Origin of the sequence: Nonomuraea africana (genome assembly GCF_014873535.1) — a bacterium.
Classification (GTDB): domain Bacteria; phylum Actinomycetota; class Actinomycetes; order Streptosporangiales; family Streptosporangiaceae; genus Nonomuraea; species Nonomuraea africana.
The window spans coordinates 8,014,464-8,233,894 of sequence record NZ_JADBEF010000001.1; the positions used below are offsets into that span (position 1 = coordinate 8,014,464).

General features: G+C 70.2%; 238 protein-coding genes, 4 tRNA genes and 3 pseudogenes (1 of these 245 only partly in view). 135 read left to right on the forward strand and 110 right to left on the reverse strand.

The annotated features are described in order from the left end of the window. Positions 1 to 979 carry the 5' portion of a SulP family inorganic anion transporter gene (locus tag H4W81_RS38255; protein WP_192779254.1) on the reverse strand. 704 nt of this gene lie to the left of the window's left edge, so 979 of the gene's 1,683 nt are visible here — the first part of the coding sequence; its start codon is at positions 977 to 979; its stop codon lies beyond the left edge, outside the window. A 228-nt stretch (positions 980 to 1,207) separates the two neighbouring features. Here H4W81_RS38255 and H4W81_RS38260 point away from each other — a divergent pair, with 228 nt between their 5' ends. Further along, a complete protein-coding gene (locus H4W81_RS38260; RefSeq protein WP_318782288.1) occupies positions 1,208 to 3,067 on the forward strand; it encodes an arylsulfatase in 1,860 nt (619 codons plus the stop codon). Then, positions 3,040 to 3,507 carry a hypothetical protein gene (locus tag H4W81_RS49625; protein WP_318782289.1) on the forward strand — a complete coding sequence of 156 codons (468 nt, stop codon included), beginning with the start codon at positions 3,040 to 3,042 and terminating at the stop codon, positions 3,505 to 3,507. The genes H4W81_RS38260 and H4W81_RS49625 overlap by 28 nt, the downstream gene beginning before the upstream one ends. Positions 3,508 to 3,599: 92 nt before the next feature. Here the strand turns inward: H4W81_RS49625 and H4W81_RS38265 are convergent, their stop codons facing one another. After that, the gene (locus H4W81_RS38265; protein WP_192779255.1) at positions 3,600 to 4,049 is read right to left on the reverse strand and encodes a hypothetical protein; all 450 of its coding nucleotides are present in this window, start codon (positions 4,047 to 4,049) and stop codon (positions 3,600 to 3,602) included. A gap of 149 nt (positions 4,050 to 4,198) precedes the next feature. On the opposite strand from H4W81_RS38265, the gene H4W81_RS38270 reads away from it, so the two are divergent. The 3 genes from H4W81_RS38270 to H4W81_RS38280 all read left to right on the forward strand — a co-directional run bounded on the left by H4W81_RS38270 (position 4,199) and on the right by H4W81_RS38280 (position 8,343). Then, entirely contained in the window at positions 4,199 to 4,372 is a 174-nt protein-coding gene (locus H4W81_RS38270; RefSeq protein ID WP_192779256.1) for a hypothetical protein, read from the forward strand. Positions 4,373 to 4,953: 581 nt separating this feature from the next. Next, complete coding sequence (locus tag H4W81_RS38275; protein WP_225958994.1) at positions 4,954 to 5,625, forward strand: acetoacetate decarboxylase family protein; 672 nt, start codon at positions 4,954 to 4,956, stop codon at positions 5,623 to 5,625. A gap of 384 nt (positions 5,626 to 6,009) precedes the next feature. After that, positions 6,010 to 8,343: a hypothetical protein gene (locus H4W81_RS38280; RefSeq protein WP_192779258.1), complete on the forward strand. Its 2,334-nt coding sequence runs from the start codon at positions 6,010 to 6,012 to the stop codon at positions 8,341 to 8,343. A 321-nt stretch (positions 8,344 to 8,664) separates the two neighbouring features. On the opposite strand, the gene H4W81_RS38285 is transcribed toward H4W81_RS38280, so the two are convergent. The 5 genes from H4W81_RS38285 to H4W81_RS49005 form a co-directional block, all read right to left on the reverse strand. Continuing rightward, on the reverse strand, positions 8,665 to 9,177 hold the full coding sequence (locus H4W81_RS38285) for a hypothetical protein (RefSeq protein ID WP_192779259.1): 513 nt from the start codon (positions 9,175 to 9,177) through the stop codon (positions 8,665 to 8,667). Between the two features lies 1 nt (position 9,178). Further along, positions 9,179 to 9,463 (reverse strand): PadR family transcriptional regulator, encoded by a 285-nt coding sequence (locus tag H4W81_RS38290; protein WP_318782290.1) that lies wholly within the window; start codon positions 9,461 to 9,463, stop codon positions 9,179 to 9,181. A 31-nt stretch (positions 9,464 to 9,494) separates the two neighbouring features. After that, the gene (locus H4W81_RS38295) at positions 9,495 to 9,800 is read right to left on the reverse strand and encodes a winged helix-turn-helix domain-containing protein (RefSeq protein WP_192779260.1); all 306 of its coding nucleotides are present in this window, start codon (positions 9,798 to 9,800) and stop codon (positions 9,495 to 9,497) included. 3 nt (positions 9,801 to 9,803) lie between these two features. Continuing rightward, on the reverse strand, positions 9,804 to 10,721 hold the full coding sequence (locus H4W81_RS38300) for a hypothetical protein (protein ID WP_192779261.1): 918 nt from the start codon (positions 10,719 to 10,721) through the stop codon (positions 9,804 to 9,806). A 210-nt stretch (positions 10,722 to 10,931) separates the two neighbouring features. Then, a complete protein-coding gene (locus H4W81_RS49005; protein WP_264083220.1) occupies positions 10,932 to 11,054 on the reverse strand; it encodes a hypothetical protein in 123 nt (40 codons plus the stop codon). Between the two features lie 354 nt (positions 11,055 to 11,408). Between H4W81_RS49005 and H4W81_RS38305 the strand changes: the two genes are divergently transcribed. Then, the gene (locus H4W81_RS38305) at positions 11,409 to 12,260 is read left to right on the forward strand and encodes a phosphotransferase family protein (RefSeq protein ID WP_318782293.1); all 852 of its coding nucleotides are present in this window, start codon (positions 11,409 to 11,411) and stop codon (positions 12,258 to 12,260) included. Between the two features lie 27 nt (positions 12,261 to 12,287). Here H4W81_RS38305 and H4W81_RS38310 read toward each other — a convergent pair whose 3' ends face one another. Then, entirely contained in the window at positions 12,288 to 12,662 is a 375-nt protein-coding gene (locus tag H4W81_RS38310; protein WP_192779263.1) for a hypothetical protein, read from the reverse strand. A 177-nt stretch (positions 12,663 to 12,839) separates the two neighbouring features. Here H4W81_RS38310 and H4W81_RS38315 point away from each other — a divergent pair, with 177 nt between their 5' ends. After that, a complete protein-coding gene (locus H4W81_RS38315) occupies positions 12,840 to 13,664 on the forward strand; it encodes an NmrA family NAD(P)-binding protein (RefSeq protein ID WP_192779264.1) in 825 nt (274 codons plus the stop codon). Here H4W81_RS38315 and H4W81_RS38320 read toward each other — a convergent pair. From H4W81_RS38320 to H4W81_RS38350, 7 genes are all read right to left on the reverse strand, one after another. Then, the gene (locus H4W81_RS38320) at positions 13,661 to 14,257 is read right to left on the reverse strand and encodes an energy-coupling factor transporter transmembrane component T family protein (protein WP_192779265.1); all 597 of its coding nucleotides are present in this window, start codon (positions 14,255 to 14,257) and stop codon (positions 13,661 to 13,663) included. The two genes, H4W81_RS38315 and H4W81_RS38320, sit on opposite strands and share 4 nt — an antisense overlap. After that, a complete protein-coding gene (locus H4W81_RS38325) occupies positions 14,254 to 14,928 on the reverse strand; it encodes an energy-coupling factor ABC transporter ATP-binding protein (RefSeq protein ID WP_192779266.1) in 675 nt (224 codons plus the stop codon). Before H4W81_RS38325 ends, H4W81_RS38320 begins: the two co-directional genes overlap by 4 nt. Further along, on the reverse strand, positions 14,929 to 16,032 hold the full coding sequence (locus H4W81_RS38330) for a thiolase family protein (protein WP_192779267.1): 1,104 nt from the start codon (positions 16,030 to 16,032) through the stop codon (positions 14,929 to 14,931). It lies immediately after the preceding gene. Position 16,033: 1 nt separating this feature from the next. Beyond that, a complete protein-coding gene (locus H4W81_RS38335; protein ID WP_192779268.1) occupies positions 16,034 to 17,350 on the reverse strand; it encodes a class I adenylate-forming enzyme family protein in 1,317 nt (438 codons plus the stop codon). Positions 17,351 to 17,357: 7 nt separating this feature from the next. Continuing rightward, positions 17,358 to 17,957, reverse strand: a complete 600-nt coding sequence (locus tag H4W81_RS38340; protein ID WP_192779269.1) for a biotin transporter BioY — start codon at positions 17,955 to 17,957, stop codon at positions 17,358 to 17,360. A 145-nt stretch (positions 17,958 to 18,102) separates the two neighbouring features. Further along, positions 18,103 to 18,483, reverse strand: a complete 381-nt coding sequence (locus tag H4W81_RS38345) for a DUF4267 domain-containing protein (RefSeq protein ID WP_192779270.1) — start codon at positions 18,481 to 18,483, stop codon at positions 18,103 to 18,105. Between the two features lie 70 nt (positions 18,484 to 18,553). Continuing rightward, positions 18,554 to 19,069, reverse strand: coding sequence for a TetR/AcrR family transcriptional regulator (locus H4W81_RS38350; protein WP_192779271.1), 516 nt, complete (start codon positions 19,067 to 19,069; stop codon positions 18,554 to 18,556). Positions 19,070 to 19,144: 75 nt separating this feature from the next. Here H4W81_RS38350 and lpdA point away from each other — a divergent pair, with 75 nt between their 5' ends. The 4 genes and pseudogenes from lpdA (at position 19,145) to H4W81_RS38370 (ending at position 23,050) form a co-directional block, all read left to right on the forward strand. Next, positions 19,145 to 20,524, forward strand: a complete 1,380-nt coding sequence (gene lpdA / locus H4W81_RS38355; protein WP_192779272.1) for a dihydrolipoyl dehydrogenase — start codon at positions 19,145 to 19,147, stop codon at positions 20,522 to 20,524. A gap of 849 nt (positions 20,525 to 21,373) precedes the next feature. Beyond that, a pseudogene (locus tag H4W81_RS50355) lies at positions 21,374 to 21,559 on the forward strand (winged helix-turn-helix domain-containing protein); the annotation flags it as partial. 241 nt (positions 21,560 to 21,800) lie between these two features. After that, entirely contained in the window at positions 21,801 to 22,682 is an 882-nt protein-coding gene (locus H4W81_RS38365; RefSeq protein ID WP_192779274.1) for a tetratricopeptide repeat protein, read from the forward strand. Positions 22,683 to 22,714: 32 nt separating this feature from the next. Then, entirely contained in the window at positions 22,715 to 23,050 is a 336-nt protein-coding gene (locus H4W81_RS38370) for an MmcQ/YjbR family DNA-binding protein (RefSeq protein ID WP_192779275.1), read from the forward strand. A gap of 174 nt (positions 23,051 to 23,224) precedes the next feature. Here the strand turns inward: H4W81_RS38370 and H4W81_RS38375 are convergent, their stop codons facing one another. Both H4W81_RS38375 and H4W81_RS38380 read right to left on the reverse strand, forming a co-directional pair. After that, positions 23,225 to 23,656 (reverse strand): PIN domain-containing protein, encoded by a 432-nt coding sequence (locus H4W81_RS38375; RefSeq protein ID WP_192779276.1) that lies wholly within the window; start codon positions 23,654 to 23,656, stop codon positions 23,225 to 23,227. Continuing rightward, the gene (locus tag H4W81_RS38380; protein ID WP_192779277.1) at positions 23,649 to 23,918 is read right to left on the reverse strand and encodes a hypothetical protein; all 270 of its coding nucleotides are present in this window, start codon (positions 23,916 to 23,918) and stop codon (positions 23,649 to 23,651) included. Before H4W81_RS38380 ends, H4W81_RS38375 begins: the two co-directional genes overlap by 8 nt. Before the next feature lie 125 nt (positions 23,919 to 24,043). On the opposite strand from H4W81_RS38380, the gene H4W81_RS38385 reads away from it, so the two are divergent. The 4 genes from H4W81_RS38385 to H4W81_RS38400 all read left to right on the forward strand — a co-directional run bounded on the left by H4W81_RS38385 (position 24,044) and on the right by H4W81_RS38400 (position 26,739). Continuing rightward, the gene (locus tag H4W81_RS38385) at positions 24,044 to 24,790 is read left to right on the forward strand and encodes a phosphotransferase (protein WP_192781290.1); all 747 of its coding nucleotides are present in this window, start codon (positions 24,044 to 24,046) and stop codon (positions 24,788 to 24,790) included. 211 nt (positions 24,791 to 25,001) lie between these two features. Continuing rightward, the gene (locus tag H4W81_RS38390; RefSeq protein WP_192779278.1) at positions 25,002 to 25,862 is read left to right on the forward strand and encodes a phosphotransferase; all 861 of its coding nucleotides are present in this window, start codon (positions 25,002 to 25,004) and stop codon (positions 25,860 to 25,862) included. Then, positions 25,859 to 26,335: a GNAT family N-acetyltransferase gene (locus H4W81_RS38395; protein ID WP_318782296.1), complete on the forward strand. Its 477-nt coding sequence runs from the start codon at positions 25,859 to 25,861 to the stop codon at positions 26,333 to 26,335. The genes H4W81_RS38390 and H4W81_RS38395 overlap by 4 nt, the downstream gene beginning before the upstream one ends. Positions 26,336 to 26,358: 23 nt before the next feature. Then, positions 26,359 to 26,739, forward strand: a complete 381-nt coding sequence (locus H4W81_RS38400; protein ID WP_192779280.1) for a hypothetical protein — start codon at positions 26,359 to 26,361, stop codon at positions 26,737 to 26,739. Here the strand turns inward: H4W81_RS38400 and H4W81_RS38405 are convergent. Beyond that, a complete protein-coding gene (locus H4W81_RS38405; protein WP_192779281.1) occupies positions 26,726 to 27,052 on the reverse strand; it encodes a DUF742 domain-containing protein in 327 nt (108 codons plus the stop codon). The two genes, H4W81_RS38400 and H4W81_RS38405, sit on opposite strands and share 14 nt — an antisense overlap. Positions 27,053 to 27,145: 93 nt before the next feature. On the opposite strand from H4W81_RS38405, the gene H4W81_RS38410 reads away from it, so the two are divergent. Next, the gene (locus H4W81_RS38410) at positions 27,146 to 27,442 is read left to right on the forward strand and encodes an SWIM zinc finger family protein (RefSeq protein ID WP_192779282.1); all 297 of its coding nucleotides are present in this window, start codon (positions 27,146 to 27,148) and stop codon (positions 27,440 to 27,442) included. On the opposite strand, the gene H4W81_RS38415 is transcribed toward H4W81_RS38410, so the two are convergent. Further along, positions 27,412 to 27,714 (reverse strand): barstar family protein, encoded by a 303-nt coding sequence (locus H4W81_RS38415; protein WP_192779283.1) that lies wholly within the window; start codon positions 27,712 to 27,714, stop codon positions 27,412 to 27,414. The genes H4W81_RS38410 and H4W81_RS38415 overlap by 31 nt on opposite strands. After that, complete coding sequence (locus H4W81_RS38420) at positions 27,711 to 28,079, reverse strand: guanyl-specific ribonuclease (RefSeq protein WP_318782298.1); 369 nt, start codon at positions 28,077 to 28,079, stop codon at positions 27,711 to 27,713. Before H4W81_RS38420 ends, H4W81_RS38415 begins: the two co-directional genes overlap by 4 nt. A 63-nt stretch (positions 28,080 to 28,142) precedes the next feature. Here H4W81_RS38420 and H4W81_RS38425 point away from each other — a divergent pair, with 63 nt between their 5' ends. The 7 genes from H4W81_RS38425 (at position 28,143) to rfbD (ending at position 34,457) form a co-directional block, all read left to right on the forward strand. Beyond that, positions 28,143 to 28,994, forward strand: a complete 852-nt coding sequence (locus H4W81_RS38425; protein ID WP_192779285.1) for a DMT family transporter — start codon at positions 28,143 to 28,145, stop codon at positions 28,992 to 28,994. Continuing rightward, positions 28,969 to 29,571 carry a GntR family transcriptional regulator gene (locus H4W81_RS38430; RefSeq protein WP_318782300.1) on the forward strand — a complete coding sequence of 201 codons (603 nt, stop codon included), beginning with the start codon at positions 28,969 to 28,971 and terminating at the stop codon, positions 29,569 to 29,571. Before H4W81_RS38425 ends, H4W81_RS38430 begins: the two co-directional genes overlap by 26 nt. A 28-nt stretch (positions 29,572 to 29,599) precedes the next feature. Then, positions 29,600 to 29,941, forward strand: coding sequence for a hypothetical protein (locus tag H4W81_RS38435; protein WP_192779287.1), 342 nt, complete (start codon positions 29,600 to 29,602; stop codon positions 29,939 to 29,941). A 223-nt stretch (positions 29,942 to 30,164) separates the two neighbouring features. Then, positions 30,165 to 31,619 carry a sugar transferase gene (locus H4W81_RS38440; RefSeq protein WP_192779288.1) on the forward strand — a complete coding sequence of 485 codons (1,455 nt, stop codon included), beginning with the start codon at positions 30,165 to 30,167 and terminating at the stop codon, positions 31,617 to 31,619. Between the two features lie 2 nt (positions 31,620 to 31,621). Continuing rightward, entirely contained in the window at positions 31,622 to 32,686 is a 1,065-nt protein-coding gene (locus H4W81_RS38445; RefSeq protein WP_192779289.1) for a glucose-1-phosphate thymidylyltransferase, read from the forward strand. Beyond that, on the forward strand, positions 32,683 to 33,609 hold the full coding sequence (gene rfbB / locus H4W81_RS38450; protein WP_192779290.1) for a dTDP-glucose 4,6-dehydratase: 927 nt from the start codon (positions 32,683 to 32,685) through the stop codon (positions 33,607 to 33,609). The genes H4W81_RS38445 and rfbB overlap by 4 nt, the downstream gene beginning before the upstream one ends. Beyond that, positions 33,606 to 34,457 carry a dTDP-4-dehydrorhamnose reductase gene (gene rfbD, locus H4W81_RS38455; RefSeq protein WP_318782303.1) on the forward strand — a complete coding sequence of 284 codons (852 nt, stop codon included), beginning with the start codon at positions 33,606 to 33,608 and terminating at the stop codon, positions 34,455 to 34,457. Before rfbB ends, rfbD begins: the two co-directional genes overlap by 4 nt. Here rfbD and H4W81_RS38460 read toward each other — a convergent pair. Then, the gene (locus H4W81_RS38460; RefSeq protein WP_192779292.1) at positions 34,439 to 35,008 is read right to left on the reverse strand and encodes a dTDP-4-dehydrorhamnose 3,5-epimerase family protein; all 570 of its coding nucleotides are present in this window, start codon (positions 35,006 to 35,008) and stop codon (positions 34,439 to 34,441) included. The two genes, rfbD and H4W81_RS38460, sit on opposite strands and share 19 nt — an antisense overlap. Before the next feature lie 67 nt (positions 35,009 to 35,075). Between H4W81_RS38460 and H4W81_RS38465 the strand changes: the two genes are divergently transcribed. Genes H4W81_RS38465 through H4W81_RS38490 form a run of 6 tightly spaced genes read left to right on the forward strand, consistent with a single transcriptional unit; the run spans position 35,076 to position 41,458 of the window. Then, positions 35,076 to 36,278, forward strand: coding sequence for a class I SAM-dependent methyltransferase (locus tag H4W81_RS38465; protein ID WP_192779293.1), 1,203 nt, complete (start codon positions 35,076 to 35,078; stop codon positions 36,276 to 36,278). After that, positions 36,275 to 37,084, forward strand: a complete 810-nt coding sequence (locus H4W81_RS38470) for a sugar phosphate nucleotidyltransferase (protein WP_192779294.1) — start codon at positions 36,275 to 36,277, stop codon at positions 37,082 to 37,084. The genes H4W81_RS38465 and H4W81_RS38470 overlap by 4 nt, the downstream gene beginning before the upstream one ends. Then, complete coding sequence (locus H4W81_RS38475) at positions 37,056 to 37,697, forward strand: PIG-L deacetylase family protein (protein WP_192779295.1); 642 nt, start codon at positions 37,056 to 37,058, stop codon at positions 37,695 to 37,697. Before H4W81_RS38470 ends, H4W81_RS38475 begins: the two co-directional genes overlap by 29 nt. Before the next feature lie 9 nt (positions 37,698 to 37,706). Further along, complete coding sequence (locus H4W81_RS38480; RefSeq protein WP_192779296.1) at positions 37,707 to 38,726, forward strand: NAD-dependent epimerase/dehydratase family protein; 1,020 nt, start codon at positions 37,707 to 37,709, stop codon at positions 38,724 to 38,726. After that, positions 38,723 to 40,000 carry a DUF4910 domain-containing protein gene (locus H4W81_RS38485; protein WP_192779297.1) on the forward strand — a complete coding sequence of 426 codons (1,278 nt, stop codon included), beginning with the start codon at positions 38,723 to 38,725 and terminating at the stop codon, positions 39,998 to 40,000. The genes H4W81_RS38480 and H4W81_RS38485 overlap by 4 nt, the downstream gene beginning before the upstream one ends. 9 nt (positions 40,001 to 40,009) lie before the next feature. Next, positions 40,010 to 41,458, forward strand: coding sequence for an oligosaccharide flippase family protein (locus tag H4W81_RS38490; RefSeq protein ID WP_192779298.1), 1,449 nt, complete (start codon positions 40,010 to 40,012; stop codon positions 41,456 to 41,458). A gap of 3 nt (positions 41,459 to 41,461) precedes the next feature. Here H4W81_RS38490 and H4W81_RS38495 read toward each other — a convergent pair whose 3' ends face one another. Next, the gene (locus H4W81_RS38495) at positions 41,462 to 42,382 is read right to left on the reverse strand and encodes a glycosyltransferase (protein ID WP_192779299.1); all 921 of its coding nucleotides are present in this window, start codon (positions 42,380 to 42,382) and stop codon (positions 41,462 to 41,464) included. Positions 42,383 to 42,674: 292 nt separating this feature from the next. Between H4W81_RS38495 and H4W81_RS38500 the strand changes: the two genes are divergently transcribed. The 7 genes from H4W81_RS38500 (at position 42,675) to H4W81_RS38530 (ending at position 50,928) form a co-directional block, all read left to right on the forward strand. Then, positions 42,675 to 43,373 carry a hypothetical protein gene (locus H4W81_RS38500; RefSeq protein ID WP_192779300.1) on the forward strand — a complete coding sequence of 233 codons (699 nt, stop codon included), beginning with the start codon at positions 42,675 to 42,677 and terminating at the stop codon, positions 43,371 to 43,373. 104 nt (positions 43,374 to 43,477) lie between these two features. Continuing rightward, on the forward strand, positions 43,478 to 44,164 hold the full coding sequence (locus H4W81_RS38505) for a hypothetical protein (RefSeq protein WP_192779301.1): 687 nt from the start codon (positions 43,478 to 43,480) through the stop codon (positions 44,162 to 44,164). Continuing rightward, the gene (locus tag H4W81_RS38510; RefSeq protein ID WP_192779302.1) at positions 44,161 to 45,483 is read left to right on the forward strand and encodes an O-antigen ligase family protein; all 1,323 of its coding nucleotides are present in this window, start codon (positions 44,161 to 44,163) and stop codon (positions 45,481 to 45,483) included. The genes H4W81_RS38505 and H4W81_RS38510 overlap by 4 nt, the downstream gene beginning before the upstream one ends. Continuing rightward, positions 45,480 to 46,250 (forward strand): WecB/TagA/CpsF family glycosyltransferase, encoded by a 771-nt coding sequence (locus tag H4W81_RS38515; protein WP_318782305.1) that lies wholly within the window; start codon positions 45,480 to 45,482, stop codon positions 46,248 to 46,250. The genes H4W81_RS38510 and H4W81_RS38515 overlap by 4 nt, the downstream gene beginning before the upstream one ends. 21 nt (positions 46,251 to 46,271) lie before the next feature. Further along, positions 46,272 to 48,326 carry a glycosyltransferase gene (locus H4W81_RS38520; protein WP_192779303.1) on the forward strand — a complete coding sequence of 685 codons (2,055 nt, stop codon included), beginning with the start codon at positions 46,272 to 46,274 and terminating at the stop codon, positions 48,324 to 48,326. Further along, positions 48,323 to 49,606: a hypothetical protein gene (locus H4W81_RS38525; protein WP_192779304.1), complete on the forward strand. Its 1,284-nt coding sequence runs from the start codon at positions 48,323 to 48,325 to the stop codon at positions 49,604 to 49,606. Before H4W81_RS38520 ends, H4W81_RS38525 begins: the two co-directional genes overlap by 4 nt. Positions 49,607 to 49,608: 2 nt before the next feature. Then, positions 49,609 to 50,928 (forward strand): hypothetical protein, encoded by a 1,320-nt coding sequence (locus H4W81_RS38530; protein ID WP_192779305.1) that lies wholly within the window; start codon positions 49,609 to 49,611, stop codon positions 50,926 to 50,928. Positions 50,929 to 51,202: 274 nt separating this feature from the next. Here the strand turns inward: H4W81_RS38530 and H4W81_RS38535 are convergent, their stop codons facing one another. From H4W81_RS38535 to H4W81_RS38550, 4 genes are all read right to left on the reverse strand, one after another. Continuing rightward, positions 51,203 to 51,754 (reverse strand): hypothetical protein, encoded by a 552-nt coding sequence (locus tag H4W81_RS38535; RefSeq protein WP_225958995.1) that lies wholly within the window; start codon positions 51,752 to 51,754, stop codon positions 51,203 to 51,205. A 269-nt stretch (positions 51,755 to 52,023) separates the two neighbouring features. Continuing rightward, positions 52,024 to 53,073 carry a 2-oxoacid:ferredoxin oxidoreductase subunit beta gene (locus H4W81_RS38540; RefSeq protein ID WP_192779307.1) on the reverse strand — a complete coding sequence of 350 codons (1,050 nt, stop codon included), beginning with the start codon at positions 53,071 to 53,073 and terminating at the stop codon, positions 52,024 to 52,026. Then, positions 53,066 to 54,901, reverse strand: coding sequence for a 2-oxoacid:acceptor oxidoreductase subunit alpha (locus tag H4W81_RS38545; protein ID WP_192779308.1), 1,836 nt, complete (start codon positions 54,899 to 54,901; stop codon positions 53,066 to 53,068). The genes H4W81_RS38540 and H4W81_RS38545 overlap by 8 nt, the downstream gene beginning before the upstream one ends. 237 nt (positions 54,902 to 55,138) lie before the next feature. Further along, complete coding sequence (locus tag H4W81_RS38550; RefSeq protein WP_192779309.1) at positions 55,139 to 56,587, reverse strand: polysaccharide deacetylase family protein; 1,449 nt, start codon at positions 56,585 to 56,587, stop codon at positions 55,139 to 55,141. A gap of 98 nt (positions 56,588 to 56,685) precedes the next feature. Between H4W81_RS38550 and H4W81_RS38555 the strand changes: the two genes are divergently transcribed. From H4W81_RS38555 to nuoH, 4 genes are all read left to right on the forward strand, one after another. Continuing rightward, entirely contained in the window at positions 56,686 to 57,057 is a 372-nt protein-coding gene (locus H4W81_RS38555) for an NADH-quinone oxidoreductase subunit A (RefSeq protein WP_192779310.1), read from the forward strand. 300 nt (positions 57,058 to 57,357) lie between these two features. Further along, a complete protein-coding gene (locus H4W81_RS38560) occupies positions 57,358 to 57,882 on the forward strand; it encodes an NADH-quinone oxidoreductase subunit NuoB (RefSeq protein ID WP_192779311.1) in 525 nt (174 codons plus the stop codon). Continuing rightward, complete coding sequence (locus H4W81_RS48030; RefSeq protein ID WP_318782306.1) at positions 57,879 to 59,177, forward strand: NADH-quinone oxidoreductase subunit C; 1,299 nt, start codon at positions 57,879 to 57,881, stop codon at positions 59,175 to 59,177. The genes H4W81_RS38560 and H4W81_RS48030 overlap by 4 nt, the downstream gene beginning before the upstream one ends. Then, complete coding sequence (nuoH, locus tag H4W81_RS38570; protein WP_192779312.1) at positions 59,170 to 60,123, forward strand: NADH-quinone oxidoreductase subunit NuoH; 954 nt, start codon at positions 59,170 to 59,172, stop codon at positions 60,121 to 60,123. Before H4W81_RS48030 ends, nuoH begins: the two co-directional genes overlap by 8 nt. 172 nt (positions 60,124 to 60,295) lie before the next feature. Here the strand turns inward: nuoH and H4W81_RS38575 are convergent, their stop codons facing one another. Beyond that, positions 60,296 to 61,567, reverse strand: a complete 1,272-nt coding sequence (locus H4W81_RS38575; protein WP_192779313.1) for a serine/threonine-protein kinase — start codon at positions 61,565 to 61,567, stop codon at positions 60,296 to 60,298. Positions 61,568 to 61,880: 313 nt separating this feature from the next. On the opposite strand from H4W81_RS38575, the gene H4W81_RS48035 reads away from it, so the two are divergent. The 7 genes and pseudogenes from H4W81_RS48035 (at position 61,881) to htpX (ending at position 70,761) form a co-directional block, all read left to right on the forward strand. Then, positions 61,881 to 62,963 carry a 4Fe-4S binding protein gene (locus H4W81_RS48035; protein WP_225960664.1) on the forward strand — a complete coding sequence of 361 codons (1,083 nt, stop codon included), beginning with the start codon at positions 61,881 to 61,883 and terminating at the stop codon, positions 62,961 to 62,963. Next, a complete protein-coding gene (locus H4W81_RS38585) occupies positions 62,963 to 63,529 on the forward strand; it encodes an NADH-quinone oxidoreductase subunit J family protein (RefSeq protein WP_192779314.1) in 567 nt (188 codons plus the stop codon). The genes H4W81_RS48035 and H4W81_RS38585 overlap by 1 nt, the downstream gene beginning before the upstream one ends. Further along, a pseudogene (nuoK, locus tag H4W81_RS48040) lies at positions 63,529 to 63,810 on the forward strand (NADH-quinone oxidoreductase subunit NuoK); the annotation flags it as partial. The gene H4W81_RS38585 and the pseudogene nuoK, both read left to right, overlap by 1 nt. A 296-nt stretch (positions 63,811 to 64,106) precedes the next feature. Continuing rightward, on the forward strand, positions 64,107 to 66,101 hold the full coding sequence (locus tag H4W81_RS38595; protein ID WP_192779316.1) for an NADH-quinone oxidoreductase subunit 5 family protein: 1,995 nt from the start codon (positions 64,107 to 64,109) through the stop codon (positions 66,099 to 66,101). Beyond that, complete coding sequence (locus tag H4W81_RS38600) at positions 66,098 to 67,819, forward strand: complex I subunit 4 family protein (RefSeq protein WP_192779317.1); 1,722 nt, start codon at positions 66,098 to 66,100, stop codon at positions 67,817 to 67,819. The genes H4W81_RS38595 and H4W81_RS38600 overlap by 4 nt, the downstream gene beginning before the upstream one ends. After that, positions 67,816 to 69,339: an NADH-quinone oxidoreductase subunit N gene (locus H4W81_RS38605; protein ID WP_192779318.1), complete on the forward strand. Its 1,524-nt coding sequence runs from the start codon at positions 67,816 to 67,818 to the stop codon at positions 69,337 to 69,339. Before H4W81_RS38600 ends, H4W81_RS38605 begins: the two co-directional genes overlap by 4 nt. A 570-nt stretch (positions 69,340 to 69,909) precedes the next feature. Further along, the gene (htpX, locus tag H4W81_RS38610; RefSeq protein WP_192781292.1) at positions 69,910 to 70,761 is read left to right on the forward strand and encodes a zinc metalloprotease HtpX; all 852 of its coding nucleotides are present in this window, start codon (positions 69,910 to 69,912) and stop codon (positions 70,759 to 70,761) included. A 142-nt stretch (positions 70,762 to 70,903) separates the two neighbouring features. Here the strand turns inward: htpX and H4W81_RS38615 are convergent, their stop codons facing one another. Genes H4W81_RS38615 through H4W81_RS38635 form a run of 5 tightly spaced genes read right to left on the reverse strand, consistent with a single transcriptional unit; the run spans position 70,904 to position 75,049 of the window. Further along, positions 70,904 to 71,884, reverse strand: coding sequence for a hypothetical protein (locus H4W81_RS38615; protein ID WP_192779319.1), 981 nt, complete (start codon positions 71,882 to 71,884; stop codon positions 70,904 to 70,906). A gap of 14 nt (positions 71,885 to 71,898) precedes the next feature. Next, the gene (locus tag H4W81_RS38620) at positions 71,899 to 72,945 is read right to left on the reverse strand and encodes a TolB-like translocation protein (RefSeq protein ID WP_192779320.1); all 1,047 of its coding nucleotides are present in this window, start codon (positions 72,943 to 72,945) and stop codon (positions 71,899 to 71,901) included. Beyond that, a complete protein-coding gene (locus H4W81_RS38625) occupies positions 72,945 to 73,451 on the reverse strand; it encodes a SigE family RNA polymerase sigma factor (protein WP_192779321.1) in 507 nt (168 codons plus the stop codon). The genes H4W81_RS38620 and H4W81_RS38625 overlap by 1 nt, the downstream gene beginning before the upstream one ends. A 44-nt stretch (positions 73,452 to 73,495) precedes the next feature. Further along, a complete protein-coding gene (locus tag H4W81_RS38630) occupies positions 73,496 to 74,071 on the reverse strand; it encodes a pyridoxamine 5'-phosphate oxidase family protein (protein ID WP_192779322.1) in 576 nt (191 codons plus the stop codon). Between the two features lie 18 nt (positions 74,072 to 74,089). Then, positions 74,090 to 75,049, reverse strand: coding sequence for a TolB family protein (locus tag H4W81_RS38635; RefSeq protein ID WP_192779323.1), 960 nt, complete (start codon positions 75,047 to 75,049; stop codon positions 74,090 to 74,092). Positions 75,050 to 75,143: 94 nt separating this feature from the next. Here H4W81_RS38635 and H4W81_RS38640 point away from each other — a divergent pair, with 94 nt between their 5' ends. Then, positions 75,144 to 76,598, forward strand: coding sequence for a hypothetical protein (locus tag H4W81_RS38640; protein ID WP_192779324.1), 1,455 nt, complete (start codon positions 75,144 to 75,146; stop codon positions 76,596 to 76,598). Here H4W81_RS38640 and H4W81_RS38645 read toward each other — a convergent pair. The 9 genes from H4W81_RS38645 to H4W81_RS38685 all read right to left on the reverse strand — a co-directional run bounded on the left by H4W81_RS38645 (position 76,573) and on the right by H4W81_RS38685 (position 80,786). Further along, positions 76,573 to 77,034, reverse strand: a complete 462-nt coding sequence (locus tag H4W81_RS38645) for an NUDIX hydrolase (RefSeq protein ID WP_318782309.1) — start codon at positions 77,032 to 77,034, stop codon at positions 76,573 to 76,575. The genes H4W81_RS38640 and H4W81_RS38645 overlap by 26 nt on opposite strands. 1 nt (position 77,035) lies before the next feature. After that, complete coding sequence (locus tag H4W81_RS38650; protein ID WP_192779326.1) at positions 77,036 to 77,464, reverse strand: MaoC family dehydratase; 429 nt, start codon at positions 77,462 to 77,464, stop codon at positions 77,036 to 77,038. A gap of 2 nt (positions 77,465 to 77,466) precedes the next feature. Continuing rightward, entirely contained in the window at positions 77,467 to 77,916 is a 450-nt protein-coding gene (locus H4W81_RS38655; protein ID WP_192779327.1) for a MaoC family dehydratase N-terminal domain-containing protein, read from the reverse strand. A gap of 385 nt (positions 77,917 to 78,301) precedes the next feature. Then, entirely contained in the window at positions 78,302 to 78,466 is a 165-nt protein-coding gene (rpmG, locus tag H4W81_RS38660; protein ID WP_181616146.1) for a 50S ribosomal protein L33, read from the reverse strand. 70 nt (positions 78,467 to 78,536) lie between these two features. Beyond that, positions 78,537 to 78,610: transfer RNA gene (locus H4W81_RS38665), tRNA-Met, on the reverse strand. 174 nt (positions 78,611 to 78,784) lie between these two features. After that, positions 78,785 to 78,860: transfer RNA gene (locus H4W81_RS38670), tRNA-Thr, on the reverse strand. A gap of 51 nt (positions 78,861 to 78,911) precedes the next feature. Continuing rightward, the gene (locus H4W81_RS38675) at positions 78,912 to 79,112 is read right to left on the reverse strand and encodes a transposase (protein ID WP_192779328.1); all 201 of its coding nucleotides are present in this window, start codon (positions 79,110 to 79,112) and stop codon (positions 78,912 to 78,914) included. A 205-nt stretch (positions 79,113 to 79,317) separates the two neighbouring features. Continuing rightward, complete coding sequence (locus H4W81_RS38680) at positions 79,318 to 79,791, reverse strand: C40 family peptidase (RefSeq protein WP_225958996.1); 474 nt, start codon at positions 79,789 to 79,791, stop codon at positions 79,318 to 79,320. A gap of 5 nt (positions 79,792 to 79,796) precedes the next feature. Continuing rightward, positions 79,797 to 80,786 (reverse strand): lysozyme, encoded by a 990-nt coding sequence (locus H4W81_RS38685; protein WP_225958997.1) that lies wholly within the window; start codon positions 80,784 to 80,786, stop codon positions 79,797 to 79,799. 130 nt (positions 80,787 to 80,916) lie between these two features. On the opposite strand from H4W81_RS38685, the gene H4W81_RS38690 reads away from it, so the two are divergent. Beyond that, the gene (locus tag H4W81_RS38690; RefSeq protein WP_192779330.1) at positions 80,917 to 81,456 is read left to right on the forward strand and encodes a GNAT family N-acetyltransferase; all 540 of its coding nucleotides are present in this window, start codon (positions 80,917 to 80,919) and stop codon (positions 81,454 to 81,456) included. Between the two features lie 20 nt (positions 81,457 to 81,476). Here the strand turns inward: H4W81_RS38690 and H4W81_RS38695 are convergent, their stop codons facing one another. Then, positions 81,477 to 81,644: a hypothetical protein gene (locus H4W81_RS38695; RefSeq protein ID WP_397128941.1), complete on the reverse strand. Its 168-nt coding sequence runs from the start codon at positions 81,642 to 81,644 to the stop codon at positions 81,477 to 81,479. Positions 81,645 to 81,660: 16 nt separating this feature from the next. Here H4W81_RS38695 and H4W81_RS49010 point away from each other — a divergent pair, with 16 nt between their 5' ends. Continuing rightward, entirely contained in the window at positions 81,661 to 81,786 is a 126-nt protein-coding gene (locus H4W81_RS49010; protein ID WP_264083222.1) for a nuclear transport factor 2-like protein, read from the forward strand. Here H4W81_RS49010 and H4W81_RS38700 read toward each other — a convergent pair. From H4W81_RS38700 to H4W81_RS38735, 8 genes are all read right to left on the reverse strand, one after another. Continuing rightward, the gene (locus tag H4W81_RS38700) at positions 81,779 to 82,357 is read right to left on the reverse strand and encodes a dienelactone hydrolase family protein (protein WP_192779331.1); all 579 of its coding nucleotides are present in this window, start codon (positions 82,355 to 82,357) and stop codon (positions 81,779 to 81,781) included. The genes H4W81_RS49010 and H4W81_RS38700 overlap by 8 nt on opposite strands. A gap of 121 nt (positions 82,358 to 82,478) precedes the next feature. Next, positions 82,479 to 82,889 (reverse strand): spore-associated protein A, encoded by a 411-nt coding sequence (locus H4W81_RS38705; protein WP_225958998.1) that lies wholly within the window; start codon positions 82,887 to 82,889, stop codon positions 82,479 to 82,481. A 103-nt stretch (positions 82,890 to 82,992) separates the two neighbouring features. Next, positions 82,993 to 83,463, reverse strand: a complete 471-nt coding sequence (locus H4W81_RS38710; protein WP_192779332.1) for an SAM-dependent methyltransferase — start codon at positions 83,461 to 83,463, stop codon at positions 82,993 to 82,995. A 13-nt stretch (positions 83,464 to 83,476) separates the two neighbouring features. Further along, positions 83,477 to 83,848, reverse strand: coding sequence for a DoxX family protein (locus H4W81_RS38715; protein ID WP_192779333.1), 372 nt, complete (start codon positions 83,846 to 83,848; stop codon positions 83,477 to 83,479). A 44-nt stretch (positions 83,849 to 83,892) separates the two neighbouring features. Continuing rightward, positions 83,893 to 84,690, reverse strand: coding sequence for an ABC transporter permease (locus H4W81_RS38720; RefSeq protein WP_192779334.1), 798 nt, complete (start codon positions 84,688 to 84,690; stop codon positions 83,893 to 83,895). Then, on the reverse strand, positions 84,687 to 85,454 hold the full coding sequence (locus tag H4W81_RS38725) for an ABC transporter permease (protein WP_192779335.1): 768 nt from the start codon (positions 85,452 to 85,454) through the stop codon (positions 84,687 to 84,689). Before H4W81_RS38725 ends, H4W81_RS38720 begins: the two co-directional genes overlap by 4 nt. After that, complete coding sequence (locus tag H4W81_RS38730) at positions 85,447 to 86,352, reverse strand: ABC transporter ATP-binding protein (protein ID WP_192779336.1); 906 nt, start codon at positions 86,350 to 86,352, stop codon at positions 85,447 to 85,449. Before H4W81_RS38730 ends, H4W81_RS38725 begins: the two co-directional genes overlap by 8 nt. A gap of 52 nt (positions 86,353 to 86,404) precedes the next feature. Continuing rightward, entirely contained in the window at positions 86,405 to 86,695 is a 291-nt protein-coding gene (locus H4W81_RS38735) for an antibiotic biosynthesis monooxygenase (protein ID WP_192779337.1), read from the reverse strand. Positions 86,696 to 86,755: 60 nt separating this feature from the next. On the opposite strand from H4W81_RS38735, the gene H4W81_RS38740 reads away from it, so the two are divergent. The 5 genes from H4W81_RS38740 to H4W81_RS49015 all read left to right on the forward strand — a co-directional run bounded on the left by H4W81_RS38740 (position 86,756) and on the right by H4W81_RS49015 (position 89,693). Next, positions 86,756 to 87,388, forward strand: a complete 633-nt coding sequence (locus tag H4W81_RS38740; protein WP_192779338.1) for a TetR/AcrR family transcriptional regulator — start codon at positions 86,756 to 86,758, stop codon at positions 87,386 to 87,388. 266 nt (positions 87,389 to 87,654) lie between these two features. Further along, positions 87,655 to 88,170: a SigE family RNA polymerase sigma factor gene (locus H4W81_RS38745; RefSeq protein ID WP_192779339.1), complete on the forward strand. Its 516-nt coding sequence runs from the start codon at positions 87,655 to 87,657 to the stop codon at positions 88,168 to 88,170. Then, positions 88,167 to 89,366, forward strand: a complete 1,200-nt coding sequence (locus H4W81_RS38750) for a TolB family protein (protein ID WP_192779340.1) — start codon at positions 88,167 to 88,169, stop codon at positions 89,364 to 89,366. The genes H4W81_RS38745 and H4W81_RS38750 overlap by 4 nt, the downstream gene beginning before the upstream one ends. A gap of 31 nt (positions 89,367 to 89,397) precedes the next feature. After that, positions 89,398 to 89,544, forward strand: coding sequence for a hypothetical protein (locus H4W81_RS48045; protein WP_225958999.1), 147 nt, complete (start codon positions 89,398 to 89,400; stop codon positions 89,542 to 89,544). A 17-nt stretch (positions 89,545 to 89,561) separates the two neighbouring features. Then, the gene (locus H4W81_RS49015) at positions 89,562 to 89,693 is read left to right on the forward strand and encodes a hypothetical protein (RefSeq protein WP_264083223.1); all 132 of its coding nucleotides are present in this window, start codon (positions 89,562 to 89,564) and stop codon (positions 89,691 to 89,693) included. A 182-nt stretch (positions 89,694 to 89,875) separates the two neighbouring features. Here H4W81_RS49015 and H4W81_RS38760 read toward each other — a convergent pair whose 3' ends face one another. Both H4W81_RS38760 and H4W81_RS38765 read right to left on the reverse strand, forming a co-directional pair. Beyond that, entirely contained in the window at positions 89,876 to 90,799 is a 924-nt protein-coding gene (locus H4W81_RS38760) for a sterol desaturase family protein (protein WP_192779341.1), read from the reverse strand. A gap of 47 nt (positions 90,800 to 90,846) precedes the next feature. Next, entirely contained in the window at positions 90,847 to 91,599 is a 753-nt protein-coding gene (locus H4W81_RS38765; RefSeq protein WP_318782314.1) for a helix-turn-helix transcriptional regulator, read from the reverse strand. Positions 91,600 to 92,031: 432 nt separating this feature from the next. Here H4W81_RS38765 and H4W81_RS38770 point away from each other — a divergent pair, with 432 nt between their 5' ends. Beyond that, entirely contained in the window at positions 92,032 to 92,445 is a 414-nt protein-coding gene (locus tag H4W81_RS38770) for a VOC family protein (protein WP_192779342.1), read from the forward strand. 560 nt (positions 92,446 to 93,005) lie between these two features. Here the strand turns inward: H4W81_RS38770 and H4W81_RS38775 are convergent. Then, positions 93,006 to 93,087, reverse strand: a tRNA-Tyr gene (locus H4W81_RS38775). Positions 93,088 to 93,229: 142 nt separating this feature from the next. Here H4W81_RS38775 and H4W81_RS38780 point away from each other — a divergent pair. Then, positions 93,230 to 93,721 (forward strand): YajQ family cyclic di-GMP-binding protein, encoded by a 492-nt coding sequence (locus tag H4W81_RS38780; RefSeq protein ID WP_192779343.1) that lies wholly within the window; start codon positions 93,230 to 93,232, stop codon positions 93,719 to 93,721. A 357-nt stretch (positions 93,722 to 94,078) separates the two neighbouring features. Here H4W81_RS38780 and H4W81_RS38785 read toward each other — a convergent pair whose 3' ends face one another. Then, a complete protein-coding gene (locus tag H4W81_RS38785) occupies positions 94,079 to 94,612 on the reverse strand; it encodes an NUDIX hydrolase (RefSeq protein WP_192779344.1) in 534 nt (177 codons plus the stop codon). Between the two features lie 193 nt (positions 94,613 to 94,805). On the opposite strand from H4W81_RS38785, the gene H4W81_RS38790 reads away from it, so the two are divergent. From H4W81_RS38790 to H4W81_RS38830, 9 genes are all read left to right on the forward strand, one after another. Continuing rightward, on the forward strand, positions 94,806 to 95,435 hold the full coding sequence (locus tag H4W81_RS38790) for a sigma-70 family RNA polymerase sigma factor (RefSeq protein WP_318782315.1): 630 nt from the start codon (positions 94,806 to 94,808) through the stop codon (positions 95,433 to 95,435). An 84-nt stretch (positions 95,436 to 95,519) separates the two neighbouring features. Next, complete coding sequence (locus H4W81_RS38795; RefSeq protein ID WP_192779346.1) at positions 95,520 to 95,759, forward strand: anti-sigma factor family protein; 240 nt, start codon at positions 95,520 to 95,522, stop codon at positions 95,757 to 95,759. A gap of 227 nt (positions 95,760 to 95,986) precedes the next feature. Further along, positions 95,987 to 97,222 (forward strand): ergothioneine biosynthesis glutamate--cysteine ligase EgtA, encoded by a 1,236-nt coding sequence (gene egtA, locus H4W81_RS38800; RefSeq protein WP_192779347.1) that lies wholly within the window; start codon positions 95,987 to 95,989, stop codon positions 97,220 to 97,222. Next, positions 97,219 to 98,511: an ergothioneine biosynthesis protein EgtB gene (egtB, locus tag H4W81_RS38805; RefSeq protein WP_192779348.1), complete on the forward strand. Its 1,293-nt coding sequence runs from the start codon at positions 97,219 to 97,221 to the stop codon at positions 98,509 to 98,511. Before egtA ends, egtB begins: the two co-directional genes overlap by 4 nt. After that, the gene (gene egtC, locus H4W81_RS38810) at positions 98,511 to 99,230 is read left to right on the forward strand and encodes an ergothioneine biosynthesis protein EgtC (RefSeq protein WP_192779349.1); all 720 of its coding nucleotides are present in this window, start codon (positions 98,511 to 98,513) and stop codon (positions 99,228 to 99,230) included. The genes egtB and egtC overlap by 1 nt, the downstream gene beginning before the upstream one ends. A gap of 18 nt (positions 99,231 to 99,248) precedes the next feature. Next, positions 99,249 to 100,229, forward strand: a complete 981-nt coding sequence (gene egtD / locus H4W81_RS38815) for an L-histidine N(alpha)-methyltransferase (protein ID WP_192779350.1) — start codon at positions 99,249 to 99,251, stop codon at positions 100,227 to 100,229. A gap of 38 nt (positions 100,230 to 100,267) precedes the next feature. Continuing rightward, positions 100,268 to 101,440, forward strand: a complete 1,173-nt coding sequence (gene egtE, locus H4W81_RS38820; protein ID WP_318782317.1) for an ergothioneine biosynthesis PLP-dependent enzyme EgtE — start codon at positions 100,268 to 100,270, stop codon at positions 101,438 to 101,440. Positions 101,441 to 101,589: 149 nt separating this feature from the next. Then, positions 101,590 to 102,648, forward strand: a complete 1,059-nt coding sequence (locus H4W81_RS38825) for a CysS/YqeB C-terminal domain-containing protein (RefSeq protein ID WP_192779352.1) — start codon at positions 101,590 to 101,592, stop codon at positions 102,646 to 102,648. A gap of 11 nt (positions 102,649 to 102,659) precedes the next feature. Continuing rightward, positions 102,660 to 103,679 carry a UDP-N-acetylmuramate dehydrogenase gene (locus tag H4W81_RS38830; RefSeq protein ID WP_192779353.1) on the forward strand — a complete coding sequence of 340 codons (1,020 nt, stop codon included), beginning with the start codon at positions 102,660 to 102,662 and terminating at the stop codon, positions 103,677 to 103,679. On the opposite strand, the gene H4W81_RS38835 is transcribed toward H4W81_RS38830, so the two are convergent. Further along, positions 103,676 to 104,056, reverse strand: a complete 381-nt coding sequence (locus H4W81_RS38835) for an ester cyclase (RefSeq protein ID WP_192779354.1) — start codon at positions 104,054 to 104,056, stop codon at positions 103,676 to 103,678. The genes H4W81_RS38830 and H4W81_RS38835 overlap by 4 nt on opposite strands. Before the next feature lie 189 nt (positions 104,057 to 104,245). Here H4W81_RS38835 and H4W81_RS38840 point away from each other — a divergent pair, with 189 nt between their 5' ends. Beyond that, on the forward strand, positions 104,246 to 104,812 hold the full coding sequence (locus H4W81_RS38840; RefSeq protein ID WP_192779355.1) for a TMEM165/GDT1 family protein: 567 nt from the start codon (positions 104,246 to 104,248) through the stop codon (positions 104,810 to 104,812). A 99-nt stretch (positions 104,813 to 104,911) separates the two neighbouring features. On the opposite strand, the gene H4W81_RS49630 is transcribed toward H4W81_RS38840, so the two are convergent. After that, complete coding sequence (locus H4W81_RS49630; RefSeq protein WP_318782319.1) at positions 104,912 to 107,767, reverse strand: ATP-binding protein; 2,856 nt, start codon at positions 107,765 to 107,767, stop codon at positions 104,912 to 104,914. Between the two features lie 116 nt (positions 107,768 to 107,883). Next, complete coding sequence (locus H4W81_RS38850; protein WP_183651698.1) at positions 107,884 to 108,036, reverse strand: hypothetical protein; 153 nt, start codon at positions 108,034 to 108,036, stop codon at positions 107,884 to 107,886. Positions 108,037 to 108,200: 164 nt separating this feature from the next. Here H4W81_RS38850 and H4W81_RS38855 point away from each other — a divergent pair, with 164 nt between their 5' ends. From H4W81_RS38855 to H4W81_RS38885, 7 genes are all read left to right on the forward strand, one after another. Further along, complete coding sequence (locus tag H4W81_RS38855; protein ID WP_192779357.1) at positions 108,201 to 109,241, forward strand: hypothetical protein; 1,041 nt, start codon at positions 108,201 to 108,203, stop codon at positions 109,239 to 109,241. A 93-nt stretch (positions 109,242 to 109,334) separates the two neighbouring features. Next, positions 109,335 to 110,264, forward strand: coding sequence for a deoxyribose-phosphate aldolase (deoC, locus tag H4W81_RS38860; protein WP_192779358.1), 930 nt, complete (start codon positions 109,335 to 109,337; stop codon positions 110,262 to 110,264). Between the two features lie 5 nt (positions 110,265 to 110,269). Further along, positions 110,270 to 111,685, forward strand: a complete 1,416-nt coding sequence (locus H4W81_RS38865) for an aldehyde dehydrogenase family protein (protein ID WP_192779359.1) — start codon at positions 110,270 to 110,272, stop codon at positions 111,683 to 111,685. A gap of 162 nt (positions 111,686 to 111,847) precedes the next feature. Then, on the forward strand, positions 111,848 to 112,693 hold the full coding sequence (locus H4W81_RS38870) for an aldehyde dehydrogenase family protein (protein ID WP_192779360.1): 846 nt from the start codon (positions 111,848 to 111,850) through the stop codon (positions 112,691 to 112,693). 161 nt (positions 112,694 to 112,854) lie between these two features. Further along, the gene (locus tag H4W81_RS38875) at positions 112,855 to 113,706 is read left to right on the forward strand and encodes an SPFH domain-containing protein (RefSeq protein WP_192779361.1); all 852 of its coding nucleotides are present in this window, start codon (positions 112,855 to 112,857) and stop codon (positions 113,704 to 113,706) included. Beyond that, positions 113,699 to 113,854 carry a type II toxin-antitoxin system antitoxin gene (locus tag H4W81_RS38880; protein WP_192779362.1) on the forward strand — a complete coding sequence of 52 codons (156 nt, stop codon included), beginning with the start codon at positions 113,699 to 113,701 and terminating at the stop codon, positions 113,852 to 113,854. Before H4W81_RS38875 ends, H4W81_RS38880 begins: the two co-directional genes overlap by 8 nt. A gap of 52 nt (positions 113,855 to 113,906) precedes the next feature. Then, positions 113,907 to 115,331 carry an MFS transporter gene (locus tag H4W81_RS38885; RefSeq protein WP_225959000.1) on the forward strand — a complete coding sequence of 475 codons (1,425 nt, stop codon included), beginning with the start codon at positions 113,907 to 113,909 and terminating at the stop codon, positions 115,329 to 115,331. Between the two features lie 5 nt (positions 115,332 to 115,336). On the opposite strand, the gene H4W81_RS38890 is transcribed toward H4W81_RS38885, so the two are convergent. Genes H4W81_RS38890 through H4W81_RS38900 form a run of 3 tightly spaced genes read right to left on the reverse strand, consistent with a single transcriptional unit; the run spans position 115,337 to position 119,088 of the window. Continuing rightward, complete coding sequence (locus H4W81_RS38890; protein ID WP_192779363.1) at positions 115,337 to 116,170, reverse strand: helix-turn-helix domain-containing protein; 834 nt, start codon at positions 116,168 to 116,170, stop codon at positions 115,337 to 115,339. Positions 116,171 to 116,179: 9 nt separating this feature from the next. Next, positions 116,180 to 118,780, reverse strand: coding sequence for an ATP-dependent RNA helicase (locus tag H4W81_RS38895; RefSeq protein ID WP_192779364.1), 2,601 nt, complete (start codon positions 118,778 to 118,780; stop codon positions 116,180 to 116,182). After that, positions 118,780 to 119,088 carry an ArsR/SmtB family transcription factor gene (locus H4W81_RS38900; protein ID WP_192779365.1) on the reverse strand — a complete coding sequence of 103 codons (309 nt, stop codon included), beginning with the start codon at positions 119,086 to 119,088 and terminating at the stop codon, positions 118,780 to 118,782. Before H4W81_RS38900 ends, H4W81_RS38895 begins: the two co-directional genes overlap by 1 nt. Positions 119,089 to 119,153: 65 nt before the next feature. Between H4W81_RS38900 and H4W81_RS38905 the strand changes: the two genes are divergently transcribed. Beyond that, a complete protein-coding gene (locus H4W81_RS38905) occupies positions 119,154 to 120,299 on the forward strand; it encodes an MFS transporter (RefSeq protein WP_192779366.1) in 1,146 nt (381 codons plus the stop codon). A 22-nt stretch (positions 120,300 to 120,321) separates the two neighbouring features. Continuing rightward, on the forward strand, positions 120,322 to 120,675 hold the full coding sequence (locus H4W81_RS38910) for a hypothetical protein (RefSeq protein ID WP_192779367.1): 354 nt from the start codon (positions 120,322 to 120,324) through the stop codon (positions 120,673 to 120,675). Here the strand turns inward: H4W81_RS38910 and H4W81_RS38915 are convergent. Further along, positions 120,641 to 121,465 carry an undecaprenyl-diphosphate phosphatase gene (locus H4W81_RS38915; protein WP_192779368.1) on the reverse strand — a complete coding sequence of 275 codons (825 nt, stop codon included), beginning with the start codon at positions 121,463 to 121,465 and terminating at the stop codon, positions 120,641 to 120,643. The genes H4W81_RS38910 and H4W81_RS38915 overlap by 35 nt on opposite strands. A gap of 37 nt (positions 121,466 to 121,502) precedes the next feature. Continuing rightward, positions 121,503 to 121,769 (reverse strand): hypothetical protein, encoded by a 267-nt coding sequence (locus H4W81_RS38920; RefSeq protein ID WP_225959001.1) that lies wholly within the window; start codon positions 121,767 to 121,769, stop codon positions 121,503 to 121,505. Positions 121,770 to 121,775: 6 nt separating this feature from the next. Between H4W81_RS38920 and H4W81_RS38925 the strand changes: the two genes are divergently transcribed. Further along, positions 121,776 to 122,111 carry a hypothetical protein gene (locus H4W81_RS38925; protein WP_192779369.1) on the forward strand — a complete coding sequence of 112 codons (336 nt, stop codon included), beginning with the start codon at positions 121,776 to 121,778 and terminating at the stop codon, positions 122,109 to 122,111. Here the strand turns inward: H4W81_RS38925 and H4W81_RS38930 are convergent. Further along, positions 122,099 to 122,665, reverse strand: coding sequence for an LURP-one-related family protein (locus tag H4W81_RS38930; protein WP_192779370.1), 567 nt, complete (start codon positions 122,663 to 122,665; stop codon positions 122,099 to 122,101). The genes H4W81_RS38925 and H4W81_RS38930 overlap by 13 nt on opposite strands. 45 nt (positions 122,666 to 122,710) lie before the next feature. Between H4W81_RS38930 and H4W81_RS38935 the strand changes: the two genes are divergently transcribed. The 3 genes from H4W81_RS38935 to lipB all read left to right on the forward strand — a co-directional run bounded on the left by H4W81_RS38935 (position 122,711) and on the right by lipB (position 124,119). Beyond that, positions 122,711 to 123,220, forward strand: coding sequence for an HAD domain-containing protein (locus H4W81_RS38935; protein WP_192779371.1), 510 nt, complete (start codon positions 122,711 to 122,713; stop codon positions 123,218 to 123,220). Between the two features lie 61 nt (positions 123,221 to 123,281). Further along, the gene (locus H4W81_RS38940) at positions 123,282 to 123,464 is read left to right on the forward strand and encodes a PspC domain-containing protein (protein WP_192779372.1); all 183 of its coding nucleotides are present in this window, start codon (positions 123,282 to 123,284) and stop codon (positions 123,462 to 123,464) included. Between the two features lie 19 nt (positions 123,465 to 123,483). After that, a complete protein-coding gene (gene lipB, locus H4W81_RS38945; protein WP_192779373.1) occupies positions 123,484 to 124,119 on the forward strand; it encodes a lipoyl(octanoyl) transferase LipB in 636 nt (211 codons plus the stop codon). On the opposite strand, the gene H4W81_RS38950 is transcribed toward lipB, so the two are convergent. The 4 genes from H4W81_RS38950 to H4W81_RS38965 are packed head-to-tail and all read right to left on the reverse strand — an operon-like array spanning position 124,116 to position 127,206. Continuing rightward, complete coding sequence (locus H4W81_RS38950; RefSeq protein ID WP_192779374.1) at positions 124,116 to 124,502, reverse strand: type II toxin-antitoxin system VapC family toxin; 387 nt, start codon at positions 124,500 to 124,502, stop codon at positions 124,116 to 124,118. The genes lipB and H4W81_RS38950 overlap by 4 nt on opposite strands. Further along, the gene (locus H4W81_RS38955; RefSeq protein ID WP_225959002.1) at positions 124,499 to 124,735 is read right to left on the reverse strand and encodes a FitA-like ribbon-helix-helix domain-containing protein; all 237 of its coding nucleotides are present in this window, start codon (positions 124,733 to 124,735) and stop codon (positions 124,499 to 124,501) included. Before H4W81_RS38955 ends, H4W81_RS38950 begins: the two co-directional genes overlap by 4 nt. A gap of 53 nt (positions 124,736 to 124,788) precedes the next feature. Beyond that, entirely contained in the window at positions 124,789 to 126,303 is a 1,515-nt protein-coding gene (locus H4W81_RS38960; RefSeq protein ID WP_192779375.1) for an amino acid permease, read from the reverse strand. An 18-nt stretch (positions 126,304 to 126,321) separates the two neighbouring features. After that, positions 126,322 to 127,206 (reverse strand): choline/ethanolamine kinase family protein, encoded by an 885-nt coding sequence (locus H4W81_RS38965; protein WP_192779376.1) that lies wholly within the window; start codon positions 127,204 to 127,206, stop codon positions 126,322 to 126,324. A 72-nt stretch (positions 127,207 to 127,278) separates the two neighbouring features. Here H4W81_RS38965 and H4W81_RS38970 point away from each other — a divergent pair, with 72 nt between their 5' ends. Continuing rightward, positions 127,279 to 129,723, forward strand: a complete 2,445-nt coding sequence (locus H4W81_RS38970; RefSeq protein ID WP_192779377.1) for a GcvT family protein — start codon at positions 127,279 to 127,281, stop codon at positions 129,721 to 129,723. On the opposite strand, the gene H4W81_RS38975 is transcribed toward H4W81_RS38970, so the two are convergent. Then, positions 129,692 to 130,519: a zinc-binding dehydrogenase gene (locus tag H4W81_RS38975; RefSeq protein WP_225959003.1), complete on the reverse strand. Its 828-nt coding sequence runs from the start codon at positions 130,517 to 130,519 to the stop codon at positions 129,692 to 129,694. The genes H4W81_RS38970 and H4W81_RS38975 overlap by 32 nt on opposite strands. Positions 130,520 to 130,597: 78 nt before the next feature. Between H4W81_RS38975 and H4W81_RS38980 the strand changes: the two genes are divergently transcribed. The 5 genes from H4W81_RS38980 (at position 130,598) to H4W81_RS39000 (ending at position 134,828) form a co-directional block, all read left to right on the forward strand. After that, positions 130,598 to 131,119, forward strand: coding sequence for a TetR/AcrR family transcriptional regulator (locus H4W81_RS38980; protein ID WP_192779379.1), 522 nt, complete (start codon positions 130,598 to 130,600; stop codon positions 131,117 to 131,119). A 42-nt stretch (positions 131,120 to 131,161) separates the two neighbouring features. Beyond that, positions 131,162 to 131,554, forward strand: coding sequence for a GntR family transcriptional regulator (locus H4W81_RS38985; protein ID WP_192779380.1), 393 nt, complete (start codon positions 131,162 to 131,164; stop codon positions 131,552 to 131,554). Beyond that, entirely contained in the window at positions 131,551 to 132,375 is an 825-nt protein-coding gene (locus H4W81_RS38990) for an ABC transporter ATP-binding protein (RefSeq protein ID WP_192779381.1), read from the forward strand. Before H4W81_RS38985 ends, H4W81_RS38990 begins: the two co-directional genes overlap by 4 nt. Further along, a complete protein-coding gene (locus H4W81_RS38995; RefSeq protein ID WP_192779382.1) occupies positions 132,372 to 133,301 on the forward strand; it encodes an ABC transporter permease in 930 nt (309 codons plus the stop codon). The genes H4W81_RS38990 and H4W81_RS38995 overlap by 4 nt, the downstream gene beginning before the upstream one ends. Before the next feature lie 306 nt (positions 133,302 to 133,607). Further along, the gene (locus H4W81_RS39000; RefSeq protein WP_192779383.1) at positions 133,608 to 134,828 is read left to right on the forward strand and encodes an MFS transporter; all 1,221 of its coding nucleotides are present in this window, start codon (positions 133,608 to 133,610) and stop codon (positions 134,826 to 134,828) included. An 8-nt stretch (positions 134,829 to 134,836) separates the two neighbouring features. Here the strand turns inward: H4W81_RS39000 and H4W81_RS39005 are convergent, their stop codons facing one another. Continuing rightward, positions 134,837 to 135,370: a type 1 glutamine amidotransferase domain-containing protein gene (locus tag H4W81_RS39005; protein ID WP_192779384.1), complete on the reverse strand. Its 534-nt coding sequence runs from the start codon at positions 135,368 to 135,370 to the stop codon at positions 134,837 to 134,839. Positions 135,371 to 135,467: 97 nt separating this feature from the next. Between H4W81_RS39005 and H4W81_RS39010 the strand changes: the two genes are divergently transcribed. Continuing rightward, positions 135,468 to 135,737 carry a heavy-metal-associated domain-containing protein gene (locus H4W81_RS39010; RefSeq protein ID WP_192779385.1) on the forward strand — a complete coding sequence of 90 codons (270 nt, stop codon included), beginning with the start codon at positions 135,468 to 135,470 and terminating at the stop codon, positions 135,735 to 135,737. 38 nt (positions 135,738 to 135,775) lie between these two features. Here H4W81_RS39010 and H4W81_RS39015 read toward each other — a convergent pair whose 3' ends face one another. Continuing rightward, a complete protein-coding gene (locus H4W81_RS39015; RefSeq protein WP_192779386.1) occupies positions 135,776 to 136,123 on the reverse strand; it encodes a ribosomal maturation YjgA family protein in 348 nt (115 codons plus the stop codon). Positions 136,124 to 136,144: 21 nt separating this feature from the next. On the opposite strand from H4W81_RS39015, the gene H4W81_RS39020 reads away from it, so the two are divergent. The 8 genes from H4W81_RS39020 to H4W81_RS39055 all read left to right on the forward strand — a co-directional run bounded on the left by H4W81_RS39020 (position 136,145) and on the right by H4W81_RS39055 (position 145,339). Next, on the forward strand, positions 136,145 to 137,782 hold the full coding sequence (locus H4W81_RS39020) for an ABC-F family ATP-binding cassette domain-containing protein (protein WP_192779387.1): 1,638 nt from the start codon (positions 136,145 to 136,147) through the stop codon (positions 137,780 to 137,782). A 126-nt stretch (positions 137,783 to 137,908) separates the two neighbouring features. Further along, positions 137,909 to 139,738: an ABC transporter substrate-binding protein gene (locus H4W81_RS39025; protein ID WP_192779388.1), complete on the forward strand. Its 1,830-nt coding sequence runs from the start codon at positions 137,909 to 137,911 to the stop codon at positions 139,736 to 139,738. After that, complete coding sequence (locus H4W81_RS39030) at positions 139,738 to 140,793, forward strand: ABC transporter permease (protein WP_192779389.1); 1,056 nt, start codon at positions 139,738 to 139,740, stop codon at positions 140,791 to 140,793. The genes H4W81_RS39025 and H4W81_RS39030 overlap by 1 nt, the downstream gene beginning before the upstream one ends. Continuing rightward, complete coding sequence (locus tag H4W81_RS39035) at positions 140,790 to 141,674, forward strand: ABC transporter permease (protein WP_192779390.1); 885 nt, start codon at positions 140,790 to 140,792, stop codon at positions 141,672 to 141,674. Before H4W81_RS39030 ends, H4W81_RS39035 begins: the two co-directional genes overlap by 4 nt. Then, positions 141,671 to 142,795, forward strand: coding sequence for an ABC transporter ATP-binding protein (locus H4W81_RS39040; protein WP_192779391.1), 1,125 nt, complete (start codon positions 141,671 to 141,673; stop codon positions 142,793 to 142,795). Before H4W81_RS39035 ends, H4W81_RS39040 begins: the two co-directional genes overlap by 4 nt. After that, on the forward strand, positions 142,792 to 143,778 hold the full coding sequence (locus H4W81_RS39045; RefSeq protein WP_192779392.1) for an ABC transporter ATP-binding protein: 987 nt from the start codon (positions 142,792 to 142,794) through the stop codon (positions 143,776 to 143,778). The genes H4W81_RS39040 and H4W81_RS39045 overlap by 4 nt, the downstream gene beginning before the upstream one ends. 104 nt (positions 143,779 to 143,882) lie before the next feature. Further along, positions 143,883 to 144,716 carry a CPBP family intramembrane glutamic endopeptidase gene (locus tag H4W81_RS39050; protein ID WP_192779393.1) on the forward strand — a complete coding sequence of 278 codons (834 nt, stop codon included), beginning with the start codon at positions 143,883 to 143,885 and terminating at the stop codon, positions 144,714 to 144,716. A gap of 20 nt (positions 144,717 to 144,736) precedes the next feature. Then, entirely contained in the window at positions 144,737 to 145,339 is a 603-nt protein-coding gene (locus H4W81_RS39055; protein ID WP_192779394.1) for a gamma carbonic anhydrase family protein, read from the forward strand. Between the two features lie 27 nt (positions 145,340 to 145,366). Here H4W81_RS39055 and H4W81_RS39060 read toward each other — a convergent pair whose 3' ends face one another. Both H4W81_RS39060 and H4W81_RS39065 read right to left on the reverse strand, forming a co-directional pair. Beyond that, complete coding sequence (locus H4W81_RS39060; RefSeq protein ID WP_192779395.1) at positions 145,367 to 146,941, reverse strand: amidohydrolase; 1,575 nt, start codon at positions 146,939 to 146,941, stop codon at positions 145,367 to 145,369. Beyond that, entirely contained in the window at positions 146,934 to 148,346 is a 1,413-nt protein-coding gene (locus H4W81_RS39065; RefSeq protein ID WP_192779396.1) for an APC family permease, read from the reverse strand. Before H4W81_RS39065 ends, H4W81_RS39060 begins: the two co-directional genes overlap by 8 nt. A gap of 62 nt (positions 148,347 to 148,408) precedes the next feature. Here H4W81_RS39065 and H4W81_RS39070 point away from each other — a divergent pair, with 62 nt between their 5' ends. After that, positions 148,409 to 149,026, forward strand: a complete 618-nt coding sequence (locus H4W81_RS39070; protein WP_192779397.1) for a TetR/AcrR family transcriptional regulator C-terminal domain-containing protein — start codon at positions 148,409 to 148,411, stop codon at positions 149,024 to 149,026. A gap of 9 nt (positions 149,027 to 149,035) precedes the next feature. On the opposite strand, the gene H4W81_RS39075 is transcribed toward H4W81_RS39070, so the two are convergent. Genes H4W81_RS39075 through H4W81_RS39085 form a run of 3 tightly spaced genes read right to left on the reverse strand, consistent with a single transcriptional unit; the run spans position 149,036 to position 150,657 of the window. Beyond that, positions 149,036 to 149,671, reverse strand: coding sequence for a maleylpyruvate isomerase N-terminal domain-containing protein (locus tag H4W81_RS39075; RefSeq protein ID WP_192779398.1), 636 nt, complete (start codon positions 149,669 to 149,671; stop codon positions 149,036 to 149,038). Between the two features lie 45 nt (positions 149,672 to 149,716). Beyond that, entirely contained in the window at positions 149,717 to 150,031 is a 315-nt protein-coding gene (locus H4W81_RS39080; RefSeq protein ID WP_192779399.1) for a DMT family transporter, read from the reverse strand. After that, entirely contained in the window at positions 150,028 to 150,657 is a 630-nt protein-coding gene (locus H4W81_RS39085) for an FMN-dependent NADH-azoreductase (RefSeq protein WP_192779400.1), read from the reverse strand. Before H4W81_RS39085 ends, H4W81_RS39080 begins: the two co-directional genes overlap by 4 nt. A 69-nt stretch (positions 150,658 to 150,726) precedes the next feature. Here H4W81_RS39085 and H4W81_RS39090 point away from each other — a divergent pair, with 69 nt between their 5' ends. After that, positions 150,727 to 151,272, forward strand: a complete 546-nt coding sequence (locus H4W81_RS39090) for a TetR/AcrR family transcriptional regulator (RefSeq protein ID WP_192779401.1) — start codon at positions 150,727 to 150,729, stop codon at positions 151,270 to 151,272. Between the two features lie 100 nt (positions 151,273 to 151,372). Here the strand turns inward: H4W81_RS39090 and H4W81_RS39095 are convergent, their stop codons facing one another. Both H4W81_RS39095 and H4W81_RS39100 read right to left on the reverse strand, forming a co-directional pair. Further along, entirely contained in the window at positions 151,373 to 152,311 is a 939-nt protein-coding gene (locus tag H4W81_RS39095) for a ribose-phosphate diphosphokinase (protein WP_192779402.1), read from the reverse strand. Between the two features lie 11 nt (positions 152,312 to 152,322). Next, positions 152,323 to 152,790 carry a GNAT family N-acetyltransferase gene (locus tag H4W81_RS39100; RefSeq protein WP_192779403.1) on the reverse strand — a complete coding sequence of 156 codons (468 nt, stop codon included), beginning with the start codon at positions 152,788 to 152,790 and terminating at the stop codon, positions 152,323 to 152,325. A 35-nt stretch (positions 152,791 to 152,825) separates the two neighbouring features. On the opposite strand from H4W81_RS39100, the gene H4W81_RS39105 reads away from it, so the two are divergent. From H4W81_RS39105 to H4W81_RS39120, 4 genes are read left to right on the forward strand one after another with little or no spacing between them, the layout of a single operon-like run. Beyond that, positions 152,826 to 153,188: a cupin domain-containing protein gene (locus H4W81_RS39105; RefSeq protein WP_192779404.1), complete on the forward strand. Its 363-nt coding sequence runs from the start codon at positions 152,826 to 152,828 to the stop codon at positions 153,186 to 153,188. Positions 153,189 to 153,243: 55 nt separating this feature from the next. Continuing rightward, a complete protein-coding gene (locus H4W81_RS39110; protein ID WP_192779405.1) occupies positions 153,244 to 153,843 on the forward strand; it encodes a sulfite oxidase-like oxidoreductase in 600 nt (199 codons plus the stop codon). Then, the gene (locus H4W81_RS39115; protein ID WP_318782323.1) at positions 153,836 to 154,501 is read left to right on the forward strand and encodes a ferredoxin reductase; all 666 of its coding nucleotides are present in this window, start codon (positions 153,836 to 153,838) and stop codon (positions 154,499 to 154,501) included. Before H4W81_RS39110 ends, H4W81_RS39115 begins: the two co-directional genes overlap by 8 nt. Position 154,502: 1 nt before the next feature. Next, the gene (locus H4W81_RS39120; RefSeq protein WP_192779406.1) at positions 154,503 to 154,757 is read left to right on the forward strand and encodes a DUF6510 family protein; all 255 of its coding nucleotides are present in this window, start codon (positions 154,503 to 154,505) and stop codon (positions 154,755 to 154,757) included. Here H4W81_RS39120 and H4W81_RS39125 read toward each other — a convergent pair. Genes H4W81_RS39125 through H4W81_RS39135 form a run of 3 tightly spaced genes read right to left on the reverse strand, consistent with a single transcriptional unit; the run spans position 154,700 to position 158,322 of the window. Then, a complete protein-coding gene (locus H4W81_RS39125) occupies positions 154,700 to 155,221 on the reverse strand; it encodes a GNAT family N-acetyltransferase (protein WP_192779407.1) in 522 nt (173 codons plus the stop codon). The two genes, H4W81_RS39120 and H4W81_RS39125, sit on opposite strands and share 58 nt — an antisense overlap. A gap of 45 nt (positions 155,222 to 155,266) precedes the next feature. Further along, on the reverse strand, positions 155,267 to 157,435 hold the full coding sequence (locus H4W81_RS39130) for an alpha/beta fold hydrolase (protein ID WP_192779408.1): 2,169 nt from the start codon (positions 157,433 to 157,435) through the stop codon (positions 155,267 to 155,269). Beyond that, positions 157,432 to 158,322, reverse strand: a complete 891-nt coding sequence (locus tag H4W81_RS39135; protein WP_192779409.1) for an ATP-binding cassette domain-containing protein — start codon at positions 158,320 to 158,322, stop codon at positions 157,432 to 157,434. The genes H4W81_RS39130 and H4W81_RS39135 overlap by 4 nt, the downstream gene beginning before the upstream one ends. Before the next feature lie 60 nt (positions 158,323 to 158,382). Between H4W81_RS39135 and H4W81_RS39140 the strand changes: the two genes are divergently transcribed. Next, positions 158,383 to 159,378, forward strand: a complete 996-nt coding sequence (locus H4W81_RS39140; protein ID WP_318782325.1) for a sensor histidine kinase — start codon at positions 158,383 to 158,385, stop codon at positions 159,376 to 159,378. Beyond that, a complete protein-coding gene (locus H4W81_RS39145; RefSeq protein WP_192779410.1) occupies positions 159,330 to 159,968 on the forward strand; it encodes a LuxR C-terminal-related transcriptional regulator in 639 nt (212 codons plus the stop codon). Before H4W81_RS39140 ends, H4W81_RS39145 begins: the two co-directional genes overlap by 49 nt. 248 nt (positions 159,969 to 160,216) lie before the next feature. On the opposite strand, the gene H4W81_RS39150 is transcribed toward H4W81_RS39145, so the two are convergent. Then, a complete protein-coding gene (locus H4W81_RS39150) occupies positions 160,217 to 160,444 on the reverse strand; it encodes a hypothetical protein (RefSeq protein WP_192779411.1) in 228 nt (75 codons plus the stop codon). Positions 160,445 to 160,661: 217 nt separating this feature from the next. Here H4W81_RS39150 and speB point away from each other — a divergent pair, with 217 nt between their 5' ends. Beyond that, complete coding sequence (speB, locus tag H4W81_RS39155; protein ID WP_192779412.1) at positions 160,662 to 161,702, forward strand: agmatinase; 1,041 nt, start codon at positions 160,662 to 160,664, stop codon at positions 161,700 to 161,702. 177 nt (positions 161,703 to 161,879) lie between these two features. Then, positions 161,880 to 162,086, forward strand: coding sequence for a hypothetical protein (locus H4W81_RS39160; RefSeq protein WP_192779413.1), 207 nt, complete (start codon positions 161,880 to 161,882; stop codon positions 162,084 to 162,086). Positions 162,087 to 162,106: 20 nt separating this feature from the next. Here the strand turns inward: H4W81_RS39160 and H4W81_RS39165 are convergent, their stop codons facing one another. The 4 genes from H4W81_RS39165 to H4W81_RS39180 are packed head-to-tail and all read right to left on the reverse strand — an operon-like array spanning position 162,107 to position 165,427. Then, the gene (locus H4W81_RS39165; protein ID WP_192779414.1) at positions 162,107 to 163,069 is read right to left on the reverse strand and encodes a CU044_5270 family protein; all 963 of its coding nucleotides are present in this window, start codon (positions 163,067 to 163,069) and stop codon (positions 162,107 to 162,109) included. Further along, complete coding sequence (locus H4W81_RS39170; RefSeq protein ID WP_192779415.1) at positions 163,069 to 163,659, reverse strand: RNA polymerase sigma factor; 591 nt, start codon at positions 163,657 to 163,659, stop codon at positions 163,069 to 163,071. Before H4W81_RS39170 ends, H4W81_RS39165 begins: the two co-directional genes overlap by 1 nt. A gap of 51 nt (positions 163,660 to 163,710) precedes the next feature. Next, complete coding sequence (locus H4W81_RS39175) at positions 163,711 to 164,883, reverse strand: hypothetical protein (protein ID WP_192779416.1); 1,173 nt, start codon at positions 164,881 to 164,883, stop codon at positions 163,711 to 163,713. After that, positions 164,876 to 165,427, reverse strand: a complete 552-nt coding sequence (locus tag H4W81_RS39180; protein ID WP_192779417.1) for an RNA polymerase sigma factor — start codon at positions 165,425 to 165,427, stop codon at positions 164,876 to 164,878. The genes H4W81_RS39175 and H4W81_RS39180 overlap by 8 nt, the downstream gene beginning before the upstream one ends. A gap of 142 nt (positions 165,428 to 165,569) precedes the next feature. On the opposite strand from H4W81_RS39180, the gene H4W81_RS39185 reads away from it, so the two are divergent. Continuing rightward, on the forward strand, positions 165,570 to 166,454 hold the full coding sequence (locus tag H4W81_RS39185) for an inositol monophosphatase family protein (protein WP_192779418.1): 885 nt from the start codon (positions 165,570 to 165,572) through the stop codon (positions 166,452 to 166,454). Between the two features lie 47 nt (positions 166,455 to 166,501). Here H4W81_RS39185 and H4W81_RS50260 read toward each other — a convergent pair. The 10 genes and pseudogenes from H4W81_RS50260 to H4W81_RS39235 form a co-directional block, all read right to left on the reverse strand. Beyond that, a pseudogene (locus H4W81_RS50260) lies at positions 166,502 to 166,777 on the reverse strand (hypothetical protein); the annotation flags it as partial. 331 nt (positions 166,778 to 167,108) lie between these two features. Next, a complete protein-coding gene (locus H4W81_RS49635) occupies positions 167,109 to 168,617 on the reverse strand; it encodes a M28 family peptidase (RefSeq protein WP_192779419.1) in 1,509 nt (502 codons plus the stop codon). Positions 168,618 to 168,704: 87 nt separating this feature from the next. Beyond that, positions 168,705 to 170,207, reverse strand: a complete 1,503-nt coding sequence (locus H4W81_RS39200) for a M28 family metallopeptidase (RefSeq protein ID WP_192779420.1) — start codon at positions 170,205 to 170,207, stop codon at positions 168,705 to 168,707. A gap of 113 nt (positions 170,208 to 170,320) precedes the next feature. Next, a complete protein-coding gene (locus H4W81_RS39205; RefSeq protein ID WP_318782327.1) occupies positions 170,321 to 172,276 on the reverse strand; it encodes an APC family permease in 1,956 nt (651 codons plus the stop codon). Positions 172,277 to 172,493: 217 nt separating this feature from the next. Then, positions 172,494 to 173,882 carry a DNRLRE domain-containing protein gene (locus H4W81_RS39210; protein WP_192779421.1) on the reverse strand — a complete coding sequence of 463 codons (1,389 nt, stop codon included), beginning with the start codon at positions 173,880 to 173,882 and terminating at the stop codon, positions 172,494 to 172,496. Positions 173,883 to 174,385: 503 nt separating this feature from the next. Beyond that, complete coding sequence (locus tag H4W81_RS39215; RefSeq protein WP_192779422.1) at positions 174,386 to 178,711, reverse strand: cation-translocating P-type ATPase; 4,326 nt, start codon at positions 178,709 to 178,711, stop codon at positions 174,386 to 174,388. Between the two features lie 92 nt (positions 178,712 to 178,803). After that, positions 178,804 to 179,085, reverse strand: coding sequence for a DUF3703 domain-containing protein (locus tag H4W81_RS39220; RefSeq protein ID WP_225959004.1), 282 nt, complete (start codon positions 179,083 to 179,085; stop codon positions 178,804 to 178,806). Beyond that, on the reverse strand, positions 179,085 to 179,783 hold the full coding sequence (locus tag H4W81_RS39225) for a cation efflux transmembrane domain-containing protein (RefSeq protein ID WP_192779423.1): 699 nt from the start codon (positions 179,781 to 179,783) through the stop codon (positions 179,085 to 179,087). Before H4W81_RS39225 ends, H4W81_RS39220 begins: the two co-directional genes overlap by 1 nt. Further along, positions 179,780 to 180,154, reverse strand: coding sequence for an ArsR/SmtB family transcription factor (locus H4W81_RS39230; RefSeq protein ID WP_192779424.1), 375 nt, complete (start codon positions 180,152 to 180,154; stop codon positions 179,780 to 179,782). The genes H4W81_RS39225 and H4W81_RS39230 overlap by 4 nt, the downstream gene beginning before the upstream one ends. Before the next feature lie 13 nt (positions 180,155 to 180,167). Then, entirely contained in the window at positions 180,168 to 181,070 is a 903-nt protein-coding gene (locus H4W81_RS39235) for a LysR family transcriptional regulator (protein ID WP_192779425.1), read from the reverse strand. A gap of 53 nt (positions 181,071 to 181,123) precedes the next feature. On the opposite strand from H4W81_RS39235, the gene H4W81_RS39240 reads away from it, so the two are divergent. The 5 genes from H4W81_RS39240 to H4W81_RS39260 all read left to right on the forward strand — a co-directional run bounded on the left by H4W81_RS39240 (position 181,124) and on the right by H4W81_RS39260 (position 185,789). Beyond that, positions 181,124 to 181,513, forward strand: a complete 390-nt coding sequence (locus H4W81_RS39240) for a DoxX family protein (RefSeq protein WP_318782328.1) — start codon at positions 181,124 to 181,126, stop codon at positions 181,511 to 181,513. 223 nt (positions 181,514 to 181,736) lie between these two features. Next, on the forward strand, positions 181,737 to 182,804 hold the full coding sequence (locus H4W81_RS39245; protein WP_318782329.1) for an RNA polymerase subunit sigma-70: 1,068 nt from the start codon (positions 181,737 to 181,739) through the stop codon (positions 182,802 to 182,804). Positions 182,805 to 182,869: 65 nt separating this feature from the next. Next, entirely contained in the window at positions 182,870 to 183,319 is a 450-nt protein-coding gene (locus tag H4W81_RS39250; RefSeq protein WP_192779426.1) for a hypothetical protein, read from the forward strand. Between the two features lie 307 nt (positions 183,320 to 183,626). After that, complete coding sequence (locus H4W81_RS48070) at positions 183,627 to 183,863, forward strand: hypothetical protein (RefSeq protein ID WP_225959005.1); 237 nt, start codon at positions 183,627 to 183,629, stop codon at positions 183,861 to 183,863. Between the two features lie 273 nt (positions 183,864 to 184,136). Next, positions 184,137 to 185,789 carry an FAD-dependent monooxygenase gene (locus H4W81_RS39260; RefSeq protein WP_192779427.1) on the forward strand — a complete coding sequence of 551 codons (1,653 nt, stop codon included), beginning with the start codon at positions 184,137 to 184,139 and terminating at the stop codon, positions 185,787 to 185,789. Between the two features lie 168 nt (positions 185,790 to 185,957). On the opposite strand, the gene H4W81_RS39265 is transcribed toward H4W81_RS39260, so the two are convergent. The 5 genes from H4W81_RS39265 to H4W81_RS39285 form a co-directional block, all read right to left on the reverse strand. Then, positions 185,958 to 186,605, reverse strand: a complete 648-nt coding sequence (locus H4W81_RS39265; RefSeq protein ID WP_318782331.1) for a hypothetical protein — start codon at positions 186,603 to 186,605, stop codon at positions 185,958 to 185,960. 262 nt (positions 186,606 to 186,867) lie between these two features. Next, positions 186,868 to 187,578, reverse strand: coding sequence for a hypothetical protein (locus tag H4W81_RS39270; RefSeq protein WP_192779429.1), 711 nt, complete (start codon positions 187,576 to 187,578; stop codon positions 186,868 to 186,870). A gap of 511 nt (positions 187,579 to 188,089) precedes the next feature. Further along, positions 188,090 to 188,533, reverse strand: a complete 444-nt coding sequence (locus H4W81_RS39275; RefSeq protein WP_318782332.1) for a VOC family protein — start codon at positions 188,531 to 188,533, stop codon at positions 188,090 to 188,092. A 387-nt stretch (positions 188,534 to 188,920) separates the two neighbouring features. Next, complete coding sequence (locus tag H4W81_RS39280; RefSeq protein WP_192781484.1) at positions 188,921 to 189,175, reverse strand: hypothetical protein; 255 nt, start codon at positions 189,173 to 189,175, stop codon at positions 188,921 to 188,923. Next, positions 189,176 to 189,547 (reverse strand): DUF6247 family protein, encoded by a 372-nt coding sequence (locus H4W81_RS39285; protein ID WP_192779430.1) that lies wholly within the window; start codon positions 189,545 to 189,547, stop codon positions 189,176 to 189,178. Between the two features lie 323 nt (positions 189,548 to 189,870). On the opposite strand from H4W81_RS39285, the gene H4W81_RS39290 reads away from it, so the two are divergent. Further along, positions 189,871 to 190,236, forward strand: a complete 366-nt coding sequence (locus H4W81_RS39290; protein ID WP_192779431.1) for a hypothetical protein — start codon at positions 189,871 to 189,873, stop codon at positions 190,234 to 190,236. Between the two features lie 15 nt (positions 190,237 to 190,251). On the opposite strand, the gene H4W81_RS39295 is transcribed toward H4W81_RS39290, so the two are convergent. The 3 genes from H4W81_RS39295 to H4W81_RS39305 all read right to left on the reverse strand — a co-directional run bounded on the left by H4W81_RS39295 (position 190,252) and on the right by H4W81_RS39305 (position 192,213). Further along, a protein-coding gene (locus H4W81_RS39295) for an IS5 family transposase (RefSeq protein WP_420538763.1) occupies positions 190,252 to 191,147 on the reverse strand; the annotation gives its coding sequence in 2 pieces (ribosomal slippage) (positions 190,252 to 190,772 and positions 190,772 to 191,147; 897 coding nt in all). Positions 191,148 to 191,360: 213 nt separating this feature from the next. Further along, entirely contained in the window at positions 191,361 to 191,849 is a 489-nt protein-coding gene (locus tag H4W81_RS39300; protein WP_192779432.1) for a hypothetical protein, read from the reverse strand. A gap of 290 nt (positions 191,850 to 192,139) precedes the next feature. Beyond that, positions 192,140 to 192,213 (reverse strand) — tRNA-Gly (locus H4W81_RS39305). Between the two features lie 99 nt (positions 192,214 to 192,312). Between H4W81_RS39305 and dcd the strand changes: the two genes are divergently transcribed. From dcd to H4W81_RS39320, 3 genes are all read left to right on the forward strand, one after another. Continuing rightward, positions 192,313 to 192,888 carry a dCTP deaminase gene (gene dcd / locus H4W81_RS39310; protein WP_192779433.1) on the forward strand — a complete coding sequence of 192 codons (576 nt, stop codon included), beginning with the start codon at positions 192,313 to 192,315 and terminating at the stop codon, positions 192,886 to 192,888. 769 nt (positions 192,889 to 193,657) lie between these two features. Next, complete coding sequence (locus tag H4W81_RS39315; protein ID WP_183651388.1) at positions 193,658 to 194,275, forward strand: DUF47 domain-containing protein; 618 nt, start codon at positions 193,658 to 193,660, stop codon at positions 194,273 to 194,275. After that, a complete protein-coding gene (locus H4W81_RS39320; RefSeq protein WP_192779434.1) occupies positions 194,276 to 195,280 on the forward strand; it encodes an inorganic phosphate transporter in 1,005 nt (334 codons plus the stop codon). Here H4W81_RS39320 and mshD read toward each other — a convergent pair. Beyond that, the gene (gene mshD, locus H4W81_RS39325; protein ID WP_192779435.1) at positions 195,213 to 196,184 is read right to left on the reverse strand and encodes a mycothiol synthase; all 972 of its coding nucleotides are present in this window, start codon (positions 196,182 to 196,184) and stop codon (positions 195,213 to 195,215) included. The genes H4W81_RS39320 and mshD overlap by 68 nt on opposite strands. Positions 196,185 to 196,292: 108 nt before the next feature. Here mshD and H4W81_RS39330 point away from each other — a divergent pair, with 108 nt between their 5' ends. From H4W81_RS39330 to H4W81_RS39340, 3 genes are all read left to right on the forward strand, one after another. Then, positions 196,293 to 198,050, forward strand: a complete 1,758-nt coding sequence (locus tag H4W81_RS39330; RefSeq protein WP_192779436.1) for a bifunctional metallophosphatase/5'-nucleotidase — start codon at positions 196,293 to 196,295, stop codon at positions 198,048 to 198,050. Between the two features lie 67 nt (positions 198,051 to 198,117). After that, on the forward strand, positions 198,118 to 198,312 hold the full coding sequence (locus H4W81_RS39335; RefSeq protein ID WP_192779437.1) for a GNAT family N-acetyltransferase: 195 nt from the start codon (positions 198,118 to 198,120) through the stop codon (positions 198,310 to 198,312). Positions 198,313 to 198,320: 8 nt separating this feature from the next. Further along, positions 198,321 to 198,971, forward strand: a complete 651-nt coding sequence (locus tag H4W81_RS39340) for a hypothetical protein (protein WP_192779438.1) — start codon at positions 198,321 to 198,323, stop codon at positions 198,969 to 198,971. A gap of 9 nt (positions 198,972 to 198,980) precedes the next feature. Here the strand turns inward: H4W81_RS39340 and H4W81_RS39345 are convergent, their stop codons facing one another. Beyond that, a complete protein-coding gene (locus H4W81_RS39345; RefSeq protein ID WP_192779439.1) occupies positions 198,981 to 199,688 on the reverse strand; it encodes a response regulator transcription factor in 708 nt (235 codons plus the stop codon). A 114-nt stretch (positions 199,689 to 199,802) separates the two neighbouring features. Between H4W81_RS39345 and H4W81_RS39350 the strand changes: the two genes are divergently transcribed. The 11 genes from H4W81_RS39350 to H4W81_RS39400 all read left to right on the forward strand — a co-directional run bounded on the left by H4W81_RS39350 (position 199,803) and on the right by H4W81_RS39400 (position 206,268). Beyond that, on the forward strand, positions 199,803 to 200,159 hold the full coding sequence (locus H4W81_RS39350) for a MoaD/ThiS family protein (protein ID WP_318782333.1): 357 nt from the start codon (positions 199,803 to 199,805) through the stop codon (positions 200,157 to 200,159). Between the two features lie 33 nt (positions 200,160 to 200,192). Then, positions 200,193 to 200,858 carry an LmeA family phospholipid-binding protein gene (locus H4W81_RS39355; RefSeq protein WP_192779440.1) on the forward strand — a complete coding sequence of 222 codons (666 nt, stop codon included), beginning with the start codon at positions 200,193 to 200,195 and terminating at the stop codon, positions 200,856 to 200,858. Between the two features lie 37 nt (positions 200,859 to 200,895). Continuing rightward, positions 200,896 to 201,408 (forward strand): sigma-70 family RNA polymerase sigma factor, encoded by a 513-nt coding sequence (locus H4W81_RS39360; protein ID WP_192779441.1) that lies wholly within the window; start codon positions 200,896 to 200,898, stop codon positions 201,406 to 201,408. Beyond that, positions 201,405 to 202,196 (forward strand): anti-sigma factor family protein, encoded by a 792-nt coding sequence (locus tag H4W81_RS39365; RefSeq protein WP_192779442.1) that lies wholly within the window; start codon positions 201,405 to 201,407, stop codon positions 202,194 to 202,196. Before H4W81_RS39360 ends, H4W81_RS39365 begins: the two co-directional genes overlap by 4 nt. 37 nt (positions 202,197 to 202,233) lie before the next feature. After that, positions 202,234 to 202,656: a TlpA family protein disulfide reductase gene (locus H4W81_RS39370; protein WP_192779443.1), complete on the forward strand. Its 423-nt coding sequence runs from the start codon at positions 202,234 to 202,236 to the stop codon at positions 202,654 to 202,656. Positions 202,657 to 202,832: 176 nt separating this feature from the next. Further along, a complete protein-coding gene (locus H4W81_RS39375; protein ID WP_192779444.1) occupies positions 202,833 to 203,234 on the forward strand; it encodes a DUF4395 domain-containing protein in 402 nt (133 codons plus the stop codon). After that, positions 203,231 to 204,070, forward strand: a complete 840-nt coding sequence (locus H4W81_RS39380; protein WP_192779445.1) for a sulfurtransferase — start codon at positions 203,231 to 203,233, stop codon at positions 204,068 to 204,070. The genes H4W81_RS39375 and H4W81_RS39380 overlap by 4 nt, the downstream gene beginning before the upstream one ends. Further along, positions 204,070 to 204,375, forward strand: coding sequence for a DUF1416 domain-containing protein (locus H4W81_RS39385; RefSeq protein WP_192779446.1), 306 nt, complete (start codon positions 204,070 to 204,072; stop codon positions 204,373 to 204,375). Before H4W81_RS39380 ends, H4W81_RS39385 begins: the two co-directional genes overlap by 1 nt. 107 nt (positions 204,376 to 204,482) lie before the next feature. After that, complete coding sequence (locus H4W81_RS39390; RefSeq protein WP_318782336.1) at positions 204,483 to 205,037, forward strand: RNA polymerase sigma factor; 555 nt, start codon at positions 204,483 to 204,485, stop codon at positions 205,035 to 205,037. Then, positions 205,034 to 205,795 (forward strand): methylated-DNA--[protein]-cysteine S-methyltransferase, encoded by a 762-nt coding sequence (locus H4W81_RS39395; RefSeq protein WP_192779447.1) that lies wholly within the window; start codon positions 205,034 to 205,036, stop codon positions 205,793 to 205,795. Before H4W81_RS39390 ends, H4W81_RS39395 begins: the two co-directional genes overlap by 4 nt. After that, positions 205,792 to 206,268, forward strand: a complete 477-nt coding sequence (locus H4W81_RS39400; protein ID WP_318782337.1) for a type 1 periplasmic-binding domain-containing protein — start codon at positions 205,792 to 205,794, stop codon at positions 206,266 to 206,268. The genes H4W81_RS39395 and H4W81_RS39400 overlap by 4 nt, the downstream gene beginning before the upstream one ends. Here the strand turns inward: H4W81_RS39400 and H4W81_RS39405 are convergent. Further along, positions 206,250 to 206,789: a helix-turn-helix domain-containing protein gene (locus tag H4W81_RS39405; RefSeq protein ID WP_225959006.1), complete on the reverse strand. Its 540-nt coding sequence runs from the start codon at positions 206,787 to 206,789 to the stop codon at positions 206,250 to 206,252. The genes H4W81_RS39400 and H4W81_RS39405 overlap by 19 nt on opposite strands. A gap of 36 nt (positions 206,790 to 206,825) precedes the next feature. Between H4W81_RS39405 and H4W81_RS39410 the strand changes: the two genes are divergently transcribed. Next, entirely contained in the window at positions 206,826 to 207,998 is a 1,173-nt protein-coding gene (locus tag H4W81_RS39410; protein WP_192779449.1) for a benzoate/H(+) symporter BenE family transporter, read from the forward strand. Here H4W81_RS39410 and H4W81_RS39415 read toward each other — a convergent pair. Beyond that, complete coding sequence (locus H4W81_RS39415; RefSeq protein ID WP_318782338.1) at positions 207,953 to 208,312, reverse strand: tetratricopeptide repeat protein; 360 nt, start codon at positions 208,310 to 208,312, stop codon at positions 207,953 to 207,955. The genes H4W81_RS39410 and H4W81_RS39415 overlap by 46 nt on opposite strands. A 69-nt stretch (positions 208,313 to 208,381) precedes the next feature. On the opposite strand from H4W81_RS39415, the gene H4W81_RS39420 reads away from it, so the two are divergent. Further along, complete coding sequence (locus H4W81_RS39420; RefSeq protein WP_192779450.1) at positions 208,382 to 209,701, forward strand: hypothetical protein; 1,320 nt, start codon at positions 208,382 to 208,384, stop codon at positions 209,699 to 209,701. On the opposite strand, the gene H4W81_RS39425 is transcribed toward H4W81_RS39420, so the two are convergent. From H4W81_RS39425 to H4W81_RS39435, 3 genes are read right to left on the reverse strand one after another with little or no spacing between them, the layout of a single operon-like run. Further along, positions 209,685 to 210,524: a hypothetical protein gene (locus H4W81_RS39425; protein WP_192779451.1), complete on the reverse strand. Its 840-nt coding sequence runs from the start codon at positions 210,522 to 210,524 to the stop codon at positions 209,685 to 209,687. The two genes, H4W81_RS39420 and H4W81_RS39425, sit on opposite strands and share 17 nt — an antisense overlap. Next, positions 210,521 to 211,171: a hypothetical protein gene (locus tag H4W81_RS39430; RefSeq protein ID WP_192779452.1), complete on the reverse strand. Its 651-nt coding sequence runs from the start codon at positions 211,169 to 211,171 to the stop codon at positions 210,521 to 210,523. Before H4W81_RS39430 ends, H4W81_RS39425 begins: the two co-directional genes overlap by 4 nt. Further along, positions 211,168 to 211,794: a hypothetical protein gene (locus tag H4W81_RS39435; RefSeq protein ID WP_192779453.1), complete on the reverse strand. Its 627-nt coding sequence runs from the start codon at positions 211,792 to 211,794 to the stop codon at positions 211,168 to 211,170. Before H4W81_RS39435 ends, H4W81_RS39430 begins: the two co-directional genes overlap by 4 nt. A 145-nt stretch (positions 211,795 to 211,939) precedes the next feature. Here H4W81_RS39435 and H4W81_RS39440 point away from each other — a divergent pair, with 145 nt between their 5' ends. The 4 genes from H4W81_RS39440 to H4W81_RS39455 all read left to right on the forward strand — a co-directional run bounded on the left by H4W81_RS39440 (position 211,940) and on the right by H4W81_RS39455 (position 219,028). Next, positions 211,940 to 213,871 (forward strand): hypothetical protein, encoded by a 1,932-nt coding sequence (locus H4W81_RS39440; protein ID WP_192779454.1) that lies wholly within the window; start codon positions 211,940 to 211,942, stop codon positions 213,869 to 213,871. Between the two features lie 116 nt (positions 213,872 to 213,987). Then, positions 213,988 to 216,837: an ATP-binding protein gene (locus H4W81_RS39445; protein WP_318782339.1), complete on the forward strand. Its 2,850-nt coding sequence runs from the start codon at positions 213,988 to 213,990 to the stop codon at positions 216,835 to 216,837. A 255-nt stretch (positions 216,838 to 217,092) separates the two neighbouring features. Then, positions 217,093 to 218,322: a MurT ligase domain-containing protein gene (locus H4W81_RS39450; RefSeq protein WP_192779455.1), complete on the forward strand. Its 1,230-nt coding sequence runs from the start codon at positions 217,093 to 217,095 to the stop codon at positions 218,320 to 218,322. Then, positions 218,312 to 219,028, forward strand: a complete 717-nt coding sequence (locus tag H4W81_RS39455; protein WP_192779456.1) for a type 1 glutamine amidotransferase — start codon at positions 218,312 to 218,314, stop codon at positions 219,026 to 219,028. Before H4W81_RS39450 ends, H4W81_RS39455 begins: the two co-directional genes overlap by 11 nt. Positions 219,029 to 219,431: the final 403 nt, after the last annotated feature.

Sequence of the window (219,431 nt, forward strand, 5' to 3'; positions counted from 1 at the left end):
CGCCCACGCTGCGGGCGGACAGGGTGCGGCTGGTGCTGGCCATCGGCGGGAAGCCGCCCAGCAGACCGGAAGCAAGGCTTGAGGTCCCCAGGGCGGCGGTCTCCCGGTCGAGTGGGACGTGGTCAGGGGTGTCGGTGACTGTCTGGCGGACCGCGCTGACAGTCTCGATCGAGGCGATGAGTGCCATGCCCGCCGCTGGCAAGAGCAGGGCCCACAGGTCCTCCAGAGTCACACGCGGCCCAGCGGGTGTAGGCAGGCCTCCGGACACCGTACCGACCACGGCGACGCCCCGACCGGCCAGGTCCACCGCTGCCGAGATCGCGATCGCCAGCAGGCAGACCACCAGCCCGCCGGGAACGCGGGGCAGGTAGCGCCTGAGCAACAGGAGTGCAGCCATCGCGCCCAAGCCCGTCATCGCGGTCAGCGGCGTGATCTGGTTCAGGTGGGTGAGGACGTGCCACAGGCTGACGAGTGGCTCGGCGCCGACAGTCGGTACGCCCAGCAGCGGCCCCGCCTGCCCGGCGAGGATCTGGATACCCACGCCGGCCAGGTATCCGAGCATCACCGGCGACGACAGGAACTCGGCCGCGCCCTGCAGCGGCAGCGCGGCTCCCAGCAGGCACCAGGCGCCTACCAGGAACGACAGAGCCGCCGTCAGCGCGAGCGCCCGCCCACCGTCGTCGCCGGCCCGGTCCTGAACGACAGTGAACGTGAGGAGCGCCATGGTGGACGAGGGGCCCACCGCCACGAACCGCGTACCGGTCAGCAGGGCGAATACCACCGCGGCGGCCAGCGCCGTATAGAGGCCGGCGGCCGGCGGCAGCCCGGCCAGAGCGCCGTATGCGAGTCCCTGCGGGAGCAGAGTCACCGCGATCGCGAAGGCGGCCATCACATCGGCGCGGGCCGAGCGTGCCGAATAACCCCGCAATTGACCGATGAGCGGTATGACGTGCGCCGCCCGCGTCCGACGCGTATCCATCCGATCATCATGCGACCTGGGCGGACTGGGCTCGCCGGACGCGCCGGGATGGCGCGGTTCAAAAGTGCGGAGCCGACTGGCCAATGTTCGTTCACGGTTCGCGTGCGGATCGCTCCCACAGGGGAGGGCGGTTTGCAGTGCTTCATCCCACTCTGGAAGGCGGGAAACACGATGAGTCACGCAACAGACGGCTGGCGTAGGCACCTGCCCATTCCTGACATCGCTCAGATGAGCTTCACCGCTCAGGATGTCCGTGAGCAGACCACCGCATACGCGAAGGCCCAGCCGCTGCGTCCGCCGGGGGGTGCGCCCAACGTGCTCATCATCCTCGTCGACGACGTGGGCTTCGGCGCCTCCTCCGCCTTCGGCGGCCCCTGCCGGATGCCCGCGGCCGAACGGCTGGCCGGGCACGGGCTGAAGTACAGCCGCTTCCACACCACGGCGCTGTGCTCGCCGACCAGGCAGGCGCTGCTCACCGGGCGTAACCACCATTCGGTCGGCATGGGCGTCATCACCGAGATGGCGACGACCGCTCCCGGCTACACCGGCATGCGCCCCAACAGCGCCGCGACCATGGCGCACATCCTGAAGTACAACGGGTACGGCACGGCCGCGTTCGGCAAGATGCACCAGACGCCCGCGTGGGAGACCAGCCCGTCGGGACCGTTCGACCGGTGGCCGGTCGGTGACGGGTTCGAGAAGTTCTACGGCTTCTTGGGCGGTGAGACCAACCAGTGGGAGCCGACCCTGATCGACGGCACCATGCCGGTGCTGCCGCCGCGCAGGCCCGAGGAGGGCTACCACCTGTCGGAGGACCTCGTCGATCAGACGGTCGCCTGGGTGCGCTCGCAGCGGGCGCTGACTCCCGACAAGCCGTTCCTTGCCTACCTGTCCTTCGGCGCCACGCACGCTCCGCACCACGTGGCGCCTGAGTGGCGCGAGCCGTACCGCGGCCAGTTCGACCACGGCTGGGACGCTCAGCGGGAGCGGACGCTGGCTCGGCAAAAAGAGCTCGGCGTGGTCCCGCCGGAAGCGGAGCTGGCGCCGTGGCCTGAGGAGGTCCCGCACTGGGATCAGCTCACCGACGCGCAAAGGCTGGTCGGCGCCGCGCTCATGGAGAACTACGCGGCCTTCGCCACCCACACCGACCACCAGGTGGGCAGGCTGGTGGACCAGCTGCAGGAGATGGGGGTGCTGGACGACACCATCATCTTCTACATGCTCGGTGACAACGGCGCCTCAGCCGAGGGCGGGCTGGACGGCACGACCAACGAGCTCTTCACGCTCAACGGGATGATCGACACCATCGAGAACGTCATGGCCGGCCTGGACGAGCTCGGCGGGACGAAGTCCTACCCGCACTATCCCGTGGGGTGGGCGCTGGCCATGGACACGCCCTACCAGTGGACCAAGCAGGTGGCCTCGCACTACGGCGGCACCCGCAACGGCCTGATCGTGCACTGGCCGACCGGCATCCAGGACAAGGGCGGGATACGCCACCAATGGCACCACGTCATCGACGTCCTGCCGACCGTTCTGGAGATCACCGGCTTGCCCGAGCCGTACTCCGTCGACGGCGTCGCGCAGCGGCCCATCGAGGGCACGAGCATGCGCTACAGCTTCGATGACGCCGGGGCCGAGGACCGCCACACCACCCAGTACTTCGAGATGTTCGGCAACCGTGGCATCTACCACCTCGGGTGGACCGCGGTGACCCGCCACCGCATCCCCTGGGAGACCGGGGCACAGCAGATGCGCCCCTTCGACGAGGACGTCTGGGAGCTCTACGACACCAACACCGACTGGAGCCAGGCCCACGATCTCGCCCAGCAGCACCCAGACAAGCTGGCCCGGCTCAAGCAACAGTTCCTCATCGAGGCCGCCAAGTATCAGGTGTTCCCGCTGGACGATCGCCTCGTGGAGCGGGCCAACGCCGACATCGCCGGTCGCCCCGATCTCCTGACCGGCCGTACGTCGATGACGCTGTACGCCGGGATGAAGCAGCTGCAAGAGAACACCGTGCCCAACGTCAAGAACAAGTCGCACTCGAGGAGATCGAGGTGCCTGAGGGCGGCGCCCACGGTGTGATCGTGGTGCAGGGCGGCCGGTTCGGCGGCTGGTCGCTGTACCTGAACCAGGGCCGCCCTACCTACTGCTACAACTACTTCGGCAGGCAGTCCTTCTACGTGCGGGCGCCCGAGGTGCTGGCGCCAGGACACCACACCGTCCGCCTCGAGTTCGAGTACGACGGAGGCGGAGTCGGCAAGGGTGGCAGCGGCCTGCTCACAGTGGACGGCGCCAAGGTCGCCGACGGCCGCATCGAGGCGACGATTCCCTACCTCTTCTCAGCGGACGAAACGCTCGACATCGGCGCCGACTCGGCCTCGCCGGTGAGCGACGACTACAGCAGCACCGACAGCGCCTTCACCGGCACCATCCATTACGTGCGCATCGACATCGGCGACGACGACCACAGCGATCTGGAAAGCCCTGAGCACCGGCATCACAGGATGATGACGCGTCAGTAACCTCCTCAGACGGCGTCGAGAGATCGACCGGGGAGACGGACAGGAGCTACGTCCTCCGGCCAGCTTTGGGCCGGAGGACGTGAACATCTGGGCTAGGAGAAGCCCAGCTCCTCGCGGGCGGCCTGGATGACTCGATCGCTGTCCTCTCGAAGGAACTCCCGGACTGACACGCCCGAGGGTGTGCCTCGATACATGGCGGTGGTCAAACGCTCAGCGAGTTCGTGGGTGGCGCGCCGCAGGGAGGGGCTTCCAACGATGTCGATGAATCTCTGGCGTACCCACAGCAGATCTGTTTTCGCCTGGACGTCCTCCGGCACGCCACCTCCGATGTGACGCGCCTGCGCGATGGTGCCCACCTCCTGGCAGACGTCCATGAAAGCCATGATCGCCTGCTTGCGTTCCTCTCGGCGAGCAGCCGCCGCCTTCGCCAGCGCCTGCCGCTTTGTCTCCCTCGTGACCATGAACTGACCAATCAGGGTGCACGCGAACCCGAGGATGACACCCCCCAGAGGCAGCAAGGCCGAGGCCCAGTCGGGAGACATGACAGAACCCCCTTCCACGCGTAGCACGCCGGCGCTTCCGTTTCCTCTCCCGCTGCACGCTCTACCCGGCGCGATCGGCGCCACTCCTCACGAACCGCCGCTCGGATGCGGGAGGCACCCTACGGGTCAAGTGGACAGTGGCCGGGACCGTGACGATCGCCCACTTCGCTCCCGTTGCCGAGGGGCTGGGGCGATCGGTGACCATGGCTGAGGCGACGGCAACGCTGACGGCAACGTCCGCCACCAGTGACATCCGCCCGACGCCATCGAGCACCCTCTGCCCGCAGCTCATCGAGGAGCAGCAGGGCGATTGCCACACCTGAAAAGCGGAAGGTCACGTTGTGACAGCAGCCAGGCGAATGCACTCGTCTGCTCCCGACCGAGGAGTAGTCCCAGATCCTGCTTGTACGGCTCACGCTCGGCTTCTGAGCGTGAGCCGGCCTGCGGCACAACCGCCGAGGGGATCGCTCGTACCCCTTCGGTGCAAGTGGGCGGCGCGGTTCAGACGGTGGGCTCACGCCCCGGTCAGGCGGTGGATGTCGATCGGTGGCGGATGATCGTGCAAGATGGTGCTGCCGTACGGCGCCAAGGATCTCCATCGCTTCGAGCACGTCAGTGACGACATGATCCTCGCTGCGGCCATGATCGAGTCATGTACGTCGGTCGATCCAGGCCGTAACGGAGACCGGCCGCTTGTTCTCCGCCGATGCCCGCGACGAGGTGGTCATCAGCTGGCCAATCCCGTTAAGGAAAGGGCCATGCGGCTATCTTGAACAGACCGGTTTCGAGCTTGTGAATACCCTCGGTTCCCGAGGGATCGAAGGGTGTCATATATCCAGCATTGTTCTCCATGGGGACGTAACGTATGTTCCGGCTATACACCGTCGATAGCCAGGGAGAAGTCGTGCCCGAACTCGTGGCTCCCCAGCTCGTCGTCAACAGCCGGATGATCTACTTCGGCTGGGTGCCGGCCGATCCCGAAGCCGTCGCGGCCTTGGTGCCCGACGGTCTGAAGCCCATGGCCAACCGACAGGTCTTCATGAACCAGTACGTCGTCGACCGGCCCGAGCAGACCTCGGGCTTCGGTGCGTACTCGCTCACCTACATCGGGCCGGACCTGGAACATGCCTACGCCCCCGATGGCGTGACCCCCGGCCGCTGGTGGACGCACTACTTCAACTCCAGCGCTGTGGTACGCGAGTACGCGGCCGCTCGAGGTGTGCCCGCCACCGCTGGCCGTACCACGATCGAGGTCAGGGGCAGGAATCTGGTCGCGACGACCGAGTCCGACGGTGTGCCGGTGATCCGTACGACCGCGCGGGTCGGTGACACCGGTACGGCGGTCAACCGGGGCCAGTTGCGTTACATCACCGAGGTCGGCGGGCAGAAGCTCAGCGGGATCTATCCGTTCGTGGCGGAACCGGTCGACCCGTTCGAGGTGGTGTCGGTGGAGTTTCTGGAGCCGAGCCACTCCGTCTATGCCCTGCGCCCCGCTGACCCGCTGCAGATCGTGTGGGGCTTCTACTCGCCACGGTCGTCCTTCACCTATCCCGGCGGCGAGTCGGTAATGGCCTGACATCCGTCACCGGGTTAAAAGCAAAGCCAAGTCATGGCAGACCTGCCGGTACTGCCGCAGCTGCGTGTGCTCACTGGTCAGTAGAGCCTGCGGGCCACCGGCAGCGCATCTCTGTCTCGGGACGCGGCCTGGGGAGTGCGCATCGTGCACGAACCTCGTGGTTACGGCAGTTTCGGTGGCACCGGCCTCTCCTGCCCTCTCGGCCTGACCTAAAGGCAAGGTCCCGCGCTCCGCGCGGGGCTCCTCTCCATGTGGGCAGGCGCCGCAGCGTGGCGGGAAGCGACTGTGGGCTTGCGAAGGCCGGCACTTGCCACGGTTTGATCAACTTCTCGGTGGCTCGCTAAGGTTAGACGCTTTGACCGCTTCACCCCCAATGAGATGGCCATGCGTCGCTACCGTTTCGGCAGGATCGCTATCCTGATCGCGCTCGGCTACCTCGCCGTAGTCGCTGTGCTGGGCGCCTTCGCGCTGACCACCGCCCAGGGTGACCTCCTCTGGAAGATCGTCACCCGCGACTCCGGCATGGACTGGTTTCTCGGCCCCGGCGAAGAAACCCTCACCATCCCGTGGGGGCTGACGGTCGTCCTGATCCTTATCGGAGCGCTTCAGGCGTGGGCCCTGTGGCAGGTGTTGCGCGGGCGCGCCAGGGGCGAGCTGACACACCGGGGCAGGAAGGTGGGCCTGCTGCGGCTCGCCCTGTATCTCGGCATCGGATACAGCCTGATCAGCATCGCCAGCACCCCGCTGGTCCACGCATGGAAGATCTACTGGGTCTGGTCAGTGATGGGAATCGCCTCCGGTTGCGTGCAACTGGCCATCGTCTGGCTGTTCTTCCTGGTGCTCCGGGACACCGTCTCACGCAGGCTACGGCTGTTTTCCCTCGTCGTCGGAACCATCGCCGTCGTGGGCACCCTCGGCCAGGAAATCGCCGACCTCTTCGACCTGCACTCCGCCGCGCGGATCTTGACCCTGGCCGGAGGGTACGGCTACGTCTGGCTGGCGTGGTCGGTGTCGATCCTCATCGCCCAGGCCAAGGATCCCCGCTGGAGCGCGGCGACCGTCCGGATAGGCGTCATCGCGCAGGCGGTATCGGTTCTCCAGCCCGCCGGGATGGTCTCGTTCGGCGGCAGCGGGTTCCCCAGCATCCTCACGGTCTACACGCTCCTCGGTGCTTTCAGTGTCTTCGGGCTGGTGTGGGATGCCAGGACCGCCCACGAGCTGACGGCTCCCCTTCCCCAGCCGGACGCGGGACACGTGCCGGTACGGCCGGCGGCCAGGTGGTGGCCGTTGGCCGCCGTGGCCATCGCGCTGCCGCTGATCCCCGCCGCCGTCAACTTCGCGCACGGCAAGTACCTCTGGATCGGCCCCAGAGGCGTGATCGAGCAGTTCGTCCGCGTGGACGGGGGCAGCGGGAACGCTCTGACCTGGCTCGTCCTGGACGTCTTCGTCGGCGTCGGCGGCCCCGCGCTGCTGATCCTGGCCGCTGTCCTGCGCCGGACCCGCCGCACCCTGCGGTTCACGACGCTGACGCTGATCATCGCCGCGGCCGTGGGCTTCGCCAGCGCGCTCACGGCAACGCCCGTGCCGGAGGACTTCGGCGGCTTCTACGAAGGCACACAAATCTACCCGGAGAGCCTGTTCACCCAGAAGCACGCCGGTGAGATCTTCCTCGGCATCTCACCGGCGTGGTACAGCGCGGCCTTGCTCGCCTCCGCCCTGCTCCTGCCGTTCCTGTACCCGACCCCGCTGGCCCAGCGCGCACGCCGCCGTATGCTCCTCCTGGCCCAAGTCGCCACGCTGGTCGCGCTCGCGTTCGTGCCCGTGGCGGACTTGGCCCGCGGCCCGGTCACCGCGGCCGAAGACTGCACCCCACGCGAGGCATGGAGGGGTGAGCCCGAGGGGCCTAAGCTCACCCGGGACCAGCGACTCGTGTGCTCACTCCGGCAGGGAAACGTGATCAAACTCGCCGCCACCACGCCTGACGCCATGGTCCTCGCCCACGCCCGCTGGCTGTGCAGCATCTACACCCGCAACGATCCCCAGGAGGTCGCCCGCCTTCAGACGACGCAGGGACTGACGCGCGACGCTCTGACCTACCCGCTCGCAGAGATCTGCCCCAGCGCCGACGCCGTGGTCAAGGCCGCGGCCGCTGAACAGGACCGGGAGATGCAGGAGTGGGAGGCCGACGCGCAGCGCATGTGCGACTCGAGCCCGCCCCACCGCCCGCTCATCAAACCGGCCAAGGTGATCCGCATGAAGGAACCCCAGTGGACGGACCACGGGGTCGTGGAGACGTACGAGCCGACCGAGGACGACGGGGACCCGTACGAGGACGGCCTGCTCGACAAGGCTCAGGACAACGGCCTGGTAGCCGCCCTCCCCGGCCACCTGATGATCCTTACGCACTCCGACTACGACCTCTGCGTCACCCTGGAGACCTACACCCGCCGCCCGCCGGTGGAGACCAAGGGCTGGGACCACGTCGCCGAGGTCGGCTACGAAAGCCCCACTGGCGAGATCGTGCTCAGGGACGATCTGAGCGGAACCGAATTTCCCGACCTGTCACTCAACGGCCGGGCGGGTCATTACCGGATCCGCGTGCACTACGACTGGTTCAAGTGGAAGGGACTGCAAGAGGGTGGCCAACGTCTGCTGATCATGGCGTTCCCCGGGAAGGGCGACAAGCCGGTCGCGTACCGCAAGCCGCCTCAGCGGTGACACGCCTCACGCCTGCCCTGGCTTGGCCACCCGCTTGCCCATCAGCATCTCCGGGGGCGTGTCGAGCTACGCGCCGTAGTTCGCGCCCGTGCCCGGTAGCGACTGAAGGAGAGACAGCCGTGCGTTGCTCAGGAATGGGCGTCAGGGCTGGTCGCCGACGCGCTGGCCGAGGTGAGGATGGTGATGTGCTGGCGTCCAGCGCGGGCATGAGTGCCCGTCGCAACTGCCGCGACCACGAACGACTCGTCCAGCACAGCGAGGCGCGTATCTCCTGATCAGCCATCGACGTCATGACCCGCTGCCTGACCCGCAGGCCCCCCATCACGTTAATCTGAACATGATGTAAAGCAGCAGCAGCGCGGCCAGGGCCACCAGGACGGCGCCTGAGACCAGCGCGAACAGCCGTTTCCTGTCCGGTTCAGCGTCCGGTGACGCCCGCTTCGACAGGCCCGCCTGCCTGGCGGCCAGGGCGTCCTCCCAGTCTCCGAGCGTGTCGCGGTCCGTGAACCTGCGGATGATCAGCAGCAGGAACGGTAACGCCACGCCCGCCATGGCTATGGCGGCGCCGAGCACCCAGCCGGGCGTGGTCATCGTCACCCGGATCCCGCCGATGACCAGGACGGCCGCGAGCCCGAGCGCCACGGCCGAGCGGCGGGTCAGGTTCATCGCCACCGCGGCCTTGACGGCGCCGAACGCCACGGACAGTGAGCTGATCCCCAACTCCGCGGACCCCTCGCCGTCGGCGAGCCACTGCTCGAGGTACCGCTCGCGCCGCGCCTTCCCGGGCAGGATTGCGGCGGCTGTGACGATGAGGCCCCGGCTCAGCGCGTCCACCTCAGAATCCCGGCTGGGGCAAGCTCTGGCCGATCGGCTGGCGCGCGGTCGCGTGCTTGGCGACGACGCGGCGCGCGGCGGGCAGGGCGTCCCCCGTCAGCCGGTAGAGGCGCCGGCGCGGCCCTTTCCGCGCCGCGTCCGACTCCCAGGTGGAGACCACCCATCCGCTGCGCTCCAGCCGGTCGAGTGCGAGGTAGACGGTCCCCGGGCGCCGACCTGTCGCCTTGATGATCTCCAGACCCCAGCGTGCGTCTAGGTCGGCCATCAGGGCCTCGATCACGTCCACGGTAGCGGGGGTGATCCGTAGTCCCTGCGTCTCAAGCGCGATGGGTTCCCTCCGTGATCTGCCGAAGTACGGACGTGTAGTCCTGGAAGGCGCTGCGCCCTTCGTCGGTCAGCGCCAGCCAGGTCCGGGGGCGTTTGCCGACGAAGCCCTTCTCCACCCGCACGTAACCCGCCTTCTCCAGCGTGTCGATGTGCTTGGACAGCAGCGAGTCGCTGACCTCGATCGTGTCCCTCAGGAAGCGGAACTCGACCGTCTCCGCCGCCGCGAGCATCGCCACGATGGACAGCCGCACCGGAGCGTGGATGATTTCGTTGAGCGCGTGCCGGGGATGGCTCACCGGTCACCCGCCCGCGCCCGCGGGCGGCCCGGCGAGGACTTCCGCACCCAAGTCCTCGACCAGCGCCGCGGCGGTGGTGTCAACAGCTTCACCATGCAGCGCGACGTGCACGTTACCCAAGGCCGGATGCCGCACGATGTGAAGCGCGGTGCGTTTGTCACGCGGGCAGAAGATCTCCTCGTGCCACCCCGAGTCGTCCCGATCGTCGATCGCCAAGAGGATCCAGTACGCCTGCCCTGCCCAGAACGCCACGTCCTCTGGGTCGTCGACGGGAGTCCGCAGCCAGGTCACGGGGCGGGGAACCGACCTGTCCGGGAGGCCCGCGCGCACCGTGACCCAGTGCTGGTCGCCCTCCACCGGCCGAGCGGGGCGCAGGATCTCATCCAGCGCTCGTTTCGGCTCGGCCCTCATCACGACGGGCGGATGAACGAACTCCGAGGCGACCAGTCGCGCGTACTCGGCGGCCTGCCGGACCTTTGTGTCGTCGTGGTCAAGTGCGCGCTGAAGCAGGTCCAGCGTCTCCGGCTCGGGGGTTGCGCCACCAACCGCCATCAGGAGCGCCACCAGTGCCGTGGGCTGCTCCTCGAAGGTCTCCTCAAGTTGAGCGCGCAGCATCTGCTCGCTCCAGGTCGACCACCTCGCGCCGATGACATCCCGGATCGCGACCGCGCGTTCGGTCGAGTTCGCCCATATGAACAAGGCCTTGGCGCCGACCTCGTCGCACAGCACCTCCATGAGAAGGTTGCCGTCGGCCGTGTATACCGCTGCCACGCTCTCGCCGCCGAAGCCCCCGTTCCCGTACAAGGCAAAGTTCAGGCCCGTCGCCTCGGCAATCTCGGCCAACAGATCATCGTCTACCCCGCCCTCAATGCGGATCACCAGGGCGCACCGATACGGCCCGCCCTCTACCGCCTGGAGCATCGTCCACCACCTTAAAGATCACCGAAGGGCATCAGGGTAATGGTGGATGGCGCAGTCCACGTGCGGCGCTTGGCGCACGATTTGTCGGCGATGGACGCAAGCAGGGCGCTTGGTCAGCCTGATGCCAAGGGCGATGCCCAGGCCCTTCAACGACACGGTGAGCATGGCGGCAGGGACCCAGCAGGGCACCATCCCTCTTGCGATCGGCTGCTACTTGTTGACGTACTTGTACAGGTAGAGGGCCGCCTTCTTGAGTTGGGCGGACGTGCCATTGGCGGTGCGGTACTGCTCGGCGATGCCGACAGCCTTCGTCAGCGTCGTACTGCCGTGCACATGAAGTCGCTTACATCACCCTCTACGAGGATGCGGAGCACGGCCGGAATTCCCCCTGTGTCATCGCCCGTCAGCCAGGGGTCCTCTATGAGCTCGCCCTTCGCGTTTTCACCAGTACCTGGGAGGCAAGCGCCGATCGCACAACCGGCCATGATTGACAACCGGGAGTCGGTCGGCGGCACGCATCGAGGGACTGTGGAGACCGCTCATCTCCTGACGAGACGGGGACGCCGGCTGAGTACGGACTTCGCCAAGCCGGGTTGGTGCGGGGTGCCTCGCGTGATGGCCCATGATCGAGCCACCGGGAGTGCCGAGCGGGGCGGGATATCCACCCCCGAGCGGTACGGTCGGTGGGTGGTGATCATCCCTTCTGCGCACCTTCTGGACCTGGCCGCCGTCCTCCTGCCCCGCGCCGACCTCTCCAGCGCACGACTCACCCAAGGGCAGTTCCATGATGTGGTCCTCGTCCCCGGCGTCGCCGCCGTCCGGGTCGCGAAGGGAGACGTGGCGGCGAGCGAGTTGCGGCGCCGTACCGAGGTGCTGGCCCGTCTGGCGGGGATGAACCTCCCGTTCCTGGTGCCCGAGCCGCTCGGTCCCGTCTCCATCGTCGACGGCCGTGCGGCCGTCGCCGTGAGTTGGGTGGACGGCGCCGCGCATCCTCAGGGGAGCGGGGATCCCGAAAAGCTCCGGACGCTGCTGGACGCCCTCGCCTCCGTCGATCTCGCGCTCCTCGAGGACGTGCTGGACGAACCTCACGCCTACGCCGGCCGAGGGCGCTGGGCGGAGCTGCTCATGGAGGAGGTGCTGCCGAGGCTGCCCGTCCAGGTGCGGCCGGAGGCGCGGCGCAGGGTGGAGGCCGCCCTGGCGCTGGAGGAGGTCAGGCCGGGGCTGGTGCACGGGGACCTGGCCGGCGAGAACGTGCGCTGGAGTGCCGAGGGCGACCTCGTCGGGGTGCTCGACTGGGATCTCGCCCAGCCCTTCGACCCGGCGGTGGACGCCGCCTGCCTGGCCTGGCACGGCTGGGATGCCGTGAGGTCCGCGGTGGACGGCGAGACCTACCGGCGAGCGCGGGTGTGGGCCGGCACGTTCGCGATCGAGCAGATCGGCGCCGCGCTCGTGAACGGTGAGCCGCCGGACGTCGTGGACCGCTACGTCGAGTCGACCGCGCGCCACCTGGAACGCCAGGCCGAATCCGCGACGGGCTGAGGCGCGCGCCGCGATCAGGAGAGGCGGTCAGGAGAGGCGGTTGTCCTCGACGTGGACGACGTGCAGCTCGTGCCCGTCCTGGTCGCGCTTGCTCCGCCCGAAGAGCCCGACCGTGAGGTCGTCGCCGGCGTCGAGCTCGTCGTCGGCGACGTAGGTGAGGATGTCGGGGTGGTGGCTCGTCACGGCCCAGCCCGGCGCGTCGTCGAGGTCGATGGTGGTGAAGTCGCCCGCGGGCGTGCCCGCCTGAACCGGGCCGAACTCGCGGAGCAGGTCCTTCGCCTGCTCGACCAGGTCGCCCGCGGGGTCCATCAGGATCACGCAGGTGCCGTTGGCGAACAGCACCCACGACCTGGCGGGATGCAGCAGCTGTCGCCAGGTCGCGATCACGGTCTCGTGGGTCATGCGCGAGACAGTAGCGATCAGCTACGACAGATCGGCTTCGGCGTTCGCGCTCGGGCGCTGCCGCGGTCAGTGCCGCCGGCCTCTCAGAAGCCGCTGAGTCCTAGGTCGAAAGTCGCATGACGGCCGGGTCTGGCGGCCAATGCGACTCAAGGGCGCGGGCACGTACCGTCCACGTCCATGACATTTCTCGTAACAGGTGCGACAGGGAAGGCCGGCCGGCACGTGGTCGATGAGCTGCTGCGTGACGGACAGCGGGTCAGGGCGCTGACCCGTGACCCCGCCAGGGCGAACCTGCCCGAGGGGGTGGAGGTGGTGCGGGGAGATCTCACCGATCCCGCCACCCTCGGCCCCGCGTTCGAAGGCGTGACAGGGGTGCATCTGCTGACCGTGGGCGGAGACGACTACGCCACACTGCGAACCGGCCCTGAGCTGGTCGAGCTGGCGGAGAAGGCCGGGGTGCGGCGTGTCACGGTGCTGTGGAACGGCAAGACGGGCCCGGTCGAGGAGGCGTTCGCGGCGAGTGAGCTGGAGTGGACCAAGCTGGAGCCCGTCGACTTCATGAGCAACACGCTGGGCTGGGCGGCGGCCGTCCGGACGGCGGGCAGGGTGGAGGAGCCGTTCGCCGACGTGCCGAGCGCGATCGTGCACGAGGCGGACGTCGGCGCGGTCTCCGCGAGGGTGCTGGTCGAGGGCGGGCACGGCGGCCGGTCGTACTCGCTGACGGGTCCCGAGACGTTCACCGCGCGCCAGCGGCTCGCCGCCCTGGCGCAGGTGCTCGGCAGGGAGCTGGAGTTCGTCGAGCTGACCGAGGAGCAGGCCAGGGAGCGCTGGCGGACGGCGGGCTACGCCGAGGAGCTCATCGACCTGCTGGCGGACTGGCAGGGCAACCCGCCGCCGCAGGCGTACACGGTGGTGCCGACGGTCGAGCGGATCACCGGGCGGCCGCCTCGCACGTTCGCCCAGTGGGCCACCGAGCACGCGGCGCACTTCCAGCCGGACTAGTCGTCCAGGCCGCGGGCGCTCAGGGCCTCTCCGAGGGCGTCCGCGTGCCGGAGCGCGCTGACCACCAGCGGGATGGCGAAGGCGCGCATGCTCCACGAGACGCCGCGGGCCCGTTGCGCCTCGCGTACACGCGTCGCGAGCGCCGAGATGACCGGCACGCTGCGCACGGTGAGGGAGAGGAGCAACGAGACCCGGAAGGGATCGACGCCCACCCGGCGCAGCGGGCCGAAGCAGCGCTCGAAGAAGGCCATCATGTCCGCGAAGCGGGTGGTGAGGGTGACCAGCCCGGCCAAGGCGACCGCGAGGACGATACGCAGCGTGGAGACGACCGCCGCGTCGAGGCCCACCAGCACGAACTGCATCACGAAGAGCACCAGCGCGAACCAGCGCAGCGGCCGGATCTGCGCCCACGCGGCGGCGAACCCCACGCCGGAGACGACGTACAGGGTCGCGACGAAGGCGATGAACCCGGCGAGCGCGGGGAGGGAGCCGAGCAGCACGAGCACCGTGCACGACGCGACCAGGCCCAGCACCTTGGCCCACGCGGGCAGGCGGTGCAGGAGCGAGTCGCCTGGAGCGTAGTTCCCGATCACGACATGAGCTTGCGATAGTGGTCGATCGAGGACGAGGGCAGCCCGTCGGCGACGACCCTGCCCTGGTCGAGTACGAGCACCCGGTCGAAGGAGTCGAGCAGCCCGAGGTCGTGGGTGACCACGACGACCTGCTGGGGGAGTCCGCCCAGCAGCTCGGCCACCACGCGGGAGTGGCGCAGGTCGAGCAGCGTGGTGGGCTCGTCCATGACCAGGATCCGTGGTTCGAGCACCAGGACGGAGCAGAGGGCGAGCAGCTGCTTCTGCCCGCCCGACAGCTGGTGGGCCGGGTGGTCGGCGTGGCCGGCCAGCCCGTGCCTGGTCAGCACCTCCTCGACCCTGGCCGCCACCTCGGCGGCGGACAGGCCCTTGCGGCGCAGCGAGAAGGCGACGTCCTCGGCGACGGTGGGCATGACGATCTGCGCGTCTGGGTCGGTGAACAGGAAGCCGACCTCGCGCCTGATGCGCGCGGCGTGGCGGCGGGTGTCGTGGCCGAGGACCGTGACGGTGCCCGAGGTGGGCATGGCCAGGCCGTTGATCAGGCGGGCCAGCGTGCTCTTGCCCGAGCCGTTCGCGCCGACCACGCCGACGCGACGCTCGGTGAGGGAGAGCGTGAGGCCGGTCAGCACGTCGCGCCGGCCGAGCCGTACGTGGACGTCGGTGAACTCGATCACTCACACCACCTCGAACAGGGCGGCGACGCCCAGGCCGCCGCCCACCGCGGCCGCCGCGAGACCCAGGGTGCCCTGGGGCGCGCCCGCCCGCACGAGCCTGCTGAACAGCCTGGTCACGACGACCGCGCCGGTCGCGCCCCAAGGGTGGCCGAGGGCGAGCGCGCCACCGTCGGCGCAGACGCGGTCGAGGTCGGCCTCCAGCGCGTCGGTCGCCGCGAGGACCTGCGCGGCGAACGCCTCCACGATCTCGACCGCCGCGACCTGCTCCATCGTCACCCCGGTACGGCCCAGCACCCGCCGTACGGCAGGCACGGGACCCCAGCCGGGCAGCGCGGGATCGCAGCCGACGACCGCGCCCGCCACCAGCCGCAGCCCGGGCAGCCCGTCGCGAGACCGGTCCGGGACGAGGGCGACGGCGGCCGCGCCGTCGCTGATGGGAGAAGAGTTGCCGGCCGTGACCGTGCCGCCGGGCACGAAAGCGGCGGGGAACCTGGCGAGCGTGGCCATGCGCAGCGCGCGCGGTCGCTCGTCGGCGGACCTGCCGCCGACGGGCACGATCTCCTCGCCGAAGTCGGCGGCCAGCGCCAGGGCGTGGCTGCGGTGGGCGTAGGCGTCCTGCCGCTCCCTGGTCACGCCGCGCGCCGCCGCCAGGGCCTCGGCCGCCGGTCCCATGTCAGGGTCGGGGTGGCCGTCGGGGGCAAAAGGCGCCCTAGGGTACGGCTCGGCGGCGCCGCGCATGGTCCGCAGCGGCGCGGTGGAGGCGCTCTCCGCCCCGCCCGCGATCACCAGCTCCATGTCTCCCGCGCGGATCGCCTGCCCCGCCACCAGGATCGCGGCCAGCCCGCTGCCGCACTGGCGGTCGACGGTCACGCCGGGGACCTTGTGCCCGAGCCCGGCCGCCAGCGCGGACACGCGGGCCAGGTTGCCGCCGGGGCCCATGCAGTTGCCGAGCACCACGTCGTCGACGGGACGGTGCCCGACGTCGGCCGCGACCGCCGCGATGACGGGGGCGGCGAGCCGGTCGGCCGTCAGCGACCTGAAGGCGTGGCCCGCGGTGCCGATGGGGGTACGGCGCGCCGCCACGACGACGGGCTGCTCGCTCATCTCACACCAGCCGCCTGATCGCGGGATCGGCGTCCGCGAGACGGGCGGCGACCAGGGCGCGCGCGGGCTTGCCCGTGGGGGTGCGGGGCAGGGCAGCCATGGCGTACCAGCGCCGGGGCCGCTGCGCGGGGTCGAGGCTCGCGCGCGCGGCCGTCTCGAGCGCCGCCCGCGACGGCGAGCCCTCCACGACCGCGGTGACGACCGAGCCGAGCTGGGGGTGCGGTGAGCCGACGACGACCAGGTCGGTGACGCCCCGCACGTCGCGGAGCACGGCCTCGACGTCCTCGGGCACCACGGTCGCGCCGCCGGTCTGTATCGCGCCGTCGCCTCTGCCGCGCAACCTCAGCGCCTCGCCTGGACGGTACGGCTCGGCGAGATCGCCCACGCTCGTCCAGCCCTCGCCGTCGGTCGTCAGCGGACCGGCCGCGCCTGCCAGGTATCCCTCCGCCATCCACGGCGAGCGCGTCCAGACCTCGCCCTGCCTGACCTCGATCTCCACGCGGGGGAAGGGCCGCAGCCCGGAGCCGTCGGTGTCGACGGCCACGAAGGACATCTCGGTCGCGCCGTAGTAGGAGATCACGCGCACTCCCGCCTCGGCCGCCATGGCGCGGGAGCGCGCGGGCAGCGCCGCGCCGCCGACGACTGCCGTGCGCAGCGGCCCGCCGACCTCCGCCGCCACCGCGAGGACGGCGGGCAGTCGGTGCGGCACCAGGTGCGCCACGGTCGCCCGCCTGAGCTGGACCGTCAGCGATCCCGGCGACCAGCGTCCGGGCACGATGACCGTGGCGCCCGCCGCCAGCGCGTGCACGGCGGCGAAGCCGTACAGGGAGGAGACCAGCGGGCCCGGCACCAGCACGACGTCGTCGGGGCCGATGGCCGCCAGCTCGCTCAGATAGGGGAAGGAGCCCGTCCACGAGTGGCGGGTGCGCACGACCGCGCGCGGCCTGCCGGTGCTGCCCGAGGTGAGGCACGCCCACGCCAGGTCGTCCGGCCCCTCGCCCGGCGCGGGGGCCGGGTCGGGGGTGGTCGGCAGAGGGGCGTCGACGTGCAGGCCCACGGGGACCGCGGCCGTCACCCTGGCGAACTGGTCCCGCTCGCACAGCAGCGGCGTGGCCCCCGCCAGGTCGGCGGCCAGGACGGTCACGAGCTGCTCCACCGGGTCGGTGAGAGTGATCGCGATCAGGCCCTTGTCCCCGAGGCGCCGGGTGCTGACCCGCTCCCACAGCTGGGCATAGGTGAGCGAGCCCTCAGGTCCGCACAGTGCCGGCTGGTGTGGACGTTCGGTGGCGTGGCGCAGGACCTGTGCGGCGACCGGCATGCTCGGCTCAACCGGCCTTGACGCGCTCGCTGTGGACGGCGGGAATCGCGTCGGGGTAGGCCCGCTGGGTGCCCCTGGCCACGACGGCGGCCAGCACCGCCTTGGCCACGTCGCCCGGCACGAACCACACGCTGAGCAGCGCCGTCTGGGCCAGCGGCAGGCCGGTGATCGCGGCCTGCACGGGGATGCCCACCAGGTAGATCACGCCGACGCCGCCGGCCAGGCAGGCGACGACCAGCCGGACGATGCCGGGGGTCGTGCCGCCGCGCTCGACGAGCCAGCCGGTCAGGAACGCGCCGGGCAGCCAGCCGATCAGGAAGCCCACCGACGGCCCGGTGAAGACGCCGAGCCCGCCGCGTCCGCCCGCCAGCAGCGGCAGACCCGCGGCGACCAGCAGGATCAGCACGGCGACCGCGAGGGCCGCGCGCCACGATCCGAGAATCGCCCCCGCCAGCATCACGCCGAACGTCTGGAGGGTGATGGGGACGGCGTTGCCGAAGACGTTGAGCGCGCCCGGCAGACCGAGCACGGCGATCAGCGCGGCGAACACGCTGATCCTCGCCAGGTCGCCCGTCGGGAACCTGCGGCTGGGGGATTCATTCTTCATGCGTCTGATCCCACACCAGGATGTCCGGGTTCGAGCATGGTGAGATCCCACAACATTCTTGGTGTTCGTCTGAGCTACAAGGACGTGACAACGGTACCCGCCATGCGAGAGAGCAACGGCCCCTGCCTGCACGTGGTGCGCTTCTTCAGGGCCGGGCGTGAGCGGTCCGCAGGAGCAGCACGCCGGTCAGGGCGACGAGCACGGCGGTGCCGCCGTGCATGAGGTACGCCTGGGCGGGCGTCCCGTCGTGGCCGAGCACGATGGCGGCGTCGCCGAAGGGAATGAAGGACATGGCGAGCATCGTCCAGCCGAGGGCGCGACGCTGGCGGGCGGCCAGCAGGGTGAAGACGATGAGCCCGCTGGCCAGGTCGCGAACGCCCTTGACGTGCAAGAACGCGTTGTCGGACGGGACGGCCGGCAGGCCGAATCCGGCGGCGATGGCCTGCGGGTCGAGCAGGTAGTTGACGCCGATGTAGGTGATGAACAGGCCGCCGAGAACGGCGAGAGCGGTGGCGAGGCGGGTCATGATGGGCTCCTTTATTAGTTATTGGTCACTAAGTTTCGCGGGCGCGAAGCATTGCCGCCTGGAGTGGCGGTCAGGAGGCGAAGTCGGCCCAGACGCGATGGTTCGCCGGGAAGCCGAGCGAGACCAGGGTGTTGATGAGCATGCCGTACGACATGAAGAAGGTCGTCTCGTGCGCGTCGGCGCCGAGGAGCAGGTGCATGGAGTCCCACCAGCCCTCCCACACCTTGCGGACCTCCGCGCCGAACTCGTCCTCCATGGCGGCCACGGCGACGTAGACCTGCATCTGCATGAGCAGGATGTCGCGGTCCTTGATGAGGTCCTTGTAGGCCGCGGCCATCGACATGTGCGGGTCGGCGTCGGTGCAGGCCTCCTCCATCACGCGGCGCGTCTCCGACAGGCAGCGGGTGGCCGCCGCCAGGAAGATGGCCTGCTTGCCGGGGAAGAGCCTGAAGAGGTACGGCTGGCTGACGCCGACCCGGCGGGCGATCGCCTCGGTGGAGGTGCCGTGGTAGCCGCCACGGGCGAACTCGGAGATCGCGGCGCGGATGACGCTCTCGCGCCGTTCCTCGGCGCTCATTCTGACCATGAGGAGTAAGTTAGTGGCTAATCACTAACGGGGTCAAGTACAACCGATCAATCCGCGTCCAATAGTGTCCGGAGCATGAGCACTCACTTCGACGTTGTCGTCCTCGGCGCGGGGCCCGGGGGATACACGGCGGCGGTCCGCGCCGCCCAGCTCGGCCTTCGCACGGCCGTCATCGAGGAGAAGTACTGGGGCGGCGTCTGCCTGAACGTGGGCTGCATCCCGTCCAAGGCGCTGCTGCGCAACGCGGAGCTCGCGCACATCTTCACCAAGGAGGCCAAGACCTTCGGCATCAGCGGTGAGGTGACCTTCGACTACGGCGCCGCCTTCGAGCGCAGCCGCAAGGTCGCCGACGGCCGCGTCAAGGGCGTCCACTTCCTGATGAAGAAGAACGCCATCACGGAGTACGACGGCCGCGGCACCTTCGTCGACGCCAACACCATCGAGGTGAACGGCGAGACCATCACCTTCGGCAACTGCATCATCGCCGCGGGCACCACCACCAAACTGATCCCCGGCACCAGCCTGTCGGAGCGCGTGGTCACCTACGAGGAGCAGATCCTCACCGAGCAGCTGCCCGGCAGCATCATCATCGCGGGCGCCGGCGCCATCGGCGTGGAGTTCGCCTACGTGCTGCACAACTACGGCGTCAAGGTGACGATCGTCGAGTTCCTCGACCGCATGGTGCCGCTCGAGGACGAGGAGGTGTCGAAGGAGCTGGCCAAGCGCTACCGCAAGCTCGGCATCGACGTGCTCACCTCGACCAGGGTCGACAACATCGAGGACACCGGCGCCTCGGTCAAGGTGACGGTCTCCAAGGACGGCCAGCAGCAGGTGCTGGAGGCCGACAAGGTGCTCCAGGCCATCGGCTTCCAGCCGCGCGTGGAGGGCTACGGTCTCGAGAACACCGGCGTCAAGCTGACCGACAGGGGCGCGATCGAGGTCGACGGGCGCGGGCGCACCAACGTGCCGCACATCTACGCCATCGGCGACGTGACCGCCAAGCTGATGCTGGCGCACGCGGCCGAGGCCATGGGCATCATCGCGGCCGAGACGATCGGCGGCGCGGAGACCATGGAGGTCGACTTCACGATGATCCCGCGCGCGACGTACTGCCAGCCGCAGATCGCCAGCTTCGGCTTCACCGAGGCCCAGGCCCGCGACCTGGGCTACGACGTGAAGGTGGTCAAGTTCCCCTTCACCGCGAACGGCAAGGCCCACGGCCTCGGCGACGCCCAGGGCTTCGTCAAGATCATCGCTGACGACACGCACGGCGAGCTGCTCGGCGCCCACCTGATCGGTCCCGAGGTCACCGAGCTGCTGCCCGAGCTGACCCTGGCCCAGCAGTGGGACCTCACCGTCCACGAGGTGGCGCGCAACGTGCACGCCCACCCGACGCTCGGCGAGGCGGTCAAGGAGGCGATCCACGGCCTCGCGGGCCACATGATCAACATGTGACGTCCGCGCGCAGGCGTCCTCGGGCCCCAGGGGCCCGAGGAGCCGGTCGCTTCTTGCGGCGCTCCCGCCCCATCGGTCTATCCTCTGTCCGAGGAGGGTCGCATGGACGCACCACCTGGCTGGCGCCGCGGTGGGAATCTCCCCGCCGAGCTCGCCTCCTTCATCGGCCGAGGTGAGCACCTGCTCAGGCTCACCGAGATGCTGGCTGCCTCTCGCCTGGTCACGGTGACGGGCCCCGGCGGGGTCGGCAAGACCAGGCTCGCCCTGCGCGCGGCGGGCGTCCAGCACGGCCGCTTCCCCGACGGCGTGTGGATGGCCGACCTCTCCCAGGTCCGTGACCCGCAGCTGCTGCCCCACGCGCTGATCGCCGCGCTCGGGCTGCAAGATCGCTCCACTCGCGACAGCGTCGACTTCCTCGTCGACTTCGTCCGCGACAAGGACCTGCTGCTCGTCCTCGACACCTGCGAGCACCTCGTGGCCGACTGCGCCGAGCTGGTCGAACGGTTGCTGAGCGGCTACGGCGTACGGATCCTCGCCACCAGCAGGCAACCCCTCGGCCTCGACGACGAACAGCGCTTACCACTGCCGCCGCTGGACGAGGCGGACGCCGTCGCCCTCTTCATGGACAGGGCCGCGCTCGTCCAGCCCGACCTGCTCCCCGACCGGCGGACCGTCGCGCAGATCTGCCGCCATCTCGACCGCATGCCGCTGGCCATCGAGCTGGCCGCGGGACGGCTGTCCGCGCTCTCGGCCGAACAGATCCTCTCCCTGCTGAGCGACAGGTTCCGGCTGCTGCGCAGGGAGCCCCACGGCATCGGGCCCACCCGCCACCACGCGCTGCGCGCCACGATGGGCTGGAGCCACGAGCTGTGCGAGGCCGACGAGCGGCTGCTCTGGGCCAGGCTCGCGGTCTTCGCCGGCTCCTTCGACCTGGCCGCGGTCAGGTTCGTCTGCGCCAGCGACGAGCTGCCCGAGGCCGCGGTGGCCGACGCGCTGACCGGCCTGGTGGACAAGTCGATCGTGACCAGGACGCCCTCCTCAGGGCGCTACCGCCTGCTCGACACCATCCGTGCCTACGGCGCCGAACGCCTGGAGGAGCTCGACGAGACGGCGTGGCTGTGCGCCAGGCACCGCGACTACTACCTCGACCTGGCCAGGCAGGCCGAGCGCAGCTGGTCGATGGGCTCCAGGCAGGTCTACTGGTACCTGCGGATGGTGGTCGAGCACCCCAACGTCATGGCCAGCATGGAGCACTGCCTGGCGACACCCGCACGAGGTGGAGCGCGGACTCGACCTGGCCGCCTCCCTGTGGTTCCTCTGGCACGCCTGCGGGTTCACCGGCGAGGGCGCCCACTACCTCGACCGGGCGCTGAAGGCCAGCAGGAGGCCGAGCAGGGAACGGTGCAAGGCGCTGTGGGTGCGCGCCTTCGTCGCCTCGGGCCAGGGCGACATCGAACGGGCCGAACGGCTCGCCCGCCGCTGCGCCGAGGAGGCCGCGCTGCTGGGCGACTCCGAGGCGATGACCTACGCCTCGAAGATGACCGGCCTCTGCGCCTACCTGCGCGGCGACTTCCCCAGGGCGACCGCCTACCTCGAACTGGCGGTCAAGTCGTTCAGGGCGGAGGGCGGGCTCAACCCCGGGCTGCTGCCCGCGATCGTGGAGCTGGCCCAGTGTCTGGGCGCGCAGGGTCAGCCGGAGAACGCCGAACACCTGCTCGGCGAGTGCCTCGACCTGTGCGAGGCGAACGGCGAGCAGTGGGCGCGCTCCTACGCGTACTGGGCACTGGCCGACGTCCACCGGGCGCTCGGCCGTACCTCCAGGGCGATCACCTCAGCGCAGCGGGCGCTGCGCAGCAAGCAGGAGTTCCACGACATCATCGGGTCGCTGCTGGTCATGGAGACACTCGCCTGGCTCCTCACGGACGGCTCGCCCGACGCGGCGTCCGCCGAGCAGGCCGCGCTCCTGCTCGGCGCCGCCGAGGCGGGATGGCAGCGGTTCGGACTGCAGCGGCTGTTCGGGTCGCCGCCCTTCATGGGACACAGCGAGGAGGCGGTCAGGCGGGCGGTCGCGGTGCTGGGCGAGGCGGCCTTCCAGGAGATCGCGGACAAGGGCGCGGCCTTCGACCTGGACGAGGTCATCGCCAGGGCCGTGGCCTAGAACTGTCGGCGCCGTCTGGTTACATCTGTTGCATGGGTGTGAGCGTCGAGGAGTTCATGGCGATCGTCCTGCGGTTGCCCGAGGTGTCGCAGCACGAGAGCGCCGGCTATGTCGGGTTCAAGGTGCGCGGCAAGGGCTTCGGCTACCTGTGGGAGGAGACCGAGACCGTCGGGCTGAAGGCCACGGTGGAGGAACAGCTCGCGCTGGTGGCGGAGCGGCCCGAGGTGTTCGAGATCCAGTTCACGGCGGGCCGGTTCGGGTGGGTGGTGGTGCGGCTGGCGGGCATCGAGGCCGACGAGCTGACCGAAATGGTTACCGAGGCGTGGTCGCTGTCCGCCCCCAAACGCCTTCTCGAATCCACCTTCTGACGACATGGGCCTGCGCGTGGCGAGCTTCGCGCGTGGGGCCCGGACTGGCTGACGGGGGGCCCAGCTCCCCGCCCCCCTGCACCCCCGCGTGTCGCGCCGGTTCCACAGGGACTACTGGGCCAGGAACGGGGCGTGCTGACGCGATGAACGGTGGAGCCGGTGGGCGGCGTCCTTCTACTCCTCCGGCTCGGCGACCTCGACGATGGTGAGCGGCTGGGAAAGGGCGCGGGATGGAGCATCCCAGTGCGCGGCATTCAGCGTCAGGATCGGACAGACGGCCACATCCGCGATGGCCGCCACATGAGCGTCGTACGGGCTCAATCCGGTAATGGCGATCATGTCTGCGAGCTTGGCCGCCTGGTGGACGCCGTCCAGCGGGGCGACGGTGGTCCGCTCGAACGCTGCCAGACCGGCCAAGAGCTGCTGGGCATCTGGCAGGCCCCGACTGTCCAGCAGCGCTCCCGCGGTCGTCAGTGAGGGGATCACCAGGGCTTGACCGGCTCTGTCGAAGTCCTGCAGGAACCCGATGAGGTCGGCATCGCCACGGGCGATGTCCGCCAGGATCGTGGAGTCGAGGATGTGAGGGGTGGGAGAGAAATCACTCACCAGACGTCACCGGAAAGCCCTTGGTGGAGAGCTGCTGCTTGACGTGGGCCATCATGCGGGCGACGCGTTCGGTGTTCGCATGGGCGGCGCGTTCGCGTAGCAGGGCCAACGCTCGCTGGTCAGCGATGCGCTTGGCTGCGATGGCGTCGTTGAAGACGGCTGCGACGCTGGTGGCCTTGCCGCTGGCGACGAGGTGCTCGGCGTATTCGACCACGTCAGGATCCACTGTGATGGTGATCCTGGTCTTCCTGCCTCCGCTCATACTCGGGATCATACTCGCGGGTGGCCCTTGTTGTCCGCAGGTTGGGTCGAAGGCGCGAGCAGTCTCCCCTACGGCTCGCGGCGAGCACGTCCGAAGGGAGTGATCTACTGAGGGCCGTGGATGTGATGCAGGGGTGGGACAGCGTCGCCACGCTGGTGGACGGGCAATGGATCGACCGGCGGCCGCGTCGTCCCGAGGTGGTCGAGTTGCTGGTGATGGAGACTCGGCTGATGCCGTGGCTGGCCCCCCGGCTCCCGCTCAGGGTCCCGGTTCCCCGGGTGATCGCGGTCGAGCCGTTGGTCGTCAGGCATGAGGTGGTCCCCGGAGGGCCCGTGCGGGAGTTGACGGCCGTGCAGGGCAGGCAGATGGGCGGCTTCCTCAGGGCGCTCCACCAGGTGGACGTCGTGGAGGCGGTCGGGCATGGGCAGCCGGACGCCGAGCGCACGCTTCGCGAGCGCGAGGCCGTTCTCCGAAGGTTCAGGGAGGTGGTCGTACCCATGCTCGCCGAGCGCCGGGCGGCGGGCGAGTTGCTGGAGGCCGTTGAGGGGCTGCCTGCCGACACCGTGGTCCATGCCGATCTCGGTCCTGAGCATCTGATGGCCGTGGACGGCGAGCTGACCGGGGTGATCGACTTCTCCGACGCGCATGTCGGCGATCGGGCGATCGATCTGGCCTGGCTGCTGCACGGCACGCCCGCGCCGTTCGCGCAGGCGCTGGCCGAGGCGTACTCGGTGACCGAGGAGGAGCGGGAGCGCGCGCTGCTGTGGCATCGGCTGGGGCCGTGGCACGAGGTTCTGTACGGGCTCGACGTCGCGGACCCTGCCACTGTCGAATCCGGCCTTTCGGGGGTGAGGGAGCGCCTGGCTTCCTGACGCGGGGGCGCGGCGGGGCAGCGTGCGGGATCGGCGCGCCACGCCGATGAAAAGGCGATCACGCCTGCCGCCGCATCACAAGGGGCGGCGGAAAGGGGGCGGCCGAAGGGGGATGCGAAAAGAGGTGTGGGGTGGGGTAGAAGAGGGGCAGCAGGGGGCGCGGGCGAAATCGGGTGGTTGGTGGTGCCATGGGCCGCTAAGGTCGGGCGGCGTGGCAGGTGACTACACCGAGGTGTTCGAGCGGTTCGGGCTTCCCCCGCAAGAGTCGATCTACCCGTACGCCCCCGTCTTCACCGGGCGGATCGACGGTCTGCGCGTGGCGGTGAAGCGGACCCATGACGCGGAGGCGATGGGCAGGTGGGTGCGCCGCTTGAAGGAGCTCGGCCTCCCCGTGGTCACGCCGGTCGCCGGGCCGTACGAGATCGGGGACGATCGCTGGGTGGCCTACCCGTGGGTGGAGGGCCGTGGCTACGACGGGTCGGCGCGTGACGTCGCCGCCGCCGGTGAGCTGCTCGGGCGCCTCCACGCGGCAGGCACCGAGGAGGGGCTGAAGGACTTCGAGTGGCCCGACCACGACGCGGAGTCCGTGCAGGGGGACATCGACGGGCTGGCGCCGTACACGAGCAGGTTCGACGGGCCGCTGCGGGAGTTCATGACCACGACGCTGCCCGCGATCCGCGACGCGCGACTGCCTGTGGCCGAGGTCAGCATGGACTTCAAGGCGGTCAACCTCGTCTACACCGCCGAAGGCCCGGTGCTGGTCGACCCCGACAACGGCGAGCGCGCGCCCAGGCTGCTCGACCTGGCGCTGGCGGCGCTGCTGTTCCACAACGACCTGGACGGCGAGCCCGCGCGGGTCTTCACCGCCGCCGAGTGGGCCGTCTTCCGCGACGCCTACCTGCGGCACGTGGAGCTCACCGGCGAGGAGCGCGAGCTGTGGCCGACGGCGCTGCTGTACATGATGCTGGAATGGGGCGTATGGACCGCGATCAACGGCGAGTGGCACCTCGACAGGCACGCGCATTTCCTTCGCGACCTGCTCGCCGTCGATCTGGAGAGGTACCCGCTGTGAGGCTGCGCGAGTGGACGGCCGACGACGCGGAACCGGTGCTGCGGGCCTTCCTGGCCGAGGACATGCGCGCGCAGAGCGCCGAGCCGATCCGCACGCGCGACGACGCCGTGCGCTGGATCGAGGGCTGGCAGGGCAGGGGGCACGCCTTCGCGGTCGAGCTCGACGGACGGGTCGTCGGCAACGTCGCGGTCACCGGCATCGACCGGCACGACAACGGCTGGGTCTCCTACTGGACCACCGCCGAGGCGCGTGGCAGGGGAGTGGCCGCGCGGGCCACGGGGCTGCTGGCCGAGTGGGCCTTCGCCGAGCGGGGGCTGTTCCGGCTGGAGCTGGGCCACCGTACCAACAACCTCGCCTCCTGCAAGGTGGCGCTCAGGGCCGGGTTCGCGGCGGAGGGGATCGAACGCGGAAAGCTCGTCTACGACGGGGTTCGCCACGACGTCGAACGGCACGCGCGGCTGGCCACCGACTGACACGCTCCTTTACGCTCGTGGCTGTGGACAGCGAGAGCCGGGCGGCGGCCGGGCTGCTGGCGGCCATGAGCCGGGCGGCGGCCACGTTCGACGAGCTGCGCCATCCCTTCGTCAGGCGCGAGCCGCTGACCTACTTCCAGCCTGCGGGGTGGACGACAGGCGTGCTGTTCACGCTGCCCGACGGGCGGATGGTGCGCTTCTCGGTGTCGTTCGCGCACTCCGAGACATTCTTCCACGTCAGCGGTGAGGCGATGGTCGAGGAACGGCCGCTGGTGGAGTTACCGACCAAGAGCACCGAGAGCATCCACGAGGCGCTGGACCTGCTCGACGGGCACGTCGGCGAGGTCGTCTCGCCCGCTCGGTGGCTGCTCGACCAGCTGCTCGAGGAGATCACAGAGACCTGAGGCCGTGCAGCACCTCACGGAGCACGCCCACGTCCTCGGCCGCATGCCGTACGGTCACCAGCTGCCTCTCGCGCAGATCGCCGAGCAGCACGCGGACCACGCCCAGCGACAGCCCCGTGGCGGAGGCGACCTCGGCGACGGAGATGGGGTTGCGGCAGGCGGCGAGCACCCTGAGGTACTCAGGGGTGAGACCCGCGGTCGGCGAGGGCACACCGGTCGCCGCCACGATGGCGATCAGGTCGAAATCCTCGCCTGTCGGGCGAGTGCGGCCGCGCGTCATCATGTACGGCCGAACTAACCAGTCTTCGGTCATTTCGTTGCCTCCGGGAAGCGGTCAAGAGTAGCAACCTCTGGCCCGTCGGTGACAGTATCCGCGGGCACTCCCTCCATTGAGAAGGGAGTGAGGATGCTCATCGGAGAGCTCGCGGAGACACAGGTGTGGCTCGCCGACCAACAGGTGGTCGAGCGAGGTGAGGAGCTCGAGGAATCGGTGCAGGTCGTGCGCTACGCGCCGACGGTCGTGACCGCCGAGGTCGCCGACGGCGCGGCGCACGTGGAGCTCAGCGTGGTGGACGGCACGCTGACGTGGTTCTGCACCTGCAGCGAGGGTCGCAGGGGCGTGTTCTGCGCGCACTGCGTGGCCACCACTCTGGCCAGGCGCAGGCTGCTGGTTCAGTCGGCCTGCAGGAGAACCGACAGGTAAGCGTCGCCGCCAGCGCCGTCGGCGACCGCGTCGGCCAGCACGGCCGCGATCGCGTCGTAGGCCGTGGCATCGGCCGCGCGCAGCGGTGCGGGGTTCGACCAGATCAGCACGTGCTCGCCGGCGGGCAGCCAGGACAGGTCGGTGAGGCAGTCGTAGAGCGCGTCGAGATTGTGCCCGAAGTAGGAGGGGAACTTCAGCGCGGAGGCGATCGCCGCCATCACCGCGTCGGAGGTGTCGAGCCCCTCGCCGCCGATCCGGTGCTCGAACCTCATCGCTTCACGTCCACGGAGACGAAGGAGCGGTAGTGGTCGGCGGTGTAGTAGAGCTCGTTCGTCCTGGCACCGGTCACCAGCCGCCGCGCGCCCCTGTCGCGGGAGCCGGGGGTGGGCACCGTGTACTCGTGGTAGTAACCGCGCTTCTGCTGCGGCAGCAGCCGCTCACGGTTGTGGAACACCACGCCGTCCCTCCGGTAGGGGAAGGGCCCGTCGCTCTGGATGAGCTTCCAGGTCGTGGCCGCTTCGGGCGGGAGCGAGGAGAGTGCCCTGACGGGTAGCCCGGTCGGGGCGACGGCGGCCCCGCAACCCCCGATGAACGTGACGAACGCCAACAGGACCGCTGCGATGCCCCTGTAATTCACCTCACTCGGCTTACCCGGACATTTCACTAGACGAACCTTGTCTAGTTGTCAGACAATCTCTGCATGAAGAACGTCCTCGCCGCCGCCGTCCTCTGGGGGACGGCGGGCACGGCCGGCCTGCTGATCACCGCGGACCCGGTCTCCGTCGCCGCCGCCCGCCTGGTCGTCGGCGGGCTCGTGCTGGCCCTGCTGGCCAGGGGCGCCCGCGTCACGCCCGCCCTGCTGCTCGGCGCCGTCGCGGTCGCCGCCTACCAGCTCTGCTTCTTCGCGGCGGTCAGCCGTACGGGGGTGGCCATCGGCACGGTGGTGGCGATCGGCAGCGGCCCGATCTTCACCGGGCTGCTCTCGCGGCAGTTCTCCGCCAGGTGGGCCGCCGCCACGGCCGCGGCGATCGCCGGGTGCGCGGCGCTCATCGTCGGCGGCGAGGCGCAGGCGGGTGACCAGGTCGTGGAGGGCGTGCTCCTGGCCCTGCTCGGCGGCCTCGTCTACGCCTTCTACGCCGTCACCGCGGCGAAGGCGATCAACGGCGGCGCGCCCTCCGACGCCGTCATGGGCATCATGTTCGGCGGCGCCGCCGTCATCATGCTCCCCATCCTGATCGCGACAGGACCCGGCTGGCTGGCCGAGCCGCGCGGCCTGCTCGCCGCCCTCTACCTGGGCGTCGGCGCCACCGCCCTGGCCTACTTCCTGTACGGCAGGGGCCTGCGCACCACCCCTGTCGCCACCGCCGCCACCCTCGCGCTGGCCGAACCCGCGGTCGCCGCGCTGCTCGGACTCGTCGTCCTGCATGAGACGCTGACCCCTGTGTCATTGGGCGGACTGGTGCTGCTCGGGGTTAGCCTCGTGGCGGTGGCCGTACCGGAGAGGAAGTCGACCATTGTTGAGGCCGGTGTCGACGGTCAGCGCGCTCGCTGACGCGCTGCGGCAGCGGGTGCTGTCGGGTGAGATCGATCCCGGCACCTCCCTGCCCGAGCAGGAGCTCGCCGCGGCCTACGGCGTGGCCAGGCCGACGGTCAGGGAGGCGCTGGCCGTCCTGGTGCACGAGGGGTTGCTCAGGCGCGAGCGCAACCGCAGCGCGTACGTCCCCGAGGTGACGATGGCGGACCTCGACGACCTCATGTTCGTCCGCAGGCCGCTGGAGCAGCTGATGGCCAGGTCGCTGGCCGGGCGGCGGGTGCCGCAGGCCGAGGCCGCGCTGGAGCGGATGGCCGCGCTGCCGGACGACGCGCCCTGGTCCGACGTGGTGGCCGAGCACATGGCGCTGCACCAGGCGCTGGTCGAAGCGGTGGGAAGCCCCAGGCTGCTGCGGCTGTACGGGGCGCTGGCGGCCGAGACGCGGCTCGGCCTGGTACGGCTGCGCAGGGTCTACGAGGATCGCGACCAACTGGTCGCCGAGCACCGCGCGCTGCTGGAGGCGATAGCGGAAGGCGACGCCCAGGCCGCCGTCCAGGAACATCTCGGACATTCTTGGGGCTCCGATCCCTTGCGGTAACCGCCGGTGAGTCGCGAGAATCGCGCCCATGCACGTGCCGGACTCCTACGTGTACGTCACCGAGGAGGGCGTGACCCGTCACTACGCTGACGGCAGCGTCGAGGCTCTCGCGTGGGAGGACGTCGTCGAGGTGCGGGTCGCGGCCGAGACGGAGGCCGAGATCCTGTACATCCTCCTCGATCGTGACGGGGAGGGCTGTGTCGTGCCGCGTTCGGCCACGGACGCCACATTTCTTGCGAGATTGCGCTATCTGCCGGATTTCGACCTCGAAAGGCTGCACGTGGCGGCCGCGACGGCCAGAGACAGCGCGATAGTCGTGTGGCGCAGCCCCGAGCCACCCTCTTCGCTCCCGGACCTCGAGTACGACTGAGCGCTCTGTCACCGTGTGAGCACCCGTGCTTTCTGCACCTTTGGACCGTTCCGTCAAGCGCGTTATGCGTCCGATGTTGGTCATGTGGCGTTATTTCGCAATCCCTTATCGATCTTTAGTCTTTAGTGGGGATTGCCGCTCCTGTTAATTATGCGAAAGGCGACAACGTACGGGGCGGAGCGGGCGTCTTGCGTCTGGTGACAGATTTGCAGGGTGGGGTGCTATGAGCGTGGGAGCGGGGGAGCCCGATGTCGTGCTTCTCAAGACCGTGCCGCGACGGGTGCCGAGCATCTGGACTCGGCCGTACGTACGCTTTCTGAGAACGGGGGATGTCGCGGCGGCTTTTGTCGCCTGCGGCAGCGTCTTGGGGACAAAGCTGCTATTTGGGGCTTTCATTCCCGTAGAAGACATGGTGGTCGGAGTCGCGCTCGTCGCGTTGTGGCCGGTCAGCATGCAGTTGAGCGCCGCCTATCGCGAACGGGGACATGGGGAGGGCGCCGACGAGTTCAGGTCGGTGCTGAACGGCGGGGTCGGCCTGATGGCCACGGTGGCAATCGGTGCATATGCCACACAAACCACCATTGCTCGCAGTCTGGTAATGGCGGTTCTTCCGCTGGCACTTCTTCTGACGCTGGTCTTCAGGTATCGCATGCGCAAACGGCTGCACTTGAGCAGGGCTCGCGGCGAGTACATGCGTCATGTCGTCGCCGTGGGCCATCGGGCCGCCGTCCTCGATCTGGTGGTGCAGTTCAGGCGGGAACCGCACCACGGCATGCGCGTCGTGGGCGTGTGCCTGCCCGCGGGGCACGAGGATCTCGACATGGACGGCCTGCCGGTGCTCGGCGGCTTCGGCGACGTGGCGGAGGCGGTCCGGCGCGTCCAGGCCGACGCGGTGGCCATCCTGGCCTGCCCCGAGCTCGACGGCGACACGCTGCGCAGGCTCGCGTGGAGCCTGGAGGAGCAGCGCACCGACCTGTTCGTGGCTCCCGCGCTCATGGACGTGGCCGGCCCGCGCATCAGCATCAGGCCCGTCGCCGGGATGCCGCTCCTGCACGTGGAGCACCCCGAGTTCGACGGCGCCAAACAGGTCGTCAAGAACGTCTTCGACAGGATGATGGCCGGTGCCGCGCTGGCGATCCTGCTGCCCGCCTTCGTGCTGATCGTGCTGCTGATCAGGCTCACCAGCCCGGGGCCCGCCTTCTTCCGGCAGGTCAGGGTGGGCAGGGGCGGCGAGGAGTTCCGCGTGTGGAAGTTCAGGACCATGGTGGTGGACGCCGAGCGGCTCAAGAGCGCGCTGCTGCCCGCCAACGACTTCGACAACGTGCTCTTCAAGATTAGGAACGATCCAAGAGTGACCAGGATCGGCGCCTTCCTGCGCCGTTACTCCCTCGACGAGCTGCCCCAGCTGCTCAACGTCGTCAGCGGCCAGATGTCGCTGGTCGGGCCGCGGCCCCCGCTGCCCGACGAGGTCGCCAAGTACGGCACGGACGTGCGCCGCAGACTCGTCGTACGGCCCGGCATGACGGGGCTCTGGCAGGTCAGCGGCCGCTCCGACCTCAGCTGGGAGGAGTCGGTCAGGCTCGACCTGCGGTACGTGGAGAGGTGGTCTCTCATCCTCGACCTGCAGATCCTCTGGAAGACCTGGTCGGTCGTGACCCGTGGAGAAGGGGCTTACTAGCGGTGAAAGCGCTCGTTCTGGCGGGAGGGTCGGGCACCAGGCTGCGGCCCATCACCCATACCTCCGCCAAGCAGCTCGTGCCCGTGGCCAACAAGCCCGTGCTCTTCTACGGTCTGGAGTCGATCGCCGCCGCGGGCATCAGGGAGATCGGCATCGTCGTCGGCGATACCCACGCCGAGATCGAGGCGGCCGTCGGCGACGGCGCGGCCTTCGGGCTCGAGGTGACCTACCTGCGCCAGGCGGCGCCGCTCGGCCTGGCGCACGCAGTGCTGATCGCCCGTGACTACCTCGGCGACGACGACTTCGTCATGTATCTCGGCGACAACTTCATCGTCGGTGGCATCAACGCCATCGTGTCGTCGTTCGGCCGTGAGCGGCCCGACGCCCAGATCATGCTGACCAGGGTCGGCGACCCGCGGCAGTTCGGGGTGGCCGAGCTCGACGCCGACGGCAGGGTGACCGGGCTGGAGGAGAAACCGGCCCAGCCGAAGAGCGATCTCGCGCTGGTCGGGGTCTACCTGTTCACCCCCGCCATCCACGAGGCCGTGGCCGAGCTGAAGCCGTCGTGGCGGGGCGAGCTGGAGATCACCGACGCCATCCAGTGGCTGATCGACGAGGGACGCAGGGTGGAGTCCACCGCGATCACCGGCTACTGGAAGGACACCGGCAACGTCGCCGACATGCTGGAGGTCAACCGCCTGGTGCTGGAGTCACTCGAACCCCGCCTGCTGGGCACGGCCGAGGGCAGCGAGCTGATCGGCAGGGTCGTCGTCGAGGAGGGCGCCGTCGTCGAGGGCTCGCGCGTCGTCGGACCGGCGATCATCGGGCCCGGCGCGCGCGTCCGCGACAGCTACGTCGGCCCCTTCACCTCGATCGGCGCCGACTGCGTGATCGAGCACAGCGAGATCGAGTACTCGATCGTGCTGCCCAGGGCCTCCATCGAGGGGGTGGGCAGGATCGAGTCGTCGCTCATCGGCCACGACGTCGAGGTCACCCCCGCTCCCACCACTCCACGTGCCCACCGCCTCGTGCTGGGCGATCACAGCAAGGTGCAGATCAGTTCATGACCAACATCCTGGTGACCGGCGGCGCGGGCTTCATCGGCTCGCACTTCGCCCGGCTCGTGGCCCGCGACGCCGAGGTGACCGTGCTGGACAAGCTCACCTACGCCGGCAACCGGCGCAACCTGGACGGCGTGCGCCACACCTTCGTACACGGCGACATCTGCGATCCCGACCTGCTCGGCGAGGTCGTCCCCGGGCATGACCTGGTGGTCAACCTCGCGGCGGAGTCGCACGTGGACCGCTCGATCGCGGGCGGCGCCGAGTTCGTCAGGACCAACGTGCTCGGCACCCAGACGCTGATGGAGGCCTGCCTTCGGGCCGGCGTGCCCAAGGTGGTGCAGGTCTCGACGGACGAGGTCTACGGCTCCATCGACGAGGGCTCGTGGGACGAGGCCGCGCCGCTGGCGCCGCGATCGCCGTACGCGGCGTCGAAGGCGGGCGGCGACCTGATCGCCCGCGCCTACGCGGTGACGCACGGGCTGAACGTGTCGATCACCAGGTGCGGCAACAACTACGGCCCGGCGCAGTTCCCCGAGAAGGTCATCCCGCTGTTCGTGACGAACCTGCTCAGCGGCAGGAAGGTGCCGCTGTACGGCGACGGGGGCAACGTCCGCGACTGGGTCCACGTCAGCGACCACTGCGCGGGCATCAGGCTGGTGGCCGAGTCCGGTGAGCCCGGCGAGGTCTATCACATCGCGGGCGCCGCGGAGCTGAGCAACAGGGAGCTCACCGGGCGGATCCTCGACGCGTTCGGCAAGGGCTGGGAGCAGGTCGAGCCCGTCGCCGACCGGAAGGGGCACGACCGCCGCTACTCCCTCGACGACGGCCGGCTGCGCGCCATGGGCTACCGCCCCGCGATCGCCTTCGAGCAGGGCCTGAAGGACACGATCCGCTGGTACGCCGAGCACCGGGACTGGTGGGCGTGAGATGGCTGGTCACCGGTGGCGGGGGCATGCTCGCCGCCGACGTGCTCGACCGGGTGGGCAGGTCCGGCGACCCCGTGCTGGCCCCTGACCGCGCTGAGCTCGACCTGCTCGACGAGCCGGCGGTGCGCGACCTGGTCGGCGCCTACCGGCCGGAGGTGGTGGTCAACTGCGCGGCATGGACCGCCGTCGACGAGGCGGAGAGCCGCGAGGAGGAGGCGCTCGCCGTCAACGGCAGAGCGGTCGGGGTTCTGGCCGAGGCCTGTTCGTGGGCGGGGGCGCGGCTGGTCCATCTGTCGACCGACTACGTCTTCGACGGCAGGTCGCGCGTGCCGTACAGGGAGGACGACCAGCCGGCGCCCGTCAACGCCTACGGCAGGACCAAGCTGGCCGGGGAGCTCGCCGCCGCCGGCCATTACGTGGTCCGCACCGCCTGGTTGTACGGCGCGCACGGCCCCAACTTCGTCCGGACCATGATCAGGCTGGCCGCGGAGCGCGAAACCGTGGACGTCGTCAACGACCAGCGCGGCCAGCCCACCTGGACGGTCGACCTGGCCGGACTCCTCGTCCGGCTGGCCACCTCCGACCTGCCGCCCGGCGTCTATCACGGCACCAGCTCGGGCCAGACGACCTGGTACGGCCTGGCCAGGGAGATCTTCACGCTGCTCGGCGCGGACCCCGCCAGGGTCAGGCCGGTGACCAGCGCGGACTTCCCCCGCCCCGCTCAGCGCCCGGCCAACAGCGTCCTGGCCACCACCAGGGGCGAGCCGATCAGGCACTGGCGCGCGGCGCTGCACGCGGCCTGGCCGGTGCTGCATCGGGAGGAGGAGCGTCAGTGCAGCCCTGCGTAGAACTTCCGGCAGGCCTCGAAGTCGGGCAGCAGCCCGGCGGCCAGCGCCGCTTCGAGGGTGGGCGCGTCCGCGTCCTTCTCGGACAGGACGGGCGTCAGGTCGGGCCAGTCGATGCCCAGGCTCAGTGGGTGCACGCCGTGCTCACGGGCCGGGTCGTACGGCGTGGAGCACAGGTAGACCACCGTGGCCTCCTCGCTCAGCGCCATGAACCCGTGCCCGAGCCCCTCGGCGAGATAGACGGCGCCGCGCGTGCGGTCGTCCAGCGGGACGCCCTCCCACCTGCCGAACGTGGGGGAGCCCACGCGCAGGTCGACCACGACGTCGAGCACGCTGCCCGACACGCACATCACGTACTTGGCCTGGCCGGGCGGCACGTCGGAGAAGTGGATGCCGCGAAGCACCCCTGCCCTCGAGACCGAGCAGTTGACCTGCGCGAGCCCGAAGGGGCGCGGGAGGGCTGCGGCGCGGAAGGCCTCGAGGAAGCTGCCGCGGAGATCGGCGTGGATACGAGGGGTGAACACCCACGCGCCGTCGATGCTGAGGGGCTGCATGGTCCGAAGAGTAGCTGTAACAACCGTTGCCAGATCCCCGAATAATCCCTGTGTTTGGAGCACATAGATGATGAAGTGCCGGTTATGCGGGTCGGCTGACCTGGCAGGGGTCGTCGACCTCGGCGCGACGCCGCCCTGCGAGCTGTTCCTCACCGCGGAGCAGCTCGACCGTCCCGAAACCACCTACCCGCTGCACCTGCGGGTGTGCACCTCCTGCTGGCTGGCGCAGATCCCGCCGCTCATCACGCCCGAGGAGACGTTCACCGAGTACGCCTACTTCTCCTCTTACTCCTCCTCGTGGGTGGAGCACGCCAGGCGCTTCGTCGACGGCCTCGAGCTGCGGCCCGACTCGTTCGTCGTCGAGGTGGCCAGCAACGACGGCTACCTGCTCCAGCACGTGGTCGAGCGGGGCGCGCGCTGCCTCGGCATCGAGCCCTCGGCCAACGTCGGCGCGGCCGCGGTCGCGAAGGGCGTGCCCACGATCACCGCGTTCCTGTCGCCCGAGACCGGGCAGCGGGTGCGCGACGAGCACGGTCCCGCCGACGTCGTGGTGGCCAACAACGTCTACGCCCACATCCCGGACGTGGTCGGCTTCACCCGGGGGCTGCGCAACCTGGTGGCCGACGACGGTGTGGTCTCCATCGAGGTGCAGCACCTGCTGACGCTGATGGAGCTGAACCAGTACGACACGATCTACCACGAGCACTTCCAGTACTACACGGTCGCCGCCGCCCAGCGTGCGCTGGCCGGCGGCGGGCTGGTCCTGGTGGACGTGGAGACGCTGCCGACCCACGGCGGCTCCATCAGGCTGTGGGCCAGGCCGTACGGCACGCCGTCGGAGCGCGTCCACGACCTGATCGCCCGAGAGAAGGCCGCGGGTCTGCTGGAGCTCTCGGGGTACGCCGACTTCGCCGCGCGGGTCGCCAGGGTCAGGCGCGATCTGCTGCGCTTCCTCGTCGACGCGGCCGACGAGGGCAAGACCGTCGTCGGCTACGGCGCGCCGGGCAAGGGCAACACGCTGCTCAACCACTGCGGCATCCGTCCCGACCTGCTCGCCTACACCGTCGACCGCAACCCCTACAAGCACGGCAGGTTCACCCCCGGCACCCGCGTGCCGATCCTGCCGCCCGAGCGGATCGCCGAGGACCGGCCCGACTACGTGCTCGTCCTGCCGTGGAACCTGCGCGACGAACTGGTCGAGCAGTTGGCCTACGTCAACGCATGGGGAGGCAGGCTCGTCTTCCCGATCCCGCGGTTGGAGGTCGTGTGAAGGTCGTCCTCTTCTGCGGCGGACGCGGCACCAGGATGCGCGACGGCGTGACCGATCTGCCCAAGCCCATGCAGCCGGTCGGCCCGAGGCCGCTGATCTGGCACGTCATGCGCTACTACGCCTTCCACGGCCACAAGGAGTTCGTCCTGTGCCTGGGGTACGGCGCCGAGCACATCAAGAGCTTCTTCCTGACCTACCAGGAGACCGCCTCCAACGACTTCGTCCTGCGTGACGGCAGGGTCGAGATGCTGTCCACGGACATCTCCGACTGGTCCATCTCCTTCGTCCACACCGGCACGGACTCCCCGATCGGCGAGCGGCTGCGCAGGGTGCGCGAGCACCTGGACGGCGAGGAGATGTTCCTCGCCAACTACGCCGACGTGCTCACCGACGCCCCGCTCAACGAGATGGTCGCCAGGTTCGCCGCCTCCGACGCGGGCGCGTCGATGATGGTGGTGCCGCCGCCGGGCACCTTCCACTGCGTCGAGCTCGGGGAGGACGGCAGGGTCGGCGGCATAACGCCGGTCACGGAGATGCCGCTGTGGATCAACGGCGGCTACTTCGTCCTGCGCCGCGAGGTCTTCGACCAGATCCCGCCCGGTGGCGACCTGGTGGCAGACGCCTGCGCGGCGATGGCCAAGGAGGGCAGGCTCCTCGCCTACCCCTACCGGGGGTTCTGGCGGCCGACGGACACGGTCAAGGAGCGGGTCGCGCTGGACGAGGAGTACGACAGGGGCGAGCGGCCGTGGGCGCTGTGGGAGGAGAGGCGGATCGCCGGTGTTGCGACTCTTCCCCGAGCGGTCTGAGGAGATCGTCCTGCTCGGCGCCCACTGCGACGACATCGCCATCGGCGCGGGGGCGACCCTGCTCGGACTGTGCGGGGCCAGGCCGGGGCTGCGGGTCAGGGCGCTCGTGCTGTCCGGTGCGGGGACGGCTCGCGAGGCGGAGGAGCGCGCCGCGCTCTCGGCGTTCTGCCCCAAGGCGGACCTCGAGGTGCGCGTCCTCGACGTGCCCGACGGCAGGCTGCCGTCCCACTGGGAACGCGCCAAGGAGGCCCTGCACGAGCTGCGGGCCCGGTGCGACCCAGGACTCGTCCTCGCCCCCGCCCCGCACGACGCCCACCAGGACCACCGCGGCCTGGCCAGGCTGGTGCCCACGGTCTTCCGCGACCACCACGTGCTCGGCTACGAGATTCTCAAATGGGAGTCAGATCTGGCCCAGCCGAACGTCTTCGTGCCGGTCGCCGAAGGGCTGCTGGCCGAGAAGATCGGTCTGCTGCACGAGCACTATCCCTCACAGCACGACAGGAGCTGGTTCGACGCCGAGACCTTCGGCGGGCTGGCCCGCGTGCGCGGCGTGCAGTGCCAGAGCAGGTACGCCGAGGCCTTCCATACGACCAAGCTCGTTCTCAGCAGCTAAGGAGTGGTTGTGCGCGTTCTCTTGACCGGCCATCAGGGCTATCTCGGCACCGTGATGGCCCCGATCCTCACCGCGGCCGGTCACGACGTGGTCGGGCTCGACTCGGGGCTGTTCGCCGACTGCGTGCTCGGGCCGGCCCCCGCCGACCCGCCGACACTGGCCGTCGACCTGCGCGACGTGGAGGCGGGGCAGCTGGCGGGCTTCGACGCGGTGGTCCACCTGGCCGCGCTGTCCAACGACCCGCTGGGGGCGCTGGCGCCCGAGCTCACCTACGACATCAACCACCACGCCTCCGTACGGCTGGCGCGGCTGGCCCGCGAGGCGGGCGTGCGCCGCTTCCTCTACGCCTCCACCTGCTCGGTCTACGGCGCCTCGGGCGGCGAGGGACTGGTGTCGGAGGACGCCCCGCTGCGCCCCGTCACTCCCTACGCCGAGTCGAAGGTACGGGTCGAGGACGACGTCGCGGACCTGGCCGACGCCGACTTCTCGCCGGTCTTCCTGCGCAACGCCACCGCCTTCGGCTTCTCCCCACGGCTGCGCGCGGACATCGTGCTGAACAACCTGGTCGGCCACGCGCTGCTGACCGGCACGGTGAAGGTGCTCTCGGACGGCACGCCGTGGCGGCCGCTCGTCCACGCCCAGGACATCGCGCGCGCCTTCGAGCTGGCGCTGGTCGCGCCGCGCGAGGCCGTCCACGCGCGGGCCTTCAACGTGGGCGCGGAGGAGAACAACGTGACCGTCGCGGAGATCGCCGCGGAGGTGGTGGAGGCCGTCCCCGGCGCGCAGCTGCTGATCACCGGCGAGGCGGGCAACGACCCGCGCTCCTACCGGGTGGACTTCGCCAGGATCAGGAGCGCCCTGCCCGGCTACGAGGCGGCCTGGTCGGTCAAGGCGGGGGCGCGCGAGCTGGTCGACGCCTATCGCGCGCACGGCCTCACGCAGATGGACTTCGACCTCCGCTTCACCCGTCTGGCGCGGATCGCCGCCAGGCGCGGCGAGGGCACCGTCGACGAGACGCTGCGGCCATGAGGGAGCTGGTCAAGCGGCTGCACCCGATCTGCCGCAGCATGACGGGCGACGGGGTGCGGCGCACCCTGGAGATCATCGCCGAGACCATCCCGCTGGAGCTGCACGAGGTGCCCACGGGGGAGCGGGTCCTGGACTGGACGGTTCCCGAGGAGTGGAACATCACCGACGCCTACGTCAAGGACGCCTCGGGCCGGCGGGTGATCGACTTCGCCCGGTCGCCGCTGCACGTGGTGGGCTACAGCGTGCCCGTCTCGGCGACCATGACGCTCGAGGAGCTGCGCCCGCGCCTGCACACCCTGCCCGAGCAGCCCGACCTGGTGCCGTACCGGACGGGCTACTTCAAGCACGACTGGGGCTTCTGCCTCAGCGAGAACGCGCTGAGAGAGCTGCCCGAGGGCGAGTACGAGGTGCGCATCGACTCGGCGCTCACCCAGGGCCACCTCACGTACGGGGAGCACGTGGTGCCCGGCGAGAGCGCCGACGAGGTGCTGATCTCCTGCCACACCTGCCATCCCGCGCTGGCCAACGAGACGCTGGCGGGCATCGCAGTCGCGACGGAGCTGGCCAGGCGGCTGGCGGGCAGGCGGTTGCGCCACACCTACCGGTTCCTGTTCGCGCCCGCCGCCGTCGGCGCGATCACGTGGCTGGCCCGCAACAGGGACCGTGTCGACCGTGTCAGGCACGGCCTCGTGCTGGCCTGCGCGGGCGACCGCGGGAAGCTCACCTACAAGCGCAGCCGCAGGGGCGACACGCTGATCGACAGGGCGGCGGCGCACGTGCTGTCCACCCGCGAGAGCGAGATCCGCGACTTCGTCCCCTTCGGCTACGACGAGCGCCACTTCTGCTCGCCTGGCTTCAACCTGCCGGTCGGGCGGCTGACCAGAACACCCGACGGGGAGTTCGCCGAGTACCACACCTCGGCCGACGACCCCTCCTTCGTCACAGAGGAGGCCATGGCGGAGACCCTCGCCGCCGCGGAGGAGATCGTCGAGATCCTGGAGAAGGAGACGACCTACCTCAATCTCGAGCCGTACGGCGAGCCGCGGCTCGGACCCAGGGGCCTCTACGGAGCCCCTGGGATCGATCAGATGGCGATCCTGTGGGTGCTGAACCTCTCCGACGGAGAGCACGGCCTCCTCGACATCGCTGTCCGTTCGGGGATCCCTTTCACCACCGTGGCGTCGGCCGCGAGGTCGCTCCTCGAGGCCGGCCTGTTGAAAGAGGAAGGGCACCGGCGGGAGATCTTGCTCCAACGGGTCGAACGAGAAAGCTAGGGAAGACACATGCCAGAGACCGAGACCACCGACCGCGCGGGCTCCGCCGGCAAGGGCCTGCGCTGGGGACTGGTGGCGAGGGTGGCCGCCAGGCTCGCCTCCTTCGGCATGGGACTGGTGCTCGCGCGCCTGCTGGCGCCCGCGGACTTCGGCATCTACGCCGTGGCGCTAGCCGCCCAGCAGTTCCTCTGGCACGTCAACGACGCCGGCATCGTCGCCGCCATCGTGCAGTGGCGCGGCAGGATCGAGGAGGTGCTGCCCACGGCGACGACGATGGTGCTCACCTTCAGCCTGACCGTCTACGCCGTGTTATGGGTGGCGGCGCCGACGTTCGCCGGGTTCGCGGGCAACGCCGACGCCGCGGGCATGGTGCGGGTGATGGCGCTGCTCATCGTCATCGACGGGTTCGTCGGAGTGCGCAGCGCCGTCCTGCTGCGCAGGTTCCAGCAGGGGAGGATCGCCATCGCGACGATGATCGGTGTCGCCGTCCAGGTGCCCGTCGCGGTCGGGTTCGCGATGGCAGGGGCGGGGCCGTACAGCTTCGCCTTCGGCGCGCTCGCCTCGACAGGGGTCGGCGGCGTGCTCATGATCATCTGGTCGAAGGCGCCGATCAGGTTCGGTCTGCGCCGCGAGGCGATGGGCAGGCTGCTGAGATTCGGCATGCCGCTCGCCCTCGGCCTGGGAGTGGAGGCGTTGTTGCTGAACGCCGACTCCGTCATCGTCGGCCAGGCGTTCGGCGCGGCCGTCCTGGGCTACTACCTGCTGGCGCTCAACGTCTCCAACTGGGTGCCGGGACTGATCGGAGAGGCGCTGCGGCACGTCACGCTGCCGGGCTTCTCCAGGGTCGCCGACGAGCGGCCCGAGGATCTGTCGGCCAAGGTGCAGCAGATCATCCCCCTGCTGACGATCGTGATCACCCCTGTCGCGGTACTGGTCGCCGTGCTGGCTCCGGTCGTGGTGCCCTTGCTCTACGGCGAGAAGTGGCTGCCCTCGGCCGCCGCGCTGTCCTTCCTCATGGTGCTCATGGCGGTGCGGATGTTCATGAACACCTGCTCCGACGTCCTCACCTCGGTGGGCGCCGTGGGCTCGATCGCGATGCTGAAGATCTCGTGGGCCGTGGTGCTGCTTCCCGCCCTCTACTTCGGCGCCCAGCTGGACGGGATCCGCGGGGTGGCGATCGCCCATGCCGTCGTCGGCGTCGTGGTCACGCTGCCGCTGACGGCCCTGCTGCTGCGCCGTGCGGGAGTGGCGCTCGGGCCGATCGGGCCCGCGGTGGTGCGGCCCCTGCTCGGCGGGCTCGCGGCGGGGGTGGTCACCTGGCTGGTGATGTCCGCCACCGCGGACGCCTTCTCCCTCGTGCGGCTGATCGCGGCGGGCGGGGCGGGTCTGGTCGCCTACGTCGTGGTGGGGATCTCCCCCGCGAGGCTCAGGGAGATCCGCACACTCGTGACCAGCTGATCCTTACACCTTCCCGCCGCGGACCAGCCCGACCGCGACGTGGGCGACGTTGCGCGCCATGGGCACCGCGTTGCGACGCAGCCAGGGTCGCATCGCGGCGTAGGCCCGCATCCGCTCGCCGCGGCTCATCGGCGTGTGCCTGATCACGCGCAGCAGGCAGCGGCCCTCCTCCACGTTGGGCAGGAACCAGCGGGGGTTCTCGTGCGGCGCCTCGCGCCTGCGGAAGGTCCGCGAGGCGTTGGCCCTGCTGACGCTGCCCGCGTGGTTGCGGTGCCACAGCAGCGGCTCGTTCACCGCGATCAGCGGTCCGAGCAGCGCCAGCTGGGCGATCAGCACCCGGTCGCAGGCCACGATGGGCTGCAGCGGCATGGCGCGTTCCAGGACGCTGCGCCGCATGAGCCCGTAGAACTGCAGGGTCTCGTCGTAGTGGACCAGCTTGCTGTGCAACCGCCGGACGGGGTCGGGGTGGTCGGTGGGCGCGGTGTTGCGCCAGACCTCGATCAGCTTGCCCTCGCCGTCGACCTCCTCGGCTCCCGAGAAGGCCATCGCGGCGTCGGGGTGCTCGCGCAGCGCCGCCGCGAGCAGTGCCAGGCGGTCGCTTCTGTACTGGTCGTCGGAGGTCACCCAGGCGAAGAACTCCCCTCGTGTCTCCCCGATGATCTGGTTGTGGGTGGCGATGACCCCGACGTTGCGCTCGCGGCGCAGGTAGCGCACGCGTGGATCGTTCCTGGCGGCCTCCCTGCAGATCTCCTCCGTCGCGTCGGTGGAGCAGTTGTCCGCGATCACCAGCTCGAAGTCGGCGTCCCGCTGGCCGAGGATCGAGGCGAGCGACTCGGACAGGTACGGCTCGCCGTTGTAGACGCACAGGCCGAGGCCGATCTCCGGCGCCGCCCTGCCCACTAACGAAGGGCTCTTTTCGGTCATTGGCCGCCTCCAATAGGTCTATTGCATTTGTGGCGATTTCATGTGCACTGGACTGGTTGGGGAGTGAACCGTAACGTTGATGACTGGTCTTCCGATGGAGTTCTGTAGGCTCCGCAGGCCGACTGCGCAGGTGTACCAAATCGGGGGCGAGAGGGAAAGTATGGGCTTCTGGGGAACCATTTTCGGACTCTTACGACGGAAGTGGGTAGGCCTGCCGGTCATCATCCTGTCGCTGGGTCTCGCGACCGCCGCCGTTTTCCTCGTCCCCGCGCGTTATGCGGCCAGTTCTTCCATGATCCTGGTCGCACCTCCCTCGGGCGGCACCCTCTCCTTCGACAAGACCAAGCCCGTCGGCCTGACCAATCCGCTGCTGCAGTACAACGACAGCATGCGGACGGTGGCCAGCATCCTCATCCTGACGCTGAACAACCCCGCGATCCAGAAGGAACTCGGCATCGTGGAGGGCGGGCCGGTCAAGCTGACCGTCGACGACGGCAGGTCCAACGCCGCCCTGATGGGCATCACCACCGCCGGCCCCTTCGTCCACGTCGCCGTCGAGGCGCCAGGTGAGGCCGTCGTCAGCGACACGATCACCCGCGCCGAGAAGCGCATCAGGGCCGAGCTGCTGAACCAGCAGAAGATCCTCGGCGCCCCCCAGGGGACCTACGTCGCGCTCAACCACGTGACGACGCTGGCGCCCAAGGCCGTGTGGACCAACACCATCATCGCCGCGCTCGGCGCGCTCGGCCTGGGGCTCTCGCTCGGCCTCGGCCTGGCTCATCTGGTGGTCTCCCGCAGGGCCGAGCCCGAGGCTCAGGAGGAGCCCGCTCCCGCCCCCCGGGAACGTGACAACTCCGCCCGCAAGGCCAACGGCCGGGTTCTGGTCTTTGCCGGCGGGAAAGAAAAGGCGTCCGCAAACGGGAAATCGGATGTCGAGCACACGATGCCCATCCCGGTCGTGAAACCGGACGACAGTGAGAAAAGCGACTGATCTGCGGCGCCGGTAACGTCCGCGCCCGCCGGTCCGATGCCTTGCCGACGCCTTTTATGCACTAATTGGGGGATATTTTGGACTTCTGGGGGGCGATTGGAGTCGTGCTGCGGCGTTGGTACGTCGCCATCCCTGCCTTACTGCTGACGCTCGCCGGTTCCTACGGCGTCTACAAGAGCATTCCCCCGCAGTACCAGTCGTCGGCCGTGCTGTCGCTGACCGTGCCGATCAGCGGACCCTCCACGCTGGGCGACCCGAGAGACCGGGTCATGGAGGCCAACCCGCTGCTGAACTTCAACTACGGCCTGAACATGACCGCCGAGGTCCTCGTCCAGATCCTGGGCGCCGAGGACACGATGATCAAACTGGGCGCCCGTCCGCACGGCGAGACCACTTACGAGGTCAACAACGGCAGCCCGAACCCCGAACTCCTCTTCAGCCAGCCGTTCGTGCTGATCGAGGGCAAGAGCAGCGACCCGCGGGCGGCGAAGGAGATCGTCCAGCGGGTGACCCAGCGGGCCAGGGTCGAGTTGGACAAGCGTCAGGCGCAGCTCAAGGCGCCGCCGACCACCTACATCATCATGACGGAGATCCTGGAGCCCACGGACGCCGTCGCCCTGCGCAACGACGCGATGCGCTACACGGCCGCCGTGCTGCTCCTCGGCGCGCTCGCCAGCGTCGCCGCCGCCTTCGTGGCCGAGAGCGTCGCGGCCGCGCTGCGCCGCCGCAGGCGGGACCGTTCCGACGCGGCGGCCTCCGCGCCGGTCAACGAGCCGGTGCTGCAACGATGAGCACGGTCCTGGCGCCGCCCGTCGTCGGCAGGGCCGCGACCCGCGGCGCCGACGGGGCCACGTTCTCCGCCCTGTTCGTGGTCATCCTCATGATCGTCCCGGCCCGGCTGATCCTGAGGGGCCTGCCGTTCGCGCTCACTCCCGCCGAGGCCGTCGGCCTGTTCGCCGTGGTGTGGTGGTTCTGCGCGCACCTCACCAACACGCTGGGCGCGGCGAAGGGGTTCAGCCCGGTCCGCACCGCCATCTACCTCTACGCCGTCGCCTATCTGGCCAGCTACGCGCAGGCGGCCGTCGCCTACCTGGAGCCGCGCCAGCTGGAGCTGGCCGACCACATCGGGGTCATCGCGCTCGCGCTCGTCGGCATCGCGCTGGTGGCGTGCGACGGTGTCCGCGGCAGGGACCGGATCGACCTGGTGCTCAAGACCGCGGTCGTCGCGGGCGCGATCCTCGGAGTGATCGGCGGAATCCAGTTCCTGTTCTCCTGGGACATCACCGCCGACCTGACGATCCCCGGCACCAGAGTCCGCGGCGAGGCACCCGCCATCCTCGAGCGCAACGGGCTGAACAGGGCGGCGGCCACCACCAGCCACCCCATCGAGTTCGGCGTGGTGTGCTCGATGATCCTCCCCATCGCCCTGCACTACGCCTTCGCCGCCAGGGAGGCGGGCAGGCCGGTGCTGCGCTGGGTGGTCTGCTGCGCGCTCATCGCCGCGGGGCTGGTCTTCTCGGCCTCCCGCTCGCCCGTGCTCGGGCTCGCGGCGGCCGGACTGCTGCTCCTGTCGCACTGGCCGGCGCGGCGGCGCGTCCAGGCGCTCATCGCGCTGGTGGTCTTCCTCGCGGTGGTACGGCTGACCGCCCCCGGCCTGGTGGGCGCGATCGCCGGGCTGTTCGACAACCTCGGCAACGACGACAGCATCAGGTACCGGACGGCCGACTACACCATCGCGCTCGAGGCGATCTGGCAGCATCCCCTGCTCGGCAGGGGCCACGGCACCTGGTACCCGCCCTACGACGTGGTCTTCGACAACCAGTACCTGCTCACGGCCGTGGAAGGCGGGCTCCTCGGCGTGGCGACGCTGGTCGGCCTGCTGGGCACAGCCATCTGGGCGGCGCTGAAGGCCAGGCGGCTGTCCACCGACCAGACCACCCGCGACCTCGGCCTGAGCCTCGCCGCCTCGCTCCTGGTCACGCTGGTCGGGTGCGCGACCTTCGACCTGAACGCCTTCGAGACGACCAGCGGCATCGCCTTCCTCTTCGTGGGCCTGGCAGGAGCGCTCCTCCGCACGGTGCGACCACGCGACGCCGGAGCGCTGCCGTGACCGGGCGCGCGCGGGTGGGTGCCGTCCAGGTCATGGCCATCAGCGAGGCGGGCGTGGCCGACCACGTCGCCGCCGCGTGGGCGAGGGGCGAGGGCGGCTCGATCGTCACCGTCAACGTCGACATCGCCCGCAAGGCGAGCAGGGACCCCGCGCTGGCCGAGCTGGTCGCCGCCGCCGAGCTGGTGGTGGCCGACGGCATGCCGGTCGTCTGGGCGGCCAGGCTGGCGGGCCTGGCCGTGCCCGAGCGGGTCACGGGCGCCTCCATGGTCTTCAGCCTGAGCGGGCGGGCGGCGGCCGAAGGACGCTCGGTCTTCCTGCTGGGCGGGGAGCGGGGCGTGGCGGAGGCGGCGGGCAGGGTGCTGACCGCGCGATATCCGGGGCTGAAGGTGGCGGGCAGCCACTCGCCGCCCTTCGGATTCGACACCACCGAGGACGGCATGCGCGAGACCGTGGACAGAGTGGTCGCGGCGGCGCCGGACCTGGTGCTGGTCGGGCTGGGCTTCCCCAAGCAGGAGCACACCATCGCCGCGCTCAGGCGGCGGCTGCCCCACGCCTGGTATCTCGGGTGCGGCGCGGGGATCCCCATGGCCGCCGGGCAGTTCAGCCGCGCCCCCGAAAGACTGCAGCGGATCGGCGGCGAGTGGCTGCACAGGCTGTGGCTCGAGCCGGGCCGGCTGGCCCGCCGCTACCTGGTGGAGGACCTGCCCTTCGCCCTCCAGGTGCTCACCGCCGCCGCCTGGCTGCGGCTCACCGGACGCCGGGCCTGATCTGACGAGAATGGTTGCCACATGTCCTTAGCCGTTGTGATCGTCACCTATGCGAGCGGTCGGATCATCGAGGACTGCCTGCGCTCGCTGGACCATGACGTCCAGGACGCGGGCCGGTTCAGGGTCATCGTCGTGGACAACGCCTCGCCCGACGACACCGTCGACCGGGTGCGCGCGTACGGTCAGGGCGTCGAGCTGATCGAGACGGGGCGCAACGGCGGATTCGCCTTCGGCGTGAACGCGGGGCTGGCCGCGGCCCAGGGATGCGACGTCCTGGTGCTGAACGCCGACATCAGGCTCAGGCCCGGCGCGATCGGCCTGCTGCTGAAGGCGCTGGAACAGCCGGGCGTCGGCATCGCCGTACCGAAGCTCCTGGACGAGAACGGTGCGCTCCAGCTCTCCCTCCGCCGGCGGCCCACGGTGCTCAGGGCGCTGGGCGAGGCGGCGCTCGGCGGGTTCAGGGCGGGCCGGCTGCCCGCGCTGGGGGAGCTCGTGGCCGACCCGCGCGACTACCGGCGGGCCCGCACGGTCGACTGGGCGACGGGGGCGGCCTGGCTGATCTCCAGGGCGTGCGCGGAGGCGCTCGGGCCGCTCGACGACCGGTACTTCCTCTACTCCGAGGAGACCGAGTACATGCTGAGGGCGGGAAAGCACGGCTTCGCCGTCCGCTACGAGCCCGAGGCGGTCGCGGTGCACCTCGGCGGCGACCAGGTCGCCTCCGACCGGCTGTGGGCGCTGGCCGCCGCCAACCGAGTGCGCCTGCACCGGCAGCTGTACGGCAGGCCGCGCGGCGCTCTCATGCGCGCCGCCGTCACGCTCAACGAGGCCAGCCGCGCCCCCGCCAGAGGCAGGCACCGGGCGGCGGTGAAGGAGCTGCTCACCATGGCCGAGTGGCCCACCCCGCCCGGCGAGATCCCCGCGCCGTCGGGCTACGTCTGCTTCTCCGCCCAGGACTGGTGGTACCACAACAGGGCGCACTCCGACTTCCAGCTCATGCGGCACATGTCCGCCCATCGTCGGGTCCTGGTCGTCAACAGCATCGGCATGCGGATGCCGATGCCCGGCCGGTCGACCCACACGCTGCGGCGCATCATCCGCAAGCTGCGCAGCGTGGCGAAGTTCGTCAGGCGCCCGGCGCCCGGCTTCCACGTGATGTCCCCCCTTCCCCTGCCGATGTACGGCTCGCCCCTGGGCAGGAGGATCAACGCGCTGCTCGTCAGAGCCCAGGTCATGGCCGTCTGCACGGCGCTCGGCCTGCGCAGGCCGGTCATCGTCGTCACCCTCCCGACGGCGTGGGACGTCGTGCGCCCGATGCGGCGCAGGGCGCTCGTCTTCAACCGCTCCGACCGCCACTCGGCCTTCCCCGAAGGCGGCGGCGAGACCATCAGGGCCATGGAGTCGGAGCTGCTGCGGCGCTCCGACCGGATCGTCTACGTCAGCAGGACGCTCATGGCGGAGGACGAGCCGCTGGCGGGAGAGCGGGCGCACTTCCTCGACCACGGCGTCGACCTGGAGCACTTCCGCCGGGTCCCCGCCGAGCGGCAGCCCGCCGATCTGCGCGGCATCCCGGGCCCCAGGGTGGGCTTCTTCGGCGCGCTCGACGACTTCGTCGTGGACTTCGACCTGCTGGAGCGCGTGGCGCTTGACCTGCCCGAGGTCTCGCTCGTGCTGATCGGCGACGCCAACGGCCCCATCGAGCGGCTGACCAGGCACCCGAACGTGCACTGGCTCGGCTTCAAGCCCTACGACCAGATCCCCGCCTACGGCTCGGGCTTCGACGTCGCGCTCATGCCGTGGCTGGACAACGACTGGATCAGGCACGCCAACCCGATCAAACTGAAGGAGTACCTCGCCCTCGGGCTCGCGATCGTCAGCACCGACTACGGCGAGCTGGCCGGATACGCCGACAGGGTCAGGGTCGGCGCGACCCCCGAGCTGTTCGTCAAGGCCATCAGGGTGTCGCTGGCCGAAGGGCCACCGCGGCCGCCGGAGGCCCTGCGCGTCTCCGTGCTCGGCCACGACTGGTCCGCGCGCGCCGCGGACCTGCGGGCGCTGGCCGAGAGGCCGCCAGGGTGAGGCTGCCGCCCCTGCTGCTGTCGGCCGTGCTCGCGCTCTCGGCCTGTACGGCGAGCGCGGGGACCGATCTCGCCCCGCTGGAGGCCCAGCTGGAACCCGTTCCCTGGGAGGGCGGACCCGGCTACTACGAGCGCTTCCCCGCCGCGGCGAAGGCGGGCTGGACCAAGCCCTCCTTCTTCCCCGTCGGGGTCTGGTACGCCTCCGTCCGCACCCAGGCCGACGTGGACCAGGACCAGGCCGCGGGCATCAACACCTACGTCGAACTGACCGGCGACAGCGACCCGCGCCTGGTGCGCCGCAACCGCATGTCCGCGCTGCTCGGCCGGCCGCTGCCGGGCCACGGCGAGGAGACGGTCGGCTGGCTCGTCGGCACCGAGGCCGACATGTGGGGCGGCCCGGGCGAGGGCCGCTGGACGGGCGGCACGAGTTTCGACCGCCCCGCCTGCGTCCCCAGGTCGGACCGTTGTGGCTACACCGCCATGAAGACGCTCGCCGACCGCCTGCCCGACGACGACCGGATGCGCTACGCCACCTTCGGCAAGGGCGTCATGTACTGGCACTCCAGCGAGCAGGCCGCGGCGTTCGTCAACGACTACACCGACGCGGTCTCCACCAGCCTCTACTGGTACACCGACCACGCCGCCTGCGACGAGGTCGAGCGCTTCATGCACCTGCTGGCCAGCCAGTGCCGCCTGGCCGCCAACTACGGCGCCACCATCGCCAGGCAGCGCGCCCTCGACGAGCGGGACGACCGCCTGCAACCGATCTACGCGATCGTCGAGCTGGGCCAGCCGCGCGCCGAGGACGGCAGGGCCATCACGCCCGAGCAGGTGAGCGGCGCGGTGATGAGCTCGCTGATCCACGAGGCTCGCGGCGTCGTCTACCTCGACCACAGCGCGGGGCGAGCCTGCCGTACGCTCAGCCTGCTGCGCGCGCCCTGCGGCGCGCGGATGAGGGCCGCGGTCACCGCTCTCAACCGGCGGATCCGCGACCTGGCGCCGGTGCTCAACACCCAGTCCTACCGGTACGGCGACGTGCGGGGCGTGGACACGATGCTCAAACGGCACGACGGCCACGCCTACCTCTTCGCCATGCCCGAACGAGGTGCGAGCATGGGGCCGCGTACGTTCACCATCCCTGCCAACCTCTCCACGGCCCGTGAGGTGGAGGTCCTGTTCGAGGACAGGAAGCTGTCCCTCGGCGCGGATGGACGGTTCACCGACTCCTTCGACTCCGAGGGCGCCTACCACATCTACAAGATCAGGCTCGGGGAGGCATGATCGTGCGGAAGAGATACGTGCTCGGAGGGGTGGCGGTGGTGGCGCTGGTCGTCGCGGCCGTGTTCCTGGCCGGTCCGGCGGCCCAGCCGCGCGGCGGCACCGGCGGCATGCCCCTCACGCTGAAGCTGCCGAGGGTGCCGTGGGAGGGCGGCCCCGCCTACTACGAGAAGTTCGCGGCCGCCAAGGCGAGGGGATGGGCCGATCCCGCGTTCTTCCCGATCGGGGTGTGGTACGAGTCCGTGCTGACCGACCAGGACGTCCTGACCGACAAGGAGGCGGGGCTCAACCTCTACGTCGAGCTCACCGACGACAGCAGCCCGAGACTGATCGACAAGCACGGCATGTCGGCGATCACCAGCAAGCCGCTGCCCGGCGCCGGCACGGAGACCGTGGGCTGGCTGATCGCCGACGAGGCCGACATGTTCCCCCGGCCGGGCAACGCCCAGTGGGACGGCAGGCTCGGCGGGGCGGGCGACCCCTGTATCCCGCCCAAGGGCGAGGGCTGCGGCTTCACCGCGATGAAGACGCTGAAGGACAAGCTGCCCGAGGGCGACGGCCGCATGTACTACGCCAACTACGGCAAGGGCGTCGGCCTGTGGTGGTCGGACAAGGACAACAGCCAGTTCGTCAACGGCTACACCGACATCGTCTCGACCGACATGTACTGGTACACCGACGCGGGCATCTGCGTCGAAGCCAAGACCATCCTGAAGTTCCCCGACAACGAGTGCCCACGGGCGGCCGACTACGGCTGGCTGATGGACAAGCAGCGGGCGCTGGACGCGATGGATGGCAAGCTTCAGCCCGTCTACAACTTCGTCGAGGTCGGCTGGCCCTTCAGCGACCAGAACGGCACGGGCGTGCGCACGATCAAGCCCGACGAGCTCAAGGGCGCGGTGATGAGCTCGATCATCCACGAGGCCCGCGGCATCCTCTACTTCAACCACAGCTTCGGTGGCCCCTGCACCAGCCAGCACGCCCTGCGCGAGCCCTGCTACAAGGACGTCAGGGCGGCGGCGACCGAGGTGAACAAGCAGATCGGGCAGCTCGCTCCGGTGCTCAACACCCAGTCGTACGTGTTCGACTTCGGCAAGGGCCTGGAGACCATGCTGAAGGGGCACGACGGCTCGTTCTACGTCTTCGCGATGATCGAGCGCGGCGACCAGCCGGGCGAGCGGTCGCTGACCCTGCCACCGGAGCTCGCCGCCTCGGGCGAGGTGGAGGTGCTCTTCGAGAACCGCACGATCCCGGTGGACAACGGCCGCTTCACCGACACCTTCCAGGCGGAGCACAGCTACCACATCTACAAGATCACTCCCTAGCGGCCCCGCATCCGGCGCAGCGGCGAGAGCAGCAGGGGGACCAGACCGAGCAACTGCGCCACCACCACTCAGAGGTCGGCGCGCGCCGTAGAGCTCACCGCAGCCCGCCCACGGTGGCGCTGATGGGCAGCATGCTCCACGCGATGTACCTGACAGAGGCCGTCACCCCGCCGAGCACGTGGTCCGGGTGTCGCCGGGCACCAGCTTGATCTGGGTGCCCGCAGGGCTGATCGTGTTGGCGGCGAGCAGCCGCCGGGGGAGCCGGGCGGACGCGTCAAGGGGCCTTGGGGGCGCCGATGGCTATGATGGACTTGATCAGGCCGCCCATGCGCTCGTACCTGATGCGCGACGTGGGGAAGTAGTAGCGCATCTCCGTCACGCTGAGCAGTTCGACCTCCATCGCGTCGCGCAGGGCGTGCAGCCGGTCGCGCGGGGCGGTGTGCACCAGTGGCCAGTGACTGATGATCAGGCGTCTGGTCGCGACGGGCAGGAACTGGAAGCCGGGGAAGAGCACGTGCGGCTCGATGGGGAAGTAGCGGTAGGGCACCTGCACCCAGTGCCGGTCGGCGAGGGCGCGCACGTTGTCGGCGAAGCGCTCGCGGCGGATGTGGCCGCCGACGTGCTCGATGACCGCGTTGGAGTAGACGAGGTCGTAGCCGCCCTTCATGATCGCCTTGGGCAGCTCAGTAGCGTCGCCCGTGTCGGCGCGGGCCCATGAGGGCAGGTCGGCGGGCGGGTCCATCAGGTTGACCAGGTGCAGGCTGGCGGGCTTGACAGGGGCTCGCTCCCAGGCGGAGAAGGTGCCGCCCAGATCGATCACCGACATCTCCGAAATATCGGGAAATGTCGCTGCGAACCGGTCCCATCGGCGCCGGCGGGCCCGGGCCCCCACCGAGTTCGGCGCGTCCACGAACCGGTTGCGTAAGGCCTGCAGCGTCCCCATGTCCGTCCCCCCCTGATCGCAGCGAGCGTCGAGGTGTATCGGTCCAAAACCGGCGAACGTTACTGCGTCGCGGGGCTCGACGGATCGCGAAAAGGGGGCGGCCCGAGGGCCGCCCCCTTTTCGGAGACATCAGCTTCAGAGACGGGACGGCGTCAGCCGATGCGCCAGGTGTCGCCGCCCATCAGCAGGTCGCTCAGGTCGCCGGGGCCCTTCTGCGCCACGGCCTCCTCGAGTTGCTCGGCCATCAGCGTGTCGTAGGACGGCCGCTCGACCTGGCGGAAGATGCCGATCGGGACGTGCTCGAAGGCCGGCTCGTCCAGCCTGGACAGCGCGAACGCCACCGAAGGGTCGGGGTTGTGCGCGTCGTGCACGAGCACGCGGTCGCCCGCCTCCGCCAGCGGCACCACGTAGAGCCCGCCGTTCGCCGACCTCACCACGGCCTTGGACGCGCTCACGATCGGCTGCCCGTGCTCGAGGCGCAGCGTGATGTCGTCGCGGACCTCCGGGTCCTTCAGCGGCTCGAAGGCGTTGTCGTTGAAGATGTTGCAGTTCTGGTAGATCTCCACCAGCGACGTGCCCTTGTGCGCCGTGGCCTCGCGCAGCACCGACTGCAGGTGCTTGCGGTCGGAGTCGATCGTACGGGCCACGAACGACGCCTCGGCGCCCAGCGCCAGCGAGATCGGGTTGAACGGCTTGTCCAGCGAGCCCATCGGGGTCGACTTGGTGATCTTGCCGATCTCGGAGGTGGGGGAGTACTGGCCCTTGGTCAGACCGTAGATCCTGTTGTTGAAGAGCAGGATGTTGAGGTTGACGTTGCGGCGCAGCGCGTGGATCAGGTGGTTGCCGCCGATCGACAGCGCGTCACCGTCACCCGTGATCACCCACACGCTCAGGTCGGGCCTGGAGGCGGCCAGCCCCGTCGCGATCGCGGGCGCGCGACCGTGGATGGAGTGGAAGCCGTAGGTGTCGAGGTAGTAGGGGAACCGGCTGGAGCAGCCGATGCCCGAGACGAACACGATGTTCTCGCGCCGCAGGCCGAGCTCGGGCAGGAAGCTCTGCACCGCGGCCAGGATGGCGTAGTCGCCGCAGCCGGGGCACCAGCGGACCTCCTGGTCGGACTTGAAGTCCTTGAGGGTCTGCTTGGTGTCGGCCTTCGGGACCAGGGCCAGGCCCTGCCGCACGCCGTTCACGGTCTCACTCACTGTCGATCACGTCCTGGATGACTCCGGCCAGCTCCTCGGCCTTGAACGGGAGCCCGCGCACGCGGTTGTAGCTGATGATGTCGACCAGGAACTTCGCGCGCAGCAGCAGCGCCAGCTGGCCGAGGTTGATCTCGGGCAGGAGCACCTTGTCGTAGCTCTTGAGCACCTCGCCGGTGTTGGCCGGCAGCGGGTTGAGGTGGCGCAGGTGTGTCTGGGCGACCTTGCCGCCCGCCTTCCTGATCCTGCGTACGGCAGCGGCGATCGGCCCGTAGGTCGAACCCCAGCCCAGGACCAGCACCTTCGCGTCGCCGTCGGGGTCGTCGACCTCGAGGTCGGGCACGTCGATGCCGTCGATCTTGGCCTGGCGCAGCCTGACCATGAGGTCGTGGTTGTTCGGGTCGTAGGAGATGTTGCCCGAGCCGTCGGCCTTCTCGATGCCGCCGATGCGGTGCTCGAGGCTGGCCGTACCGGGGATGGCCCACGGACGGGACAGCGTCTCGGCGTCGCGCTTGTACGGCAGGAACGCCTCGTCGGTCTTGACCGCGAACTCGGTGGAGATGTCGGGGAGGTCGCCGACCTCGGGCAGCCGCCACGGCTCGGAGCCGTTGGCGAGGTAGCCGTCGGACAGCAGGTAGACCGGCGTGCGGTACTTCACCGCGATGCGCGCGGCCTCGATCGCCGCGTCGAAGCAGTCGCTCGGCGTGCTCGGCGCCACGATCGGCACCGGCGACTCGCCGTTGCGGCCGAACATGGCCATCAGCAGGTCGGTCTGCTCGGTCTTGGTCGGCATGCCCGTCGAGGGGCCCGCCCGCTGCACGTCCACCAGGATCAGCGGCAGCTCGGTCATGACCGCCAGGCCGATCGTCTCGGCCTTCAGCGCCACACCGGGACCGCTCGTCGTGGTCACGCCCAGCGCGCCGCCGAACGCCGCGCCGAGCGCCGCGCCGACGCCCGCGATCTCGTCCTCCGCCTGGAAGGTGCGGATGCCGAACCGCTTGTGCCGCGACAGCTCGTGCAGGATGTCGGAGGCCGGCGTGATCGGGTACGACCCGAGGAAGAGCGGCAGCTTCGACTGGACGCTCGCCGCGATCAGGCCGTAGGCCAGCGCCTGGTTGCCCGAGATGTTGCGGTACACGCCAGGGGGCAGCTTGGCCGGCTTGACCTCGTACGACACCGAGAAGGACTCGGTCGTCTCGCCGTAGTTCCAGCCCGCCTGGAAGGCCGCGATGTTCGCCTTGGCGATCTCGGGCTTCTTGGCGAACTTCTGCTCGAGGAAGCTGATGGTGTGCTCGGTCGGCCGGTGGTAGAGCCAGCTCAGCAGCCCGAGGGCGAACATGTTCTTGGAGCGCTCGGCGTCCTTCTTCGACAGGTCGAAGCCTTCGAGCGCCTTCACCGTCAGCGACGTCAGCGGCACCGCGTGCACGCGCCACTCGCTCAGCGAGTCGTCGTCGAGCGGGCTGACCTCGTAGCCGACCTTCTGCAGGTTGCGCTTGGTGAACTCGTCGGTGTTCGCGATGATGTCGGCGCCCTTGGGCAGGTCGCCCAGGTTGGCCTTCAGCGCCGCCGGGTTCATCGCGACGAGGACGTTGGGCGCGTCGCCGGGCGTCAGGATGTCGTGGTCGGCGAAGTGCAGCTGGAAGCTCGAGACGCCGGGCAGGGTGCCTGCGGGCGCGCGGATCTCAGCCGGGAAGTTGGGGAGCGTGGACAGATCGTTGCCGAACTCCGCCGTCCCGGCCGTGAAGCGGTCGCCGGTGAGCTGCATGCCGTCGCCGGAGTCGCCGGCGAACCGGATGATCACTCTGTCGAGTTGCTGAACCTGCTTCGTCACAGCGAAGTCCTCCTCGACTGCGCTCGTGGCACGTTCTCGTATTCCATGCTAAGTCCTCGGGGGTCACACGTTTCCGTGACACGCATCACGGGTAAACGCGGGGAAAAGTCAGGCCGACGCGAGAGAACGGGAGGGGCGACACAGCCCAGCCGCGAGCCGGCACAGGTCCACGTGCAGGCGGGCGAAGAGGACGGTTCGAGTCACGGTGCCTAACTATATGTCCCTACGAAGGCTTACCTACGTCAGGGGTTGCTTACCCGAATAGTAGATACGGCCTGGCTGCATCCCCGCCGAGCCGTACAGCTCCGGGACCGTCACAAACGTATAGCCCTTCGCGGTCAGCTGCCGGAGGATCGCCGGGACCGCCTCGACCGTCGTGCGGTGGACGTCGTGCATCAGGATGATCGCTCCCGGGTGCGCCCCGGCGACCGCCCGCCGGGCCACCGCCGCCGGGTTCCTCTCCCGCCCGTCCGTGGTGTCGACGTCCCAGTTCACCAGCGCGAGCCCGAGCTTGCGGGCGATCGACGTCACCTGTTCGTTCACCGCCCCGTACGGCGGGCGCAGCAGCGTGGGCGTCTGCCCGACCTCGAGGCTGATCGCGCTCTGCGCCCTGCCGATGGCGTCGGTGATCTTGCTGCTGGACAGCTTCGTCAGGTCCCGGTGCGACCAGGTGTGGTTGGCGACCAGGTGGCCCTGCTCCCGCATGGCGTCCACCAGCTCGGGGCTGGCGGCCACGTTCGTGCCCACGGTGAAGAACGTCGCCCGCGCGCCCGCCTTCCTCAGCTCCTCCAGGAGCTCGCCGGTGTAGGGCCCCGGCCCGTCGTCGAAGGTCAGCGCCACGCACTTGTCCTTCTCACAGTCCACGCCGCCCGCCTTGGCGCTCGTGGCCGGTGGGCTCGTGGTCGGCGTCCCGCTGATGGCCGGCGAGGGCGTCGCCTCCTTCGCCGCCTCGCGCGCCCGCCGTCCCGTCTCCGACAGCAGGGGCTCCACCAGCTCGCCCGGTACGGCCACCGCCACCCTGCCCAGCGAGCCAGGGCCCACCTGGTAGTCGTCGAACTCCACCACCAGGTCGCCCGCCGGGTTGAAGGCCATGGAGTCGAACAGGTCGGGGTCGGGCCGCACCGCGTCGTAGTCGACCTCGGAGCCGCGCTTCCTCAGCTGCTCGCGGACGATCGTGGTCAGCGGGTTCAGGCTCGTGACCAGGCCGGGCGAGTCGACGACCTTCTCGGACACGCGGTCGTACCAGACGGTGTGGAGGGAGTTGGCCCAGTTGGCGCCCGCGAACTCACCGGTGCGCAGCCGTACGCCCACGATGTCGTCGGTGGCGGCGGTCAGCTGCCAGTCCACGTTGAGCTCGGGACGAGGGCGGGGGGCGTCGGCGTCGGTGGACTCGGTGGACTCGGTGAAGCGGCGGAGCCGGGTCTGCGCGAGGTCGTCGAGCTTGCGGTTGAGATCGGGGGCGTCTCGCAGATCGGGGTAGACGATGTGCACCTCCCTGCCGCCTGCGTCACCTGAGGTGAGTGTCCTGGTGGTCAGCCCGTCGACGTGGGAGGGGTCGACAAAACTGATCATCGTGGGCTCTGCGGGGATGGTGAGTTCCCGCTCGGGGGAGGCGGTGGCCATGCCGCAGCCGGTGGAGGCAGCGGCGATAAGCGCGATTCCTCCGAAGAATCGCTTTTTGGGCATGGAGGACAGGTTATGGGGGTCTTGTACCTCTTTACTGTCGTTTGGGTTTAAGCGAACAGAGCCTTTGGGTGAGAGACGGGTGGGGTTACGATCAGCACATGGGTGGCTACTTCGGCTCCTACACGCTGGTTTTCGCGCTGCTCGTCATCGGGGTGGGCATCGTCGCGGGAGCCCTGACGGCCAACCGCCTGCTGCGCCCGACCCGCCCGACGGTGGAGAAACTGACCACGTACGAGTGCGGGGTGGACCCGGTCGGCGAGGGGTGGGCACAGTCGCAGATCAGGTATTACGTGTTCACGTACCTGTATGTGGTGTTCGCGGTGGACGCGGTCTTCCTGTTCCCTTGGGCGATGGTGTTCGCAGCGCCCGGGTACGGGATGACGACCCTGGTGGAGATGTTCGTGTTCCTTGGCTTCATCGCACTGGGCATCTTGTACGCGTGGAAGAAACGCGTCCTGACGTGGACGTAAGACACCGGGCCCTCAGCACCTCGCTCACCTGAACCTCACCTCCACCTCCGCGTTCGCCCTCACCTCCACCTTGGCCCGGGCCGAGATCTCCCCATGTGGTTCGGTCTCCCTAGTACCCGCCCGCCAGTCCGCACCCCGCTCCGGAGGGCCCTCTCGAGTTCTCCGGATCACCCATTCCGCGTCCTCCCTCGGTGTCAACTCCTGCCGTAGAGACCCGAGGAGCACACTGGCGGTGCCGGGATGTGGGATGTCGGAGTGCCCCTCTACTCCTGGAGCGGCGGGCGTTGGAGAATAGGTGTCATGGCCGATCTTCCGATGCCGACTGTGGGGCCGGTCTCCCGGCTGGCGCCCAAGCCGATGCGCTTCGTGCTGAACTGGGGACGGCGCTACTCCCTCTGGGTGTTCAACTTCGGTCTCGCGTGCTGCGCGATCGAGTTCATCGCCACGTCGATGAGCAGGCACGACTTCATCCGCTTCGGGGTGATCCCGTTCGCGAACGGGCCTCGCCAGGCGGATCTGATGATCGTCTCGGGCACCGTCACCGACAAGATGGCCCCTGCCGTCAAGCGGCTCTACGAGCAGATGCCCGACCCGAAGTACGTCATCTCCTTCGGCGCCTGCTCCAACACGGGCGGCCCGTACTGGGACTCCTACTGCGTGACCAAGGGCGTCGACCAGATCATCCCCGTCGACATCTACGTCCCCGGCTGCCCGCCGCGGCCGGAGGCGCTGCTGCACGGCATCATGAAGCTGCAGGAGAAGATCGCCGAGGAGCGGCTCGGCGACCGTTACGTGTGGTCGCGTGCCCACGGGGAGGACGCGTGACCCTCGCCGAGCGTTTCGGGGACAGGGCCCAGGTCTCGGAGTCATGGGGTGAGCGAACGGTCGACGTCGCCGCGTCCGACTGGATCGAACTGCTGACGTACTGCAGGGACACCGGTTACGAGTTCTTCGACTGGCTCAGCGGGGTGGACGAGCCGCCCGACGGGTTCGGCGTCGTCGCGCACGTCTACAACCCGTCCACGCACGAGCGGTTGCTGCTGCGGACGCGGGTGCCGCGCGCGGACCCGCACCTGCCGTCCGCTGTGGGGGTGTATCGGGGGGCGAACTGGCACGAGCGGGAGACGTTCGAGATGTTCGGCGTGATCTTCGATGATCACCCGTATCTGGTGCCGCTGTTGCTGCCTGAAGGTTTTGAGGGATATCCGCTTCGGAAGGACTTCGTGCTGGCGGCACGGGTCGCGAAGGCTTGGCCTGGCGCCAAGGAACCTGGCGAGTCGGGCCACGGCGCCCCCAGCCGCCGCAAGACCCTCCCACCCGGCGTCCCCGCCGAATGGCCCACAACCCCGACCCCACCCTCGACCCCACCGGCGTCGGAGACCCCGCCTTCGACCCCGCCCCCGCCTTCGGCTGAGACTCCACCGGCGACTGCGCCCCCACGGGCGCCCGGGGCCCCACCGGCGTCGGAGACACCACCATCGACCCCGCCCCCGCCTTCGGCTGAGACTCCACCGGCGACTGCGCCCCCACGGGCGCCCGAGGCCTCACCCGCGTCGGAGACACCACCATCGACCCCCACCCCGCCTTCGGCTGAGACTCCACCCGCGACTGCGTCCCCATCGGCGCCCGCGGCCCCACCGGCGTCCGAGACCCCACCGGCGGAATCGGAGAGTCCCTCGTCCACCACACGTTTGGGGGAGGCGGCTCCTTCTGGACTGCCCGTGCCCACTACGGATCCGGGCGAGGTGGCTTCGTCAGGTTCCTCAGCCTCCGAGGCTTCAGTATCCGAGTCATCGGAAGATGCTGATTCGGGGGCGTCTCATCGGGGTCCGGGGGATCGTGGCTCAGGGGGAGGGGGTGCGCACCGCCGTTCGCAGGAGGCAGCGGGGTCCTCGTCTGCCCCGACGCCGACGCCGAGGGAGTCCGGTTCCGCGTCGGTCGAGCGGCCGGATTCGTCTGGGCGGCCTGGGGCCTCCTCAGGCTCGGAGCAGGTTGGTTCCGCACCGCCCGACGAAGGGCGGGCTTCGGGCTCAGCCGAGTCGGGGGAGTCCGGTTCGTCGGGGTCTTCGTCATCGCAGTCTTCTGAATCGCGTGCGCCCCTGGAGGAGCCCGATGGGTGAAGTCCTCGACATCGTTCTGAGGTTCGTCGTCATCCTGCTCGTGTTCCTGCTCCTCCCGCTCATCGTCGGTCAGACCGAGCACAAGGTCATGGCGCACATGCAGTCGCGTCTCGGCCCGATGTACGCCGGAGGCTTCCACGGCTGGGCGCAGCTCATCGCGGACGGGGTGAAGTTCGCCCAGAAAGAGGACGTCATCCCGGCCGCCGCCGACCGCAGGGTGTTCCAGATCGCGCCCGGTGTCGCGCTCGTCCCCTATCTCCTCGTACTGATCGTCGTCCCCATCGGCCCCGGTCTCGTCGGGGTGGATCTCGATCTCGGATTGTTCTACGTGCTCGCGGTCATGGGCATCGGCGTGCTCGGGTCGATCATGGCCGGGTGGGCCTCGGCCAACAAGTACTCGGTGCTGGGCGGGATGCGCTCAGCCGCGCAGCTCATGTCCTACGAGCTCCCCCTGGTGCTGGCCGCCTCCTCCGTCGCCATGGCGGCGGGGACGCTCTCCCTGCCGGGCATCGTCGAGGCCTGGCAGTGGTGGTGGCTGCCCTGGCAGTTGATCGGCGCGATCGTGTTCTTCCTCGCGGGCCTCGCCGAGCTGCGGCGGCCGCCGTTCGACATGCCCATCGCCGAGTCCGAGATCATCATGGGGCCGATGACCGAGTACACGGGCATGCGTTTCGCGCTGTTCATGCTGTCGGAGTATGTCGGCATCGTGGTGCTCTCCTTCCTCACCACGGTCCTGTTCCTCGGGGGCTGGCACGGCCCGTTGCTGCCCGGTGTCGTCTGGACGTTCCTCAAGGTCTTCGCGCTGGCGTTCGTGATCATCTGGTTTCGCGTCAGCTTTCCCCGGCTGCGGGAGGACCAGTTGCAGCGGCTCGCGTGGGTCGGTCTGGTTCCTCTCGCCCTGGTGCAGCTCGCGTTCACCGGTGTGGTCAAGGTCCTCATCGGCTGACGGTTCCTGCTTGTGGGTACGGCGGGGCGGGCCACGGGGTCTCTCGGACGCGTGGCCTTGTCGTTTGCGGGCGATGTGACGGCGGTCGGCCGAAGTCGGCTGGAGGAGCGTGGGGTGACGGGCGGTGCGCGGTGACCACGGTGGGCTTGGGTGGGCTTGCCGTACGGGAAGGTCAGTCGACGATGGCGAGCATGATCGCGGACGCGGTGGGGCGGTCGGAGGGGGTTTTGGCCAGCGCGGCGCCCACGATCCCGCGTAACGAGGGCGGCAGTGACGACAGGTCGGGGTGCAGGTTGAGCACGCGGTTGAAGACCGCGGGCACGGTGTCCTCGCCGAACGCGGGCCTGCCCGTCGCCGCGAAGGTCATCGTCACCGCCCAGCTGAAGACGTCGGACGGCGGGCCGACGGTTGATCCGGATAGCTGCTCAGGCGACATGTAAGGCGGAGTGCCCGCGACCTTGCCCGTCATCGTCGAGCTGTCGAGGGAGCGCGCGATGCCGAAGTCGATCACGCGAGGGCCGTCGGAGCCGATCAGGACGTTGCTCGGCTTGAAGTCGCGATGGACGACGCCCGCCTTGTGGATGGCGGCGAGGGCGCCGACCGTGGACAGCGCGAGCCGGGTGAGGCTGTCCTCGTCGCGCGGGCCGTGGGTGCGGACGAGTTGCTCGAGCGAGGGGCCGGCGACGTATTCGCTCACGATGTAGGCGTGCTCGGGGCTGATGTTGACATCGAGCAGCCTGGCTGTGGAAAACGTGGCGACCCTGCGCGCCGCGTCGACCTCACGGGCGAAGCGGTTGCGCGCGAACTCGTCGCCGAGGTCGTGGAGCACCTTGACGGCCACCTGCGTGCCGTTGGGCGCCGCCGCGAGGTAGACCGCGCCCTGGCCGCCGCGGCCGAGGGAGCGCAGCACGCGGTAGTGGCCGATCCACTCTGGCTCGCCTGGACGGCGCGCGGCGCCCGTGGGCACGGTGGCGCGGTTGTGCACAGGGCGGCCACCAGTGTGATCGTGGATCGGGCCCCCGCGACCTGCGGGTCTGCCAAGTCCGGGGGTGTGGCCATGGCCGGGCCTGCCGTGTGCCGGGCCGCCGTGACCCGCGATGAAGTGGTGGGCCGGCCTGCCGCGCCTGACCATCAGGGGCACGAGGATGCCGCTGTGGATGACGCCTCCCGCCCAGCTGATCAGCAGGCCGAGGCCGACCAGGGCGAACAGCCAGTCAGGGGCGAGCTCGACGTCGTCGTAGCTGAGCGCGACGAGGACGAACGCGCTGACGCAGGTGCCGTAGAGCGCGGCCGCGACGATCAGTGCCTTGCTCTGCAGCCAGTACGCGGCGAACCCGATGCTGAAGGGCGTCGCCATGCCGCACGTCAGGAACGGGACCGCGGCCCAGGCGACGGCGGCCGTCCAGGCTCCTGCGCCGGGGCGATGGGGATGGCTGTGCGGCATGGGCGAGAGAGTATCTGGTCGGGGGGACGGAATCGGGATTGTGGACAACCCCTGTGGATAACGTGCGCGGTTCCTGTGGATGACTGTGGAAAACCTGGGGACAACGGGCAGGCGCATTCACCTGCGACGCATAGTGCGTCATGATGTTGGTATGGCGCGGATTCCTGGAGTAGGACTGGTAAAGGGGCTTTCCGTCACCCTTCGCCACATGCTGCGCCGATCCGTGACCCAGCAGTACCCCGAGGTGCACCCCGAGCTTCCCGCGCGCAGCCGCGGCGTCATCGCCCTGGTCGAGGAGAACTGCACCTCCTGCATGCTGTGCGCCCGTGAATGTCCCGACTGGTGCATCTACATCGACTCGCACAAGGAGACCCTGCCCGCGCCCGAAGGCGGAAGGGCGAGGCAGCGCAACGTTCTCGACAGGTTCGCGATCGATTTCGCCCTGTGCATGTACTGCGGCATCTGCATCGAGGTGTGCCCGTTCGACGCGTTGTTCTGGTCGCCGGAGTTCGAGTACGCGGAGGGGGACATCCGTAACCTTCTGCACGAGAAGGACAAGCTCGCGACCTGGGTGGAGACGGTTCCCCCACCTCCCGCGCACGAGGCGGGGGCCGAGCCGCCGAAGGAACTCGCCGCCGGCGCCCGCCCTCCGCGTACGGCGGGCCGTACCGCGCGGGGCGAGACCGGAGCCGGTGAGGGTGGCCGGCCTGGTGCGGGCGCGGAGCGCCGCGCCCGCACCGAGGCGACGGGTGAACCGACCTCGCCCTCCTCGGAAGGCGAAGCGGCCGGCGCACCCGGAACCGCGGGCCCCTCCGGGACGGCAGGGGCGCCAGGTCAGGCCGGCGTCCCTGGAACGGCGGGTCCTACGGGGACGACAGTCTCGCCAGGCCGGACGGGCGCGTCTGGGTCGGCAGGTCCCTCTGGGACGGCGGGCGAGGCAGGACGGGCGGGCGCCCCTCGGGTGGAAGGCGCTCCTGGGCAGGCTGGCGCCCGCGGGGCCGAAGGTGCCTCCGGGACGGCAGGCCGGCCCGCAGGTCAGGGCTCGACGGGTGAGTCCACCGACAAAACCAGCCCAAACCGCCCAAGCGTGGGCACCCCAGAAGCGCAGGGGCAGGCACGGCCCCAGCGGCGTACCCGCATGGGCGACGTGCGCGGCATCCGGCCACCGGGGGCCCTTCCCCCGGAGCCGCAGAGGCCGGCACCCGACGCTTCATCCACAGGCCGGCCTTCGGAAGAAGAGTTGTCCACAGGTTCGGGCGCGTCGTCGCCGCAGCCACCGCCGGAGGGGCAGACTTCTGCAACCGAGCCGCGCAGGCGACGGATGGCCGATCCACGTACCATCCGTCCGCCAGGCGGGCTGAAGCGCGACAATGCGGCGGAGCCCGAGGAGGACTAGTGACCGCGGTGCCTTCCTACCTGTCCCCCACTGGGCAAGAGATCGTCTTCCTGCTCTTGGGCGCGGTGGCGGTCGGTTCGGCACTGCTCGTCGTGACCACCAAACAGCTCGTCCACGCCGCCCTCTGGCTCGTGGTCTCCTTCGGCGCGCTCGCCGGATGCTACGTCGTGCTGACCGCCGAGTTCGTGGCCTGGGTCCAGGTGCTCATCTATGTGGGCGCCGTCGTGGTGCTCCTGCTCTTCGGCATCATGCTCACCCGCGCGCCCATCGGCCGGTCGGCCGACCTCGACAGCGGCAACAGGCTCGTCGCCGCCGTGGTCGCGCTCGCGACGGCCGGCGTCCTGGTGGCGGTCGTCGTCGACGCCTTCCGCACCGCCTACACCCCGCTCGAACCCGGTGGCGGAGCGGCCAAGGAGCTGGGCGCGAGCGTCTTCCGCACCTGGGTGCTGCCCTTCGAGGCGCTTTCGGTCCTGCTGCTGGCCGCGTTGATCGGAGCCATCGTGCTGTCCCGCACCGACATCAAGTCAGGCGACGAACCCCCGACTGCTGAGAGCAGGGGGGAGTAGTGCACATCGTCTACCCGGCGGTCGTCGCCGCGTTGCTGTTCTCCATTGGCGTGTACGGCGTGCTCGCCAGGCGCAACACCATCCTGGTGCTGATGTCGGTCGAGCTGATGCTCAACGCGGTCAACCTCAACCTGGTCGCCTTCGACGTCTGGCTGCGCGATCGGCTGCACGGCGGGCAGGTCCTCACGCTGTTCGTCATCGTGATCGCCGCCGCCGAGCTCGGGGTGGGGCTGGCCATCGTCCTGGCCCTCTATCGCAACCGCAGGACCGTCGACCTCGATCACCTGCGCGACCTGTCCGAGGACCAGCCCGCTCCCGTGAGTGCGAGCCGTACGCTCCCGTCCACGCAGGCAGGGGACCCGGGAACAGCCCAGCCAGGCGGCGGACCGAGCGCGGACCAGCCGGCCGGCGGGCCGAGTGCCGATCAGCCAGGCGGCGCCCCAGGAGCGGGTCAGGCGGGTTGCGCAGGAGCGGCCGGTGGCTCAGGAGGGGAACGCCCTGGGGGCGATCCCGAGGCGTCCGACAACGGGGCGGCGGCGGGCCGGCCGGAGAAGCGCGCGAGCCGAGGGGGCGTCCAGTGAGCCGCACGTTCGTCGACGCCTTCCCCCTGCTCGTCGTCCTCCTCCCGTTTCTCGCCGCCTTCGCCGGTCTGCTGCTGTCCCGGTGGCCGCGACACGTCGGCGCGTTCGATCCATCCGGTACGGCCCCGCCGCACGGTGCCGACACGCCCTCGCCGCAGGGGGCCGACGCGCCGGCCAACCGCAGGGCCGCCTGGTTCGCGGTGCTCCCCACCACGGTCTCGGCCGTCCTGGCGTGCTGGCTGGCGGCGAGCCAGGGGTTCGCGTTCTTCCAGCGCTTCTCGCCCTACTCTCCTGAGGGCCCCGCCGCCTCGGCGAGCGCCGAGGCGGGAGCCACCTATGGCGTGATCGAGACGGGCGGGGTCCCGATCTCGCTCACCCTCCAGGCCGACGAGCTCTCCTCGATCCTGGGCATCCTGGTCACGGTCGTCGCGCTTGCCGTGCAGATCTACTCGATCGGCTATCTGAAGGACGACCCGCGCTACCCCTCCTACAGCGCCTTCATCAGCCTGTTCACCAGCGCCATGCTGCTCGTCGTCTACGCGGGAGACCTTCTGGTCCTCTACGTCGGCTGGGAGATCATGGGCCTGTGCTCCTACCTGCTGATCGGCCACTGGTGGGAGGACCGAGCCAACTCCAGGGCCGCGGTCAAGGCCTTCCTCGTCACGCGCCTGGGTGACGTCGGCTTCCTGTTCGGCATCTTCGTGCTCGGCCTGTCCGCAGGCAGCTTCCGCGTCGACGACGTGATCGCCAAAGCGCCCGAGCTTCCCACCGGCACCTTGGTCGCCGCGACGATGCTGCTGCTGGCAGGGGTCGCTGGCAAGAGCGCGCAGGTGCCGCTGCACACCTGGCTGCCCGACGCGATGGCGGGCCCGACGCCCATCAGCGCGCTGATCCACGCCGCCACGATGGTCGCGGCGGGCATCTTCCTCGTCGCCAGGCTCTTCCCCGTGTTCCTCGCCGCCCCGCCGACCCTCGACGTGCTGGCCGTGCTCGCCGCCCTGGGCATGCTGGGCGCCGCGCTGGCCGCGCTCGCCCAGGACGACCTGAAACGGGTGCTCGCCTACTCCACCGTCAGTCAGCTCGCCTACATGGCCGCCGCGCTGGCCGCGGGATCCGACACGGCCGCGATCTTCCACCTCCTCACGCACGGCGCGTTCAAGGCGCTGCTGTTCCTGTGCGCGGGCGCGGTCATCCACCACGTCGGCTCCAACCTCATGAGCCAGATGGGCGGGCTGCGGCGGGAACTGCCCGTCACGTTCGTGACGATGACCATCGGCTTCGCCGCACTCATGGGACTGCCACCGGCCAGCGGCTTCTTCAGCAAGGACGGCGTGCTGCTCGCCGTCGAGCACGCGCTGGGCGCGGCTCGCCTGACCGACGCCGCCGCCCTGCTGCTCTACGCCTGCGCGCTCGCGACGGTCGCGGTGACCGGCGCCTACGCCACGAGGGCCTGGTTGCGCACCTTCTTCGGTGACGAGCGGGTCGTGGCGCTTCCCGAACCCGAGCCGGGCACCGCCCACGTCGTCGACGTCCGCGAGGCGCCCGCCTCGATGCTCGGGCCCGTCGTGCTGCTCGCCGTACCGGCTCTCGGGCTCGGCGTCCTCGGCCTCGGACACATCAGCTGGGGCACCGCGGCGATCAGCGTGGCGCTCGCGCTGCTGGGCGCGGGCATCGTCTACGCGGTATGGCGCGGCGATCCGCTCGCCGATCCCGCCAGGGTGCTCGGCCCGCTCAGGGTTCCGTGCGAGCGGGCGTTCTATGTGGACACCGTCTACAGCGCCCTGCTCGTCCGCCCCGTCCTGGCACTGGCCGGGGCCGTGGTGCGCACGGACGACACGGTGGTCGACGGCGCGGTGCGCGGGTCTGGCCGTACCGCCCAGGGCGCCTCTGGACTGCTGCGCCTCGCGCAGAACGGCAACGTGCAGCTCTACGTCAGCGGCCTGCTGGCAGGCGTGCTGCTGATCGCGGTTGGGGCGGTGGTGTTCGGATGACCTGGTTGCCTGTCGCGCTGCTCGGGGTGCCGCTGGCCGGCGCCGCCCTGCTCCTCGTGCCCGCCGCCGCGGGCCGCCTCAGGCTCATCGGCCTGCTGGTGTCGGGGCTCACGCTCGGGTTGGCGGCGCTGCTCGCGGTGTTCTTCGAGTACGGCCAGGCCGCGCGGATCCAGTTCGCCGTCGACTGGTCGTGGATCCCCTCACTCGGCCTGCGCTTCCACCTCGGAGTCGACGGCATCTCCCTGCCGCTGGTCGTGCTGACCGCGCTGCTGACGTTCCTCTGCTTCGTCTACCTCTGCTGGAGCCCCGGCCACCTGCCGCACCGGGCGCGGGCTCTGGTGTTCACGCTGCTCGTCCTCGAAGTCGGCATGCTCGGCACCTTCCTCGCGCTCGACCTGCTGCTGTTCTTCGTGTTCTTCGAGGTCGTGCTCATCCCCATGTACTTCGTGATCGCTGCCTGGGGCGGGCAGGGACGCCGTGCCGCCGCGATCAAGTTCATCCTCTACACGCTGCTCGGCTCGGTCGTGTTGCTGCTCGGCCTGCTCCTCATCTGGGCCCAGACCGGCACGCTCGACATCGTCGCCCTGACGCGGGCGCACGGGTCCGGGCTCTCCCGCTCGGTGCAGATCGTCGCCTTCGTCGCGGTCGGCCTCGGACTGGCGGTCAAGACGCCGATGTGGCCGCTGCACACCTGGCTCCCCGACGCGCACACCGAGGCGCCCACGGTGGGCTCGGTGCTGCTCGCGGGCGTCCTGCTCAAGATGGGCACGTACGGCTTCGCCAGGATCGCCATCCCCGTCCTGCCCGAGGGCGCCGTGGCCGTGGCTCCGTGGCTGGGCGCGTTCGCCGTGGTGGGCATCGTGTACGGATCGCTGGCCTGTCTCGCGCAGACCGACCTCAAACGGATGATCGCCTACTCGTCGATCGGGCACATGGGGTTCGTCCTGCTCGGCTTCGCCACCCTGACCCCGGTGGGGGTCAACGGCGCCCTGTTCGCCAACGTCGCCCACGGCCTCATCACCGGCCTGCTGTTCTTCCTGGCGGGCGCCGTCATGGAGCGGTACGGCACGGCCGACATGCCGACGATCGGGGGCGGCATGCTGGCCCGCTTCCCGCATCTGGGCTCGCTTCTCACCTTCGCCTGCATCGCCTCGCTCGGGCTGCCGGGGCTGGCGGGGTTCTGGGGCGAGATGCTGGCCCTGTTCGGCGCCTTCCAACCGGCTCCCGGACTGTCCCGCCCGCTGTTCCTGACCTTCATGGTGATCGGTGGGCTGGGGGCGGTGCTGACCGCGGCGTACTTCCTCACGATGCTCTCCCGAGTCACACATGGCCGCCGAGCGGCGCCGCGCCGCCCTGTCACCAGGGGCACCGTCCTCGACGAGGGCGAACAGGTGACACCCCCGGGGGCTTCCATGGGCGAGGGCGAACAGGCGGTGCCCGCGGCCGCCGGTGCCGTTCCGGGGGAGGGTGAACGGGCGGTGCCTGCTGCCGCCGGTGTCGTCCGCGGCGGGGGCGAACACGCGGCGCTCGAGGGTGGTGGTGTCGCCGTTCTCGGGGAGGGCGAGCAGGTGGTGCCGACGGGGGCCGATGTTCGCCGGTACGAGCTGGTGGCCTGGGTGCCGCTGGTCGTGCTGACGCTGGTGTTCGGGCTGTGGCCCAAGGCGCTGCTCTCGCTCACCACGCCTGCCGTACAGATCCTGCTGGGAGGCGTGTCGTGATCCAGACGATCGACTACTTCGCGATTGCGCCACCCCTCGTCGTCGCCCTGCTGGCCGGAGTGGTCCTGCTGCTCGACGCCTTCCTCCCGCACACCGCCAAGGTCAGGACGGGCCTCGGCCTCGTGTCGCTCGCCGGGCTGCTCGTGGCCCTCGCGTTCGTCGTCGCCCAGGCCGGCGCGGGCGAGACGCTGCGGACGTTCTGCGTGCCAGGCGGCCTCGCCACCTCGGGCGGCGTGGCCCCCTGCTCGTTCGTGGTCGACCATTTGACGCTGGTCTTCTCAGGGCTGGCGCTGGTCGCGGGCGTGGTGGTCGTCCTGTTGTCGATGACGGAGCTCGCCGGTGGTGGCATCCCCGTCGGTGAGTGGTACTTCCTCCTGCTCTGCACCCTCGCCGGCGCCACGACCCTCCCCGCCTCGCGCGATCTCATCATGCTCGTGGTCGCCCTCGAGCTGGTCTCCCTGCCGGTGTTCGCGCTGACGGCGCTCAAGCGCTACGACGGCAGAGCCTCCGAGGCGGCGGTCAAGCTCTTCCTCGTCTCCGTGGTCTCCACGGCGATCATGCTGTTCGGGGTCTCCCTGCTGTACGGCCTGACCGGGGCCGTCCACCTCAGCACGCTCGGGGAGATCCTGGGCGGACTTTCGCCAGGCCCGTCGGGCGTGCCGTTGAACGACCTGCCCGCCGTGGTGACGGTCGGCGTGGTGCTCGTCGTGGCGGGGTTCGCCTTCAAGATCGCCGCAGTGCCGTTCCACGCCTGGGCGGCCGACGTCTACCAGGGCGCGCCGATCCCCGTGGCCGCGCTGCTGTCGGTCATCTCCAAGGCGGCGGGTTTCGCCGGACTCATCCTGGTCCTCCTGAGCGCGTTGCCGAGCCAGGCCCCGACGTGGGCGCCGATCATCGCCATCGTCTCGGCGCTCACCATGACGGTCGGCAACCTGCTGGCCATGCGGCAACGCTCCGCCGTACGGCTGCTGGCCTGGTCCTCGGTGGCGCAGTCCGGTTACATCCTCGCGCCGCTCGCGATGATCAGCGGGGCGGGGCAGCGGGGGCTGGCCGTGAGCGCGTCGGTGGCGTACCTGGTGTTCTACGCGGCCATGAACCTCGGAGCGTTCGCGGTGGTCATGCTCGTGTCCAGAAGCGGCGCGCGCCACGACCTGGACGCCTACCGGGGGATGGCCTTCCGGAGTCCGGTGCTGGCGCTGGCGCTGGCGTTCAGCTTGATCTGCTTGGCCGGGCTGCCGCCTGGGCTGGCCGGGCTGTTCGCGAAGGTGGTGGTGTTCCGCGAGATCGTGACCGGTGGGTTGGGGTGGCTGGCGATCGTCATGGCCGTCAACACGGTGATCGGGCTGTACTACTACGTCGCATGGACCGCCCAGCTGTTCGCACCGGCGGTCGCGGCGCGGGAGTCGAGGGCCGGTGCCAGGCCGGCGACCGCGGGGTGGATGGCGGTGGGGGTCACGCTGGTGGTGGCCGTCTTGTTCTCGGCGGCCCCGCAACTGGTTCTCGGCATCACCACCTTGTAGACCGACTTCCTGAACCGGCCTCTTGAACCGGCCTCTTGAACCGGCCTCTTGAACCGGCCGCCTGGAGACCGGCCTCCTGAGCCGACTCCTGGATCTCGGGTTTCGTCGCGCCGGGTCACGGCTTCGCACTCTTCGATGTCCTCGTTTGGAGTCACAGGCTTTGGGGGCTTCAGTCCGCGCCCGGGGTTTCGGTTTCAGGGGCTCCGGTTCCGCGCGTGGGGTTCCGGTTTCTGGGGGCTTCCGTTTCGCGTGTGGGGTTATGGCTTCTGGGGCGTGCGGCTTCACGAGCATGCGGCCCCTTTCGGGTATCGGGTCCTGTCTCTGCGTGGGGTTGTGGTTTTTCGGGGCTCCCGTTCGGCGCGTGGGTTATGGCTTCCGGTGTCTGCGGCTCCACGAGCATGCTGCCCCTTCCGGCTGTCGAGTCCTGTTTCTGAGCGGTGGGGTGGTGCTGTTGTCCGAGGCTTGGGTCCATCTACGAGTGGTGGGGCGGTGGGGGCGGGGGTTGCGGGAACGCGTGACCGGGGGATGGACGTTGGTACAGGTGAACCCATGCCACGGAAGGGGGACCCCTTGCACCACAACGGACTGCGTACCGCGCTCCTGCTGGGGCTGCTCTCCGCGCTGATCATCACGTTGGGGGCGTGGCTGGGAGGCGGCACCGGCGTGCAGATCGCGCTCGTCCTGGCCCTGGCGGGTAACGGCATCGCCTACTTCTTCTCCGACCGCATCGCCCTGTCGGCCATGCGGGCTCGCCCCGTGAGCGAGGTCGAGCAGCCGACCCTCTACCGCATCGTGCGTGACCTCTCCACCGAGGCCAGGCAGCCGATGCCGCGCCTCTACATGTCGCCGACGATCCAGCCCAACGCCTTCGCGACCGGCCGGAACCCCCGCCGAGCGGTGGTGTGCGTGACGTACGGGCTGACCCAGCTGCTCGACGAGCGGGAACTGCGCGGCGTGGTCGGCCACGAGCTGTCTCATGTGTACAACAGGGACATCCTGATCTCGTCGGTCGCGGGAGCGTTGGCGACGATGATCACCTGGCTGAGTTACGTGGCGGTGTTCTTCGGGGGTTCCGACGACGACGAGGGTCCAGGCTTCCTGGGAGCGCTGCTGATGATGGTGCTCGGTCCCGTCGCCGCCGGGATGGTGCAGATGGCGATCTCTCGGTCGAGGGAGTTCCAGGCGGATGAGTCGGCGGCCCGGCTGACCGGTGACCCGCTCGCGCTGGCGTCCGCGCTGCGGAAGATCGAGATGGGTGTCCGGCGGTTGCCGCTGCCGGAGAACAGCCGGTTGACGTCGGCTTCGCACATGATGATCGCCAACCCGTTCAGCGGGAGCGGGCTGGGGCGGATGTTCTCCACCCACCCGCCGACGGCCGAGCGCGTGGCCAGGCTGGAGCGCATGGCGGGCTACCGCCGCTGAGCCACTGAATCAGCGAAAGGCCACTGAGCCGTGAAGTTGGTGATCGCGGCGGGCGGTCAGCCTCTCCTGCCAGGGTCCTCCACGGTGAGGCTGGCGATCGCGGATGGTCAATCTCTGGCAGGTGTCGTTGATCGTGGGGCGGTCAGGCTCCCGCCAGATGCACGTCCCAGGTGTGTTTGCCCACCGTGAACCTGTCCACCACCCGTGCCGCCCCGCTGCCGGCGTTCACCGTCCGTGCCACGAATGTCCGTGGCTCATCGAGCGTCAGCAATGTCATCCGCGCACCCGAGTCCCACCGCAACATGCGAGGGTTCTCCGTCGCCGGCACCTTCACCCGGACCGGCGTCCGCGACTCCATCGCGTTGGACGTGGCGTAGAAGCGCACCACCACGCGCGACCCCTCACGAGCGGCGCCCGCCAGCGTGGCGCCGTCCGACGTCAGCGCTCCCCATCCCGTGAGCGTGACCCCACCGGACGGCACCGCGCCCCCCGGCCGGTAGACGGCGGTCTCCTCCATGTCGAGGATCACCCGCAGCAGCCGTCCGTCGGGGCTGAACCCCTGGACGCTCGCATAATGCGGCAGCGTCCAGGTCTTCCCCGTCGCCACCTCGATGAGGGAGACGCCCCGCTGGGTGCTACGCGTGGGGTCGAGCACGAGGTAGCGCCCCTCGGGGCCGACGCGCAGCTCCACGTCCGCCATGCGCAGCCCGGACGGCAGGCGGCCGGCCGTCCCGGGGATGCGGGTGAGCTTTCCCGAGGCGACGTTCCGTACCACGAGGCGGCGGTTGGCTGTCGTGAAATAGGCGACGTGTCGGCCGTAGGGGTCCACGGCGATCGGGGCCCGCTGGGCCTCTTCGCGTCCGCGGGCGTCGAGCGACCGGATCTGGGCGTCCCTCAGCGACAGGGTTCTGCCACCGCGCAGCCACAGCCGCCACGGCCCGCAGATGTGCCGCTTGCCGTTCGCGCCGGGGCAGGAGGTCAACCCCGCGTAGCGGACCGGCTCAGCGGAGCGGACGCCGCCGGGAAGGGCGGCGCCGAGCAGGAACGAACCAGCGGAGGGGGCGCCGCCGGGAAGGCCGGCGCCGAGCAGGAACGAACCGGCGGCCAGCAGGGGGACCAGCATGGCTGTCACCTTAGCTAGGAGACCAGGCCGGGGACGATGTTCTTCGGCGCGTCCTCGGTGACGAAGAACTCCCTGGCCTGTCCGGTCCGCACGTTCACGGCGTAGACCGTGGACGTCTGGCCGCGATCCGAAGGGACCGCGAGCAGCGTGACCTCGTCGGCGCTCAGCCATGCGCCCAGCCGGGCGGGGTTCAGCCCGGAGGGAATGCCGGAGATCCGCACCTTGGGCCGGTCGCCTCCCGCGATCGCGTCCGTGAGGACGATCGTTCCGTCGTGCTCCATCTGTGGCGTCCGGCCGGGGTCGTGCGTCTGCCCCAGCCTGGCGATGGTCCTGCCGTCGGGTGCGAGCCCGCTGAACTCGTAGGTGAAATCGGGCACCGTGATCGGGTCGTGCCCGAGGACGCGCAGCCTCGTGCTGTCCTCGAAGGGTCGGGCCAGCACGACCTCGCCCGTGTCGCTGACGCTGACGGGGAACCACGCCTTGTCGAGCTCCTTCACCGACCCGTCGCCGAGGTCGACGAGCACGTTGCGCTCGCGGCCCGTCCCCCAGCCCGCGACGAGCATGCGCATGCCGCTGGGGGACAGCCGGAGCGCGAACTCCGCCTCGAACGTCCGGGCGGGCAGCCGCAGCGGCGCCTCCCAGACTTCTCCACCGGCGAGATCCCGCAGCACGATGGTGCGCTGCTTCTCGTCGAAGTAGGCGATGCGCCGCCCGTCGGGAGTGATGGCGAGCGGGCCGTCCCCCTTGATGATCCCACCGGCGTCGTAGGACTGCCCGTCGTGAGTGACCAGGTGCCAGCGGCCCTGCCGCTGGAAGGCCTGCTGGAGCGCCCCCACCCCGCTGCTCGGCAGCGGGCGCACCTGCGGGGTGATCACGATGGACGGCTCGGGCCCGCGCACCAGGATGGCGGTGCCGCCCGTCACGACGGCCACCGCGGCCGCCACGGCGACGGCCAGCTGTACGGCACGCCGCCGCCGCGCCCCCGCCAGCGCCCGTGAAGCCAGGTCCACCGAAGGCGCTTCGAGCGCCAGCTCGTGCAGATCATCACGTAGAGCGTTCATCAGTACACCTCCTGAGGGGCGAGCGCGCGCAGCTTGGACAGCGCGTAGTGCGTCTGGCTCTTCACGGTCCCGACCGAGCAGCCCATGAGCTGGGCGGTCTCGTGCTCCGAGCGATCTTCGTAGAACCGCAGGACGATGACCGCGCGCTGTTTGGGCGAGAGTTTCGCGAGCGCCTGCCGCAGGGCCAGGCGGCGCAGCGTGGTGTCGTCGTGGGCCTCGCTCCGATCGGCCACGTCGAGGCCGGTCTCGGAGGAGAGGCCGGTGATCTCGGAGGAGAAGGAGCGGCGCCGTCGCCACGACAGGTGCTGGTTGACCAGCGCCCTGCGGGCGTAGGCCTCGGGGTTGCCGCCCCTGGCCAGCTTGCCCCAGTGCGAGGCGACCCTGGTCAGGACCGTCTGCAGGAGGTCCTCGGCGAGATGGGCGTCCCCGGTGAGCAGATACGCGGTGCGCATCAGCGACTGCTGCCGCGCGTCGACGAACTCCCGGAACCCTTCATAGCGGTCCATATCCCTTAACAACTCCGCCGAGGGCTCCGGGGTTGGAAACCGGCTCAGGAGCGGGTCGTCACGGGATCGGTCTCCGCCGCGCTCAGCCCCGGCAGCCCGTCGATGCTCTCCCTGTTGTTCTTGGCGCGGTAGGCGCGCTTCTGCAGGACGTCCTTGCGCTCGGCCCACTGGTCGAGCAGCGCCCTGTCCTCCTCGAAGGCCATGAAAGGTACGGCATAGCCGCACGAGTCGGAGATGCGCTCGCAGTCGACCACGATGATCGAGCGGACGCCGGGATGCGGGCCGAAGCGCGTGAGCAGGTCGGGGAAGGCGGGGTCGGTGTGCGTGACGACGCGGCCCGTGCCGTACAGGCGGACGATCTTGGGCGGGCCCTGGAAGGCGCAGAACATCACCGTGATGCGGCCGTTCTCCCGCAGGTGGGCGATGGTCTCGACACCGCTGCCGTCAAGGTCGAGGTAGGCGACGGTGTGCTCGTCGAGGACGGTGAAGGTGTCGGCGTACCCCTTGGGAGAGACGTTCACGTGCCCGCCCGACTCGGGGGCGGTGGCCACGAAATAGACCGGCTGCGCGGAAATGAACTCGCGCAGCCGGTCTGTGATCGTTTCGTAGATTTTTCCCATAAATCACGATAACTGCGATCAGTCGCCGGGCAGCCACCACGTCCAAATGCCGGACTTGATGCGGAAGGAGTCGCGCTTGGTGGTCGCGCCCGTGTCGGGGTTCACGGCCCGCCTGGTGGCGTGGGAGGTCTCGCCCTCGGCGTCGGACTTGACGGTCCAGAGGGTGACCTCTCCCGCGGTGTCCCACACCAGCCGGTTCGCCGCCTCGCCCGCGGGCACACGCAGGGTGACGGCGTCGGAGACCGTGTCGGTCGACAGGTCGTAGGTGCGCAGGCGCGCCTTGCCGTTCGCCTGCGGGCTGACGATCACCAGGCCGACCGTGACGCCGTCGTCGGCCAGCGCGATGGGCGCGTTGTTGGCGACGACCTGCGGCACGACCCTGCTCTGCACCTCGGTGCCCGACGCGTCGTAGACGGCCAGCTCCGTGGTGTTGTCGTCGGTGCCACGGCTGGTGAGCAGGTGGGAGCCGTCGGGGCTGAAGCCCTGGACGGTCTCGTTGCCGGGGATCTTGTGGATGGCCCTGGTCCTGAGGTCGACCAGGAGCGAGGGCAGCTTCGCGGCGTCGTCGTAGTAGTCGATCACGATGCGGCGGCCGTCGGGGGAGAGAAGCGGGTCCACGTTCAGCATGCCCACGCCCTTGGGCGCCATGGCCGCCTTGCCCGGCAGCGCCTTGACCGAGCCTGACCCGACGTCGCGGACCACGAACCTGCGGTCGCTCTTGCGGAAGTAGCCGACGAACCTGCCGTTGCCGCTGATCGCGATCGGCGCGCTCGACTCCGTGTCCGTCTTGCCGTTCGGCAGGACCGGGTGCACGGCGGCATCCTTGAGCTGCACGGTCTTGCCGCTGCCCAGCGTGAGCGTCCACGGGCCGCACGGGATGGAGTAGTCCTTCTTGGGGCAGGCGTCGACCCACCCGTACCTGACGTCACCCGGGACCGGAGAGATCATCAAGGCCGCGGCCAGCAGCGAGGCGATCATGGCTGTTCCTTTCGTCACAGGGTAGATGCGCCTCGAGGCCGAAAGGTTGCGTAACAATCAGGCCATGGTCGTTCAGAACGGATTACGCCTTCGCATGACCGAGCCGGAGCGCCGCCTGTGGCGGGCCTTCCACTCGGGCGCGCAGGTGCAGCTGGGGGACAATCCGGTCGGCGTCGGCCGTACCGCGGGGGAGAACGCGCCCGCGGACGGCGCGACCTGGGGGCCGGAGCGCACCGTCAGGGCGCAGGTGATCGTGGCGCTGCTGCTCGGCGCGCGCGAGCCCGGGGTGGGCGCGGTGCCCGCCGTACGGCTGCGCGGGGCCAGGATCACCGGACGGCTCGAGCTGCGCGGCGGCAACGTGGACTACGAGCTGGCGCTGAGCGGCTGCTACCTCGACGAGGCGCCCGACTTCAGCGGAAGCGTGACGCGGACCATGCGCTTCACCGACTGCCACCTGCCGGGCTTCAACGGCGGCGGCATGCGGGTCTCCGGCCACCTCAGCCTGTCGGGCGCGCACGTCACGGGCACGGTACGGCTGCCGCGCGCGTCCTTCGAGAGCGGCCTGTGGATGGGCGGCACCAAGATCGACGGCGGGATCCACACCGGCGCCCTCACCGTCGACGCGGGGTTCTACCTGGAGAACGCCGACATCACCGGCGGAGTCCGGCTGGTCGGCGCGCGACTGACCGGCGGGCTCTTCCTGGACGGCGCCACGCTGCGCAACGCCGGCGGCGACGCGCTCACCGGCGACAGCATGGTCGTCGAGGACGTGATGCGGTGCGGCAAGGGGTTCACCGCGCTGGGCTGCGTGCGCCTGCGCGGCGCCCGCCTGTCCAGCCTTGTGGTCACCGGCGTCCTGCGCAGCCCCGACACCCCCTATGCCCTGCACGCGACCCACCTGGAGGCGCGTGAGGTCTACCTGAAGTACGCCCAACCGGTCGAGGGCGTCGTCACGCTCGCCCACTCGCGTATCGGCACCCTGCGTGACGACCCCGAGTCGTGGCCCGAGCAGCTGATGCTCAACGGACTCAGCTACGAGACGCTGCGCGGCGGCTCCGTCGAGCGCAGGGTGGAGTGGGTGGCGCGGGATCCCTACGGCTTCCTGCCCCAGCCGTACGAGCAGCTCGCCGCCTGGTACCTGCGCGACGGCAACGACCTGCTCGCCCGCCGTACCCTGCTCGCCAAGCAGCGCGCCCGCCGCCGCACCTTCAACCCCGTGGGACGCCTGTGGGGCCGCCTGCTCGATGTAACCGTCGGATACGGTTACCGGCCATGGCTGGCCGGAGTGTGGTTCGCGCTGCTGCTGGCGACGGGGACCGTCGTGTTCGGGCTGGTGCCGCCCAGGGCGATCAAGCCGGACGAGAGCCCGGGCTTCGACTCCTTCGCCTACACCTTCGACCTGCTTCTGCCCTTTCCCGCCTTCGGCCAGCGGGACCTGTTCGACCCGGCGGGGTGGACACAGGGGCTGGCCTACGGGCTGATCGTGGCGGGCTGGATCCTGGCCACGGCGCTGATCTCGGGCGCTACCCGGGTGTTGCGGCCTTCCTGATCAGCGACGGCAGGATCTCCGGGTAGTAGACGTCGCCGCTGGACTCCAGCTCGTCCGCGCCCCACCAGTGATGGCCGAGCGTGGTGGCCAGCTCGATCTCCTCCATGTGGTCGAACCTCACCTCGGCCGCGTCGACCCGGACGGGGAAGTAGGTCTGGTCCTGCACGTAGGCGCGATCGCCGAAGGAGAACTCGACCGTGTGGGTCTCCAGCGGACGGCCGAAGCTCTCCGGCGCCGCCGTGATGCCCACCTCCTCGAACAGCTCGCGGGCCGCGGCCTGCTCGAGCGTCTCGGCCTCCTCGGCGGCGCCTCCGATCGTGAACCAGTACGGCGCGTCGGGGCGGGCCGGGTCGAAGCCGCGCAGGAGCAGGACCCGGCCGTGGGAGTCGACGGGCAGGACGCGGGCGGTGAACCGGCGCAGGGGGATCTCTGTCACGTCAGGACAGTTGCACAACCGCCCTGGCTTTGGAAAGCACGTGCGCGTCCCCCGACTTGGCGATCAGCCCGACGACCACCCGCTTGTCCTCGAGCTTCTCCTCGATGACCCCGCTCACCGTGATGGTCGCGCCCTGGTCGTCATCCGGGACGATCACCATCGAGGAGAACCGCACGCCGTAGTCGAGCACCGCGCCCGGGTCGCCCACCCAGTCGGTGACGAACCTGCCGCCCTGGGCCATGGTGAACATGCCGTGCGCGATCACGTCGGGCAGCCCGACGGTCTTGGCGAACCGCTCGTTCCAGTGGATCTGGTTGAAGTCGCCCGACGCGCCCGCGTACATCACCAGGTTCAGGCGGCGCACCGGGTAGTCGGTGGCGGGCAGCTCCTGGCCGACCTCGACCTCGTCGTACTTCACCGTGGCAGCCATGCTCAGCCCGCCCCTCCGCGCTCGACGATCGTGTTGTAGGTGGTGCACACCGGCTCGCCCGCCACGGTCGTGACGTCGCTCCTGATCGTCATGAGCTCGTTCCGGCCGGCGCTGCGGATCTCGGTGATGGTGGAGGAGGTGACCAGCTCGTCGCCGGGATAGATCGGGCGGACGTACTCGAAACGCTGCTCGCCGTGGACCACCATGGCGTAGTTCAGGCCCAGCTCGGGGTCGGCCAGCGCCTCGCCGCCGCTCTGCAGGCTGAACACGATGGGGAAGGTCGGCGGGGCGACCACGTCCGGATGCCCGGCGGCCTGGGCGGCCGCCCTGTCGCGGTAGATCGGGTTGTTGTCACCGATAGCCGCGGCGAACTCCTTGATCTTCACCCGGCTGACCTCGTACGAGGTGGTGGACTTGTAGGTCCGTCCCACGAAATCACGGTTCAAGGCCATCAGTGCCCTGCTCCTTAGGTGCGTTCTGGGCTGTTGAGCCGACGGTAACAGAACAACATTCGGCTGTCGCTGCCTGGAGACGACAAACGGCGCCCTCGGATGAGGACGCCGTTTGTTCGGTATGCGTCAGGAGTGCCGGGCTAGGCCACCCGGGACCACCTCAGCCGCCGCGCACCCTGGCGGGTCTCGCGGTGCACCTGGTGCATCGAACGGCACTTCGTGCTTCGTGAAGTGACCATCCGGCGGCGCGGACCTTTAGCGGGGTCTCGCGCTGAGCCTGGAGCGACCCGGTTCCGGGGCCGCGTCCGGCGGCGCGGACCTTGGCGGGGTCTCGCGGTGCGCCTGGAGCGACTCGGTTTCAGGGCCGCGTCCGGCGGCGCGGACCTTAGCGGGTCTCGCGGTGCGCCTGGTGGGTGCGGCAGTTGGGGCAGTACTTCTTCAGCTCAAGCCGATCCGGGTCGTTGCGCCGGTTCTTCCGCGTGATGTAGTTGCGGTGCTTGCACTCCTGGCAGGCCAGCGTGATCTTCGGCCTAACGTCGGTGGCAGCCACGTGGGAGTGCCTTTCTACGTTTGGGACTGGGACACACCCGTACCCGAGCGATGTACTCGGGTTTGGGTAGTAGCGGAGGCCGGACTTGAACCGGCGACACAACGATTATGAGCCGTTTGCTCTGCCTGACTGAGCTACTCCGCCTTATGCCGGTCGAAACTCCCGGCCCATGAAGGATACCCGACCCCCGGACTAGTCACGAACATGCCACGACTTCGCCCGATCGAGTGAGGTGCCCCCCAGTATGCCTCAGGAACGTTCCTGACCTGAAATCCATACAAGAAACGCCCGCCTCCGAGGGGAGGATCGGGCGTTGGCTGGAGCCCCCAAACGGAATCGAACCGTTGACCTTCTCCTTACCATGGAGACGCTCTGCCGACTGAGCTATAGGGGCCTGTCCGCTTCGCTCGTCTGCGCTGCGGACAGGTGTAACCATACACGGCACTCAACGATGATGCGAACTCGTCCGGCCCGGAAGGTCGACGACCTCGCACAGGTCCGCGAGATCCACGTGCATCGCCACCGCCTCCACCGAGAAGCAGTCGGCCACGAGCCAGCCGTGTCTCCGGATGCGCAGGACCTGCTGCCCCGCGCGCACCGCCGGAACGATCTCCAGCCCCTCCGGCCCCACCCACCGCCTGTCCATAGCGGCACAGACTAGACCTCAGGTCTCTCATTTTTCGTTGGTATACACGCGTTACAGCCATACCAACTGGGTTTCACGCCGGAGCAAAGCCAAGGTAGCCCGATCCGGCGCCGCCGGCCGGGAGACACGCGGCGCCCGCGCCGTCCTCGGCGTGCGACCTTTGGCTACGTGAAAGGGGCGTCGACCGCGCTCAGGGAGGGCGGCCTCAGAGGCGGTAATAGCCTCTGAGGTCTTTGCGCCCCTCCACGTCGTCCACGCGGACGACCGCGCCGGTCTCGGGAGCGTTCATCATCTGGCCGTTCCCGAGATAGATCCCGACGTGATGGGTTTTACGCTTGCCGAAGAACACCAGGTCGCCGGGCCTGGGGTCGGTGACCTTGCGCATCCTGCGCAGGTGCTCGTCGGTGTTGCCGGGGCCGAGCACGTCGTAGCCGTGGGCGCGGGCGTAGACCAGGCGGGCCAGGCCCGAGCAGTCGAGCCCACGCGTCCGCTTGGCCGGACACGGCTTGATCTTGCCGGTGTACCCCTGGCACGTTCCAGTCGACGGTCCTGGACGCTCCTTGTGCCCGCCGCCCCACGAGTAGGGGATGCCCTGGAACTGGTAGGCCAGGATCACGATGCGCGGCATGGCGAGCTGGCGGAGCGGCATCGACGACGGCACCGCCAGCAGCAGGACCAAAAGGGTCAGCGCGCCGTGAGCGAGAGCTTGACGGAGCCGACCGTGACCTTGACGCCGACCGTGCCCCTCGTCTTCGAGGGCCTGGTCGCGATCGTGATCCGAAGTGAGTGGCCGGGATTGACCTTGGGAATGACGCATCGCACCGCCGTACCGCTGAACGAGCAGCCGGGACCCGCCTTGACCACCTTCTGGCCGCCGAACGTCCGTCCAGCGAGCTTGACGTCGGTGACCGGGTGGGGGCCGGTGTTCTTCAGCGTGATCGTGTAGAGCTTCCTGCTCTTGGCCGCGCCCGTGACCGTCACTTCCGCAGGGGGGTTGGCCAGACTCTTGAGCTGCGACTCGGTTCCGTTGAAGGAGTCCTGGCCGCCGACGATGGGGCCCTTGTCGGCTGATTGCCAGAACGTGTGCTTCTTCCATCCTGAAGGCAGTTCGCCCGGTTCGGTGCCCCAGCGGGCCAGCCAGAGCGGGTTCTTGCCGAACTTGGTGGAATCGCCCGTGCAGGTCTTCCACCAGCTCGTCGTGGTGTAGATGATCGCGCGACGCTTGGTCCGCTGGTAGTAGCGGGTGGTGAAGTCGCGGATCCAGGTCACCATGTCCTCGGGGGACAGGTCGTAGCAGGTGTTCTTGCCGTTCTTGTCCTTGTACGGGTTGTCCTCGACGTCCAGCACGCCTGGCAGCGTCTGGCCGTCGGAGGTCCACGCGCCGCCGTTGTCGACGAAGTGGTCGGCCTGGGCGGCGCCGTCCGTCTCGTGCGGCTGGGCGAAGTGGTAGGCGCTCCTGAACAGACCGGCCGCGGCGGCTCCGCCGTACTGGGCGTCAAAACGCGGGTTGCGGTAGTCGACGCCCTCGGTGGCCTGCACGAAGGCGAACTTGCCGCCGCTGTCGCGAACCTTGGCCCAGTCGATGTCGCCCGTCCAGTTGCTCACGTCGACCCCCGTCACGCCGTCCGCCGCGTGGGCGGTCGCGGGGATCATCAGGCCGGCCACAGTGATCATGGCCACCAACGGCAGGCGTCTCACGGCTGTCCTTCCGGGGGGTGACAAGTGGGGATGATCCTCTCGGAGTACGACAGAAGCCCGCAAGTGCCTTGATCTATCGGATGGCCTGACCTGGCAAGATGCCCACATGAACGCACCGCTCGACGTTCCGGAACTGCGGGCAGGCGAGAACCACCGGCTGCGCCCCTGGTCGCTCGACGACCTCGACGTGGTGCGGGAGGCGTCGGAGGACGCGTACATCCCATTGATCACGAGCGTGCCGTCGGCGTACACCGACACGGAGGGCGCCGCGTTCGTCCGGCGGCAGTGGGCGAGGGCCGCGGAGGGGGTCGGCTACTCCTTCGCGATCGCGGAGCTCGCCACGGGCCGCGCGATCGGGCAGATCGGCCTGTGGCCGGGCGCGCACGGGCGAGCCTCGGTCGGGTACTGGGTCGCGCCGTCCGGCCGCGGCCAGGGAGCCGCGGCGGCCGCGCTGCTCGCGCTCTCGTCGTGGGGGCTGACGGGGCTGCGGATCGCGCGCCTGGAGCTGCACGTCGAACCGTGGAACACGGCTTCGTCACGGACGGCGGAGCGCGCCGGCTTCACCCTCGAAGGGCTGCTGCGCAGCTGGCAGGAGGTGGGGGGTGAACGGCGCGACATGTACGTCTACTCGAAGATAGGACGATGACGATCAGCGAGCGCCCTTTGTCAGCCGGGGAAGGCACGGTCGCGCAGGTCGGCGGGTAGCGCGGCCAGCACCTCCAGCTGCGCCGCGGCCACCTCGGCGCCGAGGCCGAGATCGGCAGCCGTGGGCAGGCCGGTGAGGAACAGCGACTCGGCTTCGGCGGCGGTCAGCTCGCAACGGGTCAAGGACACCGGCAAGCGCTTCACCATGACCTTCGCGCTCCACCTCACCATCGAAGACGGCCTGATCTCCCGGCACCTCATGTACGAGGACAGCCTCGCGGTCATGGAGGCCTTCACAGGGTGTGGCGCCTTGGACGAGCGGATTACTTGACGCCCTCGAGGAAGGCGAGCACGCGTTCGGTCATCAGCGCGGCAGCCTGCTCGTCGTACGAAGGCAGGCTGGTGTCGGCGAACAGGTGCTGGTCGCCGGGGTAGAGGAACAGCTCGGCGTCCGGGGTCGACAGGACGAGCGCGCGGGCCGCTTCGAGGTCGCCCTCCGCGACGAAGAACTCGTCAGCGTCCATCCCGTGGATCTGGACCGGGACGCCCTCGGGCCATGCGCCGCCGAACTCGGAGGTCGGGACACAGGCATGGAACAACAGCGCGCCCTTCGCGCCGGCCCGCGACTGGGCCAGCATCTGCGCGGGCAGGACGCCGAGTGAGAACCCGGCGTAGACGAGTTCGCCGGGCAGCCCGTCGGCGACGGCCCGCCCGCGCTCGATGATCGTGCCGAACCCGACCTCCTGGGCATACGCGACGCCCTCCTCGAGATCGTCGAAGACGCGTCCCTCGTACAGGTCGGGGATGTGGACGGTATGACCGGCGCGCCTGAGCCCCTCGGCGAACTCATGGACACCCGACGTCAGCCCGTGCCCGTGGTGGAACACCAGTACCTCAGCCATGTCACTCCCTTCACTCTCGGTGCGGAACGGCTCCGCCGGAACTTCCCGCGGAAAACGGGTCACCCACGGAAAGACCTCCTCCCGCCGGGAGAAGGTCTTTCCGCTGCGATGGCGTCGAGGCTCAGCCGCAGTGCTCCCAAGGGCTCTCGTACCACAGGCTGCCGTAGGAGCCGCCCCACATGATGCACTTGCCCGGCGCCCTGACCTTGACCGGGCCGGCGTAATAGCGGTAGTAGTCCGCGTCCACCACCCCGGGTGACCCGTACGCCTGCACCACCGCACGCACCCAGGTGGTGTTGCCCGCGTAGGGGCTCTTCTTCCAGGTGACCACGCAGTTGTAGGAGCCGTTGTAGAGCAGATAGATGGTGGCGTACGAGCCCAGCGCCTTGCTGTCGATGACGTGGTAGCTGCCGCCGCCGCAGGCCTCGATCGGCGACGACGCCGCCATGGCCGGGCTGCTGAAGGCGACGGACGCCGCCAGCGTGGCCGCCACGCCGAGCGCGAGGGTCGCACTTCGTTTGAAAACGCCCATCAGGGATGCCTCCTTATGATCTTCACTATGGCGATCAAGAGTAGACGAACCGCCCGGACGGCGCCCGAGCGATCAGCACGTGGACACGGTCCTGGATGGAGCATCAGTAATAGCGGCTCATGAGTTCGGTGGCCCAGGCCGGCTGGATGACCGGATCGCGGGGGGCGAACTCGGCCAGGTACGGCTTGACGTCCAGGATCGGCGAGCCTGACACTGCGTCCAGGTCGGCGACGTGCAGGCTCAGGCCGTCCACGGCGAGCAGCCGGCAGCGGGAGACGCCCAGGCGGTTGGGGCGGTACGGCCCGCGGTGGGCGAAGACCCCCACGGGTGCCGCGCTCGGGCTCCCTCTCGGAGGGCGGGGTTCGCTGGGCACGGTGGCCGGGTCGATCCGATCGAAGAGGAACACCACCTCCAGGTGGGAGAAGTGCTCGAGGCCGAGCACGGCCGAGGCGGTGAAGGACTCCCCGTCCAGCCGGATCACGGCTCGGACGTCGTGCCAGTCGTCCTCGAACATCTCGCTGCGGCCGCCCACGACCTGGCCGACCGGTCGCAGGGTCACCGGGTCCGTTGTCATGATGATCTCCGGGTCAGAAGGCGTACGGGCCGAAGCGGCCCCAGGCGACGACGGCGGCCAGCGCGAGCAGCACCACGTTGACGGCGATGGCCGACGGCTCCTTGCGGCGGGCGTGGACGGCGGCGGCGCCGAGCATGGTGACGGCGAGGCCGGTGGCCGCCAAGGGGGTGAGGATCGGGGCGATGCCGGTGACGGCGGGCAGGATCAGGCCGAGGGCGGCGAGAAGTTCGACCACGCCGATCAGCCGGACCTGCGCGGGGGTGAAGTCCGCCACCCAGGGCAGCATGGGGCGCAGCTTGTCCTTGGGCTGGGTGGACTTCATGACCCCGAGCAGGCCGAAGGCGGCGGCCAGGACGGCCTGCAGTACCCATAGGAACACGTTCATGTCAGTTGCTCTTTCCGTCGGGCGGTTACGGGTGATCGACGCCGCTAGTAGCGGCCGAGAGTGCCGCGGTGTCTGGCCAGGTGTTCGAGCCGGTTGAACAGCACCACCCCGGCGGTCGTGATGAGCAGGGGCTGGACGAGCAGCCAGCCGAGCCCCCAGCCGGTCGGCAGGGCGGTCAGGGAATGCCCGCCGAGCAGGATGTCGCGCATCGCCTCGATGCCGGGCGCGATGGGGACCACCAGCCGGCTGAGGAAGGCGATCGGGTCGGGCATGGCGGCGAGGGGGACCAGGGTGCCGCCGGCGATGGCGTAGACGGCCACCGACAGCTGCGTGATGATCTCGATGCGTTTGAACACCAGGGTCAGCCCGCACAGGATGAGAGCCAGCCCGCAGGTGCCCAGCGCGATGGCGGCCAGCGGCACGATCACCTGCGCGTCGAAGGGCAGCGGCCCGCCCTGGACGGCGATGGCGACGGCGCCGGTGGCCAGGACGGCCAGCGCGGTGGGCAGGGCCGAGATCACCGCGGCGACCTGGCGGCCGAGGATGCGCGCGGCCGAGGGCAGCGGGGTCAGATAGGTCTGTTCCAGCACGCCGGACTGGATGTCGCCCAGGTAGCTCCAGAACATCCGGTTGACCTGCTCGTGGATGAAGGTCAGCGCCACCATGCCGAGCAGTACCGGCAGCAGCAGTTCCGCACGCAGCTGCCCGCGTCCCATGAACAGCACGATGAGCAGGTAGAACAGCGGGAACGTGATCATCTGGATCAGGCCTTCGCGCCAGCCGGCGACGAGGTTGAGCAGGCCCTTGCGGACCTCTGCGGCCAGTCCGCGGGCGAAGGTCATGACGACTCCTGCAGGGCTCGGCGGTGGTTGCGGACGAACAGCAGGCCGCCAACGACGGTGAGCGCGAGGGTGTGGGCGAGCAGCCAGGGCAGGGTGCCGTCGCTCCAGATCTCGGCCAGACTCCGTCCCTCGAACAGCGTCTGGGTCATCGCCTCGACGCCCAGCGTGGTGGGCAGGACCCTGGCGAGGACGGCCAGCCAGTCCGGATAGAGGGCCAGCGGCAGGAACGAGCCGTTGAGCAGCAGCACCAGCGAGGTGAACAGCGACTGCAGGGCGCCGATCATCGGCGAGACCAGGGCGAGGGCGGCCAGCAGGAAGGTGAAGGCCAGCACGTTGACCCCCAGCAGTACGGCGGGCAACAGCGCCGCCCAGCGCAGCGGGATCGTGATCCCGGCGACCAGCATCGGGACGAGCGACGCGACGGCGGCCACCGCGAGGCCGAACACCGAGGCGGTGATCAGCCGGCCGACCATCGGCAGCCACGGCGGCGCCGAGGTCATCTGGGCCTGGGCGAAGGTGCCGGCCCGTTTCTCCTCGATGAGATCGGCCACCATCACCAGAGCGGCGTACTGCAGGAACCAGTAGCCGCCGATCGCGACCAGCGTCTGCGGCAGCAGGTCCTGCCGGAGCTCGCCCTGTCCCAGGACGAACTGCAGGCCGAGGTACATCATGGTGCTGATCAGCAGCGTGATGACGTGCCCGACCGGGTGGGCGAGCTGAACGCGCAGGCCCTTGCCGATCTCCGCGCCCAGGACGTCAAGCATCGTTCACCAGAGCCAGGAACACGTCCTCCAGATCGGGCTGGACCTGGGTGAGCGACTCGATGACCGCCCCGTGGGCGCGCAGGCGCTCGACCACGTCGTACACCTCGATCGGATCGCTCACCCGCACGCTGATCGTGGTGACGCCCTCGCGGGTGACGGCGTCGAAGCCGGGCGGCGCGGCTCCTTCGACGCGGATCTCGTACTTGTCGCGTTCGCGGAAACCCGCCAGCAGTTCGCGGGTGGGCAGGTCGGCCACGATCCGTCCCTGGCGGATGACGGCCACCCGGTCGCACAGCTCCTGGGCCACGTCCAGCTGGTGGGTGGTGAGCAGGATGGTGGTGCCGAGCTCGCGGGCCAGCTCGGCGATCCAGTCCTTGACGACGCGGGTGGCCTCGATGTCCAGGCCGAGCGTCGGCTCGTCCAGTAGCACGATCGGCGGGCCGGCGACCAGGGCCACGGCGATCGCGACCTTCTGCTGCATGCCGCGCGAGAAGCCGCCGACCTTGTCGTCGCGCCGCTCCCACAGCCCCAGACTGGTCAGCAGGTCCTCGGCCCGCTCCGCGACCTGGGTCTTGCGCATGCCCTTGAGCCGGCCGAAGTACATCAGGTTCTGCCAGGCCGACAGGCTCCAGTAGACGTTGCGCGAGCCTTCCAGCACGGCGCCGAACTGCGCCATCGCGGCCGAACGCTGCCGGGCCACGTCGAAGCCGCCCAGCCGGACCAGGCCCGAGGTGGGGGTCAGCAGCCCGGCCAGCATCTTGATGGTCGTGGTCTTGCCCGCGCCGTTCGGCCCCAGGAAGCCGAACACCGATCCGGCCGGGATGCGCAGCGACACCTCGTCGACCGCCCGGACCTGCGCCGAGCCGTACACCTTGGTCAACGCTTCGATCTCGATCATGTCATCTCCTCGGTAGCGAAGTCCCGGCCCCTTCGGGGGCCGGGAGAGGCGGTCAGTGCTCGTCCAGGACGTCGATGTCCTCCACGGTGGACTCGCGGGTGAGCGCGAACGCCGCCGTGGCCTCCGCATTCCCGGGTACGGCCTGGCGGGCCGCCTGCAGGCTGGGGGCCGAGTCCCAGCGCCAGACGCCGACCCACGTCTCGTCGTCGAGCCGGCCGAGTCGCGCCTCGGTGAGCCCGGGACAGGCCGCCCTGGTCGCGGCGACCAGGGCGGCGTGCCGGTCCCGCAGCTGCTCGGCGTCGGCGGGATCGATCTGGAACCGGGTGACGGTGATGACCGACATGGCAAGACCTTCTCTCTAGAGTTGACTTCTAGTGACTTAATCTAGAGATAGACTCTATCCATGAGCGATGTCAAGCGGACGAGCAAGCGGACACAGAAGGCACAGGAGACGCGCCGGCGCATCCGGGCGGCGGCGCTCGAGCTGTTCCTGCAGGACGGATACGGCGCGACGAATCTTCAGGACGTCGCCGAGAAGGCCGGCGTCGCGGTGCAGACGATCTACTTCGTCTTCGGCAACAAGCGCACCCTGCTGAAGGAGGTCGTCGACGTCACGATCGCGGGCGACGACGAGCCGGTGGCCACGATGGACCGCCCGTGGTACACCGACGCTCTGGCCGCCGGCACGGCCCAGGACATGCTGCGCGCATACGTCGCGGGCACGACCTCGGTCCTGGAGCGGGTCGCACCGATCGGCAGGATGATGGAGGCGGCGGCCGCGAGCGACCCCGAGATCGCCGCCCTGTGGCCACACGACGTCAACCCGCGGTATGTCGTCCAGCACAGGGCGGCCGCCGCGCTGGTCGGCAAGCCGGGCGCGCGGGCGGGGGTTTCGGTGGAGGAGGCGGCTGACCTGCTGTACGGCCTGCTCAGCCCCGAGCTGTACCTGCTGCTCGTCCGCGAGCGCGGCTGGCCGCGGGAGCGCTGGGAGCGGTGGGTCGGCGACACCCTGCACGCCCAGCTCTGCTCGGACTAGGTTCGGGCGCCTCGCCCTCGACGAGTGCGAGATCCGGGTGGAGACCATCCGGCGGCAGGCTGTCCGCCGACGGCTTTCCGCTCTTCTCGATCACCCGCTGAACTGGCTCGCGGGCCTGCCCGGTGTTCCGATCACGAGATTGCGGACTCCTCGCGCCGCGCCGTCCCGCCCTGATAAGCCCGCCCACGCCTTTCCGCAGGGCGATGCAACAGTTCGCCCGGCAAGTCCATCTGAGAGGTGACATGGACGACGAAAGGCGAAGGCAGTTGGAAGCAGATCCCCGGTTCGCCGGGTTCGTCGCCGAACGCGGCGATGCGCTGTTGCGTTACGGCTACGTCCTGGCCGGGAACCCGCACGACGCGGCCGACCTGGTGCAGGAGGCGCTGCTGAAGCTACGCGCGTCCTGGCCCAGACTTCGCGCCAAGGACAATCCGGAAAGTTATGTGCGCACCACCATGGCCCGGCTGCACACGGCGGCCTGGCGGCTGCGGCGGCGTGAGCTGCTCGCCTGGGATCCACCGGAGCACGGATACCACGACGCGCTGCCCAGCGAAGAGGAGCAGGCGATGTGGGAGGCGCTGGCCGGGTTGCCCCGCAAGCAGCGGGTGGTGCTGGTGTTGCGCTACTACGAGGGGCTGAGCGACGAGGAGATCGCGACGGCTCTGAAGATCTCTCGCGGGACCGTGCGGAGCCAGGCGTCGCGGGCGCTCGGCAAACTCCGCTCCACGGTGGGCGAGCACATCGAGGAAGGTGTCATGTCGGATCGCGGGGAGCGGCGATGAACGGTATCGAAGAGCGGCTGAGCAGGACCCTGGAACACGCGGCCGAACGAGCGCCGCGGCTGGCCGTCCCGGCGGCGGAGCGGCTGGAGACCGGCTACCGGCGGCGCAGGCACAGGCCCCAGGCGCTGCTCGCGGCGGCGGCCGTGGTGGTGGTGGCCGGCGGGGTGGTCGCGGGCCTGCAGGGGGGCGGCGACGGGAGGGCGCTATCCGCGGCCGACCCGTCGGGGGTGCCGTCCGCGGTGATCAGCGTCGCCGCCGAACCCGTCGAGAAGGTGTGGCCGCAGGCGGTGTGGAAGATGCCCGCCAAGGACTCCGAGGGCAGGGAACTGCGCCCCGTCGCGCTGACCGACGACGGGACTCTGCTGGTCAAGGCGTGGCGCGAGGTCGAGCAGCCGGAGGTCCTCTACCTCTACGACCTGGCCGGAGGGAAGCTGCGGAAGATCACGGACGTGCGCCGGCCGAAGAAGAACGGCGGGGCCGCCGCCAACTTCAGCATGGGTGACGGCGTGGTGGCATGGTGGACGTCGACGAAGACCTCCGTACGGCTCTGGGCCGTGCCGCTGACCGGCGGCGAGGCCAGGCAGGTGGCCGTGCACGAGACCGGAGGCGACGTGATCGACAACCTCGTCGTGGCGAAGGGCGCGATCGTGTTCTCCGTGCTGAAGGGCGGGGTGTTCAGCGTTCCCCTCAACGGGGGCCAGGTGACGCCGGTCGAGCGCGGGAGTGGGCTGCACCTGCTGTCCTGGCCGTGGGCGGGCTCGCCGGGCACGTGGAGCCCCCAGGACGGCGCGCCGTTCACCCACCTGGTCAACCTGGAGACCGGCCAGACCAGCGACGCCGCCCCGGCCCGCAAGGGAGAGCAGTTGCTCGCCTGCGGAGTCCAGTCCTGCCTCGCGACGACGCCCGGCGGCGCCAGAGCGTTCACCCGGCTGCGTGACGGCTCGGAACAGCAGGAGGTGCCGACCGGCTTCCAGATCCCGGAGCCGCCCAGCCAGAGCCGCTTCTACGTGCGCACCCTCCGGAGCGACGCTCCAGGCCTCGGGCTCTACGACCTGAAGACCGGAACGCTGGCGGACCTGGGCATCGGGAAAGAGGCCGCACAGGGCGAGGTCCCGGTCGCCGACCGGGCCGGGCGGATGATGACGTACCTGACCGCGAGCGGCAGGTACGTGATCGACCTGTCCAGGATTCCCTGAGGGCGCGCGAGCAGCCCCGCTGCTGGCAGAGATGTGCAAGCCGCATCCCAAGGTCGGCTACGGCCTGGGGGTGTTCGTGCAGGACACGGACTGCGGCGGCACGGTGATCACCCACAACGGCGGCATCGCGGGCCACGCGGCGCTGATGTACAGCACGCCCGACGGCAGTAAGACCTGACCGCCCCGCTTAACTATGTGGACGACGCCGCAATGCCCCTGGCCGAGGCGTTCCAGAAGGCGACGCAGAGGCTCGTCAAGGAGGTGTTCTGCGGCGGGCAGGCCGGATCGGCTGACGAGGCGGCAGAGCCGACTCAGCCGACGGGCTGAGCACCTCGGACCCGTACGCCTTGAAGGTGGACTCCTTGCGGTCGTGCATCAGGCAGAGCGCGAACCGGGCCTTTGTTGCCCTGCCACCACCCCCTCCGCGACCTCTCAGCGAGGCAGACGCCGACGCCGTGTGAATGCGCGGCGCGGCGTCTCCCCCTGCCTCTCGGTGGTAGCGGTTCTGATCAGGAGCGGGCAGGCACCTGCTGTGTCTGATCGCCTTGATCGGATGTGTGGTGGCAGGCGCCGGAAGCCTTGAACGGTTCGGTCAGCTGGGCCAGGTAGGCGCTGGGATAGTCCGGCTTGGCGGCCATGCCGAGCACTTCAGAGGTGAAGCGGCGCGCTTTGTCGTAGGAGTAGGTGCGCAGCAGGTGATCCCAGAAGAGGGTGAACAGGCCGAAGTTGACGTCGCCGATCCCAGCCCACTTCAGGTGGTGGAAGCGGTGACCTTCGTTCAGCGCGAGCACGTGCTTGAGTGGCCCGACGCGATAGTCGGCGTTGGAGTGCTGAAGTAGAAGCTGCACCGCCACGGCCAGCGCAAGCACAGAGGCGACCTGGACAGGCAGGCCGATCAGCAGCAGCGGGGCGACGCCTGCGGTCATTTCCAACGTCTGATGAAGAGGGTGCTTCATCAGCCCGTTGAGGCCGTAGAAGCGCTTGACGCTGTGATGAACGGCGTGGAAGCGCCACAGAGCACCGATCTTGTGGCTGGCGAAGTGGACAAGGGTGATCCCGAGGTCGGCGATCAGGACGGCCACCAGCACTTGGGCGAGGAACGGCCAGGCAGCTGGCCAGAGGTCGGCGGCCGGGACGATGGCGGCCAGCATTGGGATGACGGCGACGCTGGCCAGGATGAGGGTCTCGTTGACCACGCTGTGGGCGGCATCCCGCCCGGCATCGCCCTGCGAGGTGTTCCAGTCAGGCTCATAAGGGAGAACACGCTCGGCGGCGAACGACAGACCGACCGCGACCAGCAACAAAGCCAGCAGCCAGAGCTTGGCTGCGCCAGCGGCGGCCAGCGCGATGGCGGCACCGTTGATGCCCAGCAACATCAGCGGGGCGTAGCCGTAGCGGACTGCCGTCTGGGCGCTTGAGCGAAGAAGGGACATGTCTTCACACTCACGGCGTTACCCCGGCGAGCCCTTGAACGGATCCGCTAGGGCTGACGGCTGCGCTCGTTCGCAGACCACCCGGCGGCGGCCAGGGCCTGACTGGGGGTGATGCCGAACATCGCCCGGCAGGTGCGGGTCAGATGGGCGCTGTCTGCGAACCCGGCTGCGTGCGCGGCCTCGGTCAACGTGGCACCACCGCGCACCGCCTCCATGGCGTGTAGCAGACGGGCCCAGCGACGCCAGGCCGGATACGGCAGGTGCAGGTGTTCGGCGAACAAGTGGCCAAGACGGCTGGCAGATAAGCCGACCCGGTTAGCCAGGTCTTCTAGGAGCAATGGTCCGCTGATCAGCTGCGGGATCAGGTCCAGGACGCGTGCGAAGGTAGCCGGTAGCTCCTCGGCCGCATTCGTGCCCGAAGCGGTGCGCCGATTCTCCTGTGGGAAGTGGGTCGAGAGCAGGGCGGCAGTGCTGGCCTCGGGGCGCGCGGCGGCCTGCCAGGTGGTCACTGCGGTTACGTCGCCGCCGCTGGCCAGCACACGCTCAGTGGCCGCGCGCCCAGCGGGGCTGGCCGGGTCCAGGTAGGCCAACAGGCCGTGGGCGCCAGAGGTGGCCAGCAACTCATGCCGAACTCCGGCCGGGATGATCGCGCGCTCCACGTTCTGCCGATGACCGCGCTGATCGCCCAGGGTCACGCTGCCACCCGTGACCATCAGCACTTGCACCGCCGCGTGGGCATGCGGCCCAGCGGTGCCGATCTCACCAGTGAAGGCCAGCAGCCCCGGCGTGGCCGTAGTCACTCCTGCCCACTGGCTACTCACGCCGTCCCTGGAGCCTCGGTCGTGATGGTCATAGCCGCACCTACCAATCGATCGTCAACCCAGGCAATCATCGCTATATCACGATTGAAGATGATGGCGGGCGGTGCGTTCTACGCGCTCACACGGCCAGAGTTGATGGATCTACTGGCCTCGGCGAGTTGCTCGGCCAAGGTCGGCTCCTTCCGGACCGGTTGGACCAGGACGATGTTGACGAACACCAGCCGACTGCCGTGGATGCAGGGCGAGCAGGAACACTTCCTGCCGGCGCCGTGCGGTGCGCGACGGTGGAGATGCCACCTGGGCGGCGATACAGGTGACCAAACCGATCACGAATCAAGAAGCGCCGGGTACGGGGCCGTTTGTAGCGTGACCCGCATGTGCATCATCCCTCGAGCACAAAGGAGACACGGCATGAAAGCGCACGTTAGCTCGATCCTCCTCGGCGTCCGGGACCTGGACCGGGCCAAGCAGTTCTACACGGAGGGGCTCGGCTGGAAGGTCAAGGACGACTACGGCGTCTCGGTGTTCTTCGAATCGGACGGAGCCTCGCCCGTCGGCTTCTACGGCCGCGAAGGCCTGGCCGACCAGGTGGGCACGAGCCCGGAAGGCAGCGGCTTCAGCGGGCTGGTCCTCACCTACGTCGTCCGTAGTGAGGCGCGGGTCGACGAGATCATCGCGGAGGCCGAGAAGGCGGGCGCCACGATCCTCAAGCCCGCCGGCGCCCTGCCGTGGGGCGGGTACGGCGGCTCCTTCGCGGACCCGGACGGCTACATCTGGAGTCTCGGCTACAGCGCCCAGGGGACGGACCAGCCCTACGCGGAGTAGCCGCCGAGGAAAGCCTCTGGCGAGTGTGGGTGACGCGGCCACTGCTGGGCACGCTGGCCGTACTCCTCTGGACGGATGGTCCCTCAGCATGACCGGCATGACCGGTACCGACGAGTAGGTTCGGCGTCGACGCGGGATCGTGTCGACGCCGAACCACCGCGCGCGTTGGACGAGGCCTTGCCATCTAATAACCGCCAGGTACGCCGGCACCGTGAAAAGGGTCGCGGTGCGCATCCGCACCGCCCAGGATGCTCCCGCCCACGCACCCAGCAGGCTTCCGGTTCGGGATCGGCGTGCGCTCTATCAGGAAGCACGTCCCCGCCACTCGCCGTGGTGGTGACCGAAGCGCTCGCGGGTTCCGACCGCGCGGAGACCAAGCACCTGGTGCAAGGAGAGGCTCGGGGCGGGCAAGATCTCGGAGGAGGCCGGGTGTTGCAAGACGTGGTCGCGTATTTGCCGTGCCTGGCCGGACGGGGCCACAAGAAGCCGTAGACAGTCGGAGTGAACAAGAGAGGTCCCCCACCGCGTTTCCGCTGGTGAGGGACCTCTTCTTGCTTGTGTGGCAGGTCCAGGGTTCGAACCTGGGTAGGCTAAGCCGACGGATTTACAGTCCGCTCCCATTGGCCACTCGGGCAACCTGCCGTGTCATCCGCTCGCGGCGACAGACAGAAGAATAGCGGACTTTCGAGCCGCACGTGACATCGGTTTGTCCCATGCCCGATCCCCACCTCGGACCCCTGCGGTCGCTAAGGTCGGAGGGGACGAAGAGAGGACACTCACACCGATGGCCGACAGCAGCTTTGACATCGTCAGCAAGATCGACCGCCAGGAGGTCGACAACGCGCTGAACCAGACGGTCAAGGAGATCGGACACCGCTTCGACTTCAAGGGCACTGGGGCAGCGATCAGCTGGTCCGGGCAGAACAACATCGAGATCAAGGCCAACAGCGAGGAGCGCGCCAACGCCGCCCTCGACGTCTTCAAGGAGAAGGTGGTCAAGCGCGGCCTCTCGTTGAAGATCCTTGACGCCGACGAGCCGAGGCTGTCCGGCAAGGAGTACCGCATGCTGATCGCCCTCAAGGAGGGCATCGATCAGGAGCACGCGAAGAAGATCTCGAAGATCATCAGGGACGAGGGCCCCAAGGGGGTCAAGGCGCAGATCCAGGGCGAGGAGCTCAGGGTCAGCTCCAAGAAGAAGGATGAGCTGCAGGACGTCATCTCCCTGCTCAAGGGCAAGGACCTCGACATCGCCCTGCAGTTCACGAACTACCGCTGAAAGTCGTGTTGATCACGGCTCTGACCTGGGCGGCTATCGCCGGGAAGAGCCTGGAGGGCACATCCGGGGCACACGGCCGAGCGCGCTGCCCACGAGGGCGAACGTCTTCTCGTGTGCTTCGGGCCACTCCCCGACGTACGTGTTGAGCGTGACCATCGGGAAGGAGTGACCGAGGGCGAGCTGAACGGCCTTCACCGAGGCGCCCTTGTGGATCGGCAGCGTGGCGAAGTAGTGCCGCAGGCGGCGGCGAGGCGGACTACCGCGGCAAGGTGGACGTTGCCTGCCGAGCAGGGTGACACCATCGTGCAGCTGGCCGGCCTGGCTCGCCGAACATGACAGCGAGCCCGGGCGGGAGACCTAATGTGACGCGCGGGCCTGCAGGAGGTCGGCCAGGAAGTGCAGCAGGGCCGCCGATGTGGTCGCCGACGTGATGGCCTGCTCGTCGATCAGCGGCTGCACGCGCGGCATCGGCATCCACTCGGCCCGCCGATCCTCCTCGTCGCCGGCCGGCGCGGCGCAGGGTGAGGCCTCGTGGGCGACGAAGATCAGGTGGTCGCAGTCGGCGACGTCCCCGGCGGGGCGGATCCGGATCAACGGCAGCAGCGGCCCTGGCCGCCAGCCGGTCTGTTCCTCCACGTGACGGGCCGCGGCTGCCTCTGGCTCCTCGCCCGGGCCGATCTCGCCGAGCGGGATCTCCCATCCCCACGTGTCGGTGATGAGCTGGTGCCGCCACAGGAGCAGGACGCTCCCGCCATGGAAGACCACCGCTCCGGCGGCCCGATGTGTGCGGATGAAGGGCCGCTCCACGTGCCCGCCGTCGGTCGTTGTGACGTCCGCGACGCGAAGATCGACCCCGTTGGCCGCGTAGAGCAGCCTTTCCGACCGCCGCATGGGATGCTCCTCACCGATTGGCCGGGACTTGCACTCCGAGAATACGCACAAGGTGGCCCCACCTGCCGGAGCGGGAAGAACGTCGGTAGGAGAGATTAGCCTGGGCGGTGTTGTCCCGCCACGGGCGACGCCGGGCTTCGGCTCGGCCCCGATGTCATGAATGTCCCAGCGTTCGACCGGAGGGGAAGCGATCGTGGGGTCTTTCGCGGGCGGAGGGCTGCCCCCGGATGACGTCGTCGTCCCGGCCCTGCGTGCCGGCGACGAGGCGATGTTCGCGGCGCTGCTGGACACCTGGTCCGGGGGCTTGCTACGAGTGGCCAGGTCTTACGTGTCCACCGACCATTCCGCGCAGGAGGTCGTCCAGGACACGTGGCTGGCGGTGATCGGCGGGATCGACTACTTCGAGGGCCGTTCCTCGGTCAAGACGTGGGTTTACCGCATCCTGGTCAACACCGCGAAGAAACGCGGCGCGCGCGAGAGCCGCACGCTGCCGTGGAGCGACTTCGAGCAGGACGGCAGGGCCGCGGGCCTCGGCGAGGTGCCACCGGGCGGCTGGAAGGAGGTCCCTGCGGCATGGCCGACGCCCGAGGGCGAGGCGCTGGCCTCGGAGGTGCGCGGGCTGATCGCCGAAGCCCTGGCCGGGCTGCCTCCTCGGCAGCGGATCGTGATCACCCTGCGAGACGTGGAGGGATGCACCTCCGACGAGGTGTGCGCGATCCTGGAGATCTCCGAGGCCAACCAGCGGGTCCTGCTGCATCGCGCCCGCGTGGCGGTGCGCGGTCGGCTGGCGGACTACTTCGAGTCCGTGAAACAGCCAGAATAATGGCTCGCGGGCTCCTCCTAGGTCCGTGCAGCGGGCCACAATAAGTGAAACGGTTCATCTCCAGGCGATAAGGGCGGTCACGTCGTGAAGCGGTTCACCTGCGACGAACTGGTGGAAGTCATCACCGCCTACCTCGAAGACGCCCTCGATCAGACGGCGCGCGACGGCGTGCAGGCGCATCTGGCCTGCTGCGAAGGGTGCGAGCGCTACGTCGAGCAGCTCCGCACGACCATCAGCGTTCTCGGCGACCCGCCACCGGAGAAGCTGCAGGCCGACGTGTACGACCGGCTCATGTCCGCCTTTCGCGAGGGTCAGCGGTCCTGAGGCGAGAAGGCCCTCCCCGCGGCGCGGTGCCGTCGGCGCGGAGATGTCCAGCCAGTCCGTGAGTGAATCGAGCGCGTCATCGCACCCGCGCTCTCCCGCTCGTGCTCCTCGTGCTCGCCCCAAGTGACCCCGTGCCGGTCACGCCTCATCCGTTACCCGAAAATCCGCCTGTAACGTTCGCGCGGCTCGCGGGTCTGTAGACCCATGCGCCATGCGAAGGGAAGACGATGGCCGGGCTGACCGCCGAGGACACGCCGCTGCGGGACACCTCGGAGGTGGCGGACTTCGCACGCGGCTGTTTCCGTCCCGCCGCCGCGGACCGCGTGGGTGTGGAGCTGGAGTTCCTGGTCTTCGACGGTACGGCGGCGGCCAGTCACGTCCCGCTGGCCAGGGTCGAACGGGCCCTGCCCGCGCTGCCGGGCGGCAGCCGGGTGACGTTCGAGCCGGGCGGTCAGCTCGAACTGTCCGGCCCGCCTGGCCCGCTGCAGGACGCGCTGGCCCGCATGGCCGCCGACGTGGCCGCCGTGCGCGACGCCCTACGCGCGGCCGGACTGGCGCTGGCCGGGGTGGGCCTCGACCCGATACGGCCGGCCCGCCGCCAGCTGCGCATGCCCCGATACGAGGCCATGGCCGAGTTCCTCGGCGTGCCGTACGGGCCGCTGATGATGTGCTCGACCGCGTCGATCCAAGTCAACCTGGACCTGGGTGAGCGGCCGGCGACGCGCTGGGAACGGGCGCACGCGTTCGGCCCCGTGCTGATGGCGGCCTTCGCCAACTCGCCGCTGAGCGGCGGGCGGCCGTGCGGCTGGATGTCGGGCCGCCAGGCCGTCTGGGAACACCTCGACCGCACCAGGACCGCGCCCGTGCCCGCCTCGGGTGATCCTGCCGCGGACTGGGCCGAATACCTGCTGGATGCCCGGCTCATGCTGGTACGCGAGGGCGAGGAGCGCTATCGCGCGGTCCGCGACGGCTCTACCTTCCGCGACTGGCTGAAGGCCGGCGGCGAGCAGCGGCCCACGGCCGAGGATCTCGTCTATCACGCCACGACGGTCTTTCCCCCTGTGCGGCCCAGGGGCTGGCTCGAGATCCGCTACCTCGACGCCCAGCACCCGGCCATCTGGCCGGTGTGCGTGGCCGTGACTCACGCCCTCGTCACCGACGACCGGGCCGCCGACGCGGCCATGGCCGCCACAGAGTCGTTCCAGAGGTCGTGCCGGGAGCTGTGGGGGGTGGCGGCGCGGTGCGGCCTGACCGACCCGCGCCTGCGCCGGGCCGCCGAGGCGTGCTTCCGCGCCGCGCTGGAGGCGCTGCCTCGCCTCGGCGTGGGCCCCGGCCTGGCCTGCAGGGTGGCGGCGTTCGCCGACCGGCACGTGACGACCGGCCGCTCCCCGGCGGCCGACCTGATGGATCCGACGTCGGCACGGCGCGTCCCGACCTGGCTGAACGATGAGGGATGGGAATGAACGATTTCAAGGAACGTATCGCGGCCGAGCTCATCGCGGTGCGTGACCGGTCGCTCACCTACACGGCGGCGGACGACGACCTGCTGGTCCGCCAGCACTCGCCGCTGATGTCACCACTGGTGTGGGACCTGGCGCACGTGGGCAACTACGAGGAGCTCTGGGTGCTGCGCGAGGCCGCGGGCATCGACCCGCTCCGCCCCGAGATCGACGACATCTACGACGCGTTCAAGACCCCGCGCAAGGATCGCCCGAGCCTGCCCATCCTGGGTCCGGCCGAGGCCCGCCGCTACATCGAGGGCGTGCGCGGGCGGGTGCTCGACGTCCTCGACACGATCGACCTGGAAGGTCCCGACCCGCTGCACCGCGATGGCTTCGTGTTCGGCCTGGTGATCCAGCACGAGCATCAGCACGACGAGACCATGCTCGCCACGCTGCAGCTGTCCGGGCAGCTCGGCCTGGTGGGCGACGGCGACCTGCCGCCGGGCCGGAGCGCGGGCCCCGAGGAGGTGTTCGTGCCCGCGGGCGCCTTCCTCATGGGCACCGGCACCTTGCCTTGGGCCTACGACAACGAACGGCCGGCCCACCGCGTGGACCTGCCCGCGTATTGGATCGACCGGCTCCCCGTCGGCAACCGCGCCTATGCGGCGTTCATCGAGGACGGCGGCTACGACGACCCGCGCTGGTGGTCCGCGGAGGGCTGGCAGTGGAGGTGGCGGAGCGGCGCCTTCGCCCCGCTGTTCTGGGTGAGAGACGGCGGCGCCTGGTGGCGCACCCGCTTCGGCCGTACCGAGCCCGTCCCGATGGACGAGCCGGTGCAGCACGTGTGCTGGTACGAGGCCGACGCCTACGCCCGCTGGGCGGGCAAGCGGCTGCCCACCGAGGCGGAGTGGGAGAAGGCCTGCGGCTGGGACCCCCGGATCGGGAGGGCGCGCCGATACCCGTGGGGTGAGCAGGCCCCCGGCTCCGACCGGGCCAACCTCGGCCACCGCGCCGCCCACCCCGCGCCGCTGGGCGCCTACCCGGCCGGGGCCAGCGCGTACGGGGCCGAGCAGATGGTGGGAGACGTGTGGGAGTGGACCGCCTCCTGGTTCCAGCCCTATCCCGGCTTCCGCAGCTTCCCCTACAAGGAGTACAGCGAGGTATTCTTCGGCAGGGAGTACCGGGTGCTGCGCGGCGGCTCCTGGGCGGCCGACCCGGCGGCGGTGCGCACCACGTTCAGGAACTGGGACTACCCGATCCGCCGGCAGATCTTCACCGGCTTCCGCTGCGCCCGTTCTGGGCCGGCCTGATGTGCAGGCACGCGGCATGGCTGGGCGCCGCCCGCCCGCTCACCTGGCTCATCCACGAGCCCGAGCACGGCCTGCTCAAGCAGTCGTACGCGCCACGGCGCCAGCGTGTCGGCCTGGTCAACGCGGACGGGTACGGCATGGGCTGGTACGACCCCGGGCGCGCCGAGCCGGTGCGGTATCGCCGTGCCGTGCCCATCTGGGCCGACGCCAATCTGCCCGCGCTCGCGCAGGTCGCCCGCTCGACCTGCCTGCTGGCGGCCGTGCGCTCGGCCACCGTGGGCATGCCGGTCGAGGAGAGCGCCACGGCTCCGTTCGCCGACCGGGGATGGCTGCTCAGCCACAACGGGCGCGTCACCAGGGACGCGCTGCGCGATCTCGCCGACGATCTGCCCGATCGCGCGGAGAGCGCGTGCGACGCCGCCTGGGTCGCGGCCGCCGTGTTCCTGTGCGGTCGCGCCGGCTTCGGCCTGGGCGAGGCGCTGACCGAGGTCGTCGTCCGCGCGGGGGAGAAGGACCCCGGCGCCCGCCTGAACCTGCTCGCCTGCGACGGCGCGTCGATCGCCGCGACCGTCTGGGGCGACACGCTCTTCTACCACCGACTCCACGACGGTGTGCTCGTGGCCAGCGAGCCGCTCGACGACCTGCCCGGCTGGCAGGCCGTTCCCGAGCGCAGCCTGCTGACCGCCACCAGCGACGACGTACGCGTCCAGCCGTTGTGATCTCATCCAGGAGGCACTGTGTTCGTCAGCCAGCCGACCGTGCATGTGATCAACCACCTTGACCGCGACTATCTGCGCCAGGCGCTCGAACACGACGTCAGAACCGGGCTGACGTCGTCGCCCAAGTGGCTGCCGCCCAAGTGGTTCTACGACGCCGCGGGCAGCGAGTTGTTCTCCCGTATCACCCGGTTGCCCGAGTACTACCCGACGCGGCGCGAGCTGGCGATCCTGCGGACGTCTGCCGCGGAGCTGGCGGCGGCCGGCGGTGCGGACACGCTGGTAGAGCTGGGCTCGGGCACCAGCGAGAAGACGGTGCTGCTGCTGGAGGCACTCGCCGCGGCCGGCACGTTGCGCACCTACACGCCGGTGGACGTGGACGCGGTCACCCTCGCGGCGGCGGCGCGGCGGCTGGCCGGGCGCTTCCCCGAGGTGGCCGTGCGGGCGGTGTGCGCCGACTTCGAGCGCCATCTGGCGTTGCTGCCGCGTACCGGGCGGCGGATGGTGGCCTTCCTCGGCGGCACGATCGGGAATCTCGAACCGGCCACCCGCGAGGTGTTCATGAAAGAGCTGCGGGCCACGCTCCGGCCAGGCGACACGTTTCTGCTCGGGGCCGACCTGGTGAAGGACACCGGGCGGCTGGTGGCGGCCTACGACGACGCGGCCGGGGTGACGGCCGCCTTCAACAGGAACGTGCTGCGGGTGATCAACCGGGAGCTGGAGGCGGACTTCGAACCGGAGGCGTTCGCGCACGTGGCGCTGTACGACGCGCGCCACGACTGGATCGAGATGCGGCTGCGGGCGCGGCGGGACATGCGGGTGCGGATCGGAGGGCTCGGGCTGGCCGTGGACTTCGTCCAGGGGGAGGAGATGCGCACCGAGATCAGCGCCAAGTTCCGGCCGGAGGGGCTGCGGCAGGAGCTCGTCGCCGCGGGGTTCGAGGTGCGCCGCCGCTACACCGACCCGGCCGGGGACTTCACCCTGGTCCTGGCCGAAGCGTGAGTGCCGGGGCCGGCCTCCGGCGGACGGCGCACCCGGCCGTGACAGGGCAAGCGGCGCGGATCGCCGCGGCGTGGCGGAGTGCGCGGAGCGTGGTGCCGCCCGGGCATCTCGACGCGGCCGGCTGTAACGTGCCCAGTGACCGGGTGCTCGACGCGGTCGTGGCGCACCTGCGGCTGGAACGGGAGCGCGGCGGCTACGCTGCCGTCCCGGACCTCACCACGGCGAAGTCGGCGCTGGCCGCGCTGGTCGGCGCCGGCCCGGGAGACGTGGCGTTCCTGGAGAGCGGGACGGCGGCGATGGCGGCGCTGCTGGGCGGGTGGCGGCTCGCGCCGGGCAGCCGGGTCGGCCATGTGCGCACCGAGTACGGCAGCACGCTGATGCTGCTGCGCCACCTGGCAGCCTGGCGTGGCTGGAATCTCGTCGAACTGCCGGTGGACGGTGACGCGCGCCTCGATGTGGAGGGTCTGCGGGCCCGGCTGACGGCGGGGCTGGATCTGGTGATCGTCTCTCACATCGGCTCCCATCGCGGCGTCGTGCAACCGGCGGGGGAGATCGGGACGCTGTGCCGCGCGGCGGAGGTCCCGTTCGTGCTGGACGTCTGCCAGTCTCTCGGGCACGTGGAGGTACGCGGGGCGGGCGCGAGCGCGTACGTGGGAACCTCACGCAAATGGCTGGCAGGGCCGCGCGGCGTCGGCTTCCTGATCGTGCCAGGCGTCACACCCGCCATGGACGCCGCGGCCCCCACTCTCGGCGGGCACCTCTGGAACGAACCGTCGCCAGGGACCGGCGGTGAGCGGGCCCTGCCCGAGCCGCTGCCCGGCGCAGTCCGGTACGAGAGCTCGGAGGGGGCGATCGCGGCCAGAGTCGGGCTCGGCGTGGCCGTGCTCGAGTACCACGCGCTCGGCCCGTCCGCGGTCCACGCGCGCCTGGCCGACCGGGGGCGCATGGCGCGCGCCCTGCTCGACGGGGCCGGGGGCTGGCGCGTGGCCGAGCCGCTGGAGGAGCCGTCCGCCCTTGTCACGCTCAGGCCCCCGCCGGGTGACACGGCCGAGAAGGCCGCTGCCCGGGCGGCCGCCGCGTCCCTGTTGGTCAGCGTCGTGCCGACCGGCCGGGCGCCGCTGGACCTGCGCGAACCCGTGCTCCGCGTCTCCCCGCCGCCCGGCACGCCCGATGAGACCCTGCACGTCCTGGCCCGCGTCCTCGCCTCCTGACGCCTCGTGACGCCTCCACGCGTCACGCGCCGTTCACGGCCGGGGACGTGAGCCCGGCGGCGATGCCGTCTCGTTCCAGGTCAATGTCCGCAGGGGGAAGAAGGTGGAAATCCCTGACTTTCGCCAGGGCGAGTGGGTAGTCGTGGGATATGAGTGAAGCCCCGCGACATGTCACCGAGCTCGCCGACCGGCGGCTCAAGGCCAGGGCCGAGCGCGACTACGCCACCGCCGACGCGCTCCGTCAGGAGATCGAGCAGGCGGGCTGGCTGGTCCGCGACTCGGCCGACGGCTACCAGCTGACCGTGAAACCCCCCTTCGAGCAGTGGCCTTCGGTGCGCTCCATCCCGGTCTCCGCGGTGACGGAGGAGGCGGAACGCAAGCGGCTCGACCCGATCGACGATCTCGCCCAGGCGGCCGAGCCGAGTGACGACATGGTGCACGCCCAGCGGACCTGGGATGCCAGCCTGGCGACGAACCGGCTCGACACGGCGGGCGTCGACCTGGAGCGGCAGCGGTTCGAGACCTCCGACGTGACGGTGAGCGTGGGCCTGCTGGTCGACGGGTGGGCCGACGACCTGCGCAGGTGCGTGGAGTCGGTGCTCCAGCACACCGGCGCCGCGATCCTCGCCCTCGACCTGGGGAACGTGCACGGCGCGGGGGAGGCGCTGCACGAGCTGGCCGAGCGCCACCCCGAGCGGATCAGCGCCTGGCACGTCGCCGAGCAGCCGCACTGGCAGGGGGGTACGGCGGGCTGGGGCGCCGCCCGCGCCAAGCTGATGCGGCTGGACAGCGCGGACGTGCACGTGCTCATGGAGACGTCCACGGTCCTGGAGGGGGACGCGCTCACCCCACTGGTGAAGGCGATCAAGGACGGGGCGGTCGCGGCGGGATGGAAGGGCGTGAACCCCGGCAGGGACGACACCGAGTGGAACGAGGCGCCGCCGGGACGGGTGCGGGCGCTGCTGGGATACCTGATGGCGGTGCGCAGGGGCGCGGCGCTGAAGGCCTTCCCCGAGAAGGCGCGCTACTACCGCAACGCGGACCTGGAGCTGTCGCTCGCGCTGGAGGGTCCGCTGGTGGTCCCCGAGGAGCGGCTGCCCGTACGGCAGGAGCGGCACCACGGCTACCACGACGTTTCCGCTGAGTACAGGGAGAGGGAGGCGCGCAGGAACTACGACGGCGTGTTGCGCATGCTGCGTTCCTCGTAGGCTTGTCGCTTATGGGAGACCTGAGGCTGCTCGCGCCGTACACCACGCTGGGTCTGGGCGGGCCCGCCCGCGCCTACGAGGAGGCGGCGACCGCCGAGGAACTGGTGTCGCTCGTGGCCGAGGCCGACCGGCGGGGGGAGCCGACGCTGATCCTGGGCGGCGGCAGCAACCTGGTGGTGTCCGACCAGGGCTTCGACGGACTGGTGATCAAGGTGGCGACGCGCGGGGTGACGGTCTCGCGCGACGGCGACCAGGTGGTGGTCGAGGCGCAGGCGGGCGAGGACTGGGACCCGCTGGTCGCGCGCGCGGTGGCCGAGGGCTGGTCGGGGCTCGAATGCATGTCGGGCATCCCGGGCCTGGTCGGGTCGACGCCGATCCAGAACGTGGGCGCCTATGGTCAGGAGGTCGCCCAGACGGTGCGGTGCGTGCGGGTCTTCGACCGGCGCACCCGCGAGGTGCTCGACGTGGAGGCGCGCAGGTGCGGGTTCTCCTACCGCGACAGCGCCTTCAAGCGGGACCTGGGGCGGTACGTGGTGCTCGGCGTCACCTTCGCGCTCGACGTCTCGCCGACGTCGGGGCCGCTCACCTACAAGGAGCTGGTGAACGGCGTGGGCGAGCGGGCGCCCCTGGACGAGGTGCGTGCGGCGGTTCTGGGGCTGCGCAGGGGCAAGGGCATGGTCCTCGACCCCGACGACCCCGACACCCGCAGCGCGGGGTCGTTCTTCACCAACCCGATCATCTCCGCCGGCGAGGCGACCGCGCTGGGTGACGGCACCCCCCGCTGGGACATGCCGGACGGCTCGGTCAAGGTGCCTGCGGCATGGCTGATCGAGCAGGCGGGCTTCCCGAAGGGCTACGCGCGCGGTCCCGTGCGCATCTCGACCAAGCACACCCTGGCGCTGACCAACCCGCACGGCCACGGCACGACCGCCGACCTGATCGCGCTGGCCCGCGAGGTGCGCGACGGCGTGCTCGCGAAGTTCGGCGTCACGCTCGTCAACGAGCCCGTGATGGTCGGCTGCGCGCTCTAGCCCTGCATCCAGCGGGTGTCGGAGATCACCCAGTACTCCACGAACCTGCCGTTCTCGGCGCGCAGGATGTCGTGGCCGCTGAAGGCGACGCGGGCGTTCTCGGGAAGGGGCACGCCGGGGATGCCGCCCGTGTAGTCGCCCTCGAACGTCCAGCGGGCGGCCACGGTGTCGCCGTCGACGATCGGTCCGACGTCGAGCGTGACCATCACGTTCGTGAACGGCGCGTGGCCCTGCTCCAGGGCTCGCTTGAGCCCGTCGGGGCCGTGCACGTCCATGCCGGGCCAGTGGCCGACGAAGTCGTCCGACACCAGCTCGTCGGCCAGCTCGAAGTCGCCGTTCCACATCTCCAGCAGCCAGCGTCTGTACAGCTTGACCATGCTGATATCCTCAGTTCGATATGCCCGAAGGGGAGTAGTCCACAATTCGCGCGGTCGACATGCTGGCTCTTTTGCCCGGTCGCGTGAGCCTGTAACAGGCGGACGAGACCTTCGGCCTGGCAGCCATGCCGGGCCGAAGTCGTGCTCCCCAGGTAACGCTTCAGGTCCGGCTGTGATGGAAGAGGACCGTTGGAAGCGTTCTGGATCAGTCTCGGCGTGATTTTCCTGGCCGAGCTGGGCGACAAGAGCCAGTTGATGGCCATGACGTTCGCCACTCGTTTCAAGACCTGGCCCGTGCTGGCCGGCATCACCATCGCGACCACGGCCGTGCACCTGGTCAGCGTGGCCGTCGGCGGGCTGATCGGCGACGCGCTGCCGACGACGGCCATCTCGATCGCCGCGGGTGTCGCCTTCCTCGGGTTCGCCCTGTGGACGCTGCGCGGTGACGAGCTGACCGAGGAGGAGTCGCGCAAGGCCCAGCGGACGGCCAGGAACGCCGTGATCGCGGTGACGGTGGCGTTCTTCCTGGCCGAGCTGGGCGACAAGACCATGCTGGCCACGATCACGCTGGCCACGCAGCACGGGTGGTTCGGCACCTGGATCGGGTCGACCGTGGGCATGGTCGCCGCCGACGCCCTGGCCATCGTGGTCGGGCGCCTGCTCGGCAAGCACCTGCCCGAGAAGGCCATCCGCTACGGCGCGGCCGCCGCCTTCGCGATCTTCGGTGCGGTCCTCCTGCTCGAACCCCTTTTCTAGTACGGCAAGCCGCCAAGACGCCACCCCGCGCACGGGGTCGGCGTCTGTCCAGGGAGACGCGTCACCGGGAGCGCGGGGCGGGCCGCCGTGACGGAAGGCTCACACCGACAGCAGCGACAGCCGGTGAGCCGCGGCGGTGGCCTCGCCCCTGGTCGCGACCCGCAGCTTGGCGAGGATGTTGGAGACGTGCACGCTGACCGTCTTCGCCGAGATGAACAGCTCGGCCGCGATGTCCCTGTTGGTGCGGCCGAGCGCCACCAGGCGCAGCACCTCCAGCTCACGCGGCGTCAGCAGGTCGGCCGACGGCGTGGCGGCGCTCTCCTCCAGCAGCGAGACGCCGAGCCGGCGGGCCAGGCCCTCGATCTCGGCGACCAGCGGCGCCGCCGAGAGGGCGGTGCCGAGGGGATGGGCGGCGCGCAGTCTGGTGCCGGCGCCCTCCTTGTCGCCCGCGTGCGCCCGTACGGTCGCCGCCCGCAGCAGCGACTTCGCGCGGGCGTGCGGCCGTCCGAGCGTCGCCCACGCGTCCGCGGCGGCGTCGAAGTCGCCGGTGAAGGTCAGCCGGTAGGCCTCCGACACAGGGCCGCTGACCACGAGGGTGGCGGCCAGCTCGGTGGCCAGCGTGCGGACGACCGCGGTCCTGTCGGGCACGATCGGCTCGGCCGCGTCGCACACGGTGCGGATCAGCGAGAGCGTCCGCCAGGCCAGCGCCGCCTTGTGGCTCTGGTTCGGCCGGGTGAGCAGGCGCTCGGCGACGGCGAGCGCGTGGTGCGGCTCGCCCTTGATCAGGTGCCAGCCGATGTGCAGGCGGGTGCTGTTCATGAGGTCCTGGACGAAGTCCTCGGGACGCTCCTTGAGCACACCGAGCTCGGACAGTATCGCCTCGAGCAGGTCGAGCTCGCCCCTGCCCAGCGCGATGTCGGCGCGCACCCGGATGAGGTGGTGGCGGGTGCGCAGGGTGGGCCCGAGGCTGAGCGTGTGCTCGAGGACCTGGACGGACTCCTCCCACCTGCCCAGGCTCTCCAGGCATTCGGCCAGGTTGCTGAGGATGAACGTGCCCGAGGCCCTGATCCTGCCGTACTTCTTGGCCAGCACCTCGCCCTTGCGGGCCAGCTCGATGGCCTCCTCGGAGCGGCCCAGCTCGTTCAGCGCGTCGATGTTGTTGCCCATGGCCCGCAGGATGAGCTGGCCGGAGCCGACCTCCTCGCCGAGGCGCATGGCGCGCGTGTTGGCCTCGAAGGTGCGCTCCACCTCGCCGTCGAGGGAGTAGCCGAGGGAGAGGTTGAGGATCAGGTCGCCCTCGATGACCCGGTCGCCGAGTTGCCTGGCCAGTGCCAGGCCCTCCTCGGCCAGCGCGGTGCCCTCGGCGACCTGGCCGGTGAGCATGAGGTGGCGGCTGAGCTTCACCAGCACGTCGGCGCGGGTGGGGCCGGGCTCGGGCACGAGGCTGAGCGCGTGGCGGAAGTTCTCGAGCGCGCCGGGCTTGGTCTTGGCGAGCTGGAGGTTGCCCCAGCGCACCAGCAGCGCGGCCACCCGCTCGGGCTCGGCCTCCTCTTCGAGCTCGGCGAGCGCGGCCTTGACGAACTTGACGCCCTTGTCGATGTCGGCGCAGGCATAGGAGGCCTCGGAGGCGCGCTCCAGCACCGCCGTGTGGTCGACGCCGATGTCGCCGCAGGCGCCCGGCACCTTGTCCCACAGCATGAGGACGCGTTCGAGCAGGGGGATGGCCTCGGTGTAGGCGAAGGCCTTGAACGACTTCTGCGCCGCCTCCCATGCCGAGATCAGCGCCCAGTGGTCGTCGCGCGCGCCGTACCAGTGGTGGGCGATCTCGACCGCGGCCCTGCCGCGAGGCACGAGCGTGCGGTCGCGGGAGATCTCCTCGGCGTAGCGGCCATGCAGGCGCTGGTGCTCGCCGGGGAGCAGTTCGTCGTGGACGGCCTCGCGGATCAGCGCGTGTCGGAAGACGTAGGCGCGGTTGTCGGCGATCTGCAGGACGTTCCCCGCGATGGCGGGGCGCAGCGCGGCCTCGAGGTCGAGGTCCGACAGGCCGCTGACGGCCGACAGCAGGGCGTGGCCGACCCGGATGCCGCCCGCGGCCGCGATGCGCAGGACGCGCTGGGTCTCCTCGGGAAGGCGTTCGACCGAGCCGAGGATCAGGTCGGTGAGGGAGTCGGGCACCTCGCCCGCGCCGTCGTCGCACTCCATCAGGGCCTCGACGAACAGTGGGATGCCCTGGCTGCGCTGGTAGACGGTCTCGATGCGGGAGTAGAGCGGCGTGGCGCCGAGGATGCCCGCCATCTGCTCGGCGACCTCGTCGCGCGAGAGGCGCGGCAGGTCGAGTCTGAGCACGCCCGCCACCCGCCCGAGCTCGGCCAGGACGGGGCGGAGCGGATGCTGGCGGTGCAGGTCGTCCGAGCGGTAGGTCAGCACCATGAGCACCTGCGACTCGCGCAGGTTGCGGCTGAGAAAGGCGATCAGGTCGCGGCTGGACCGGTCGGCCCAGTGGATGTCCTCGACGACGAGCACCACGGGCCGCGACTCGGCGAGTCGTTCGAGCAGCGTGAGGAACTGCTCGAAGAGCCTGGCCCTGCCGGTGTCGGTGTCGCCGTCCGCGCTCGGCTCGCCGAACTCGGGCAGCAGTCTGGCCAGGTCGCGCTCGGCGCCCTCGGGCAGCAGCGAGCCGATCCTGGCCGTGCCGATCTCTCTGACGAGCTGGCGGAGGGCCGCGGTGAACGGGGCGTAGGCGAGGCCGTCGCTGGACAGTTCGACGCAGCCGCCGAACAGCACGTGCGCGCCGTCGGCCGCCGCGCGCTCGGCGAAGCTCTGCACCAGCCTGGTCTTGCCGACTCCCGCTTCGCCGCCCAGCAGGACGGCGGTGGCCGCGCCCTTGCGCGCCTCGTCGAAGGACTCCGTCAGGACCGACAGCTCCGCTTCCCGTCCCACGAAGACGGGACTCACCGATCGACCCATCACATCCTCAAGCATGGCATGCCCTTTAGTGAGGTTACGACCGTTTTAGGGGGGGTGTGAGGCCCGGCCGCGAGGGAGGATGCGGCCGGGCTCATGGGGGGCGCTCACGACTTCCTGAACTTGCTGAAGAGCGAGCGGTGACGGCGCTCGGACTCGCCCGACTTCTGCGCCTCGCGTACGCGGCGGTGCATGGCCGCCGCCTGACGAAGCTCCTTCGCGTGGGACTGCATGAGCTGGTACTCGATTTCCGGGTTCATCGCCGGATCTCCTCTTTGGTGGTGCCACTTGCTGACATGTTCAAGAATCCGGCTAAGGCCCACCCCGCCACATCGGGCGGATGCCTTATCTCTGCCGAACCATCGGCTTACGACTACCTAGGACACGCCTGAGGGCTGCCTTAGACCGGCGACGATGGTGCGCCGTGAAGCTTTGGACGATCATCGCGGCGGCCTGCGCGCTCCTCATCCCGGACGCTCCCGCCGCAGCTCACGGTCATGGGTGGCAGGTCTCGCTGGTCGGTGAGACCGGCATGTGGGGCGGCTTTCGCGAGGTCTCCTCCGGCGGGCCAGGGGACGCGTGGGTGATGCGCGCGGGACTGCCACCGCTGCGGTGGAACGGCGCCGAGTGGCGCGGCGAGACGGGTAAGGCGGGGCCGTACCTGGTGAGGCAGGCGGGACAGGGCGTGATCTGGACCTTCACCGACGGCGCGGCGCGCGTGGACGTGCGGCGCCTGGCGGAGGGCCGGTGGAGCAGGCTGCCGATAGAGGCCGAGTCCGCGCACGTGACCGCGGCGGTGGCCACGGGGGCCGACGACTGCTGGGCGGCGGGGCTCAGGTTGTCGCGAGAGGGTATGACCGACGGGCTCTGGCACTGGGAGGGACAGGCGTGGCGCACGATCGCCGCCCCGCTGCCGATCAGCGACCTCGCCGCGACTCCAGACGGGCAGGTCTGGGCGCTCAGCAGCCCGGGGGAGTCCAACCTCGGCTACGGGGGTGAGCGCACCGCCTCGATCCTGCGCTGGACGGGCGGGGAGTGGCTGCGCACGCCGATTCCCCCGATCGCGCTGCCCGAGGAGGGCCACCTGGAGTTGAACGACATCGCCATGCCGTACGCCGGCCTCGGCTACGCGGTGGGGGCGATCACGGTGCGCGGCGTGCCGAGCGAGGCCGTGGTGCTGCGCTGGGACGGTGTCTCGTGGGAGCGGCTCCCTCATCGGCCGGCCGCGACCGCCTACACCCACGTGGCCACGGACGGCGGGAGCGGGCTGTGGCTGGCCGCCGCGCGGCGCGGCCGTCCCGACGCGCTGGTCCGGTTCGTGGACGGCGCGTGGTCGCAGGTCTCCGTCACCCCGGAGGGTGGCGCGGACGGCCACGTGCGGGGACTGGCCAACGTGCCCGGCACCCCACAGATGTGGGCCACGGTCGAGACCGGTGGGCGAAGCGCGGTGCTGAGTTACCGGTGAAACGGATGATGCTGACGAAAAAGCAGCGAACATTCGGGCAGGTCCGGTTTGGAACTACCCATCTCGGTCGGCGATGCTGTGGTGGTGTCAACTGTGACTACCTCGCTCGCGGACGTGGCCTCTTCGGACGCCACGCTGCGGGCCTTCCTGCACGGCCTTCCAGGTGTCGACCGGGTGGGCGCGGACCAGCGGGCGGCGATGCTCGGCACCCGCTCCATCAAGACGACCGCCAAGGCTCAGGCCATCGATCTGGCCATTTCGATGGTCGACCTCACCACCCTGGAGGGCGCCGACACGACCGGCAAGGTCCGGGCGATGTGCGCCAAGGCGATGCACACCGCGGCGGGCGCGCCCAGGGTGGCGGCCGTCTGCGTCTATCCCGACCTGGTCTCCGTCGCCGTCTCCGCGCTGAAGGGCTCGGGGGTGAAGGTCGCCTCGGTGGCGACCGCCTTCCCCAGCGGCCGGTCCTCCCTCGAGGTCAAGGTGAGCGACACCGCGCTGGCCGTGGCGGCCGGCGCCGACGAGATCGACATGGTGATCGACAGGGGCGCCTTCCTGTCCGGCGACTACCTGAAGGTCTTCGAGGAGATCGTCGCGGTGAAGGCCGCCTGCGGCGAGGCGCACCTGAAGGTGATCCTCGAGACCGGCGAGCTGGCGACCTACGACAACGTACGGCGGGCGTCGTGGCTGGCGATGATCGCCGGCGCCGACTTCATCAAGACCTCCACCGGCAAGGTGTCGCCCGCCGCGACGCTTCCGGTGACCCTGATCATGCTTGAGGCCGTGCGCGACTTCCGCGACGTCACGGGCCGCCAGGTCGGCGTGAAGCCCGCCGGGGGAATCCGCACGACCAAGGACGCCATCAAGAACCTGGTGCTGGTCAACGAGACGGTCGGCGACGACTGGCTGAGCCCCGACTGGTTCAGGCTCGGCGCCTCGTCCCTGCTGAACGACCTGCTGATGCAGCGACAGAAGCTCGCCACAGGCCGGTACGCCGGTCCCGACTACTTCACCCTGGACTGATCGAGATGTTCGAGTACGCACCTGCGCCCGAGTCGCGCGATGTCGTCGACATCAAGCCGTCCTACGGGCTGTTCATCAACGGCGAGTTCGTCTCGGGCTCGTCGTCCTTCAAGACCGTCAACCCGGCCAACGAGGAGGTCCTGGCCGAGGTGGCCGTCGCCTCGTCCGACGACGTGGACCGGGCGGTCCAGGCCGCGCGCAAGGCCTTCGGGGTCTGGTCGGCCATGCCGGGCGCCGAGCGGGCCAAGTATCTCTTCCGCATCGCCCGCATCATCCAGGAGCGCGCCCGCGAGCTGGCCGTCCTTGAGTCGCTCGACAACGGCAAGCCCATCCGCGAGTCGCGGGACGTGGACGTGCCGCTGGTCGCCGCGCACTTCTTCTACTACGCGGGCTGGGCCGACAAGCTCGCCTACGCGGGCTTCGGCGACCGGCCGCTCGGCGTGGCGGGGCAGGTCATCCCGTGGAACTTTCCGCTGCTGATGCTCGCGTGGAAGATCGCCCCCGCGCTGGCCTGCGGCAACACGGTCGTGCTCAAGCCGGCGGAGACCACGCCGCTGACCGCGCTGCTGTTCGCCGAGATCTGCCAGCAGGCCGACCTGCCGCCCGGCGTGGTCAACATCGTGACCGGCGCCGGCGAGACGGGCGCCGCGGTCGTCGCGCACCCCGACGTCAACAAGGTGGCCTTCACCGGCTCCACCGAGGTCGGCAGGATCATCGCGAGGACCGTCGCGGGCACGTCCAAGAAGCTCACGCTGGAGCTGGGCGGCAAGGCGGCGAACATCGTCTTCGAGGACGCCGCCATCGACCAGGCGGTCGAGGGCATCGTCAACGGCATCTTCTTCAACCAGGGCCACGTGTGCTGCGCGGGCTCGCGCCTGCTGGTGCAGGAGTCGGTCCAAGACCAGCTCCTCGACTCCCTGCGCAGGCGCCTGAGCACCCTCAGGCTCGGCGACCCGCTGGACAAGAACACCGACATCGGCGCCATCAACTCCGCCGACCAGCTGGCGAAGATCCGGCAGCTGTCGGACCTCGGCGAGGCGGAGGGCGCGGCGCGCTGGTCTCCCGCCTGCGAGCTGCCGGAGAAGGGCTTCTGGTTCCCGCCGACGATCTTCACCGGCGTCGCGCAGTCGCACAGCATCGCGCGCGAGGAGATCTTCGGCCCGGTGCTGTCGGTGCTGACCTTCCGCACCCCCGACGAGGCCGTGGAGAAGGCGAACAACACCCCGTACGGCCTGTCCGCGGGCGTCTGGACCGAGAAGGGGTCGCGCATCCTGTGGATGGCCGACCGGCTGCGCGCCGGGGTCGTCTGGGCGAACACCTTCAACAAGTTCGACCCCACCTCTCCCTTCGGCGGTTACAAGGAGTCCGGTTACGGCCGGGAGGGCGGGCTCGCGGGGCTGGAGGCCTACCTTGACGTGTGACCATCGCCTGACCAGGAGACGGGTCAGACGCGCCCAGGCCACCCGTGGCCATGCCTACGCCCGTACCGGGCGCCCGACCAGGACCGGCTGGTTCGCCCACCGCTGCGGGGTGAGCCGCTGCGGCCAGATCTTCGTTACCGTACGGCCGGCGGAGGAGAAGCGATGAGCAGGCTCAGCGTGCGCAAGACCTACAAGCTGTTCATCGGCGGGGCGTTCCCGCGCTCCGAGAGCGGAAGGTCGTACGTCGTGACGTCCCCGAAGGGCGACTTCCTGGCCAACGCCTCCAGGGCGTCGCGCAAGGACGCGCGTGACGCCGTGACGGCCGCGCGCAAGGCGTTCCCCGGGTGGTCGGGCGCCACGCCGTACAACAGGGGGCAGATCCTCTACCGGATCGCCGAGATGCTGGAGGGCCGGCGCGGCCAGTTCGCCGAGGAACTCGGCACCGGCAAGAAGGCCGCGCTGGAGCAGGTGGACGCGGCTGTCGACCGGCTGGTCTGGTACGCGGGCTGGTCCGACAAGATCGCTTCGGTGCGCGGGTCGGCCAATCCCGTGGCGGGGCCGTACTTCAACCTGTCGACGCCCGAGCCCTCGGGCGTGGTGGCGGTGATCGCGCCCTCGGATCCGCTCCTCGGGCTGGTCTCCGTCGTGGCTCCCGTCATCGTCACCGGCAACACCGCGGTCGTGGTGGCCTCGGAGAGCTCGCCGCTGGCCTCGATCACGCTGGCCGAGGTGCTGGCCACCTCCGACCTGCCGGGCGGGGTGGTCAACATCCTGACCGGGCACCAGGCGGAGCTGGCCCCGTGGCTGGCCGCGCACATGGACGTCAACGGGCTCGACCTCACCGGAGTCACCGACCCCGACCTGGCGCTCAGGTGTGAGCAGGAGGCGGCGGAGAACCTCAAGCGGGTCCTGCGCCCGAGCACGCCCGACTGGTCGGCCGATCCAGGCATCGGCAGGATGACGGCGTTCATGGAGACCAAGACCGTCTGGCACCCCGCCGGCGTCTGACCGGCCCGGCGGCCGGAGAACCGCCGATCGCGCCGCCCACCAGGCCCGCTTCCCGCGTGGCCCGGTGGGCGGCGCTGTGCTGTCCGGGGAAAGCCGGCTGTGCGCGCCCGCCGCCGTCATGGGCTATCGTAGTGATATCACTTCAATAGCAAGGGGATGCGATGGAGAGAAGGGCTTTCCGGCTGAACGGGTTCCTCGTTCTCGCCGTGCTGATCGTGCTCGGCGGGGCCGCCGGTCTCGTGGGCGTGAACGCGGGCGCAGCCATGCTGCTGATCATGGGGGTGGCCTGGCTGGCGCTGGCCGTCGTGATCGCGACCGGGTTCACGGTGATCAACCCGAACGAGGCCAAGGTCGTGCAGTTCCTCGGCCGCTACGTCGGCTCGGTGGCCGACGCGGGCTTCCAGTGGGTGCTTCCCTTCACCAGCAAGCGGCGGATCACGCTGCGGGTGCGCAACTTCGAGACCACCAAGCTCAAGGTCAACGACGCCGACGGCAACCCGGTGGAGATCGCCGCGGTGGTCGTCTACAAGGTCGTGGAGACCGCGCGCGCCACGTTCTCCGTCGACGACTACGAGGAGTACGTCGCGATCCAGTCGGAGGCCGCGGTGCGCCACCTGGCCACCACCCACCCCTACGACTCGCACGAGCCCGCCCGCACCAGCCTGCGTGACGGCGCCGAGGTCGCCACCGAGCTGACCAGCGAGCTGCGCGACCGCACGGAGCTGGCGGGGGTCGAGGTACTGGAGGCCCGCATCACGCACTTGGCCTATGCCCCCGAGATCGCCCAGGCTATGCTCGTGCGCCAGCAGGCCGCCCAGGTCGTCGCGGCCCGCACGAAGATCGTGGAGGGGGCCGTCGGCATGGTGCAGCTCGCGCTGGACAGGCTCGCCGCCGAGGGAGTCGTCGACCTCGACGAGGAGCGCAAGGCGCAGATGGTCTCCAACCTCCTGGTCGTGCTCTGCGGCGACCGGGCGACCCAACCGGTGGTGAACGCCGGCAGCCTGTATGCCTGAGAAGAAGAAGCTCCTGCTCCGCCTCGACCCCGCGGTCTACGAGGCGATCGCGAAGTGGGCCGCCGACGACCTGAGAAGCGTCAACGCGCAGATCGAGTTCGCGCTGCGCGCCGCCCTCAAGCAGGCGGGCAGGGAGCCGAGATCCTGACCTCTCGTACGGCAGCCTGCACCTGACAGGTGTACCTCCAGCAGGGCGCTGGTTGGCCGATCGCACCCGCACCACGCTGGTCGGCATGACGAACGACACCTCTTTGGGCGTCCGCGGCTGGCTGATCCTCATCACGCTCTGCGGCGCCACCTTCATGACGGGGCTCGACTACTCGATCATCACGGTCGCGCTTCCGGCGATCGGCAGGGACCTCGGCTTCGCCACCGCGTCGGGGCTGCAGTGGGTGGTGACGGCCTGCCTGCTGCCCACGGCGGCGTTGATGCCGCTGTTCGGCAGGGCCTCCGACGTCGTGGGACGGCGGCGGTTGTTCATGGCCGGTGTGGTGGTCTTCACCGGCTTCTCCCTGGTGGCGGCGCTCGCCGCGATCCCCGGCGTGCTGGTGGCCGCGCGGGCGGGGCAGGGCGTGGCCGCGGCCATGATCGGCCCGACCGCGCTGGCGCTGATGACCTCCGCCTTTCCCGAGGGGCCGCGGCGGGCCAGGGCCATGGGCGTGAACGGCGCGCTGCTGTCGCTGGGCTTCGTGATCGGCACGATCGGCGGCGGGCTCATCACCTCAGGGCTGAACTGGCGGTGGACGATGCTGATCCTGGTGGCGATCGGCGCGCTCGTGCTGTTCGGCGCGGTGAGCGTGGTGCGGGAGAGCGAGGGCAGGACTCTCGCCACGCTCGACGTGCCGGGCGCGGTGCTGGCGAGCGCCGGGCTGTTCGCGCTGGTCTACGGCATCTCGGCGGGCTCGTGGGTCTCCGTGGCGGCCTCGGCCGTGCTGCTCGGCCTCTTCCTGGTGGCCGAGGGCAGGCATGCCGCTCCGCTGGTGCCGCTCAGGCTGCTGCGCCGTACGACGGTGAAGTGGGGGATGGCGCTGGGACTCGTCACGTTCGGGATGTGCGGAGGGGCGACGCTGCTGCTCAGCGTCTACATGCAGAACGTCCTCGGGTACTCGGCGCTGCAGACCGGGCTCGGCTTCCTCGGCGAGGGCGTCGCGGCGCTGGCGGCGGGGACGGTCGCGGCCAGGCTCGTCTCCGCGAGCGGGACCGCGCGGGCGATCTCCATCGGGCTGGGCGTCCAGGCCCTGGGCACGGCCGCGATGGTGTTCCTGCCGGTCAGCGGTGGCATCGGGGTGCTGCTCGCGACGTCGGCCGCGATGGGCTTCGGGCACGTCCTGACCGTGGTGGCCGCCATCACCACGATCACCTCGGGGCTCCCGGACGACGACCAGGGAGTGGCGGGGAGCCTGGCCCAGATGCCCACCTTCGTGGGGGCGATCGGGGTGGCGGGGCTGACCGCGGTCGCCGCCGCCCGCTCGGCCGCGCTCGCGCCCGAGACGACGGCGTCGCTGGCGACGCTCGGCGGACTGCACGCGGCCTTCCTGGCGGCGGGCGCGGTCGCGCTGCTGGGCGCGGTCGCCGCTCCGCTGGTACTCAGGCGGCGACCCGCCGACCGGCTCGTCGCGGCCTGAGCGGGTCAGAGACCGGCGGCGAGGGCTCGGAGGCGGTCGGCGGTGGGAGAGCCGGGGACCGGCTGGAACAGCGTGACGCCCTGGCCCTCGTCATCGGGGGTGCGGAGAAACTCGGCGGTCAGCGACAGGACGCCGACCTCGGGATGCACGTAGTCGCGCGAGATGGAGGCGCAGTTGCTGACCGGGTGCTCGGGCCACAGTCGCGCGAAGTCGGGGCTGAGCTCCAGCAGCTCGTCGACCAGCGCGGTCAGGCCCTCGTCGCCGGGGAAGCGGCCGAGCGAGCCGTGCAGATAGGCGACGTCGTCGCGGGCCTTCTGCGTCCAGTCGGCGTAGAGACCGCGGGTGAACTCCTGGTCGAGGAAGTCCAGGCGGACGAAGTTCGGCAGTTCGGGGCCCTCGAACTCCCAGTGCGGGGCGAAGAGGGTGTGAGCGAGGCGGTTCCAGGCCAGGACGTCCCCGCGGCGGCCCACCGCCCACGCGGGCACCTCGGTCATGGACTCGACCATCAGCCTGATCCCCTGCCGTAGCCGTTCGGGCGGGGCCGCGCCCGGGCGAGCGGCCGCCGCCCGGGCCAGGCGGTGCAGGTGGGCGAGCTCGTCGGCGTCGAGGCCGAGCACGCGGGCGATGGCGTCGAGCACCTCGGCCGACACGTTGGGACTCTGGCCCTGCTCGAGGCGGGTGTAGTAGCCGACGCTGACGCCCGCCAGCGGGGCCAGCTCCTCGCGGCGGAGTCCGGGGACCCTGCGGTGCCTGACGCCTCCCGGCAGGCCGAGCGCTTCGGGGGTCACTCTGGCGCGGCGGGAACGCAGGAACTCACCGAGGGCGGAACTGGGATACATAGGTCCTTTCTAGCCCTGGCGTGGTTTGGCACGGCGGGTCGGGGTCGCGGTGAGGGGATCTTCCGGCCACGGGTGCCTGGGATAGCGACCTCGCAGCTCGGCGCGGACCGAGCGGTAGCCCTCGCGCCAGAACGAGGCCAGATCCGCAGTCACGGCGGCGGGCCGTCCCGCTGGGGAGAGCAGGTGGATCAGCAGGGGGACGCCCGCGATGCGCGGCGCCTCCTGCCAGCCGAACAGCTCCTGCAGCTTGACGGCGAGCACCGGCTGCTCGCCCGAGTAGTCGACGCGGATCCGCGAGCCGCTCGGCACCTCCAGATGGGAGGGCGCGTCGTCCTCCAGGTGGCGGCTCCACGGGACGAGGCGCTTGAGCGCCCCGGCCACGTCGAGGCGTTCGAGGTCGGTACGGCGGCGGGCCCTGGACAGCTCGGGCTCGAGCCACCGGTCGGCCAGGCCGATCAGGTCGTCCATCGGGGGCCACGGCTCGCCGATGGCGCGGTGGCAGAAGGCCATCCGGTCTCTGAGCGCGACGACCTCGCGCGTCCAGGTGAGGACCTCCTCGGTGCGTAGGCCCTCCAGCAGGGCCGCGCGGACGTCGGCGGTCTTGAGCGGGGTGGCCGACAGCTCGATGGCGCCCAGGCGCTCGATCACGCGGGCCGAGACGTCGCCGCGGCGCTCGCCGGGCGGCACCCGCCAGGCGACCTCCTCCTGTACGGTCACCGGCACGGCCAGCCTGGCGGTGTGCTCGTCGATGACGACGGCCTGCCTGATCCTGGCCGAGGCGGCGCCGGTCGGACGGTCGGCGACGGCGACGGCCAGCCATTCGGCGGTGGCGAGCCTGGAGCCCTCGGGGAGCTGGGCCTGGGTGCCCGAGGCCATGAGGTAGCCGCCGCCCCGCCTGCGCGCCACGCGTTCGGGGAAGGCCATCGCGACGGCCAGCCCGGCGGCGGCGTCGTCGGGTCCCTTGACGGGCTCCTTGGTCAGGCGTCTGACCTCGCGGAGCCAGCGGGGGTCGCGGTCGCGCTTGGCCCTGCGCCAGATCTCGACGAGGTCGTCGCCCGCGTCTCGGGGGAGTTGCTCGGACAGGAGGGCGACGACCTCGGCGGCGCGGGGGCCGCCGTCGATGAGCGCTCGGGCCAGGCGCGGGTGCACGCCGGCGAGTGCCATCCGCCGCCCTCGGTCGGTCACCCGCACCGCCGCCACATCGTCGGGACGGCCTGCGGACGCGCCATCCTCGTCGGCGGCCCCGGTTCCCTCGGCCCCACGCCGGGCTCCCTCGGCCCCAGGTCCGGCTCCCTCGTCTGCGGGCCGCCCTTCCGAGGCGGGGGTCACGTTCTCCTGGGATGCCGGGAGGGCGGGGGTCCCGTCCTTCTGGGGTGTCGGGACGGCGGGGGTCCCGTGCTGCAGGGAGGTCGGGGTGGTGGAGGTTTCGTGGTTCCCGAGCGTCGGGGTGAGGGCGCCGAGGGTGAGGAGGGTGCGGGTGGCGGCGGACATCGCGGCCCGCGGGGGCGGGTCGAGGAGCGCGAGACCGGCGGCGCCGGGAGCGCCCCAGCAGGCCGCCTGCAGCGCGAACCCCGTCAGGTCCGCCAGCGCGATCTCCGGCGGCGCGTGCGGGGCCAGGCGCGCGTGGGCGGCGGCCGTCCAGCACCGGTAGACGGTGCCGGGGCCTTCACGCCCGGCCCGCCCGGCCCGCTGGTCGGCGGAGGCGCGCGAGACGTGCACGGTGGTCAGCGACCCCAGCCCCCTGGCGTGGTCCGTCCTCGGCTCCCTGGCCAGCCCGGAGTCCACCACCACGCGCACCCCTGGCACGGTGAGGCTCGACTCGGCGACCGAGGTGGCGAGCACGACCCTGCGCGTGGAAGAGGGCCTGAGCACGGCGTCCTGGACGTGGGCGGGGGCCTGGCCGTGCACCTGGAGGACGTTCAGGTCGCCCAGCATCCCCGCGACGCGGGAGATCTCGCCGACTCCGGGCAGGAAGCACAGCACGTCGCCCTCGTGGGCGCCCAGCGCCCGCCGTACGACCTCGGCCACGTGGGCCAGCAGCGCGGGATCGACGCGCAGGCCGTGCGGCGGCGCCACAGGGCGGGCGGGCGGCGCCCAGACGATCTCGACGGGGTGGGTGACACCGGAGGCGGCGACCACAGGGGCGCCGCCGAGCAGGCGCGACCACGGCGCGGTGTCGGCGGTCGCGGAGGCGGCCACCAGGCGCAGGTCGGGCCGGAGCGTCTCACGGACGTCCAGCAGGAACGCCAGGGCGGTGTCGGCGTCGAGGTGCCGCTCGTGGCACTCGTCGATCATCACCACGTCGACGCCGGGGAGCTCCTGGTCGCGCTGGAGCCGCTGGAGGAGCACGCCCGTGGTCACGACCTCGACGCCCTTCCTGGCTCCGGACCGGCGCTCGCCCCTGATGGTGTAGGCGACGCCCATCCGGTGCGCGGCGGCCCGTACGGCCAGCCGCCTGGGCTCGGCGACCACCACGCGCAGCCCCGCCTCCGCCAGCGCGAGCGGGACCACGGTCGTCTTGCCGGTGCCGGGCGGCGCGGTCAGGACGGCGCAGCCACCCTCCTCCAGGACGCCGATCAGTTCGGGCAGGGCCGCGTGGATGGGAAGCATCAGAGCGCGGCGCCGAGGATCGAGTCGAGCAGGCCGGGGAAGCGGGTGTCGAGGTCGGCCTTGCGCAGGGTCATGAACTTCTGCCTGCCCTCCTGCCGGGTCGACACGACTCCCGACTCGCGCAGCACCCGGTAGTGGTGGGACATCGTCGACTTGTGCAGCCCGATCTCCTCGCCCACCCCCCTGCACGTCAGCTCTCCGTCCTGGGCCAGGCGCGTGATCACCTCGAGCCGCGCCGGGTCCGACAGCGCGTGCAGCACCTCGGTGAGCTGGATGTCTTCGACCGCGGGTTGGGGGAACACACGCATGGCTCCAGCGTGCCTTTCACTTTGAAGGTTTGACAACTATCCAACAATAAGCGAACTTGGTCACCATGACCTCCAAGCTCTACGCCTTGGCCCTGGGGAACTTCGCCGTGGGCACCGGCATGTTCGTCACGGCGGGACTCGTCCTGCCGATCGCGGGCGACCTGGGCATCTCGCCCTCGGCGGCAGGCCAGCTCATGACCGTCTTCGCGCTGGCCTACGCGCTTCTCTCTCCTGTTCTCGCCGCGTTGACCGCCAGGCTCTCCAAGAAACGGCTCCTGCTCATCGGGCTCGGCGTGCTGGCCGTGGGCAACGCGCTGACCGCGCTCGCGCCCACCTTCGCTCTCATGCTGACCACCAGGGTGCTCGCCGCCGCGGGGGCCGCCATGGTCACACCCGTCGCCTCCGCGGTGGCCACCGCCCTCGTCGGGCCGGAACGCAGGGGCCGCGCGCTCGCGGTCGTGATGGGCGGGCTGACCGTCGCCTCGGCGATCGGCGTGCCGCTCGGCACCTGGATGGGCGGCACGGCCGGCTGGCGGTCGGCGCTGTGGCTGGTGGTCGGGCTCGCGGCCGTCGGGTTCGCCGCCGTCGCTCTCGTGGTGCCCGACGTGCGCCTGCCGGCCTCCACCAGGATCAGGGATCGCTTCACCCCGCTGGCCGACCGCGGTGTGCTCGCCGTCCTGCTGACGCAGCTGCTGATCTTCGCCGGGGGCTTCAGCGCCTACACCTACCTCGGCTCGCTGATCGACCTGCCGCTGGCCGCGGTGCTGTGGGCCTGGGGTGTCGGCGGCGTGGTCGGCAACGCGGTCGGCGGACGCCTCACCGACGCCTACGGTCCTCGCCGCATGGTCTTCCTCGGCATCGCGGGGGCGACCGTCCTGATGGCCCTGCTCCCGGTGGCCAACCTCAACCTCGGCGTCGCCCTCGTGTGGGCCTTCGTCTGGGGTGCGCTCGGCTGGCTGATCGGCCCCTCGCAGCAGTACAGGACGGTCGCCGCGGTGCCCGGCAACGTGCCGGTCGGGCTCGGCCTGCTGGCCTCCAGCCAGTACCTGGGACTGTTCGTGGCGGGCATCGCCGGAGGTCTCGCGCTCGAGTGGTACGGCAGGACGGGCGTGATCGTGCTGGCCAGTGCCCTCGGCGTGGTGACGCTGCTGTTCACGATGGCGACCTACCCGGCCGTGACGCGTAGACCAAAGACGGATGTCGCCGTGTGAGGCCGCTGCCCAGACTGGAAGCGTGACCGATCCACGTGAGGAGCCCGCCCCCTTCGGCACAGTGGTGCTGCTGACCGCGCTGTCGGCGGTGGCGGTGATGGCGCTCGACTACGTCCTGCCCCAGCAGCTGAACACGAAGATGCTGCTGTTCGGGCCGATCGCCCTGGTGGCGTTCGAGGTCGTGGTGCACGAGGTGTGGTGGCGGCGCTGGTGGGGGGCGATCCCCGGCGCCGCGGCAGGGCTGGCCGTCTACTTCGAGGGGCGGCAGATGGTGGGGGAGCCGGTGGCCTACGTGGCCGCCTGGACCCTGTTCGCGGTGATCTTCTGCCTGGCCAGCAGGGTCACGCTGGGATCCAGCCCAGCGACACCGCGGTGATGACGAAGACGCCCAGCAGGATGCGGTAGATGACGAACCCGGTGAACCGGTGGGTGCTGATGTACTTCAGGAACCAGGCCACCGCCGCGTAGCCCACCACGAACGAGATGACCGTGGCCAGGATGGTCGGACCCCAGTCGGGCGCCCGGTCCCCGCCGATCTCGAACAGCTCGAGCACCCCCGACGAGAGCACCGCGGGGATGGCCAGCAGGAACGAGTACTTCGCCGCCTGCTCGCGCCGGTAGTCGAGCAGCAGCCCCGCGGTGATCGTGCCGCCCGAGCGCGAGACGCCAGGGATGAGGGCGAGCGACTGGGCCAGGCCGAAGAGCAGGGCGTGGGTGAAGGACAGGTGCTTCTCGAGCGTCAGCTTGGTGCGGGCGGTGCGGTCGGCGATCCAGAGGATCACGCCGAAGACGATCAGCGTGGTGCCGATCAGCCGCAGATCGCGGAAGACGGTCTCGATCTGGTCCTTGAAGGTGAGGCCCAGGATGGCGATGGGCAGCGTGCCGACGATCACGTACCAGCCCATGCGGGCGGGGAAGGCGCCGCGCAGCGAGGGTGTCCACAGGGAGCGGGTCCAGGTGGAGATGATCTCCCAGAGCTCCTTGCGGAAGTAGATGAGGACCGCCGCCTCGGTGCCGAGCTGGATGACGGCGGTGAAGGCGGCCCCAGGGTCCTCCCAGCCGAAGAAGGCCGAGACGACCCTGATGTGCGCGCTTGAGGAGATCGGCAGGAACTCCGTGAGCCCTTGGAGCAATCCGAGGACCACCGCTTCGAACCAGCCGATCACGAGACGCACCTTCCGTTGAAAAGACGACGAGGTGAGGCTACTGGACCTTACGTGGACCCAGGAGCTGCTCTCGTAGACCGGTCAACTGGTGCGAATACTCGACCGATCGGTTCTCGTCGAGGGACTCGATGGCCAGCAGCAGGGCGTCGGCCACGATCATGCCGGTCAGCGGCTCGGCGGTGATGCCGGTGGGGGTGTGGGGCGCCGACAGGACGCCACGGTGGTGATGCCCGCCGGCCCGCCGCGACCGCCGACACTGGACGGCCTGCCCCTGGTACGGACCATCCAGGGGAAGGATTTCCACGTCGTCGTGACGCCGGTGGGCAAGCGGACGATCGTCACCGTCACGTGCGCCGACCCCCAGGCGTGGCTGATCAACCTGGTCGGGAAGACGGGCGGCGCGGGCGCCTGCGATCTTCAGAAATTCGAGCCCGGGGGCAGGATGGAGCTCTGGGTGCTGCCCACCGACACCCCCCTCCACACTGGCCCGTGCGGGAGGAAGCCCAGGTGTCAGGGGAAGCGCACGATGACCTCACTGCTCCGGCCCGGAGAGATCGAGAAGTTCGTCGCGGGGCTCGACCCCGCGAAGGCGCCGGAGTTCCACGTCAAGGTCTACGCGGACGCTCCCGCGACTCAGCGAGACTGAAGGGCGTCGAGCGCGACCGCCATGGCGATCACCAGCCGCCGGTCGATCCTGGGATCGCGGATGTCGACGACGTAACGGTCGCGCAGCCCCCACTTCTTGACCACGGAGAACACCTCGCCGAAGTCGAAGTGGTAGGGCAGCCACGAGAGCGAGTCGACGAACCTGCGCAGCACGCTCACCAGCATGCTGCGCTCCTGCCCGGTGACCGTGGGCAGGCCCGGCTGGTCGAGGTGCCAGGTGGAGCGGAGCAGCGACTGGCCGAAGTCCTTGCGGAACAGCCCGATCGGCCGCCCCGCCCCGTCGAAGACGTCGTAGCCGCTGCCGAGGTCGATGACGTTGCGCGCCTTGAAGGCGGCGAGCACCTGGCTCCTGGACTCGTCCGTGTAGAGCGTGACCTGCTCTTTCAGCGTCATCCGCTTCTGCTCGGCGAAGGCGACCATCGGGCCCTCGGAGCCGTCGGGGTTCTCGAGACAGACGACATAGCGGTTCACCATCATGGTGACCTTCTGGCGGACCAGCAGACGTTGCTGGGCCTGGAGCGTGTGCAGATCCATGCAAAGCACCCTAGAGCCCACCGCGGTGCTCACTAGTCTGGGCGGGTGAAGCCACTCCTGCTGGTGGACGTCGACGGCGTGCTGAACCCGTTCGGGCGCGCCGGCCCCGACTTCAGACGTTACGAGTGCACGATCGGCCCCGACTCCTACACCGTCCACCTCAACCTCCGCCACGGGGCCAGGCTGATGGAGCTGGCCCTGAAGACCAGGTCCGAGCTGGTCTGGGCGACCACCTGGGAGCACAGCGCGAACGAGTGGATCGGGCCTCGCCTCGGCCTGCCCCGGCTGCCCGTGGTGCCGATGACGCCGAGACGGCCGAGCGAACGCGGGGAGTCGTTCAAGACGCCCTGCGTCGCCGACTACGTGGACGGCAGGCCGTTCGTCTGGTTCGACGACCACCTGTGGGTCGCCGACGAGGAGTACCTCAGGGGCCATCAGGGTGTGGACGAGTTCCTGCTGGTCCCGGTGAACCCGAGAAGGGGCCTGACCCCGCGAGACCTGGCGCTGGCCGAGCGGTGGCTGACCCTGTCAGGGTTCAATCAGGGTCGCGGATAGGAACGCCGATCCAGGGCAGAGCCGTTGAACAAGGTGAATCGACACCACACGGAGGAGCTCGATGCACCGCTCGAGAGAACACCGAATCATCGCCGGCGTCTGCGGCGGGATCGCCGACCGTCTGGGCCTGCCGCCCACCTTCGTCAGGATCGTGTGGCTGCTGCTCTCCCTGATCCCGGGCCCGCTCTGGATCCTCTACGTCGTCCTCTGGATCATCATGCCGAACGGACCGCAGCGTCACTGACGGGTTCTATGCTCGAAGCATGAGGGAACGGTCGCTGACGCTCATCCAGGACGAACTCGTCGACTACGAGAAGGCCATGGACCGCATGGCCGAGCTGGTCGCCGAGCGCCAACGGGATGAGCGGCCCGACACACTGTGGCTGCTGAGCCACCCTTCGGTCTTCACCGTCGGCAGGCGCACACCGCTGCACCACCTGCCCGACCCCGCCCGCGGCATCCCCGTGGTGGAGACGGGCAGGGGCGGCCAGCTCACCTATCACGGACCAGGGCAGCTGGTCGGCTACCTCATCGTCAAGCTGGGGGAGGGCGAAGGGATCGTCGACTACGTCCGCGAGGTGGAGCTGCGCCTGGTCGACGCGCTGGCCGCGCTCGGGCTGCCCGCCGAGCGCCGCGACACCCCGCCCGGCTCCGAACTGCTCACCGGGGTGTGGACGGTGGAGACCGGCCGCAAGATCGTCTCCATCGGCATGCGCCAGTCGCGCGGCGTCACCAGCCACGGCTTCGCCCTCAACGTCGACGGCGACCTCGAGCCGTGGCGCTGGGCGATCCCGTGCGGCATGCCGGAGGCCGACATGACCTCGCTGCTGCGCGAGCGCGGCTCGGCCGACATGAACGAGGTCCGCGCGGTCGTGGCGCAGGCCTTCCACGCCTCCTAGCGCGGAAACACCCGTACGTCGGCGTCGTGGGCGCTGCCTACGAGCTTTCCGTCGCACGTGATCAGTGGCGCTTCGAGGGCCTCGGCGAGCGCGAGATAGCAGGCGTCATAGGCCGTGTAGTTATGCCGCAACTCCCACACCCGCTCCGCGAGTCCCTTGATCTCGTAGCGGGAGATGTTCAGGGCGAGGTAGTCGATGCGAGCCTGTTCGGCAGAGGCTTGCGAGAGCTTTCCCCCCAGTGCGAGCCCCCGCAGCGTGGAGAGGACCTCGACGTCCAGAAGGTGAGGGGCGTGGATGCTGCCCTGAAGGGCGTCGAGGAGCTCAACGTCGGCTTCGCGGCCGGTGAGGGCCGCGACCATTGCCGACGCGCCGATGACGATCATCGCCTGCCCTCCGCGACGGCTTCGAGGATGTCGGCCGTCGAGGGGCCGTCGCTACGGTCTCGCGACTTCAAGCGGTTGACGATCTCGGCGTTGGTCGGCCGAGCGGCGAGATCGGCAAGCTCCCTCGCGACGTAGGCGGACAGGGACATTCCGGCTGCCGCCGCCCGTTCCTTGAGGGCTTCGGCAACGGCCTCGGGGACGTCGCGAATGTAGAGAGTGGCCATGTCCTCCATGCTAGCAATCTGCAAGCATCGGGGGTACGGCACGCCTGCCGTACCCCCGGGAATCAGGAGACGGTCTCGTCGACGGTGCGGCGCGGGCCGGTGAACCACTTCCTGGCCGACAGCGTCCACCACAGGGCGATGCCGATCAGCACCCCGCCCACCGCGAGCGGCGCGTAGTTCACCGCCGTCCAGGTGAAGTCGGGGCTGCCGGGCACGCCCGCCGGAGACAGCGGCATGATGAAGTACACCGAGATGACCGCGATCTCGATGATGGCGATCCAGCACAGCACCTTGTACTTCGCGCCCAGCGTCCACGGGCCGGGCTCGAAGCGGTCGCCCATGCGCAGACGCAGCCAGATCGGGATGAGGAAGGCCAGGTAGAGGCCGATCACCGCGATCGACACCACGGCGTAGAACGCGATCGGCGTCCCGACGCCGGGAGGGGCGTAGAGCGCCGGCAGCGTGATCAGGCCCGCCACCGCGCACCCGGCCAGGATGGCGTTGACCGGGGTCCTGTTGCGGTCGACGCGTGACCACAGCCGCCAGCCCGGCACCGCGCCGTCGCGGGAGAAGGCGTAGGTCATGCGTGACATCGACGTCACGCAGCTCATCCCGCAGAAGAACTGGCCGATCGTGGAGATGGCGAAGATCGCGGTGGCGAGGTTCGCGGGAAGTGCCGTGTCGAAGATCGCGCCGACGAAGCCGAACTGCTTGTTGATCTCATCGACGTTCGTGGCGGCGAACAGGAACGCCAGCAGCAGGATCCAGCCGCCGATGGCCGAGTAGAAGATCGAGCGCCACAGGCCCTTGGCCGCGGACGTCGCCGCGCCCTGCGTCTCCTCCGAGACGTGCGCGCAGGCGTCGAAGCCGGTGATCGTGTACTGCGTGAGCAGGAAGCCCAGCGGGAGCACGTAGAACCAGAACGACGAGTCGGAGAAGCCCGAGTTGTTGATCGTCTCGGTGAACACGAAGCCGAGCGTCTGGTGCTCGCTCGGCGCGAAGACCAGGATGGCGACGACGATCGCCGCGCCCGCGACGTGCCACCAGACCGAGATGTTCTGCAGCAGCGAGATGAGCCGGTGGCTGAAGATGTTGATCAGCGCGTGCAGCACGAGGATGATCAGGAAGAGCACGAACGCCTGGGTCAGCGTGCCCTCCCATGCTCCGCCCGTGAGGCGGCTGAGGGTGATGTTGAGGAAGGTCGCACAGCCGTAGTCGACGGAGGCGGTGACGGCGATGAGCCCGATGAGGTTCAGCCAGCCGGTGAACCAGCCGTGGATCGGCTTGCCCATCGTGGCGGCCCACCAGTAGATGCCGCCGGCCGTGGGAAAGGCCGAGACCAGCTCCGACATGCAGAAGCCGATGATCAGGATGAAGGCGGAGATCAGCGGCCAGCCCCACGAGATGGCGACCGGCCCGCCGTTGTTCCAGGCCTGGCCGAAGGTGGTGAAGCAGCCGGCCAGGATCGAGATGATGGAGAAGGAGATGGCGAAGTTGGAGAAGCCGCTCCAGGTCCTCGAGAGCTCCTGCTTGTAACCGAGCTCGGCGAGTCGCCTGGAATCCTCGTCTAAAGTCATGGGTCTCCTTGGGGGGTGTCAGTGCCTCCGGACGTCGTCGATCAGCCGGCCGACGCCGTCCAGGTCTCGTACGGCCCGCGCGAACTTCCCCTCGGCCTCGGCCGCGTAGTCGAAGTCGGCCTGCCGGTCGAGCAGGCCGTGGTGGACGGAGAACCAGAGTGTCCACGTGACGTTCGACATGATGTGGAAGAGACGCACGCGCGAGTCGTGCTCGCCTGTGGTGAAGTAGGCCCTGGCCAGGCGGGCGGTCTGGTCGGGGTCCAGATCCGCCTCCGCGGCGATGTCGCCGAGCTCGAAGGCGGGGTCGTTGTTGCCGGAGAGCTGGTAGTCGATGATGCGGATCACGTCGCCCTGGGCGATGAAGTTCTCGGCCAGCAGATCGTTGTGGCAGGGAACGGTCGCGATCTCGGGCATGGCCCGCTCGATGTCGGCCACCGTGGGAAGGATGTCGTCATAGCCGGGCGGGGTGGCCAGCCCGTGCCTCTGGCAGAGGCGGCGGAAGTCGCGGAGCTTGTCGAAGATCGAGAAGTCGTTGACGAAGCGGGGGCCTGCGTGGAGCGTGCGGCAAGCCGTGGCGATCGCGCCCAGATGGTGCGGCACCTGCGCGGCGTTGAGCGTGACACCGTCCAGGTACTCGATGAGCAGGGCGTGCACCTCGGGGAAGTGGTGGATCACCTTCGGCCCGACGCCGGTCTCCGCGGCGCGGATCGTGTTCTCGATCTCCTGCTCCAGCGGGATGCCCAGCCCCGCGGCGCACACGGCGGGGTCGAGGACGCGCAGCAGCCATCGCTCGCCGTCCCCGGTCTCGACTCTGGCGATCAGGTGGCTGAGGCCGCCCTTGATGGGCGTCTGGCTGACCGGCCGCCCGGCCCAGTCGGAGACCAACTCGATCACGTCTGGCATACGCGACTCCCTTTGGCCTACATTTAGACCATTCCGATCCTGCGGGCAAGGTGTTACATGACTGTTTCGATCATGGGAATACCCGATTCGGCTCAGGCGATAGTGATCGGCGGGGGTGTGGCGGGCTGCAGTGTGGCCTACCACCTGGCCCGTCTCGGCTGGCGAGACGTCGTGCTCGTCGAGCGGCACGAACTCACCGAGGGCACCACCTGGCATTCGGCGGGATTCGTCGGCCAGCTCCGCTCCACCGTGACCCAGACCCGCATGATCATGTACTCGGCGGGCCTCTACGCCGAGCTCGCGGAGCTGACCGGCCTCGACCCGGGCTGGCACGGGGTGGGCGGGCTGCGCCTCGCCACCACCCCGGCCCGGGTGGAGGAGCTGGTACGGCAGGCGGGCGCGGCCGAGACGTACGGGCTGGAGATGTCGCTGCTGTCGGGGCGGCAGACCAACGACCTGATGCCGCTGCTGCACGACGAGGACATCCTGGCCTCGCTGTGGCTGCCCGGCGACGGCTGGCTGGACCCCGCGTCACTGGCCAGGGCGCTGGCGGAGGGCGCGGCGAAGCTCGGGGTGCGCGTCGTCACCGGCGTCAGGGTCACCGGGATCGACGTCGTCGACGGCTCCGTCCAGGGCGTCCGCCTCGCGGGGGCGACCTCGGAGGAGGAGTGGACGATCAGGGCCGAGACCGTGGTGAACTGCGCGGGCGCCGCGGCGGGCAGGGTGGGCGCGCTGGCGGGCGTGGACGTGCCGATCGTGCCCATCAAGCACCAGTACGTCGTGACCCATCCCGCCGACATCCCCGCGTCCACGCCGACCGTGCGCGACCCCGACAACATCGTCTACTTCCGCGAGCAGGACGGCGGGATCCTGGTCGGCGGGTACATCCGCAGCCCCGAGGTGTGGGAGGTGGCCGACCCGCTCGCCGAGTCCCGCCTGCTCTTCCCGCCCAACCTGCCGAAGTTCAGGGAGTCGTGGGCCTCCGCGCGGCATCGGCTGCCGAGCATCGCCAAGCGGACCTCGGACGACTTCGACGAGTCCCAGGTCGCGCGCATCGTGCACGGGCCCGAGGCGTTCACCCCCGACGGCGAGTTCCTGCTGGGCGAGACGGCGGTGCGCGGCTTCTGGGTGGCGGCCGGGTTCTGCGTGCACGGGCTCGCGGCGGCGGGCGGGGTCGGCAAGGTGATGGCCGAGTGGATCGTGACCGGCGTGCCCGAGTACGACCTGTTCGGCATGGACGTCCGGCGCTTCGGCGACTACGCGGGGTCGAGCCGGTGGGCCAGGGCGAAGGCGCTCGACGCCTACTCGAAGTACTACGACATCGTCTACCCGGGCGAGGAGCGCGCCGCCGCGCGGCCGCTGCGCCGCTCGCCCGCCTGGCCCAGGCACGCCGAACTGGGCGCCGCCTTCGGCGAGAAGGCCGGATGGGAACGGGTGAACTGGTTCGACTCCGGCACCCTGGCCGAGGTCCGGGCGGGTGCGGGTGGCAGGCCGCTGGGCTGGGCCGGACGGGTGTGGTCGCCTGCCGTACGGGAGGAGTGCCTGGCCACCCGTGACGCGGCCGGACTGTTCGACCAGACCTCGTTCGCCAAGCTGGAGGTCTCGGGACCGAAGGCGCTCGCGACCCTCCAGCACCTCTGCGCGGGTCAGCTCGACAGGAAGGTCGGCGCGGTCGTCTACACCCAGCTCCTCAACCACCGAGGCGGCATCGAGGCGGACCTCACCGTCACCCGCCTGGCCGAGGACAGGTTCCGCCTGGTCACCGGCACCGCCTACGGCACGCACGACGCCGCGTGGCTGCGCCGCCACGGTCTCGACGTCCAGGACGTCACCTCCGCGTACGCCTGCTACTGCCTGTGGGGTCCGCAGGCCCACGCGATCCTGGAGCGGCTGTCGGACGACGACCTCGGCTTCCCCTACCTCCAGGCCAGGCAGATCACCGTCGCCCACGTGCCGGTGCTGGCACAGCGGGTGACCTTCGTGGGGGAGTACGGCTGGGAGCTCTACTGCCCGGCCGAGTACGGCCTCACGCTGTGGGACGCGCTCATGGAGGCGGGCCTGCCGTACGGCATGCGGCCGGGCGGCTACCGGGCGATCGACTCGATGCGACTGGAGAAGGGCTATCGGGTCTGGGGGCTGGACATCACCCCGGAGACCACGCCGTACGAGGCGGGGCTGGGCTTCGCCGTCCACGAGGGGAAGGAGTTCCTCGGCAAGGACGCGCTGACGCGGGAGCCCGAACGGACGTTGCGCTGCCTGGTGCTCGACGACCCGCGGCGGGTGTGCCTGGGCGGCGAGCCGGTCAGGGTGGACGGCGCGCCGGCGAGCAGGGTGACCAGCGGCGGCTACGGCCACCGGGTGGACGCCTCGATCGCCTACGCCTACCTGCGCGGCCGGCCCGAGAACGTGACGGTCGGGGTGGACGGCACGTGGGTGGCGGCCAGGGTGGTGGAGCGCACGCCGTACGACCCTGGCCACGAGCGCGTCAGGTCACGTCCAGCACGATCTTCCCGCTGACCCGTCCGGCGAAGAGCGCGTCGGCGGCCTCGCCGACGCGCTCCCACGAGCCGCGCCACCCGACGGACGGCGACAGCAGCCCGCTGGCCGCGAGATCGACGAGCACCGCCAGGTCGGGCCCGGGTTCGCTGACGTCGCCGAAGGAGTGGATCGACCTGGCGGCGCCGAGCGCGAACAGCGAGGTGAACGCCGCCGGCTCCCCCGAGGCCCAGCCGATGCTCTGCACGGTGCCTCCGGGCGTGAGCAGCTCCCACGCTCTGACCAGGTAGGGGCCGCCCAGCAGGTCGAGCACCACGTCCACGGGCGCGACGCCGTCCAGCGAGGAGACCACCTCGTCGGCGCCCAGCTCGCGCAGGCCGGCGCCGCGGCGCGCCTGGGCGATCACGTGCGCGCCTGCCAGGCGGGCCAGCTGGACGGCCAGCCTGCCGACGCCGCCCGACGCCCCGGTGACCAGCACCCGCCTGCCGAGCACCGGCCCCGCCGCTCTGAGCGTGCGCAGCGCGGTGAGCCCCGCCATGGGCAGTGCCGCCGCCTCGGCGAGGTCCAGGCCGTCGGGAACTTCGGCGACGGACGACGCGGGGAAGACCGCACGTTCGGCCCAGGCCCCTGGCCCGAACGCCACCACTCTGCGGCCCTTCCCCGGTCCCCCCAGCACGATCCCGGCGGCGTCGTGCCCGCCGATCCGGGGGTGCCGCAGCTCACCGTGGTTGGCCGAGATGTGGCGCACCTCCACCAGGACCTCGCCGGGCTCCGGCTCGGGCACGTCCACGATCCGATGCTCCTTCAGCGCACGCATTTGCGCCCCTTCCATTGAACCGGACTGACGGTCCGGTTGATAATAGGAGGACCGGCAGTCCGCTTACAAGGGAGAGACGTGCGATCCGACGCGAGCAGGAACCGTGAGGCGATCCTGAGGGCCACCGAGGAGCTGCTCGCCGCGGGCGAGAGCGTGTCGCTCGACCGGGTGGCGGAGGCGGCTGGGGTGGGCAAGGGCACCGTGTTCCGCAGGTTCGGCAGCCGCACGGGGCTGTTCCAGGAACTGCTCGCCGAGCGGGCCGAACGGCTGGCGGCCAGGATCGCGACCGAGGATCCCGCGGTCCCCGCGAAGGAGCGCCTGCTGGGCTTCCTCGACGAGCTGGCCGAGCTGGCGGGGCGCAACATCGCGCTGTTCGCCGCGCACGAGCGGGCCTGTGCGGAGGACAAGTACGCCGATCCCACCTACCTGCGCTGGCACGCCCACGTCAGCGCGCTGATCGCCGAGGCCAGGCCGGGCCGCGACGCGGACTTCCTGGCCCACGCCATCCTCGGCTCGTTCGACGGAGAGCTGGTCCGCCATCTGGGAGTCGAGCGGCTGAAGGGCTCGGTCAGGGAACTGGCGTCCGACTTGACTTCGTGATCCAACACCCTTTCACTACTCCAATAGTGAAAGGGTGAAATTGTGATCGACTTCTATCTCGACAGAGGGTCGGGGGTGTCCACGTACCTCCAGCTCGTCCACCAGGTCAAGCAGGCCCTCCGCCTCGGCACGCTGCAGCCGGGCGACCAGCTGCCCACCGCGAAGGAGGTCGTCGAGCGCCTCGCGATCAATCCGAACACCGTGCTCAAGGCCTATCGCGAGCTCGAACGCGAGGGCCTGGTCATCGGCCGTCCCGGCATGGGCACCTTCGTGGAGCGCTCGATCGGCGGCGCGGGCCTGGCCGACCACGCGCGGCTGCGCAGGGGGCTGACGTCCTGGATCGCCCAGGCCCGCGCGGCGGGACTGGACCAGGAGGACATGCACGCGCTGTTCGGCGCCGTGGTCGCCGACTCCTTCCGCGAGGAGATCGCATGATCGAGGCGACCGGGTTGAAGGTCGGGAACCGGCTGCGCGACTGCTCCGCCCGCGTGCCGGACGGCAGGGTGGTCGCGCTGGTCGGGCCGAACGGCGCGGGCAAGACGACCTTCCTGCACGCGGTCGTCGGCCTGCTGACCCCGGAGCGCGGCACGGTCAGGACGGCCGGCGAGGTCGCCTTCGTGGCGCAGGACAAGCCGCTCTACGACGGCTTCAGGGTCCGCGAGATGCTGACGCTGGGCCGCAGGCTCAACACCCGGTGGGACGAGTCGTACGCGCGCGAACGTCTGGCCGGGCTCGGCATCCCGCTCGACCGCAAGGTCGGCAGGCTGTCCGGCGGGCAGCAGGCGCAGGTGGCGCTCACGATCGCGCTGGCCCGGCGGCCCGACCTGCTCGTGCTGGACGAACCGCTCGCCAACCTCGACCCGCTGGCCAGGCACGAGGTCATGCGCTCGCTCATGGGCGCGGTCGCGGAGACGGGGATGAGCGTGGTGATCTCCTCGCACGTGATGTCTGACCTGGTCGACACGTGCGACTGGCTGATCGTGCTCAACGAGGGGCGGGTGCAGGTCAGCGGCGACATCGAGGAACTGCTGTCGGAGCACAGGGTGATGACGGGGCCGCTCGGGCTCTCGCCGAACGCCCGGGTGGTCGGCGGCAGCCGTACCGAGAAGGAGCAGACGGTGCTGGTGCGCGGCGCGCCCGTGGTGGCCGATCCGCGCTGGCGGGTGCGGGCGGTGGGTCTGGAGGACCTGGTGATGGCGTATCTGCGCAGCCCCGAGGCGGCCGCGCTGCCGAGGCTGGAGGGGGTGCGGGCGTGATCTGGCTGACCTGGAGACAGCACAGGGGGCAGCTGCTGGTGACGTTCGGGCTGCTGGCGGCGCTCGGCGTGATGTTCCTGGTGTCGGGGCTCGAGGCGGCGGCGTTCGTCGCCGCCAACGGGAGCCTGGCGCCCGGTGACCTCGCCGCGGCGCTGGGCAAGCGCTACGACGCCGTCTACACCGTCTTCGGCTGGCTGCCGATCGTGGCTCCCGCGCTGATCGGGGCGTTCTGGGGCGCGCCGCTGCTGGGCAAGGAGTTCGAGCGAGGCACGCACCGGCTGGTCTGGACGCAGGCGGTGCCGGCGCGGCGCTGGCTCGCGGTCAAGCTGGCCGTGCTGGGCGGCCTGGTGGCGCTGGGCGGCCTGGCCATGGCGGCGATGGTGTCGGTGTGGCGGCCGAGGTTCCGCACCGACACGTTCGGCAACGTCGGCGTCTTCAACATGCTCGGGGTGGAGCCCGCGGCGTGGTGGCTGTTCGCGTTCCTGCTGGGCACGGCCGCGGGCGCGGTGCTGCGCCGCACCCTGGCCGCGATGGCGGTGGTCGTCGGGGTGCTCGCGGTGATGACGTTCGGGCTGTTCACCCTGAGCGACCACTACGCGACGCCGTCCCGCGTGGTGACGGCCGACCAGAACACGGTGACCGGCCAGGACGTGCGGCTGGTGGAGCACGCGTGGCTCGATCCGGCGGGGCGGGAGGTCGCCGAGCCGCCCGCGGGCGCGTGTCCGCGCGGTGTCGACACCGCGAGGGGTGACAGCGCCCGCTCGGCGTACGAGGAGTGCCTGATCGGCAAGGGCTACCGGCACGTGGTCTACTTCCACGGGCGCGATCGGTTCTGGCGCTTCCAGCTCATCGACGCGGCGATCCTGCTCACCGCCGCGTCCGCGCTGGGGCTGGTCACCGTCCGCGCCGTCCGCAGGGCCTCCTGAAGGGTTCCGCCGGCGTCCAGGGGACGCCCGGGTACGGCTGGCGGTCGGCCAGCCGTACGAGGTGGGTTACCGGGGGCGATGGGCCACCGGTCAGGTCCAGGAGACGCCGCGTTGCACGGTGCCACCCCCTTCCCCTTGGACGCGGGGCGCGAATCGTCATTTATCGCTCATTATGGTGATAAATTGATCTACGCCGCGTTCGTAATGATCTGAAATTGTTTGCGGTATTTCAAGCCTTGATCTCACCAGTGGATCTTGTTACGTTGCAACCGTTTTGCGATCTATGTACGCGGATGGCGAGGATCCATGACGGTGAAGCACCCGGAGGGCACCGACCGGTCCGTGGGCTTCCGTGAGGTCTTCTCCGTCGCGGAATACCGCCGCCTGTGGAGCGCCACCGTCATTTCCGAGCTGGGCGACCAGCTGGCCAGGGTGGCCGTCGTCATCCTCGTCTACCAGCGCACATCCTCCGCCTGGCTCACCGCGCTCTCCTATGCCATCAGCTACCTGCCCGCGATTATGGGCGGCTCGCTGCTGGCCGTTCTCGCCGATCGTTATCCGCGCAGAAACCTGATGGTCTCCGCGGACCTGCTGCGCGCGATTCTCGTCCTTCTCATCGCGATTCCCGCGATGCCACTCCTCGTGCTTTACCTGTTACTTTTCGCTGTTCAGACGCTCGAGTCACCCGCCCGCGCGGCCCGGGCGGCCATCCTGCCCCAGATGCTGACCGGCGAGCGCTACACCGTCGGCGTCGCCGCCTACCACGTGACCAACCAGTTCACCTATGTGGCGGGCTTCCTGGTGGGCGGTCTCGTCGTGGTGGCCACGGGACCGAGGCTCGCCTTCGTGATCGACGCCGTCACCTTCGTCGTCTCGGCGCTCATCGTCTCGCGCCTGGCCGCGTACGCTCCGGCCGAGCCGGATCGGGCGACCAAGGCTCGCCTGCGCGACAGGGTCAGGACCGTCACCGGCCGGCCCCGCCTGCGCTGGCTGGCCATGCTCGCCCTGCTGGCGGCCTTCTCGATGACGCCGCTGGCGCTGGCCGTGCCGTACGGCAGGCAGATCGGCCTGGACGAGGACCTGTCGAGCCTGCTCATGGCCGCCATCCCGGCCGGATACGTGGCGGGGACGTTCGTGCTGACCAGACGGGTCAGGCCGCAGGCGAGGTCGCGCCTGCTCGGGCCGCTGGCGCTGGCGAGCTTCCTGCCGCTCATGGGTGTGGCTCTCGTGCCGCCGCTGCCGGTGATGCTGGTGCTGCTCGTGGTCTGCGGCGCGCTCACCGCCTACCAGGTCGTGGCCAACGCCGAGTTCGTCGGCCTGGTCCCCGACGAGCAGCGGGGTGGCGCGATCGGTGTCGTCGCCGCCACCCTGACGGCCGCGCAGGGCCTGGCGATGGTGGTCGCGGGGGTGGTGGCCGAGTTCGCGGGCGCGGGCGGCGCCATCGCCCTCTTCGGTACGGCAGGCGCCATCGCGGCCCTGCTCCTGCTCAGGGCCCCGGGCTCCCGCGTGGAGGCCACGGCGGGCTGAGGGCGCGCTCAGCCGAAGGCGTCGACGGCCGCCTGGCAGAAGGCCTTGAGGTCGTCCGGCTTGCGGCTGGTGACCAGTTTGTTCGGTCCGGCGGTGCAGACCAGGACCTCCTTGTCCTCCCAGGTGGCTCCCGCGTTGCGCAGGTCGGTCTGAAGGCTGGGCCAGGAGGTGAGCGTGCGCCCGCGCACCACGTCGGCCTCGATGAGCGTCCACGGCGCGTGGCAGATGGCGGCCACCGGCTTGCCCGCGTCGAAGAAGTCGCGCACGAAGCGGACGGCGGCCGGCTCGGTACGCAGGAAGTCGGGGTTCGCGACGCCGCCGGGCAGCACGAGCCCGTCGAAGTCGGCGACGGAGACGTCGGAGACGGTGCCGTCCACCGAGAACCGGTCCCCCTTGTCGAGATGGTTGAAGGTCTGGATCTGTCCAGGTGCGGTGGAGATCAGCCGTGGAGTGCCACCGGCCTGCGTGACGGCCTTCCACGGCTCGGTCAGTTCGATCTGCTCGACGCCCTCGGGGGCGACGAGGAAGGCGATGTTCGTCATGCCCTCCGCCGTGCCCCGAGAGGGGCGATCTATGCGAACAAACCCCCAGGGGGTATATAGTGGCGGCTACGAGCTTCCGAGTTGTGAGGAGAGATCGATGACCGTCACCACGTACCAGGTCGAAGGCATGACCTGTGGCCACTGCGTCAGCTCGGTGACCGCCGAGGTCGGCAAGGTGGCAGGCGTCAGCGAGGTCCAGGTGGACCTGGCGAGCAAGGCCGTCACCGTGACCAGCGCCGCCCCGCTGGACGACGCGTTGGTGCTGGCCGCTGTCACCGAGGCGGGCTACGAGCTCGCCGGCCGTACCGACAGGGTCATGCTGGCGCAGGCGGGCGGGTCGTGCTGCGGCTCGGGCGGCTGCCACTGATCGCCGCGTGGTCCGCTTCGCCGCCGTCGTCAGCGGGGTCAGGGCCGCGGCTTGACCCCTGACCTCCTGCGCAGGGTGAGGTCCAGCGCCAGGATCCCCGCCGCGCCCACCGTGTACCAGAACAGATCCGGCGGGTTGAACGTGCTCCCGAGCACCGGCGCCAGGACCCTGGGGAGGCCGAGGAGCTGGGCGAACTCGATCGCCCAGCTCGCCCCCAGCGCGATCAGCGCCGCCACCACCGGCCGCAGCCCGGGCGCGACGAAAAGCACGATCAAATAGATGAGCACCGTGTAGAACGCGTCCCCCGCGTACTGGAACAGCGGCCTGGTCGCCAGCCCCAGGATGATCGTTACGACGGCGAAAATCGTGATGCGGGAGCGCGGCATGCGATTACGCTAGCGGTTGATATGAGCGCAACACTTGTCGGAAAAGGTCTCGCCGCAGGTCATGGGGGGCGAGTCCTCTTCTCCGAACTCGACCTGGTCGTCGCCCCCGCCGATGTCATCGGCCTCGTCGGCGTCAACGGAGCGGGGAAGTCCACCCTGCTGAGAATGCTCGCGGGGGTCGACCAGCCGGAGAGCGGCTCGATCCGGCTCAACCCGCCCTCGGCCGTCGTCGGCTACCTGCCGCAGGAGCCCGAGCGCCGACAGGGCGAGACGGTCAGGGAGTTCCTCGCCCGCCGCACCGGGGTGACCAGGGCGCAGCGCGATCTGGACGAGGCGACGCAGGCCCTCGTGGAGGCACGTCAGGGCGCCGACGACGCCTACAGCCTCGCGCTGGAGCGCTGGCTGTCGCTCGGCGGCGCCGACCTGGAGGAACGGGCCGAGGAGGTGGCCGCCGACCTCGGCTTGACGATCGACCTCGACCAGGCGATGACGTCGCTGTCCGGAGGCCAGGCCGCTCGCGCGGGCCTGGCCTCACTGCTGCTCAGCCGCTACGACCTGTTCCTGCTGGACGAGCCGACCAACGACCTCGACCTCGACGGCCTCGACCGGCTCGAGGCGTTCGTGAAGGGGCTGCGCGCCGGCACCGTGGTCGTCAGCCACGACCGCGAGTTCCTGGCCAGGACCGCCACCGCAGTCCTCGAGCTCGACCTGGTCCAGCAGCAGGTCCACCTGTACGGCGGCGGCTACCAGGCGTACCTGGAGGAGCGCGAGGTCGCCCGCAGGCACGCCCGCGAGCGCTACGAGGAGTACGCCGACACCCGCGCCGACCTGGAGCTGCGCGCCCGCACCCAGCGCGCGTGGATGGAGAAGGGCGTCAAGAACGCCCGCAGGAAGCAGAAGGACAACGACAAGATCGGGCGTAACGCCCGCGTCGAGACCACGGAGAAGCAGGCCGCCAAGGCCCGCCAGACCGAGAAGCTGATCGAGCGGATGGAGGTGGTCGAGGAGCCGCGCAAGGAGTGGGAGCTGCGCATGGAGATCGCCGCCGCTCCCCGCGCCGGCGCCGTCGTGGCCACGCTGCGCCAGGCCGTGGTCAGGCGCGGCGCCTTCACCCTTGGCCCCGTCGACCTGGAGGTCGGCTGGGCGGAGCGCGTGGCGATCGTCGGCGCGAACGGCTCGGGCAAGACGACGCTGCTGGCCGCGATGCTCGGCAAGCTTCCCCTGGACGAGGGCCACGCCGCGCTCGGCCCGGGCGTCGTGGTCGGCGAGGTGGACCAGGCGCGCAGGCGGTTCGAGGGTGACGAGCCGCTGCTCGGCGTCTTCGGCGAGGCGTCGGATCTGGTGGAGGCCGAGGCGCGCACGCTGCTGGCGAAGTTCGGGCTGCGGGCCGACCACGTGTTGCGCCCGGCGGCCACGCTCTCGCCCGGCGAGCGGACCCGCGCCGGCCTCGCGCTGCTGCAGGCGAAGGGGGTCAACCTGCTCGTGCTCGACGAGCCGACCAACCACCTCGACCTGGCCGCGATCGAGCAGCTGGAGTCGGCGCTGGCGCACTATCCGGGCACGCTGCTGCTCGTCACCCACGACCGCAGGATGCTGGAAGCCGTGCAGGTAGATCGCCGGTTGCGGGTGAAGGAAGGTCACGTTTCCGAAGGAGGGTGAAAAATAACATCGCGGATGGAAACGAGAGTGAAACAATTTTCCGTCACTCGTTGACACGCGATGTTGGGATGGTGTGCCTTTCTCTATTAACAGGTCTCCCCCTGCCTGAGAGTGAGGCAACCAACAATGGGTAAATGGCTCGCGCGCCTGACGGCGCTCGGGGTGGCTCTAGTCCTGGCGGCACCCGTCACCGCCGCCCAGGCCGCAGACCCTGCGACGACGGGCAAGAAGACCGTCAGGATCGGCTCGATCCAGTCGGTCGACTCGATGAACCCGTTCCTGGCAGTACGGCTGATCGCGGGCCAGCTCCAGCGATGGACGTACATGTTCCTCACCGCGCCCGACCCCAAGACCCTGCAGCCCGGCCCCGACCTGGCCGAGTCGTGGGAGTCGTCGGAGGACGGGCTGACCTGGACCTTCAAGATCCGGCAGGCCAAGTGGTCGGACGGCCAGCCGGTCACCGCGCACGACGCGGCGTGGACGTTCAACAAGATCATGACGGATGACGCGGCCAAGACCGGCAACGGCCCCGCCGTGGAGAACTTCGAGTCGGTCACCGCGACCGACGACCGCACGCTGGTCATCAAGACCAAGGCGCCGCAGGCGTCGATGCTGTCGAACCCGATCCCGATCGTGCCCAAGCACGTCTGGGAGAAGGTCGGCGACATGGCCACGTTCGAGAACGAGACGTACCCGGCGGTCACCAACGGCGCGTACATCCCGATCGAGCACAAGAAGGACAACTACGTCAAGCTCAAGGCCAACCCTGACTACTGGCAGGGCAAGCCCAAGATCGACGAGCTGCAGGTCATCTTCTACGAGAACCCCGAGGCCGCCATCGCGGGCCTGAAGAAGGGCGACATCGACCTGATCGGCCGCCTGGCCGCGCCGCAGTTCGAGGCGGGCGCCGGCGACCCGAACATCGTGCAGTGGAACACCCCCGGCCGCCGGGCCGCGTACCTGCAGATCAACCACGGCGTCACCACCTCCGACGACAAGCCGATCGGTGACGGCCATCCGGCGCTGAAGGACCTGAAGGTCCGCCAGGCCATCCATCACGCGATCGACAAGCAGGCCCTCGTCGACCAGGTCCAGAACGGCCTGGCGGTCCCGGCCAACGGCTCGATCGTGCCGCCGATGTACACCGACTTCTTCTGGGAGGCCACCGGCGAGGACAAGATCTCCTTCGACCTCGCCAAGGCCAACCAGATCCTCGACGAGGCCGGGTACAAGAAGGGCGACGACGGCGTCCGCACCATGCCCGACGGCAAGCGGAAGCTCGAGATGCGCTTCAGCATCCACACCGACACCCCCCACGAGGACAAGCTGGCCCAGTTCCTCACCGGGTGGTTCAAGGAGATCGGCATCACGCTGACCACGCGGAAGCTCGACTCCAACAAGTTCGCCGAGGAGACCGGCAGCACCGCCCTGTTCGACATCGCGATCAGCGGCTGGTCGGTCAACCCCGACCCGGAAGAGGTCCTGGCCACGCACCTGTGCAGCCGCAGGCCGACCCCGAGCGGTGAGGGCGGCGGCACCGAGTCCTTCTACTGCGACAAGCAGTACGAGGACCTCTACCAGGCGCAGCTCAAGGAGCTCGACCCGACCAAGCGGGCCGACCTGATCAAGCAGATGCAGCAGCGCCTGTACACCGACGCGCCGGTCATCGCGATCTACTACCCGAACAACCTGGAGCTGTACCGCAAGGACCGGATCACCAGCATCACCCCGATCCCCTCGGGCAAGCAGGGCGAGGGCATCCTGTACGGCGGCGCCAGCGGCTACCCGATGATCACCTTGGACGCCCCCGCCGTCGCCACCGGCGGCTCCGCACAGGGTGGCGGCTCCAACACGGGCATGATCATCGGCATCGTGGCGGCGGCGGTCGTCGTGCTCGGCGCCGGCGGCTTCCTCCTGTCCAGGCGGCGCAAGACCACCTCGGACGAACGCGAATAATGGCCACTCCGCTCGAAACCGAGCCCGCCGCCGTCCAGACGGCGGCGGGTTCCGGCGATGACCGGCCCGCCTACCGGGGCACGCTCCGCTACGCCGTCACCAAGCTCGGCGGGGCGCTGCTCAGCATCGGCATGGTCATCGTCGCGACGTTCTTCCTGTTCCGCCTGATCCCCGGCGACCCGGTGATCGCCTACACGCGTGACGTGCCGCTCAGTCCTGACCAGATCGACCTGCTGCGCAAGCAGATGGGCCTGGACAAGCCGCTCATGCAGCAGTTCGCCGACTTCGTGCTGCGGACCCTGCAGTTCGACCTCGGCACCTCCTACGAGTACAAGCGGCCCGTCGCCGACCTCATCGGCGAGCGCTTCGGCCCCACGCTGCTGCTCGCGGGCGTCGGCCTGGTCATCGCGGTCAGCCTGGGCCTGTGGCAGGGCACCAGGGCGGCCTGGCACCACGGCGGCCGTCTCGACCGCTTCTCCACGGGCGTCTCGCTCGTGCTGTGGTCGGTGCCGACGTTCTGGCTCGGCCTGCTGCTGCTCATGGTGCTGGGCGCAGGCATCGGCCCGATCCCCGGGCTGTTCCCGACCAGGGGGATGGAGAGCGTCGACGCGCCCGACGGTTTCGGCTACGTGCTCGACGTCGCCCACCACATGGTGCTGCCCTGTCTCACGCTCGTGGCGGTGGTCTACGCGCAGTACCTGCTGGTCATGCGCTCGTCGCTGCTCGACGAGATCGGCCAGGACTACGTCACCACCGCGCGGGCCAAGGGCCTGCGCGACGACATGGTACGGCGGCGCCACGCCATCCCCAACGCCCTGCTGCCCACCGTGACGCTCGTCTTCATCCACATCGGCTTCGTGGTCGGCGGCGCGGTCTCGGTCGAGACGGTCTACTCCTGGCCGGGCCTCGGCCTGCTGTTCTACGAGGCGATCAAGGGACCCGACTTCGCGGTCATGCAGGGCACGTTCATGGTCGTCTGTGTCGCGGTGATCATCATGAACACGCTGGCCGACGTGGCCTACCACGTCCTTGACCCGAGGGTGAGGTCGGCATGAGCACCGTGACCTGGGCGCGCAGGCGCTCCGCGCTCGCCAGGTTCTGGCAGCAGTACCGCCGCCAGCGGGCGGGGATGATCGGGGCCGCGGTCCTGGTGATCTTCGTCGTGCTCGCGCTGATCACCCCGGTGATCACCGACCCGACCGGCATGGACGTCACGAAGGCGACGGGCGCCAAGATGGCCCCGCCGAGCATGGAGTTCCTGCTGGGCACCGACGAGTCGGGCCGCTCGATCCTGCTCATGATCCTGTGGGGTTCGCGTGTCTCGCTGCTCATCGGGTTCATGTCCGCGCTGCTCAGCATGGTGATCGGCACCGCGGTCGGCATCGCGGCAGGGCACTTCAGAGGCTGGATGTCGGCGACGCTCATGCGCATCACCGACTGGTTCCTGGTGCTGCCCTCGCTGGTGCTCGCGCTGGTGCTCTCGGCGATCCTCGGCGGCAGCACCTCCACGATCATCCTGGCGATCGGCATCACGTCCTGGGCCTCCACGGCCAGGCTGATCAGGGCCCAGACGCTGGCGGTCGAGGCGAGGCCGTACATCGAGAGGTCTCGTGCGCTGGGCGCCGGGCACTGGCACGTGATGACCCGCCACGTGCTGCCGAACGTCGCGCCGCTCGTCCTCGCCAACACCACCCTGCAGGTGGCCAGCGCGATCGTCGCCGAGTCGACGCTCGCCTTCCTCGGCGCCGACTCGGGTCAGGCGTCGTGGGGTCAGCTGCTGCGCGGATCCTACGACTGGGGCGCGGCCACGGCCGGCGCCTGGTGGTACATCCTCGCCCCCGGTCTCTGCATCGTCGCGGTCGTGCTGGCGTTCACGCTGTGCGGGCGGGCGATGGAGGCCGTGCTCAACCCACGCCTTCGGGGAGTCAGCCGATGAACCTGTTGTCACTCGAAGACGTCTCCGTGACCTACACCATCGCCTCGGGCGAGGTGCCCGCCGTGCGCGGCGTCTCGCTGGAGCTGGCTCCCGGCGAGGCCCTGGGAATCGCGGGGGAGTCGGGCTCGGGCAAGTCGACGCTGGCCATGGCGCTGCTGCGGCTGCTGCCGCGCGACGCCCGCGTCGAGGGCCGCATCCTGCTCGACGGCGAGGACGTGCTGGCCATGAAGTGGGGACGGCTGCGCGCGGTGCGCTGGGCCGAGGCCTCCATCGTGTTCCAGGGCGCGCAGCACGGCCTCAACCCGGTGCGGCGCATCGGCGAGCAGATCGCCGAGCCGTTGCTCGTCCACGGGCTCGCCCAGCCCGCGCAGGCGCGCACGCGCGTGGCCGAGCTGCTGGAGCAGGTCGGGCTGCCGGCCTGGCGGGCGCGGAGCTACCCGCACGAGCTGTCGGGCGGGCAGCGGCAGCGAGTGATGATCGCGATGGCGCTGGCCTGCTCGCCCCGCCTGATCATCGCCGACGAGCCGACGACGGCGCTGGACGTCATGGTCCAGGCCCAGGTCCTGACCCTGATCAAGGATTTGATCGCCTCCCACGGCATCTCCCTGATCACGATTTCTCACGATTTGTCCGTCCTGGCGGATATGTGTGACCGGCTGGCCGTCATGTACGCGGGAAGGGTCGTCGAGAACGGGCCCTCGCACGAGGTGTTCCACGAGGCACGGCACCCCTACAGCCGGGCCCTCGCCGCCGCCTTCCCGACGGTGGGCGACCCCGTCTCCAGGATGGCGCCCAAGGGGCTCGGCGGCGATCCGCCCGACCCGATGGACCTGCCGACGGGGTGCTCGTTCCATCCGCGCTGTCCCGTGGCGCTGGACGTCTGCTCGTCCCTGGACGTGGAGCTGTGGCCGGCCGGCCGTCCTGACGAGGGGCCGCACACCGCCGCCTGCGTCCACGTCCGCCCCGACCTCAAGACCGGATCCGCCGCCCCGGAGTCGTCTTCCCAGGAAAGCGGTGCCGATGATCTCGGGGGACCTGCTCGCGGGGCCCGGGGTGAGGTGGTCGCGGCCGCCTCGCTGGAGACCGCGACACGTGACGAGCGCGCCAAGGAGACCTCATGACCACCCCCCTCCTGCAAGCGCAGGACCTGCACGTGGAGTTCACCTCCAGGGGCAGGCGCGCCCGAGCCGTCGACGGGGTCAACCTGGCCCTCGGCGCGGGCGAGATCGTGGCCCTGGTCGGCGAGTCCGGCTGCGGCAAGACCACGCTCGCGCGCACGTTGCTCGGCCTGGAGCGCCCCACCAGCGGCACCGTCCTGTACGGCGGGCAGCCCCTGACCTACACCAGCAAGGCGCTCAAGGCCTACCGCAGGGAGGCCCAGCTCGTCCTGCAGGATCCGACGGGTTCGCTGAACCCCAGGCACACCGTCTACGAGGCGGTCGCCGAGGGGCCGCGCATCCACGGCCTGGCCAACGAGGAGCAGGTCGTCGCCGAGGCGCTGACCAGGGCGGGGCTCAGGCCCGCCGAGCGGTTCTTCCTGCGCTACCCGCACGAGCTGTCGGGCGGGCAGCGCCAGCGCGTGGTCATCGCGGGGGCGCTCGCGCTCAACCCGCGCCTGCTCGTCGCCGACGAGCCGGTGGCCTCGCTGGACGCGAGCGTTCGCGGCGAGATCCTGGCCCTGCTGCTGAAGCTCCGTGCGGAGCTCGGCCTGTCGGCCCTGGTCGTCACCCACGACCTCGGCCTGGCCTGGAACATCGCCGACCGGGTGGCGGTGATGTACCTCGGCAGGATCGTGGAGTCGGGCCCGGTCGAGGAGGTGCTGAAGGAGCCGCGGCACCCCTACACGCAGGCGCTGCTGTCGGTGCTCCCCGAGTCGCCCGAACGGGTGGTGCTGAGCGGCGAGCCGCCGGACCCGACGCGCATCCCCGGTGGCTGCCGCTTCCACGCGCGGTGCCAGGTGCTGGCCTCGGGCGCGGCCGCCGTGGCGGGGGTGGACGCCCGGTGCCGGTCGGAGCTGCTCCAGGTGCTGCCCGCGGTACCCGAGGCGCAGGCGGCCTGCTACTACGCCGACACGATGACGGCGGACGAGGCCCCCGTGGGCTGAGGCCCGCGCGGAAGGTGGGCGTGATCGAGTAAATCCAACGGATGACGTCCACCTGGTCCTCCCGCAGGAGGCGCGAAGGCGAAATTCCGGCGATCATCACCATCATGTCGAGAAGCAGCATCATGACCGGCGTGGGGCTGGCGGTGTTCGTCCTGGCCTACGCGTCGCTGGTCCTCACCGGCAACACGGTGATCCGGCAGTCGGCCGACCCCGGGGCCACGGGTGTCACCCTCTGGGCCACGCTGCTCCCGCCGCTCGCCGCGATCGTTCTGGCTCGCCTGGTGCCGCCGCGCGTGCCGCCGCCACAGCCACTGGCCGGCCTGCCGGGGGCCAGGCTGGCCAGGGAGACCTGGCTGCTCCTGGCGGCGGCCGTTATCTTCCCCCTCGCCGTCCTGGTCGTGGGCCGCGGCCTGCTCTATCCGGTGGCCAAGGTCGCCATCCTGCTGGTGGTGCCGCTGGTGGGGTTCTGGCTGATCAGGAAGGACGGCCCGGCCGCCAGGTCCATCCCGGCGCCGGTGACCTGGCTGGCGCCGCTGCCCGCCGTCCTGGCCTGGTTCCTGCTGGCCGAGGTCAGCCCGCTCTCGCCGCCGCTCACCCAGCAACTGCCCGATCCCGTCACGCTCGCGGTGGGCTCCCTGATCACGCTGCTGACCGCGAGCGTGCTGGAGGAGATCTTCTACCGGGGGTGGCTGCAGACCCGCCTGGAGGCCCGCTACGGCACCTGGCCCGGCATCCTCGCCTCCTCGCTGCTGTTCGCCCTGATGCACGTCAGCCACATCCGTCCCGACGCCATCGGCGTCGGCCTGGCCTCGGTCGTGGCGGCGCAGGGCCTGTTCGGCCTGATGCAGGGCTACCTGTGGGCCCGCTACCGCAACATCTGGGTGATCATCCTGATCCACGTCGTCGTCAACCTGGTCTACGTGGACCTGCTGATCTAGCGGTCGCGCATGATGGAGCCATGCTGCTCGAACATCAGGGCCAGAGCCCGACCGTCGACCCCACCGCCTACATCGCCCCCACGGCCACGCTCTGCGGCGACGTGCGGGTGGGGCCGGGCTGCCGCGTGCTGTTCGGCGCGGTCCTCACCGCGGAGGGCGGGCCCGTGGAGCTGGGCGAGGGCTGCGTCGTCATGGAGAACGCGGTGCTGCGCGGCACCCGGCAGGACCCGCTGACGCTGGGCAGGCACGTCCTGGTGGGTCCCGGCGCCTACCTCACGGGGTGCGCGGTCGGCGACGACGCCTTCCTCGCGACGGGGAGCAGGGTGTTCAACGGCGCCCGGATCGGCCCGCGGGCGGAGGTGCGGATCAACGCCGTCGTCCACCTGCGCACCACCGTGGCCGACGACACGACGGTGCCGATCGGCTGGGTGGCCGTGGGCGACCCCGCCGAGCTGTTCCCGCCCGACCAGCACGACCGGATCTGGGAGGTGCAGCGGGAGCTCGACTTCCCCGGGTACGTCTTCGGGCTGCCGCGCGCCCCCGACGGCGAGTCGATCATGCCCGAGGTCTCCCGCCGGTACGGCAGGGCCCTCGACCGCCACCGCACCGACCGGATCCTCTGACCCCGCCTTTCAGTCGGACGCCACCCTTCAGAAGGTACGCTCGCCGGCCAGCCAGGTGCCGAGCACCGTGATGTGCCTGAGTTTCCGCGGGTCCTCCGCGCGCGGGTCGGCCGACAGCCACACCAGGTCGGCGGCCTTGCCGGTGTCGAGGGCGCCGCGGTCGGACTCGGCGAAGGCCTGGTAGGCCACTCCCGAGGTGTACGCCGTGAGCGCGTCCGCCACCGAGAGCCGTTCACCGGGCGTCCACGCGTCGCCGGAGCCGTCCAGGGTCTGCCTGGTCGTCGCGACCTGGATGCCGAGCAGCGGTTCGTGCGAGCTGACCGGCCAGTCGCTGCCGAACGAGAGCGGGGCGCCGAGCGCGCGCAGCGTCTCCATCGGGTACTGCAGGTCGGCCCTGGAGGGCCCGAGCCTGGGGACGGTCAGCTCGGTCTGCAGCGGGTCGAGCTGCGCCCAGAGCGGCTCGAAGTTGGCGATCACTCCCAGCTCGGCGAAGCGGGGCAGGTCGGCGGGGTCGACGAGCTGGGTGTGCGCGATGACGGGGCGGCGATCCCACGCGGGGTTCTCCCGCACGGCTCTCTCGACGGCGTCCAGCGCGGCCCTGACCCCGCCGTCGCCGATCGCGTGGATGTGCACCTGGAATCCGTCGGCGTCGAACGCGGTCACGGCCTCCGACAGCGCGTCCGGCTCCCAGACGGGCATGCCGCAGGAGTGCGGCACATCCACGTACGGCTCCAGCATGGCCGCCGTGCCGCCCTCGATGACGCCGTCGGCGAAGAACTTGACGGTGGCGGCGGTGACGAGCGCCGTCCGCGCCTCGGCCACCTGGGTGCGCAGCGCGGAGAAGGGGGCCCGCTGGGCCCGCCAGGTGTCGGGGTCGGCGCGGAAGGCGAGGTTGGCGCGGAAGCGCAGCGCGCCCCGCCGCGCCGCCTCCAGGTAGGCCGCCACCATGGGCGGCTCGACCCAGGCGTCCTGCACCCAGGTGATGCCCGCGGCCGCCATGGTCCTGCTCGCCTCGGCCAGGCCCTCGACCAGTTCGTCGAGCGACTTGGCGGGCACCAGGTCGAGGACGAGGTCGCAGGCGTGCCATTCCCTGAGCGTGCCGAGCGGGCTGCCGTCGGGCCTGCGGAGGATCCAGCCCAGCCGGGGATCGGGCGTCGAAGGGCCGATCCCGGCCCGCTCGAGGGCCGGGGTGTTGCACCAGACGGTGTGGTAGTCGTAGGCGCGCAGCACCACGGGCCGGTCGGGGACCGCCTCGTCCAGCCAGCGCGCGTCGAACTCGCCGAGGGGGGCGAGGGAGGGGTCGTAGCTGCCGCCGACGATCCACTCCAGCGAGGGATTCTCGGCCGCGTAGCGCCCGACCTCCGCGACGATCTCGGCCACCGTGGTCAGGCCCTTGATCTGTGGTCCCTGTGCCTCAAGGCCGCCGAACAGCGGGTGCGCGTGCCCGTCGCCGAAGGACGGCATGAGGAAGCCGCCCTCCAGGTCCACCACGGTGGCGCCGGCGGACGGTCGTGGGACGATCCTTCCGCCAGAGACGGCCAGCGAGGCGGTCGTCTCCGTTCCCGTCCAGATGGTTCCGTTGGTGAAGAGCAGGTCAGGCACGGGTGGCTTCCTCCGTGGTGAGCTGGGCGTAACGGGCGGGTTCGCGGCGGCGGATGCGCAGGGCGAGCAGCGCGCCGAGCGCGAAGACGAGGGGGACGGGCAGGATGAGCAGCGCGTTGACGGTCCCCGTCGCCCCCGTGATGAGCTCGAAGTTGGCCACGACGAGGACGATGATCACCGCGAGCAGGACGAAGGCCGAGAAGGGCGCGACGAGCACGCGTCCGGCGCCGAAGCCCCTGCGGTCCTTCCTGAAGAAGGCGACCACCGACAGGGCGGCCAGCGCCTGCAGGGCCATCACGCCGATGATGCCGGTGCCGTTCGTCCACAGGAAGATCACGGTGTAGGGGTCGGATCCGGCGAGGATGCCCGCCACGACGACGAGCACGGAGAGCACGACCTGCGTGACCACCGCGACGTACGGCGAGCCGTTGTGCGCGGAGATCCTGGCGAGCGGCCTGGGCAGCACGCCTTCGCGGCCGAGGGCGAAGAAGTAGCGGGTGGAGGCGTTGTGGAAGGCCAGTGCGGCGGCGAAGCAGCTCGTCACGATCAGCAGGTGCATCGCGTCCGCCGCCCACTTGCCGGCGAAGGAGGCGGTCGCGGTGAAGACCATGTCCGCGCCGCCCTCGCCGTTCGCCACCTCGACGGCCTTGTCCACGCCGTAGGCGTTGATGATCATCCAGACCGTGAAGGTGTAGAAGAGCGCGAGGAAGGCCACCGCGGCGTAGGTCGCCTTCGGGACCGTCCGCTGGGGGTCGCGGGCCTCCTCCGCGTAGATCGCGGTCGCCTCGAAGCCGATGAAGGCGCCGATCGACAGCACGAACATGCCGCCCGCGCCGCCGGAGAACAGCTCGGCGGGGTTGAACGGCCGCAGCGACACCCCGCCGCCGTTGACCAGCACCGCCACCTCGAAGACCAGCAGGATCAGCACTTCGAGCGCGAGTGCGACACCCAGCACCTTCGCGCTGAGCGTGATCTTCAGGTAGCCGAGCACACCCACGGCCGCCACGCACAGCAGCGTCCACGCCTGCCACGGCACGTCGATCCCGAAAACGTCGGACATCGTCGAGGCGGCGAACACCCCGAAGGCGGCCATCAGCCCGATGCCGATCAGGTTGTAGGAGATGACCGCGACGTACGCCGAGCCGAGGCCCGTCGCCTTGCCCAGGCCCCTGCCGATGTAGGCGTAGAAGGCGCCCGCGTTGCGCACGTGCCCGCTCATCGCCGTGAACCCGGCCGCGAACAGGCCGACGACCACGCCCGACAGCAGGTAGCCGAGCGGGGCGGCGACGCCGCCGATGCCGATCGCCAGCGGCGCCACCCCTGCCATGACGGTGAGGGGAGCGGCCGCGGCCACGACGAAGAAGACCAGGTCAGCGGTGCCGATGGCATTGCGTGACAGAGACATGGCCGGCTCCGAAACTAAAGGCGTTAGTTTGTTGGTGGGACGGTACTCGAAGGGGGCACGTGATGGGAAGACCGCGGCGGCCGATCCTGAGCAGGGAGGGCATCTTCGCCGCTGCTCTGGCGCTCGTGGACGAGGAGGGTTCCGAGGCGCTGACCGTGACGCGCCTGGCCAGGAGGCTCGGTGTCCAGGCCGCTTCGCTCTACAACCACGTCTCGGGCCGCGAGGAGATCGTGGAGGGGGTCCGCGACCTGGTCGTGGCGGAGATGGACGTGGCCGCGCTGGACGGGGAGCCGTGGCAGGAGGCGCTCGCCGTCTGGGCCAGGTCGTATCTGGCCGCCTTCGCCCGCCATCCGAACACCGCGAAGCTGCTGTCCACGACCACGATCAGGTCGCCGGGAACGCTGGCGATGTACGAGCGCGCGGTCGCGCTGCTGGAGCGGGCCGGCTGGCCGAGCGATCAGGTGGTGGCGGTGTTCACCGCGATCGAGTCGTTCGCGATCGGGTCCGCGCTCGACCTGGCGGCGCCCAGCGTCATGATCGATCCTTCGTCGCAGGAGTTGCCCCTGCTGTCGGTGGCGCTGAAGGGCACGCCGCCCGAGCGCGCGATGAGCGCCTTCGAGCTGGGGCTCGCGGCGCTCATCAGCGGGCTGGACGAACGTCTGAGACGCTCGCGCCAGTGAATGGAGGGCTCAGAAGGCGCTTATCGTCGCGGGCGCGCGCTCGGCCCTGCTCAGCGCGCGGATCACCGCCGTCGGCCCGTGCCGGTGGACGGCCAGGCGGGCCAGCAGGTCGACCACCGGGTCGATGACGTCCTGCGGCAGGTCGGGTGTCGGGATGCCCACGCTCGCGGCCAGGTCGTCGGAGTGGACGACGATCTCCATGAGCCTGGTGAGCAGGAAGTCGTCGAGCGTCAGCGACCACTGCGCCCACGGCAGGCCGACCACCCTGTCGGCGGGCTCGGCGCGCAGGGCGGGCGCGAGCGCGTCGAGGTCGGCCTGCGCGCGTGTCACCAGCGGGTCCGGCCCCTCGGCCGCGGCGTCCTCGCCGCCGCGCCTGATGCTCACGTTGGACTCGTGCCCGAGACCCGCCGTGACCCAGGCGGAGCGGGCGTAGTGCTCCCTGAGCGGGAGGGCGGGGCCGTTCGGCTCGGTGGCGAGAGTGGGGCCGACCCTGAAGATCTGCTGAGCGAGGTGGCCGGCCAGGCCCGCCACGCTGAACTCGGTGAGCGCGCTGGGCTTGGCCCAGGCCGCCGCCACCGCCTGGTCGCGAAGCAGCGTCACCGCTGAGGCCGCCGCCGTCAGATACAGCTCCCTGATTTCAGCCACGACCGCGATCCTACTCACGAGCCGGAAATGCCGCCCTTCGGGTGGTCAGGCGGTGACCCTGGCCAGGACGACGCCGCCCACGATCAGCGTCAGCGCGGCCATGCGGCCCACGCTGACCGGGTCGTCGTTGAGCACGATGCCCAGCGTGATCGCGCCCACCGCGCCGATCCCGGTGAAGACGGCGTACGCGGTGCCGACGGGCAGCGTGTCCATCGCCTTCGACAGCAGCCAGACGGCCGCCGCCATCAGCACCAGGCAGATCGCCGTCGGCACCGGCCTGGTGAAGTTCTGGGTCGGCTTGATGCTCTGCGACCAGGCGACCTCGACCAGGCCGGCCATCGCGAGATAGGCCCAGTTCACCGTCCCGCCTCCTTCCTCGCCCTGGCCACCGACTCCAGGTGCCTGTCGCGCAGGTGCGCCAGCCCCGGGTCGATCAGCGAGTTCACCAGTTCGGCGGTGATGAAGGTCACGTCGGACACGGCGAAGTGGCCGGCGAAGAAGTCGCGCAGGTACCGCTCCTGGTGGTCGACGGCCTCCTTGGGGGTCCCGGGACCGTAGGCGCCGCCCCGCGCGCCGGTCACCACGAACGAGCGCCCCTCGAGCGACATCTTGGGGAAGGTGATCTGGTCGAGCCAGGCCTTCAGCGCCGAGGGGATCGAGTAGTTGTACATGGGCGTGCCGATCAGGATCACGTCGGCCGCGACCACCTCGGCGAGCAGCGGCTCGAGGATCGCCCACGCCCGCTCCTGCGCCGGGGTGCGCACCGCCTCGCGGTAGCGGTCGATCTCGATAATCCCGTGCGCCAGCACGTGGTCGCACAGCTCCGTCCAGGCCTCATCGATGTGCGGGACGGGCGCGGCGGCCAGGTCCCGGTAGGTGTAGCCGCCGTCGGGGTGGGCGGCGCGCCAGCTGTCGGCGTAGATCCGGGACAGCTCGCGGGAGAAGGACGCACGCCGGGCGCTGGAGTCGAGATGCAACAGGTTCATGGACAGCTCCTTAATAACCGGACACAATGTCCACTTGCACGCTACCCGACAACCGGACACCATGTCCATATGGAGAGAGCCGACGCCGCCCGCAACCGCGCCAGGATCCTCGAGGCCGCCGCGGGCCTCTTCAGAACCAAGGGCGCGCCGAACGTCACCATGGACGACATCGCGAAGGCGGCGGGCGTCGGCAGGGGCACCCTCTACCGGCGCTTCCCCGACCGGGCCTCGATCGCCATGGCCCTGCTCGACGAGCACGAACGGGTGCTGCAGGAGAAGCTGATCCGCGGCGAGCCGCCGCTCGGCCCGGGCGCGCCCCCCGCCGAGCGCCTGGCCGCCTTCTACGCGGCCATGGTCGAGCTGCTGGAGGAGCACGCCCACCTGGTGCTCGGCTCTGAGGTGGGCCGCTCCCGCTTCGAGACGGGGGCGTACGGATTCTGGCGCGTCCACGTCAGAGCGCTGCTGGACGGCGTGCGGGACGCCGACGCGCTGGTCGACACGCTGCTGGCGCCCCTGGCCCCGGACGTCTACAGCTACCAGCGCGAGGTGCGGGGCCTGACGCCGTCACAGATCACGGCGGCGCTGGGACGTCTGGCCTGCGTCGCGCTCACGTGACGGCGGGCGGCGAAGTCCTGCTGGAGCACGCGTGAGGGACGGGCGGCCACCGGTGACGGACGGTGGCCTTGACCCGGGCTTGCCGTACGGGAAAAGAGGATCAGCCGAACAGGGCGGAGACGGACTCGCCCTCGTGGATGCGGCGCATGGCCTCGGCCAGGGCAGGGGCCACCGACAGCACGTGCAGCTTGGCGTCGGGCTTCGGCTCGGGGATCGGAACGGTGTTGGTGCAGACGATCTCCAGCACCTCGTCGAGCTCGCTGAGCCGCTCCACCGCACCCGCGGCGAACAGCCCGTGCGTGCAGGCGATCCTGATCGAGTTGACCTCGCGCTCGCGCAGCCGGTCGAGGAGCTCGATGACGGTGGTGCCGCGGGCGATCTCGTCGTCGAGGACGATGACGTCCTTGCCCCTGACCTCGCCGATCACCGAGCTGATCGTCACCTTGTCGTCGCTGAGGCGCTGCTTGGCGCCCATGGCGACCTCGGCACCGAGGAGCCTGGCGAAGGCGGCGGCCTCCTTGGCGTTGCCGAGGTCGGGGGAGACGACGACGGTGTTGGACAGGTCGTACTGGCGGAAGTGGGCGGCCAGCTCGCGCAGCGCGTGCAGGTGGTCGACGGGGACGCTGAAGAAGCCGTGCACCTGCGGCGAGTGCAGGGTCATCGCGAGCACCCTGTCGGCGCCGGCGGCGACCATGAGGTCGGCGACCAGTCGGCCGCCGATGGAGATGCGCGGGGCGTCTTTCTTGTCCGAGCGGGCGTAGGCGTAGTGCGGCATCACGACCGTGGTGCGGGCGGCCGAGGCGCCGCGCGCCGCGTCGATCATGAGCAGCAGCTCGACCAGGTGCTCCTGCACGGGCGGCACGAGCGGCTGGATGAGGAAGACGTCACGTTCGCGGCAGTTGGCCTGCAGCTGGACTTCCAGGCAGTCGTTGGCGAACCGGTGGAGGCGGACGGGATGCAGGGGAGTGCCGAGGTGGGCGCAGATCTCCGCGGCCAGCTGGGGGTGGGCGCTGCCGCTGAAAACAGTGATGTCTCGCACGTCAGGCCACCCTACAGAGGCAGCCTCCGCAACGGCTCGTCGGTCAGCCGGTGGACGGTCCACTCGTCCATCGGGACCGCCCCGATCGACTTGTAGAAGTCGATGGAGGGCTCGTTCCAGTCGAGGACGGACCACTCCAGCCGGTCGTAGCCGCGCTCCACGCAGATCCTGGCCAGCTCCTTCATCAGGGCCTTGCCGTGACCGCCGCCCCTGGCCTCCGGGCGGACGTAGAGGTCCTCCATGTAGATGCCGTGGGTGCCGCGCCAGGTGGAGTAGTTGAGGAACCAGAGCGTGTAGCCGACCACGCCCCCCTCGTGCTCGGCGACGAGCCCGTACAGGGCGGGACTGGGGCCGAAGAGGGCGGTCTCGAGCTGCTCCCTGGTGACACGCACCTCGTGCAGGGCCTTCTCGTAGTCGGCGAGCTCGCGGATCATGGCGATGATCTCGGGGACGTCCTGGACAGTCGCTGTACGAATCACGCGCGCAGCCTACCCGCGTGTTAACGTCACCCTTCGTGACGGAGAGCATCTACGTCGGCCACGCGGCGGCCGACGCCCTCGGCGACAGGGGCTGGCTGCTGGGACACTTCAAGCCTGAGGACGATGTACGGCACAGCCAGGACGTCGAGATCAAATGGGGCGTCCATCCCAAGGGTGACGAACGCGCCCAGTGGGTGCGCGGCGAGAAACGGACCGCCCTGCTCGTGCTGATCAGCGGCCGGTTCCGGATGGAGTTCCCCGGCCGCAGCGTGGTGCTCGACCGGCAGGGCGACTACATCATCTGGGGCGTGGGAGTCGACCACTCCTGGGTGGCGGAGGAGGAGTCGGTGGTGATGACCGTCCGCTGGCCCTCGGTGGCCGGCTACGCCGTCCCTTAGATCTCACACACGTTCATGCGATGCGCTTGACCCTGGACTGGGCAATTATCGGCACATGGGGATCATTTCGCGTGGCTTCCGCGGCAGGCAGCGGGACGGCGACGGCCGCCTGCCGCCAGGCCAGTACCAGGTACACGACTTTCCCGTGCTCTCCGCGGGACCCACGCCCAGGATCGAGCGGGACCAGTGGGAGTTCACCATCGACACCGAGGCCGAGCAGACCCACCGCTGGTCGTGGCAGGAGCTGATGGCGCTGCCGCAGGAGAGCCCGACGGTCGACATCCACTGCGTGACCAAGTGGTCGAAGTTCGACACCACCTGGCAGGGCGTCTCGCTCGACGTGCTCTTCGAGGACGTCGAGACCTCGGCGGAGTACGCGCTCGTCCACTCCTACGGCGGCTACACCACCAACCTGCCGCTGGAGGACCTGCTCGACGGCAAGGCGTGGATCTGCCACCGCTTCGACGGCGAGGAGCTCGAGCCCCAGCACGGCGGCCCCGCCAGGCTGGTCGTGCCGCATCTCTACTTCTGGAAGTCGGCCAAGTGGGTGCGCGGCATCAGGCTGCTGAACGAGGACTGGCCCGGTTTCTGGGAGACCGCGGGCTACCACCACTACGGCGACCCGTGGCGCGAGCAGCGCTACGAGGGTGATTAGGTGGCGGCGCGCGCGGCTGACCGCCGCGCGCGAGGAGACCCCGACCGCGCGCACGCTGGTCTTCGAAGTGGCCGACTGGCCAGGTCACCTGGCAGGTCAGCACGTCGACGTACGGCTGACCGCGCCCGACGGCTACACGGCGCAGCGCAGCTACTCCCTGGCCGCCCCCGAGGGCGTCGAGCTGACCGTCGAGGGACTGCCCGATGGCGAGGTCTCGCCGTACCTCGTCGACGAGCTGACGGTGGGCGACGAGATCGAGCTGCGCGGGCCGGTCGGCGGCTGGTTCGTGTGGCGGCCCGCCGTCACGACGCCGGTGCTGCTGGTGGCGGGCGGCTCGGGGATCGTGCCACTCATGGCGATGATCAGGGCCAGGCGGCTGATGGGCGGCGAGACGCCGTTCCATCTGGTCTACTCGCTGGGCGAGCCCGCCCGCCGGTACTACGCCGCCGAGCTGGACACGCCCGAGCCGTGGCTGACCATCACCTGGGTCCACACCAGGGTCGCGCCGCACCGCAGGATCACCAAGGACGACCTGCCGGGCCCTGGACCCGACGTGTTCGTGTGCGGGCCGACCGGCTTCGTCGAGGCCGCCGCCGACCTGCTGCTCGACCTCGGCCACGACCCCGGGCAGGTCAGGACCGAGCGTTTTGGAGGCTGACATGCACCTGGACGGCAACGCACTCGCGGGACCGCTGAGCGAGATCTTCGCCGTGGACCTCACCTCGGCGGTCGGCACCTGCGCCGCCTGCGGCCTGAAGGGCCCCATCGCGGCGCTGATGGTCTACGACGCGGGCCCCGGGCTCGTGGCCCGCTGCCCGGGCTGCGAGGAGGTGGTGATGCGCCTGGTCAGAGGGCCTCAGGAGGCCTGGCTCGACCTGCGGGGAACGGTGTCGCTGCGCATTCCGCTCCAGTAGTACTCCAGCACGTCCACTTCGAAGCCCTCGGGGAAGCGCTCGACGAACTCCCTGGCCCTGGTGCCGCCGTGGCGCTCGTAGAAGGCGACGGCGGGCCTGTTCTCCTTGAGCACTTCCAGGTAGAGCTCCTGGCCCGCCGCCCTGTCGAGGGCGTGACGCAGTAGCACGCCGCCGATCCCCGACCGCTTGAGCCGGGGATCGACGTGCAGGTTGTCCAGCAGGACCCGCCCGTCCTCGGGGATGAGATAGGCGAACCCCGCGATGGCCGTGCCGTCGTCGGCGACCAGCAGCTCGCCCTTGGCGCCGTTGACCAGCCTCTCGTGCCACATGGCCGCCTGCTGCGCCTCGACGGGCCCGTCGAGGTAGTCGGCGGGGAAGATCTCCGCGTAGGCCGTGCGCCAGCTCCTGGTGTGCAGCGCGGCGATCCGCTCCGTGTCGGCGGCGGTGCCCTCTCTGATGTCCACTCATGAATTGTCGGGGCTTGTCCCTGTGGTCACGACCATGACGCCTCAGGCCTGGGAGCGATCCGGTCGGCACACCGTTCCCCGAGGGGGCAAGCGCAGGTCGATGAGGTAACGGTTGGCGTGGGCGATCGTGCACGCGTCGCCGGTGAGGTACAGCCCGTGCCCGTGCCCCTCGAAGCGGACCGTCGACGACCCCGGCACCCGCGTCGCCAGGTCGGCGGTGTCGGCGTAGTCGGTCCACGTGCCCGCGCCGAGGAACGGCGGCAGTCCCGCCGTGGGCAGCGGCGCGGCCGGGTTCTGCACCGGCAGCGGCCAGCCCACGCAGCCGAGCCGGTGCCAGACCACGTTGCCGGCCAGGTTCGGCGACAGGCGCTCGCCGAGCTTCCTGACGCTCCGGTAGTCGGCGTAATCGCGGAAGCGGTAGCCGTCCAGGCAGTGGGTCATGTTCATCCCGACGAAGGCCATGGGCTTCGGGCTGCCGATCCCGGCCCCGACGTACCCGGCGAAGCCCGAGGCGTCCCCCCGCTCGGCCCTTTCGATGCTCTCGGACAGCTCCTTCCACCTCGCGTGGTCGGCGCCCGGTGAGATCAGGTGCGGAGCGGCGGCGATCTGCAGGTCGAACCCGCTGTAGGCGATCTCGCGCGCCGGGATCGGCGAGCGGTCGGCGGCGGCGAGCAGCGCGCGCCACGCCGCACCCGCGTCGCGTCCGTGCAACGCGCACGCGGTGCTGGACGCGCACCAGGTGACGAAGCGGCCGAACTGCGCCTCCATGACCGTGTGGCGGTCGTTCCTGCCGACCTGGTTCACGATGCCGTCCAGGTACATCGCCCTGATCCTGCGGGGGAAGAGCCTGGCGTAGGCGTAGGCGGGCACGCCGCCGTAGGAGGTGGCGACGAAGCTGAGCCGTTCCTCGCCGAGCGCGGCGCGGACGGCGTCGATGTCCCTGGCGACGGAGGCCGAGTCGAGGTGGCCGAACAGCTCGGGGTCACGGGCCGCGCACCGCAGCGCGGCGGCGCGGTTCGCCCTGCCCAGCTGGTCGTACGCGCGCTCGTCGCGGGGCAGCGTCAGCCACGGACCCTTCTCCAGGCACTCGGAGGAGAAGATCTCCAGCGCGGGCGAGTTGCGCGGCGTGAAGCTGACCACGTCGAACCGCCTGCGCAGGTGCGCGAAGCTGCCTCCCGACTTCTCCAGGTCGTCGACGCCCGAAGCGCCGGGGCCGCCGGGGATGGAGAAGACGGTGCCGATCCTGCGGCCCGTGCCCGTCGTGGCGAGCCTGGCCACAGGCAGGCTGATCTTCCGGCCGCCGGGCTCGTCCCAGTCCACCGGCACCTGGACCGAGCCGCACTCCATGTCCTCGCGGCACGGCTTCCAGTCGATGGCGGACGCCGCGCCGGCGGGCTGGGCGACGACCACCGTCGCCACCAGCACGCCGGTGGCCGCCAGCCCCGCGACCAGCGGCCTGGCCCTGCGCCCGCGCACGACGATGGCCACCGCGCCGGCCATCATCGCAACGACCGGATAGGCGACCAGCACCGCGGCCGCGGCCAGTGGGGGCAGCAGGTCGCCGCCTCCGACGATCAGGTACGCGCCGATCCGCGAGCCCCACGGGCTCGGCAGCGTCATTGCGGCGGTCGGCAGCACGAACACCAGCATGATCAGCACCACCAGCGAGCCCGCCGTGGAGCGCAGCACCGTGCCCACGCCGAGCCCGACCAGCGCCACCAGCGGCACCGACGCGCCCGCGAGCGCCACCTCGGCCAGCACGCCGGGCTCGGACAGCGAGGCCCCCAGCGTCTGCCCGCTCAGCAGCACCCGGCCTGCCCGGTCGCCCAGGACGGCCTGGGTGGCGACGTGCATCCCGAAGGCCAGCACCTCACCGGAGACCAGCCCCACCACCAGCAGCATCGGCACCTTGGCGCACAGCAGCACGAGCCGCCTGGGCACCGCCACCAGGCTCGTGTCGTGCTCGGCCGTCATGGCCAGCGCCCCGAGCGCGCCGAGCACGAAGTACGCCACGGGCAGCCCGGTGCCCAGCCCGGCGCCGAGGTTGTCGAAGCGCAGCTGGTCGGCTCCCGTCTGGTTGTCGAAGCCGCGCGTGACCATGAAGGCCGCCCCCGCGCTCAGGAACACCGCGAGCAGCGACGAGGCGAGCAGGTAGAAGTTGGAGCGCAGCGACCTGAACTTCAGCCACTCCGCCAGCACCGCGTCGATCATCGGAACTCCACGCTTCCCTCGGTCAACTCCATGAACGCCTCCTCGAGCGACGCCCCGCGCGGGGTCAGCTCCCGCAGCGCGATCCCCTGGGCCAGCGCCACCTCGCCGATCCGTGCGGGGTCGAGCTCCGCCACGTCGAGCGCGTCGTTCTCCCGCGCGACGGTCGCCCCGGCGGCCCGCAACGCGCGCGCCAGCCGTTCGGGCTCGGCGGCCCGGACGAGCACGCCCCGCTGGAAGCGCTCCACCAACGCGGTCATCGTGGTGTCCGCGATCAACCTGCCTCTGCCGACCACCACCACGTGGTCGGCCGTGACCGCCATCTCGCCCATGAGGTGGCTGGAGACCAGGACCGTGCGTCCCTCGGCGGCCTGCGCGCGCATCAGCTCGCGGATCCACCGCACCCCCTCGGGGTCGAGCCCGTTGACCGGCTCGTCGAACATCAGCACGGGCGGGTCGCCCAGCAGCGCCACCGCGATGCCGAGCCGCTGTTTCATACCGAGCGAGAACCCGGCGATCCGCTTGCTCCCCACCCCCGCGAGTCCCGCGAGCTCCAGCACCTCGGTCACCCTCCTGCTCCCGATGCCGTTGCTGCGCGCGACGCAGGCCACGTGCGCCCGCGCGCTGCGCCCTCCGTGGACGGCTCCCGCGTCCAGCAGGGCGCCCACCTGGCGGAGCGGCCGGGGATAGGCGGTGTAGGGGCGGCCGTCGATCAGCGCGGTGCCGCCGTGTGGGGTCTCCAGCCCGAGGACCGCGCGCATGGTGGAGGACTTGCCCGCCCCGTTCGGTCCGAGGAAGCCGGTGACCTTCCCCGGCTTCACGGTGAACGTCAGGTCGTCGACCGCGACGGCTCGGCCGTACCTGATGGTCAGCGCGTTTATTTCGATCACCCCTCCAGGCTTTCGCGCGCTCGCGCGCCGCACAGTGGGGCTGGACCTACTCTTCAAGATGTGAGGCTGTTGGTGAACGCGGTGACCGGCGTGGCCGCTCTGGCCCTGCTGCTCGCGCTGCCGTTCGCGCGGCGCAGGGTGCTGGCGGCGGCCCGCAGGCTCGCCGGGTCGGACCCCGGTGACCTGCGGCTGGTCGCCTGGCTGTTCGTGCACGGCGTGACGGGCCCGGCCGCGCTCTTAGGGGTCGCGGTGGTGCTCTCGGCGGTCGGAGTGATCTGGACCCTGCGCACGGCCGAGGCCTCGATGGCCGTGACGTTCACCCTGTCGCTGTCGATGCTGGCCATCGTGGTGTTCGCCGCCGGCTTCGGCTACCTCGCCACCAGGGCCCAGGCCCGCCTCGCCGACCTGCTCCTGCGCCCCGACCCCCGCGTCAGGGAGCTGGCCGACGCGCAGGCCGCCGAGCTGCGCAGGATCGAACGCGACCTGCACGACGGCGCGCAGGCCAGGCTGATCTCCATCAGGATGACCCTCGGTCTCGCCAGGTCCGCGCGGGATCCGAGGGAGCTGATCGAGGAGGCGTGGGAGTCGGCCGGCCAGGCCCTCACCGACCTGCGTGACCTCGTGCGCGGCATCCACCCGCCGGTCCTCGCCGACCGGGGGCTCGTCGGCGCCATCCAGGCCGCCGCGCTGCTGTGCCCCGTTCCGGTACGGCTCGACCTGGAGCTGGACGGCAGGCCCGAGGCGCCGGTGGAGTCCGCCCTCTACTTCGCCGTCACGGAGGCGCTGTCCAACGTGGCGAAACACAGCGGGGCGCGCTCCGCCTGGGTGCGCCTGGCGCACTCCGGCGGCGTCCTGCGCCTGACCGTCGGCGACGACGGCCGCGGTGGCGCCGATCCTCGCGCGGGCACCGGCCTGCGCGGCATCTCCCGCAGGCTGTCCGCCTTCGAGGGCACACTGACCGTCCACAGCCCCCCAGGCGGGCCGAGCGAACTCACCATGGAGCTGCCGTGCGCGTTGTCATCGCCGAAGATCTCGCCCTCCTCAGGGACGGGCTGATCCGCCTGCTGACGACGCACGGCTTCGAGGTGGCTGCGGCGGTCGACAACGGCCCGATGCTGCTGGCCGCGCTGCTGCGGCACCGCCCCGACGTGGCGGTCATCGATGTACGGCTGCCGCCCACCCACACCGACGAGGGCCTGCGCGTCGCGTTGGAGGCCCGCCGCAGGATGCCTGGGCTGCCGGTGCTGATCCTCTCCCAGTACGTCGAGCAGCTCTACGCCAGGGAACTGCTGTCCGACCGGTCGGGCGGGATCGGCTATCTGCTGAAGGACAGGGTGGGTGACGTCGAGCAGTTCGTCGACTCCGTGAGGAGCGTCGCCGCCGGTGGCACCGCGCTCGACGCGGAGGTCGTCAGCCAGCTCCTGACCCGCCGCGACGACCGCCTGGCCGCGCTGACGCCGAGGGAGCGCGAGGTGCTGGCGATGATGGCCGAGGGCCTGTCCAACCAGGCCATCGCCGGCCGGTTGGTCGTCACGGACAAGGCGATCGGCAAGCACACCTCGAACATCTTCGCCAAGCTCGGACTGCCGCCCGACGACGACCTGAACCGCCGGGTCATGGCCGTCCTGGCGTACCTGGAGGCCTGATGGACCTGGGGGCACTCGGCGGAGGAGCTTGAGGCGCGGTTCCGTTCGGGATGGCGCGGCACCACGGTGTCGACCTCGTGGACGAGGTCGAGCGCAAGTGGCCGGTGTGGAATCCCGAGTGGAAGGGCCGGTATGCGTAAGGGGCTCATGCCGGTGGCAGGAGCCCCTTACGTCGACGTCGTGGCGTCGTTCAGTGCTGGCTGATGAAGGTCACGATGCGACATGCCGGTCGGCTGGCAAACGTGATCTCAGAGCCGGAAAAGCTTGGGGTACGGCGCGCTGATGCGCAGTTTCTCGGTGCCGAAGTCGACAAGGACCGCGACGTCTTCTTCGACGCCGATGACCAGGCCAAGGCCGTATTTGTCGTGGCTCACCCGGTCCTGCAGCGCGAACTGCTCGACGGGAGGCAGGGGTGCGGCAGGTCGGTTGAAGGGACTGCCAGGCAAGGGGCGACGGGCTGCTCTCGTGGGCTTCATCCTTACCAGTATGCGCCTGCTCAGCCGATAAAGGCGAACTTCCGGCGAGTCAATCTCGGCGATCGGGTTGGTTCGGCCCGTGCGGGGCAGGTCAGAGGGTTCGGCTGCTCCTGCCGTACCGGTCTTTTTGCTTCCGCGGGGGCGCGGGTAGATCTATTGCCGCGACCGCGGGCGGCAGCCGGGCTTCGATGGCAGGCGAATGCGGAAGATCCCTGATATGGCACGCTACGGAACTCAGTTCGGTCCTGACCTCACCTTCCTCGGCGTGGAGCGGTGTGACTGGCAGGATCCCTCGACGTACGCCGACGCCGACGTGGTCATTCTCGGCGCGCCGTTCGACGGGGGCACCTCCCACCGGCCCGGCACCCGGTTCGGCCCGCAGTTCATCCGGCAGAGCTGCTATCTGCCGCAGGACGGGTCGCGGCCGTCGCTGGCGATGCGGGTCGACGGGCTGCGCGATCTGAAGGTGTACGACGCGGGCGACGTCGAGATGTACTCGGGCGACGCCGAGCGCTCGGTGCGCGACCTCCAGCACGCGGTCCACACCGTGACGTCGAACGGGGCGATCCCGCTGACCCTCGGCGGCGACCACACCATCGCGTGGCCCGACGCCGCGGGGGTGGCCCAGCATCTCGGGCAGGGCCGCGTGTCGATGATCCACTTCGACGCGCACGCCGACACAGGGAACATCACGTTCGGCTCCCTGATCGGGCACGGCCAGCCGATGCGGCGGCTGATCGAGTCGGGCGCGCTCCGCGGTGACCGGTTCCTGCAGATCGGGCTGCGCGGGTACTGGCCCGAGCCCGACACGCTGAACTGGATGGCCGAGCAGGGGATGCGCTCCTACGAGATGAGCGAGATCGTCGCGAGAGGGCTCGAGGAGTGCCTGACCGAGGCCTTCGCCATCGCCACCGACGAGTGCGACGGAGTCTTCCTGTCCGTGGACATCGACGTGTGCGACCCGGGACACGCCCCGGGCACCGGCACCCCCGAGCCCGGTGGGCTGACCGCCCGTCAGCTGCTGGACTCCGTCCGTCGCATCGCCTACGAGCTGCCCGTGGTCGGCGCCGACGTGGTCGAGGTGTCCCCGCCGTACGACCAGGCCGACATCACGTCCTTCCTGGCCAACAGGGTCGTGCTGGAGACGCTGACGGGCATCGCGCGGCGCCGCCGTGACCTGGCGGACGGCACCCGCTGGGACCCGAGGCTTCCCCTGCTCGCGGACCGGCCCGACCACAGGCCCGCGAGCGGCGACTGACCCGAGAACCGGCCGGTCCCGCTGCCGAGCTTTCTCGAACAGTCTCCTGGCGTTCTGACCGCGGCGTGGTGCTTCCCCCGGGGGTGGTGTCGGGGGGCGCGCTCCCCACCGAGCTGAAGGTGACAGATCGGGCGCTGCCATGGAGGATGAGCGGCCAAAGAATCTAGGAGGTTGTGAATGGCGCTGTCTCCGCCCGACGTCGACGCCATTTTCCGGTCCGGTTCGAGGTACGGCTGGCCGAACGGCGCCACAGCAGAGATCGAGGTCTTGGACATCGGCACGGTGAACCTGCCCACCGGCCGACTCGTCGCCCGGGACAACGACGGCTGGATTCCCGATCCAGAAAGCGCGGACGAAACCCCTAGGGAAGGGGAGGGCGCCTGACCTCGGTGCCCTCCCCTTGCTCATGGGCGGTGGCCGGGCTTGTCGACGATCTGGGTCTCCAGCTGGGCGGTCCATGTGAGGGGCGTGCCTGCCCTGACCGTGCCGACCTTGTCGCTGGGGAAGGTTCTGTCGGCGATGGCCTCGCCGTACGTTCCCAGGAACCGGTAGTCGTCCGAGCTGACGACGATCTCCGAGCGCTGCCACTGGCCGGTGTAGGCGAACGCCACGCCGTGGCGGCCGGCCGCGTCGACGGCGTCCTGCTTGACCGTGACGCCGTCGATCATCGGGAGCGCGCGGAACAGCGCGGCCCGTACCTCAGGCGGGAGCGCCTGCTCGCTCATGAGCTGGGAGATCGCCTGGAAGACCCGCTGTTGCCTGCTCGCGCCCTCGTCGAACGGCGACGCGGGGGTGGCGTCGACGACCGCCTCGATCCTGGCCAGCGACCCCTCCGGAGTGACGGGGCTCTTGGCCAGGTCGGCGGCGGTGATGCCGGGGCCGGCCTCGTGAATGACGAGCTTGCCCTCCCCGTCGTCCAGCGCGGTCTGCTTGCCGTCCAGGCTGTGCCACGTCTCGAGGGTCATGCGGCTGTCGCGATCGACCTCCGGGTGCGGCTCGTTGAGCAGCGGAGCGATCGTCCCCTTCACGTACAGCCATTGACCGGGCGAAGGGGTGACGTCGTAGGCGGCGTAGGGGTCCGTCTCGGCGCTCTGGGCGGCTCGTTCTCCCAGCTCTTGGGCGTTGGCGACGGTGACCGTGTCCGGCCGGCCGGCACCCTGGACCACCTCCAGGCCCGCGACGAGTGCCAGGGCCGCCGCGGCGGCGACCACGAGCCGCCACGCGAGGCGCGGCACACGTGGCGCGCGCCGCCGTACCGGCTCGGGAGTGGGCTCGTGCATCGCCAGCAGCAGGCGGGCGCGGGCCGCGTCCGCCGCCTCGCGAGTGATCACCGGGGTGGCGGAGCGGAACTGCTTGATCTCGTTCATCAGGAGGCCTCTCTCGTCGGATCGTCGCCGCCGAGGGCGGCCCTGGCCTTCTTGCGCGCCCGGTGCAGGCGGGAGCGGACGGTTCCGATCGGCACGCCGAGCGCCGACGCCACCTCCTCGTAGGCCAGCTCGCCCCAGGCCACCAGCAGCAGCACGTCACGGTCGCCTTTCGACAGGCCCGCCAGCGCCCCCGCGAGACGGCGGTCCTCCTCCTGCGCCGCGACGCGGCCGACCACCGCGTCGGCCATCGGCTCGGGCAGCGGGTCCGTGCCGGTACGGCTCAGCGCGCGCAGGAACCGCTCCTCGTCGTGCCGGTGCCTGGCGATGAGGGTGGTCGCGATGCCGTACAGCCATGGCCTTGCCAGCCGCCGCGTGAGGTCGTAGGACGCGCGGCGGCGGAAGGCGGTCAGGAACGTCTCAGCGGCGATGTCGTCGGCCGCCTGGGTGCCGAGCCGTCTGGCCACATAGCGGTGGATCTGCTGGATGTAGCGGTCGAACAACCCCGCGAACTGCTCGGGGTCGTCGTGTGACCGGCGGATGAGCTCGGCGTCGTCCGCCTCTAGCGTCTCCACCGGTTGCGGTTGTGTCATGCCTGCTGTCTCCCGATGGCGGCGTTCGGGTTCTCACCGCGCGCACAGGGCTCACGGGATCGGTTGGTCGCTGAGCCGGCAGCCGCGGGGTCGCTCGGGGCGCTCGTCGGTCCAGCCGGCCTCGGGCGCCCATGCCTGGTAGTGAAAGACCGTCCCCTTGGCCAGCCCCTCGGTGCTCTCGGCCGCGGTGGCGACGTGGGAGGCCAGGACGGTGCCGGTGCGCGGGTGAAGGATGGTGGTGTACCGCTCCGCCACCTCGTCGTCGGCGCCGAACTCGGCAGAGTATCCCTCGCTCTTCACGAAGGTGACCTCGAGGCCCTGACGGCCCAGGGGGTCGGAGATGGAGCCGCGCACCTTGGTCGTCGGCAGCCCGGCGAGCAGGCGCAGGGCGGCTGCCCTGACCGAGGGGCTGACCGGCAGCTCCAGCAGGACCGCGGCTCTGGGGAGGAACTCCTCGAAGCTTTCCCGCGCCCGGGCGCTCTCGCGGGCCTTCCAGTAGGCGCGCAGTCTCTCCCGCAGCAGGACGGCGTCGGCGGGCAGCGTCTCGAGGTCGGCGAGGGTCAGCTCGCCCAGCCGGCGGTCGCCGAGCACGCCGCCGGGTTCGGCCGCGCGGGTGTAGAGGCAGCCCGAAGGCTTGGATCGCAGCCGCAGCTTGACGCAGTCGGCCGCGCGGGTGCCCGGCGGGCACACCCGCTGGACGGTGGCCGGAGCGCCGGCCGCCCGCCACGCGCGCTCGTCGGCAGGGGTGGCGGGACGGACGAACGGGTCCCACCGCTCCACCTGGACGGGATCGCGGGGGTCGCGTGGCTGCCAGAGGTCGATCCGACCCGAGGAGAGCACGTTGAACGTCTGGTCACCCGCTCTGACCCGGGTCAGCCCGTTGTTGAGCAGCGGCCTGCGCCAGTAGGCGCCGCGGTCGTCCGGCAGCTTCGCCACCTCGTCGGCCAGCCTGAGCAGGGACTCGTTGCCCCCTGCGGGCACGAGCGCGGGCGCGGGCACGGGGGCCAGGCTCGACACCAGCGTGACGACGGCCATGACGACGGCGATCGTGGCCGCGGCCGTGCCCAGGGTCCATGCCCAGACGAGGCCGCGCCGTCCCGACCGGCGTGGCCGTACCGGCTCCTGGCGGGCGGCGGCCAGCCGGGCGCGGGCCCGCTCGACCACCTCCGCCGACGGCGGGGGAGCGTCGGGCAGTGCCCGGGCCAGGAGGGTCAGCTCATCCATGGGTCTCCTCCAGGGGGTTCACGTCGCCGAGTGCCTTGCGGAGCTGCTTGCGGGCCCGGTTGAGCCTGGAGGCGACCGTCCCCGCGGGGATCTTCAGGGCGGCGGCGACCTCGGCGTGGCTGAGGCCGCCGAGGACGCTCAGCAGCACCACGTCCCGGTCCCCGCGGTTGAGCGCGGCCAGCGCCCCCGCCAGCGGGCCGACCAGCTCGCCCGCCGCCACGCGGGCCAGCGCGGCGTCCTCGTGGCTGTGCTCCGAGCGCTCGGCCGTCCGGCTGAGCGCCTTCCACCTGCGGATCTCGGTACGGCGGTGCCGCGAAATGAGGTGGGTGGCGATGCCGAACAGCCACGGCCGGACCCCGCCGCGCGAGGCGTCGTACCCGCCCCGGTAGGCCGCCAGGAACACCTCGGCGGCCAGGTCGTCGGCGGTGTCGTCGGACAGCCGCCTGGCGATGTAGCGGTGGATCTCGGCGAAGTGCGCGTTGAAGATCTCCTCGAAGTGGACCCGGAGGTCGGGCGGGTCGGCCAGGTCAGGTGGAACGGCCATGCAGGCATCTCCGCTAGGTCAGGTGACGATGGTCGCCCCTACTTGCCCGAAGGGCCGAAATGCTTTCACGCCTGCCGAAGGAACGAGGGCACCGGCGGGCTATGCCACCGCTGCTCCAGTCCCCGGAGGCTATCCTGCGCGCATGTCGATCAGGAGCGCAGGAAGCGATGCGGAATTGGCCGTGACCGCAGCGCAGGCGGGAGCCGCCGTGGTGCGCGGCATGTACGGGGCGCCGCTGATGCGGTTCGAGAAGTCCGCCGGTGACTTCGCCACAGCCGCTGATCTCGAAGCGGAGAAGGTCATCCTTGATGTCATTCGAACCGCACGGCCAGATGATGCGGTGACGGGCGAGGAGAGCGGACGCGCGGGCGCGGACGGCGCGGAGCGCATGTGGCTGGTCGATCCCTTGTGCGGCACGCTGAACTACGCCGTACGGAACATGCTGGTCGCCGTGAACGTCGCGCTGCGTGTGGGGTCTGACATCACGGCGGCGGCATCAGCCGACCCGTTCACCGCAGAGGTGTTCTGGACGGACGGTGAACGCGCCTATGTCCGGAGCGACGGCGTGGACGAGGAACTCATGCCGTCGCCCGACTCGCGGCTGGTGGATGTCAACCTGGATCCACCGTTCCCCAGCGAACCGGGCTTCCGGGCGGTTCGCCTGCTCGCCGACACCGAATTCGTCCAGCGGTTCCGGCCACGTGTCGTCTCCACCACCCTGGCCGTGGCCTGGGTCGCCGCCGGCCGTCGAGCCGCATACGTCACCGATGGCCATCTCCGCGACAGCGTGCACTTCGCCAGCGGAATCGCCCTGTGCCAAGCCGCCGGCTGCCTGGTGACCGGCCTCGACGGCCGACCACTGCACACCGGTGGAGGCGGGCTGGTCGTGGCGGCCGACGAGGAGACGCACACGGCATTGCTGCAGATGATCAGCAGGCAGGTGACACTGGTGGAGCTCACGGCAAGCTCGACGGCTGAGGGTCGGCCTTCACGCGTGGTTGGCGCGGCAGGCGAGGCCAGTGGATGATCAGGGGACACGCTGTCCTCCAGGATCGCCATGGCGCGGCGGTAGAGCGCCGCGGCCTCCGCGCTGTCGCCCTGATCCTTCCTGAGCAGCGCCAGGTTGTTCAATGTCGGAGCCAGCTCGGCGTGCGCGGCGCCGCGCACGCGCAGCGCGGCCTGGATGCTCCGCAGCGGCCGGACGCGCTCGGTCGTGGCCCGGCCCCGTCCGGCCAGGGTGAGCGCCTCGTTCAGGACGCGGACGGCCCGCGCCAGGTCGCCGAGGTGCCGGCGCAGACCGCCCTCCATGAGCAGGATCCCGGCCAGCGCCTCCGGCATGCTCGCGGCCATGCCGCTCTCGATCAGCAGCGTGCGGGCCCTGACGGCGCGCCGCAGGGAGGTGGCGTATCCCTCGGCGTCGCGGTGATGTGCCGCTTCGGTGCGGAACCGGACGAGGTCCTGCTCGGTGGCCATCTGTGCCGGGGCTTTCAGGCGGGGACCAGGACGGTCCCGCGGTGGTTCCCGGTGAGCGCCGGTGCCGGCGGTGTGCGCATGTGCTTCCCCCGATGCCTGTGGTTCTCAGCTGCGGGGGGACGGCGACGCCGTCCCTCTCCGCAGCTGTTTGTAGGCGAATTGGGTTGCTAGTCCCTTTCGTCAGGCTTGCAGGAGCGGGTCGCGGGGTTCACTGGCGGGTTATCTTGACGTCGTCGACGCCCGCCTCCACCAGGCTCGCCCCCGAGGCGTCGGCGGCCTCGATCAGGATGCGGACGGTCTGTCCCGCGTACGCCGAGATGTCGGCGGTGGACGCCGCCCACCCGCCGTCACGATCCGAGGCGGCTCCCAGCTGCTGGAACACCGTGCCGGTCGGGCTGCCCACGACCTTCACCCTGAAGAGGTCGGCGCCGGAGGCGTTGCTGCCGTGCGCCAGGTACCACGAGAACGACACCCTCAGCACGCCACTGGACGGCAGCGTGATGGGCGGCGACTGGATCGAGGAGAGCCCGCCGTCGAGGTCGTACGCTCCTGCGCTCGAGCCTGCCAGCCGTCCCGTGACCAGGTCGTTGACGCCGCTCACCGTCGTGCCGAGCTGCTTGGTCCCGCTGGAGGTTGTGGCCTCGGGGTCACCGCGCTCCCAGAGCCCGGTGGTGGCGGTGTCGGTGCCGTTCGGGTTGGCGGTCCAGCCCGTGGCGGTCTCGAAGTCGTCCGACCAGACGATCTCCGGCGGTACGGCGGTGCCGAGCGTCCAGACGGCGTGGGCCACCGCGTCGGCGTTGCGGTCCAGCGCCGTGTCGTTGATGTTGCTCGCGGTGTCGCACGCGCGGTGGTAGCAGGGGTCGAAGGCCTGCCCCGCGGTTCCGCCCCAGAGCTGGGCCTGGGCGCTGGACTTGATGCCCTCGGCGCCGGTGAAGGTGCCGCCCGCGGGGATGCCGCGCGAGATGAACGGCCCGTAGTCCGAGCGGCCGTCGAAGTCGGTGCCCCTGGTCGGCACGCCGATCGAGGCGAAGTAGTCCTGCAGCGTCCGCTCCAGCTCGGCCGAGCCTGCCGGGCCGGGGCCCGCCCCGACGCCGTCGGAGTTGTCGCCGTCGTAGACGAAGTAGCCGGCGTTGGGCGAGCCGACCATGTCGAAGTTCAGGTAGCCCTTGATCTTGGCGCGCTCGGTGGCCGCCAGGTTGGTGACGTAGAACGAGGAGCCGCGCAGGCCCAGCTCCTCCGCGCCCCACCAGGCGAACCGCAGGTGCTTGGTGGGCCGCAACGCCTGCCGTGACACCTCGAGCGCCGTCTCCAGGATCGCGGCGCTGCCCGAGCCGTTGTCGTTGATGCCCGGCCCAGCCGTCACACTGTCGAGGTGGGCGCCGACCATGAGGACGTCGTCCGGGTTGCCGCCGGGCCAGTCGGCGAGGACGTTGTAGCCCGTCGCGCCGTTGTAGGTGAACGACTGCAGCGTGGTCTGGAAGCCGGCCGCGTCGAGCTGGGCTTTGACGTAGTTGGCCGAGGCCAGGTAGCCGGGACGGCCGTGGGCGCGGTTGCCGCCGTTGCTGGAGGCGATGGACTGCAGTTGGCTGAGGTGGGCCTTGACGTTGGCCAGCGGGATGTCCGGTGCCGCCAGCCGTAAGGAGGCCGCCGAAGCGGTCGGGGTGAGGGTCGCGGCCAGCGCGAGCGCGGCGGCCACGGCAAGGATGCGGGACTTCATCGGGTTCCTCCGTGGGGGGTGGACAGAGGCGTGTGGTGCGCGGGAGGGCGGCTCCTGTGGGAGCCCGCCCTCCCTCACGGGTGTGGCTCAGCTCGCGGCGCTGCCCGTGGCCGCCCGTACGGCGGCGCGGGCCGTCGCCTCGGCCGTCCTGTCGGGCAGGTCGCCCGTGTCGAAGGAGTAGCGGGCGACGGAGTCGGCGATCGCGTCGGCGTTGACGTCCAGCGCGGTCGCGTTGACGTTGGCGATGGTGTCGCAGGCCTGGTGGTAGCAGACGTCGTAGGCGACGCCGGCCGTACCGCCGAACAGGGCCGCCTCCTCGGCGGTCTTGGGCTGCTCGGCGCCGGTGAAGATGCCGCCCGAGGGGATGCCGATCGCGATGAACGGGCCGTAGTCGGAGCGGCCGTCGAAGTCGGTGCCGACGGTGGGCAGGCTACGGCTGGTGAAGAAGGCCTTCAGCTGCCGCTCGATCTCGGCCGATCCGGGCGGCCCTTCAGGGGCGCCGGTGTTGTCGGAGTCGTCGCCGTCGTACAGCTTGTAGGCGTAGTTGGGCGAGGCCACCATGTCGAAGTTCAGGTAGAGCTTGATCCGGTCGCGCTCGGCCTGGGACAGCTTCTCGACGTACTGGTCCGAGCCGAGCAGGCCGATCTCCTCCGCGGCCCAGAAGGCGAAGCGCACCTTGTTGCGCACCGGGAAGACCTTCATCTGCAGGGCCGTCTCCAGGATGGCGGCGGTTCCCGAGCCGTTGTCGTTGATGCCGGGGCCCTCGGGCACGCTGTCGAGGTGCGCGCCGACCATCACGACGTTGTCCGGGTCGCCGAACCGGCTCTCGGCGATCACGTTCTCATCGGTGCCGAGCACGAGGTTGGCGTCGACCTTGAGCCGGATGGTGGCGCCGGGCGTGGCGGCCAGCGCGTTGCCGACGGCGAAGTCGGCGAAGACCATCGGGACCCCCGCGCGCCACTCGCCGATGTCGAGCGGGAACGCCTCGGTCCTGCCGGGCTGCCCCTCGTTGAAGACGATGATCCCGGACGCGCCCGCGAAGCCCGCGTTGCGGACCTTGGTGGCGAACGGGCAGGTACCGCGCTGGATGAGCGCGATCCGCCCCGCCACGAAGCCCGAGAAGTCGGACATCTCGCAGCCACTGGTCGAGCTCGGCGTCGGCGCGGGCGGCAGCGTCAGGTCCACGCCCTGCACCTGGGCGGTGACGTCGCCCGCGGGGGAGGGCTGGAAGGTGAAGAAGTCCTCGTTCGGCACGTAGGAGCCCAGCACCGGCGGGGAGTTCTCGGCCCAGCTCTCGACGAAGTTGATCGGCTGGAGCGTGACCTTGTATCCGGCCTTGCGCAGCTTGTCCGCCACGTAGTCGCGGGAGGCGTCGTAGCCGGACGTCCCGGCTGCGCGGTTGCCGCCGTTGGCGGTGGCGATGGACTGGAACGCGTCCAGATGTTTCTTGACGTTCGCGCCCTTGACCTGCTTGACCAGCAGCTGGGCGAAGACGTCGTCGACGGGGGTGGCGTCGGCGGGGGCGGCGGCCGAGAGGGGTAAGGCGAGGACCGCGGCCATGGCGACGGCCTTACGGAAGGACAGACGCATGAGGCTCCTCCAAGGGACCGGTGGCGTGCAAGATCCCCCGAGATCACGCCTCCTGGAACGTACCTCTTTTGCCCAATCGCGCCTAGAGCCGCCGACCGCCCGGCGGCTCCGGCTCAGCCGACGTGGACGACGGGGCGGCGGTCGGCGTCTGGTTCGGCCTGGCGGAGCACCTCGCGGGTGAGGGGCGGGATGTCGCCGCCGCCGAAGACCAGGTAGCGCAGCAGCGCCCCGATGGGGTTGCCCTCGGCCGCCCAGTGGAAGTAGACGTGCGGTGTCTTGCCGGTCTGGTCGCGCAGGTACAGCAGCAGGGCGGCGATGGCGTTGGCGACCGTGGTGCTCTCCATGCGCAGGACGCGGAAGCCGTGGCGGTCCTCGCCCACGACGCGCAGCTCGCCGGCGAACTCGGAGGCGTCGGGAACGCTCACCTCCAGGAAGAGCAGCCCTTCGCCGGTGCGCAGGCGGTGCAGTTCGAAGGCCTCGCGGGCCTTGTCGACGTACTCCTTGTGGTCGCGCGCGTGCGGCTCGTTGGCGATGAGACGGAGGTCGCCGCACTGGTTGATGTACTGGCGGGCCAGGTCGTCCAGGGAGATGCGGGTGACGCGCAGCTCGGTGGAGCGGGTGGCGCGGGAGATCAGCGAGGTGATCACGATGGCCAGGACGAACAGCAGGGCGATGACCAGTCCGTCGGGGCGTTCGATGATGTTGGCGATGGTGGCGTACGCGAAGATCAGCGTGATGACGCCGAAGGAGAGCGCGGCGCGGGTGCGGCCGCCGTTCCACGCCGACAGGGTGACCGCGACGGCCGCCGACAGGATCAGGGTCAGGACGCCGGTGGCGTAGGCGCCGCCCTGGGACTCCACCTCCGCGCCGAAGAAGACGGTGATGACGAAGGAGATGGCGGTGAAGACCAGGACCATCGGCCGGACGGCGCGCGACCAGTCCGGCGCCATGCCGTACCTCGGCAGATAGCGGGGCACGATGTTGAGCAGGCCCGCCAGCGCGGAGGCGCCGGCGAACCACAGGATGGCGATGGTGGACAGGTCGTAGGCGGTGCCGAACCAGTCGCCCAGGTAGGCGTGGGCGAGGTAGGCCAGCGCGCGGCCGTTGGCCGCGCCGCCCTCGGCGAACTCCGCGGGTGGGATGAGGACGGCGGTGGCGAAGCTGGAGGTGATCAGGAAGACGCTCATGATGAGCGCGGCGGTGGTCAGCAGCTTGCGCGCGCCGGTGATCCGCTCGGTGAGGTCGCCCTTGACCAGGGGCATCACCGCCACGCCCGTCTCGAAACCGGACAGGCCGAGGGCGAGCTTGGGCATCACGTACAGCGAGACGGCGATCATCGCGATCGGGCTCGAGTGCTGGCTGGTCAGGACCGACTGCCAGTCGCTGATCAGCGCCTGCTCGGTGAACACCTGCCGCAGCGCGACGGCGACCACGACCGCGTTCAGGACGAGGTAGGCGGCCACCAGGACGATGGCGATCGAGATCGCCTCGCTGAACCCGACCAGGAACACCCCGCCCAGGCCGGCGATCAGCACCAGGGTGACGGGCACCTGCCACCCGGCGAGGAACTCCGGCACGAACGGGTTGTGCAGCAGGTGGGCGGTGGCGTCGGCGGCCGACAGGGTGATGGTCACGATGAAGGCGGTGGCCACGAAGCCGAGCAGGAACAGCACCAGCAGCTTGCCGCGCCAGCCGGGCAGCAGCCGCTCGAGCATCGACAGTGAACCGAGCCCGTGGGGGCTCTCCTTGGCCACCGCCCGGTAGGTCGGCAGCGCGCCGAAGAGGGTCAGCGCCACCAGCAGCATCGTGGCGATCGGGCTGAGCGCTCCCGCGGCCAGGGCCGCGATGCCGGGCTGGTAGCCCAGGGTGGAGAAGTAGTCGACGCCGGTCAGGCACATCACCTGCCACCAGGAGTGCTGATGGGCCGGCGACTCCTCGTGGTGCGGGCCCGCGCTGCCAGGTGCCTGCCGCTGCAGGCCCTTCAGCAACCATGTCCGCAGCGACCGCTCCCGTACGGCAGCGGGCTGATCCACCCTGGCCAAGCCGGCCACCCCCAACGTCACGTGCACGCAAAGCCGAAGGTGCACATTACTGACGTGCGGGACCGTTTCTTCATGATCGGGCGTCAAGAAAACGTCAATATCGGCATCCGCCGGTTTCGGCCGGCTCACGCCTTGTGTCGCTACGCCGGGCCGGTGAAGGCGTACGCCGAGGGCCGGTGCGTGGGTGCGGCTGAGCTGGACGGCGGCCCCGCCACGTGCGTGGGAGGGGCCGCCGTGACGCGGATCAGCGCCAGTAGGTGACGCTCAGGGTCGGGGGCTTGACCGAGGCGTCCTTGTTCTCCGACGCGGCGAAGGCGCGCCAGTTGGTGGTCTCCTTCTCGTCGGCGCTGCGCAGCTGGATGCCGTGGTTGGCGGCGCCGGCGGCCCAGTCCCTCGCCATCGTGGTGACCGGCCACTGCAGGTAGCCGGCGCCACGGGCGCACCCCTCGGTCCAGGTACGGCCGCGGCCCTCGTAGGTGGTGAACGCGCCCCTGCTCGTGGTGGTGGGCTTGTTGTCCCAGTTGAGGTTGGTCTCGTCCCAGGCGCTGGTGATGCGCTCGGCGGTGAGCCCGGAGCCCACCTTGAGGCCGCACTCGTTGGTCTCCAGGTTCCACGCCTTGAGGGTGGCCCAGATGACGCGCTTGCCCTTGAGGTTGTCGGTGTTGAACTTCAGCAGGCTGCGCATGATGTCGCCGCCCTGGCCGTTCTCCCACGGCATGGTGCCCGCGATGATCATCGGGTCTCCGGGGTGCGAGGCCCAGGAGGTGGCGACGTCGGTGTCGGTGACGATCGGCAGGGTGATCGTGGGGTCGACGGTGACCGGGTAGACGGTCTTCGGGTCCGACAGGTACGCGGTGTCCGGCTTGAGCACGAGCACCGAGGTGCCGTTCTGCGTCTCGACCTGGGTGTCGATCTTCTTGATCGAGTCGCCGCGCGGCTTGCCGTGACCACGGGAGTCCCACATGACGGGCTGCGCGGCGGAGGCGACCTGCTGGCCGTTCTCGCCGGACAGCTCCAGCTTGCCGTTGGCCGTCTCGGACAGCGTCAGGCCCTGCGTCCGCACGGGGATGCGCAGCTCCAGCGGCTCCGTGGGACGCTCGCGCAGGATGACGTCGTGGCGGAAGCCGGTCGGGATCACGGTGACGACCAGGTCGGCGCCGGGTCCCGCGGCGTTGGCGAACGTCGCGACGTTGTCCTTGACGACGGGCGCGGGCAGCGGCGTCGGCCACTGCAGCGAGAACACCCGGCCCTGGTCGTCGGTCAGCTTGGCCAGGACGTCGTCGCCCCCGGCGGAGACCTCGACCTTCGCGCGGGAGGCGCGGGGCTTCAGCACCCCGCCTTCGGCGACGAGGCTGGTGTCGATGGGCACCCACGTGCCGTCGCGCTGGGCGTTCGACGGTCCGGAGGTGATGGAGGTGGTGAAGCTGCCGTCGGGGTTGGCGACGGTGGTGCTGTTCTCATCGGTCAGGCTGGCGACCTGGACCGCCGCACCCGAGGCGGCGGCCTGCGAGAGGGCCTGCTGCACCGGGTCGACGGCGGCCACGGCGTCAAGGGTCGTGGCGCCGATGAGAAGGGTGGCCGCTCCGAGCCCGAGCGCTGCTCGGCGAAGGGGCGTGGCCGTAGGAATGCTCAATGTGCGTCCTTTTGGATAAATCGGACAGGAAAAGTCAGGGGGAGCCCCATGTGCGGATGGGGCTGACGGCAGAGGGTCGGCGTGGCGGCCCGATGTCCCCCATCGGGCGGCGGCCGTGACGGTCTACCGCTCCAGATACCTCAGCGGCTCGATCATGAACAGAACCCCCGTTCTGATGTCCACAAGATCGTGTTGGGTCACAGGAATATCACAGGAAACTTTCAGACATCATGGGGTTTACGGCCGGTGTGATCCATGTCATATCGGACCCGCTGGCACGCGCTTCCGCTGCCGCGCAGGTGGCCGCCGGGGTTTTTCGGACAGCCTGCCGTTACCTCCGGGGCGGTTGATCAGGCCCGCTCAGGTGCGGCGGGCCAGGAGGTAGGCGCGGCGGGTCTCGACCTCGTGGGCGTGATTCGTGCGCTCCAGCCGTGCCTCCACGGCGAAGCCCGCCGCCTCCAGAGCTCGTGGCCCCACCACTCGTCGAGGTGCCTGAGCTGCCGTCAGCTCGCCAGGCCCAGGCGGTCCAGCGGGACGAGCCGCTCGGCGAGCACCGCGGTCGCGATGGCGGCCATGGCGATGCCCCACGCGAGAGGATCCAGCGGCACGCAGCCGAAGAACTGGCCGATCCCCGGCAGCTGGACCACGGCCGCGAGCATGGCGGCCGAGCCCAGCGAACTGAGCAGGACGGCGCGGCTGGGACCACCCGCCACCAGTGTCTGGGCGAGCTGGGTGCCGACCAGGGAGACCAGCCCGACGGTCCGCGCGCGGGCCTGCGGCCCGGTCAGCCGGGCGAGCGTCCAGCCGGTCCCCGCGCCAACCGTGGTGAAGATCGCCCGGCGGACGATGTCGTGGGTGAGGGCCGGGCCGAGCGACGACTCGGGGCCCTCGTCGAGCAGCGCCGCCGCGGCGTCCTGCGAAGGCGCGCGCACGGCGATGGCGAGCGCGGGGGCGAGGTCGGTGAGCATGTTCACGAGCAGCAGCTGCCTGGCCGTCAGCGGCGAGCGGCCGGTGGCCAGCGAGCCGAGCAGGGTGAAGCCGATCTCGCCGAGGTTGCCGCCGACGAGGATGGCCAGCGCCTCGCGGACCGAGGCCCACATGGCCCGCCCCTCGACCAGCGTCGAGATGATGGTCTCCAGGCTCTCGTCGGCCACGACCAGGTCGGCCGCCGCCTGGGCGGCCGGCGTCGCGCCGGAGCCGAGGGCGATGCCGATGTCGGCCAGCCGGATGCCCGCGGCGTCGTTGGAGCCGTCGCCGGCCATCGCGACGACCTTGCCGAGCCGCTGGAAGGACGCGACCACCCGGACCTTGTGGGCGGGCGTGCAGCGGGCGACCACGTCCACGGTCGGGAGCACCTCGTCCAGCCGGGCGTCGTCCAGGCTCTCGATGTCGGGGCCGGTGAGCACGTGCAGGTCGGTGTCGTCGGTCACGTGCCTGGCGATGCTGCCGGCCGTACCGGGGTGGTCGCCGGTGAGCATGACGATCTGCACGCCGGCGTTGCGCAGCGCGGCCACCGCGGACACCGCGGTGTCGCGGACGACGTCGGCGAGCCCGACCAACCCGGTGAAGGTCAGGTCGTCGACGTCGTCGTCGTCGAGCCGGTCGGTGTCGTCCATGGGCCGTTCGGCCACGGCGAGCACACGGTGGCCCGAGGACGCCAGGTACTCGATGCGCGCCTCGATGTCGGCCCGGCGGTCACCGTCGAGCCCGGCGCACCGCGGCAGGACGACCTCCGGCGCGCCCTTGACGCTGAGCACCCGGCTCTCGCCGGAGCGGCCGAGCGCGGCGTGGTAGCCGCGGGAGGACTCGAACAGCAGGGAGTCGATCTCCTCCCACTCGTCGGCGCCGGTCCGGCGCGAGACGCCGACCTCGGCGGCGCCCTCGCCGACCGCCTCGTCCGTGAGGTGGCTGTAGTCGCCGTTGGCGGAGTGCGGCGTGGCGCGCAGGGCCGCGGCGAGCACCTCGCGCAGCTCGTCGTCGAGGTCGGTGACGTCCCGGTCGTGGTCCACGTCGCTCACCTTGGCGAGCCGGATCCGTCCCTCGGTCAGCGTCCCGGTCTTGTCGAAGCAGAGCACCTCGACCCGGCCCAGCGCCTCGATGGTCCCCGGGTTGCGGGCATGGACGCCGCGGGCGGCGAGCCGCCGGGTCGCGGCCAGCTGGGCCGCGCTGACGAGCAGCGGCAGCCCCTCGGGGACCGAGGCGACCGCGAGGTTGACGCCCTCGCCCAGCGTCTCCTTGAGCGCTCTGCCGCGCCCCAGCCCGGACAGCGTCACGCCGAGCGCCGAGCCGATGGCGATCGGCGTGGTCGCCCGGGTGATCGCGGCGAGCCGCTCCTCGACGCCGCTCACCCGTTCGGCGCCGGCGGTCGCGGCCATCGCGCTCCCGGCCTCGGTGGCGTCGCCCACGGCGACCACGACGGCGGTGGCGCTGCCCGCCGCGATGGTGGTGCCCTCGTACAGCATGGAGCGGCGTTCGGCGACATGGGGGGCCAGCACGGGCTTGGCGGCTTTGGAGACCGGCAGCGACTCGCCGGTCAGGGAGGACTCGTCCGTCTCCAGCCCGTCGGCGTCCAGGATGCGGCAGTCGGCGGGCACGACCTCGCCGGTGTCGAGCACGATGACGTCACCGGGGACCAGGTCGGCCGCCTCCAGCAGGCGTTCCTCGCCGTCGCGCAGGACGCGGGCGCGCACCTTCGTCCGGGCGGACAGCTCCGCCAGCGTCGCGGCCGTGGCCGTCCGCTGCACGCCGCCCACCAGGGCGGACACGCCCATGACGCCGAGGATGAGGGCGGCGTCGACGACGGAGCCCAGCACGGCCGAGCCCGCCGCGCCGGCCGCCAGGATCGGGGTGAACGGGTTGGAGAGCTCGGCGCCCACCCCCCGGGCCAGCGTCTCCCACGTCGAGGCCGCCCGCTTCCGCGCCCTGCGGCGCTGCTCGGCCTCCGCCGTCGTGAGCCCACCCTCGTGAGTCTCCAGTACGGCGAGCACCCGCTCTCCCGGCATCGCGTGCCAGGGCGTCGTGGGCAGCGCGGGGGCGGTCGGGCGGCGCATGGTCTGATGGGCCTGCCAGGCGCCCTGCGCCAGCGACAGCGCGGCCACGCCGTTCACGGCGGACAGCACGTGGCCGGTCGCCCGGCTCATCCGGTCGGTCAACCCGTAGATGGCGGCCACCCCGGTGCCCGCCTTGGCCAGCGTCACCCCGCGCTCGCTGACCGTTCTGGCGGTGCGCGCCGACTCGATGATCAGCGCCGCGGTGGTCAGGTCGGCGCCCACCACCAGGTCGGCGCCCCAGGGCGGGCGGCCGTCGTGATCGGACACGCCGATCGAGCAGTCCGCGGCGCCGAGCGCCTCCCTGTCCCGCGACAGCAGCAGGACGACGGCCCCCTCCTGCTGCAGCTGGCGCACCGACGCGGCGAGGTCGGCGCCGCCGTCCCGGGTGATCAGGCGCAGCCCGGCGTGGCGCGCGGCGACGGTCAGGGCATGCGCCTCCGGCGCCTGCTGCCGGACGACCTCGACCACCGCCTGCAGCCGCTCGCGCCGGGTCAGGGCCAGCACGTGTACGGCGGAGCCGTCCTTCACGAAGCGGTCATGGTACCGCTTGCCGGCCCAGCCCCCCTTGCGCGGCAACCCGTCGTAGGGGCCGAGCGCCCAGTCGGTGTCCCGTTGCACCCGCTCCGGCTCGGACGGCACGAACAGCGCGTAGACCTGGGTCGCGACCGCTTCCTGATCGGCCTTCGGCGCGGTCGCCACCTCCCCGATCATGACGTCGTCGGAGATGAGCGCGTCGCGGTCCAGCACGACCGTGTCCACCCGGTCCAGGAAGCCCAGCGCCCTGGGGTCGGTGATGACCACGCCCCGCTGGGACAGCAGCGTGCCCAGCTCGGTGGCGAAGGCGTCCCGTCCCGCGGAGGACGCCTTGGGCAGCCCGGCGAGGGCCACTTCCAGGCCGCGGTGCATGTTCCCGGTCAGCAGGCTGCCGGCGAGCGAGCCGATGGCGCTGCCGGAGAGCACATGGTCGGCATGCCGTTCGATCGGACCCCCCGGCATCCGCCGAGGCCGGTCGGCCGGTTGCAGCCGCGCCTCGGCGCGCTCGGGCGTGCCCGTCAGCGCCTCCTCCTTCTTCACCCACACGCCGTCCTGCAGCCGCGACTGGCGGATCTGCAGCACCCGGTGCACCAGGTCGATGGCCAGCCCGGTGCCGCCGGGGGCCAGCGTCTGGAACGTGCTGTTCACGAGCGGCATCCAGGAACGGCACGCGGGGATCGAGTCGTCGAGCACCTTGCGCAGCTGGGGCACCGCACTCAGGTAGCCGACGACGCCCGCCGCTCCAGGGGGCAGGGGAGCCCGATGGGCCAGCCACTCCACGCCCGTCACCGCGAGCCCCACCGCGTCGGCGGCCAGGACGAGAGCGGCGGGCGGCCCGCCCGACGTGCCCTCCGCGAGGGCCGGGTCCTTCTCCACGGCCGTCTGCTCGGCCTCGTCGAGGATGGCGACGAGCTCGTCGACGGACGCCGGCTCGTCCACCGCGACGATCACCCGCTTGAGCGGGAGGTTGACCCGGGCCCAGCGTACGGACGGATGGAGGCACAGGGCCGATTCGATGGCGTCGGACTGTTCCACCAGGATCGGGCAGCGCAGCTCGAGGTGGATGCGGCCGGGGTAGGTCCAGGTGGACCTGCGGACGCCGGCCAGGCCGGCGAGGGCCGAGATCGCCCACCTGGGCGCCTCCGCCGCCTTGCCGACGGTGTCGGTGGCCCACTTGAGCGGCGCAGCGACGAGATCCTGCCCCGGCAGCCGGGGCAGCTGTGGGAGGGACAGACCGAATGGCATGTCGGCCTTGTACCCGTGTGTGAGTATTTACGCCTCTTGGGCTGATAAGCGCGCCCTAGTTCGAACTTTCTCGCATCGCGCCCTCCTCGGCGTCACGCCGCATGATGGAGGAATGGACATCTCACCTTCCTCGCGCTCTGGACGGCCGGCGGGTCCGGACACGGCGTGGAAGACGTTCGCGGCGGTGGCTGGGCCACGGCCAGGGCGAACATGGCGATGTGGTGGCGGGTGTGCGGCCAGGGCCACGGTTGGGAGATGATGTGCGCCCGCTCCAGGTGCCGCCACCGGGCCTCCGGGTCGGCGGTGGCGCGGGCGGCGGCCATCTCGCTCTTGTAGGCGGCCCGCACGCGGGCGGGCATCCGGCGGCCGATCATCAGCCGTCCTTTCCGTTGTTCTGGGAGCAGCACCCGCTCGACGTCGAACCCGGTGCGGCGATGACAGGGGCGCAGCAGCCGTCTCCGCGCCAGGCCTCGCGGCCTTCCTTGACCGCCACCGCGGCGATCACGAGCGCGGCGATCGGGTCGGCCCAGGACCAGCCGTACAGGCTGTTGAGCGCCAGCCCGACCAGGAGCACCGCCGACAGGTAGGTGCACAGCAGCGTCTGCTTGGAGTCGGCCACGGCCGAGGCGGAGCCGAGCTCGCGGCCGGCGCGCCGCTGGGCGGCCGACAGGAACGGCATGACGACCAGGCTGACCGCGGCCAGGATGAGGCCGGGCGTGGAGTGGTCGGCCGCGCCTGCCCCGAGCAGGGCGCGTACGGCGTCGAAGGTGACATAGGCGGCCAGCGCGAAGAACGACAGCGCGATGACACGCAGCGCGGTCCTCTCGCGCTTCTCGTGGTCGGCGCCGGAGAACTGCCAGGCGACGGCGGCCGCCGAGGCCACCTCCACGATGGAGTCCAGGCCGAAGCCGATCAGCGCGGCGGAGGAGGCGACGGCGCCGGCGGTGATGGCCACCGCGGCCTCGATCACGTTGTAGGTGATGGTGGCGGCGACCAGCAGCCGGACCCGGCGCCGCAGCACCTCGCGCCGCTCGGCGGCCGGCCCGGCACCGGGCAGGTTCAGCGCTGTCATGACGGCCCGTCACCGGCCAGGCCGGGCATCGGGCACAGCTCGACCGCGTGGCCGGTGGCGGCCAGCAGTTGCTCGGCCGAGGCCAGCAGGTCCATCAGCTCCGGACGGGTCAGCGCGTAGAACGACTGCCGTCCTTCGGCGCGGAAGTCGACCAGCCCGCAGTCGCGCAGACAGGCCAGGTGCTTGGAAACGGTGGACTGGGCCAGCCCGAGTTCGCCGGTCAGATCCACCACCCTCGCCTCGCCCCGAGCCAGCCTGGCCACGATGCGCAGCCGGGTCTCGTCGGCCAGGGAACGGAACAGCGCCGCCGCGGGCGGCAGGCCCGCCGCGATGTCGGCACTCACGCACCGGCCACCATCATCAATCGCCATACAGCGATGATAACTACATCTGGTGATGTATCGACAAGTCCAAACAGCACCGGACGAAGTCCTGGACGATCGGGTTGGCGTCGTCGGCGGGCGCCCAGGCCACCCCCACCTGGGTGGGAGCGACCCCGGTGACCGGCCGGTAGACGACACCGGGACGCGCATAGAAGCGGGCCGACGACTCGGGGGCGAGGGCCACGCCGTACCCGTTGGCGATCGCGCTGAGCCAGTCGTCGGGCTGGTCGGTGACCGCGCCCACGCGGACCGGATGCCCGTCACGCTCGTCGGTGGCCAGCCAGTAGTCCCGCCACCGGCCCGACTCGGCCGGGGCCGCCACGAACGGCTCGTCCCACAGCTCCCTGAAGGCGATCACCTCCCGCGCGGCGAGCCGGTGCGACGAGGGGAGCACCACCCAGCGGGCCTCGGTGAACAGCACCTCGACCCGCAGCTTCTCCTGTCCGGGGAAGGGCAGGCGCAGCAGCGCGACGTCGACCTCCCCGTCGGCGAGCCCGGCGGACGGGTTCGACCACGCCGCCTGCCGCATGTCGGCCCGCCAGCCCGGACGGCGACGCGCGAACGCCGCGATGATGTCCTGGGTGGCCTCGTTGGCGGCGCTGGCCACGAAGCCGACCCGCAGCACCCGGGCCTCCCGGCTGGCCGCGCTCCTGGCTTCGTGCAGGACCCGCTCCCAGTCGGCCAGCAGCGCCGGTACCCGCTCCGCCAGCGCCCTGCCGGGTTCCGTGAGCGTCATGCCGGCCCTGGACCGCGTGAACAACCGCATGCCGAGCAGGGTCTCGAGCTGCTTGATCTGCTTGGTCAGCGCGGGTTGCGACACGAACAACCGTTCCGCGGCCCGGGTGAGGGTCCCCTCCTCTGCCACTGCGGCGAAATAGCGCAGCAGCCGCGTGTCGACATCCATGCCGCAAGGTTATAGACGCAGGTATTGGACGCCAACGGGGAGGGCGGCGAGATTTGACGGAGGACGCGAGCCGCCGAACGGAGATCGAGCGCATGTTCACCGCCTATGTCGTCGTCACCCTCGTCACGATCGTGACCAACCTGGGGGCGGCCATCGCCGACTTCCAGAAGGCGGCGTTCGTCCTGGCCAACTCGGCGCGACTGGGGATTCCGCAGAAGTGGCTCCCGATGCTCGCCACGCTGAAGGCCGCCGGAGCGGCCGGGCTGGTGGCCGGGCTGCTGGGCGTGCCGTACATCGGCACCGCCGCCGCGATCGGGCTCGTCGTGTTCTTCGTCGGCGCGGTGGCCCTCCACGTTCGGGCCCGCGAGTTCAGGAAGATCGCCATTCCCGGCGGCTACCTGGCGCTGGCCGCGGCCTCGCTCGCCCTGGGAGTAGTGCCTTAGGTTCGGCGCTGCGCGGCATCGGCGTCAAGGCATTCGTCGACGCCGCGGTGGCCGCGTTTCCCGTCTGATCCCGCTACGTGATCGGCGCGCGCTTTCTTCATCGGCCTGCTGGCGCTTCCGTCGGCGAACGCACACTTCGGCTGACTCGGCTTTCAATGCGGGGCCGTACTACCGTCATAAGCCGGTACGGCGTGCGTGGCCGTACGAACGATGCGGAAACGAGGTGAGCCCGCTGGACGGCGCGCGGCAGGCGGTTGAGGAGGGCATCGCGACGGCGGTCCTGGCAGCGGACGAGGACGCGTTCGGCGAGCTCGCCGAGCGGTATCGGCATGAGTTGCGCGTCCATTGCTACCGGATGCTCGGATCGTTCACCGACGCGGAGGACCTCGTGCAGGAGACGCTCCTGCGAGCCTGGCGCAAGCGGGAGAGCTTTGAGGGCCGGTCCACGTTCCGGGCCTGGCTGTACCGGATCGCCACGAACGCGTGCCTGGACGCCCTGGCGGGCCCGGCCCGCCGCCGGGAGGTCGCGATGGCGGCGGACGGCGCGGGCGGCCCGGCGAGCTCGACGCTGGCGGAAGTCACCTGGTTGCAGCCCTACCCGGACGAGCTGCTGAACCTGGCGGCGCCCGACGACGGCGAGCCGGATGCGGTGGTGATCGCCCGCGAGACCATCGAGCTGGCGTTCCTGGCCGCGATCCAGCATCTTCCGCCGCGGCAACGGGCGGTGCTGATCCTGCGGGACGTCGTCGGCCGGCCCGCCCAGGAGACGGCCGAGACGCTGGAGATGAGCGTCGCCTCGGTCAAGAGCGCGTTGCAGCGGGCCCGTGCGACGCTGCGCGAACAGCTGCCCGAGCGGCGCGCGGACTGGGGCGCGGCCACTCGGCCCAGTGACGCCGAGCGTGCCCTGCTCCACCGGTACATCGCAGCCTCCCAGCAGGCCGACCTGTCGGCTCTGGCCGCGCTGCTGCGCGAGGACGCCCGGCAGACCATGCCACCGGCGCACCTGGTGTTCAACGGCTTGGCGGCGATTCTCGACATGTGGCGGCCGGTCCTGGAGGGCGACCAGGCCTGGGGCGACTGGCGCGCCGTGCCGCTGGCGGTGAACCGCCAGCCCGCGGCGGCGAACTATGTGCGCAGGTACGGCGAGCCCGTCTACACCGCGATCAACATCGACGTCCTGCGCATCGAGGACGGCGTGATCGCCGAGATCACCACATTCGGCCCGGAACAGCTGCCCGCCTTCGGCCTTCCACTCACCCTGGATCAATGTGACCTAGATCACATTCGCTGACCGATTCCTTCTCGCCAGTCCGCCCGTCATATGGGCGACATCGAGGTACGAGAAAGGAAACGGCCATGGCGGAGAACAACGACCACACGCACGTCGCGCAGCCCGACGAGCAGATCAAGGCCCTGGGCCGGCTGGTCGGCTCCTGGCGGGTGAGCGGCGGCACGGAGGGCACAGTCACGTACCGCTGGCTGGACGGGGGCTTCTTCCTCATCCAGGATGTCGAACTGGAGCAGTACGGCCAGCGGATCACCGGTATCGAGGTGATCGGGAGGGAGAAGCCGTTCGGCGCGGACAAGGCAGGCGAGGACATCAAGACCCGCTTCTACGACAACCAGGGCAACACCTTTGACTACGTGTACGAGCTCGAGGGCGACACGCTGACCATCTGGGGTGGCGAGAAGGGCTCCCCGGCGTACTACCGGGGCACCTTCAGCACCGACGGCGACACGGTTTCGGGCTCGTGGGTCTACCCGGGCGGCGGCGGCTACGACTCCGTCATGACGAAGATCAAGTAAGTGCCGGTCTGGATCACCCGGAACCGACAACGTTCAGGTGTGTCCTACGTGGCATTCATCGAACAGCAGGCCATCTGGTCCTGAGTGACTGCGGTTGACGCCTGGGCGCCCGGCGCTCACCGCACGATGATCACGGCCAGATGTGCGTTACCACTCGCCTGGGCTCTTCGTGTCCCAGGACAGACGGGGTCCTCCACCCGCTGAGCCCAGAGGACCTCGCCCCCTACCTGGCCCCGTACCCCACCCGCGACAGCCGCCGCCCCTGCAGTGGGCCCGCTCCCTGCCCCTGGACGGCGACCCCGCCGACGTGGCCGAACGTGTCGCCGCCTACGACACCTGGCTGGCCACCAGCCCGGAAGTGCCCAAGCTGCTGCTCACCTTCGACTCCTCACCCACCCTGCTCATCACTCCTGAGGTGGCTGCCTGGTGCAAGGACCACATCGCCGCGCTCCAGATCGAGCACGTCGGACCGTCCGGCCACCACGCCACCGAAGACCAGCCCGAGGCGATCGCAGCCGCGATCACCAACTGGGCACTCCGCTGAGCCGCGGAAGGAATCTCGGTGCACAAGCTCACGAGAAGCCGCTCGTCCTGTCTGCCCAGCTGATCACGTCCGTGATCGCGAGCGGCCCGGCCCTCGCCGGTCGAGGCTTGCGGCGGCGGTGCTTGTGGTCGCCTCCAACCGCGAGCCGGACGAGTGGTTGGCCATGATGCGACTTTACGACCAGTAGTCCTTTCCTCGTGGCAACCAGGAGGTCCCTCGCCCCCGCAAAGGGCAGGGCATTCGATAGAGATAGCTGGCCGGAAGGAGAGCGAGATGTCCGCGACGGGCCTGGTCGACACGGAAACGACGACGGACACCTTGATCGTCGGTGCGGGACCGGTCGGGTTGATGATGGCGGCCGAACTGCGCCGCCACGGCTCGACCTGCCGGATCATCGATCGCCTGACCCGGCCCACCGGCTGGCCGAAGGCCATCGGGATCCAGCCGCGCACCCTGGAGATCTGGGAACAGATGGGCATCGTCCGGGAGGCGATCGACGCAGGGCTGTGGCTGCGCGGTCAGCTCGTCTTCACGGATGGCAAACCGGGCGACCCCATCGACCTTCAGGTACCCGACGGTACCTACGGGTTCCTCGCCCTGCCGCAGTACGACGTCGAGCGCATCCTGACCGAGCACCTGGAACGCCTCGGCACTGCCGTCGACCGTGGCGTCGAGCTGCGCGCCTTCACCCAGGACGCCGACGGGGTGAGCGCGACCCTCACCCGGCCGGACGGATCGACGGAGACCGTCCGCGCCGGCTACCTGGTCGGCTGCGACGGCGCCCACAGCGTGGTGCGTCACGGCCTGGGCCTGATCTTCGAAGGCGACCGTTTCCCCGAGGAGTACATGCTCGGCGATGTCGAGGTGGACTGGTCCATGCCCCCCGGCTACGCCCTGCGCTTCCTCGCCGAAGCCCCCGGCGGCGGGCAGGACGTGCTGGTCTGCGTTCCCCTGCCGGGCCGTAGCCGCTACCGCCTGTCGATGCTCGCCCCACCCGAGCTGCGCCAGGCGACCGGCCCCGAGCATGGGATGGCCGGCGACCGTCCCGGCCCTGAACTCGGCCAGATTCAGGCGGTGGTCGACCGGCTCGTCCCCGGAAAGCCGGCGGTGGGCAACCTGCGCTGGTCGTCGCTGTTCGGCATCAGCCACCGCATCGTCGACCGCTACGGCGTGGGCCGGGTGTTCGTCTGCGGCGATGCCGCCCACATCCATCCGCCGACCGGCGCTCAGGGCGCGAACACCGGCATGCAGGACGCGTACAACCTCGCCTGGAAGCTCGCCCTGGCCCTGCGCGGGCTGGCCGCCCCCGAGTTGCTGACCACCTACGACGCCGAGCGGCGACCGGTGGGTGAGGAGGTGGTGGGGCGGACCGTCCGCTATGCCCGTACCCAATCAATCGGCGAGGCCGGTGACACCGTCCGGACCGGGCTCGCCCGTGAAGGCCAGCTTCTGGTCGCCTACCCCGACAGCCCGCTGTCCAGTGCGGCGCTGGACTTCCCGGATGCCCTCAACGACGGCCCCTGTCCGGGTGAGCGCGCCCCGGATGTCCATGGCCTGACGCAGGAGGGCCTCGGCTTCCCGGTGCGTCTGTTCGAGCTGCTCCATGCCCCGTGCCACACGCTGATCCTGTACGCCGACGCCATGGCGGCTCAGGAGGGGCTGGGTGGCTTCGAGGCGCTGGCTTCGCAACTACGCGAACGCTGCGCCGGGCTCCTCCGCGTCTACGCCGTCCTCGCCGCTGACGCCCCGCAACCCGATCTGGTGGGCGTGCCGGTGCTGCGCGATGGCTCGGGTGCGTTTCGCGCCCGGTACGCGGTCGCCCGGAGTGCCGCGTACCTGATCCGCCCGGACGGATACGTTGGCTTCCGCGCCCAGCCGGTGAAGTTCGAGTCCATCACCGCACACCTGGAGCGCACCTTTACATGAAGGCCCCGCTGCGTGTGCACTGCGATCACCGGCCGACTCGCCGTCACCTGCAGATCTCCCAGTACGGCCACTGCGGCAACCGCCCTCCGGGGAGAAGGACGGTACGGCGCCGGATCGTCGACCTCGTCGAGCTGCGCCAACAGCTCCTGTGGAGCGCGGGCGAAACCGTTACTCGAACGGATAGCCGATCTCCCCGAGATCGGCCCGGACGTCGCGCAGGCCGATCTCGGGGTTCAGCGCTCTGACGACCTCTTCTGTGAGCGGCCGGAGCGCGAAGATGTGCGCGACCGGCTCCACCGGCACGGGCGGCTCCTCCTCGTCAGTGGCCGACCATGCCACGTAAGCCGCTGGTGAACGATCGAGGAGCAGGTCGAACATCCAGTCCGAGCCGTCCCTCTCATAAGTGGCGCGCCCCGTGCGCCAGCCGTCGTCCGATGTGGTGCGCCACAGGCAGCAGGTGATGGCCGGGACGTCGTCGAGGGTGAACGCCACCTCGTCGAGCTGCGGCCTGAACACCTCGGGAACGTCGTCGACCACGCCCGGCCAGGGGCGGAGGTCATCACTGGCGAACGGCGAGACGGGCGACTCGTGGTCAAAGCCGCGGATGTACACGCCGGCAGGGCAGAACACAATGGAGTAGTCATCGCCCGCACCGCTGCGCCATGAGGCCATCTCCTCCCCGGGCGCCCAGTCGGAGTCGAAAGAGTAACCGCGATACTCCCATTCCGGGCTGCGTATGGTGTCCACCATGGCCAGAGCGCGACAGTGGTCGCGCAGGGCCTCGACGGGCGGCAGAGCGGTGGCGACCTGGTGCACGTTCTTCATGCGGAGATGTCTAGTGCACGGCACTGACACTGCGGGCGGTATCAAGCGGGCTCCCGCACAGTCGAGACCAGGCTCGACTTTCGTTCGTGGAGCGGGTGAGGGGATCGAGCCCACGCTACTGGATGGCTTGGCTTGGTCCGCTTAGCGATCACGGCCGGTATTTCTGCAGCGACCTGATCAGCGGAGCGAAAGTCCACCGTCGCCGGGCGGGGCTGCGGCATGTTCCCCGGCCGTCGCCGCAGACCGGCTCCGCTCACCAGCTCAGCACCTTCGACCGGCCGGTCGGGGCCGGTAGCCGATCACGCAGCAGCTGCACGCCCAGCGGGACCAAGGCCACGCAGAGCAGGACGGTGACCAGCACATCGGGGATCGAGGCGGCCTTCAGCACGCCCATCCAGGTGCCTCCCGCCAGGAGCAGCATCAAGGCACGGGCGGTGCCGAATATGCCGGAGCGCCAGGCGGCGATGGCCAGCAGGAGCGAGCCCGCGAACTGGCCGACCGAGGCCCAGACCGGTACCCGCCATGGCCCGTAGGAGATGTCGGCGTACTCCTTCATGATCGCATTCGTCGCCTGCTCCAGCCCGAGGACCTCGGTGAGCTGGAAGGCGGTCTGGTCGGCACCGGCGAAGTACAGGCGGGAGAAGAGCCCGGCGACCAGCAGCGTGGCGCCCCAGAACGCAAGGCTGCCCCCCACCCGCTGGGCGAGGGCGATAAAGGCGGGGAAGAGCAGCACCGCCCCCAGCGCGAAGACCGCGTAGGAGAGGGTGAGCAGGGCGGGTTCTGATGTGTAGGCGAGGAACTGGCCGTAGGCGGCGAACGGCTGCGCCTCCGCCCACGCCTGCTGCTGAGGGGTGAGGGCGGTGACTGAGCTCACGTAGCGCAGCAGGTATCCGGCGCACAGGACGACCGGCCCCAGGACGAGCGTCACGCCGCCGATCCACCGTCCGGGAAAGTACGTGTTCATGGGAGCTAGCCTGTCGTGGATGAGCCGGGTGGATCATCCGTCGATCGTCAACTCGTACCCCTGTCGAAAGTCAGGTCAGCACGGGTTGGCCGGCGCTGGTGGGACGGTCTGGACGGGGTAGCGGTGGATGGGTCGTGCTTCGCCGCCGTGCGGCCCGAGCGCGGGCGCGCGCGAGAACGGCCACCAAGGCCGCACGCGCAGAGTGGCGGCGCGCCGCCTTTGGTGACCATCGGCTCAACCAAGTCGGAAGCGCGCAAGCGTCTCGTCAACGGGCCCGTGGTGCGCCTACCGGATCTCAGGGGCACATGGAGAGGTATGCGGAGGCAGGGGAGCTGCGGCGCGCGAATTTCATCCGAGTCTGGACGGCAGGCTTGGTCTGCTTGGCTTGTCCCGGGGCAAGGCGGCGGGAGGATCCGACTTCCACCTCAACCACTTACGGCCCTCGACCAGCTCGCCGTGATCATCTCGGAGCCTGAGGCACCCGCCGGAGGCGTGCTTTTCTTGAGGCTGCTCAGACTACGCAGAACTCGTTGCCTTCGACGTCTGCCATCACTATCCAGAGCTCTGGTGGGGTGCGTCGTTCCACCACCGTGGCTCCGAGTTTCATCAGGCGTGCCGCTTCCTCTTCGATCCGGTTCTTGCGGTCCTCGCCGGAGAGCCCGTTCGAGACCTTGACGTCGAGGTGCAGCCGGTTCTTCGTGGCCTTGGACTCGGGTACCCGCTGGAAGTAGAGGGCGGGCCGCTTGCCGTGCTGGTCGATCAGCACGCGCATCGCGTTGCGGTCTTCTTCGGGAATGTTCTCGCCATCAGCCCAGCTCTCCCAGGAGAGATAGCCGTCGGGCGGGGCCGGAAACGCGTATCCGGCGATCGCCTCTGCCCAGAACTCGGCAAGCCTCTGGGGGTCGGTGCAGTCGAACGCGACCTGTACTTCTACTTCCATGTTGTTGCCTTTCACCTCGAAGCCCAGGCTGACACCGGTGGATGCTACGGCGCATCACCGACAGAGTGTGATCAGGGCGGTCGGGCAGCCTGAGCCTCAGGCGCGAAGCGCCCCGGATCGAGAAGCCGATGTAGGGGAGCGGGGTGTGGCGGCCGCGCCCCCCACAGAACACAGCCTGAGCCTTCACGCGCGAAGCGCGCCCCACCACGAAGTCGATGCAGTTGGAGCGGGTGACGGGAATCGAACCCGCGTTGTCAGCTTGACTCTTTCAAGATCACGCGGTCTGAGCTTGGGAAATGCTGACCTGGGCATACGCCGGTCGAGTGACCGTGAGTACCCGTGACTCACTGCTGATCGCTCTACGTACGGGCACGCAACGGGCACGTCTGTCTTCTGCGGCGCTCAGCCGTACCAAGCAACTTGGATGATCTCCACCAGACGCCGGTACTCGACGATCAGGTAGGTAACCATGCCCGAACCGCCATCACCGAACGTCTGGGTCCTCATTGGGGCGTCGGGGCGTTCTCTTATGAAAGGGTTGCCGTTCCACGGCGCGACTTGAAGAAACACGGTCACCTCGTGGAACGCTGCGAGCGCTTCGGCGGGAAGGGCCGCGACCTGCTCGTCTACTTGTTTGCTGTTGCCGACCGTGTACATCTAAAGGTCGAGCTTCACGCCGAGTTCGGATGCTCGTTCGGCAAGAACCTCCCGAAGCGGTCTCCCCGGAACGTACTCGCCGCGTTCGATCTGCTCCTGGATGCGAGCACCGTGTTCCAGAACCTCTTCGTACTCCCCGGTCGCCTTCATCCTGGCCATGTGCCACCAATGAGCGAGCAGGGCGTTGACAGGTGCGAGGTCCAGCTCCTCCGTGGCCTTGGCCATGGCTCGCCGGAAGTCCTCGTCGAAGTAGTCGCGATCGGCAGGAGGAAGGCAAGCACGGATGTTACGTGGACTCCGGTCGACCTTCAGCGACTCCACGATCTGCTCGGGCGCCCGAACGCTGATCAGTTCGTGTGGCTCAGCGGTCATGCCGCTACCTCCTTGCGCTGACAGGTGCTCAGACTCGGCAAACGAGCCGGTGCGGGGCGTCTGCCATCGAGCTTAGCCGTCGGCGGACGACCACGGACTGCCGATGGGACCGTCATGGTGACCGAGCGTCATTGAGATACTGGAGCGGATGACGGGAATCGAACCCGCGCTGTCAGCTTGGGAACTCTTTCAAGATCATGGCCTCTGAGCAGGGGAAACGCTGAACTGGGCATACGCCGGTCGAGTGACCGCGAGTCCCCGTGACTCCCCACTGATCGATCTGCGAACGGGCACACAACGGGCACGGCTGACAGACTCACCATGTGATCGAGATCGACGGCCCTTTCTATCGCGTTAGTGACTCCGGCTTCGAGATGCTGATCCCCCGCTGGGAGGGGCACGATCCTGAGACGGCCGACCAGGCCGACGCGACCATCACGCTTCCTGACGGTACTCGTCGCTACGCCACCTTCATGACCCTCGGAGTCGTCTCTGGGATCATGGACCGCTGGCGGGATACGGGCGAATGCCTCAACGGCCAGTACTTCTGGTGCTCAGACTTAATCATCATCCGTGAACCAGGCTTCGTCTCAATGATCGATGCCGTGCGAGACATGATCGCAACCGGAGAGATCGAAAGTGCATGCCGCGCACTGCCAATCGACGACAGTGATCAATACGCGGACTAGAGCGTGTCCCGTGGATCATAGGACAGGGTCACGGAGCCAGATCCTGATCGAGGCGACGTCGATGGTGCCCTCGTAGATGCGTTCGCGCTTGTCGGTGCGAAGGGCCACCGCGCGGTGGCCCTTGAGCTTGTTGACGCACCGCTCGGCGGTATTGCGCTCCTTGTACCGCTCGGCGTCGAAGCCGGGCGGTCGGCCGCCCTTACGCCCCCGGTTGAGTCGGTTGGCCTGCTGATCCTTCTTGATCGGGATGACCGCCTGGATGCCGCGCCGGCGCAGGTAGGCACGATTGGCGCGCGAGGAGTAGGCCTTGTCGGCCAGCACACGCATCGGACGCCGGCGAGGACGGCCCAGACCGCGACGCCGGATGCGCACCCGCTCCAGGACGCGCCGGAAGTACGGGCTATCGCCGTGCTGACCGGGGCTGATGATCCGGGCGATCGGCCGGCAGCGCCGGTCGGCGACCAGGTGAATCTTCGTGCTCCACCCGCCCCGTGAGCGGCCCAGCGCCTCCCGGCCCGTGCCCGGTTTGTGATCTACGCCGTCCCCTTTGACGGGATGTCGGCGGGCGGCTCACGACGAGCTCCGGCGGCATGCTGATGAGCGCGCGCCACAGTGGAATCCACACCCACCGTCCAGTCCTCCCCCTCGGCCTCATCGCATCCAGCGCGCAGCCCGTCCAGGATCTTCTCCCAGGTGCCATCCATCGACCAGCGGCGATGCCGGTTGTAGACGGTCTTCCAGTTCCCGTACCAGGGCGGCAGGTCACGCCAGGTGATGTTGGTCCGGACCCGGAAGAAGACCCCGTTGATGACCGTTCGGTGATCGGCCCATCGGCCGCCCTGCCGCGGGTTGACCGGCAGCAGCGGCGCCAGCCGTTCCCACTCGGCATCGGTCAGATCATGACGATTCAGGCGATCTTCCACTGGACTGATCTACACCAAACCACCATCAAAGATCCACGGGACACGCCCTAAGAGCGCGCTTAGAGACCGTTCTGGGCGATCCTATGCAGACCATTGAGGGTGGGTAACCTGCCTGGAACGCCCCTGAACGAGCTGGAACTGCAGCTCGAACTGCAACTGGGTGAGTCGTAGCTGGCTCTGGCCTATACGCACGTCCAGGGCCTATACGCACGTCCAGCAATAGATCATCTGGTCTTCTGCTTGCGCCCGTTCGGCGAGATCTCTCAGCTCTACTATCAGTGTCGTCAGGTAGTCCTCATCAGGGCGGCCGAAGAACTCTTCGATCTGCCCCCACCGTTCGGCAAGATCGGCCAACTGGGTGTCAGGCACGCTGGCCAGCGAGTCGCGTACGTCGGCGGGGAGCTCCTCAATACAGGGCCCCTCCTTGTACGGCGAGTCCTCCGGCAGCGCTTCCCACTCCTCAAGAGACTTAGGGCCGCCCTCCGGTGGTGGGTAGAGGCTGACGGTCCGCATGAGATCCAAGTCGTATGGCTCATCCCTGATGAGGGCGACGAGTTGCCCAAGGATGACTCCCGGATCAATCCCCTTGGCGTCCACAGCGTCGAAAGCGGGACTCGCGGACCCGGCACGGCCCTTGTCCGGCTCGACCATGGCGGCCTGCCTGTCAGCCGCCCTGTAGTAGTCGTACAAGACCCCCACTGATCCCCGGTCGTGATCGCTGTGCCTGCTATGTCTGGCGATAGATTAGGGGGCCGCATGTATGTGCGAAAGAGGGTTTGCTGGGTGACCTCAAGCACCCCCTGCCCTGATAGTCCCGTCGCCGTCGTCCCACCCGTCAGGGGATGGACAGAGTGCTGGAACCGGTGGGCTAGACAAACAAGATCAACTGATCTGGCACGAATCTGGCACGCGAGTGGAGACAGGCCCACAAAAGATCAAGGCCCGGGTTGGGACCATGTTCCCTACCTGGGCCTTAACGTTGGAGCGGGTGACGGGAATCGAACCCGCGCTGTCAGCTTGGGAAGCTGATGTTCTGCCATTGAACTACACCCGCATCGGCCACCGCCGCGCCCACCACTGTAGCGGAAATCCGGCCCACTTCAGCAACCCCGGCCCAGCCGACTTCCCCGTCGCACACGGTAAGTTGCTCTCCGTGCTGCTTTCTGACCGAGACATCCTCGCCGAAATCGAGTCCGGCCGTGTCAGTCTCGACCCGTTCGACAAGGCAATGATCCAACCGTCCAGCATCGACGTGCGTCTCGACCGCTACTTCAGGGTGTTCGAGAACCACCGCTACCCGCACATCGATCCCGCCGTGGAGCAGCCCGACCTCACCCGTCAGGTGGAGCCGGAGGGGGATGAGCCCTTCATCCTGCATCCGGGGGAGTTCGTGCTCGCGAGCACGTACGAAGTGATCTCGCTGCCCGACGATCTGGCCAGCCGTCTGGAGGGGAAGAGCTCCCTGGGCAGGCTCGGTCTGCTGACGCACTCGACGGCCGGGTTCATCGACCCCGGATTCTCCGGTCACGTGACGCTGGAGCTGTCCAATGTGGCCACGTTGCCGATCAAGCTGTGGCCGGGGATGAAGATCGGGCAGCTGTGCATGTTCAGGCTGAGCTCTCCGGCCGAGCATCCGTACGGCTCGGCGAAGTACGGCTCGCGGTACCAGGGTCAGCGCGGCCCGACGCCCTCGCGCTCCTACCGGAACTTCCACCGCACGCTCATCTGAACACCGCACGCTCATCCGAGCACCGCAGCTCATCTGAGCAGTGCCAGCTAGCTCAGCTGAAGACCGCAGGCTCATCTGAGCACCGCCAGCTCATCTGAGCACATACTCATCTGAACAACGGATGCCATTCGAACGACTCGGGGCTCATCTGAAAGAGGGGCTCAGCTGAAACTGGACGCCCATCTCGGTGCCGAGGGTTCGGCTGGCGCCTGAGGCTCGTTGGCCATCGGAGGTTCGTCTGGGCACCTGAAGCCTGTCCGGGCGCCGCAGGTTCCTTTCGGTCAGCGGCGCAGCCGCCATGGGCTCGTCTGAGCACCAGAGGCTCATCCGGTAGCCGGGGCTCGGCTGGCGGCCAGCCGCATCCGGCGGACGGGATGCTTGTTCGGGCGGCGCAGGCCCGTCTGGGGCCGAATGCTCGTCTCGGCATCGCAGGCGGGCCCGGGAAACGGAGGATGGCCGGGCCGCGCGGTCGTCTCGGCACCCGCAGGCCCATCTGGCACCCCGGTGGTCGTCGGGGGCGCCGGACGCTCCTCCAGCGTCACAACCCCACCCCAGCACCGCACGCTCCCAAGCCCCTTATCAGGGGTTCAAACCCCCTCAAAGCGGCCACAGGCAAAATACCCTCCAAAGTACTCCCGAACCCGGTGTTGCAGATCATACGAGGGGTAGCGAGACGGAGAAGAGTGGGTGTGCGCACCATGAAGTTCGCATTTCCGCTGGTAACCCGTACCCTTCTCTGCGGACCATCCCCGCACATCTGGAGAACGACGTGCGCCTGCGTCTCACGCCTCGTGAGGACAGCTACTACGACCTGTTCGCCGACTCGGCGAACAACCTGGTCACGGCATCACGGTTGCTGGTGGAGATCATCAGCGACGGCTCGGACAGGGAAGCCCTGGCCGAGAAGATGCGCGCCTGCGAGCACGCCGGTGACGAACGCACTCATGCGATCATGAACCGGCTCAACGAGAGCTTCATCACGCCCTTCGACCGTGAGGACATCTATCGCCTCGCCTCGAACCTCGACGATGTGATGGACGCCATGGAAGAGGCGTCCGACCTCATCGTCCTGTATCAGATCGACCATCTGCCGAAGGACGTCGTCCGTCAGGTGGAGGTGCTGGAGCGGGCGGCCGAGCTGACCGCCGAAGCCATGCCGCGACTGCGGTCGATGAAGAACCTCAACGAGTACTGGATCGAGGTCAACCGCCTGGAGAACCAGGGCGACCAGGTCTACCGGAAGCTCCTCGCCAAGCTCTTCAGCGGTGAGTACGACGCGCTCACCGTCATGAAGATGAAGGAGGTCATCGACCGCCTGGAGGAAGCCGCCGACGCCTTCGAGCACGTGGCGAACACGGTCGAGTCGATCGCGGTCAAGGAAAGCTAAGTGGACCTCACGCTCGCCCTCGTCATCGGCGTGGTGGTCGTGTCACTGGTCTTCGACTACACCAACGGCTTCCACGACGCGGCGAACGCCATCGCGACCTCGGTCTCGACCCGCGCGCTGACCCCGCGCGCGGCGCTCTTCCTGGCCGCCGGGATGAACTTCATCGGCGCCCACCTGGGCACCCAGGTCGCCCAGACGGTCGGCAAAGGGATCATCGACGCGCCACAGGGCACCCACGGCCTGGTCGTGGTGGCGGCCGCGCTGATCGGCGCGATCACCTGGAACCTCGTCACCTGGTACTTCGGACTGCCTTCCTCCTCCAGTCACGCGCTCATCGGCGGCCTGGTGGGCGCGGCGCTGGCCTCGGCCAGCCTGGTGCACTGGGACGGCGTGCTGGAGAAGGTCGTCATCCCGATGATCCTGTCCCCGATGGTCGGGTTCTCGCTCGCCGCCGCGATCATGATCGCAATCTATTGGATCTTCCGCAACGCGCAACCAGGAAAGGCCAACAGGGGCTTCCGCTACTCGCAGACCGTCTCGGCCGCCGCGATGGCGCTCGGTCACGGCCTGCAGGACGCGCAGAAGACCATGGGCGTCATCTTCCTGGCGCTGGTCGTCGGCGGCTATGCCGCCCCGGCGGACCCGATTCCGCAGTGGGTGATCCTGGCCGCGGCCGGCGCCATCTCGCTGGGAACGTACGCCGGTGGCTGGCGCATCATGCGCACGCTGGGGCGGCGGATCATCGCCCTCGACCCGCCGCAGGGCTTCGCCGCCGAGTCCGCCGCCTCGACCGTGCTGTACGTCGCGGCGATCGGCTTCGGCGCTCCCATCTCCACCACCCACACCATCACCAGCGCGATCATGGGCGTCGGCGCCACCAAGCGGCTCTCGGCCGTCCGGTGGGGCGTGGCGGGCAACATCGTGACCGCGTGGATCCTCACGATTCCCGCGGCGGCGCTGGTGGCCGCTCTGTCGTACTACACCCTTCACTGGCTGATCGAGTAGCGGCGTACATCACGTCGACGTCCCACCGGTTGAAGCCGAGGGACTCGTACAGCCTGATCGCCGCCGTGTTGGCCTCGTCCACGTAGAGCATCGCCTGGGCGAGGCCACGCGAGCGCAGGTGGCGCAGGCCCGCCAGGGTCAGCGCCTTACCCAGGCCGGTGCCCTGCTGCGAGGGGTCGATCCCCACGACGTAGACCTCGCCGAGCGGTTCGTGACCGTGGTCCTGCGAGGAGGATCCGTGGATCTTCGTCCAGTGGAAGCCCACGAGCCGCCCGTCGCGGTAGGCCAGGAAGAACCCGGCCGGGTCGAACCAGGGCTCGCTCTCGCGCCGCCGCACGTCGTCGAGCGTCCATCCGCCCTGCTCGGGGTGGTGGGCGAAGGCGGCGGCGTTCACCTTGAGCCACGCCTCCTCGTCCTGGCCCGGCACGAACGTGCGCAGCCGTACCCCCTCGGGCAGGGAGAAGGGCGCGAGGGGCGCGAACAGGGAGCGGCGCATCTGCCAGAGCGACCGCATCCGCGCGAAGCCCGCCGACGCCGCCAGCGCCGCCGCCCCCGAGTGGTCGCCGTGCGCCCACAGCCGCAGCCACCCTCCTGACACCTCCAGTACGGCACGCAGCAGCGCCTTGCCATGCCCCTGGCGGCGGAACGCCGGGTGGATGACCAGTTCGCCGCTCGGGCCCTCGACCTCGTCCGTGGGGTCGACGTGCGCGTAGCCGGCGAGCGCGGCGCCGGAGTAGAGCAGCAGCGAGCGGGCCCGCTCGTCGCCGCCGTAGCGCAGGTGCAGCATCACGTGCTCGTTGAGCGGACGGACCCCGTCGGCGTCGGTGGCCGCCTCGACCACCTCGAGCACCTCGGCTATTTCCTGGTCATCGAGCCGTCCACGCTCCACCACACGCACAGTCATAGATCGAACTCTAGGCTGCCGACTGGCAAATAACGCCATGGGGTCGGCCGACGAATCGTTACCTTTCGGACGTCTGCTGCATAGTTTCCTTCCGTAACGTCTGCAGGCATGACCTCTCGCTCCTTACTCCCGCTTGCTCTCGCGGGGGCCATCGCCATGGGCGGAATCACGCTCGTGGCGGGACCTGCCGATGCGGCCAGGCCCGAGCGGACGGTGCCCGTCCGCCTGTTGACGATCAACGACCTCCACGGCAACCTGGAGCCCCCGACAGGATCCAGCAGCCGCATCCTCGACCCCAACGGTCCGCTGGTCGACGCCGACGGCAGGCTGACCGGCATCGTCGGCGGCAAGTACTCGATCGCGGGCGGCGCCGCCTACCTGGCCACGCACCTCAAGCAGCGCACCGACGCCAACACCATGCTGGTGGCCGCCGGTGACCTCATCGGCGCCTCTCCGCTGATCTCGGCCGCCTACCACGACGAGCCGACGCTCCAGGTGCTCGGCCAGATGGGGCTGAAGGCCTCGGCCGTGGGCAACCACGAGTTCGACGAGGGCTACGACGAGCTCCAGCGCCTTATGGACGGCGGCTGCCACCCCGTCGACGGCTGCTCCAAGGACGGCGAGTGGCAGGGCACCGACTTCGACTTCCTCGGCGCCAACGTGCTGAAGGAGAAGAACGACAAGTACGCGCTCCCGCCGTACTTCATCAAGAAGATCAACGGCGTCAAGGTCGGCTTCATCGGGCTGGTGACCGCCACCACCCCGACCATCGTCACCTCCCAGGGCATCCAGGGCCTGAAGTTCACCGAGGAGGTCGCCGCGGCCAACAAGGTGTCGAAGATGCTGGCGCGGCGCGGCGTCAAGGCCCAGGTCGTGCTGGTCCACGAGGGTGACCAGGTCACCCCGAGCCAGGACCCGAGCGCCTGCTCGGTCACCCCGGGCAACGGCTCGAGGATCGCCGGCGGTCTCGACCCGCAGGTCGACCTGGTCATCAGCGGTCACTCGCACCAGGCCTACATCTGCAAGACCAACGACCCCGCGGGCCAGCCGCGCTACTACACGCAGGGCTCCTCCTTCGGCAGGGTGGTCACGCAGATCGACTTCCAGGTCGACCGGCGGACCAAGGACGTGGTGCGGTCCTCGGTCGTGGCGGGCAACCACGTCGTCACCCGTGACGTCCCCGAGGACGTGCCGGTCCGCGACCTGGTGGACAAGTGGCGGCGCTACAGCGCCGACATCGCGAACAAGCAGGTCGGCAAGATCACCGAAGAGATCGGCACCCGCGCCGCCGCCTCGGGGGAGATGCCGCTCGGCAACCTGATCGCCGACAGCCAGCTCGAGGCGACCAGGACCGGTGGCAACGCGCAGATCGCGTTCATGAACCCGGGCGGCGTGCGCGCGCCCCTCACCTACGCGGGCTCGTCCGCCGGCGAGGGCGACGGCGTCGTGACGTACGGCGAGGCGTTCACCGTCCAGCCGTTCAACAACCTCACCCAGGTGATCACGCTGACCGGCGCGCAGCTCAAGACCGTTCTCGAGCAGCAGTTCGTCGGTGGCCCCAACAACCAGGCGTTCACCAAGATCCTGCAGCCGTCGTCGAACTTCACCTACACCTACAGCAGGAGCGCTCCCTGGGGCTCCAAGGTGTCGGGCATGAAGATCGACGGGGTCGCGGTCACCGACACCCAGTCGATCCGCGTGGCGGTGAACAACTTCCTCGTCGGCGGCGGTGACGCCTTCGCCGAGCTGAAGAACGGCACCGACCTGTGGAGCGGCCCGCTGGACATCGACGCGTTCGTCGACTACCTGGGCAAGCACAGCCCCGTCGCGCCGCCCGCGACCAACCGCATCACCGTCGTCGACTGACCTGGACGGCAGAGGCCCGCGATCAATGCGGTTGCGGGCCTTCACCAGGCACTGGTCCACTTTCGACATGCTTACCGGAACGCGCGTCCGACTGCACCGCATCACGCTCTGGGTGGCCGACGCGAACACCGGCGCCCGGCGGGTCTATGAGAAGGTCGGCTTCGTCGAGGAGGGGCGGGCGCGCGAGTCCTTCCGCCGTGACGGCAAGTGGCACGACATGATCCTCACGGGCCTTTTGGAGGGCGAACTACAGGAGCCATAATCCGCCAAATGTCGCGATTTATGGATTTCTGCGCTGCCGGCCGGGCGGCGTTGCTCGAGGGACGGGCCACCTTCGACCGTCCTCCCGTCGAGGGGGCCACGCGCTGGGGCGCGGCGGCCGTGCTGCGGCCCGAGGGCGAGGTGCTCGACCGGCTGGCTGAGCTGGCCGCCGAGGCGGGGCCGGTGGTGGGCGCGGGGCACTGGGTGCACGACAGGGCGGCGCTGCACCTGACGCTGCGCTCGCTGGAGCCGTACCGGCAGGTGGTTCGGGAGCGGGGCGACTACGGGGCGGCGCTGGCGGCGGCGGCCGAGGGGCTGCCGCCGGTGAGGGTCGAGCTGCGCGGGGTGGCAGCGCACCGGGGCGGGATGCTGGTGTGGGGAGCCCCCGCCGACGTCACGCTGGTGACCCTGCAGAAGCGCTTCGCCCACGAGCTGGGGGCGGCGAGCGCGTTCGAGAGCTGGGAGCGCGACATCTGGTACGTCAGCGTGGTCCACTTCGCGGCCCCCGTGGCGGCGCCCGAGGAGATCGTCGCCTGGTGCGGCGAGCGGGTGGGCCTGCGGGTCGGGCTCGCGGAGCTCACGCGCGCCGAGATCGTCCAGTTCGCCCACACCGGCGCGGGCATGCGGCTGGTGCCGCTGGAAGGCGTCACCCTGGGATAGAACGGACCGTCAGACGTGCACGTGGTTCTCGGCCTCGGCGCTGCCGCGGTCGGGCACGAAGCGGTAGCCGACGTTGCGGACGGTCCCGATCAGCGACTCGTACTCGGGGCCGAGCTTGGCGCGCAGCCGCCGCACGTGCACGTCGACGGTGCGGGTGCCGCCGAAGTAGTCGTAGCCCCAGACCTCCTGCAGCAGCTGGGCGCGGGTGAAGACCCTGCCCGGGTGCTGGGCGAGGTACTTCAGCAGCTCGAACTCCTTGAACGTCAGGTCGAGGGCGCGACCGCGCAGCCTGGCGGTGTAGGTGGCCTCGTCGATGGCCAGGTCGCCGCTGCGGATCTCGTCGGGGACCTCGTCGGCGGACGCCAGGGACAGCCGGCCGGTGGCCATGCGCAGGCGGGCCTCCACCTCGGCGGGGCCCGCGCTGTCGAGCAGGACGTCGTCGACGCCCCACTCGGCGGTCATGCCCGCGAGACCGCCCTCGGTGACGATCACCAGCAGCGGGCAGTCGATGCCAGTGGTCCTGATCAGCCTGCACAGGCTCTTGGCCTGGACCAGCTCGCGGCGGGCGTCGACCAGCACGGCGTCGGCGGGTGGCGCGTCGATCAGGGCCGAGGCCTCGGCGGGCGCGACGCGGACGGAGTGCAGCAGCAGCCCCAGCGCAGGCAGCACCTCGGCGGACGGCTCGAGGGCGTTGGTCAGCAGGAGCAGGTTGCTCATTTCGACTCCTCTGTTCGGGGCGTCCGCGTTTGCCGTACGTGGTGTGCCGTACAAACACGTGTGGGACCCGGGGGCTACGTCGCCCGGATCCCGCTGTAGGTGAGGATAACCCACGTGAATGAAGCGCCCAGGTCGCGTCCACCTGGTGAACAGGCGTTCACACGAAACATTTTCGTTAACGAACCCGCACAATGGAACGGGATCGATTGTGAGGTGGCTATGTCTACTGGAAAAGTTCGCTATTGGGCCGCGGCCAAGGAGGCGGCCGGTGTGGCGGAGGAGATCTTCGAGGCCGACACGCTGGGCGATCTCATGACCAAAATCACAGCTGATCGTGACGAGCTCGCGCGGGTGGTGCGCCGGTCGTCTTTCCTCGTGAACGGAGATCCGGTCGGCAAGCGGGAGCATTCGGCGGTGAGCCTGCCGGAAGGGGCGGTCGTGGAGATCCTTCCGCCCTTTGCCGGAGGATAAGGTAGCGCCAGGCATTCCCCCTGAAGGAGCCCGATGCGCAAGCTGATCATTTTCCTGATCGTGCTGATCGTCCTTCTCGTAGCCGTGGACCGGGTGGCCGTCGCAGGGGTCCAGCGCGACATCGCCACCAGGATCGCCGCCGCCTCCGACCTCTCGGGCACTCCCACCGTCACCATCGAGGGCATCCCCTTCCTCACCCAGGCCATCGCGGGCCGCTACCCGGAGGTCCGCTTCGACCTCGGCACCCTGACCTACAACACCGTCAAGGTGGAGAACCTGCGCGGCGCCGCCTACGACGTGACCGCCCCGCTGGCCGACGTCATCCAGAACCGCGCCCAGATCACCGCGGGGAAGGTGACCGTCCAGGGGACGGTCTCCAGGTCGACCGTGGACAAGTTCGCGCCGCGCGGAGTGAAGATCGGCGGCACCGGCGGCCGGCTCACCGCCTCCGGCGACGTCAACCTGGGCGTGACGAAGGTGAAGTTCACCGCCGAGATGCGGGTCGAGGTGGTCGACGGCGGCATCAAGCTGACCGCCGACAAGGTCAACGGGATCCCCTCCACCTCCGCGGGCTTCCTGACCTACACGATCCCGTTCAAGGGCAAGCTCCCGTTCGACGTCAAGGTGACGGGCGTGAAGACCGTCCCGGCCGGGCTGGAGATCACCGCCGAGGCAAGTGACGTACCTCTCCGTGGCTGACTTCGAACCGAACAGGCCCGCCGTACGTGATGAGGGGGTGAGCCCAGCGGACACCGCCGACGAGGAACTCGTCAGGACCCTCTTCGACGAGCACGCGGGGCCGCTCTACGGTTACGTACTGCGACTGACCGGGGACCCTGGCCGAGCGGAGGATGTCGTGCAGGAGACGCTGCTGCGGGCATGGCGCCATCCCGAGGCGATCTCCGGACGGCCGATCAGGGCGTGGCTGTTCACAGTGGCCCGCAACCTCGTCGTCGACCAGCACCGCGCGCGCAAGGCGAGGCCGCAGGAGGCGGGCGACGAGGCGCTGGCGGTCATTCCCGCCGACGACGAGCTGGAGAAGGCGGTGGAGTCGTGGGCGGTCGCGGAGGCGCTGGCCGCGCTGCGCCCCGAGCACCGCGAGGTGCTGCTGGAGGTCTACTACCGGGGGCAATCGGTGAAGGAGGCGTCGGCGACGCTCGGCATCCCTGCCGGCACCGTCAAGTCACGCACCTACTACGCGCTGCGGGCGCTGAAGCTCGCCCTGGAAGAGCGGGGGCTGGCGCCGTGAACTGCGAGGAGGTACGGCTGTCGCTGGGCGCCTACACGCTGGGCGCGCTCGACGCCGAGGAGGCGCAGGATGTCGAGGTCCACCTGGCCTCGTGCATGGAGTGCACCGACGAGCTGATGGAGCTCGAAGGGCTGCCCGTGTTCCTGTCGAAGGTGTCGGAGAAGGACGTGGAGCTGGTCGCGAGCCCTCCTCGTGAGGTGCTCGACCGGCTGCTGAACGACCGGGTCAAGCGGCATCGGCGCGGACGCCTGCTGCTGGTCGCGGCGGCCTCGGTCGCGGCGCTCGCGGTGGGCGGCACGGTGTGGACCACGCTCCTGGACCGCACGCAGCAGCCGACGGCGGCGACCGCGCAGAACGACCCTGCTCCGGCGGAGCGAGCCCCCGCGGAGCAACCGGCGCAGAAGCAGGACCGGAGCGACGCCGCGCAGCTGGACCAGCCCGACGCGACGAAGGCGTCTCCGTCGGCCTCGGCCGATCTCAGGAAGGCCGAGCCGGGGCGGGCCTTCACCGGGGAGGCGGACCCGGTCAAGGCCACCGTGACGGTGTCGCCGGGCATGCCGCTGCAGGTTCAGCTCGAAGGCGTGCCGCCGGGCACGAAGTGCAGGCTCGTCGTGGTGAGCAAGAACGGCGTCAAGGAGACGTCCGAGCCGTGGACCGTCCAGGCCGCGCACTACGAGGCGGGCGCGGAGGTCTTCTCCGTGGAGAGCCGCACGCCGCCGGAGTCCATCCGCTCCTTCGAGATCAGGGACGCCGAGGACAACGTCCTGGTCAGGGTCCGGGCGAAGTAGGGGAAGAATCCCGCCGCCCGCTCGGTTGCACCTGGCGATGACAGGCTGGTGGGTGGTGCTGGCGACGCTGGCGCTCGGCACGGTGATCGGGGTGGTCAAGCTGCGCCGCGACGGAAGGCTGCGCGAGGCGCGGCAGAGCCTGACGGCTCAGGCGCTGGGCCACGAGCTGGGTGAGCGGGCGACGCTCGTGCAGTTCTCCACCGCGTTCTGCCAGCCCTGCAGGGCGACGCGCCGGGTGCTCGCCGACGTGACCGCGCTGGTGCCGGGCGTACGGCACGTCGAGATCGACGCCGAGTCCCGGCTCGACCTGGTGCGCGAGTTCGACATCATGCGCACACCGACCGTCTTCGTCCTGGACGGCGCGGGAAACGTCGTGAAAAGGGCATCGGGGCAGCCCAGGAAGGCCGACGTGATCGCGGCGCTCGGTGGCGTCCTGTCTCACAGGCCGGACGAGAAGTGACAGAAGGCGAGACGACAGGTAGTGTCGTCGCCATGAACCCCACGACAGAGCTGCTGACGAAGCGGCGCGCGGTTGATTTCTGCCGCGTGTCCACCGCGCTCTGTCGCGCTGCCTGAGGACGGTCTCGCGCGGACATTCCGGTCCGCCCCCATCCGACCCTTCAGGAGCATCCCACGATGCGTGCCGACCCTAGAGTGCTGCGCCTCGGCGCGGCCGTCACCACCCTGGTCCTCGCTCTCGTCCTGGTGACGGAGAGCGGCTGGCTGCTGGCCGTCCAGGCGGTGGTGTTCGCCGCCGGTGTGGCGGGTCGCTCGCCGTACAAGGTGTTCTTCAGGAGTCCGCCGACGAAGACGGAAGACGCCCGCCCGCCGCGGTTCGCGCAGGCGGTGGGGCTTTCCTTCGCGGTCGCGGGGCTGATCGGTTTCATCGCGGGGATCACGCCGCTCGCCCTCGGGGCGACGGCCGCGGCTCTCCTCGCCGCCTTCCTCAACGCAGCCTTCGGATTCTGCCTCGGCTGCGAGATGTACCTGATGATTCGCCGTCTACTGCCCGCTGCCAACATGGAGGTTCCGCAATGAGCCGCTCCGCCGCCCTGGTGGATGCCGACTGGGTCGAGGCCAACCTCGACACGCCCGGTGTCGTGCTCGTCGAGGTCGACGAGGACACCAGCGCCTACGCCAAGGGCCACATCCGCAACGCCGTCAGGATCGACTGGAAGGCCGACCTGCAGGACCCCGTCCGCCGCGACTTCGTGGACAAGGCGGGCTTCGAGGCCCTGCTGTCCGAGCGCGGCATCTCCAACGACGACCTGGTGGTCCTGTACGGCGGCAACAACAACTGGTTCGCCGCCTACGCCTACTGGTACTTCAAGCTCTACGGCCACACCAACGTGAAGCTGCTCGACGGCGGCCGCAAGAAGTGGGAGCTCGACTCCCGCGAACTGGTGACCGACGTTCAGTCCCGCCCCGCGACGACCTACACCGCGAAGGAGCAGGACACCTCGATCCGCGCCTTCCGCGACGAGGCCGTCAACGCGATCGGCAAGCTCAACCTGGTGGACGTGCGCTCGCCCGACGAGTTCACCGGGAAGCTGCTGGCCCCGGCCCACCTGCCGCAGGAGCAGGCGCAGCGCGCGGGGCACATTCCCACCGCTCGCAACATCCCGTGGTCCAAGGCGGCCAACGACGACGGCACCTTCAAGTCCGACGACGAGCTCAAGGAGCTCTACGCCGGCGCCGGCGTCGACTTCGGCAAGGACACCATCGCCTACTGCCGCATCGGCGAGCGGTCCGCGCACACGTGGTTCGTGCTGCACGAGATCCTCGACCAGGCCAATGTGAAGAACTACGACGGTTCGTGGACCGAGTACGGCTCGCTCGTGGGCGTGCCGATCGAGCTGGGGGAGGCCCGCTAATGACTGTTTCGACTCAGGGTTGCGCCGCTCCGGAGCAGACTGTCGCGCTGCCCGCCGGAATCGACCTCTCCACCCAGTCCGTGATCCAGGGTGTGGTGACCGGCGCGGGCACCGCCTACGCCCGCCTGCTCGACCACTCGGGCGAGTTCACCGGCGAGGTCGTGGTGTCCGACGAGGGCATCTTCCGCTTCTTCGCCGCCCCGGGTGACTGGACCGTCCGCATCATCGCGGGCGGCGGCGTCACCAGGGATGTTCCCGTGCAGGCCAAGCTGGGCGAGGTCGCCCAGCTGTCCGTCACGGTCTGATCGCTCCAGACACCGGGAAGGGGGTCGCGTCCACCAGGACGCGACCCCCTTCTGGCGTTCCCGCGTCGGTCTGCAACGATTCGGCGGGCGCCGGTGTTGAAGAGAACGTGAACCAACTCGACTGCCTGGACCCGGTCAGGAAGGCGCTGCTCGACGACCTCGACGCGGGGTTCGCCGAGTTGTACGGCGCCTACCGCGGCCTGGCGTTCTCGACCGCGCTACGGCTCAGCGGCCGGTGGGCGGACGCCGAGGACCTGACGGCGGAGGCGTTCCTCCGCGCCTACCGGGCGTTGGCGGGTTACGATCGCGCGCGCATCGCCGCGCTGCAGCCGCGCCCCTGGCTGATGACGATCCTCATGAACGTGTGGCGCAACTGCGTCCGCAGCCGCGTCCGCCACCCGCCGCCCGACCTGATGGAAGAGCCGGTGGACTCCATGGACACCGGCGAGGGTGTGGAGGCGGCGGCCGAGCGGCGCGAGACCGGCGGCGAGCTGGCCGAGCTGCTGAGCCTGCTGCCCGAGGACCAGCGCGCCGCGGTGGTGCTCAGGCATGTCATCGACCTGCCGGTCAGCGAGGTGGCCACGGTGCTCGGTCTCCCGCAGGGCACGGTGAAGTCGCACGTGTCGCGGGGCCTCAAGCGTCTGAGGGAGATGACCCGATGAACCAGGATCCGTTGCTCTCCGGGCTCGCCGGCCTGGTGGCCGACGCCCCCGAGGGACTGCTCGACAGGATCGCCGCCCGCTGGGTGCGCGTGGAGGGACCGCTGGGCGAGGTGTCCGTGGCCGCCACCGACCAGGGCGTGGCCTTCCTGCGCCACTATGACGACCCCGCCGCGGCTGACGGGTTCGCCGCGGAGTTCAGGGCCCGCTTCGGCAGGCCGCTGCTGCCCGGCGACCGCCCGCCCGCGGGCCTGATGCCCGCGCTGCGCAAGGGGAAGGCCGCGGGGCTGCGGCTCGACCTGCGAGAGCTGAGCGACTTCCAGCGTGACGTGCTGACCGCCACGCAGCGCATCCCGCGCGGCGAGGTGCGGCCCTACGCCTGGATCGCCCGTCAGATCGGCAGGCCGGGGGCCGTGCGCGCGGTCGGCACCGCCCTGGCCCGCAACCCCGTCCCGCTGCTCGTCCCCTGTCACCGGGTCGTCAGGTCGGACGGCGCGGCGGGCGACTACGTCTTCGGCGCCGCGGCCAAGGAGCGGCTGCTCAGGCAGGAGGGCGTGGACCTCGACGGGCTGCGCGAGCTGGCGGAGGCGAACGTCTTCTACCTGGCCAGCGACACCACCGGCATCGTGTGCTTCCCCACCTGCCACAACGCCAGGCGCATCACGCCCAGGCACCGGCACGGCTTCCGCAGCGTCGCGCAGGCGGAGTCCGCGGGCTACCGCGCCTGCCGTACGTGCAGGCCGGGGGAGGTGGCGGCGTGAGCGCCGAGCCCACCGCAGCGCTGACCGCCGAGCTGACCGCCGAGCTGACCACGGTGGTGCGGCTGGCGAGCCAGCACCATCCGCTCCTGGTGAACGTCGGCCACGGGCGGTCGGCGGCCTCGCTGGAGCGGGCGCGCTCCTTCGTCGAGACGTGGGAGGCCAGGGGCGGGCAGGTCGGAGAAGTGGTGTCGTGGCCGACGGAGGCGGCGTCGTGGCTGCGGCCCGCCTGCCGGATGGTCACGGGACATCCCGACCTCTGGGTGGTGGCCGACGAGCCGGAGGGCTGGACGGGCATGGGACGGCGGCTGGTGGCGACGGGCGTGTGGCGGCCCTGCAGGACCATCGCGTTCGCGGGGCTGGCCGTGCCCGAGCTGCCCGCCCTGGCGGGGGAGGAGGCCACGGAGGGCCTGCGCGGCGCGCTGGCCGACGGAAGGCTGTGGCTGGTCAGCGAGGGTCAGCTGGTGGCGGGATAGCGGATGAGCAGCGAGGCGAGCACCTCCTCGGCGCCGACGGCCGCGTAGCCGTGCGGGACGTCCGAGCGCCAGGTGAGGTAGCCGCCCGGCCCGGCCACCAGGGGTGAGTCGAGCGGGCCCGCGCGGAGCGTGCCGGTGAAGACCGTGATGTGCTCGGTCACGCCCTCGTGGTGCGCGGGCGAGGTCTGGGTGGCGCCCGGCGGCACGCGCATGCGGTAGAGCTCGTAGGTGACGCCCTCGTCCTCGAACACCTCCAGCAGGGAGGCGACCACCGCCTCGCCGCGCATCACCACCGGCTCGGTCGTGGCGCCGAGAACGGCCGCTATGGGCACGCCGAGCTGCGCGGTGATCGCCCACAGGGTGTCGAGGGTCGGGTTGCGGGTGCCCGTCTCGACGCCCGACAGCGTCGCCTTGCCCACTCCCGCGCGCCGGGCCAGCTCCGACAGCGAGAGGCCGCGCTCCTCGCGCATCCGGCGCAGCCTCGCGCCGACCTCACGCAGGTCCCCGTCGATCGCGCTCATGAGGGACATCCTGCCGGATCTGTTAGTGTTCCGTATATGGAACAGACACGCCCGATCGTCGCCGGTGTGGTGACCGCCTTGGTGGGCTTCGCCAGCTCGTTCACCGTGGTCCTCGCCGGGCTGCGCGGGGTCGGGGCCGACGACCTTCAGGCGGCCTCAGGGCTGCTGGTGCTGTGTGTCGCGGTCGGCGTCGTCTCCATCACGCTCGGGCTCCGTTACCGGATGCCCATCGCCATCGCCTGGTCGACTCCGGGTGCGGCGCTGCTGATGACCGCCGGAGGGTCGTTCGCCGAGGCGGTCGGCGCTTTCGTGGTGTGCGGGCTGCTCATCATGGCCGCGGGGCTGGTGCCGTGGCTCGGCCGAGCCATCGCGGCGATCCCGGGGCCCATCGCGGCGGCGATGCTCGCCGGTGTCCTGCTCAAGCTCTGTCTCGCGCCGGTGCACGCCATGCTCGACGTGCCGTACCTCGCCGGTCCCGTGATCCTGGTCTGGGCGCTGCTCTTCCGGTTCGCCCGCACGTGGGCGGTGCCCGGCGCGCTGCTGACCGCGATCGTGGCCATCGCGCTGACCTCGCGGCCGGCCGACCTGGACGTCACGCCGGTGATCGAGCTCACCGTGCCGGTCTTCACCGTTCCCTCGATCGTCGGGATCGCGGTGCCGCTGTTCCTGGTCACCATGGCCGCCCAGAACGTGCCCGGCATGGCCGTCCTGTCCGGCTACGGCTTCCGCCCGCCGCTGCGCGGCGTTCTCCTGACGACGGGAGCGGCCAGCGCGCTGGGCGCGCCCTTCGGCGGGCACGCGATCAACCTGGCCGCCATCACCGCGGCGCTGGCCGCCTCACCGGAGGCCTCGCCCGACCCCTCCCGCCGCTGGATCGCCTCCGTCACCGCGGGAGTCTCCATGATCGGGCTCGGGCTCTGCTCCAGCGCGGCGGCCGCCCTCGTGCTCCTGTCGCCGCCCGTCCTGGTGGAGGCGGTCGCCGGGCTCGCGCTCTTCGGCGCGCTCGGCGCCGCCCTGTCGTCGGCCTTCACGCGGGCCGACGGCAGGGAGGGCGCCGTCGTCACCTTCGTCGTGACCGCCTCGGGGGTCACCTGGGCAGGCGTCGGCTCGGCGTTCTGGGGCCTGGTCGCCGGCGGCCTCATGCACCTGCTGGTACGGCCGGCTCAGCCGGCCAGCTTGCGCTCCACCCTGCCGACCGACTCCGCGTAGTCGGGGTCGGCGTGCATCGCGGCGGCCATGCGCAGCTGCGGCAGGGCCTCGGTCAGCAGGCTCGACCGCTCCAGCGTCCTGCCGAGCAGGAAGCGGGCGTAGTGGTCGCTGGGGTCCCGCTCGAGCAGCGCCGTCAGCGCCTCCCTCGCCCTGCCCAGCTGGGCAGAGTGGTAGTAGGCGCGGGCGGCGAGCTCCTGCAGGCCGTGGTCGTCGCCGTGCTCCTCGAGCAGCGGCTCCAGCATCATCAGGGCGCCGAGCGGGTCCTTCATCCCGAGGAGGCGCTCGGCGAAGCGGTAGCGCTCGATCTCGTTCACGGGTTGTTTGAACACTCAACTACTGGTTCGCATTCCCGGTGTTAACCGTGTAACGCTACGATTCACCAGATGTCAGGATCGACTGGTGTGGCGACACCGCCCCGACCTGCGCCGACACCGGCCCAGCGGATGCCGTCGCCGTTCTCGCTGCCCGTGCACGCTCTACGCCTCGCGGGCAAGTGCGCGCTGCCCTTGATCATGTGGTTCTCGGTGGGCGAGGCCGCCAGATTCGGCCTGCTCTACCTGGGCACCGAGATCTCCCATGGCGACTACCGCCAGGCCCGCCTCGTCGCGACCATCGCGGTGATGACGCTCGTCGTCATGCTCGCCATGGCGATCACCGCGGGCATGCTCCACAGCCTGCGTGGCGCGCTCTGGGAGACCGCCGCGCGAGGGGGTGAGAGCGAGCGGTTCTGGGTGGCGCTCGACAGGATCGCGCCCGCGTTCGCCGCGATCTACCTGACGTGGAACTTCGTCCGGCGCGACGCCCAGGCCTTCATCCAGCTCGACTGGCTGCACAACCAGGACGAGAACTTCTACAAGCCGATCCTGGCCGCGGCGGCGGAAGGCAAGAAGGCCGAGACCACGGCCGGCATGGGCCTCGCCGACCTCGACTGGCGCGTGTCGCTGGCCTCGATGCTGGTGGCGATGGGGCTCAGGTGGTTCTTCAACCGCATGGTCGAGCGCGGCGAGGGCAAAGCCGCGGGCGTGGCGTCCGCGCTGTCGGAGTTCGCGCTCTTCTTCTTCGGCCTGAACGCCACCCTGACCCTCGCCTCGCTGCGCGCCGACTGGGTCGGGAACCGGCAGGTGGTCGCCGAGTCGGGCGAGCTGTGGCAGCAGGCCAGGGAGAACGTGCCGGGCTGGGAGGCCTTCTGGGCCGCGGTCGGCGAGGTGCGTCCCTACCTGGTGGACGCGCTGATCGTGCCGCTCACCTGGCTGACCATCGCGATCCTCGTCTTCGGCGCCTTCAGCGAGGAGGCCCGTACGGCGGTGCGCGGCGTTCGCCGCCTCGAAGCGGGCGTCGACCGGCTGGAGCAGTCGCACGACCTCACCCAGCGCTCCTTCAACCGCGTCACGGGCAGCTTCGTGGAGCGGTGGGTCCCGCTGGTCAACACCTTCAGGCTGGTCGTCAAGGGCGGCGCTCCGCTCTTCGGGCTGATGTGCCTGCTCTACGTGTCCCTGCGCCTCGGCGCCGACTACGCCGACAGGGGCGTGCGCACGCTCATCGGCTCCGAGACGCCGTACTGGTGGCTCGTCATCGGTCAGCCGGTCTCCTTCGTCAAGGACCTGCTGGTGACCACGCTGACGATGTGCCTGCTGGCCGCGACGTTCGACATCGCGGCCACCAGGGCGAGGCTCACCGGCCAGGCCGTCAGCGACGGAACCTGAGAACGTCGTCGTTGTCGTCCTCGGTGGACTTCATCAGGTCCTCGATCGGCGTGTCCGAGCGGTAGGAGCTGGGGCGCAGCTCCAGCTCCACCTCCTTGGCCACGGCCGAGGGGACGACCGCGACCTTCGTCGTCACGTAGCTCTCACCCACGACGTGATCGCTCGGCGCGGTGTCCTCCAGGGTCTCCAACTGCCACGCCCGGCCCGCGCGGTCCTTCAGCCGCACCTCGGGCTGGCCGGTCAGCTGGGCGCCGTCCTTGTCCTCGGCGGTCCTCGTGATGGCGATCTTGAGCCACTGCTTGTCCGGCGTGTTGTGCCTGCTGCCCTGGGGCGCGGGCATGGTCCCGTAGGTCACCTTCCACGTGACGTGCTCGAAGGTGATGCCCTGCCCCGCCGCGACCAGGTGGACCCGATCCTTCGGCTGGCCGCCCTGGTACAGGAGGTACCGGTCGTAGGTGGGCGCGCCGATGGCCACGGCGAGCGCCACGATCGCGCCGACGCCCTGCAGCAGCAGGCGCGGGCGTCTTGGCGGCTGGGCCGCCGCCTCCCGCGCGGGCGGCCCTGTGGGCGGCCCTGTGGGCGGCTCAGTGGGCGGGCCGGGCGGCGCGGGCGGGCCTGACGGGTGGGGCTGCCTGCGCGGCAGGGGGCCCGCGCTCGGTACGGCGGGCAGCGGCTGCGTGGAACTGCCGGCGGGCTCGCGCGTCGGCGCCACCGGCGGCCACACCTGGTGATCGGGCGGGACGGGGCGGTGCTGCAGTGGCGGCGGGGGCTGGGGCGGCTGCTGGGGACGTTGCCCCGAGGCGGGGGAGAACCAGTCGGTCATCGCTTGTCCCCCAGCTGGTAGACGTCCTCGGGCGCGGTGAAGAGCCGCCGGGCCTCCGTGTCGTCCAGCCCGAGGTCCACCTCGACCTCGGGCGGGAGCGGCTCGCCGTACAGCATGTTGGTGGGGATGGAGAAGACCGCACGGGCACCGGGAAGGGCGGCGGCGGGCACCTCGAACACGAAGGGGCCCGATATCCACCAGCCGGGCTGGATCCACGGGTTGGCGAGCGTCTTGGTCTTCTCGATCCTGTCGGTGGCCGCGAAGCGCTGGCCGTCGCCGGTGAGCAGCTCCGCGGGCAGCAGGTGCAGCGGCTCCTTGGGAACCGTCGCCGACGCCTGGACCACCAGGAAGACCTGGTCCTTGCCGGCCTCGATCGTCTTGTCCCCCGTGTCGATCGCCCTCGCCGAGGCGATCGAGTCGACTCTGGCGGAGAAGCGGCCCGCGTCGACGTCCTCCTTGACGGCGCCGACGTAGGTCAGCGGGGCCTGGAGGTCGCCGCCGCTGAGCATGAACGTCTGCACGCCGATGGCGCCGCCCGCCAGGGCCAGGCCCACCACGGCGTTCAGCACCTTCGAGCCGCCGCCGTTGCGCGGCGCCCTGCGCGACTGGCGTGGCGGCGCGGCCCTGCGCTGCTCGGTGGCGGTCATGCGCCTTCCCCCTGCTTCACCGGGATGGTGATCTGACCCAGGACGACGGGAACCTGCTTCTCGTCCTTCTCCTCGTTGGCCGTCACCCAGCCGCTGGCCGGAGTGAAGTCGCCCTTCAGGTACTCACGCTTGCCAACGTCGATCGTGACCTTCTCCGGCGGCTTCACGCCCGCCTCCAGCTCGTATCGGACCAGGACCTTCGTCGGAATCCCCGGCTGCAGCTGCCGGCTCGGTCCGCTCTGGGTGGGCACGATCGAGATCACGCCGGACTTCGGCTTGATCTCAGGAGTGATCTTCAGCAGCGTGGAGGCGAAGGCCGAACCGCTGTCGGCGGTCTCCTCGCCGGTGTTCGTCACCTTCACTTCCAGCTCCAGGAAGCGCTTGGGGTCGCCGAACGTGGTGTCGGGCTTCACGACGGTCACCCTGCCCTCCACGAACTGGGTCTTGAACTGGCCCTGGTCGATCTCGGCTGCCACCTTGAGCGCGGGCGGGTTCGGGTCGGGGGCATCGTTCAGGCCGCCGAGGAGGGCGGTGATGCCGATCCCCGTGGCCAGGACCAAACCCACCGCGGGCACCAGAACCGGGCGTGGTGGTCTGTTGTCGCCAGAGGAGGGTTCCGTCATGGGCAACGATGGTAATAGGTCACAGTTGCACCATCCGCCGCAATGCTCCCATCTGCTGAGTGAATTGCCGGGAACCCTGCCGGAACCGGCGGTGTAACTCGTAGGCTTGGGCACTACTAACGAGATAGGGCGGCCGGAGGGTCACGTGGCGGACGTGCATCCCGAGCAGGCGCAGCTGCAGGCGGATCGCATCTACCTGGGCTGGCAGTACGTCCTGCTGCACCCAGATCCGGGGCCGCCGCCCAAACGTCCCTCGCCCTTCGTGGAACCCCAGCGGGAGAGCAAGCCCGATCCCGAGCTCGTGCGCAGGGAGCGGATGCAGGAGGACCTGCTCAACCGGCCCGTGAAGATCTTCAGGACGTTCATGGCGGTGCTCGCCGTGGTCATCCTGGGGGCCGCCGTCGCGGGCGTGCTCAAGTGGTCGTTCGCGATCATCGGCCTTGTCGCGGCCGGAGGCGTCGCCGCCATCTGCAGCTACGCCGTCCTGCAGGGCGACAGGGCGGTCCGCTACCGCGTGCAGGAACAGCAGGCCAGGGACGATCGCGTCCGGCAGGAACGTGACAAGGAGCTGTTCAGGGCGCAGGAGGAGCACGCCGAGCGCTACCGCGCGTGGCAGGAGCTCAAGGACCGCCACGACAGGCAGCTGACCTGGTACGCGGTCGCCGTACCCGATGCGATCGACCGGGTCGACGTCGCGGGCGGCACGCTGCCCGGCTGGTCGGCGCTGGTGACGCTGCTCGGCGCGACCCGCCTCTACAGCGGAGGGCACCTCACCGTGCTCGACCTGTCGGAGGGGGCCATCGCCAAAGACCTGATCGAGCTGGCCCGCAGGGGCGGCGACGAGCCGCTGGTGTGGGTGCTGCCCGTCGACCTGCCGAAGCTCGACCTCGGGGCGACGCTCAAGCCCGAGGCCTTCGCCGACGTCCTGGCGCACGTGGTGAGCGTCAGCGAGGAGCACCGCACCACCCGCGACCTCAGCTTCGACAACGCGATCCTCGAGCGGGTGCTCGACGTGCTGGGGGAGAACGCCACGATCGCCCAGGTGACGGCCGCGCTGCGGGCGCTGGCGCAGGTGGGCGACCCGCGCGATGACCTCAAGTACGGGCTCATCACCGCCGAGCAGCTGGAGCGCATCGGCACCATGTTCGGCCGCGGGGTCAGCGACAGGGTGGTCATCGAGCGGGCGTGGGCGCTCGAGTCACAGCTGCGCAAGCTCGAGACCCTGGGCACCGAGGCCGTACGGCTGCCGCCCGCCCGCCTGCGGGTGGTGAGCATGGACCGGCAGGCAGGCGTGTTCGGCAACCGCGTGCTCGGCACGTACGTGGCCACGGCGCTCACCCACATCCTGCGCCAGTCGCCCGCCTCCGACCGGCCCTGGTACCACACGATCATCGTCGCGGGCGCGGACAAGCTGCGCGGCGACGTGCTCGACCGGCTGATGGACGCCTGCGAGACGTCGAGGACCGGCCTGGTGCTCACCTACAGGTCGCTGACGCCGACCGTGCGCGAGCGGCTGGGCCGAGGGCACGCCGCCGTGGCGTTCATGCGGCTCGGCAACGCCGAGGACGCGAGGGTGGCCAGCGAGCACGTCGGCACCGAGCACCGCCTCGAACTCGCCCAGCTCACCGAGACGATCAGCGCCTCCGTGGCCGGGCTCAACGGAACCCCCTACACCTCCACGATCGACCAGGTCGAGGAGGGCGTCGAGGAGCGCGGCGACAGCAGCACCGATCTCAAGGAGGACATCACCGAGTCCACCGAGTGGGGCAGGACCGCCGACAAGATCGGCGAGAAGGAGCGGGTCCTGCAGCGCTCGCGCGAGTTCCTCGTCGAGCCGCACCAGCTCCAGCAGCTGCCCACCACCTCGGTGATCGTCACGGACGCCACCGCCGACGGCCGGAGAGTACGGCTGGCCGACGCCAATCCCGCAATCCTCACCTTCCCCAGGACCACGCTGGGCGAGCTGGAGCAGGTCCGTGAGGCGGTGCTCGGCATGGACGAGCCCGCCGACTCCGAGGAACCGCCGCCCAACCTCGGACCGCCCCCTCCCCGCCTCGACTGGCGCAAGAAGGGGTAAGGAGATGGCCAAATCCGGGATGACGGCTTGATCAGTGGCGGACTTTCTCAGGAGGAACGTGCGTCTCCTCCGACGCTCGCGCGCGTTTCTCGTGAGAGCTCCCAGGAGGTAAAGACGTGCTGATTGGTCCGTGGTACCGCATCCAGTCGATCGCCGCGCCCGCCCGCGCCTCGTCGGGGGAATGGGACTTCGTCACCGTGCTGCCCGCCGTCCTGTCCGCCGCGCAGCGCGGACGGCCCTTCGCGATCGGGTGGGTGTCGCGCGGCGGCGGCGCGCCCCTCGAGCTGATCACCAACGCGGGGCCGATGCGGGGGGCGCTGCTGTTCCCCAGCGGCGCCAGGGGCGAGCGGCTGGCCGACGACTACCTGACCGACCTCGGCGACCTCGTGTGGGTGCCGTGCCCTGGACGGCAGGCCCCGCCGCTGAACGACCGCCGCGAAAGCCCGCCCTCCGAGCCCACCCTGTTCGAGTCGACGCTGGTCACGCTGATGTCGCGGCCGTTCGCCTGGCTGGTGGTGGCCGAACCCACCGACCTGCTCGAAGCCGAGGTGGCGCACCTGCGCACCCAGCTCAACGTCCTCAGGCAGTACGGCGACGCCTCCGAGCGCTCCAGGTTCGACGCCGAGCGGGCCGAACGCCGCATGCAGGAACTCGACGCCTTCCGCGAGGCGGGGCTGTGGAACGTGCGGGTGCTGGCGGGCGCCGCCACCCCGGAGGACCTGCGGCAGATCGCGCCCGTGCTGGTCGGCTCGGTCGAGCTGAGCCACCACCCCTACCGGCTGCGTACCGCGCTGCCCGCCGCGTGCGAGCTGACCGAGGCGCTGGGCGCGACCATGCAGGACCCGGGCGACGGCGCGGCGGTGCCCTTCGCCGCGACCGCGGGCGCGCTGGCCGCGCTGGCGGGCCTGCCCAGACGCGAGGTGCCCGGCGTGCGGGTGCTCGACCCCGGCTTCTTCGACGTGACGTCGGAGGCCACCGGCGAGCTGGCCCTCGGCGCCATCCTCGACGGCCAGGACCGGGCCGTCGGCTCGTTCGGGGTGCCGCTCGCCACGCTCAACAGGCACGCGTTCGTCACCGGGGCGACCGGCTCCGGCAAGTCGCAGACCGTCAGGCACCTGCTCGAGCAGCTCAGCGCCGCGAAGATCCCCTGGCTGGCCATCGAGCCCGCCAAGTCGGAGTACGCCGCCATGGCGGGACGCGTCGCCGAGCCGGTCACCGTGATCAACCCGTCCGCTCCCGACGCCGTGCCGTTCAGCGTGAACCCGCTCGAACCCGAGCCCGGCTACCCCGTGCAGGCGCACATCGACATGGTCAGGGCGCTGTTCATGGCCGCCTTCGACGCCGAGGAGCCGTTCCCGCAGATCATGTCGATGGCGCTGCAGCGCGTCTACGAGGCCAACGGGTGGGACGTCGTCACCGGCGGCGCGGTGCCGGGTTCCAAGGTGCCGCCCTCGGTGCCGACGCTGGAGCAGCTCCAGCACCACGCCATGGACGTCATCCAGGAGATCGGCTACGGGCGCGAGGTCCAGGCCGACGTCGAGGGCTTCATCTCGCTGCGCCTGCGCTCGCTGCGGGTCGGCTCGGCCGGGCGCTTCTTCGAGGGCGGCCACCCTGCCGACATCGGCGGCCTGCTCCAGCGCAACGTCGTGCTGGCCATCGAGGACGTGGCCAACGACGAGGACAAGGCGTTCCTCATGGGCACGCTGATCATCCGTATCGTCGAGCACCTGCGGATGCGGGCGCGCGGCGAGCGGGCCGGCGGGCTGCGGCACGTGATCGTCATCGAGGAGGCGCACCGGCTGCTGCGCGACCGCGGCTCGGGGCGCGCCGCCACCCACGCCGTCGAACTGCTGGCCGGGATGCTCGCCGAGATCAGGGCATACGGCTCGGGCCTGGTCGTGGCCGAGCAGATCCCCACCAAGCTGATCTCCGACGTGGTGAAGAACACGGCACTGAAGGTCGTCCACCGGCTGCCGGCCGCCGACGACAGGGCGCTGGTCGGCGCGGCCATGAACCTCAACGACGAGCAGTCACGCCAGGTCGTCTCGCTCCAGCCGGGGGTCGCCGCCGTCTTCGCCGACGGGATGGACCGGCCCCTGCGCATCCAGGTGCCGCTCGGCGAGGACAGGGAGAAGGCGATCGCCGGGCCGCCGCCGCCCATCAGGGGCAGGCGCTCGGCGGCGTGCGGGGCGCAGTGCCGTACGGGCCAGGCCTGCACGCTGGTGGAGCTGCGCGAGGCCGACCTGCTGGCCGACGACCCCGCATGGGCGTGGCTGCGCATCTGGTGCGACACGGTCGTGCTCGCCTACGTCAGCAACCGGCCGCTGCCCGGTGTGCCGCGCCACCTGGCCGGCGCGTGGTCCGAGCTGCCCTCGCGACGCAGGGAGTGCCTGCTGGCCACGCTCATCGAACGCGCGGTCACCAGGCGGGCCTGGGCGCTGCGCAGCTGGTTCGATCCCGCGCTGCTGACCGAGCAGGCCGCCGCTTCGGCACTGCGCCTGCTCGACGCGGTGGAGGCGGGCGGCGAACGTCCGGGGCCCTCGTGGGTCATCCCGCAGGTGCGGTGGCTGCACGAGGTCGACAGGCTCTTCCCGTACGGCAGGCCCGCGCCCGACCTGCGCAGTCCCGCGCCGCCGATGGAGTACGCGCTGTTCGGCGGCGCCCTCGACACCACCGACCTGCTCGGGCACCGGGCCAGGGCGCTCCGCCACCACCCGCTGTCGATGGAGATGGACCACAACAGGGCGCTTGCCTGGCGGGTCATCCTGGGCGACGACGAGAACGCGGGCGTCCAGCGCGACATCGGCACGGTGGCCGTCGGGATCGAGCAGTCGGCCAGGATCAGGCACGTCGGGCAGACGATGGGGGCGGGCTGGCTGGAAGGGGTGCTGTCATGGCCGCGCCGCTTCGTCCTGCCCTTCGACGGAGACGGCCCCGCCGAGATCGCGTTCGCCGACCAGGGGTAGTGCCCACGGGGTGCGAGAGGGCCCTCGGGGTCGGTCCTCCTCGCGCTCCGGGCCCTCCTCCCGTGCGGTGGGTTCTCGGGCCTCCGCGGCTCTCGGTTCCTCGGGTTCGGTCGGGTTTCGTCCCTCCCGCCCTGGTTCTCTCCCTCGTTCTCGGGGCGATCTTCTGGGTTCTGGGTGGTTCGTTCTCGAGAACCCGCGCAGGCGTTGCCGTCGGGGCGGGTGGCGGCCCGCGCGGGTCGACTAGGATCGGTCAGCATGACCCAGCTTCCGCTGCGGGCCCAGCTCGCGAGTGCCCTGGGGCGCACCGCCGCCACCTTGTCGAGGGTCACCGGGCGTGGTGACGGGTCCGTGATCGGCGGGCGCGTCGGCCTGGTGCTCGAGCCCGACCTGCTCAAGCAGCTGGCCAGGGACCGCAAGCTCGCGCTCGTCAGCGCGACCAACGGCAAGACCACCACCACGCGTCTCATCACCTCGGCACTGACCGAGCTGGGCGAGGTGGCCACCAACGCGTTCGGCGCCAACATGCCCGCCGGCCACGTGTCCGCGCTGTCGGCCAACAAGGCCGCGCCGTACGGCGTGCTCGAAGTGGACGAGAAGTACCTCCCCGAGGTGCTCGACACCACCGGCGCCAGCGTCGTGTGCCTGATGAACCTCAGCCGCGACCAGATGGACCGCGCCGCCGAGATCTGGCTGCTGGCCCAGAGGTGGCGCAGGGCGCTGTCGGGCAAGCCCACCCACGTGATCGCCAACTGCGACGACCCGCTGGTCACCTGGGGCGCCTCGACCGCCGCCAAGGTCACCTGGGTCGCCGGCGGGCAGCGCTGGAAGGAAGACTCGTGGAGCTGCCCCGAGTGCGGCGGGCCGCTCGATCGGAAGGGCGCCGACTGGGCGTGCCGCGAGTGCACCTTCCACCGTCCCGAGCCCCACTGGGTCCTCGACGACGACGCGGTGATCGACCCCAGGGGTGACCGCTGGGTGCTCGACCTCCAGCTGCCCGGCCTGGCCAACCGCTCGAACGGCGCGATGGCGCTGGCCGTGGCCGAGGCGTTCGGCCTGCACGTGCAGTCGGCGCTGCCCAGGCTGCGCGAGGTCACCTCGGTCGCGGGCCGCTACACCACCGTCCAGCGTGACGGGCGGGCCGCGCGGCTGCTGCTGTCGAAGAACCCGGCGGGCTGGCTGGAGGCGTTCGACGTCTCCGACCCCGCGCTGCCGATCATCCTGTCGGTCAACGCCCAGGGCCCCGACGGACGCGACACCTCATGGCTGTGGGACGTCGACTACCGCATCCTGCGCGGCCGTCCCGTCTACGTCACCGGGGAGCGCCGCCTCGACCTGGCGCTCCGGCTCGACGTGGCCGACGTGCCGTTCCAGCTGTGTGAGAGCTTCACCGAGGCGTTCAACGCGATCCCGCCGGGACGGCTCGACGTGATCGCCAACTACACCGCGTTCCAGCAGATCCGATCGGAGTTCGGCCGTGCCGTCTGACAGCTCCCTGCGCCTGGTCTGGATCTACCCCGACCTGCTCAGCACCTACGGCGACCAGGGCAACGTGCTCGTCCTCGAGCAGCGCGCCCGCCGCAGGGGGATCGAGGTCGAGACCATCCACGTCCGCTCCTCCGACCCCGTTCCCGAAACCGGCGACGTCTACCTGATCGGCGGCGGCGAGGACCGGCCGCAGATCCTCGCGGCCCAGCGGCTGCGCAAGGACGGCGGCCTGCACCGCGCCATCGCCAGGGGCGCGGCCATGCTGGCGGTGTGCGCGGGCTACCAGATCATGGGCAGCACGTTCGGCGGCGAGGAGGGCCAGCCGGTCGACGGCATCGGCCTGCTCGACATCTCCAGCACCCGCGGCCCCGCCCGCGCGGTCGGCGAACTGGTGGCCGAGGTCGACAGCGCGCTCAGCCTGCCGACGCTGTCCGGCTTCGAGAACCACATGGGCGTCACCCACCTGGGCCCCGGCGTCAAGCCGCTGTCCCGCACGATCGTCGGCACGGGCAACGGCGACGGATTCGAGGGGTGCTTCGCGGGACACGTCGTCGGCACGTACCTCCACGGCCCGGCACTCGCCCGCAACCCGGCACTGGCCGACCTGCTGCTGGGGTGGGCGGTGGGCAGCACGCTCGCCCCGATCGACGACACCTGGTACGACCGCCTCCGCAAGGAACGCCTCGACGCAGTCTCCCCCCGCTAGCCATCTTTCCGTCGGTCCGGGCTTCTCTTCTTGGTCCTGTACGGCATGCCTGTCTGGCGCCTGGTTCTCTTCTTGGTCCTGTACGGCATGCCTGTCTGGCGCCTCCGTCGCAGCGTGGTGCGGTCCGCCGAAGGCGCCCGCCCAGCGGGACTTCGGCTGGCCACCGCTACGGCGCCCCCAAAACCGACACCCCAATCCCGCATTCGCCGGAGACTGCTACGTGGGCGGGCGGCCGCGCGCCGGGCGGGGTGAGGGCTGGGCGGTGGACCGGCGGCGACCTGGGCGGAGGGCAGCGCGGCGTGGGGTCTGCGGCGGCGCTCATGGGGCTCGGGCTCGCGCTGGAGCAGTCGGAATCTCCACCTGTGATCCCGTTCGCCGGTGTTCAGGGGCCGCCGTGGCCTAC

What these genes read in the sequence shown, in the direction of transcription:
- H4W81_RS38260 (WP_318782288.1), top strand. Translation starts at nt 1,208, where the DNA reads ATGAGCTTCACCGCTCAGGATGTCCGTGAGCAGACCACCGCATACGCG.
- H4W81_RS38265 (WP_192779255.1), bottom strand. Translation starts at nt 4,049, where the DNA reads ATGTCTCCCGACTGGGCCTCGGCCTTGCTGCCTCTGGGGGGTGTCATC.
- H4W81_RS38280 (WP_192779258.1), top strand. Translation starts at nt 6,010, where the DNA reads ATGCGTCGCTACCGTTTCGGCAGGATCGCTATCCTGATCGCGCTCGGC.
- H4W81_RS38300 (WP_192779261.1), bottom strand. Translation starts at nt 10,721, where the DNA reads ATGCTCCAGGCGGTAGAGGGCGGGCCGTATCGGTGCGCCCTGGTGATC.
- H4W81_RS38310 (WP_192779263.1), bottom strand. Translation starts at nt 12,662, where the DNA reads ATGACCCACGAGACCGTGATCGCGACCTGGCGACAGCTGCTGCATCCC.
- H4W81_RS38315 (WP_192779264.1), top strand. Translation starts at nt 12,840, where the DNA reads ATGACATTTCTCGTAACAGGTGCGACAGGGAAGGCCGGCCGGCACGTG.
- H4W81_RS38330 (WP_192779267.1), bottom strand. Translation starts at nt 16,032, where the DNA reads ATGAGCGAGCAGCCCGTCGTCGTGGCGGCGCGCCGTACCCCCATCGGC.
- H4W81_RS38335 (WP_192779268.1), bottom strand. Translation starts at nt 17,350, where the DNA reads ATGCCGGTCGCCGCACAGGTCCTGCGCCACGCCACCGAACGTCCACAC.
- H4W81_RS38340 (WP_192779269.1), bottom strand. Translation starts at nt 17,957, where the DNA reads ATGAAGAATGAATCCCCCAGCCGCAGGTTCCCGACGGGCGACCTGGCG.
- H4W81_RS38345 (WP_192779270.1), bottom strand. Translation starts at nt 18,483, where the DNA reads ATGACCCGCCTCGCCACCGCTCTCGCCGTTCTCGGCGGCCTGTTCATC.
- H4W81_RS38350 (WP_192779271.1), bottom strand. Translation starts at nt 19,069, where the DNA reads ATGGTCAGAATGAGCGCCGAGGAACGGCGCGAGAGCGTCATCCGCGCC.
- lpdA (WP_192779272.1), top strand. Translation starts at nt 19,145, where the DNA reads ATGAGCACTCACTTCGACGTTGTCGTCCTCGGCGCGGGGCCCGGGGGA.
- H4W81_RS38370 (WP_192779275.1), top strand. Translation starts at nt 22,715, where the DNA reads ATGGGTGTGAGCGTCGAGGAGTTCATGGCGATCGTCCTGCGGTTGCCC.
- H4W81_RS38380 (WP_192779277.1), bottom strand. Translation starts at nt 23,918, where the DNA reads ATGAGCGGAGGCAGGAAGACCAGGATCACCATCACAGTGGATCCTGAC.
- H4W81_RS38385 (WP_192781290.1), top strand. Translation starts at nt 24,044, where the DNA reads ATGCAGGGGTGGGACAGCGTCGCCACGCTGGTGGACGGGCAATGGATC.
- H4W81_RS38405 (WP_192779281.1), bottom strand. Translation starts at nt 27,052, where the DNA reads ATGACCGAAGACTGGTTAGTTCGGCCGTACATGATGACGCGCGGCCGC.
- H4W81_RS38410 (WP_192779282.1), top strand. Translation starts at nt 27,146, where the DNA reads ATGCTCATCGGAGAGCTCGCGGAGACACAGGTGTGGCTCGCCGACCAA.
- H4W81_RS38415 (WP_192779283.1), bottom strand. Translation starts at nt 27,714, where the DNA reads ATGAGGTTCGAGCACCGGATCGGCGGCGAGGGGCTCGACACCTCCGAC.
- H4W81_RS38425 (WP_192779285.1), top strand. Translation starts at nt 28,143, where the DNA reads ATGAAGAACGTCCTCGCCGCCGCCGTCCTCTGGGGGACGGCGGGCACG.
- H4W81_RS38435 (WP_192779287.1), top strand. Translation starts at nt 29,600, where the DNA reads ATGCACGTGCCGGACTCCTACGTGTACGTCACCGAGGAGGGCGTGACC.
- H4W81_RS38440 (WP_192779288.1), top strand. Translation starts at nt 30,165, where the DNA reads ATGAGCGTGGGAGCGGGGGAGCCCGATGTCGTGCTTCTCAAGACCGTG.
- rfbB (WP_192779290.1), top strand. Translation starts at nt 32,683, where the DNA reads ATGACCAACATCCTGGTGACCGGCGGCGCGGGCTTCATCGGCTCGCAC.
- H4W81_RS38460 (WP_192779292.1), bottom strand. Translation starts at nt 35,008, where the DNA reads ATGCAGCCCCTCAGCATCGACGGCGCGTGGGTGTTCACCCCTCGTATC.
- H4W81_RS38465 (WP_192779293.1), top strand. Translation starts at nt 35,076, where the DNA reads ATGATGAAGTGCCGGTTATGCGGGTCGGCTGACCTGGCAGGGGTCGTC.
- H4W81_RS38485 (WP_192779297.1), top strand. Translation starts at nt 38,723, where the DNA reads ATGAGGGAGCTGGTCAAGCGGCTGCACCCGATCTGCCGCAGCATGACG.
- H4W81_RS38490 (WP_192779298.1), top strand. Translation starts at nt 40,010, where the DNA reads ATGCCAGAGACCGAGACCACCGACCGCGCGGGCTCCGCCGGCAAGGGC.
- H4W81_RS38495 (WP_192779299.1), bottom strand. Translation starts at nt 42,382, where the DNA reads ATGACCGAAAAGAGCCCTTCGTTAGTGGGCAGGGCGGCGCCGGAGATC.
- H4W81_RS38500 (WP_192779300.1), top strand. Translation starts at nt 42,675, where the DNA reads ATGATCCTGGTCGCACCTCCCTCGGGCGGCACCCTCTCCTTCGACAAG.
- H4W81_RS38510 (WP_192779302.1), top strand. Translation starts at nt 44,161, where the DNA reads ATGAGCACGGTCCTGGCGCCGCCCGTCGTCGGCAGGGCCGCGACCCGC.
- H4W81_RS38520 (WP_192779303.1), top strand. Translation starts at nt 46,272, where the DNA reads ATGTCCTTAGCCGTTGTGATCGTCACCTATGCGAGCGGTCGGATCATC.
- H4W81_RS38535 (WP_225958995.1), bottom strand. Translation starts at nt 51,754, where the DNA reads ATGTCGGTGATCGATCTGGGCGGCACCTTCTCCGCCTGGGAGCGAGCC.
- H4W81_RS38550 (WP_192779309.1), bottom strand. Translation starts at nt 56,587, where the DNA reads ATGCCCAAAAAGCGATTCTTCGGAGGAATCGCGCTTATCGCCGCTGCC.
- H4W81_RS38555 (WP_192779310.1), top strand. Translation starts at nt 56,686, where the DNA reads ATGGGTGGCTACTTCGGCTCCTACACGCTGGTTTTCGCGCTGCTCGTC.
- H4W81_RS38560 (WP_192779311.1), top strand. Translation starts at nt 57,358, where the DNA reads ATGGCCGATCTTCCGATGCCGACTGTGGGGCCGGTCTCCCGGCTGGCG.
- nuoH (WP_192779312.1), top strand. Translation starts at nt 59,170, where the DNA reads ATGGGTGAAGTCCTCGACATCGTTCTGAGGTTCGTCGTCATCCTGCTC.
- H4W81_RS38575 (WP_192779313.1), bottom strand. Translation starts at nt 61,567, where the DNA reads ATGCCGCACAGCCATCCCCATCGCCCCGGCGCAGGAGCCTGGACGGCC.
- H4W81_RS48035 (WP_225960664.1), top strand. Translation starts at nt 61,881, where the DNA reads ATGCTGTGCGCCCGTGAATGTCCCGACTGGTGCATCTACATCGACTCG.
- H4W81_RS38600 (WP_192779317.1), top strand. Translation starts at nt 66,098, where the DNA reads ATGACCTGGTTGCCTGTCGCGCTGCTCGGGGTGCCGCTGGCCGGCGCC.
- H4W81_RS38615 (WP_192779319.1), bottom strand. Translation starts at nt 71,884, where the DNA reads ATGCTGGTCCCCCTGCTGGCCGCCGGTTCGTTCCTGCTCGGCGCCGGC.
- H4W81_RS38620 (WP_192779320.1), bottom strand. Translation starts at nt 72,945, where the DNA reads ATGAACGCTCTACGTGATGATCTGCACGAGCTGGCGCTCGAAGCGCCT.
- H4W81_RS38625 (WP_192779321.1), bottom strand. Translation starts at nt 73,451, where the DNA reads ATGGACCGCTATGAAGGGTTCCGGGAGTTCGTCGACGCGCGGCAGCAG.
- H4W81_RS38630 (WP_192779322.1), bottom strand. Translation starts at nt 74,071, where the DNA reads ATGGGAAAAATCTACGAAACGATCACAGACCGGCTGCGCGAGTTCATT.
- H4W81_RS38635 (WP_192779323.1), bottom strand. Translation starts at nt 75,049, where the DNA reads ATGATCGCCTCGCTGCTGGCCGCGGCCTTGATGATCTCTCCGGTCCCG.
- H4W81_RS38640 (WP_192779324.1), top strand. Translation starts at nt 75,144, where the DNA reads ATGACCGAGCCGGAGCGCCGCCTGTGGCGGGCCTTCCACTCGGGCGCG.
- H4W81_RS38650 (WP_192779326.1), bottom strand. Translation starts at nt 77,464, where the DNA reads ATGGCTGCCACGGTGAAGTACGACGAGGTCGAGGTCGGCCAGGAGCTG.
- H4W81_RS38655 (WP_192779327.1), bottom strand. Translation starts at nt 77,916, where the DNA reads ATGGCCTTGAACCGTGATTTCGTGGGACGGACCTACAAGTCCACCACC.
- H4W81_RS38675 (WP_192779328.1), bottom strand. Translation starts at nt 79,112, where the DNA reads ATGGACAGGCGGTGGGTGGGGCCGGAGGGGCTGGAGATCGTTCCGGCG.
- H4W81_RS38685 (WP_225958997.1), bottom strand. Translation starts at nt 80,786, where the DNA reads ATGATCACTGTGGCCGGCCTGATGATCCCCGCGACCGCCCACGCGGCG.
- H4W81_RS38690 (WP_192779330.1), top strand. Translation starts at nt 80,917, where the DNA reads ATGAACGCACCGCTCGACGTTCCGGAACTGCGGGCAGGCGAGAACCAC.
- H4W81_RS49010 (WP_264083222.1), top strand. Translation starts at nt 81,661, where the DNA reads ATGACCTTCGCGCTCCACCTCACCATCGAAGACGGCCTGATCTCCCGG.
- H4W81_RS38700 (WP_192779331.1), bottom strand. Translation starts at nt 82,357, where the DNA reads ATGGCTGAGGTACTGGTGTTCCACCACGGGCACGGGCTGACGTCGGGT.
- H4W81_RS38705 (WP_225958998.1), bottom strand. Translation starts at nt 82,889, where the DNA reads ATGGGCGTTTTCAAACGAAGTGCGACCCTCGCGCTCGGCGTGGCGGCC.
- H4W81_RS38710 (WP_192779332.1), bottom strand. Translation starts at nt 83,463, where the DNA reads ATGACAACGGACCCGGTGACCCTGCGACCGGTCGGCCAGGTCGTGGGC.
- H4W81_RS38715 (WP_192779333.1), bottom strand. Translation starts at nt 83,848, where the DNA reads ATGAACGTGTTCCTATGGGTACTGCAGGCCGTCCTGGCCGCCGCCTTC.
- H4W81_RS38720 (WP_192779334.1), bottom strand. Translation starts at nt 84,690, where the DNA reads ATGACCTTCGCCCGCGGACTGGCCGCAGAGGTCCGCAAGGGCCTGCTC.
- H4W81_RS38725 (WP_192779335.1), bottom strand. Translation starts at nt 85,454, where the DNA reads ATGCTTGACGTCCTGGGCGCGGAGATCGGCAAGGGCCTGCGCGTTCAG.
- H4W81_RS38730 (WP_192779336.1), bottom strand. Translation starts at nt 86,352, where the DNA reads ATGATCGAGATCGAAGCGTTGACCAAGGTGTACGGCTCGGCGCAGGTC.
- H4W81_RS38735 (WP_192779337.1), bottom strand. Translation starts at nt 86,695, where the DNA reads ATGTCGGTCATCACCGTCACCCGGTTCCAGATCGATCCCGCCGACGCC.
- H4W81_RS38740 (WP_192779338.1), top strand. Translation starts at nt 86,756, where the DNA reads ATGAGCGATGTCAAGCGGACGAGCAAGCGGACACAGAAGGCACAGGAG.
- H4W81_RS38750 (WP_192779340.1), top strand. Translation starts at nt 88,167, where the DNA reads ATGAACGGTATCGAAGAGCGGCTGAGCAGGACCCTGGAACACGCGGCC.
- H4W81_RS48045 (WP_225958999.1), top strand. Translation starts at nt 89,398, where the DNA reads ATGTGCAAGCCGCATCCCAAGGTCGGCTACGGCCTGGGGGTGTTCGTG.
- H4W81_RS38760 (WP_192779341.1), bottom strand. Translation starts at nt 90,799, where the DNA reads ATGTCCCTTCTTCGCTCAAGCGCCCAGACGGCAGTCCGCTACGGCTAC.
- H4W81_RS38770 (WP_192779342.1), top strand. Translation starts at nt 92,032, where the DNA reads ATGAAAGCGCACGTTAGCTCGATCCTCCTCGGCGTCCGGGACCTGGAC.
- H4W81_RS38780 (WP_192779343.1), top strand. Translation starts at nt 93,230, where the DNA reads ATGGCCGACAGCAGCTTTGACATCGTCAGCAAGATCGACCGCCAGGAG.
- H4W81_RS38785 (WP_192779344.1), bottom strand. Translation starts at nt 94,612, where the DNA reads ATGCGGCGGTCGGAAAGGCTGCTCTACGCGGCCAACGGGGTCGATCTT.
- egtA (WP_192779347.1), top strand. Translation starts at nt 95,987, where the DNA reads ATGGCCGGGCTGACCGCCGAGGACACGCCGCTGCGGGACACCTCGGAG.
- egtB (WP_192779348.1), top strand. Translation starts at nt 97,219, where the DNA reads ATGAACGATTTCAAGGAACGTATCGCGGCCGAGCTCATCGCGGTGCGT.
- egtC (WP_192779349.1), top strand. Translation starts at nt 98,511, where the DNA reads ATGTGCAGGCACGCGGCATGGCTGGGCGCCGCCCGCCCGCTCACCTGG.
- H4W81_RS38825 (WP_192779352.1), top strand. Translation starts at nt 101,590, where the DNA reads ATGAGTGAAGCCCCGCGACATGTCACCGAGCTCGCCGACCGGCGGCTC.
- H4W81_RS38830 (WP_192779353.1), top strand. Translation starts at nt 102,660, where the DNA reads ATGGGAGACCTGAGGCTGCTCGCGCCGTACACCACGCTGGGTCTGGGC.
- H4W81_RS38835 (WP_192779354.1), bottom strand. Translation starts at nt 104,056, where the DNA reads ATGGTCAAGCTGTACAGACGCTGGCTGCTGGAGATGTGGAACGGCGAC.
- H4W81_RS38850 (WP_183651698.1), bottom strand. Translation starts at nt 108,036, where the DNA reads ATGAACCCGGAAATCGAGTACCAGCTCATGCAGTCCCACGCGAAGGAG.
- H4W81_RS38865 (WP_192779359.1), top strand. Translation starts at nt 110,270, where the DNA reads ATGTTCGAGTACGCACCTGCGCCCGAGTCGCGCGATGTCGTCGACATC.
- H4W81_RS38870 (WP_192779360.1), top strand. Translation starts at nt 111,848, where the DNA reads ATGAGCAGGCTCAGCGTGCGCAAGACCTACAAGCTGTTCATCGGCGGG.
- H4W81_RS38875 (WP_192779361.1), top strand. Translation starts at nt 112,855, where the DNA reads ATGGAGAGAAGGGCTTTCCGGCTGAACGGGTTCCTCGTTCTCGCCGTG.
- H4W81_RS38880 (WP_192779362.1), top strand. Translation starts at nt 113,699, where the DNA reads ATGCCTGAGAAGAAGAAGCTCCTGCTCCGCCTCGACCCCGCGGTCTAC.
- H4W81_RS38890 (WP_192779363.1), bottom strand. Translation starts at nt 116,170, where the DNA reads ATGTATCCCAGTTCCGCCCTCGGTGAGTTCCTGCGTTCCCGCCGCGCC.
- H4W81_RS38895 (WP_192779364.1), bottom strand. Translation starts at nt 118,780, where the DNA reads ATGCTTCCCATCCACGCGGCCCTGCCCGAACTGATCGGCGTCCTGGAG.
- H4W81_RS38900 (WP_192779365.1), bottom strand. Translation starts at nt 119,088, where the DNA reads ATGCGTGTGTTCCCCCAACCCGCGGTCGAAGACATCCAGCTCACCGAG.
- H4W81_RS38905 (WP_192779366.1), top strand. Translation starts at nt 119,154, where the DNA reads ATGACCTCCAAGCTCTACGCCTTGGCCCTGGGGAACTTCGCCGTGGGC.
- H4W81_RS38930 (WP_192779370.1), bottom strand. Translation starts at nt 122,665, where the DNA reads ATGGATCTGCACACGCTCCAGGCCCAGCAACGTCTGCTGGTCCGCCAG.
- H4W81_RS38940 (WP_192779372.1), top strand. Translation starts at nt 123,282, where the DNA reads ATGCACCGCTCGAGAGAACACCGAATCATCGCCGGCGTCTGCGGCGGG.
- lipB (WP_192779373.1), top strand. Translation starts at nt 123,484, where the DNA reads ATGAGGGAACGGTCGCTGACGCTCATCCAGGACGAACTCGTCGACTAC.
- H4W81_RS38950 (WP_192779374.1), bottom strand. Translation starts at nt 124,502, where the DNA reads ATGATCGTCATCGGCGCGTCGGCAATGGTCGCGGCCCTCACCGGCCGC.
- H4W81_RS38955 (WP_225959002.1), bottom strand. Translation starts at nt 124,735, where the DNA reads ATGGAGGACATGGCCACTCTCTACATTCGCGACGTCCCCGAGGCCGTT.
- H4W81_RS38960 (WP_192779375.1), bottom strand. Translation starts at nt 126,303, where the DNA reads ATGACTTTAGACGAGGATTCCAGGCGACTCGCCGAGCTCGGTTACAAG.
- H4W81_RS38965 (WP_192779376.1), bottom strand. Translation starts at nt 127,206, where the DNA reads ATGCCAGACGTGATCGAGTTGGTCTCCGACTGGGCCGGGCGGCCGGTC.
- H4W81_RS38970 (WP_192779377.1), top strand. Translation starts at nt 127,279, where the DNA reads ATGGGAATACCCGATTCGGCTCAGGCGATAGTGATCGGCGGGGGTGTG.
- H4W81_RS38975 (WP_225959003.1), bottom strand. Translation starts at nt 130,519, where the DNA reads ATGCGTGCGCTGAAGGAGCATCGGATCGTGGACGTGCCCGAGCCGGAG.
- H4W81_RS38990 (WP_192779381.1), top strand. Translation starts at nt 131,551, where the DNA reads ATGATCGAGGCGACCGGGTTGAAGGTCGGGAACCGGCTGCGCGACTGC.
- H4W81_RS39000 (WP_192779383.1), top strand. Translation starts at nt 133,608, where the DNA reads ATGACGGTGAAGCACCCGGAGGGCACCGACCGGTCCGTGGGCTTCCGT.
- H4W81_RS39005 (WP_192779384.1), bottom strand. Translation starts at nt 135,370, where the DNA reads ATGACGAACATCGCCTTCCTCGTCGCCCCCGAGGGCGTCGAGCAGATC.
- H4W81_RS39010 (WP_192779385.1), top strand. Translation starts at nt 135,468, where the DNA reads ATGACCGTCACCACGTACCAGGTCGAAGGCATGACCTGTGGCCACTGC.
- H4W81_RS39015 (WP_192779386.1), bottom strand. Translation starts at nt 136,123, where the DNA reads ATGCCGCGCTCCCGCATCACGATTTTCGCCGTCGTAACGATCATCCTG.
- H4W81_RS39020 (WP_192779387.1), top strand. Translation starts at nt 136,145, where the DNA reads ATGAGCGCAACACTTGTCGGAAAAGGTCTCGCCGCAGGTCATGGGGGG.
- H4W81_RS39025 (WP_192779388.1), top strand. Translation starts at nt 137,909, where the DNA reads ATGGGTAAATGGCTCGCGCGCCTGACGGCGCTCGGGGTGGCTCTAGTC.
- H4W81_RS39030 (WP_192779389.1), top strand. Translation starts at nt 139,738, where the DNA reads ATGGCCACTCCGCTCGAAACCGAGCCCGCCGCCGTCCAGACGGCGGCG.
- H4W81_RS39035 (WP_192779390.1), top strand. Translation starts at nt 140,790, where the DNA reads ATGAGCACCGTGACCTGGGCGCGCAGGCGCTCCGCGCTCGCCAGGTTC.
- H4W81_RS39040 (WP_192779391.1), top strand. Translation starts at nt 141,671, where the DNA reads ATGAACCTGTTGTCACTCGAAGACGTCTCCGTGACCTACACCATCGCC.
- H4W81_RS39045 (WP_192779392.1), top strand. Translation starts at nt 142,792, where the DNA reads ATGACCACCCCCCTCCTGCAAGCGCAGGACCTGCACGTGGAGTTCACC.
- H4W81_RS39050 (WP_192779393.1), top strand. Translation starts at nt 143,883, where the DNA reads ATGTCGAGAAGCAGCATCATGACCGGCGTGGGGCTGGCGGTGTTCGTC.
- H4W81_RS39055 (WP_192779394.1), top strand. Translation starts at nt 144,737, where the DNA reads ATGCTGCTCGAACATCAGGGCCAGAGCCCGACCGTCGACCCCACCGCC.
- H4W81_RS39065 (WP_192779396.1), bottom strand. Translation starts at nt 148,346, where the DNA reads ATGTCTCTGTCACGCAATGCCATCGGCACCGCTGACCTGGTCTTCTTC.
- H4W81_RS39070 (WP_192779397.1), top strand. Translation starts at nt 148,409, where the DNA reads ATGGGAAGACCGCGGCGGCCGATCCTGAGCAGGGAGGGCATCTTCGCC.
- H4W81_RS39085 (WP_192779400.1), bottom strand. Translation starts at nt 150,657, where the DNA reads ATGAACCTGTTGCATCTCGACTCCAGCGCCCGGCGTGCGTCCTTCTCC.
- H4W81_RS39090 (WP_192779401.1), top strand. Translation starts at nt 150,727, where the DNA reads ATGGAGAGAGCCGACGCCGCCCGCAACCGCGCCAGGATCCTCGAGGCC.
- H4W81_RS39110 (WP_192779405.1), top strand. Translation starts at nt 153,244, where the DNA reads ATGGGGATCATTTCGCGTGGCTTCCGCGGCAGGCAGCGGGACGGCGAC.
- H4W81_RS39120 (WP_192779406.1), top strand. Translation starts at nt 154,503, where the DNA reads ATGCACCTGGACGGCAACGCACTCGCGGGACCGCTGAGCGAGATCTTC.
- H4W81_RS39130 (WP_192779408.1), bottom strand. Translation starts at nt 157,435, where the DNA reads ATGATCGACGCGGTGCTGGCGGAGTGGCTGAAGTTCAGGTCGCTGCGC.
- H4W81_RS39150 (WP_192779411.1), bottom strand. Translation starts at nt 160,444, where the DNA reads ATGAAGCCCACGAGAGCAGCCCGTCGCCCCTTGCCTGGCAGTCCCTTC.
- speB (WP_192779412.1), top strand. Translation starts at nt 160,662, where the DNA reads ATGGCACGCTACGGAACTCAGTTCGGTCCTGACCTCACCTTCCTCGGC.
- H4W81_RS39160 (WP_192779413.1), top strand. Translation starts at nt 161,880, where the DNA reads ATGGCGCTGTCTCCGCCCGACGTCGACGCCATTTTCCGGTCCGGTTCG.
- H4W81_RS39165 (WP_192779414.1), bottom strand. Translation starts at nt 163,069, where the DNA reads ATGAACGAGATCAAGCAGTTCCGCTCCGCCACCCCGGTGATCACTCGC.
- H4W81_RS39170 (WP_192779415.1), bottom strand. Translation starts at nt 163,659, where the DNA reads ATGACACAACCGCAACCGGTGGAGACGCTAGAGGCGGACGACGCCGAG.
- H4W81_RS39175 (WP_192779416.1), bottom strand. Translation starts at nt 164,883, where the DNA reads ATGGATGAGCTGACCCTCCTGGCCCGGGCACTGCCCGACGCTCCCCCG.
- H4W81_RS39180 (WP_192779417.1), bottom strand. Translation starts at nt 165,427, where the DNA reads ATGGCCGTTCCACCTGACCTGGCCGACCCGCCCGACCTCCGGGTCCAC.
- H4W81_RS39185 (WP_192779418.1), top strand. Translation starts at nt 165,570, where the DNA reads ATGTCGATCAGGAGCGCAGGAAGCGATGCGGAATTGGCCGTGACCGCA.
- H4W81_RS49635 (WP_192779419.1), bottom strand. Translation starts at nt 168,617, where the DNA reads ATGAAGTCCCGCATCCTTGCCGTGGCCGCCGCGCTCGCGCTGGCCGCG.
- H4W81_RS39200 (WP_192779420.1), bottom strand. Translation starts at nt 170,207, where the DNA reads ATGCGTCTGTCCTTCCGTAAGGCCGTCGCCATGGCCGCGGTCCTCGCC.
- H4W81_RS39215 (WP_192779422.1), bottom strand. Translation starts at nt 178,711, where the DNA reads ATGCCATTCGGTCTGTCCCTCCCACAGCTGCCCCGGCTGCCGGGGCAG.
- H4W81_RS39220 (WP_225959004.1), bottom strand. Translation starts at nt 179,085, where the DNA reads ATGATCGGCCGCCGGATGCCCGCCCGCGTGCGGGCCGCCTACAAGAGC.
- H4W81_RS39225 (WP_192779423.1), bottom strand. Translation starts at nt 179,783, where the DNA reads ATGACAGCGCTGAACCTGCCCGGTGCCGGGCCGGCCGCCGAGCGGCGC.
- H4W81_RS39230 (WP_192779424.1), bottom strand. Translation starts at nt 180,154, where the DNA reads ATGGCGATTGATGATGGTGGCCGGTGCGTGAGTGCCGACATCGCGGCG.
- H4W81_RS39235 (WP_192779425.1), bottom strand. Translation starts at nt 181,070, where the DNA reads ATGGATGTCGACACGCGGCTGCTGCGCTATTTCGCCGCAGTGGCAGAG.
- H4W81_RS39250 (WP_192779426.1), top strand. Translation starts at nt 182,870, where the DNA reads ATGGCGGAGAACAACGACCACACGCACGTCGCGCAGCCCGACGAGCAG.
- H4W81_RS39260 (WP_192779427.1), top strand. Translation starts at nt 184,137, where the DNA reads ATGTCCGCGACGGGCCTGGTCGACACGGAAACGACGACGGACACCTTG.
- H4W81_RS39270 (WP_192779429.1), bottom strand. Translation starts at nt 187,578, where the DNA reads ATGAACACGTACTTTCCCGGACGGTGGATCGGCGGCGTGACGCTCGTC.
- H4W81_RS39280 (WP_192781484.1), bottom strand. Translation starts at nt 189,175, where the DNA reads ATGTACACGGTCGGCAACAGCAAACAAGTAGACGAGCAGGTCGCGGCC.
- H4W81_RS39285 (WP_192779430.1), bottom strand. Translation starts at nt 189,547, where the DNA reads ATGACCGCTGAGCCACACGAACTGATCAGCGTTCGGGCGCCCGAGCAG.
- mshD (WP_192779435.1), bottom strand. Translation starts at nt 196,184, where the DNA reads ATGACTGTGCGTGTGGTGGAGCGTGGACGGCTCGATGACCAGGAAATA.
- H4W81_RS39330 (WP_192779436.1), top strand. Translation starts at nt 196,293, where the DNA reads ATGACCTCTCGCTCCTTACTCCCGCTTGCTCTCGCGGGGGCCATCGCC.
- H4W81_RS39335 (WP_192779437.1), top strand. Translation starts at nt 198,118, where the DNA reads ATGCTTACCGGAACGCGCGTCCGACTGCACCGCATCACGCTCTGGGTG.
- H4W81_RS39340 (WP_192779438.1), top strand. Translation starts at nt 198,321, where the DNA reads ATGTCGCGATTTATGGATTTCTGCGCTGCCGGCCGGGCGGCGTTGCTC.
- H4W81_RS39345 (WP_192779439.1), bottom strand. Translation starts at nt 199,688, where the DNA reads ATGAGCAACCTGCTCCTGCTGACCAACGCCCTCGAGCCGTCCGCCGAG.
- H4W81_RS39355 (WP_192779440.1), top strand. Translation starts at nt 200,193, where the DNA reads ATGCGCAAGCTGATCATTTTCCTGATCGTGCTGATCGTCCTTCTCGTA.
- H4W81_RS39370 (WP_192779443.1), top strand. Translation starts at nt 202,234, where the DNA reads ATGACAGGCTGGTGGGTGGTGCTGGCGACGCTGGCGCTCGGCACGGTG.
- H4W81_RS39375 (WP_192779444.1), top strand. Translation starts at nt 202,833, where the DNA reads ATGCGTGCCGACCCTAGAGTGCTGCGCCTCGGCGCGGCCGTCACCACC.
- H4W81_RS39380 (WP_192779445.1), top strand. Translation starts at nt 203,231, where the DNA reads ATGAGCCGCTCCGCCGCCCTGGTGGATGCCGACTGGGTCGAGGCCAAC.
- H4W81_RS39385 (WP_192779446.1), top strand. Translation starts at nt 204,070, where the DNA reads ATGACTGTTTCGACTCAGGGTTGCGCCGCTCCGGAGCAGACTGTCGCG.
- H4W81_RS39395 (WP_192779447.1), top strand. Translation starts at nt 205,034, where the DNA reads ATGAACCAGGATCCGTTGCTCTCCGGGCTCGCCGGCCTGGTGGCCGAC.
- H4W81_RS39405 (WP_225959006.1), bottom strand. Translation starts at nt 206,789, where the DNA reads ATGAGCGCGATCGACGGGGACCTGCGTGAGGTCGGCGCGAGGCTGCGC.
- H4W81_RS39410 (WP_192779449.1), top strand. Translation starts at nt 206,826, where the DNA reads ATGGAACAGACACGCCCGATCGTCGCCGGTGTGGTGACCGCCTTGGTG.
- H4W81_RS39420 (WP_192779450.1), top strand. Translation starts at nt 208,382, where the DNA reads ATGTCAGGATCGACTGGTGTGGCGACACCGCCCCGACCTGCGCCGACA.
- H4W81_RS39425 (WP_192779451.1), bottom strand. Translation starts at nt 210,524, where the DNA reads ATGACCGACTGGTTCTCCCCCGCCTCGGGGCAACGTCCCCAGCAGCCG.
- H4W81_RS39430 (WP_192779452.1), bottom strand. Translation starts at nt 211,171, where the DNA reads ATGACCGCCACCGAGCAGCGCAGGGCCGCGCCGCCACGCCAGTCGCGC.
- H4W81_RS39435 (WP_192779453.1), bottom strand. Translation starts at nt 211,794, where the DNA reads ATGACGGAACCCTCCTCTGGCGACAACAGACCACCACGCCCGGTTCTG.
- H4W81_RS39450 (WP_192779455.1), top strand. Translation starts at nt 217,093, where the DNA reads ATGACCCAGCTTCCGCTGCGGGCCCAGCTCGCGAGTGCCCTGGGGCGC.